Below are 223,907 nucleotides of genomic sequence, written 5' to 3'. Positions count from 1 at the left end.
ACCGTGTTGGTCAGCACGGAGCGGAAGCGCGAGCCCTGACGGCCGTGCTGGGCGAGCATCGTGCGGCGCTCCTCCTCGGGGAGGATGTACCACTCGTAGGAGCGGACGAACGGGTAGACCGTCAGCCAGCGGGCGGGCGCCTTGCCGCGCATGTAGGCGGGGAGGTGGTTCGCGCTGAACTCGGCGTCGCGGTGCACGCCCATCGCGTTCCAGGTGGGCAGCAGCGCGCAGAGCAGCTCGGTGCGGCGCAGCTCGCGGTAGGCGCGCTGCAGCTCCTCGGGCGCGGCTCCGGTGAGCCAGAGCATGATGTCGGCGTCGGCGCGCAGGGCCGAGACGTCGTAGGTGCCGCGCACCGTGACGCCCTCGCCCGCGAGCCGCGAGACGGTGTCCTCGTAGCCGGCGGCCGCCTGGGCGGCCTCGTCGGCGGAGAGGGTGAACGGACGTGAGGGATCCCTGCGGAGAACCGCCCAGAGCGTGTATCCCAGGGCCTGATCGGAGTGAACCTGATCGGCGGGGGGCTGCGGCGCCGGAGCGGCGCTCGTGTCGGGGGCGGACTGAACGGGACCCGCCGTGTCGGCGGTCTGATCGGTCATTGATCCATCATCCCTCCGCTCGTGCGGATGCACAAAAGCGGGAGGGGCTCTGGCGCCGAGGGGTCCGGAGCGCTAGCGATCCGGACCCCTCGGCGCAGGAGGTGAGGCGGGTGGGGTCAGTCCTCGACGACGGCGCGGACGATGCCCCAGACGACGAGGCCGACCGCGGCGGCCGCACCGGCGGCCCCGGCGATCAGCGCCTCGGGGTGGTGCTTGCGCACGACGGAGACCTTGCGCTCGAGCGTCCGCTGGACGTTCCGCACCTTGCGCGGGACGTTCACCTTGTACTCGATGGCGTCGAGCGTCGCGGCGAGCTCGGTGCGCGCGCGCTCGATGTCGGCCTTCAGCTGGCTCGGCTGGAGCTCCGCCGGGTCGACGAAGCGGGGCGTGGTGCTGGATACAGCGCGATCAGTGGTCATAGCTGCCGACTCCCTTGAACGCCTGGACGTCCTTCTTGATGCTCTCGATCGAGTCCTGCGGAACGGGCGGGACGGCCTTCTTGATCGACTTGACGCCGACCAGGATCAGCACGACCGCCACGAGCAGGAAGAACACGGTCACGATCAGCGCCGACAGCCAGGCGGGGAGCCAGGAGGCGATGCCGATGATCGCGAAGGTGACGAGGGTCGCCCACGCGGTGAGGAGGAAGAAGGCCGCGACCGCGAACAGCGCGACCGCGAGCCCGGCGCTCTTCGCCTTCCCGGACAGCTCGTTCTTGAGGGACGCGATCTCGGCCTTGACGAGCTCGATCACGAGACCGGGGAGGTCGCTGACCAGCTCGCCCAGCGATCGGGCGTTCTTCGGATTGCGTTCGTTCACCACGGGGGCTCCTCGGAGGGTGGTCGTGCCGGGCCTCGGCCGAACGGACGGCCCGGAGGGATGAGGACTACGCCTTGCTGGTGGAGGACGACGACGTCGATCCTCCGGAGCCGGCCGCGGCGGCGGCCTCGTCGACCTTCGACGCGGCCGAGCGGGCCGCGGCGGTCGCCTCGGCCGAGGACGCGCCCTGGGCCTTCTTGCCACCGGAGACGGCCTTCACCACGACGTTCCGGACCAGCTCGTAGGCCTTGTCCGAGACCGTGCTGAGCTGCGTCTTGGCGGCTCCGCCGACGGCTCCGGCGACGTCCTGCACGGGCTGCGTCTGCCAGAACCTGTTCGCCGCCGAGGCGATCTGCTCGTACCGCTTCCGACCGGCACGCGCTCCCAGCACGTAGCCGGCTGCGGCTCCTGCCACGAAAAGAATCTTGCCCTTCACGCCTACTCCTCGTCCTGGGCCGCTCTCGCGGCTCGTTCACGCGGTCGATGACCACTCGTGTCGGGGCACGCCGCAGTCATGCGGGAGCCTCCGACCCAGAGTAGCCGTCACCGTCATATTCTTCGCGCGGTATGCCGACGCCTTGACGCACCAGTCGGCGGCGGATAAGAGCGGCGGTCTCGGCGGCGTGCGGGAGCACCGAGGCCAGCCCGGTCCCCGCGAGCCAGGTGCCGGTGACGGCGATCCCGGCCACCGGGGCGAGCGCCGCGCGGAAGGCCTCCAGATGCGCGCGCCGGCCGAGCGCCGCGGCCGGGCGGACGTTCGCCCAGCGCACCCGGGCCGAGTCGACGAGGCTCGCGGGGTCGAGCTCGATCCCGAGCAGGACCGACGCGTCGCGCAGGGCGGTCGCGGCCGCCTCGGCGTCGCTCGCGCCCTCGAGCGGCGGATGCTCGCCCGGGCGTCCGTAGGAGAGGCGCAGGACGTGCCGTCCCGCGGGCAGGCCGGCCGCCAGCCAGGCCCACTTCGCGGTGGCGTGGGTGATCGCCTTCGCCGTGACGTCCCGGGCGGTCGGCGCGACGAGCACGCCGGAGCCGCGCGGCGCGGCGTCCAGGCGGGCGTCGTCGACGACGAGGGTGACCAGCTCGACGGAGTCGTGCAGCACCTCCGCCGCCTCGTCGCGCACGGCGGGGACGATCCCGGCGAGCAGCTCGCGCGCGTCGCGCTCCGGCGTCGAGACGATGACCGATCGCGCGGTGAGCACGGCGCCGTCGTCGAGGGTGAGCAGGAACGGCTCGCCGTCGCCCTCGAGCCGGGTCACGGCGGTGCCGGTGCGGATCTCGCCCGAGAGGTAGTCGATCCGCTCGACGAGCGCGGCGACCAGGCGGTGCATTCCGCCGTCGATCCCGCGGACGGCGACGCCCGCGGGGAGGTTCGCGCGCAGGGCGGCGACCGCGCCGGCGAGGGAGCCCGCCCGGGTGATCGCCCCGTTCAGCCCGGGGGCCGCCGCGTCGACGTCGATGTCCTCGGGGCGGCTGGAGTAGACGCCGGAGACGACGGGCGCCACGAGATCGTCCAGGACCCGCTGCCCCATCCGGGTGCGCACCAGCTCGGCGAGGGAGTGCGCCCGGCCGATTCGCAGCACCGGCATCACGGCGTCGAGCCAGGCGCGCGCGGCGCCGCGGCGGCCGATCGCGCGGACGACGTCGGGGGCGAGCGGGGTGCCGGGGATGCCGAGGATCCCGGCGCGCGGCGAGGGGACGGAGCGCCCGCCCGCGAGGTGCAGCCAGGAGCCGCCGGTCCGCGGCTCGACGATCGACTCGGCGAGCGGCCGGCCGTCGAGAGTGAGCGCGGCGAGCGCCTTCTCGACGTGGCCGCCGCGGGTGGCGAAGCTCTCGGCGCCGGCGTCGAGGACGGCTCCGGCGATCTCGAGCGGGGCGACCGAGCCGCCGACCGCGTCGCCCGCCTCGAGCACCACCACGCGCAGGCCGATCCGCAGGCACTCGGCGGCGGCGGCGAGTCCCGCCACTCCCCCGCCGACGACCGCGACGTCGTAGTCGGCGCCGGCCCCGGTGCCGTTCCCCTCGCTGCCGTGCCCCTCGGTCATGGCCGCCAGGCGTGCACGTGCGCGACCAGGCGCGTCAGCACGTCGGGGTCGGTCTCGGGCGGCACGCCGTGGCCGAGGTTGAGCACGTGCGCCGGCGCGCTGGTGCCGCGGCGGAGGACGTCGTCGACGTGCGCGGCCAGCACCTCCCACGGGGCGGAGAGCAGCGCCGGGTCGACGTTGCCCTGCACCGGGACGAAGCCGCCGAGCCGGTGGTTCGCCTCGTCGAGCGGGATGCGGTAGTCGACGCCGACGACGTCCGCGCCGATCCCGTGCATCGCGCCGAGCAGCTCGCCGGTGCCGACGCCGAAGTGCACGATCGGCACGTTGCGGCGGATCTCGCCGTGGTCGTAGGCCAGGTCGCGCACGTGGGTCAGCGCTCGCGAGGAGGCGGGAGCCACGTGCGCGGTGTAGTCGGCGAGGGACAGCGCGCCGGCCCAGGAGTCGAAGAGCTGCGCGGCGCTCGCCCCGGCCAGCACCTGCGCGCGGAGGAAGCGGCCGGTGACCTCGGCGGTCCACTCCATCAGCCGAGCCCAGGCCTCGGGGTCGGCGTGCATCAGGGTGCGGGCGCGGATGTGGTCCTTGGACGGCCCGCCCTCCACGAGGTAGGCCGCGAGGGTGAAGGGGGCGCCGGCGAAGCCGATCAGCGGTGTCCCGCCCTCGCCGATCTCCCGCAGACCCTCGACCGTGCGGCGGACGCCCTCGCGGATCGGCTCGAGCGTCTCGTCGAGCAGGGCCGGATCGAGCGCGACCAGCTCGTCGACGTCCGCGGCGGTGCGCACCGCCTTCTCGAGAACGGGTCCGCGCCCGGGGACGATGTCGACCGCGACGCCCGCGAGGCGCAGCGGGATGACGATGTCGCTGAAGAAGATCGCCGCGTCCACGCCGTGCCGGCGGATCGGCTGCAGGGTGATCTCACTCGCGAGCGCCGGGTCGAGGCAGGCGTCGAGCATCTGGGTGTCGGTGCGCAGCGCCCGGTACTCGGGCAGGCTGCGGCCGGCCTGGCGCATGAACCAGACGGGCGTCGACTCCGGCCGGTCCGAGCGGTAGGCCCGCAGGAGAGAGGAGTCGGCCGTGCGCCCGGAGGCGAGCGGGTGCAGCGGATCGAGCAGGCCGGCGATGGGGGAGGTCACCGCGGCATTATTCCAGGCCCCGCTGACCGGGAGCATTCGTGCAGTCTTCCCCAGGACCGCGGCCGACCCCCGGACGCCCCGGGTAGACTGCCCTGGTGCTTCTGTGTCTGACGGCGTCGCACAAGAACGCCAGCTTCGATCTCCTCGAGAAGCTCTCCGTCGACTCCTCCGCCGTCGCGTCGGCGCTCTCGGACGGCATCGACTTCGTCTCCGGGGCCGTGGTCGTCGCGACCTGCAACCGCTTCGAGGCCTACCTCGACATCGACGAGCCGCTCACCGCCGCGCAGGCCGTGACCGTCGAGGCCGCCACCGCCGCGGTCAGCGCCGCGACCGGCGTCGAGCAGGAGGAGCTGCGCAGCTCGGTCTCCGTCGTCTCGGGCGACCGCGTCGCCGAGCACCTCTTCGCCGTCTCCAGCGGGCTCGAGTCCGTCGTCGTCGGCGAGGGCGAGATCGCCGGCCAGGTCCGCCGCTCGCTCGAGGAGGCCCGCCGCCTCGGCACCACCTCCTCCGAGCTCGAGCGCCTCTTCCAGCGCGCCTCGCAGACCTCCCGCGGGATCAAGAACCGCACCGGCCTCGGCAGCGCCGGCCGCTCGATCGTCCGCCTCGCCCTCGACCTCGCCTCCAGCCGCATCACCGACTGGCGCGCCGCCCGGGTGCTGCTGATCGGCACCGGCAGCTACGCCCGCGCGACCGTCGCCGCGCTGCGCGACCGCGGCGTGCTCGAGATCGCCGTCCACTCCCCCTCCGGCCGCGCCGAGGGCTTCGCGACCCGCCGCGCGCTCCGCCCGATCGACGGCGCCGAGCTGGCGACCGAGGCCGTCGCCGCCGACGTCGTGATCACCTGCACCACCACCCAGGAGCCCGTCCTCGACGCGGCGATCCTCGCGGAGGGACGCCTGCGCGGCTTCTCCCGCGAGCGCCAGCTGGTCATCGACCTCGGCCTCCCCCGCAACGTCGCCGCCGACGTCACCACCGTGACCGGCGTCGAGCTGCTCGACCTCGAGACGATCAGCCTGCACGCCCCGCTCGACGTGCTCGACGCGTCGACCCAGGCGCGCGCCCTGGTCGACAAGGCCGTCCGCAAGTTCTCCGACGTCGCCGACGAGAAGAGCCTCACCCCCGCCGTGGTCGCCCTGCGCGCCCATGTCTTCGATGCGCTCGACGCCGAGATCGAGCGCGCCCGCTCGCGCGGCGACGAGGACGGCCGCACCGAGCAGGCGCTGCGGCACCTGGCCGGCGTGCTGCTGCACACCCCGAGTGTCCGCGCTCGCGACTACGCCCGCGCCGGCGAGCAGGAGGCGTACCTCACCGGCCTCGAGGCGCTGTTCGGCATCGAGGTGCCCGCCGAGCGCACCGTAGCCCGCCCGCTCGAGGCCGGCGGCGCGTCCGCGGCCTCGGCGTGACGCCGCTCCGGCTCCCGTACGAGGCGGAGCCGATCGAGACGGAGCGGCTGCTGCTGCGTCCGCTCTCGCTCGACGACGCCGAGGACCACGCCCGCTATCAGGGCGATGCGGAGGCCGTCCGCTATCTGCGCTGGCCGGCGCGGACGCCCGAGGAGTCGCGCGCGCACCTGGCCGTCCGGCTGCCGTCGGACCGCCTCGCGGCCGACGGCGACGTCGTCGTGCTCGCGATCGTGCCGCGTTCCGGGCCGTTCGCCGGCCGGGTCGTCGGGGATCTCACGCTGATCGCGACCTCGACGGAGCAGGCCGGCGTCGAGATCGGGTGGGTCCTGCACCCGGAGGCGCAGGGCCGGGGCTTCGCGACGGAGGCCGCCCGCGCCCTGATCGACCTGGCCTTCGACCGGCTCGGCGCCCACCGGGTCGTCGCTCAGCTCGACGCGCGCAACACCGCCTCCGCCCGCCTCTGCGAGCGGCTCGGCCTGCGCCTCGAGGCGCACCACCTCGACGACGAGTTCTGCAAGGGCGAGTGGACCTCGACCCTCGTCTACGCCCTCCTCGCCCGCGAGCGCTGACGCCCTCCGGGTCTCGATACGCCCCTGCGGGCTACTCGACCAGCATGATCCCTTCGCTGACCACTCATCCCGATCGATCGGCCCCACTGCAGACGGGCGGGACACTTCATGCTGATCGAGTAGCCCGCGAAGCGGGCGTATCGAGATCCACCACCGTCAGGACCTGAGTCTGCAGACCCACTCTGCTGACGACGGTGGGTCTCGATAGGCCCCTGCGGGGCTACTCGACCAGCATGATCCTCCGCTGATCGAGTAGCCCGCGGAGCGGGCGTATCGAGATCCGAGAAGGGTCAGGCGCCGCGCAGGCCCGTGAAGAGGTGGGTCTCCAGCTGGTCGAGCGGGATGCGCTCCTGCTTCATGGTGTCGCGGTCGCGGACGGTCACCGCGTTGTCCTCGAGCGAGTCGAAGTCGATGGTCACGCAGTAGGGCGTGCCGATCTCGTCCTGGCGGCGGTAGCGGCGGCCGATCGCGCCGGAGTCGTCGAAGTCGACGTTCCAGAGCGCGCGGAGCCGGTCGGCGACCTCGCGGGCGAGCGGCGAGAGCGCCTCGTTGCGCGAGAGCGGCAGCACGGCGACCTTGACCGGCGCGAGGCGCGGGTCGAGGTGCAGCACGGTGCGCGTCTCGACCTTGCCCTTCGCGTTCGGCGGCAGCTCCTGCTCCTCGTAGGCGTCGACGAGGAACGCCATCAGCGCGCGGGTCAGGCCGAAGGACGGCTCGATCACGAACGGCACGAAGCGCTCGTTCTTCGTCTGGTCGAAGAAGGAGAGGTCCTTGCCGGAGTGCTCCATGTGCGTCTTGAGGTCGAAGTCGGTGCGGTTCGCGACCCCCATCAGCTCGCCCCACTCGCCCGACGCGAAGCTGAAGCGGTACTCGATGTCGACGGTGCGCTTGGAGTAGTGGGAGAGCTTGTCCTTCGGGTGCTCGAACTGGCGGATGTTCTCCGGCGAGATCCCGAGGTCGACGAACCAGTCCCAGGCGAGCTGCATCCAGGTCTCCTGCCACTCCTCGTCCGTGCCGGGCTCGACGAAGAACTCGAGCTCCATCTGCTCGAACTCGCGGGTGCGGAAGATGAAGTTGCCGGGGGTGATCTCGTTGCGGAACGCCTTGCCGATCTGGCCGATGCCGAACGGCGGCTTCTTCCGCGCGCTCTGCAGCACGTTGGCGAAGTTGGTGAAGATGCCCTGCGCCGTCTCGGGGCGGAGGTAGTGCAGCCCCGACTCGTCGTCGACGACGCCGAGGTAGGTCTTCATCAGCCCGGAGAACTGCTTGATCTCGGTCCACTGGCCGATCTTGTCGGGGTGCTCCGGGTCCGGGATGTCGGCGAGGCCGTTCTCGGGAGCGTGCCCGTTGACCTCCTCGTACTTCTCGAAGAGGTGGTCGGCGCGGTAGCGCTTGTGGGTGATCAGCGACTCGGTCAGCGGGTCGGAGAAGACGCCGACGTGGCCGGAGGCGCTCCAGATCGCGGTCGGCAGGATCACGGCCGAGTCGAGGCCGACGACGTCGCCGCGGCCCTGGACGAACGCCTTCCACCACTGGCGCTTGATGTTCTCCTTGAGCTCGACGCCGAGGGGGCCGTAGTCCCAGGCGGAGCGGGTGCCTCCGTAGATCTCGCCCGAGGGGAAGACGAACCCCCGGTGCTGGGCGAGGGTGACGACCTTGTCGAGGGTGGTGGGTTCTGCCACGGGGAGCTCCTAGCTGTTCGGGCGCACGGGGCCCTGGCGCGCGCCGGCTGCGCGCGTCCTTCTGGTGTGCGTCCATGGTAGCCGCGGGCCCGGCGGCCGACCGCGGGCGGGGTCCGTCCGCGGGCATGATGGCGGGATGAGCAGCCTCCCTCCCCTCGTCGTCTCCGCCGTCGCCGTCCTGCGCGAGCGCCGCGTGCTGATGGTGACGGCCCGCGGGCGCGACGTCGTCTACCTCCCCGGCGGCAAGGTCGACCCGGGCGAGACGAGCGCCGAGGCGGCGGCGCGCGAGACGGAGGAGGAGCTCAGCACCGCGCCCACGGCCCTCCGCGAGCTCTTCACCGTCCGCACCCAGGCGCACGGCGAGCCGGAGGGGCGGGAGGTGCACATGACCGTCTTCGCCGCGGAGCTCGCCGACGAGCCGCGCGCCAGCGGCGAGATCGACGCCCTGCACTGGATCACCGGCGCCGACGCGCACCGCTGCCCGCCCGCCGGGGTCGACACGCTCGCGCGGCTGCGCGCCCTGGACCTCGTCGACTGAGCGGGCCGTCACCGGCCGACGACGCTGGCGAGCGGCCCTCGCGCAGGCGGCTAGCCTCGTGGCGTGGAGACGAGACGACGCGCCAGAGACCATCCGACCGGAGGCGACGTTCCGCGCCTGGAAGCGGTCCGGCTGGAGGCGGCTGTGCCGATCCTGAGGATCTTCTCCGTCGCGAAGGCGGGCGAGTTCTACGTCGACTACCTCGGCTTCACAGTCGACTGGGAGCACCGTGCCTCCCGAGACGCACCGGTCTACCTCCAGGTCTCGAGGTCGGGTCTGCGGCTGCACCTGAGCGAGCACCACCGCGACGGGAGCCCCGGAGCGGCGGTGCACGTGGCCCTCCGCGGGGTGCGCGAGCTGCACGCCGAGCTCGACTCGAAGGAGTACCCGTACCTCAACCCGCGGATCACGCGGTCGCCCTTCGGCTTCGCGCTCGATCTGATCGATCCGTTCGGGAACCAGCTCCGCTTCGCCGAGGCCGCCCCGGACGCCGGTAACGCCTGAGACTCCGCTGGTCAACCGTTCACCGCCTGTCCACCGCTTTCCGATGCGGGTCCCCTAGCGTGGCCGGGATGGTGACTCGGGGGACGACACGACGACCGGACGAGGTCCGGACGCAGGGGCTGCGCCTGCGCGCACCGCTGCTGTCGACGGCGGCGCCGCTCGTGGTCGGACTGATCGGCTCGCTCGCGATCCTCGCGGGCTCGCTCGCGGTCGGCTACCTGCCGCTCGACTCGCCGATCCGGAGCTGGCCGCTGATCGCGGCACTGCGCGCCTCCTCGGGCGCCACCGAGCTCGGCGTCGTCGCCGTCGTCGGCGGCGGGATCCTGCTGCTCGTCGCCTGGCTGCGCCTGCGCGCGGTCGCGCTGGACGACCGGCCCGGCTCGGTCCGGGCGATCCTGGTCGCCGCGCTCGCCTGGGCCGCTCCCCTGCTGCTCGCCGTCCCGCTGTTCAGCCGCGACATGTTCTCGTACGTCGCGCAGGGCCGGCTGATGACGGCCGGCGTGAACCCGTACTCCAGCGGAGTCGCCACCCTCCCCGGCTGGTTCGCCCTCGGCGTCGATCCGCGCTGGGCCGACACCCCGACGCCCTACGGCCCGCTCTACCTGCTCGCCGAGCAGACCGCCGTGCACGTCGCCGGCTGGACCTTCCCCGAGCTCTCGATCGCGATGCTCCGCGCGCTGTCCGTCGCCGGAGTCGCCGTCAGCGCCGTCTACGCGCTCCGGCTCGCCCGGCTGCGCGGGCTGTCCGTCCCGCTCACCGCCTGGAGCCTCGTCGCCAACCCGCTCACCCTCGTCCTCTTCGTCGTCGCCGGGCACAACGACTCGGTGATGATCGCGCTGATCCTCGCCTCGCTCTACTACGGGCACACCGACCGCCGGGTGGCGGCGGTGCTGCTGATGGGAGCGGCGATCGCGGTCAAGCCGGTGGCGGTCATCGCACTGCCGGTGCTCGCGCTGCTCTGGCTCCGCCACGACGCGACGCTGCGCGAGCGGATCCGCGCCTGGGCCTGGAGCGGCGCCGGCGCGCTCGCCGTCGTGGTCGCGATCGGCCTCGCCGCGGGCGTGGGCGTGGGCTGGATCGGCGCGATGATCGTGCCCGGCTCGATCCTGCACTGGTACGCGCCGATGTCCGCCGTCGTCGTCGCGGTCTCCACGGCCGTGCAGATGACCGGCCACGACCCGGCGACGGCGATCGCCGTGGTCAAGATGCTCGCCCTGCTCGCCGCCGGGCTGATCGCCGGCGCCCTCATGCTGTCGCGTCGGGCGATCGACCCGCTCGCCCGCCTGACCGGCGCGCTGCTGGCCTTCGTCACCGCGTCGACCGCCATCCACCCGTGGTACGCGCTGTGGATCCTGCCGATCGCCGCGCTCTCACGGCCCTGGCGCAGCACCCACCGGCACCTGGCGGTCTACGCCACGGTCTTCCTGATGTGCGTCACGCTCGCCGAGCCGGTCGACGGCGGAGGCGGCGCGGTCGACCAGATCCCGGTCCGCGTCGCCACCATCGCCGCGATCGTCGTCGTCGGCGTCTACGTGCTCGTGAGCTACTCCGACGAGGAGCACGTCGACGCGCGCCGTCTCGTCGGCGCGGTCCCGTTCGGCTCCGAGATCCTGAGCCGCCTCAGCGGCGGCCGCCTCGGCGCCCCGGCGCCCCTGCGCATCCCGGCCCGCAAGTAGCCGGCCCATGCTGGTCGAGTAGCCCCGCAGGGGCGTCTCGAGACCCACCGTCGCCAGCAGGGCGGTCTGCAGACTCGGCTTCTGATGCTGGTGGATCTCGATACGCCCGCTGCGCGGGCTACTCGATCAGCATGGCTTTCCCATCCCTACTAGGTGATCTTTCTTAGGAGACCCACCGGCCGCTGCAGGGTGGTCAGGTGCCGTCGGTCCTGCGCGCGCGGCGCTCGAGCGCCGCCTGCGCGGCGGCCGCGGCGGTGTCCTTCTCGGTGCCGCCGAGGACACCCGAGAGCGAGGAGAGCCAGTCGGAGTCGTTCCGCCGGTCGGCGACCGCGTCCGCGAAGAGCGGCAGCTCGCTCCGGGTCGCGTGGATCGCGTAGTCCTCGCGGCTGTAGTCGGCCGTCTCGGCGTCCGGCGTCGCGGCGTCGTCGCCGCGGTCGTCCTGAGTCATGGTGCCCTCTCAGCGGCCCGGTCCGTTCCGAGCACCCCGTCAGGCTAGCCCTGTTCAGGGGGTGTCGGCATCCTCGCCGCCGCCGCGCGGCAGCGGCCGCCAGACCACGAGCTCGGTCCGCCGCTGCGCGCGCGTGCCGTGCCGGAGGGTGACCACGTCGCCCTCGAGGCCCGCGGCGAAGACCCGGCGGCCGGGGCGGTTGAGCAGCTCGTCGGCCAGCGCGGACTCCAGCTCGCGCACGCGCTGCGACAGCGAGAGCACCTGGTTCTCGAGCTGGAGGATGCGGGCGATGCCCTCGAGCGAGACACCCTCGGAGGAGAGCCGGGCGACCTCGCGCAGCTGCACGACGTCGCGCATCGAGTACCGCCGCGACTTGCCGGCCGTCCGGGTCGGCCGCACGAGGCCCAGCCGGTCGTACTGCCGCAGCGTCTGCGGGTGCATGCCGGCGAGGTCGGCGGCGACCGCGATCGCGAACACCGGGGTGCTCTCGTCCACGTCTCCTCCTCTCCGGCCGGCCCGCTCGGGCCGGACCGCCCTGATGCCGCGCTAGTAGCGGGCCTTCTCCAGGATGTCGTCCCGCGGGTTGTCCGACGGCTCGGCTGCCGCGTAGGCCTCGAGGGCGTCGCGCGCCGCGCCGGACAGGTGATCGGGCACCGCGACCTGGATCTCTGCCAGCAGATCGCCCGTACCCTTGCCGGTCGCGACCCCGCGGCCCTTGACCCGCAGCACGCGGCCGCTCGGGGTGCCGGGCGCGACGCGGAGCTTGACCGGGTCGCCGCCGAGGGTCGGCACCTCGATCGTCGCGCCGAAGACGGCCTCGACGAAGGTGACGGGGACGGTGACGCGCAGGTTCAGGCCGTCGCGCTCGAAGACGGGGTGCTTGCGCACGGCGACGGTGAGCACGAGATCGCCGGGCTCGCCGCCGTCGGGGCTCGGGCGGCCCTTGCCGCGGACGCGGATCTTCTGCTGGTCGGCGACGCCGGCCGGGATCCGGACCGAGAGCGCGCGGCCCTCGCCGGTCTGCAGCTGCACGGTGTCGCCCTGGGTGGCGGTGCGGAAGTCGATGGTGGTGCTGGCGGTGACGTCGGCGCCCTTCTGCGGGCCGCCGAAGCCGCGGAAGCCGCCGCTGGGCTGGCCGAAGCGGCCACCGCCCGCGTTGCCGAACATGCCGCCGAGGATGTCCTCGAAGCCGGCGGGCGGACCCTGCTGGGTGCTGTACGAGGTGCGGCCGCCGCCGCCCTGGTTGAAGACGTTGCCGAAGACGTCGTCGAAGCCGCCGGGCTGGCCGCCGGCCGTGAAGCGGGCGCCGGAGCCCATCGCGCGGATCTGGTCGTACTCCTTGCGGTGCTCGGCGTCGGAGAGGACGGTGTACGCCTCGCTGATCTCCTTGAAGCGCGCCTCGGCCTTCGCATCCCCCGGGTTGGAGTCGGGGTGGAACTGCCGGGCGAGCTTGCGGTAGGTCTTCTTCAGGTCCGCCGCGGAGACGTCCTTCGAGACACCGAGGATCTTGTAGAAGTCCTTGTCGAACCAATCCTGGCTGGCCATGCGCCTCTTTCTTCTCGGTAGTGCGGCCTGTGCCGTCCTGCGGCCCGGGTCGTCGTGCGGCCCGGTGTCATCGTGCGGCCTGCGTCGTGGTGCGCGGCCCCCGCCGCCCGGCAGGGGCCGCCCGTGATCGGGACGGCCCCTGCTCGGGAGCGGAGACTCCGCAGTGGTGCGGGAGGCGGGTCAGTCGGCGGGGACCGCGACGACCACCTTGGCGGCGCGCAGCAGCGAGCCGCCGAGGTAGTAGCCCGACTCGACGACGTCCGCGACCGTGGAGGTCTCGGCGCCGGGAGTGGGCTGCTGGAAGATCGCCTCGTGGATGTTCGGGTCGAACAGGTCGCCCACGGCGCCCGTCTTCACCAGCCCGAGCTTCTCGATGCCGCCGCGCAGCTTCTGCGCGATGGCGGTGAACGGACCGCCCTCGGCGAGGTCGCCGTGCTTCTCGGCGCGGTCGATGTCGTCGAGCACGGGGAGGATGGCCTTCACCGCGTCGCCGATCGCCCGCTCCTTGTCGACCTGGCGGTTCGACTCGGTGCGCTTGCGGTAGTTCGCGTACTCCGCGGTGACCCGCTGGAGGTCGGCGAGGTGCTCGGCCGCGAGCGTCTCGGCGTCGGACTGACCGGAGAGGAACGAGAGGTCGGCGTCGGAGAGCGTCGTCTCGACGTCGGGACCCTCGGCCTCGATCAGGCCCTCGGTGTCCTGGGCGGACTCGGCCGCCTCGGCTCCGCTGGTCGGCTCGTCCTCGGGCACGCCGTTGTCCGGCTCCTGGTTGTGCTTCCCCATCGCTACTTCGTGTCCTTCGGCTCGTCCTCGTCGATGACCTCGGCGTCGACGATGTCCTCGTCGTCCTTCTTCTCGTCCTCGGCCGGCGCGTCCTGCGGAGCGCTCTGCGCGGCCTGGTCCTGCGAGTAGATGGCCTGCCCGATCTTGGTCTGCGAGGCGTTGAGCGCGTCGAACGCGGTCTTGACGGCCGCGTCGTCGTCGCCGGCGAGCGCGGTCTTCAGCGCGTCGACGTCGCCCTGGACCTCGGTCTTGACGTCCTCGGGCAGCTTGTCCTCGTTCTCCTTGATCAGCTTGTCGATCGAGTAGGCGAGGGTCTCGGCGTTGTTGCGGACCTCGGCGGCCTCACGGCGGGCCTTGTCCTCGGAGGCGTGCTCCTCGGCCTCGCGCACCATGCGGTCGATGTCGTCCTTGGGCAGCGACGAGCCGCCGGTGATCGTCATCGACTGCTCCTTGCCGGTGCCCTTGTCCTTCGCGGACACGTGCACGATGCCGTTGGCGTCGATGTCGAAGGTGACCTCGACCTGCGGGATGCCGCGCGGCGCCGGCGCGATGCCGGTCAGCTCGAAGGTGCCCAGGTTCTTGTTGTCGCGGGTGAACTCGCGCTCGCCCTGGAAGACCTGGATCGCGACGGACGGCTGGTTGTCGTCGGCCGTGGTGAAGGTCTCGGACCGCTTGGTCGGGATGGCCGTGTTGCGCTCGATGAGCTTGGTCATGATCCCTCCCTTGGTCTCGATGCCGAGCGAGAGCGGGGTGACGTCGATGAGCAGGACGTCCTTGCGCTCGCCCTTGAGGACGCCGGCCTGCAGCGCGGCGCCGACGGCGACGACCTCGTCCGGGTTGACGCCCTTGTTGGGCTCCTTCCCGCCGGTGAGCTTCTTGACGAGCTCGGCCACGGCCGGCATGCGGGTCGAGCCGCCGACGAGGACGACGTGCGCGATGTCGTCGACCTTGACACCGGCCTCCGCGATGACGTCGGTGAACGGCTTGCGGGTGCGCTCGATCAGGTCGTTCGTGAGCTCCTCGAACTTGGCGCGGGTGAGCGTCTCGTCGAGGTTCGCGGGGCCGTTCTCGGTGAGCGAGAGGTAGGGCAGCTGGATGCTGGTCGAGGTGCTCGAGGAGAGCTCCTTCTTGGCCTGCTCCGCCGCCTCCTTGAGGCGCTGGCGCGCGATCTTGTCCTTCGAGACGTCGACGCCGGTCGAGTCCTTGAAGCGCTTGACCAGGTAGTCGACGACGCGCTGGTCCCAGTCGTCGCCGCCGAGGCGGTTGTCACCCGAGGTCGCGCGGACCTGGATGGTGGAGAAGTCGTCGTCCTTGCCCACCTCGAGGAGGGAGACGTCGAAGGTTCCGCCACCGAGGTCGAAGACGAGGATGAGCTCGTCCTCCTTGCCCTTGTCGAGGCCGTAGGCGAGCGCCGCGGCGGTCGGCTCGTTGATGATGCGGAGCACGTTCAGGCCGGCGATCTCGCCGGCGTCCTTCGTGGCCTGGCGCTCGGCGTCGTTGAAGTAGGCCGGAACGGTGATGACCGCGTCGGTCACCTTCTCGCCCAGGTACTGCTCGGCGTCGCGCTTGAGCTTGCCGAGGATGCGCGCCGAGATCTCCTGCGGCGTGTACTTCTTGTCCTCGACGGCGAAGGTCCAGTCGGTGCCCATGTGGCGCTTGACGGAGGCGAGGGTGCGGTCGACGTTCGTCACGGCCTGGCGCTTCGCGGTCTCGCCGACGAGCACCTCGCCGTCCTTGGTGAACGCGACGACGGACGGGGTGGTGCGGAAGCCCTCGGCGTTGGCGATGACGGTGGGCTCGCCACCTTCGAGGACGGCCACGACCGAGTTGGTGGTTCCCAGGTCGATGCCTACGGCACGGGACATATGCGTGTTTCTCCTTCGCGGGCGGCCGTCGGGCCGCCCCTCACTGGTGGATCTTCTGCGGGAAAGTCGTTCGCGGGAGTTGAGTCCCGCACGCTCAAGTTTACGCACGGGTCGCGGGGAGTCAAGTCGAGAGCCGAGAACCTGAGTCACCTCGGCTCAACTCTCAGGCTGCAGAAAACGTCACGCTACCTCCCGTTCTCCGGCTCCCCCTACGGTGAGTCCATGACCGCCGGAACCGCCCCCCGCCCCCGCACCGGCCGCTGGCCCGTCCTCGCCTGGGGGCTGTGGGACTGGGGCAGCGCCGCCTTCAACGCCGTCGTCACGACCTTCGTCTTCACCGTCTACCTCACCACCGACGGCCTCTTCGGCACGCCGAGCGGTGTCTCGGCCGCGCTCGGCTGGACCCTCGCGGGCGCCGGGGTCGTCGTCGCGGTGATCGCCCCGGTCACCGGTCGCCGCGCCGACCTCGGCGGGAGCCGGCGCCGCTGGCTCGGCCTGCACTCCGCGGTCGTCGTCGCGTGCATCCTGCTGATGTTCCTCGTCCGCCCCGACCCGGCCTACCTCTGGCTCGGGCTGGGTCTCCTCGCCGTCGGCACGGTCTTCTTCGAGTTCGCGAGCGTCAACTACAACGCGATGCTCAGCCAGGTCTCCACCCGGGCGAGCGTCGGTCGCGTGTCCGGCTTCGGCTGGGGCATGGGCTACGTCGGCGGCATCGCGCTCCTGCTGATCCTCTACTTCGGCTTCATCTCCCCCGAGGTCGGGCTCTTCGGCGTCACGGGCGAGGACGGCCTCGACGTCCGCGTCTCGATCCTCCTCGCCGGCGTCTGGTTCGCCGTCTTCGCACTGCCGGTGCTGTTCGCGGTGCCGGAGCTCCCGGGACGGGTCGGCGGCGGGGAGCGGGTGAGCGTGCTCGAGTCCTACCGCGCGCTCTTCCGCCAGATCGGGGCGCTCCGCCGCGAGAGCCCGACGACACTCGCCTTCCTGCTCGCGAGCGCCGTCTTCCGCGACGGCCTGACCGGCGTCTTCACCTTCGGCGGCGTCCTCGCGCAGGGCACCTTCGGCTTCAGCGCCGGCCAGGTCATCCTCTTCGCGATCGCGGCGAACATCGTCGCCGGGGTCGCGACGATCGCCGTCGGCGCCCTCGACGACCGCCTCGGGCCCAAGTCCGTCATCGTCGCCTCGCTGATCGGGCTGATCGTCTGCGGCGGCGCCGTCTTCCTCCTGCACGACGCCGGCGCGACCGCGTTCTGGGTCTTCGGCCTGCTGCTGTGCCTGTTCGTCGGCCCCGCCCAGTCGGCGAGCCGCAGCTACCTCTCCCGGCTGATTCCGGAGGGGCGCGAGGGCGAGATCTTCGGCCTCTACGCCACGACAGGTCGTGCGGCGTCGTTCCTCGCGCCGGCCGCCTTCGCCGCGGCCGTCTCGATCGCCGCGGGCTTCTCCGGCGACGCCGACGTGCAGTACTGGGGCATCCTCGGGCTGGTCGTCGTGCTGGCCGCCGGGCTCGCGCTGCTGCTGCCGGTCAAGACGCCGGCCGCCGCCGCCCGGACGAGCGACTGATCAGCTCGCGGACTCCGATCAGGCGGCGAGCTCCGATCAGGTCGCGAGCCAGAACAGGATCAGGAGCAGCGTCACCAGGAAGCCGGTGAGGAAGTTCAGCGCGAGGAAGCGCTTCCAGCCCGCGTTCGCCCGCTCGGCCTGCTCGTCGGTCAGCGAACGGTACGGCCAGACGCTCAGCGCGTAGGGGATCGCCAGCAGCGCGGCGAGGGTTCCCGGCCAGGGCAGCAGCAGCAGGAGCAGCCCGCTGGCGACGTAGGCGGCGATCGCGAAGCGCACCGTCGCCTTCGCGCCGATCACCGTGGCGATCGAGCCGATGCCGCCGGCCCGGTCGGCGAGGATGTCCTGCACCGCACCGAAGGCGTGGCTCGCGATCCCCCAGAGGAAGAACGCGACCAGCAGGGCCCATAGACCCGGCGTCGCCGTCGTGCCCGCGAGCGCGAGGCCGTAGACCGCGGGGCTGACGAAGTGCGTCGCCGAGGTGAGCGAGTCGACGAACGGCCGCTCCTTGAAGCGCAGTCCGGGCGCGCTGTAGGCGATGACGGCGAAGACGCTGATCGCCAGCACCAGCCAGGAGAGCGGCGAGCCGAGCAGCACGAGCGCGATCAGGAACGGGACGTTGGTCGCCACCGCCGCGACGAGCGTCGCGCGGTGCTCGCTGCGGTCGAGGACCGCGCCCTCGACGCCGCCCTTCCGCGGGTTCCGCAGATCGGACTCGTAGTCGAAGACGTCGTTGATCCCGTACATCGCCAGGTTGTAGGGGATCAGGAAGTAGAGGGTGCCGAGCACGAAGGCGAGGTCGATCTCGCGGGTGGTCAGCAGGTAGGCCGCGGCGAACGGGTACGCGGTGTTGACCCAGCTCAGCGGGCGGCTCGAGACGAACAGCGCGCTCAGCCGCTTCACGGGGCGCTCCGGCGCCGGGCGGGCAGGAGGGTCCAGAGCGCCGGCAGGGCGAGCGCGGCGGCGATGGCGTAGGCGAAGTCCTCGATCGGCGCGACGCCGATCCGGATGCCGGAGATCAGGTCGTCGTCGTAGGCGACGAGGAGCCCGACGCCGATCATGATGTTGTCGAAGACGGCGGTCATCACGAGCAGCACCGCGAGGGTGCCGAGCAGCGCGGGCAGCCGGAGGCGGCCGCGGCGGAGCGCGACCACGAGCAGCACCGCGACCGCCGCGAGGAACACCGCGTTCAAGAGCAGGTAGGTCACGCGCGCGCCTCCGCCCGCTTCGCGAGGAACCCGTGCACGTCCATCGAGAGATAGCAGAGCAGCGTGAGGAAGAGGACCTCCTCGATCGGCAGCTCCGGCGCGATCTGCAGCCCCGTCATGTAGGGCGTCTCGCCGCGGAAGAAGACGCCGAGGCCGATCCCGGCGAGATCCCAGAGCAGGAAGAACACGACGCCGGCCGGGAGCACGATCGCGGCACGGCGGGCGTCCGCCCAGAAGAACAGGCCGAAGCGCCGGTCGAGCACGACCATCCCGGTGATCGAGACGACGAGCGCGAGCAGGTAGAGCACCCCCACGCGCTACTCCCCCGCGACCGCGACCGACTCGGGCACGGGCTCGGGCTCGGCCACGGGCTCGGGCGCCACGCTCGGCGCGACCGGCGCCGAGGGCGCCTCCCGCACCGGCAGCGGCTCGGTCGACACGTCGCCTCGCACGCGCTTGAGCATCACCTCGGCGCTGATCACGCACATCGGCAGGCCGATGCCCGGGATCGTCGAGCTGCCCGCGAAGAGCAGCCCGTCCACGTGCGCGCTGGCGTTGCCGGAGCGGAAGAACGCGCTCTGCGAGAGGATGTGCGCCGGTCCGAGCATCGAGCCGCGCCAGGCGCCGAGGTCGCTCTCGAAGTCGGCCGGGCCGATGGTGCGGCGCACCACGATGCGCTCGGCGAGGTCCTCGGCACCGGTCCAGGTCGCGATCTGGCGGATCGCGGCGTCCGCGATCGCCTCGACCTGCGCGTCGCCGGCGCCGTCGATGCCGCCGTGGCCGATCGAGGTGTCGGCCGGGATCGGCACGAGCACGAAGAGGTTCTCGTGGCCCTCGGGAGCGACGCCGGAGTCAGTCGCGCTCGGGCGGCAGACGTAGATCGACGCGGGGTCGGGCACGGAGGGGTTCTCGCCGAAGATCCGGCCGAAGTTCTCGCGCCAGTCGCTCGTGAACAGCAGCGTGTGGTGCTCGAGCTGCGGCAGCGCGCCGCGGACGCCGAGCAGCACCAGCACGGCGCTCGGGCCGGGCTCGCGGTTCTCCCAGTACTCCGGCGGGTAGCTGCGCAGCTCGTCGGGCAGCAGCGACTGCTCGGTGGTGAAGAGGTCCGACGCGTTGACGACGAGCTCGGCCGGGAGCCGCCTCGTCCCCTCCGGCCCCTCGTACTCGACGCCGACGACCTCGGCGCCGCGGCGGCTGCCGCGCGGGGCGCGCGCTGTGAGGATGCGGGTCGCGGGCGAGGAGGTGCGGACGGTGACGCCCGCCTCCTCCGCCACCTCGGCGACCGCCGCGATCAGGCGGGTGAAGCCGCCCATCGGGTAGAGCACGCCGTCGGCCAGGTCGAGGTGGCTCATCAGGTGGTACATGCTCGGCGCCGCGAACGGCGAGGAGCCGAGGAAGACGGCCGGGTAGCCGAGGATCTGCCGCAGGCGGTTGTCGGTGACCGCGGTCGCCGCGAAGGTGTCCAGCGGGGTGAGCAGGAGGCGGCCGAGCCGGCCGGTGCGGCTGAGCACGTCGCGGCGCAGCAGGGGCAGGAACGACGCGAAGCTCGTGTAGAGGAAGCGGCGCTTGGCCACCTCGTAGGTGTCGCGGGCCGACTCGAGGTAGACCCGCATCCGGGCCCCCGCGCCGGGCTCGATGCTCTCGAACAGGGCGAGGTTCGACTCGAGATCGGCGAGCACGTCGATCGGCTCGTCGATGCCCTGGCTGTAGACCCGGTAGCCCGGGTCGAGGCGCTGGAGGTCCAGGCGCTCGGCGGCGGTCGTGCCCATCAGGCGGAAGAAGTGGTCGAACACCTCCGGCATCAGGTACCAGGAGGGGCCGGTGTCGAAGCGGAAGCCGTCGCGCTCCCAGGAGCCGGCGCGGCCGCCGACGACCTCGCGCTGCTCGAGCAGCGTGACGTCCCAGCCGTCGCGGGCGAGCAGACCGGCGGAGGCGAGTCCGCCGATGCCGCCGCCGATCACGACGGCGCGGTGCGGGCCGCTCGCGGAGCGGGAGGCGCGGGCGGGGCCGGTGCCCAGGCGCGGGCCGAGGGTCGAGACGGCGGCGCGGGCGGCGAGCGCCGCCTTCGTCGCGGTCGGCACGCTGACTCGAGCTCGGAGGAGCTCCTCCGCGGGGGTCGCGCGGATCCGATCGGCGAGGGCGGCGAAGAGGGAGTGCGCGAGCAGCACGGCGCGGCGGCTCGAGCGCGGCAGCTCCGGCAGGATCGCGCCGGCGGCGGCGAGGTCGTCGTCGAGGTCGGCCAGCAGGGCCGCCTTGTCGGTCTCCGAGAACGCCCGCGGGTCGACGCCGGGGAAGTAGCTGCGGCCGAGGCCGTCGACGTCGGCGGCCAGATCGCGGAGGAAGTTGACCTTCTGGAACGCGGAGCCCAGGCGACGGGCGCCGGCGACGAGGCGCTCGCGCGCGGCGGGCGAGACGAGGCCCGCGTCGGGTGCGGCGAGGAAGACGTGCAGGCACATCAGCCCGACGACCTCGGCCGAGCCGTAGACGTAGCTCTCGAACGACTCGGGCGTGTGCACGGTCTCGCGGAGATCGGCGCGCATCGAGGCGAAGAACGGCGCGGTGAGCTCGGTGCCGAAGCCGGTGGCCCGCGCGGTGCGGACGAAGGCGTGGATCACGAGGTTCGCGCTGTAGCCGCTGGCGAGCGCGCGCTCGGTCTCGGCCTCGAAGGCGTCGAGCGACTCCTCGACGGCGGCGCGGTCGAGGTGCGCCTCCTCGGCGACCCCGTCCACGATCTCGTCGGCCACGCGCACCAGCGCGTAGACGTCCTCGACGCGCTCGCGCACGCCCGCGCCGAGCAGGCGGGTCGCCAGGCCGAAGGAGGTGGAGTAGCGCCGGATCACCTGCGCGGACGCCTCGTGGGCGACGCGGTCGTACAGTTCGCTCTGCCGGCTCATCGTGCCACCGTACGGCGCGCGCGGGCGTCGAGAAGCATCGGGGCCGAGATCCGCGCGTGGCGAGCGGTCCTCCGCTGCGCGGCCGCCGGTCCGGCGGTCATCGGGTGCGCCCGAGGACGCTGGAGACGAGGGGCCGCATCTCGGTGCGGAACGCCTCCGTCACCGCGGGGGTGTGCAGCGCGTCCCAGGCCCGGTTCGCGAAGTCGCTCGCGAGCGCCTCCGCGTAGCCGCGCGAGCCGCACTCCTCGAGGATGCAGCGCACCCGCTCCGCCGTGTCCGGGTCGAGGTGCTCGTCGCCGATCAGCCCCTCGATCTCCGGCCAGCGGTCGGTGCCGGCCGCGTGCGCGATCAGCACCGTGCGCTTGCCCTCGCGGAGATCGCCGAGCGTGGTCTTGCCGGTCTGCCCCTCGGAGCCGAAGACGCCGAGCAGGTCGTCGACGATCTGGTAGGCGATGCCGATGCCGCGGCCGAACTCGCCGAGCGCCTCGACCGCCGCGTCGTCGGCGCCGGCCAGGATCGCGCCGGCCTGCAGCGGCGCCTCGAACGAGTAGACCGCGGTCTTCATCCGCTCCATCTCGAGCACCTCGTCGACGGAGGGCATGCCGGGCATCAGCGAGAAGTCGACGTCGGCCAGCTCGCCCGCGGCGGAGGCGAAGACGGCCTCGTCGAGCAGGGTGAGCAGCCGGGCGCGGACGCCGTCGGAGGCGCCGACGCCCTCGACCAGGCGGTGCGCGCCGGTGAGCGCGAGGTCGCCCGCGATGACGGCGACGGAGGTGCCGCGGTGCTCGGCGATCGGGATCGAGAGGCCGGCGGTCGTCGCCTCGTCGCGGTAGCTGCCGGAGACGTTCGGGCCGCCGCGGCGGACGAAGTCGCGGTCGATCACGTCGTCGTGCACGATCAGCGCGGTGTGCAGCAGCTCGAAGGCCGCGCCCAGGTGGGCGGACGCCTCGGGGTCGAGTCCGCCGTGCGCCTCGTAGGCCGAGATCACCATCAGCGGGCGGAAGCGCTTGCCGCCGCGGGTGTTCGCCTCGATGGTCTGCCAGAGGGTCAGGTAGCGGGGTCCGAGCCGGGTCGCGCGCGAGCGCGCCAGCGAGAAGAACCGGTCGAGGACAGCATCGACGTGCTCCTGCCGCCTTCGGGAGAGAACCACGGGGTCGCGCGTATCCACGGGGTCGAGGCTAACAAACTCGCTTCTCTAGCAATAAGCCGGCTGAGTTCCGTCGTCGTGCTTGACTTACGGTCATGACTTCGGAAGGAATCGCCGTGCGCACCGACGAGCTCGAGCAGCTGGATCTCCTCGAGGAGGTGGTCCTCCTCGACGAGTCCGGGACCGCCGTCGGCGTGGCCGACAAGGCGACCGTGCACGACACGCAGACCCGCCTGCACCTCGCGTTCTCCTGCCACGTCTTCGCCCCCGACGGCGCGCTGCTGGTCACCCGGCGCGCGCTCGGCAAGCGCACCTGGCCCGGCGTGTGGACCAACTCGTTCTGCGGGCACCCCGCTCCCGGCGAGCGGATCGAGGACGCGGTGGTGCGCCGCGCGGAACGCGAGCTCGGTGCCCGCCTCGAGACGCTCGAGGTCGCGCTGCCGGACTTCCGCTACCGCGCGGTCGACGCCTCCGGGATCGTCGAGAACGAGATCTGCCCCGTCTACACCGCGACCGTGGCGAGCCGCGACGCGCTGAGCCCGCGCGCCGACGAGGTCATGGACGTGGAGTGGGTCGACCCCGAGGCGACCCTCGCCGCCGTCCGCGCGACCCCCTGGGCCTTCTCCCCCTGGCTCGTGCTGCAGCTCCCCCGCCTGCTCGGCTGACGCTTTGCCTCCTCCCGCGAGATGCCACTTGTGCACGCGACACGCCGTGGAGAGCGTGCACAAGTGGCATCTCGCGGAGGGGGTCAGTCGCTGTAGACGTCGGTGCGGTGGAAGTTGAGGGACGAGCGTGAGGCGGTCGGGCCGCGCTGGCCCTGGTAGCGCGAGAGGTAGGCCGCCGAGCCGTAGGGCTGCTCGGCGGGCGAGCTCAGGCGGAAGAAGCACATCTGGCCGATCTTCATCCCGGGCCAGAGCATGATCGGCAGCGTCGCGACATTGCTCAGCTCGAGCGTGACGTGCCCGGTGAAGCCCGGGTCGATGAAGCCCGCCGTCGAGTGCGTGAGCAGCCCCAGCCGCCCCAGCGAGCTCTTGCCCTCCAGCCGCGCGGCGATGTCGTCCGGGAGCGCGACCTCCTCGTAGGTCGAGCCGAGCACGAACTCGCCGGGGTGCAGGATGAACGCCTCGCCCGCCGGGGTCTCGACGAGGCGCGTCAGCTCGGGCTGGTCCTCGGCCGGGTCGATGTAGGGGTAGCGGTGGTTGTCGAACAGCCGGAAGAAGCGGTCGAGCCGCACGTCGACCGACGAGGGCTGGATCATCGCCGGGTCGTGCGGCGAGAGCCCGACGCGGCCGGAGGAGAGTTCGAGCTTGATGTCGCGATCGGAGAGCAGCACGAGGCGAGCTTAGGGCGCGGGGCTTGCTACCATGGCGTGATGCGCCCGAGCGGCGCCGCGCGAGTGTAGTTCAATGGTAGAACTTCTGCTTCCCAAGCAGATGGCGCGGGTTCGATTCCCGTCACTCGCTCCGACTCCCCTCCCCCGCCGGCTCCGTCTCGGCGAACAGCGCGAGGATCTCCGCCGCGATGATCGCGTGGCCGCGACCGTTCGGGTGGTTCACCTGCGACATCACGCCGGTCAGGGGCTCGCCGCCCTCGTGCATCGTGCAGAAGATCCGGAACGGGTCCGCCAGCAGCACACCGTCCCGCTCGGCGAGTCGACGGATCTGCTCCGCATGCCGCACGAGGTCGTCGGCGGGGTCGGCCAGGTCGGCGGTCAGGTCCGGCGAGGGCGTGACCAGCACGGGGACGACTCCCGACTCGAGCACCCGGTCGATCATCGACTCCCACGCGCGGCCGGCCCGGTCGAGCCCGATCGCCCGGTCGTTCAGCGCGTAGTCGAGGACCACGACGTCGGGGCGGTGGCCGAGCACCTCGCCCATCCGGCGCGCGCCCGACTCCGAGTGCTCGCCGCCGACGGCGGTGACGATCGCGTTGAGGACGGCGTGCGGGTGGCGCTCGGCGAGCCTGCCGGCGACCACGTGCGGGTAGGAGGCACGGCGGTCGATCAGGGGCGTCGCGAAGTAGCCCGCGGGAACGCTGTGCCCGTGGAAGACGAGGTTCACCGCCCTGTTGCCGGGCCAGGTCAGCTCCAGCGCGGCGATCACCGCGGCGAGGCCGGCCACGCGCGACGGCCTAAAGTGTCGCGGGCGGCGCGGTGCTCGCCCGGACGATCAGCGAGGTCGGCACCAGCTCGAGGACGGGGTCGTCGCTGACGCCGTTCGCGAGCTGCTCGAGCAGCAGCTCGACGCACTTCGCCCCGACCGCCCGGTAGTCCTGCCGGACGGTCGTCAGCGGCGGGGAGAAGTCCTGCGCCTCCGGGATGTCGTTGAAGCCCACCACGCTGACGTCCTCGGGGATCCGCAGGCCGTGCTCCGCGAAGGCGCGGTAGACCCCCAGCGCGGCCTCGTCGCTGGAGACCAGCACAGCCGTGCAGTCGCCGGCCTCGGCCAGGGCGGCGCCCTGGAGATAGCCGCCGTCCGAGCGCCAGTTGCTGTAGCGGGTCGGCGGCACGGGCGCGCCCGCCGCGAGGAGCGCCTCCCGCCACGCCGTCTCCCGGCGCTCGGCGGCGAAGGAGCCGCGCGGGCCCGCGATGTGGTGCACCGTGCGGTGCCCGAGCCCGAGCAGGTGCTCGACCGCGGCCCGGACGCCGCCCGCCTGGTCGGCGTCGACCACGGGCCCCTGGGCGCCGGCGGCCGCGTTGACGAGCACCCGGGGGATCTCGGGGAGGACCAGCTGCGTCGTGTCCCGCAGGTACGTCTCCACGACCACGATGAGGCCGTCCACCGCCAGCTCGCCGAAGCGGGTGAAGGCGCCGTTGAGCCCGGTCTGACTCGGTGCCGAGACCGGCACCAGCGTGATCGCGTAGCCCGCCTCCGCCGCTGCAGTGGCGATCGAGTCCACAGTCCTCATCATCCCGAGGGTGTCCAGGCTGAAGACCGCGACGCCGAGGGTGCGGAACGAGCCGCTCTTCAGGGCGCGCGCGGCGCTGTTCGGACGGTAGCCGAGGGTGCGCATCGCCTCCAGGACGGCCTGCCGCGTCGCGGGGACGACGTTCGTCTGCCCGTTCGCGACCCGCGAGGCCGTGACGGGCGCGACGCCCGCGAGGCGTGCCACGTCAGCCAGTGAGGGGCGGCGCGGAACGTCGGTCATCTCCCCATAGTGGCTCCTCTTCAGCCTCAGCTCGTCCAGGAGCTCGTCGAGGAAGTCCGGCGGGGGGATCGCCTCGAGCGCGTCATCTGCGGACATGGTGGCATGGTAAGGCAACCATTCCGGCCGGGCGTCTCGTAGGATCGGCGACGGCCTCCCCCTTCCGGGACGGCACCACGATCGAGCGAAGGACGACGATGTCACTCCGACACCACTCCCGCCCGGCGGCAGCACTTGCCGTCGCCGCCCTCGCGGCCGCGCTGACGGGCTGCGCCGACCGCACGGAGGCCGAGGACGACTCCCTGCTCGTGTGGAGCTGGGACGAGCAGCTGCCCGAGGTCGCGGAGCTCTACGAGGAGGAGCACCCGGGGGTCGAGATCGACGTGGTCGACGTGGGCACGGGCGACGAGCAGTACACCGCCCTCCAGAACGTGATCGCCGCCGGATCGGGACGTCCCGACATCGCCTTCCTCGACTCGACCGCGCTCCCCCAGTTCGCCCTCTCCGGCGCCCTCGCCGACCTCGGGCCGCTCGGCGCCGACGAGCTCTCGGAGGAGTTCGCGCCGGGGCCGTGGGCGGCGTCCCAGGTGGACGGCACCGTCTACGGGCTGCCGTGGGCCTCCGGGCCGATGGTCCTGTTCTACAACCGCGCCGTCTTCGAGCGGCTCGGCGTGGCGGTGCCCGGCACCTGGGAGGAGTACGTCACCGCCGCCGAGCAGCTGCACGCGGCGGACCCGGAGGTGTACATCCTCAACGACGTCGGCAATCCCGGACTCGCCACCAGTCTCATCGAGCAGGCCGGCGGCCGGCCCTTCTCCGTGGACGGCACCGCCGTCGCGATCGATCTCGCCGATCCCGGCACCGCGCGCTACGCCGAGAACTGGCAGCGCCTTCTCGACGGAGAGCTGCTCGCCCCGGTCGCCGACTGGAGCGACGAGTGGCGGAGGATGCTCGCGGCGGGCCGGATCGCGACGCTCCCGGCCGGCAGCTGGATGGCCTCCGCCCTGACCCAGAGCGCCCCCGACGCCGCCGGCGACTGGCGCGTGGCGCAGCTGCCGCAGTGGGAGCCGGGCGGGAGCGTGGCCGCCGAGCACGGCGGCGGCGGCTTCTCGGTGCTCGAGAGCAGCGGGAGCAAGGAGCTCGCCGTCGACTTCCTGACCTTCGCCACCGCGGGCGACGGCGTGGACGTGATCCGGGACTCCGGACTCTGGCCCGCCCACCGGGCCGCGACCGAGTCGCCCGCGTTCCTCGACCGGCCGAGCGAGTACTTCGGCGGGCAGGCCGTCAACCGGGAGTACGCGACCGCGTCGGAGAACGCCCCCGACGACGTCCGCTTCCTCCCTTACCAGGTCTACGCGGCCGGGGTCTTCAACGACTCCGTCGGCACGGCCTACACCGGCGAGACGACCCTGCAGGCGGGGCTGCTCGACTGGCAGGCCGAGCTGGAGGAGTACGGCGCGGAGCAGGGTTTCACCGTCGAGCGGTGAGCCCGGACCGCGACACGCCGACGGGATCGGCGTCGACAGGCCGATCGGGCCGTCCCGCGGTGCAGGGTGGAGAAATGAGCGAGCTCGTCCAGATCCCGTCTCCGGGCATCGCCCTCGAGTACGGGCACCCCGGCCGCCCCGTCGTGGTGATCCTCCACGACGTGTTCGGCCGGCTGCCCTGGCTGGAGCCGTTCGCCGAGGCCGTCTCGAAGCACGGCTACCACGTGCTCGTCCCCGACCTCTACGACGGCTGGGCGACGCTCGCCGCCGAGGACGCGCGGGACCTCGCCGCGATGGCGGCGCAGGACCGCGCGCTCGCCTCGGTCGCCGACGCGGTGCGCACCGGGGCGGCGGCCGGCGCGGCCCGCTCCGCGATCATCGGCTTCGGCTTCGGCGGGCGGCTGGCGCTGCTCGTCGCCGCCACCGGTCTCGTCGACGCCGTGGTCGCCTACTACGCGACCCTCGGCCAGGAGGAGCACGCGCTGGTCCCCTGCCCGACGCTGCTGCACTACGCGCAGAGCGACGACTGGCCGGAGGGCGACGACCCGGAGTCGTTCGTCGGCCGGCTGAAGGAGGCGGGCACGCCCGTCACCGCTCACACCTACCCGGACACCGGGCGGCACTTCGCGAACGCCACCCTGCGGGAGTCGGTCAGCCCGTCCGCCGCCGCGCTCGCCTACGCGCGGACCCTGTCGTTCCTCAACCCGCAGCTGATCGACTGCTGACGCGCCGCCCGGCGAGCCGGGCGCTCAGCCCTGGACGTCGTGCAGGTGGTGCTGGACGTCGTGCAGGTAGTACTTCGCGATCGTCTCGACCGTGAAGGACGCGCCGTCGCTCCGGCGACCCGGTCGCTGCCACTGCCGGCCGTCGACGCCCTCGAAGACGTCGCCGATGCGGTCCGCCTCCTCGACGAGCTCGCGGCCGACCGCCACCGGGTCCTGCTGGTCGTAGCGCTCCTCGACCGCGGCCACGTCCTGGTCCCAGTTCGGGAACAGCGGGTCGTCGCCCTCGAGCATCAGCCCGAGGCGCAGCCGGTAGATGCGGTGCACGTCGCGCACGTGCGCGGCGTACTCCAGCGGCGACCAGGTCTCGTCGTCGGGGCGGCCCGCGGCGTCCTCGCGCTCGAGGACGTACGGCCAGGCGGCGGCGTTCTGGCGGATCAGCGCGGGGACGGCGTCCGGCTCGACGAGCGAGGCGTCGAAGCCGCACTCGAGGCAGGGGCGCTCGAGCACCCAGGTCCAGTCCTTGGTGTCGGGAGTGATCGGCATGAGTCCAGGGTAGGACCGCTCAGCAGGGACGCGCGCCCTGGACGGCGCCGCGCTCGCCGTCGGCCGTCCACGGCAGCTGGGGCAGCCCGGTGGCGCCGGCCGCCGCGCCCTGCTCGACCGCGATCGCCGCGAGGGCGCGTGCGGCGGAGGCGGCGAAGCCGTCGCCCGCGGTCGAGCTGTTGAAGGAGACCGCGACCGTCAGCCCCGACTCCGGGTCGGAGTAGGCGGCGGTGAGGAAGCCCGGCGCGATGCCGGAGAAGCCTCGGAGCGGGCCGGCCTGGTGGCCGCCGAGACCGGCGAGCAGCCACTCCGCCCGCCCCTGACCCTGCGGGACGGGATCGGCCCACATCGCCTCCCCCGCGGGCTCGGCCGCCAGTCCCTGCGCGAGGCGGCGCAGATCGTCGAGATCGGTGACGGCGCCGCCGGCCGCTCCGAGCGAGGAGGGCGAGGCCTGGGACAGGTCGCGGGGGACCCCGCACTGGACGGCACCGGAGCGCGGATCGAGAGCGGCGGAGAAGCCGATCATCGCCGGGCCGGGCACCTCGAGCTCGGAGTCGCCGGGGAGGCGGGTGCCGCTCAGGCCGTAGCGGGGCACGACGTACTCGTCGTACAGCGACTGCATGCTGCGCCCCGTGGCCTGCGTCGCCACCACGCCGGCGAGCAGCGGTCCGGTCGAGGAGTCGGCCCAGGCGGCGCCCGGCTCGGCGATCGGCGCGCTGACCTGCGCGGCCGAGATCAGCTCGAGCGTGGGCCACTCGCGGGCGGGGTTCTGCACGACGGTCGGCCAGAGGATGGAGCGGAAGTCGGCGAGGCCGGAGGTGTGCGAGCAGAGCTGGCGGAGGGTCATCCCCTCGATGCCGGGGAGCGATGTGAGGGACTCGCCCACGTCGGCGTCGAGATCGAGCGTCCCCTTCTCCGCGAGCGCGACGACGACGTCGCAGGTCATCGCCGCGGTCCCGCCGGTGCCGAGGCGCACGTGCGTCTCGGTGGTCACCGGGGTGGCCTCGGAGTCGCCGATCGAGCCGACCGCGGTCTCCCAGCCTCCGGCCCAGGGCGACCAGACGCCCGCGATCGCGCCGGTGGCCCCCGCGGCGCCCTGCGCCTCCACGAGGAAGCCGGAGAGCGCGATCGCCAGATCGTCGGGCACGGGCCCGGGCGGCGCGTCCGGGACGACCGAGTCGGCACCGCCGGTGCAGCCGGTGAGGGCGAGGACCAGGGCGGGCACGACGAGAGCCCCGACCCGGGTCGGCCTGCGGCCACCGATCATGCCGTTCGACTCCCCCCGAAGACGCGTGCTGGAACCCCTCCACTGTACGGGCGCGGTCTCGCGCAGCACGGGGCGGGGGCCGTGCGCGGGGGCTTTCGTGTCCCGACCGTGACCCGGAACCACGCGGATCCGGATCCGGCCCCCCCCTTTTCCAAACCGTCTGAGCGGCTGCTACGAAGAAGGGACAAGCGACGCGGAGGCGTTGCCCGGAAGGAGAAGAGGAATCATGCGCACATCACCGAACCGGCTGCTCGCCACGCTCTTCGGCGCGGTCTACGTGGTCGTCGGACTGCTCGGCTTCGTCGTCACCGGCGGCGTCCAGTTCCTCGCGACGGAGGGCGGACTGCTCCTCGGCGTCTTCGAGGTCAATCCGCTGCACAACATCGCGCACCTGCTCATCGGCGGCGCGCTGCTGATCGCCGGTCTCTCCACCACCTCGGCGGCGAAGACGGTCAACACGACGGTCGGCGCGGTCTACCTGCTGCTCGGCGTCGTCGGCTTCTTCCTGGTCAACACCGCCCTCAACGTGCTCGCGCTGAACACCGCCGACCACTTCCTGCACCTCGCCAGCGCGCTCGTCCTCCTCGGAGTCGGGCTCACCGCCGACAAGGGCGCCCGGGCGCGGACCGCCGTCGCCTGACCCGGAGCGGATCCGTCCGCTCCCCCTAGACTCCGTCCGCCGTGGGCCCGCCGTTTTCCGCGGCGGACGGACTGAACGGCCCCGGACGACACGATGCGGTGTGTCGATCCGGGGCCTCTTCCTCTTGCACCTCCACCACGATCGGAGACCGCGATGAGCACCGTCGCCCGCGGAAACGCCGCCTTCGCCGGGATCGGCGCCGGGCTCGTGCACCTCTCGCTCGCCGCCGGGCAGCTCGACGCGGGGACCCTCCCGCTCGCCGCCCTCGGCGTCGTCGAGCTGGTCTGGGGTGTCGTCGTCCTCGCCCGCGGCCGGATCGTCCTCCCGCGGACCGCGCTCGCCGTCACCGGGATCACCGTCGCCGGCTTCGTGCTCGCGATCGCCGCCGGCCTGCTGCGCGACCCGCTGCCCGCTCTCGCGGCGGGCGCCCTGCAGCTCGTCGCCGCGGCCGTCGTCGCCGCGACCCTGCGCTCGCAGCGCACGGTGGAGCGGCCCGTCTCGGCCCCGCGCGCCGTTCTCGGTCTCTTCGCGGGCGCGCTCCTCGTCTCCGCCCTCGCGACGCCCGCGCTGTCCGCCTCCTCCGAGGGCTCGCACGACATGGGCGGGATGATGACGACGGTCACCGACAGCGGGCACTCGCACTGAGACCCGCCCTGGCGACTGCGGTGCCTTCGAGCTAAGGTAAGGGCAACCTAAGACGCCGAAGGAGGCCGCCGTGCCGAACGTCTCGAACGTCATCCCGTTCTCGCAGGCCCTTCACGTGCGCCTCGGTCGGTCCGGCGCGGACGACGAGGTCTCGGCCTTCATGACCGCGCTGATGACCGGGTCCGGCAGCCGCGACGACTACGTCGCGATGATCGCGCAGCACTACTTCGTCTACGAGGCGCTCGAGGCCGTGGCGGAGGCGATGGCGGGCGATCCGGTCGCCGCGCCGTTCATCTCGCCGAAGCTCACCCGGCTGCCGGCCATCGGCGAGGACCTGCGCTTCCTGGTCGGCGAGGACTGGCGCTCGCGGATCAGCCCGCTCCCCTCGACGGCGGCCTACGTCGAGCGGATCCGCACCGTCGCGAGCGGCTGGAGCGGCGGCTTCGTCGCCCACCACTACACCCGCTACCTCGGCGACCTCTCCGGCTGCTCGATCGTGCGGAGCCTGCTGCAGCGGCGCTTCGGCTTCGAGACCAACGGCGTGGGCTTCTACCTCTACGGCGAGATCGCGACGCCGTCCGCCTTCCGCGCTGTCTACCGCGAGCAGCTCGACGCCGCCGGCTGGGACGAGGACGAGCGCGAGCGCGTCATCGCCGAGGTGGCGGAGGCGTACCGGCTGACCACCGCGGTGTTCCGCGACCTGGCCGGCTCGCGCGCCGCGGCCTGACGGGCCGCTCAGGCGCTCGGGCGCTCAGGCGCTCAGGAGGACGCGGACTCCGGCTCCGCGACGGCCGCGGGCTCGGCCCGGCGCTCGGACATGAAGCGCAGCACGTCCTTGTCGACGATGATGTCGCTCGGCCGGAGCGGCCGGGTGAGGTAGAGCCCCTCGAGGCTCGTGATGCGGCTGAGCGCGACGTAGGTCTGACCGGGGGCGAACGCGCGCTGCCCGAGGTCGACCACGGCGGAGTCGTAGGTCTTGCCCTGCGACTTGTGGATCGTGACGGCCCAGGCCAGGCGCAGCGGGAACTGCGCGAACTCGGCGACGATCTCGCGGGTCAGCTTCTTGGTCGCGGCGGAGTAGGAGTAGCGGTAGCGCTCCCAGGTCGCGGGCTCGACCTCGTGCACCTCGCCGTCCACCTCGACCCAGACCGTGCCGGCGACCTTGGTCACGCGGCCGATCGTGCCGTTCACCCAGCGCTGCTCGGCGTCGTTGCGCAGGAACATCACGTGCGCCCCGATCTTCAGCTCGAGGTTCTGATCGGCCGGGTACGCGCGGCCGCCGAAGTCGCCGCTGATCTCGGCCGAGGCGGTCTTGACCGGGCCCTTGAGCCGCGCGAGGGCGGTCTGGTTGATCCGGTTGACGGTGTCGTTGCGGGTCGCGAGGGTGATCGCGTCGTTCTCGGGCGGCGTGCGCGCACCGGCGGCGTTGAGGACGTCCGCGATCTCCTTGGTGACCATGCCGAAGCGCACCGCGTTGAGCATCCACTTGAAGCGCTCGTCGCTCTGACGGTGGATCCTCCCGAGCTCGATGATCCGCAGCGGCGCCTCCTGCCAGACCAGCGCGTCGAAGAACCAGAGCGAGCGGTAGCGGTCGGCGAAGTAGGCGCGCTCCTCCGGATCGCCCGGAACGGGCGCGAGTTGGAACGGGTCGCCGAAGAGGACGACCTGGACGCCGCCGAACGGCTCGGACCGGCGCTGCCGCGCCTGGCGGAGGCTGCGGTCGATTCCGTCGAGGAGATCGGCGTTGACCATCGAGATCTCGTCGATGACGAGGGTGTCGATGGTGTTCAGCAGCTTGCGCAGCTCGGGCGGCTGATCGAGGTCCGAGTCGGCGATGACGCCGATCGGGAGCCGGAAGAGCGAGTGGATCGTCTGCCCGCCGACGTTGAGGGCGGCGACCCCGGTCGGCGCGCAGATGACGATCTGCTTGTCGGTGTTCCAGCTCAGGTGGTTGAGCAGGGTCGACTTGCCGGTGCCGGCGCGACCCGTCACGAACAGGTGCTCGCGGGTGTTCTCGATGAGGTCGAACACCCGCTGCTGCTCGTCGGAGAGGGTCGGCTGGGTCACCGCTCCACTGTACCCAGCCGACCCCCGCACCCCGGCGCCGCGGTCAGACGTCGCGGACGCGGGTCGCCGTCAGCGCCGGGACCCAGACGGCGAGGAGCCACCCGGCGCTGGCGAGCAGCGCGGACGTCGTGCTGATCTGCTCCACGCCGGAGCCCTCGCTCGGGACGCTGGACAGCGCCAGCCCGAGGTTCGAGAGCAGGTAGGGGCTGACGTCGATGATCCACTGGGCCTGCAGCAGACCGCCCGCGATGCTCGCGAGCAGCGGCAGCACGAAGAGCACGCCGACCGAGAGGCCGATGGCGGCCGCCGTGCTGCGCAGCAGCGCCGCCACGGCGACCGAGAACGCCCCGATGACCGCCAGGAAGAGGCCGCCGCCGAGCAGGCTGCCGAGCACGCCGTCGTCGAGCAGCGACGTGGGCGTGCCCTTCGCCGCGAGCATCCCGGCGATGACGGCGAACGAGCCGACGCAGGTGAGGACGCCCACCACGAAGGACGCGACGGCCACGACGACCCCGCGGGCGAGGAGCGACGGGACCCGGCGCGGCACGGCGGTGTAGGTCGAGCGGATCATCCCGGTGGAGTACTCGCCGCCGAGCGACAGCGACCCGAGGACGGCGATCACCAGGCCGACGAACTGCAGGTGCAGGGTCGCGCCGCCCGCGACGAACGCGGAGACGGAGCCCTCCTTCGGCGGTGTGACGACGGCGCCGAGGGCCAGGGCCAGAGCGAGCGCGAGGAGCACCGAGACGACGATCGACCACCAGGTCGAGCGGACGGTGACGAGCTTGAGCAGCTCGGAGAGGACGACCCCGTCGAGGCGGAGCCTCACCCCGCTCGGAGCGTCGCGGACGGGGCTCGGGGCGGTCGCGGTCATCGGGAGGCTCCTTCGAGGGGCTGGGATCCGTGGGGACGGGCGGCGGTGTACTCGACGGCGTCGGCCGTCATCGCGACGTAGGCCTCCTCGAGCGAGCGGGTCAGCGCGGTGAGCGCGTGCAGCACCGCTCCGGCCTCGTGGGCGAGCGCGCCGATCACCGGCGCCTCGAGCCCCTCGATCTCGAGCCCGCCGCCGGTGACGGCGACCGCGGCGCCGCGGGCGGCGAGGAGCGCGGCGAGCCGCACCGAGTCCGGGCTCTCGACGCGCACGCGCGGCCGCGCCTCGGCGAGGAAGTCGTCCAGCGGGGCGTCGGCGAGGATCCGGCCCCGGCCGAGGACGATGATGTGGTCGGCGGTCTGCGCCATCTCGCTCATCAGGTGCGAGGAGAGCAGCACGCAGCAGCCCTCCGCCGCCTTCGCGCGGACGAAGTCGCGGACCCAGCGGACGCCCTCCGGGTCGAGGCCGTTCACCGGCTCGTCGAGCAGGAGGGTCCGCGGGTCGCCGAGCAGCGCGGTCGCGATGCCCACCCGCTGGCCCATGCCGAGCGAGAAGCCGCCGACGCGCTTGCGCGCGACGCTGCCGAGGCCGACGACCTCGATGACCTCCTCCACCCGGGAGCGCGGGATGCGGTGGGTCGCGGCGATCACGCGCAGGTGGTCGCGGAGGGTCCGGCCGCGGTGCGTCGCCTTCGCGTCGAGCAGGGCGCCGACCTCGGCGAGCGGCGCGGCGTGCTCGCGATAGGGCCGGCCGTTGACCAGCACCGAGCCGGCGGAGGGCCGGTCGAGACCGACGATCATCCGCATCGTCGTCGACTTGCCGGCGCCGTTGGGTCCGAGGAACCCGGTCACCCTCCCCGGCGCCACGGTGAAGTCGATCCCGTCGACCGCGGTCTTCGCTCCGTACCTCTTGGTCAGGCCTCGTGCCTCGATCATGCGCTCCCCTTCTCGCAGCGCTGCGCCTCGAGCCCGCGGGACGCGGGCGAGGTCGGACAGCAGCGGCCAGCCTAGGAAGCGCCCGCGGAGCCCGCTCGGGGCTGTCGCGGGACGTCCGTCGACCGCAGACGACTCGACCGGGACGACTCGACCCGGGACGGCCCGGATCGGGGAGGGCCCGGCTCAGCCGCGCTTCTGCAGGGCGGCCAGGCGGTCGTTGTACGCGGTGAGCTCGGCCTCGCCGGTGCGGTCGGCCTGGCGGTCGAGACGCTTGGAGTCGCGCGCGTCCGAGCGGCTCCACATCACCGCGACGATGATCGCGAGGGCGAGCGTGGGGATCTCGCCGATGCTCCAGGCGATGCCGCCGGCCGCCTGCTGGTCGTCGAGGGCGTTCGTGCCCCAGCCCATCGCGCCGTACCAGTCGGCGAGCAGGAGGCCCTCCCCCGTCATCAGCGCCAGGCCGAAGAAGGCGTGGAACGCCATCGTGCCCAGCAGCAGCAGCAGGCGCATCGGGTAGGGCACGCGGTGCACGCTCGGGTCGACGCCGATCAGGACGCTCACGAAGAGGTAGCCGGTGATCAGGAAGTGGACGATCATCCACTCGTGGCCGATGTGGTCGGTCGTCGCCCAGCGGAAGAGCGGCGAGTAGTAGAAGCCCCAGAGCGAGCCGACGAACAGCAGCGCCGCGACGATCGGGTGCGAGACCGCGGTGGCGAAGCGCGAGTGCACGGCGAGCAGGACCCACTCCCGGCCGCCGCGGGAGCCGTCGGTGCGCCGCGCCGCGGCACGCGCGATCAGCGTCACCGGCGCGGCCGGGACCAGCAGCACCGGCACCGCCATGGTCAGGACCATGTGCGCGAGCATGTGCGCGCTGAACAGGTACTTCTCGTAGGCGTTGACGCCGCCGTTCGTGATGTACGCCAGCAGCAGCATGCCCGCGATCCAGAGCACGGTGCGGTGCACGGGCCAGCGGTCGCCGCGGCGGTGCAGGCGCACGACGCCGGCGACGTAGAACGCGATGCCGAAGCCGCAGACCAGCAGCCAGACGAGGTCGACGTTCCAGAGGGTGAGGAAGTTCAGGGCGGTCGGCGCGGGCGGGAGCGGCTCGCCGGTGAGCAGCTCCGCGGGGGTCGGGTTCGTCAGCTCGGTGGCGGCGACCTGGTCGACCGGCGTCGCCGTGCGCGCGAGGGCCGCCGCGACTCCGGAGGCGATGCCCATGAAGGCGATCTCCGCGGCGACGAGCCACCAGAAGCTGCGGCCGCCCGCTCCGCCGGCGCTGCGCATGCGAGCGATCAGGAAGCGGCGCTGGGCGAGGCCGAAGACGCCGAGCGCGGTCAGCGCCGCGACCTTGACGAGCACCAGCACGCCGTAGCCGGTGAGCAGGTTGCCGAGCGTCGCCAGCCGCAGCTCGGCGCTGATGTAGCCCGAGGCGGCGACCACGACGAAGCTGACGAGGGCGAGGCTGGAGTAGCGGCCGAGCACGGGCAGCAGGCGCGCGCCGCCGAGCAGCGGCCGCAGCGCGACGATCGTGAGCAGGCCGCCCAGCCAGATCGCGGCGAAGACCAGGTGCAGACCGAGGGCGGTGACCGCGGCGTCGTGGCCGCTCGCTCCGGCCGCGTGGCCCTGCTGCGCCATCGGCAGCAGCGTCAGGAGCGCGACGGCGGTGACGAAGACGAGCGCGGTCTGGTTGCGCACCGCGAAGCAGAGCACGGTGACGACGGCGGCGAGGAGGGTGGTGATCAGCCAGGCCTGGCCGACCGGGATGCTGCCGATGAAGTAGCTGAGCTTGGTGCCGAAGTCGCGGTCGAGGCTCAGCGGAGTCTGGGTGACGTTGAGGAAGGTGAAGAAGCCGGTCAGCGCGGAGGCGGCGGCGAAGAACGCGGCGCTCGCGGCGGCGACGTCGAGCGCGATCGTGTACTCGGTGCGCGGCTCCGCCTCGGCGGGGGCGCCGGTGCGCTTCGCGATCGCGCGGGGGCTGAGCGCGAACAGCGTCAGGACGAGCGAGCCGATCATGCCGGCGGCGCCGAGGTTGACCGCGAGCTTGGCGACCGGGAGGCCGAAGCGGACGACGGGCCCCGGGTCGTTCAGGAGCGGTGCGGCCGAACCGCCGCCGAACGCGAGCGCCGCCAGGAGCGCGACGAGAGCGGCGGCCACGAGCAGGAGCGCCGGGCCCGCGATCCGGACGGTTCGATTCACCCGGCAAGCCTACGTTCTCGCGGCTGGGGGGCGGCAGGACGACGAAGACCCCGGCGGAGGGCCGGGGTCTTCGTGCGGAACTGCTGCGCCGTGACGACGCGGGCCGTGACTACTTGGCGGCGGCCTTGAGCTTGGTGCCGGCCGAGACCTTGACCGAGTGGCCGGCGGCGATCTGGATGGTCTCGCCGGTCTGCGGGTTGCGGCCGGTGCGCGCGGCGCGGGACGTGCGCTCGACGGCGATCCAGCCGGGGATGGTGACCTTCACGTCGTTGGAGACGGAGTCGGCGAGGGTCGAGAAGAGCGAGTCGAGGACGCCGTTGACGGCGGCCTGGCTCTGGCCGGAGTCGGCGGCGATCTTCGCGACGAGCTCGGTGCGGTTGAGCGACTTGTCAGCCATTGGAGTGTCCTCCCAGGACGTTCGCGCTGTTGAGAACAGCTGGTGGTTGTGTGTCGTCCAACGGCCGGGGACGGACCCCGTCGACCGGTCGGACCGTCCGTAACCTACCAGCCCGATCCCGGATCGGCGGCGATTCGCGCGACGGAATCCCCGGAAACACGCCGATCGGCAGCCCGCGGAGCCGTCGGGAGCGGCTGGGAGGCGATGTCAGGGGCCGTCGCTACACTCGCCGACGGCGCGCACCCGAGCCCGCCGGGAGAGGCGGCCGCAGTGGCGGAGACGACGACGGACGGCTGGATCTCGACGGCGATCTGGTGGCAGATCCACCCGCTGGCGTTCCTCGGCGCCGAGGCGACCTCGGCGGACGGGCCGCAGCCCGGGGACGAGCCGCAGCACCGCCTGCGCCGGATCCTGCCCTGGCTCGACGACCTGCTCTCGCTGGGCTGCAACGGCCTGCTGCTCGGGCCGGTCTTCGCCTCGATGACGCACGGCTACGACACCGTCGACCACTTCCGGGTCGATCCGCGCCTGGGCGACGAGCGCGACCTCGACGAGCTGATCGCGGCCTGCCGCGAGCGCGGGATCCGCCTGGTCTTCGACGGCGTCTTCAACCACGTCGGCCGCGAGCACCCGTGGTGGCGCGAGGCCGTCGCGGCGGGCGAGGGCTCCCCCGCTGCTGCACGCTTCCGGCGGACGGGCGCGGCGCGCGACGTCGACGGCCTGCCGGTCGACGTCTTCGAGGGGCACGAGGCGCTCGTCGAGCTCGACACCGCGAACCCCGAGGTCGCCGCGCAGGTCTCCGCCGTGATGAGCCACTGGCTCGAGCGCGGGATCGACGGCTGGCGGCTCGACGCCGCCTACGCGGTGGACCCCTCCTCCTGGCGCGCCGCGATCGACCCGGTGCGCGAGCGCTTCCCCGAGGCGTGGTTCGTCGGCGAGGTCATCCACGGCGACTACGCCGGTTACGTGCGGGAGTCGGGGCTCGACTCCGTCACGCAGTACGAGCTCTGGAAGTCGGTGCGCAGCTCGATCGAGGAGGGCAACCTCTTCGAGCTCGACTGGACGCTGCAGCGGCACGCGGAGTTCCTGGAGACGTTCGTGCCGCTGACCTTCGTCGGCAACCACGACGTGACCCGGCTCGCCAGCGCGATCAGCGACCCGCGCCACCACGGGCACGCCGTCGCGATCCTCGGCTTCGTCGGCGGCGTGCCGAGCATCTACTCGGGCGACGAGCGCGGGCTCGAGGGCGTCAAGGAGGAGCGCGCGGGCGGCGACGACGCGATCCGGCCGGAGTTCCCGGCGGACCCGGCCGAGTGGCCGCGGAACGACGCCTACCGCGTGCACCAGAAGGTCATCGCCTTCCGCCGCCGGCACCCGTGGCTGGTCGCCGCGCGAACCAGGAGCGTCGACCTGTCGAACACCGCCGTGCTGCTGGTGGCCGAGGGTCCGGCCGGCGAGAGCGCCCGGCTCGCGCTCAACCTCGGCGACGAGGCGGCGGGCGTCGGCGGCGTGCGGGTCGAGGCGCACTCCTGGCTGCTGCTCGACTGACGCCGCGATCGGACACGCCGTGATCTACGCTCGGGGCAGCGGCGGGAGCGCACGGCCCCCATCCGGGACGACGCTGCCGCGAGGAGACGGACGAGGAGCGACGATGCCCCAGGGGTCGGAATCACAGCAGGAGCAGGCGCGGCGGATCGAGCACGAGCCGGAGGCCGGCGTCGAGCGGACGGGACTGGAGGCGGCGCTGGCCGCTCCGGTCGACGAGCTCACCGATCCCGGGCCGGGCGAGCGCAGCGGGCTCTCGAGCCGGATCGCCGAGGATCTGCTCGACGGCGTCTCGGAGATGATCGGCGGTGACGCGGACCTCGCACCGGGACGCGCCGTCGAGATCGACGACCCGGCGCGCGCGGTCGGCGACGACCCGGCGCACCCGATCCACGGGACGCTGCGCCAGGAGTTCGAGTCGCGCTGATCGGCGGGTCTCGATACGCCCCTGCGGGGCTACTCGACCAGCAGGCGACTCATGCTGATCGAGTAGCCCGCGGAGCGGGCGTATCGAGATCCACCAACGTCGAAAGACGAGTCTGCAGACCCGCCCATGCTGGCGACGGCGGGTCTCGATACGCCCCTGCGGGGCTACTCGACCAGCATGGAGGGCGAGGCGCCGAGCGACTCCGTGAGGAAGTGCAGGAGCTCGCGCAGCAGCGCCTCCTTGGAGTCGGCGCGGCGGTACTCGTGGCCCTCGCCGTCCAGCTGGAGGTAGCGGACCGGGCGGCCGAGCTCCTCGAGCGCCGCGACGATCTGCCGGGCCTCGCCGATCGGGACGTTGGTGTCGAGCTCGCCGTGCGCGACGAGCAGCGGGACGTCGATGGCGTCGGCCGCGTTCAGCGGCGACAGCTCCTCGAGCAGCTCCGCGTCGTGCTCGGGGTGGCCGTACTTGGTCATGGCGGCGGAGGCGATCCACGGCTCGGTGTCGCGGTAGAAGGTCTGCAGGTGCGACATCCCGCAGATGTCGACGCCGGCGGCGAAGACGCCGGGCGAGAAGGCGAGCGACGCGAGGGTCAGGTAGCCGCCGTAGGAGCGGCCGGTGACGGCGATCCGCGCCGGGTCGGCGATCCCGGCGTCGACGAGGTGCTCGGCGGCCGCGAGGACGTCGTCGAAGGCGCCGCGGCGCTTCTCCACGTCGTCGGCGTGGACGAAGTCGCGGCCGAAGCCCGAGGAGCCGCGCACGTTCGGGGCGAAGACGGTGATCCCCGCGGCGGCGACCGCCTGGTGCTGGGCGGAGAAGGTGGGCCGCTCCTGCGACTCCGGGCCGCCGTGCAGGCTGAGCATCGCCGCGCCCGGCCCCGTCGCCCCGGGCGCGCGGTAGAGCCAGCCGGAGAGCGCGAGGCCGTCGCGGCCCGTGAAGCGCTCGAGCGTCGGCACGATCAGCGGCGGTGCGTCGAGCGCCGGCACCCCGGTGATCCGGGACCACTCGTGGGTCGCCGTGTCCAGCCGCCACAGCTCGCGCGGGCGCTCCGGGCCCTCCACGCCCAGGATCACCGCGCCGCCGTCGCGGGACAGCACCGGCGTCGTCGCCACCAGTCCCGGGAGCCCGGCGACCGGGACTCGGGCGCCGGTGGTGGTGTCCAGCAGCTCGATCTCGCTCGAGCCCGCGACGTTCCAGACCAGCATCAGCATCCGGCCGGCGTCGTCGGCGTCCAGGCCCTCGAGCTCGGCGTCGTCGCGGGCGGCGAGGCGGCGGATCCGGCCGCGCCAGCCGTCCGGACCGAGGGGCATCGCGACGAGCTGGCGCCGCGGCAGGTCGACGTCGGTCGCGAGGTAGGCGACCATCGGGCTCTCGGTGTCGTACAGCGGCGACGGGCGCAGCAGCGCGACGTCCGTGGATCCGGTGCCGGAGTCGGGCAGGAGCGCGTGGTTCTCGTTGGTCAGCCGGTCGACGACCACGCAGTACTGCTGGCCGCGCTGGCCGTCGCGGACCACGACGAGGCGCTCCTCCACCGAGAGGTCGAGCACCGAGATGAGGTCGCCGTCGACGAGCGGCTTCCGCTCGCCCGTCACCGGGTCGACCAGGAAGGAGCGGGTCGGCTGCTCCGGCTCGGCCGACGGGATCGTGACGACGACGTGGTGGCCGCTGCGCGTCCACGGGCCGAGCTCGGCGTGGGCGTCGCGGGAGCCGGCGATGCGGCGGGCGTCCGAGCCGTCGGGGCGGACCACCCAGACCTGGCTGCGCACCCCGCCGTCGGTCGCGACGAGGCAGGCCAGCCAAGCGGAGTCGGCGGACCAGGAGACCTCGAGCACCGGATCCTCGGTGAGGGCGATGCGGCGCGCCTCGCTCGGCTCGGCTCCGACGACGACGTCCTGCACCCAGACCTCCGGCGACCCGCCGCGGTCACTGAGGAAGGCGACGCGGGCGGCGTCCGGGGTCATCGTCGGACCCCAGCTGCCCCAGGCGTGCACGAGCCCGAGCGCGAGCTCCTCGGCGGCGGCCACGCGGTCGGCCTGCGGCGAAACGATGAGAGGAGGCGTCATGCCTCCATCCTCCGGCACCGCTCAGCCGACGCCGTGCTCCTGGAGCCACATCTCGAGCAGGGCGAGCTGCCAGAGCTCGTTCGAGCCCAGGCGGGTGCGGGTCGCGTTCGGGTCGGCCAGCAGCGCGTCGACTGTCGCGGGATCGAAGACGCCGCGGCGCCGGGCGGCCGGGTCGGTCAGCGCCGCCCGCACCCGTTCCAGGTAGGGCCCCTCCAGCTGACGGATCGCCGGCACCGGGAACGAGCCCTTGGTGCGGTCGATCACCTCGTCCGGGACGATGCCGCGGACGGCCCGCTTGAGGATCCCCTTGCCGCCGTCGGCGAGCTTGAGCTCCGGCGGGATCGTGCCGACGAGCTCGACGAACTCGTGGTCGAGGAACGGCACGCGCGCCTCCAGGCCCCAGGCCATGGTCATGTTGTCGACGCGCTTCACCGGGTCGTCGACGAGCATGACCGCGGTGTCGTTGCGCAGCGCGGCGTCCACCGCCGTGTCGGCGCCGGTGCGGGCGAAGCGCTCGGCGAGGAAGGCGGTCGCGGCATCGGGGTCCCCGCGCCAGGCGGGGGCCAGCAGCGCCTGCAGCGCGGAGAAGGGGCGGTCGACGAAGACGTCCGCGTAGGCCTCGACGGCGCGCTCGCGCGGCACCCGCGCCAGGGGCGGGTACCAGTCGTAGCCGCCGAGCACCTCGTCGGCGCCCTGACCGGACTGCACGACCTTCACGTGCTGCGAGACGTCCTCGCTGAGCAGGTGGAAGGCGACGGCGTCGTGGGAGACCATCGGCTCGCTCATCGCGCCGACCGCCGCGTCGATCCCGGGCAGCAGCCGCGCGGAGTCGATCGGCAGGCGGTGGTGGTCCGTGCCGAAGCGCTCCGCGACCAGGCTCGAGTACTCGAACTCGTCGCCGGACTCGCCGCCCGCCGCGTCGAAGCCGATCGAGAAGGTCTGCAGCCCGGTCTGGCCGGCCTCGGCGAGCAGCGCGACGATCAGGCTGGAGTCGATGCCGCCGGAGAGCAGCACGCCGACCGGCACGTCCGCGACCATGCGGCGCGAGACGGCGGTGCGGAACGACGCGAGCAGCGCCTCCTGCCAGTCGCGCTCGGTCCAGTCGGCGCGGTCGGGATCGCGGGCGAAGACCGGCTCCCAGTAGACGCGCTCGCGGCTCGTGCCGTCGGGCTCGATCACGCGGACGGTCGCCGGCGGCAGCTTGGTGACGCCGGCGAGGATCGTGCGCGGCGCGGGTACCACCGAGTGGAAGCTCAGGTAGAGCATCAGCGCGGTGCGGTCGATCGAGGTGTCCACGCCGCCGGCCGCGAGCAGGGACTGGACGGTCGAGGCGAAGCGGATCCGCTCGCGGGTCTCGTCGAGGTAGAGCGGCTTGATGCCCAGGCGGTCGCGCGCCAGCACCACGCGGCCGGACTCGCGCTCGACGATCGCGAAGGCGAACATGCCGAGCAGGTGGTCGACGCAGTCCTCGCCCCACTGGGCGTAGGCCTTGCCGATCACCTCGGTGTCGGAGTGCGAGAAGAAGCGGTGCCCCTTCCCCTCCAGCTCGGCGCGCAGCTCCCGGTGGTTGTAGATGCAGCCGTTGAAGACGATCGTCAGGCCGAGCGCGGCGTCGACCATCGGCTGGGCGCCGGCCGCGGAGAGGTCGATGATCGCCAGCCGCCGGTGCCCGAGCGCCACGCGGCCCGCCGCCCAGAGGCCGTCGCCGTCCGGGCCGCGGTGCACGAGGCAGCCGGTCATCCGGTCGACGGCGCCGATGTCGGCGCGCGCGCCGTCGAACCGGATCTCGCCCGCGATGCCGCACATCTCAGCCTCCGACGATCCAGGTGTCCTTCGCGCCGCCGCCGCGCGAGGAGTTGACGATCATGCTGCCCTCGGCCGCCACGCGGGTGAGCGCGAGGTCGGCGAGGCGGACGTCGCCGGGCCCGGTGCCGGTGACGAAGACGAAGGCGCGGAGGTCGATGTGCCGCGGCTGCAGGTCGGTGCCGGAGAAGGCGGGCAGCGAGGAGAGCCGGACCACCTCCTGAGCGACCCAGGCGCCCGGATCCGCCGCGATCTCGGCGCGCCGCTCGGCGACCCGCGCCGCCGGAGCCGACGGGCCGATCATCACGCCGCGGCCGCCGTAGCCGTCGACCGGCTTGGTGACCAGCTCGCCGACCCGCTCGAGCACGATCCGGCGCTCGGCCTCGTCCTCGGGGCGGTAGGTCGGCACGGACTCGAGCAGCGGGCGCTCGTCGAGGTAGTAGCCGATCAGCTCGGGGACCGCGCAGTAGAGGGCCTTGTCGTCCGCGACGCCGTTGCCGGGCGCGTTCGCCAGGTACACGTCGCCGGCCGCCGCGACCTCGAGGATCTCCCGGCCGATCGTCCGGTCGCCGGCGACGAGGTCGGCCAGCTCGACGTCGAGCCGCAGGTAGAGCGCGTCGACGACCGTGCCGCCGGCCAGGACGCGGCCGCCCTCGACCGTGAGGTCGCCGGCCTCGAGCAGCAGGAGCCCGGCGCCCTCGGCGAGGCGGCGGTGCTCGAACCAGGCCGAGCTCGACGCTCCGCTGGAGAGCAGCCCGAGCACCGGGTCGGCGCGCTTCGTCCCGTGGGCCAGCGTCGCGCGCAGTCCGGCGAGCGCCGTCGACGCGTCGAGGAGGCCCGCGGGTCGCGGCAGATCGGGCAGCACGTCGTCGAGCAGCGCGCGGATGCCCAGGGCGTAGGCGAGGCCGCTGGGGTTCCGGAGGTTGTCCTCCAGCACCCGCCAGCCGCCGAACTCGTTGCGGACCAGGTCGAAGCCCATCACGGCGCCGCGGACGGTGCCGGCGGGCAGCCGCGCGGCGTCCTCGCTCCAGCCCGGCGCGCCGCGCAGATCGCGGACCACGCCGGCCCGCACCGCCCGGCCCTCGCCGTAGACGTCCTGCAGGAAGCACTCGAGGGCGCGGGCGCGCTGCTCGAGCCCGGCGGCGAGCTCGCTCCACTCGTGGGCCTGGAGCACGCGCGGGACGAGGTCGACCGGGAACGGACGGTCCTCCTCGCCGACGCGGAAGGTGAGCCCGGCCTGCTCGACGAGCCGGTCGCGCGACTCGTGCAGGGTCTCGAGCCGCTCGGGGCCGAGCCCGCGGAAGTGCTCGAGGATCGGCTGGTAGGCGCTCTTCGCGCGGCCGCCGGTCGCGACGGCCTCGTCGCCGGCGCGGACGCGGTAGGTGCGCAGGCTCGGGGCGGGCAGGATCGGGCCGCTCGCCGGGCCGTGCGTCTCGGCGACGACGGCGTCGACCACGGCGTCGAGCGTCCCGCGCTCGGCGAGGACGGCGCGCTGGCGGTCGGCCGAGTTGCCGCGCGCGATCAGCGCCTCAGCGAGGGCGCGCACCTGCTCCAGGTCGCCGAGCTCGTCCAGCGCGGGCTGGAGGCGCGCGATCAGGCTGCGCAGCGCTTCGGCGGCGGGGACGGGGCGGGGGTGCTCGGTGTGGTCGAGCAGCGGCCCCGAGAGACCGCCGCGGGCGGCCTGCCAGGTGGCGGCGCGCTGGATCGGCGGCGGCGTGTGCCGGAACGGGCGGCCCGCCTCGATGTCGAGCTCGGCGGTGCGGACGAGGCCGCGGAAGAGCCCGGCGATCAGCACCGCGTCGTCGACGATCGGCATCGCGTCGCAGACCCGCAGCTCCAGGGTCGGCGCGTGCGAGGAGGGGCGGACGTCGAAGTAGGCCATCTTCGAGTCGGCGATGACGCCGGTGGCGATCAGGTCGTCGAGGAGGCGGTCGTACTCGGCCGCGGACTCCAGCGGTCCGGTCGCGCCGGCGCTCGGCCAGCGCTGCCAGATGATCGTGCGGATGCTGGCGTAGCCGGTGTCCTGGCCGTTCCAGTAGGGGCTGCTCGCGCTGGCGGAGAGCAGCACCGGCAGGTCGCGGGCGATCCGCTGGGCGATCTGCACGGCGAGCTCGCGGTCGGAGACGCCGACGTGGATCTGGGTGCCGCAGATCAGCTGCTCGTCCACGAGCATCCGGTACTGCTCCTGCATGCGGCCGTAGCGGCCGGTGCTGGTGAGCTCGAAGTCGCCGTGCTCGGAGCGCGGCGCGGTGCCGACGGCCGCGATGCCGATGCCGTCGGGTGCCGCGGCGTCGATCACCGCGCGCCGGAGCGAGATCAGCTGCTCCCGGAGCCCGTCGAGCGAGTCGACCACCGCGGTGTTCGTCTCGACCGTGGTCCGCTGCAGCTCGGCCGAGAAGCTCTCCTTCGGCAGCCGGGCGAGCACCTGGGGGGCGTGGGGGGAGAGCTGCCTCGACTCGAGATCGATGAGGTGGAGCTCCTCCTCCGCACCGAGGGTCAGTTCTGCGCGCATGCGCTCACCGTACGACCCTCATGTTTCGGGCGGCTACCGGGTCGCCCGCGAGCGGCGCGGAGGACCGGGATCATGGAGGTCCCGCGTCGGACCGGCCGTGGCGCGACAGCCCTCGATCCGGCGGGCCCGCGACCATACAATCGTGAATAGGAGGTGGTGGCGCATGTCTGATCTGCACGTGATCCCCCCGAAGGAATGGCGCAGCGAGCTCGCTCGGGCGAGGACACGCCGCGACCACGGCAGTGACGAGTTTCTCGCGGCGGTCGCTCGGGTGGCCGATTCCGGCGTCTCGCAGACCGAGATCGCGGGTCAGCTCAGGGCGTCTCAGCCGCAGGTCTCCCGATGGGCGGCGAAGGGTCGCAGGATCCTCGGTCTCGTCGCGGAGGGCCGGATGCTCGGCCGCTCGCCGTACCACGTCGCCGAGCGCTACTCCCGCGGCGAGATCTCCCGCGAGCAGGTCGTCGAGGCGCTCACGACCTGGCAGTACGTGACGGCCGAGACGAGGACGGGCGGCCTCCACGAGGATCTCCTCAATGTCGTCGCCGGCTCGTTCGACGAGGTCCAGGCGGCGTCACTCGACGACCTGATCGACGAGGACGTCTACGCCGCTGCGCTCGACGCCCTGAGGGCGCAGACCGCGGCCCTCCGCCAGACCGACGGTGAGTAGCAGCAGCGTCACCGATCGGGTCGACGAGCACCGAGCGGTCCTCCTGGCCCTGACCACTGCGGGCGGAGCGATCGGCGCGGAGAGCCCTCACGCCTCCCAGCGGAATGCGGAGTGGTTCGACCAGGAGACCCGCCAGCCGCTCCCCGGCCGGGACACTGCGCAGAGGGAGATGATCCGGGCTCTCCGCGCGGGGGCTCCGGACGTGCGTCGCGATCGCGAGGCGGTCCTCCTGGCCGGCCCGCCCGGCGCGGGCAAGACGACGGCTCTGGACGAACTGCTGGCGAGCACCCGGACGACCGCGGCCGACTGGCGCATCCTCAACGCCGACGACGTCAAGGACCTCCTCCTCAGACGCGCCCTGGAGGACGGCAGCTACGAGTCCCACCTCACCCCTCCCGATCTCGCCGCGGTCGAGGCCGACGGCGGGAAGGTCTGGCCCCGCGAGCGTGCAGCCCTCGTGCACGAGGAGTCGTCGATGGTGATGAAGCGCGTACGCGACCAGTCCGTGCGACGGGGCGAGAACGTCGTCGTCGACGGGACGCTCGCGAACGCGGACGCCGGGAGGACCCTCGTCGAGCGTCTCGAGGGGCAGGGCTACCGCGTCCGCGTCGTCCTCGTCGACGGCCCGCGCGCTGTCACGGAGGCTCGAGTCGCGGACCGCTGGGCGCGGGGCTACCGGTGCGCCGTCGACGGGATCGCCGACCCGGGCGATCCGGACCTCCTCGTGCTCGGCGGTCGCTGGGTGCCCGCGCAGGTGACCGATGCGCTCTACCGCGACGGCGACGACAGCTCGATCTGCACGAGCTCGGCGCGAGTGATCGCGGAGAGCTCCGCGGCGGTGACGCAGCTCGACGTCTACCGGATCGGCCGGCCGAGCGGGACGCCCGAGCTCGTCGAACGGCGCATCGGCAAGCACGAGGACGGCCGCTGGATCGCCGTCGAGCGCTTCGGACCGGAGGAGCTCCGCTCCGAGAGGGGACGACGGGAGACGGAGCGACGGGAGATACCCTGACGCTCGCGACGTCAGCGGGCGGTGCGCGCGCGGATCTCGAGGTCGATCTGGGAGGCGTCGAGGGCGGCGAGCACCGAGGCGAGGACGTCGGCGTCGAAGGTGCCGTTGTCGCGGGCGTCGAGGAGGTCCGCGCGCTGGGCGGCGATCACGGCGAGCCGGTGCCACTGGGCCTGGAGGAACGCCTCGGTCCGCGGCGCGTCCGGGGCGGGCGGCGGCTCCTGGACGGCCTCGGCGCTGGTGCGCAGCAGGGCGAAGACGCGGGTGCGCTCCTCCTCGCGGGCCCTCTCCTCGGCCGCCTCGTCGACGTCCGGGGCGATGGCGCGCAGCAGCGGCCCGACCGTGCCGCCCTGCAGCAGCAGCGACAGCGCGGCCACCGCGAAGGCGATCAGCACGAGGACCGAGCGCTGCGGGGTGTCCTCGGGCAGGGTCTGCGCGGCGGCGACCGTGACGGCGCCGCGCATCCCGGCCCAGACCACGGCCGTGCCCTCGCGCCAGCCGAGCGGCGCGCGGACGAAGTACTCCATGTCGGCGAGCATCCGGGTCAGCCGGGTGCCGAAGCGCTCGAGATCGCGGGCGGTCGGCGACCGGCGCCCGCGGCTGATCCGCTTCAGGCTCTCCTCGCGGCCCTCCTCGGTGCCCATCTGCTCCTGCAGGCCCTCGACGCGCGGGCGCATCCGCTCGCGCAGCCGGCCGCGGCTCCTCAGAACGCCGAGCAGCGGGGCGACGTAGGCCGCCCGCACCAGGATCGTCAGCAGGAGCGCGCCCACCGCGATCAGCACGGCCGGGCCGACGCCGGCGTGGTCCTCCTCGACGCTCGTCACGATCGCCCGGACCTGCAGGCCCATCGTGAGGAACACCGTGCCCTCGAGCACCAGCTCGACCGTCCGCCAGTTCTGCGAGTCGGACAGGCGGTTCTGCGGCGAGAGCTCCCGCGGCGCGCGGATGCCCGTGACGACGCCGGCGACGACCGCCGCGACCAGTCCCGAGGCGCCGAGGAGCTCGGCCGGGACGGAGGCGAGGAAGGGCACGGTGAAGGACAGGATCGTGTTGACCGTCGGGTCCTGGACCCGGCGGCGCACGGCCAGGTTCAGCCAGCCGACGAGACCGCCGACGATCCCCGCGATCAGCACGGAGTAGCCGAACGAGCCGAGCGCGCCCCAGAAGGAGAAGCTCGCCGCGGCGGCCGCGATCGCGGTGCGCAGCAGCACCAGGGCCGTCGCGTCGTTGAGCAGGCTCTCGCCGTCGAGCATCGCGACGACCCGGCGCGAGACGGAGGTGCCCTTGACGATCGAGGTCGCCACCGCGTCCGTGGGGCTGACGATCGCGCCGAGCGCGACGCCCCAGGCGAAGCCGAGATCCGGCAGGACCAGCTGGAAGAACAGGCCGAGCACGAGCGAGGTGCCGACGACCAGCAGCACCGAGAGGCCGCTGATCGCACCGAACTCGCGGCGGAAGTTCATCGCCGGCATCGACACCGCGGACGAGTAGAGCAGCGGCGGGAGCACCCCGGCCAGGATCCACTCCGGCTCGATCTCGATCGGCCCGACGACGGGCAGGAAACTCGCGGCCACGCCGATCCCGACCAGCACGAGCGGCGAGGCGACGCCGAGGCGCGGGCCGACGACGGCGGCGCCGGCGATCACGACCAGCGCGAGGACCAGCACCACCAGGAGCGGGGTCACGCGTGCCCGGCGGCGTCGGAGGCGGGTCCGACCGCGCCGCGGCGGACGTCCTCGAAGAAGTCGGGGCGGAGCACCCGCCTCTCGATCTCGAACGCGCCGCTGCTCCAGCCGTCGCCGAGGGGGTGCTCGGGGTCCAGCAGCACGTGGCCCGGGGTGGCGCCACGACCGAGGGCGGCGGCGATCGACCGGTCGGGGTCGTAGAGCGCGTGCTCGACGAGCGGGGCGAACACCTCGTGGGCGGCGAAGTCGGCGGGGGCGCCGAGGAAGACGGGCATCAGCTCCTCGCCCTCGCGCAGGCCGTTCGGCCACCAGCGGAAGCGCTCGACCAGCTCGTGGCAGGAGATGCAGGACGGCGAGAAGAAGACGAGGTGCGTCGGCGGGTCCGCCCACTCGGCGAGGGCGATCGGCTCGCCGGCGGCGGTGAGGAAGGCGAGGTCGCCGAGGTCGCTCGGGGACACGGGTGCCGGCGCGGGCGTCGAGGCGGCGGGTGCTCGGGCGGCGAGCCGGTCGCGCACCGGGACGAGTGCGAGAGCGAGCAGCACGGCGAGCAGCGCCGGGACCCCGGGGACGAGCAGCTCCGCCGGTGCGCCGGCCCCGACGAGCCCGGCGAGCGCCAGCGCGAGCAGGACGGCGTTCCGCGCGACCGTGCGGCCGGTCATCCTGGCGTCGCCGAGGCCGCCGAAGCACTCGCACTCGACCGGCTCCGGGGCGCGGACCGCCCGGATCGCGACAACGAGGAAGACGACGTCGACCGCGACCGCGCCGAGCAGCGCGCCGCGGTGCAGCGGCGACGGGGCGAGCAGGATCGCCAGGCCGAGCGCGATCTCGACGACGGGGAAGGCGCGGGCGAAGAGCGGGCCCGCGGAGAGCCGGGCGGGCAGACCGAGCGCGGCGAGGCTCGCGCGGAACCGCTCCGTCCGCCCGAGCTTCAGCACGCCGCTGACGACGAGGACGGCACCGGCGGCGGCGCCGGCGACCGCGAGCAGGACCTCGAGCGCTGACGCGAGCATCCGTGTCCCTCCCCGCACCCGACGGTGCCCCCGCAGAGCACGCTACCGGGCGGAGGGCGCCGTCAGGAGTCGGGGCCGATCAGGAGCCGGGGCGGATCAGGAGTCGAAGCCCAGCCCGAGCGCGTCGAGGGTCCGCAGCAGCGGGTTCCGCCGGCCGCCGTCGTGGTCGGCGCGGTCGAGCGACCAGCGCGTGGCCTGGATGCCGGCGGTCGCGAACGGCTCGGGCGGGAACGGCAGCGGGCGCTTGCGGACCATCTCCAGCTCGGTCCGCTCGGTCGGCTCGCCGGCCAGGAGGTCGAGGAGCACGTCGGCCGCGAAGGCGGTCGTCCCGACGCCGAGGCCGGTGTAGCCCGCGGCGTAGGCGACGCGACCGGCGAGCGCGGTGCCGTAGAAGGCGGCGAAGCGGGTGCTGGTGTCGATCACCCCGGCCCAGCGATGGCTGAAGCGGAGGCCCTCGAGCTGCGGGAAGGTGGTCAGGAAGTGCGCGGCGAGGGCGCGGTCGGTCTCCGGGCGGTCCTCGTAGGCCGAGCGGATCCGGCCGCCCGGGTGGTAGACGGCGTCGTAGCCGCCCCAGAGGATGCGGTCGTCGGCGGTGCGGCGGTAGTAGTGGAACTGGTTGGCGACGTCGCTGAGGCCCTCGCGGCCGGTCCAGCCGATCGAGGCCAGCTGGGCGGCGTCGAGCGGCTCGGTCATCAGCACGTGGTCGTAGACCGGCACGGTCATCAGCCGGGTGCGCGCGAGCAGCGAGGGGAAGGCGCTGGTGCCGAGGATCGCCTGATCCGCCGTCACGGAGCCGCCCGCGGTGCGGACGACCACGCCGGCGCCGTCGCGCTCGAGGCCGAGCACGCGGCTGTCCTCGTGGATCTCGACGCCGAGCTCCTCGGCGACCCGCGCGAGCTCGCGGACGAGCTTGCCGGGGTGCACCAGGGCGCACTGCTCGGCGGGCGCGGCCAGGCCGGCCAGGAAGGTCGGCGAGTCGACCAGGGCGCGGACCTCGGCGGTGTCGAGGAAGCGGCCGCCAGCGACGCCGTCGCCGTCCGCGAGCGGGCCGACCTGGTACTCCTCCACCGCCACGGCGAGCGAGCCGGTGCGCTCGAAGTCGCAGTCCATGCCGTAGCGGGCGACGGTCGCCTCGATGTCGTCGAGGTTCCGCACGCCCAGCTCCTCGAGGCGGGCGGCCTCGGCGGGCCAGCGTGCGAGGCCGTTCTCGCGGCCGTGCGTGAGGCTCGACTCGACGAAGCCGCCGTTGCGACCGGAGGCGGCCCAGCCGAGCGAGCGGGCCTCGAGCAGCACCACGCGGCGGCTCGGGTCGCGCTCCTTCGCGCGCAGGGCGCTCCACAGGCCGGTGTAGCCGCCGCCGACGACCACCAGGTCGGCGCGGACGGCGCCGGCGAGGGCCGGGCGCCGGGCATCGGGGTCCTCGAGCCAGAACACCCCGCGCCGCGTGCCGGCCAGGGCGGCGTCGACGACGGTGGGATCGGGGGCGGATCGTTCGAAAACCGTGCTCGTGAGGGCCATAGTGCCTCCATTACGTCAGTTATCCGGTCGTTTCGCAACCGGATCCGTCGTTCCGGCGCGGGACTCCCGGGCAGGTCGTCCGCCGCGGTCGTACACTGCGAGGGAAATCGGAGGGGACATGCGAGGACGCCGACCGCGCGACGGGGGACGCGACTCGGTGGCGACCCCTGCGGCCGCGGCTCCGCCTGGCGCGACTCCCCCGGTCGCGACTCCCTCCGACGCCGTCGGGGACGAGCCGCACGACGTCTCCCCCGGCATGCGCATCGCCGCCGCCTGGGGCTGGCGGGTGCTGGCCGTCGCGGCGCTGCTCTGGCTGGTCGTGAAGCTGGTCGCGCTGGTGCCGGTCGTCGTGGTGCCGGTGCTGATCGCGATCCTGGTCACCGCGCTGCTCACTCCGCTCCGCGACCGGCTCGAGCGATGGCGGCTGCCGCGCCCGCTGGCCGTGCTCGTCTCGATCCTCGCGCTCCTGCTCGCGCTGGTCGGCCTCATCGGGCTCGTCGTCGTCCAGTCCCGCGCGGGCTTCGGCGGCGTCGGGCAGCGGGCGCTCGACGCGGTCGACGACGTGGAGGCCTGGCTGCAGGGCCCACCGCTCGGCTTCTCCGACGTGCAGCTCGGCGACTGGGCGCAGAAGGCGATCGACTGGGCCGACACCCAGGCGTCGACGATCGCCTCCGGGGCCCTCGCGGTCGGCTCGCAGGTGGCCGAGGTGTTCGCGGGCGCGCTGCTCACCCTGTTCTCGCTGATCTTCCTGCTGCTGGACGGCCGGCGGATCTGGACCTGGTTCCTCCGCCTGATGCCGCGCGCCGCGCGCCTGCCGCTGGAGACGGGGGCGGCGGCCGGCTGGCGGACGCTGAGCCAGTTCGTCCGGGCCCAGCTCGGGGTCGCGGCGATCAACGCGATCGGCATCGGGATCGGCGCGCTCGCTCTGCAGCTGCCGCTGGTCGTGCCGATCGCGATCGTGGTGTTCCTCGGCTCCTTCGTGCCGTTCCTCGGCGCGATCGTGACGGGGGCGCTCGCGGCGGTCATCGCGCTGCTGTTCAGCGGACCGGTGGCGGCGCTGATCATGATCGGCGTCGTCGTCGTCGTGCACCTGCTCGAGGGGCACGTGCTGCAGCCGCTGATCCTCGGCTCGGCCGTGAAGGTGCATCCGCTCGCCGTCGTGCTGGGCGTCGCGACCGGGCTCGAGGTGGCGGGGCTGGCCGGCGCGCTGTTCGCGGTGCCGGTGATCGCGACGCTGAACTCGGCGATCACGGCGATGCGGCACGATCCGGAGCAGGTCGACTCCGTGCCCCGCGATCCGGGGCGCTCCGCGTGAGCCGGCACCCCTTCGACCCGGCGGGCGTCCCCGGGTCGGCGGTCCTGCCCGCGCTCGCCTGCCCGGTCTGCGGGGCGCCGCTGGCCCCGGACGCGCTGCCGCGGCCGACCCTGCTGCGCTGCCCGGTCGGACACAGCGCGGATCTGGCGCGCCAGGGCTACGTCTCGCTGCTGCGCGGCCGGCACGCCACCTCGGGCGACACCGCGGCGATGGTGCAGGCGCGCGAGGAGCTCCTGGGCTCCGGGCACTACCGGCCGATCCAGGACGCGGTCGCCGCGGCGGTGCCGGCGGACGCGCGGCTGGTCGTGGACCTCGGCTGCGGGACCGGCGCGTACCTCGCGGCGGTGCTCGAGGCGCGGCCGGAGGCGAGCGGGCTGGGGCTGGACCTGTCCGCGGCGGCCGCGCGCCGGGCTGCGCGCGCGCATCCGCGAGCCGCGGTGGCGACGGCGGACCTGTGGCAGCCGCTGCCGCTCGCCGACGGCTGCGCGGACGCGCTGCTGACCGTCTTCGCGCCGCGGAACGCGCCGGAGATGCGGCGGGTGCTGCGGGCGGGCGGCGTCGCGATCGTCGTGACACCGCGCGAGCGGCACCTCGGCGAGATCCGCCCGGTGTTCGGGATGCTCGGGATCGACGCGGGGAAGGCCGAGCGGCTGGACGAGCAGCTGCAGGGCTTCGAGCGGGTCGCGCGCGAGGAGCTGGACTACGCGGTCGCGATGACGCCGGACGAGCTGCGGGCCGAGGTGCTGATGGGACCGAGCGCGCACCACGTCGACGCGGCGGCGGTCGACGCGCTGCTGGCGGGGCGCGAGGAGACGACGACGGTGACGGTCGCGGTGACGGTGTCGGTGTACCGCGCGGGCTAGGCGGAGCGGCGCGGGGGCGCTGGTCGTCTCACGACCCGCACCTCCTCACGTCGGTGGATCTCCTCGGAAGAGACGCCCGCGAGCATGCTGGTCGAGTAGCCCCGCAGGGGCGCATCGAGACCCACCGTCATCAGCAAGGCTGGTCTGCAGGCTCGTCCTTCTGACGCGAGTGGGTCTCGATACGCGCGCTGCGCGCACTACTCGACCAGCAAGAAGGGGGCCACGCCGGCCGAGCACCACGCAGGGCAGCCGGTCATGCTGCTCGAGTAGCCGCCTCCGGCGGCCCACCCATGCTGGTCGAGTAGCCGCCTCCGGCGGCGTATCGAGACCCACCATCACTGACACGTTCGGGAGCGGGTCTCCTCCACACTCGCGTTCCGACGGCGTTGTCCCCGATCAGCCCATGGTTCCGACCCGGCTGTCGGTGGCTCCTGCTTCAATACGCGTATGACTGAAGATGAGAATGCGGCAGCACTCGCGGAGGTGCGGGGCTGCTTCACCGACGCCGCGGCCGCCGAGCGCGCCGCGTCCCCGACGCGCCTGAAAGCAGCGGAGCGCCTGCACCGCGGCTACCGCATCGCTCTCACCGTCCCGGAATCGTTCGCCCGCGGCGCCTCCCGGAGCGAGACCCGCGACCTTGTCGAGCGCTCCATCCGCGCCGAGCTCGCGGTGACGCTCGGCGTGTCCGAGCGGGAGGTCTCCCGCCGCCTCGAGACCGCGCAGATGCTGCTGGAGCACCTTCCGCTCACCCGGGCGCTGCTCCGCGACGCGCGGATCCTCTGGGAGGCCGGCGAGGCGATCTGCCGAACCGCGAGCAGCCTCCCGGAGAACTCCCGCACAGCCCTCGACGAGCGCGCCGCCGACGCCGCCCTCACGATGACGACCACCCAGCTGCGCCGAGCGTTGCAACGCTGGCGCGAGGAGCTGCACGAGCAGCCCCTCGCCGAACGGCACGCGCGCGCCCGGGAAGACCGCGCCGTCTGGGTCACGCCCGACGTCGACGGGATGGCCACGCTCTGCGTCCACGCTCCCGCGCCCGCAGTGGCGGGCGCCTACGACCGACTCCGCCGCATCGCCCGCACCCTCCGCGACGACGGCGACCCCCGCACCCTTCAGCAGCTCAGCGCCGATGCCGCCGTCGACCTGCTCTGCGACGGCGACATCGCCGGCACCACGCCGAACGCCGAGCATCGCCCCGACCCGACCTTCGTCCCCGGTGTCCGCGCGGAGGTGCGGCTGACCCTCGCAGTGTCCACCGCCGCGGGTCTCGATGACGCCCCTGCGGATCTCGACGGCTTCGGGCCGGTCCCCGCCGAGATCGCCCGCGAGCTGATCCGCACGGCGGCCTCCTTCACCCGCGTCCTCACCGATCAGGACACCGGCGCCGTCGTGTCTGTCGGCCGCACCTGGCGCATCCCGCCCGCGCAGATGCGCCTGCACCTCCACCTCCGCGATCAGACCTGCCGCTTCCCCGGCTGCACCCGCACGGCCTCAACAGCCGAGGCCGACCACACGATCGAATGGCGCAACGGCGGCGAGACCTCGCTCGAGAACCTCGTCATGCTCTGCACGTCCCACCACCACGTCCGGCACGGAGAGCAGTGGAGCTACGACCGGATCGACGACGACGGGACGCTCGAGTGGACGAGCCCCACCGGCCGGCGGATCAGCAACCGACCACCACCTCTGCCCGGGCGGCCGCCGGACCGGCCGCCGGGGCCGCGCTTCGACAACGTGCCCGCGCCGTTCTGACGGGTGGTGGATCTCGATACGCCCGCTTCGCGGGCTGCTCGATCAGCAGGGGAGAGGACGTCGGCGACATCACCTGGCCCGCGTCGCATGCTGGTCGAGCAGCGCGCAGCGCGTATCGAGACCCATCGTGACCAGGCGTGCCGCCGAGGCTCTGACGCGCGTGGATCTCGATACGCCCACTGCGCGGGCTACTCGATCAGCAGGGGCGCGGAGCGCTCCGCTCGACCGGCCGCGGGTCAGTAGCTCTCGCGGTGGCGCTCCTGGTCGACGACGGCGGCGCGGTCGGAGAGGGCGCGGAGGCCCGCGAGGGGCTGCGCCATCCGGTGGTTGCCGCGGAGGACGGGCTCGGTGCGGTCGAGGAAGGCCCAGTAGCCGGCGGTGACCGGGCAGGCGTTCTCGCCCAGGCGCACCTTCGGGTTGAAGCGGCAGCCGCCGCAGTAGTCGGACATCTTGTTGATGTAGGCGCCGCCGGAGGAGTACGGCTTGGTCGCGACGATCCCGCCGTCCGCGTGCTGGGACATGCCGATCACGTTCGCGGGCATCACCCACTCCGTGCCGTCGACGAAGACGTCGACGAACCAGTCGTTGAGCTCGGCCGGGTCCCAGCCGCGCTGCAGACCCCAGTTGCCGAGCACCATCAGCCGCTGGATGTGGTGCGCCCAGCCGTGCCGGCGCACGTCGTCGAGGGTCTCGTGCAGGCAGTTCGCCTCGATGCCGGCCGGATCGAGGTCGAGCAGCTGCTGCGGCAGCGGAGCCTTCGCGCCGAGCGCGTTGCTGCGCTCGCGGTAGTCCGGGCCGAGGTGCCAGTAGAGGTGCCAGACGTAGTCGCGCCAGCCGAGGATCTGCCGGACGAAGCCCTCGACGCTCGCGAGCGGGGCGCCGCCGGAGGCGTGCTCGGCCGCGGCGGCGTCGATCACGGCGCGCGGATCGAGCAGCCCGAGGTTGAGCGGTGCGCTCAGCAGCGAGTGCGCCATCGTCCAGTCGCCGGAGAGCATCGCATCCTCGTAGGTGCCGAAGTCGCCCAGCCGCGACGAGACGAAGTCGGCGAGCGCCGCCTCCGCCTCCGCGGGGGTCGCCGCGAACCGACGCGGGCCGTCCTCGCCGACGAGCCGGATCGCGCCCTCGCGCTCCCAGCGGGCGAGATCGGCGCGGACCTCCTCGTCGATGTCGTCCTCCTCCGGCCACCACGGATCGGGCAGGCCGAGCCGCGAGGCGCCCTTGGGCGGCGGGTTGCGGTTGTCGTGGTCGTAGTTCCAGCGGCCGCCCTCGGGCTGGTCGCCGCGCATCAGCACGCCGGTGCGCTCGCGGCTCCAGCGGTAGAAGTCCTCGAGGAGGAGTCGCTTGCCGGACTTCGCGAGCGCCCACTCGCGGAAGTCCTCCTCCTCCGTGACGAAGCCGCGGCTGGGCAGGACGCTCATGCCCAGCCGGCGGGCGAGGCGGCGGCCGCCCCGGGTCGGCGGGTCGATCACCTCGAGGTCGTCGCGGCCCGCGAGCCCCTCGGCGAAGGTCTCGGCGCGGACGTACTCGGCGCGGTCGCCGAGCTCGCGGCCGCGGTGGCGCAGGGCCGAGAGCAGCAGCTGCGCCTTCGCGCGGTGCATCGGCCGCCGCCCGAAGGCCGAGCGGGCCTCGACGAGCAGCATCGGGCCGCCGTCGTCGAAGGGGGGGCCGAGCTGGCCGATGACGCTCCAGCGGGTGCGTGCAGTCCGTGCAGTCATGCTCGGAGGCTAGGCGGCGGCGGACGGGTCGCGACAGGAGTTGCGCTCGGGGCGGGGAACGGCGAAGTGCCCGGCACGCCGACGTGCGCCGGATGTCAAGGTGCGCGGATGTGCAGCCGCGACGGCTTGCACCGGCGGACCGGGTGCAGGATCGTCGACTGCATCCACCCGACGCGATGAGGCGAGGAGCCCCGCCATGGCACACGACGACGAGTTCGAGACCACCACGACCACCGAGAGCGGCGGCACGACCGAGGAGACGACCCGACGCGGCCGCCACCTCGCGGACGGCGACGCGGACGGCCACGGCACGGACGGCCACGGCACCGACGGACACAGCACCGACACCTCGGCCGAGGGCGAGTACACCGAGACCGACGGCGTCTCGCACACCGACGGCGAGCAGGAGGGCAGCTACGTCGACACCTCCTCGCACGAGGAGTCGAGCACCGAGAAGGGCAGCTACGTCGACACCGAGGGCTCCGGCCCCGACTCCACCGGCGAGGGCGAGTACACCGACCGCGACGAGTAGTCCGCGCGTGCGGGCCGGCCGTCAGTGCTGGGCGGCCGCCCGCTCCGCCGCGATGAACGCGGCGATCGCGTCGGCGCCCGGATGGTCGTCGGCGCTGATCGTCACCACTGCGTCGCCCGCGAAGATGAGCAGCTGGCCGTAGGCGCCGTGCAGGCGCCAGCTCGCGCCGGGGCCGTCCCAGCCGGCGAGGGCGTAGCGCCGGTAGCCCGGGCCGGTGCCCGCGGCGACCCAGTCGGAGTGCATCAGGTCGCTCCACTCGGGCGCGAGGATCCGCTCGTTCCGCCAGACGCCGCGATCGCGGAGGAGGCGGCCGATCCGGGCGGTCTCCTCCGTGCGGAGCGCCAGTCCGCTGCCGGCGACGATGCGGCCGTTCGGGCAGCGCTCCCACTCCGCGCCCTCGATCCCGAGCGGCCGCAGCAGGCGGCGGTCGACGTACTCGCCCACGTCGCCGACCCGCGTCTCCAGGAGCCGCATCGCGGTGTAGCTGCTGGCGTTGGAGTACTGGAAGACGGGCCCGGCGGAGGGCCGCCGGAGGAACTCGACGGCGAGGTCGGGCCAGTCCGTCATCAGGGTTGGCGACCAGGGCAGGTCGATGCCGCTGGTCATGCTGAGCAGCCGGCGCAGCGTGAGCTCGGCGACTCCCTCGCCCAGGTCGGTCGAGACGTCCGCGGCCAGCGGTCCCAGCGGCTCGTCGAGCGAGATCAGGCCTTCGTCGACGGCCAGCCCCGCGGCCAGCACGCAGACGCCCTTGGCGACGGAGTGCACGTCCTCGCGGACGTCCGGCGTCCAGCGGTGCTCGGCCGTGTCGTCGCCGATCAGCACGTGCAGGCCGTGCGCACCGAAGCCGACGGCGTCGATGTGCTCGACGAGGCGGTCGCGGAAGATCTGCGCTGCGGTCACCGGGACAGTCTGCCCGGCACGGGCGCTTCCTAAGATCGTGGGCATGGACGAGGACAGCGCACGGGGCACCTGGCGGCGCGAGCCGAGCACCGTCGTCGTCGCGGACACCGGTGCGCCGACGCGCATCGCCGAGCCGTTCGCGATCGCGGCCGGCAGCGTCCGGCTCGAGGCGCCGCACGAGTTCGCGCCGCACCGGCACGCGCTGCACGAGCTGGTCTGGGTCCGCGGCGGCACCATGACCGTCCGGCTCGAGCACCGGATCCTGACCGTGCCGGACGGCTTCGGCGTCTGGATCCCGGCCGGGACGGAGCACGCCGGGCGGACGACCGCGCGCACCGCCCTCTGCGACGCGCTCTTCGATCCGGAGCGCTCGCCCGTGCCGATCACGGCGCCGGTCCTCGTCGAGATCACCCCGGTGCTCGCCGCGCTGCTCACCCGGCTCGCGCGGACCGACCTCGAGGCGGCGGCGCGGCTGCGGGCGGAGGCGGTGGTCTTCGACGTCATCGCGCCGTCTGCGGAGCAGTACTCCGTCACCGTGCCGCAGGGCGAGCGGCTCGCGCCCCTGGTCGCGGCCCTCCTCGACGACCCGACCGACCGGCGGACGCTCGCCGACTGGGCGGAGCACCTCGGCGTCGGCGAGCGGACCCTCTCGCGGGTCCTCCGCGCGCAGACCGGGCTGTCGTTCCTGCAGTGGCGCCAGGCGCTGCGGGCGCACCGGGCGCTCGCGCTGCTGGCGGAGGGGCGCAGCGTGCAGGACGTCTCGGAGCTGATGGGCCACACGCATCCGAGCACGTTCATCGCGGCGTTCAAGCGGGTGATGGGGACCACTCCCGGCGCCTTCGCGCAGGATCAGCGCACGGCTGCGGCATCGGCCGCGGGCTGAGGACGGGCGTCCGACCGCGTCGGGTCTCGATACGCCCCTGCGGGGCTGCTCGACCAGCATGAAGGCGCCCTGCGGGGCTGCTCGACCGGCAGGAGAAGAGGCGGATCCGAGCATCATGCTGATCGAGTAGCCCGCGCAGCGGGCGTATCGAGATCCGCCCCTGTCCGAGCCGCCGCTTCGAGCGGCGCCGTCCCGTGCCACGCAGAGGCGGCTTGAGTGGCCGGAACGCTCTATCCGGTGTCGTCGGCAGTCGATTGCGGACGGTGGGGCGGCCGCCTAGCCTGAGGAAGGTAAGCCAACCCTTACTCAGCGGATCCCCTCCCGCTTCCCCCTCCGACGCAGGAATCCGCTCCTCCCATGCCTCCCTCCCCCGAGCCCGCGCGCGCGTCCTCGCGCCTCGCCGGTACCGACCTCGTGCTCGGCTTCGGCCGGCGCACCGTCGTCGACGGCGTCTCGGTGCGGCTCGAGCCGGGGCGGGTGACCGCACTCGTCGGCCCGAACGGCTCCGGCAAGTCGACGCTGCTGCGCGCGTTGGCACGGCTGCACGCCCCGAGCGGCGGCGCCGTCGTCCTCGCCGGCGACCGCCCCGCGACCGCGCTGAGCAGCCGCGACTTCGCCCGCGAGGTGACCCTCTTCGCGCAGAGCCGCACCGCGCCGCAGGGGCTCAGCGTCCGGGAGGTCGTCGCCTTCGGCCGCCACCCGCACCGCCGGGCCTTCGCCGGGCCGTCCGCCCGCGACCGCGAGGCGGTGGAGCAGGCGATGGCCACCACCGGGGTGCTGTCGATGGCGGAGCGCGCGGCCGGCGAGCTCAGCGGCGGCGAGCTGCAGCGGGTCTGGCTCGCGGCCTGCCTCGCGCAGGAGACCGGCGTGGTGCTGCTCGACGAGCCGACCAACCACCTCGACCTCCGCTACCAGGTGGAGACGCTGGATCTGATCCGCGATCTCGCCGAGGTGCACGGGGCCGCGGTCGGCGTTGTGCTGCACGACCTCGACCACGCGGCGCGCGTCGCCGACCGACTGCTGCTGCTGAGCGACGGGCGCGTCCTCGCCGAGGGCGACCCGCTCGCCGTGCTCACCGCCGAGCACATCGAGGCGGCCTACGGACTGCGGGTCGAGGTCGCCGTGGACGAGCGGACCGGACACCTGCGCATCGACCCCGTCAGCCGGCACAGCGTCCGCCTGCACGACCAGACCCCCGCCCGTTCCCGAGAGGACACCGAAGAATGACCCGCGCCCCCCTCCTCCCCGCCGCCCTCGCCGCGGCCGCCGTCGGAGTGCTCCTGCTCACCGGCTGCGGCACCACCGCCGTCGAGAGCGCCGACGCGGCCGGCACCGTCGACTCCGCCGACTGCGCCGCCGACGACACCGCGACCGCCACCGGCGCCGTCTCGCTCACCGACAGCCTCGGCCGCACCGTCGAGCTCGACGCGCCCGCCGAGCGGATCGTCGTGCTGGAGTGGCAGCAGACCGAGGACCTGCTGACGCTCTGCGTCGCCCCGGTCGGCGCCGCCTCGACCGAGGACTACGCCACCTACGTCAGCGCCGAGACCCTGCCCGCGAGCACCGCGGACGTGGGCGAGCGCGGCGAGCCGGACCTCGACACCCTCTACGGCCTCGACCCCGACCTGATCGTGATGGAGGCGTACAGCGCCGACGACGAGCTCCTCGCCCAGCTCGAGGAGCGCGACGTGCCCGTGCTCGCCACCATCGGCGCGGACGCGAGCGGCCAGATCGACAACATGAAGGAGGTGTTCTCGCTCCTGGGCGAGGCCACCGGCCGGACCGAGCGCGCCGACGCGGTGCTCGCCGAGTTCGACCAGCACCTCGCCGACGCCAAGACCGAGGTCGCCGAGGCGGCGCTCGCGACACCGGAGTTCGTCTTCTTCGACGGCTGGATCGAGAGCGGCAACGTCGTCATCCGCCCCTACGGGAAGGGCGCGCTGTTCACCGAGCTGGGCGAGGAGCTCGGCCTGGAGGGCGCCTGGACCGACGAGATCAACGACTCCTACGGCAGCGGCGGCGTCGACCCCTCCTACGGACTCGCGCAGACCGACATCGAGGGGCTGACCGCGGTCGGCGAGGCGAACCTCGTCTACTCCAACGACGGCACCCCCGACAGCTACGTCACCGAGCTCGCCAAGAGCCCGGTCTGGTCCGCGCTGCCCGCCGTGCAGCAGGGCCGCGCCTTCGAGTTCCCGCCCGGCGTCTGGGGCGCGGGCGGACCGAAGTCCGGCGAGCAGGCCATCGACGCCTTCGTGGACGTCATCGTCGGCGAGTGACGACGACGCCGACCGCCGCCCAGCGCCGCGCGACCGCCCCCTCCGGGCGGCGCGCGGCGCTCGGCGGCGTCGGCGTGCTCGCGGCCCTCACCGTCGCGGTCGTGCTCATCGGGCTCTGGCACCTGACCCAGGGCACCTCGGGCATCGGCGCGGACGGGCTGCTGCGCGCCCTGCTCGGCGAGGACGTGGCGGTCGGCGGAGTCTCGGCGGGCGACGTCTTCGCCGGCTCCCGGCTGCCGCGCCTCTCCGCGGGCATCGCCGTGGGCCTGGCTCTCGGCGCCGCCGGCGCGCTGCTGCAGTCGATCTCGCGCAACGCGCTCGCCTCCCCCGACACGCTCGCGGTGACCGCGGGCGCCTACTTCGCCCTCACCGTGGTCGCCGCCTTCTCGCTGACCGTGCCGCTCTGGGCGTCCAGCGGAGTCGCCTTCCTCGGCGGTCTCGCCGCGGCGGCGCTGGTGCTGGCGCTCACCGGGCGGGCCGCGGGCACCTCCAGCACCCGGCTGATCCTGGCCGGCTCGGCCATCGCGATGGCACTCGACTCCGGCACCGCGATGCTGCTGATCCTCTTCCGGGAGAACACCACCGGGCTCTTCGCCTGGGGCAGCGGCTCGCTCGGGCAGCTCAACATCGACGCGTCGGCGCGCGCCGCCCCGCTGATCGTCGTCGTGCTCGCGCTCGCGCTGCTGCTCTCGCGCCGCCTCGACGTGCTCGGCCTCGGCGAGGACGGCGCCGCCTCACTGGGCGTCCCGGTCCGCTCGACGCGGGCGCTCGCCGTGCTCTGCGCGGTCCTGCTCACCAGCACCTCGGTGACGCTGGCCGGGCCGATCGCCTTCGTCGGCCTCGGCGCCCCCGTCCTCACCCGGCTCCTGGCCGCGCGGGTGCCGGCGCTGCGCCGCCACGTCTTCCTGGTGCCCGCGTCGGCGCTGATCGGCGCCGCGCTGATCGTGCTCGCCGACGCGCTGCTGCGCGCGATCCTCAGCCCGGAGGGAGCCACGGCGATCCCGACGGGCATCCCCACCGCGGTGCTCGGCGGGCTCGTCATCGTGGTCCTCGCCCTGCGGATGCGCGACGCCGGTGCGGCGCGATCGGCGCGGACGGTCCGCTCGACGCTGCGGACGGCGCGGCGGTTCCGGGTCGTGCTCGGGGTCGTCGCCGTCCTGCTCGCCGTGACGATCGTGCTCGCCCTGCTCGCGGGGAGCCTGCAGCTGCGGCTCGGCGACGTCGTCCTCTGGCTGCAGAGCGCGGCACCGGACCTCGTCGCCCGCGCCCTCGACGAGCGGGCGCCGCGCATCGCCGCGGCCGTGCTCGCGGGCGGGGCGCTCGCCCTCGCCGGCACCGCCGTGCAGGGCACGGTGCGCAATCCGCTGGCCGAGCCGGGGCTGCTCGGCATCACGGCCGGCGCCGGGCTCGGTGCCGTGATCGTCGTCACCACCGGGCTGGGCGGCGGCGGCCGGCCGGTGCTGATCGCGATGGCGATCGCCGCGGGGCTCGCGACCTTCGGCGCGATCGCGCTGCTCTCCTGGCGCGGCGGGCTGCAGCCGGACCGCTTCGTGCTCGTCGGCATCGGTGCCGGCTACGCGCTGAGCGCCGTGACCGCCTTCCTGCTGCTGAGCTCCGACCCGTGGCGGACCCCGCGGATCCTCACCTGGCTCTCCGGCACGACCTACGGCCGCTCGCTCCCGGACGTGCTGCCGGTCGCGCTCGGGATCCTGGTGCTGCTGCCGGTGCTCCTCGGGCTGCGCCGCCGCCTCGACCTGCTGGCGATCGACGAGGACACGCCGCGGATCCTCGGCGTCCGGCCCGAGCGCACCCGCCTGGGCGTGCTGGCCCTCGCCGCCGTGCTCGCCTCGCTGGCCGTCGTCGCCGTCGGCACGGTCGGCTTCGTCGGTCTGGTCGCGCCGCACCTGGCCCGGACGCTGGTCGGCGCGCGGCACGGGCGCATCGTCCCGGTCGCGATGCTGCTCGGCGGCCTGCTCGTCCTCGTCGCGGACACCCTCGGCCGCACCCTGATCGCGCCGTCGCAGCTGCCCGCCGGGCTGATGATCGCGCTGGTCGGCGCGCCCTACTTCGTCTGGCTGCTCCGCCGCACCCGCGACTGAGCGAGGAGGCGGTAGGCCGCGCCCGCGACGAGCACCGCGAGGCCGCCCGCGATCGAGGCGGGCGGGAGGGTCGCCACGAGGAGGAGGCAGCCGGCGACGCCGACGACCGCCAGCGGGCGCGGATAGCGGCGGTGCGGGGCCTCCTGGGTCAGCGCCGCGACGTTCGCGACCAGGTAGTAGAGCAGCACGCCGAACGAGGAGAAGCCGATCGCCGAGCGCAGGTCGGCGACGAGCACCAGGACGACGACGATCAGGCCGACGGCGATCTCGGCGCGGCGCGGGACGCTGCGGATCGGGTCGATCACGGCGAGCGCCCGCGGCAGATCGCCGTTCCGCGCCATCGCCAGGCTCGTGCGGCCGATGCCCGCGATCAGCGCGAGCAGCGCGCCGAGGCTCGCCGCCGCGGCGCCCACGCGGATCGGCACCGCGGTCCACGGCCAGGCGGCGGCCGCGTCGACGAGGGGCTGCGTCGAGGCGGCGAGCCGCTCCGGTCCGAGCGCCGCGAGCAGCCCGGCGCCGACGACGGTGTAGAGCAGGACCGCGAGCACGAGGGCGCCGAGGATCGCGCGCGGGATCGTGCGGGCGGGGTCGCGCACCTCCTCCCCCATCGTCGCGAGGCGGGCGTAGCCGGCGAAGGCGAAGAACAGCAGGCCGGCCGACTGCAGCACGCCGTAGGCGTCGAAGGGCCGATCGGCGCCGGTGACGGACGCCGGTCCGGACGCCGCGGCCGCCGCCATCGCGACGACGAGCACCACGAGCACGATCGAGAGCAGGATCCGCGTCGCGAGCGCCGTGCGGGTCACCCCGAGGACGTTCACCGCCACGAGCGCCACGACCGCGGCGACCGCGACCGGCCGCTCCCAGCCCGCGGGCGCGGCGTAGGCGGCGACGGTCAGCGCCATCGCGGCGCAGCTCGCGGTCTTGCCGACGACGAAGCTCCAGCCGGCGAGGAAGCCGGGCCACTCGCCGAGGCGCTCCCGGCCGTAGAGGTAGGCGCCGCCCGAGCGCGGGTACTGCGCGGCGAGCTGCGCCGTGGAGGAGGCGTTCGCCCAGGCGACGATCGCGGCCAGCGCGAGGCCGACCAGCAGCCACGGCCCGGCCGCCGCGGCGGCGGGGCTGAAGGCCGAGAAGAGCCCGGCGCCGATCATCGAGCCGAGCCCGATGACGACGGCGTCGCGGAAGCCCAGGCGGCGGGCGAGGGAGGCGTCGGCTGTCACCGGACCGTCTTAGCGCACGCGGGGAACGCGCGGGTTAACCTGGGCGTCCGCGCCGAGACCGGGAGGCTCCCATCCGCATCCTCATCGTCGACGACGAGATCAATCTGCTGGGCGCGCTCGAGGCGGGGCTGCAGGGCGAGGGCTTCGCGGTCGACACCGCGACGAACGGCACCGACGCGCTCTGGCTCGCGCAGGAGGCGGAGTACGCGGCGATCGTGCTCGACCTGATGCTCCCCGACATCAGCGGCTTCCGCGTCTGCGAGCGGCTGCGCGCGGCCGAGGACTGGACGCCGATCCTGATGCTCACTGCGAAGGACGGGGACCTCGACCAGGTCGAGGCGCTCGACACCGGCGCGGACGACTACCTGACCAAGCCGTTCTCCTTCCCGGTGCTCGTGGCGCGGCTGCGGGCGCTGATCCGCCGCGGCGCCGCCGAGCGGCCCACCGTGCTGACCGTCGGCGATCTCGTGCTCGATCCGGCCGCGCGCCGGGTGGAGCGGGGCGGGGTCGCGATCCCGCTCACGGCCCGCGAGTTCAGCGTGCTGGAGTACCTCGTCTCCCGGGCGGGCGACGTCGTCTCCAAGCGCGACGTGCTCGGCGCGGTCTGGGACTTCGACTTCGACGGCGATCCCAACATCGTCGAGGTCTACATCCGGACGCTCCGCAACAAGATCGACCGGCCGTTCGGCCGCGAGACGATCCGCACTCAGCGCGGCGCGGGCTACACGGTGCTGCCGTGAGGGGCCTTGCGACGCGGCGGCGCTCCCTGCGCTCCCGGATCACGCTCGCGGCCGCCGCCGTCGTCGCCCTCGCGGCGGTGCTCGGCGCGGCCGGCTTCCTGCTGGTGCTCTCCTCCGTGCTCGCGGGCAGTGCCGCGACGGCCGCCGAGACCGAGGCGGAGCGGGTCGCGACGCTGGTCGAGCGCGGCGGTGCCGACGCGGTCCGGGCCTCGGAGGGCGTGGTCCAGCTGGTCGTCGACGGGCGCGTGGTCGCCGCGGGCGAGGACGCCGACGACCTGCCGGCGCTCGCGACCGAGGAGCGCGACGAGCCGTTCACGACGACGCCCGCGGACGAGGATCCGCTGGTCGTCGCGACCCAGGAGCTCGACGACGGCGCGCTCCTGGTCGTCGGCCTGCCCGACGAGGGCCGCGCGGAGGCGCTGGCGACGACCGCGGGTCTGCTGGCCGTCGCCGTCCCGCTGCTGGTCGCCTTCGTCGCGATCGTCTGCTGGATCGTCGTCGGCCGCGCCCTGCGGCCGGTGGACCGGATGCGCGCGGAGGCGGACGCGGTGACCGCCGCGGCCCTGGACCGCCGCGTCGCGGAGCCCGGCTCCGGCGACGAGATCGACCGGCTCGCGCAGACGCTGAACCGGATGCTTGGCCGCCTCGAGGACGGCCAGGAGCGGCAGCGCCGGTTCGTCTCGGACGCCTCGCACGAGCTCCGCTCGCCGGTCGCGGCCCTGCGGCAGAGCGCGGAGGTCGCGCTCGCGCACCCCGACCGGCTCGACGCGGCGCGGCTGGCGACGACGGTCGCCGAGGAGTCGGTGCGGATGGGCGGCCTGATCGAGGGCCTGCTGCTGCTGGCGCGCGCGGACGAGGCGCGGCTGGCCGTGCTCGCGGTCCCGGTCGACCTCGACGACCTGGCGCTGCGCGAGGTGCGGCGGCTGCGCGACTCCGGGATCGCCGTGGACGCCTCGGGCGTCTCGCCGGTGCAGGCGGTGGCGGACGAGGCGCTGCTCGGGCGGGCGCTGCGGAACCTCGTCGACAACGCCGTGCGGCACCGGGCCGCGCGGCTGGCGATCGCGACCCGCGGGGAGGGCGACTCCGCGGTGCTGGTCGTCGACGACGACGGGCCGGGGATCCCGGCGGCCGACCGCGAGCGGGTGCTGGAGCGCTTCGTGCGGCTGGACGAGGGGCGCGCCCGCGACGCCGGCGGCTCGGGGCTCGGGCTCGCGATCGTCGCCGAGATCGCGGCGGCGCACGGCGGGAGCGTCGCGATCGAGGAGTCGCCGTGGGGCGGCGCGCGAGTGACGCTGCGGGTGCCGCTGCGCTGACCGGCGCCGGGACCGCTCCGCTTCAGGCTGGCTTCAGCGGCGCCGCGGGACAGTGGCTGCGGCGTCGAGGAACGGCGCCGGAGACGGAGCGGATCATGAAGAAGAAGACCGGGATCATCGTCGGAGTCGCGGGCGCGATCGTGCTCGTCGGAGCCGGCACGGGCATCGCCTTCGCCGCGACCGACGGCTTCGAGCGCTCGGACGCGCTGACCGGCGCCGACCTCGACCGCGCCAGCGAGGTCGCGATCGCCGAGATCGGCGGCGGGACCGTCACCTCGGCCGAGCGCGACGACGACGGCACGCCGGGCTACGAGCTCGAGCTGCGCGGCGACGACGGCCTCGAGTACGACGTGCGGCTCGACGACTCCTTCGGCGTGCTGGTCGTCGACCCGGACGACGACGCGGCGCGCGGCACCGGCGGCGCGAACGACGGCACGGACGACGGCACGACCGGCACCGCCGAGGACAGCACCACCGGCACCACCGACGCGGTCGACCCCGACGACCTCGTCGGCGAGGAGCTGGCCCGCGCGAGCGAGGCCGCGATCGCCGCGATCGGCGGCGGCACGGTCACCGAGGCCGAGCGCAGCGACGACGCCGACCACGCCTTCGACGTCGAGGTCACCCGCGCCGACGGCACCGACGTGGACGTCGACCTCGACGCGTCCTACGCGGTCGTCCGCACGGAGGAGTAGGACGCGGGAGCGGAGGGGCTCAGCCCTTCCCCGGGCCGTTCCCGTTGCCGGGGTTCTGCCCGCTCTCCGGGCTGCGGCCGTCGCCGTTCCCGCCGCCGTTCCCGCCGCCGTTCCCCGGTCCCTCGACCGGCTCCTCGACCGGAGCCTGCGTCGCGGGCGCCTGCACGGCGGGCGCACCGGCGGCCGGCGTCGTCGCGGCAGGTGCCGGCGACTCCTCCTCCGGAGGCTCGGTCGGCTCCACCGGCTCGGTCTCCTCGGGCGTCGGCGACGGCTCCTCCTCGGGAGTCTCGACCGGGGCCGGCGTCTCCTCCTCCGGGGTCTCCTCGGCGGGCGGCTCCTCCTCGACGGGAGTGGTCTCCTCCGGCTCGGGCTCGGTCGACTCCTCAGGCGTCGGCACGGCGGCGATCAGCGCGGCGAGGTCGGCGCGCACGAGGTCGGCCTGCGCCCGGATCGACGTGGCCCGGTCCTCCCGGACGTTCCCGCCGGCGACCGCCGCGTCGAGCGTCGCCTGGAGCGCGTCGAGCTCGGTGAGCGCTCCGTCCCAGTCGTCGGCCGACGCCTTCTCGGCGACCGCCACGACCGCGTCGTCGAGCGCCTGCGCGGTGCCGTCGTCGATCGACGGATCCGCGGCGGAGCAGCCCGACAGCACGAGGACGGCGGCGAGCACCGCACCCCCGGCCCGCAGTCGAAGGCCCCGCCGGCTCACGCCCCGTCGGCCCGGCCCCCTCACGAGCGGATGCTCTCGCGCAGCTGACGGAGATGCTCGCCGAGCTCTCCGTCGACGGCGGGCAGCGGCGACTGCGGACCGTCGAACAGCACGATCACGAGGCCGACCGCCACGGCGACCAGCGCGAGCACCACGACGATCAGCCACGGGCTCGGCCCGGTGCGGCGACGGGCGACGGCGGCGGGCGGGGTGACCGGCGCGCTCGGCGCGACCCGCGTGGTCGTCGCGGTCGCGGGAGCGGCGCCGGGCAGCAGCGCGGTCGCCCCCACGGGCAGCACCGACGTCGCGTCCAGCAGCTCGGTCGCGGCCGCGGTCGGAGCGAAGCGCTCGGTCGCAGGCATCCGCTCGGTCGGCGGCGGTCCGGCGGGCTCCCGGACCGGCACGTCGGGGACGACGATCGCCGTCGGCGGTCCGTCGCGGCGCGGATCGATCAGCGCGCGCGCCGACTCCGCGACCTCGATCGCCGTGGGCCGCTCGGCCGGCTCGCGCCGCGTCATCGCGTTCAGCAGCGCCGACCAGCCGCCGCCGAGCGAGTCCGACACCTCCGGGTCGCGCAGCAGGCGCGCGAGGGTGACCTCGATCGCCGACCCGGTGAAGGGGCGGCGCCCGGTCAGCGATTCGAGCAGCACCAGGCCGAGGGAGTAGACGTCGCTCGCCGAGGTCAGCACGTCGCCGTGCGCCTGCTCGGGGCTGAGATAGGCGGCGGTGCCGATCAGCGTGCCGGGCGAGGTGATCCGGGTGGCGTCGATCAGGTAGGCGATGCCGAAGTCGGCGAGCTTGGGGCGGAACTCGCGGCTCGTCAGCGGGCTCGGCACGAGCAGCACGTTCGAGGGCTTCACGTCGCGGTGCACCACTCCGGCCGCGTGCACGGTGTGCAGGGCCTCGCCGAGGTCGGCGGCCATCGACGCGACGTCGTTCGGCAGGACGGGCCCGCTGGCCAGCCGCTCCGCGAGACTCGGCCCCTCGGCGAGCTCCATCACCATGTAGGCCTGGCCGCCGGTGTCGTCGCCGCCGTCGTCGGCGTCGTAGAGGGTCACCAGCGCGGGGTGGTTCAGGGCCGCGAGCAGCCGGATCTCGGAGGACTTGCGCTGGAGGTCCTGCGCGTCGTCGATGCCCGGCGCGAACATCTTCAGCGCCACCGAGCGGCCGAGGATCCCGTCGCGCGCCCGGTACACGGTGGCCATCCCGCCCCGGCCGATCAGCTCCTCGATCGTGTAGCGACCGCCGATCGTCGTGCCGACGACGCGGTTCTCGCCCGTTCGGTGGGATGACACGGTTCCTCCTCGGGCGGATGCTGCGGCAACGCCGCGCCCCCCGGTGCGACCGTCTCCCCAGGGTAGTACGTCCGTCTTCCGAGCCGCAGGGCTCGACGGGGAGCTCGCGAGCTGTCAAGCGGGTGCTCGCCCGAGGGGCCGCGCGTAGCGTGGCTGGTCCCGACGAAAGGCAGAGGCACATGGACGAGCACGAGCAGGGATCGACGATCGGCGCGACGGACGGCGCGGCTCCGGCCACGCGGACCAGCAGCGAGCAGGTCGAGAAGGACCGCGCCGAGTCCCCCGGCAGCGAGCGCGAGACCGAGGTCCGCCAGGACCAGGACCCGACCACCAGCCGGACGGAGGTCTCCGGCTCGGCCGAGGTCATCTCCGTGCCCGGCACCGGCGGCGCGGACGACGTCGGCACCGTCGAGGTCGACCCCGACGAGGTCAGCCTGAACGGCAAGCCGTTCCCAGGCCACGCCGGAACGAAATGATCCGGCCCGCCCCGGGAACCCTGCCCATCAGCCGGCTCCACCGGCGGGCGGGCCACGCCGGAACGAAATGATCCGGCCCACCCCGGGAACCCCGCCCATCAGCCGGCTCCACCCGCGGGCGGGCCACGCCGGAACGAAATGATCCGGCCCGCCCCGGGAACCCCGCCCATCAGCCGGCTCCGCCGGCGGGCGGGCCACGCCGGAACGAAGTGAAGCGGCCCGCCCCCGGGTGACCACGTCGTCGCCCGGGGTCCGCCTCAGGGCCTTCCGAGGTTGCGAGCCGCTCGTGCGTACGCGTCGAGATCAGCACGGCGACCGACCGCCACCGCCTGCACCCGCGTCGCTCGGTCTTCGTTCGGCAGGAGCCGATAGACAAGTCTGAACCGTGGCCGCAGTTCACGCGGATCGAGGTCGAAGTAGATCTTGCGGCAGTCGCTCAGGTCGGCTGTGAACTTCCGCTCCTCGAGCGGGAGACCCACGAGATCGCCGGAAGCCACCAGTGCAAGCAGGCCGATGACGCGGACCGCGAGAGGATGCGGAGAAGCAGTGCCGCCGCCTTCACGGGCGATGAGATCGGCGAGGTCGTCGCCGAAGCCGGGCTTCAGAGCGTCGAGCTTCAGTCTCACGATTCGTAGAGGACCACGCCGAATCGAGCGGCGACGTCCGAGAGCGGCTCGCTCTCCATGTCCCAGCGCTCCCGCACGAGTGCCGCGATCTCCTCGTCGTCCAGACGAGAGAGGAGCTGGTCGACCACGGCGATCGGCACGATCGCCGCTTCCGCTCGCCGATGCGACCCGAACACGAGGATCTCGGCGTTGGCGTCCTCGCGGAAGCGGCCTACGGCGCGGCCGAGTTCGTCGCGCGCCTCGCGGAAAGACAGTACGGGCACGGCACGGGACGTAGGCAGGCTGCGGGAAGTCATGGTCTCAGCGTACAGATGCGTACGCAAATGCGTGCGCATTCGCATTTCACCCGACGCGGTGTGCTTCACGCGCAATTCCCGTCGAGCGTCGCTGATGGACAGCTCGCCGACTAGAACGCGGCGACCGCGATCGAGGGCCTCCTTCGAGGGGAGATGGTCGGCGAGCTGCTGGCCCTTCTCGATCTCGGCCATGATCTCGTCGGTCCAAGCCGACAGATCTGGCTCAGTACGGATGTCCGATGCGAGGACAGGCAACGACAGGCGCGCGAAACACATCTGGCGAGGGTATTCGTGACGGTGACCGACCGTGCGGGCGGAGCGCTGCCTGGCGCACGATGCGACGACTGTCCCTGATCGCCGGCAGGAAGCCCCTACGCGACCGGGTCGAGCAGGCCCGGGTCGTGGCGGTCGACCGTCCGTGCGTTGTTGACGCGGCGGTCGACCGGGTAGGCGGTGATGGTCGAGGCGACCGCGACCGACGCGCGGTCGAGGGTCGCGAGCATCTCCTCGCTGGAGGCGAGCGGCTCCGGGCTCAGCCAGGCGTCGCGGACGTCGGGCGTGAGGAAGACGGGCATCCGGTCGTGCACCTCGCCGGAGGCGTCCCGCGCCTCGCGGGTGATGATCGTGAAGGAGACCCGCCACTCGTCGCCCTCCTTGCGCGCCGCGTACAGGCCGGCCGCCGCGAGGATCGACTCCTCGCCGTGCAGGAACCACGGCTGCTTGCCGTCGGCGCGCGCCTCCCACTCGTAGTAGCCGCGCATCGGCACGATGGCGCGCTGCTTGGCGAAGGCCCCGCGGAACAGCCCGTTCGAGGCGACCGTCTCGAGCCGCGCGTTGATCGGCGACGGCCCCTTCCCCTTCGCCCAGGACGGCCGGAACCCCCAGGAGGCCAGCTCGATCTCGCGCTCCAGCGACTCCTCGTGCCGGTGCTCGCGCACGATCGGCGCCGCGTCGGTCGGGGCGACGCTGAAGTCGGGCGCCCAGTCGGCCGCCCGGCCGCCCGCCGCCACGAACTCCGCGATCAGGGCGTCGGTCTCGGAATCCATCGCGAAGCGTCCGCACATGCGGGCGACACTACGCCGGACCGCCGACAGCGGCGAGGACGGGATCGCGCCGGCCTCGGCGGATCGTCGCGACCGCGAGCCCCGCGACCATCACCGCGCCGCCGATCAGCACGCCGACCGACGGCACCTCGCCCAGCAGCACCCACGCCGACAGCACGCCGACCACCGGCACCAGCAGCGTGAACGGCACCACCGACGCGGCGGGGTAGCGGGCCAGCAGCGAGTTCCAGATGCCGTAGCCGATGAGCGACGCGAACACCGCCGTGTACAGGGTGCTGAGGACCGCCGCGAGCGAGAGCCCCTGGATCGCCTCGGCGATCGCGGGCCCGCCGTCGACGAGGAGCGAGAGCAGCAGCGCCGGGATCGGCACGACCAGCGCCGACCAGACCACCAGCGAGAGCCCCGAGGCGCCCTTCGCCCGCCGGGTCAGCACGTTGCCGATCGCCCAGGAGAGCGCGCCGCCGAGGCAGACCACGAACGGCAGCCACGGCGCGACGGCCCCGTGCGAGAGGGCGACGATCACGAGCCCGGCGACGCCGACGACCAGGCCGATGCTCTGCCGCCGCGTCGGCCGCTCCTTCAGCAGCACCGCGGCGATCAGCACCGTCAGCACGATCTGCGCCTGCACCACCAGCGACGCGAGCCCCGCGGGCATCCCCAGCGCCAGCGCCAGGTAGAGCAGCGCGAACTGCCCGAGGCTCATGAAGGCGCCGATGGTCGCGACCGTCCGCAGCGGCGCCTGCGGCCGCGGCACGAGGAACACGGCCGGCACCGCGACCACCGTGAACCGCATCGCCAGGAACAGCAGCGGCGGCACGTCCGCGAGCCCCACGTCGATCACGACGAAGTTCAGCCCCCAGAGCAGCACGACGAGGAGGGCGAGGAGGCTGTACCGGCGGGTCATGCCCCCAGACAAGCGTGGATGACCCGGCAGCACCAGCGCCGGTCCGCACCGTCGACCCGGTAGCGTCGCTGCATGGTCGAACACACTGCAGGGATCGCGAGCCCCGCATGATCGAGCCGTCCGCGCTCCGCGCCCTGATCGCCGTCCGCGACTGCGGCACCGTCGCGGCCGCGGCCGACGCGCTCGGCTACACCCCTTCCGCCGTCTCGCAGCAGCTCAAGCGCCTCGAGCGCCAGTCCGGCGGCGCCGTCGCCGAGCGCTCCGGCCGCGGCGTGCTGCTCACCGAGCACGGCCGCGCCCTGGCCGACCGCGGCGAGCGCCTCCTCGCCGAGCTGGAGGCGCTCGGGCACCTCGGCACCGTCCCCGCGGAGGAGGTGACCGGCACGCTGCGGGTCGTCGCGTTCTCGACCGCGATGCGCGGCCTGCTCGTCCCCGCCCTGGCCCTCCTCCGCGAGCGGGCTCCCCGGCTGCGGCTCACCGTGGACGAGCTCGACCCGTGGGAGGCGTCCCGGCGGCTCGAGCGGGGCGCCGCCGACCTGGCGATCCTGCACGACTGGCCGGGCCTGGCGCTCGAGCTCCCGCCGGACACCATCGAGACCGAGACCCTGCTCGAGGACCGCGCCGACGTCCTCCTGAACCGGGCGCACCCGCTCGCAGGCAGTGCCGAGATCGCGCCGAGCCGGCTCGCGGACGAGACGTGGGTGAGCATCCCGGCCGGCGCGATCTGCCACGCCTGGCTGCTGCGCACCTTCGCCGGCACCGGCCGCCAGCCCGACATCGCCTACTACGACGAGGACTTCAGCACCCACATCGCCCTGGTCGAGGCGGGCGCCGCGGTCGCGCTGGTCCCGCGGCTGGGCCGCGAGCCGCTCCCGGAGGCGGTGGTCGCCGTCCCCGCTGTCGACCCCGTGTCGACGCGGGTCGTCAGCGCCGCCTGGCGCCGCTCGGGCCGCGGGAACCCCGCGCGGGCGGTCGTCCTCGAGGCGCTGCGCTCCGTCTGCTGAGGAGCGGGGAGCAGCGGCCGGCGAGCGTCAGCCGCCGACGACGCGGCTCTTCGCCGACCAGAAGCGCATCAGCGCGCCGGCCGCGATCGAGCCGGCCGCACCGGCCGCGAGGTCGCCCAGCGTGTCCTCGTAGCCGACGAAGATCGACGGGTCGACGAAGCGGTGCCCGGCCCACTCGCCCCACTCCCAGACCACGCCCATCGACAGGCCGAAGCAGGCGCAGAGCACGATCGCCGGGGCGAGCGGACCGCGGTCGCCGGCGACCGTCGGCACCACGCCGGCGCGCGCGGCGACGATGTAGGCGACGGCCGCGACCAGCCCGTTCAGCACGAAGTGCACGACGAGGTCCCACGACGCCCAGGCCTGGTAGAGCCCGAGCACGCTGCTCCAGGACGCGACCAGCAGAGCGAGTCCGAAGGTGGCGTCCAGCGCCGGGCGGATCCCGAGGAACCGCGGCAGCACCAGCCCGATCGCGGCGAGGGCGAGCACGGCGACGTCGACGAGGTCCCAGCCGATCATCGCGGCGACGATGCTCACGGCGCCGAGGACGCGGACCGCGTCGGCGAACCACTCGCCCCGTGTGCGCGGGGGCTCCATGAACGTCGAGATCAGGACGGGCTCGTTCTCGGGGCGGGCTCTCACGGCGGGTCGGGTCACGGCTTCGTGAAGCGGAGGACGGCCTGGACCGCCTCGTGGTCCGAGCCCGGCGCCGTGCCGTAGCGTGTCGCGTTGATCGCCGCCGAGACGACCTCGAAGGCCCCGGCGCTGACCGTGAGCCAGTCGATGCGGCGGCCGGCCTTCGGCGGGCGGTAGTTGGAGTAGGTGCCCCAGTGCGGGGTGAGGTGCGTGCCGGCGACGACCCAGGAGTCCGCGAGCCCGCCCTCGTCCAGCAGCGCCCGGTACGGCTCCGTGCCGACGTCGGTGTTGGTGTCGCCCATCACGATCGCGGGCCGGCCGAGGTCGGTGATCCGCTCGGCGACCAGCTCGGCCGAGCGCAGTCGCGAGCGCCGCGAGAGGTGATCGAAGTGCGTCGCGACGACGGTGAACTCGCGGTTCGTCGCGTGGTCGGTCAGCTCGGCGATCACCGCGGTGCGCGGGATCCGGTTGCCCCAGCTGCGCGAGCCGGCGACGTCCGGAGTCGCGGACAGCGCGATCTGCGACCAGTCGCGCACCGCGAAGCGGCTCCGGTCGACGAAGAGCATCACCCGCTCACCGCCGCGGTCGGCGTCGCGGCCGAAGCCCATGCCCTCGAACGAGGCGCCGAGCGACTCGTGCACCCACTGCGCCTGATCGGGCAGCGCCTCCTGCACCGCGAGGATCGACGGGCTCTCCTCCTGCAGCAGCCGGCGCACCATGGGCTTCCGGCGCTCCCACTGGTCGACCGCGCGGGCGGTCAGGCGGGGCATGCGGCGGCGGATGTTGTACGTCATGACGTGGAGCTCGGGCGCCGGGATCGGACCGATCAGGGGGGACGGGTCGGTCATGCCTCCACCCTACGGCGGCGATCGGAGCTGCCAGGGAGGCTTGCGGAGTCGCTCCCTCGCACCCCTACTCTTCGAGGATGACCCTCTCGCCCGCTCTCGCGGCCCTCTCCGACGCCTCGTTCGTCTCGCTCACGACCTTCCGGAAGACGGGCGTCGGAGTGTCGACGCCGGTGTGGATCGCCCGGGACGGCGCGGACCTGATCGTCACCACGCCCCGCAAGAGCGGCAAGGTCAAGCGCCTGCGCAACGACCCGCGGGTGACCCTCGTCCCCTGCGACCGCCGCGGCCGGGTCGCCGACGGCGCGACCGCACTCGAGGCGGAGGCGCACATCGTCTCCGACACCGACACCGTCGAGCGCCTCGGCCGCGTCTTCCTCCGCAAGTACCGCCTCGAGTACCGCGCCTTCATGGTGATCGAGCGGATCGTCTCCCGCGGCGACCGCACCCGCGTGATGCTCCGCATCGCCGACCGCTGAGCCCCGGAAGGGGTGGCGCTGGTAAAGTAGAGGGGCTCACGAGGGAGGTCGGCATGGCGCACGCACTCGGGGCGGTCACGCCCGATCACGCTGAGGTCGATCAGCACCTGATGTTCGCCGAAGCGGCTCTTTCGCTGGCAGGACACGAGGTCACGGATCCCGCACTACTCGCGATCATCGAGCGTGCCGCGCGCCATGAGCTGACAGGGGACGAGGCCGTCGCCGCGATTCGGCGACACATTCAGGGCTGATGCCGCTCGGTTCCACCTTCCGTACCTGGGATGACTACTTCATTCCGGGTACGACTGTTCTGCGCAACAAGTTCACAGGACCGAGCAAGCCCTACGGCGAGACGGATCCGGTGAAGCTGCGTGCGATGGAGGAGGCGATCACTGCTGTCCGCATTCGAGAACTGCACGAGAACCCCGTCAAGGGTCGGTTCGACTACGCGCACATGAAGGCGATCCATCGTGCGATCTTCCACGACGTGTACGCGTGGGCGGGCCAGGAGCGGGTCGCTCCGGTCGGCGCGCGCATGACGAAGGACGGGCACGCCTACTACCCTGCCGGCCCGGCCCTCTCCGAAGCGGCTGATGCCGAGTACGCGAAGCTCGCTCGCAAGGATCATCTCCGCGGTCTCGGACTGGAGGAGTTCATCGATGAGCTCGCCGAGAGCTGGGGCGAGCTGAACGTGATCCACTTCGCGAGGGAGGGCAACACCCGCACACAGTTCGTGTTCTTCTCACAGCTCGCCGAACAGGCGGGCTACCAGATCGATGCAGCACTCTTCGCGCCCGGAGCGCCACTGCGCGACGCCTTCGTGGAGGCGAGGTTCCACAGCCAGGACACCGGCAGCAACGAGGACCTCGCAGCCGTCCTCCGGCAGGCCGTCGCACCCCTTCCGGGTGGTGCCGACGCAGGATCGAAGTGATCGCCGGCATTTCGCCAACAAGCTGTTGGCGAAATGCCGTGGGGACGCGGGAGCGGCCCTCCATGCTGGTCGAGCAGCCCCGCAGGGACGCATCCATGCGGATCGAGCAGCCCCGCAGGGGCGTATTCATGCTGGTCGAGTAGCCCCGAAGGGGCGTATCGAGACCTACGTCCTCAGCAGGGCGGGTCTGCAGACTCTGGTGCTGACGGTGGTGGATCTCGAGACGCCCGCTCCGCGGGCTACTCGATCAACATGGATGTCCCGCCTACACCCCGGCCGGCGGTGGGGGATAGGGCTTCGGCGGCGGGGGGCCACGGCACTACGGTGGGGCGTCGCCCGCCGGTGCCCATCGCGCCTCCCGCGCACGCCGGCGCACGCAGAAGGAGCACGTATGAGCATCGGAGCAGGGATCTTCCTCCTCGTCGTCGGCGCGGTCCTCGCGTTCGCCGTGGACGTCCAGGTGTCGGGAGTCGACCTCAAGCTGGTCGGCTACATCCTGATGGCCGCCGGAGCCGTGGGCCTCATCCTCGGCCTGGTCCTGATGACGCGCCGCCGCCAGGCCGTCTCGACCACCCGCTCGGCGGTCGACCCCGCCAGCGGCGAGCAGGTCACCCGCCGCACCAGCGAGGGCAACGGCCCCGTCGTCTGACCTCGGAGAACGACGAGAGGGGCGTCACCGGCATCACCGGTGGCGCCCCTCTTCTCGTCGCCGAGCGTGCCGCGGCGGCTACTCGTCGTCCGGCTCGCCGCCCGAGACGGTGTCCGTGTCGCCGCCGCCGCTGGAGGTGTCGGTGCCGGTGCCGTCGGGGAGGTCCTCGGTCTTCTCGGTCTTCTCGTCCTCGGTGCCGTTGCTGCTGTCGCTGCTCATCGCCGCTCTCCCTTCGCCCGGCGCTCTGCCGGAACGCCCACTCTCCTCCGCGCCGCACGGACCGCGCCAGGGGGTGGCGGCGGGCGGCCCGGGGAGGCCACGATGCCCACGCCCCCGCACAATCCCCAGCGGCGCACCCCGCGCCTCCGGTTGACTGGGGTCGCTCCGCCGACCGACGGCGGCACTCTGGAGGAGACATGGCGAACCACCGATTCGAGCTGCGGTCCGGACGCGGGATGGGCGTCTCGGCCGCCGGCGACCCGATCGCGGACCGGCTGGTCGTGTTCTGCCACCCCACTCCCGGCGCGGGCGGCTTCGACCCCGACCCGCTGGTCACCGGCCCGTGGGGCCTGCACCTGCTGATCCTCGACCGCCCCGGCTACGGCGCCTCCGATCCCGTCGACGCGCAGCACGGCCGCGTCCAGGACCGCGCCGACGACCTCGCGGAGTACCTCCGCCGCTCCGAGCGCACCGCCCGCGACGTCGACGGCGCCCGCTTCGGCAGCGTCGGCGTGGTCGGCTGGGGCTCGGGAGGCGCCTTCGCGCTCTCGCTCGCCGCACGGCACCCGGACCTGGTCGACCGCATCGCGATCGTCGGCACCCCCGCTCCCCCGCAGGCCGGGGCGCTCGTGCACCCGACGACGGCGTGGGAGCGGCGGCAGACCCTGCCCGGCGAGGACGTCGCGGGGATCGCCGCGACGCTCCCCGCCGACGTGCCCGGCCTGGACTCGCTCGGCGTCGACCCCGGCGACCCGGTCCTCGAGAGCCACGGCGGGCTGCGCAACCGGCTCGAGCGGATGCTCGGCGAGGGCTGGCGCCAGGGCCCCGGCGGCGCCGCGACCGACCTGGTCGCGCTCCGCGACGGCTCCTGGGCGGACGAGCTCGACCGGGTCACGGCCGAGGTCCTGATCGTGAACGGCGACGCTGACCCGGTCGCCGGCTCGGAGGACGCGCGCTGGTTCCGCTCCCGGCTCGCCGACGCGCGCTCCGCGACCGTCGACGGCACCGGGCGGCTGGCGCTGGTGCGCGAGTGGCGCCGGATCCTCGACCACGTCGCTCCGCTCGAGCGCGGGGCGCAGGGCCGATGAGCCGCCGCACGCTCCGGCGACGGCGTTCCGCCCGCGCCGGGGCTGCCCGCCTCGGTGCCGGCCCGCTCGCGCTCGTCGGCGCGATGGCGGTCTCGGGCGTGATCCACCTCGCGCGCCCCGCCGTCTTCGAGCGCGCCGTCCCGCGGGCGATGCCCGGCTCGGTCCGCGGCTGGGTGCTCGTCTCGGGCGTCGCGGAGCTCGCCTGCGCCGCGACGACGCTCTGGCCGCCGACCCGCGCCGCCGGCGGTCTCGCCTCCGCGGCCCTGATGGCCGGGGTCTTCCCCGCCAACGTGCAGATGGCCCTCGACGCCCGGCGCCCGCGGACCCGGGCGATCACGCTGCTGCGCCTGCCGCTGCAGATCCCGCTGGTGCTCTGGGGGCTGCAGGCCGCCCGCTCGACCCCGCGCTGAGAGCGGCCGCCGAGGCCGACGCAACCCCGAGCGGCGCTCGCGATCGCGCTGCTACCGTCCAGGCATGAGCGACCAGAAGGCGGATGATCGCCGAGACCAGCTGACCAGCGCACCGAAGGCGACGGAGGCCGACGCGGCCCCGCGCATCGACGTGACGACCACCCCCGCGGGCGACACGCGCATCGACATCCGCGACGACGCCGCCGTGCGCCCGGGCCGGGTCGACGCCGACGGGAACGAGCTCGACGAGGACGAGGACGGCGCCGATGTCTGAGCTCCGCCGCGCCGCGATCGTCTACAACCCCGTCAAGGTCGACCTCGAGGCCGTGAAGGCCGCCGTCGCGCGTGCCCAGGAGGCCGCCGGCTGGGACGAGACCCTCTGGTTCGAGACCTCCGTCGAGGACCCGGGAGCCGGCCAGACCAGGGAGGCGCTCGAGCAGGGCGTCGACATGGTGATCGCGGCCGGCGGCGACGGCACCGTGCGCGTGGTGGCCGAGGCGCTGCAGGACTCGAAGGCGTCGCTCGCGCTGCTGCCCTCCGGCACCGGCAACCTGCTCGCCCGCAATCTGAACCTCACGCTCGACGACGTCGACAACGCGCTGACCGTCGCCTTCTCGGGTGAGGACCGCGCCATCGACATCGGCGTGATCGACATCGAGACCTCGAAGGGCCGCGACCGGCACTCCTACGTCGTGATGGCCGGTCTCGGGATCGACGCGAAGATGCTCGCGAACACCGACGACGACCTGAAGAAGCGGGCCGGCTGGCTCGCCTACGTCGACGCGCTGCGGAAGGCCCTGCTGGACAAGAACCAGCTCGAGTTCCGCTACTCCCTGAACGGCGCGAAGACGCGCAAGGTGCGCGCGCACACGATCATCGTGGGCAACTGCGGCGCCCTGCCGGCGAACATCCTGCTGCTGCCGGACGCCGCGGTCGACGACGGCGAGTTCGACATCGTGCTGCTGCGCCCGGAGGGCTTCTTCGGCTGGGTCCAGATCATCTTCAAGGTGGTCTGGGAGAACGGCGTGCTGCGCCGCAGCGGCGTGGTCGGCACGAAGCTGATGGGCCTCACGAAGGAGGTCTCGGCGCTGCGCTACGTGAAGGGCCACGAGCTCGTGGTGCGCCTGGAGAAGCCGCAGGAGATCGAGCTGGACGGCGACCCGTTCGGGACGACGTCGGCGTTCCGCACCTGGATCGAGCCGGGCGGACTGACCGTCCGAGTTCCCGCCGCGTAGCGCGGCCGTCCTGGACGAGCGCGGACCCGCCGCCTGATCGGCAGGCGGCGGGCACCGGCGAGCGACTGCGGCGCGGGTTCGGGTCCCGCACCCCATGCGCTTGCATGGACACGGCGACCCTAGTGCGCATTCCGTCGTCGAAGCAATGGATTCCGCACCTCTGCGCTCCTTTTCGCCGCAGACAGGCGATTCTGCTCAGTGGAGTCGACCGGACGCAACCGATTCCGCACTCCACGCCCGATCCGGCCGCCACCCGGCAGACCCCGTCTCCTGGGCGACCGCGCGGTCGTCAAGCGGGAGAACCGCGCCCCGTCCCTCCACTACGGTTCCCCCCATGGGCTTCTTCGACCGCACCGTCCCCCCGGCCGCCTCCCCGGCCGCCTCGCCGGCCACTCCTCCCGCCGAGCGGCGGCCGACGGTGTGGACCGACGGACTCGGGCGCTTCGCCCTGCGCTGCCTCCAGGTGCTCGTCGTCCTGGCGCTCGCGGCGGTCCTCGTCCTCGCGATGACCCAGCTGACGCTGGTGCTGATCCCCGTGCTGATCGCGATCATCCTCGCATCCGCGATCCACCCCGTCCTGGCCTGGATGCGCCGCAAGGGCGTGCCGTCGATCCTCGCCACCTGGATCGCCCTGATCGGACTGCTCGCGATCCTCGGCGCCATCGGCTGGCTGATCACCGTCGCCGTCCGCAACCAGTGGGACGAGTTGGTCAGCAGCGCCTCCGACGGCATCGCCTCGCTGCAGGACTACGTGCAGCACCTGCCGTTCCAGATCGACGAGCAGCAGATCGAGGACGCCCGCCAGAGCGTCGTCGACTTCCTCACCTCCAGCTCCTTCGGCTCCGGCGCCCTCGCCGGCGCTGCGGCCGCGGCGAACTTCGTCACCGGCCTCGTGCTGATGATCGTCGTCCTGTTCTTCTTCATGAAGGACGGCCCGAAGATCTGGGAGTTCCTGCTCCGCCCCTTCACCGGCTCGAGCTACGACCGCGCCAAGCGCGTCGGCGGCAAGACCGTCGACGTCCTCGGCGGCTACATCCGCGGCACGGCGACCGTCGCCGCGGTCGACGCGATCGGCATCGGCGTCGCCCTCGCGATCCTGCAGGTGCCGCTGGCCCTCCCGCTCGCCGTGATCGTCTTCCTCACCGCCTTCATCCCGATCGTCGGAGCGACCGCCGCCGGCATCCTCGCCGCGCTCGTCGCCCTCGTCGCGAACGGCCCGCTGGCCGCGCTGATCGTGATCATCGTCGTCATCGCCGTCAACCAGCTCGAGGGCAACTTCCTCCAGCCGGTCGTGATGGCCCGCTCGCTCAAGCTGCACCCGCTGATCGTGCTGATCGCGCTGACCATCGGCACCGTGCTCGCGGGCATCGTCGGCGCCGTGCTCGCCGTGCCGATCGCCGCGGTCGCCTGGGGCATCGTCTCGGTCTGGAACGGCCCCGACCGCCCGGCCGAGCCGGCCCGGCAGAAGCGCGACGAGTCCGTCTGACCCGAAACGGTCGCCGACGCACGACGGGTTCGTCGCCGTGCCGCTAGGGCGTGCGCCCGATGATCCCGTCGCGCAGCGCCTGGCGTCGCAGGGCGATCTTGGTGCTCACGCCCACGCCCTCGGCGCGGTACTTCGCCCGAGCGTTCCGCAGCGAGCTGCGCGCCGCGTCCTGGGTGATCCCGAGCTCGGTCGCGACCTGCTTGAGCGAGAGCCCCTCGACGAAGAGGCCGACGATCCGGCGCTCGCGGGCCGTCAGCGGGCCCGCGCCGCCGCCGCCCAGCAGGGCCCGGGTCTGCGGGGTGAGGAAGCACTCCCCGCGCGCCGCGGTGCGGATCGCCTCGAGGATCACCTCCGTACGCTCGCTCTTCACCAGGTAGCCGCGCGCTCCGGCCTCCAGCGCCCCCGCGACGGTCTCCGCCTGGGAGTGGGTGCTGATGATGACCGGGGCCGCGCCGGCGGCGGTGATCGTGCGGATCTTCATCGCGAGGTCGAGGTCGTCGCCGAGGTCGATGTCCAGCAGCACGACATCGGTGGGGAAGCGCGGATGCGCCAGCAGACCGGTCCAGCTCGAGGCCGTCGCGACGACGCGGATCTCGGCGCCGGAGCGGTTGATCCACTCGGTGAGCGCGCTGAGCAGGATCGGGTGGTCGTCGAGGATCGCTAAGGCGATCCCGGGCTGCTCGCCGGTCGCCGTCCCGGCGTCCGCGCTCACGCCGACCGCCCCGGCGGGCGGTGGTCCAGCTCGATCGTCGTGCCCGTGCCCTCGGGAGACGCCCGGTGCGCGCCGATCTCGCCGAGGATCCCCCAGACCGCCGGGTCGACGTCCCGCGGCCGCAGGCCCGGCGCGCGCAGGACGATCCGCACCGGCACCGCCGCGTCCTCGCGATGCGCGAGCACCAGCTCGAGGGCGGGCCGGCCCGCGGCGGCCTGCTCGGTGAGCAGCCAGAGGACGGAGAGCAGGCGCGAGCGGTCCGGCGGCGCCAGAGCCGCGGCGATGCCCCGCGGGTCGCGGACGAGCACCGCTCCGGAGAGCAGCGCGGACTCCTCCACGGCGATCACGAGCCAGGTGCGGTCGTGGCTGCGCGCCAGCACCTCGCGGAGCCGGTCGCCGAGCACCCGGGCCCGCTCGCCGAGGTCGGCGTCGGGCGCGGCGCCCCGGGCGACGACCTCCTCGAGCAGCTCCGCGATCTCCGCGTCGACCCGCGCGAGCTCCACGGCCGCGAGACTGCCCGGACCGGTGCCCGGCCCGTCGACCACGCTGTCCGCCAGGGTGCGGTCGAGCCCGCGGTGCACGTGGCGGTCGAGCGCGGTGAGCAGCGAGGCGTAGACCGCCACGGGGGTCGTCGCCAGCAGCACGTTGCCGACCGCGATGCTCGACCCCTCGCCGGAGATCAGCGCGTGGGCGAGCAGCCCGAGCAGGCTCAGCCCGACGAGCACGATGATCGCCGCGGTGCTCCGCGACGGCGGCTGGAAGCCGAGCAGCGCGATCACCGTCGCGCCGACCCCGATGCAGACCGTGGGGTAGTAGAGCGGCGCCGGCGCCGGCAGCGCGTAGTCGGCGAACTCCAGCACCATCGCCACCGCGTCGACGGCGAGCACCCCCGCGAAGACCGGCCGGGGCAGCTCGCCGTGCCGGGTCACCACGATGACGATCCCCACCGCGAGCGCGGCGAGCACCAGCGCCCAGGAAAGTCCGGACAGCCCGGTCGCCGACCGGTCGTTCAGCGCCCAGAGGAAGGACGCCAGCCCGCGGACCACCAGTGCCACGGTGATCGCGAGGAAGCCGGCGCTGAGATAGCTCGCGGTCAGGCGATGGGTTCGCGTGATCCGCTGGCGGACCGAGTCGAGCGTCCTCGGCCCCTCGCCGGCCGCGCGGACCAGCTCGACGAGCGTGCCCTCTCCGGCGCGGTCGGCGCGGTCGGAGCGGTCGGACCCGGCGGAGCGATCAGCGCGGTCGCCGGCCTCGATCGGCGCGGTCATCGCGGCACGCTCAGCAGGACGGTGGTGCCCGCGCCGACCGCGGAGAAGATGCGCACCGAACCGCCGACGGCCTCGATCCGCCCGACGACCGACTGCGCGAGGCCGAGCCGCGACGCGGGGACGGCCGCGGGGTCGAAGCCGCGCCCCGCGTCCGCGACGGTCACGCGGACCGCGTCCGCCCCTTCGTCGAGCGTGACGTGGGCCGTCGCCGCACCGGAGTGGCGCCGCACGTTCTCGAGGCACTCCCCCGCGGCGCGCGCGAGGGCGTCGAGCGCCGCGCCGGGCAGGGGCGGCGCGTCGGGCGCGGCCGTGCCGGAGTGCCAGCGCACCTGCACGCCCAGTGCCTCCGCGCGGCGGCCGACCTCGGCGAGCACCGAGGGCGCGCTGCCCGCGTTCTCGGCCGGCGCCGGGCTCCCCTCCGCGGAGTCGGCGGGTGCGGGATCGGCGCGGTCGAGCCGGCGCAGCAGCGCGAGGTCGGCCGTCGCCTGCGAGCGCAGCGTCGCGACGGGGACGCCCTCGCCGCGGTGGGCGAGCAGGGTGAGGGTGGCGAGGATGGTGTCGTGCATCAGGCGCGCCTCGCGGCGGCGCTGCGCCTCGCTCTCGCTCGAGCGGCGCTCGGCGGCGTGCGCCGTGCGCAGGCGGGTGGTGCCGGCGTGGGCGCGCTCGACGCTCGAGGCGAGCCAGCGGGCGCCGATGACGGCGACGACCCAGCAGACGACGACCGAGAGTCCGACGAACAGCGCCCGTCCCGAGCCGGTCGTCGCCGCCATCCCGAGGGCCAGCGCCGGGACGCCGCCGAGGACGGCCGCCCAGCCGAGCCGCGGCGACGAGCCGATCGCGAGCAGCGGGGCCGGCAGCGCCATCGAGGCGAGCATGGTCACGCAGCTGAGCACGGTGCGGTCGCCGTCCGGGACGCCCGGGCCGAGGAACGCCGCGAGCGCGACGACGCCGAGCACGAGGCCGGCGATCACGGCCCGCGCGCCGCTCGGACCGGCGCGGCGCGAGGAGAGCTGGATCGCGGCGCTGATCACGAGCAGGAGGGCGCTCGGCAGCACGGCGGGCAGCTCGGTCGGCACGAGCATCACCAGGTGGAGCGCGGACGCGCCCGCGAACAGTCCCCCGGCCCGGCGCGCGCAGGCGATGCCGACCTCGCTCTGCTCGCGGCGGAGCTCGAGCGCATCCGCGTCGGCGGCCTCGGCGCTCGGGAGCCCGGCACTCGTGAGCAGCATCGACACCTCGTCGTGAGGGGTGCGCGAGCCGCACCCGGAGTTGCATCGTGGCACAGGCGCGGGCCGCGCGAGGAGCCGGTCTGGGCCCGACGGTCGCGCTCGGGCGCTCCTCTCCCGTAGAGTGGAGACATCTCCTGGGCGATCGCCCGAATTCCACGGCTGAGAAGTCGCACGACGACGAAGAGACTCAGCCCCTGATAGAGACCGCAACGATCGAGTGCATCGCCCTCGATCCGCCGGTTCGAACGCCCGCCTCACCCGCGGGTACCGCCCTTCACAGGACGCCGCGGAAGCCGCGCCGTTCCTCGTTCGACCCCCGCTTCTCCGACACTCTCGGTGAGCGGGACGTTCTCCCCCGCGCAGTCGCACTCCCCACGAGGAGCCGCGCTCTCCGCCCCCAGACGACCCGGATCGATCGGCCGACGCGTGTTTCACCCGCGGCGGACGAGCGGACCGGGTACCGCACAGCTGTGCGAAATCTAACGACGGCCGCTCACGCGGGCGTCACCATCACGTAAGGAAAAGAAATGCCTACTGGCACCGTTAAGTGGTTCAACTCCGAAAAGGGCTTCGGCTTCATCGCTCCCGACGACGGAGGCGCCGACGTGTTCGCGCACTTCTCCGCCATCGCCAAGGAGGGCTACCGCGAGCTCGTCGAGAACCAGCACGTCGAGTACGACGTCGAGCAGGGCCGCAAGGGCCCGCAGGCCGCGAACATCCGCGGCGTCGGCGAGTAATCACCGACCCCAGCGTCACACGGCCTCCGGGTCGCAACGACCTCTGAACGCCCCGGCCACCGCGATCCTCGGATCCGCTGGGCGGGGCGTTCGCCGTTCCCGGTCCGACCCGCCCGGAGCGCGCCGCGGCGGTATCCTCGCCAGCATGGGACGACTGATCTACGGGCCGCAGTCACTCGAGATCGACTTCGACGATCGACTGCTCGCCCACCTCAAGGTGGCGATGTTCGCGAAGATGCGGCGGAACGAGTCGTTCAGCCTCTCCTGGACCGAGCCGGAGTCGAGCGGCTACGGCCGCAGCTCCGTCTGGATCCACCCGACCACGCCGCTGCACTTCCGCTTCCACGGAGGCCGGCGCCCGGCGCTCAACCGCGCCTGGATCGACGAGCTGATCGCTCACGCCAACAGCACCGGCGAGCTCGTGCTAACCGAGGAGCCCCCGGAGCACGCCTGACTCGCGATCTCGATGCACTGATCCGCGGCCTCATGCCGATCGAGTAGCCCGCTCAGCGGGCGTATCGAGATCCACCCCCGCCGGACGACGAGCCTGCAGACCCGCCTGCTGAGGACGCCGGGTCTCGATACGCCCCTTCGGGGCTACTCGACCAGCATGCAGGCGGCCGCTCGACCGGCAAACGGGCGGCCGCTCGACCGGCAAGCAGGCGGCCGCCGCGCCCCTCATGCTGATCGAGTAGCGCCCGCAGGGCGCGTATCGAGATCCACCGGCTCCGCGGTGCTCAGACCACGCGGGGGCGGGCGGTGTGCACGAGCTCGTCGTGGGGCAGGGCGCGCAGGCGGGACGCGATCTCCTCGCGGGCGGTGGTGTCGACCGAGGCCCAGGCGTACTCCTCCGGCCAGAGCGGGGTGACGGTCACCAGCTCGACGTCGCCCGTCGCCAGCTCGAGGCGCTCGGGGAGTCCGCCGCCGCGCAGGCCCAGCAGCACGCCGACCGAGCCGCGCTCGTCCGCCCAGGCGGCCGGTGCGGCCGCGCCCGGCAGGGTGGCCGTGTCGACGCCCGTCCGGCAGCACACGCCCTGCAGCGCCGCGAGCCGCGCCGCCTCGTAGAGGACACGGAACTGCCAGTGGTTCCAGAGGTCGGCCGCGGGGATGCCGCGCAGCGCCGAGGTCTCGAGGCACAGCTCGAGCCCGAGGCCGGTGCCGGGGCGGGCGAGGCGGTCGAAGGGATCGCTGAGGCCGTCGGTGGCCAGCACCACGGAGGGGCCGCGCTCGACGCGGAGGAAGGCGCGGTGATCGGTGGGCCAGCGGGCGCCTCCGCGGACGCCCGGGTCCTCGGTCGAGACGACGACCGTGCGGTCCAGATCGCCGACGCTGCGCCACAGCTGGGCGCGGTCCTCGGCCACGGCCTCCGCGAGGGCCTTCCGCTCGTCCGGGGTCCAGCGGAGCTCCCGGGTGCGGTTGAACAGCAACGACATGAGACTCTCCGTCCACGCGGCGGGCCTGCCGCGTCCTCCGGAACCGTACGGGGCCCGCCAGGGGGGCTCCTCCGAGCAACCGGAGTAGTTCCTGGACGCGGGGCCCCGCGCGGGAGGGCGTCAGCCGAGCGGATCGACGCCGTTCTGCCGCCAGGGCTCGTCGGCGAGCTGGCCCGAGCCGGCCTCGCCGTCGTGCGCGCCGAGCGGCTCGGCCTCGCGCCGCGCCTCGACCGGGACGGCCCCGAGCGAGGTGCCCGCGCCCTCGGCCGTGCTGCCGGGGGCGAGCAGCCCCTCCTCGTCCTCGCGGGAGCCGACCTCGTCCTCCGGGGCGTTCTCGGTGCCGCTCTCGGCCATCGAGTCGTAGGGGTGGTCGGGGTCGGCGCTCTCCTCGGGGGTCGTGCTCTCCTCGTTGTCGGCGTCGGCCGGCTGCACGTCGTCCGGGTGCTCGACGTTCGCCGAGCCTCCGCTGGTGAATCCGGCGAACTCGGGGCTGTCGTCTGCGCTCATGGCCGCCACGGTAGCACCGGGCGGCCAGCGCCTAGGCTCGGAGCACGACCGCCTCGGCGGCGCGACGACGGGAGCGGGAATTGCGACGACTCGGCTACGAGCGGTTCGGCGGACCGGACGTGCTGTCCTGGCGGGAGGCCCCGGTGCCGATGCCCGGACGCGGCGAGGTGCTGGTGCGCACGCGCGCCGCGAGCATCAACGCGACCGACGAGAAGATCCTCTCCGGTGCCGCCCGGATCATGGCGGTCGGCCGGAAGCGCCCCTACGGCTTCGGACTCGACATCGCCGGCACGGTCGAGGCGCTCGGCCCCGGCGACCACTCCGTCTCGATCGGCGACCGCGTCGTCGGCATGACCCGCGACGGCGACGCCTTCGCCGACGCCGCGATCGTCCGCGGCCGCTCGCTGGTCCCGCTGCCCGACGCCCTCGACGACGTGCAGGGAGTGACGCTGGCGATGTCCGGCGGCACCGCGATCGGCACGGTCGACGCCCTGCGGGTCCGGGCCGGCGAGCAGATCCTGGTGGGCGGCGGCTCCGGCGCGATCGGGAACCTCGTCGTGCAGCTGCTGCTCCGCGCGGGCTGCACCGTCGCGGCGACCGGCTCGGCCGCGTCCGCCGACACCCTGCGTGCGCTCGGCGCCGAGCCGCACGACTACCGCCTGCTCGACCTCGGTGTGCTCGGCGGCCGCTTCGACGCGGTGCTCGACGTCTCCGGGCACCTGCCGGCGAGGGACGCCGCGCTCCTCCTCGCCGACGGCGGCCGCTACACCACCCTCGTGCCGAGCGGCCCGGACCTCGGCGCCCAGGCGGCGAGCCTCGTCCGGCGCGGCCGCCCGAAGGTGAGCAACCTGATCGTCACGGCGAGCGCCGAGCGCATCGGCCGGGCCGTCTCGCTGGCCGTCTCGGGCGAGCTCGTTCCCACCGCCGGCGCCGTGCATCCGCTCGAGGACGTCATCGCCGTGCTCTCGCGGCGGGCGCAGGGCACCGACCGGACGATCGGCAAGATCGTCTTCACCGCCGACGACGCGGCTCCGCTGAGCTGATCGGACCCGAGCCGACCGGCTCGGCGGACTCGCGCTTCTCCTCGCGCGGCGCCGCGCCGAGGGAGAGGGTCGCCGCGAAGCCGACGGCGAGGAAGCCCGCCGCGGCGAAGGCGGCGAAGCGCGTGCCGTCCGACAGCGCCTCCCCGGCCGCGCGGGCGACGTCCGCCGAGCCCGGGTCGGCCGCGAGTCCGGCGATGGCCGCTCCCGAGGAGTCGACGACGGCGTCCACGGTGCTGCTGACCTGCGCGGCCGGCAGGCCCTGCTCCTCCAGCGACGAGGTGAGCACGCCCGCGGTCGAGGTGTAGAGGATCGTGCCGAGCACCGCGATGCCGAGCGCCGAGCCGATCTGCCGGGCGGTCGACTGGGTGCCGGAGCCCTGGCCGCTGAGCTCGACGGGCACGTCGCGGAGGACCACTCCGGTCAGCTGCGCGGTGGCGAGGCCGACGCCGAAGCCGTAGACGGCGAGGAAGGGCACGAGCGCCCACCACGGTGTCGTGTCGGAGACGACGGCGCCGATGCCGACCACGCCCACGATCTCGGCCGCGAGCCCGACCCGGACGATCAGCACGGCGGAGACGCGGTTGCCGAACGCGCCCGCGAAGCCGGAGGCGACGAACGAGCCGAGCGCGAGGGCGATCAGCACCAGCCCGGTCTGCACCGCGGTGTAGCCGAGCACGTTCTGCAGCCAGATCGGCAGGGCGAGGATGATGCCGAACTCGCCGAGCGAGACGATCATCGCGGCGATGCTGCCGTTGCGGAACGAGGCCAGCCGGAACAGCCGGAGCGAGAGCATCGCCGAGCGGCCGGCGCGCTCGCGGGCCCGGCCCCAGAGCACGAACGCGATCGTCGCGAGGACGGCGACGACGAAGGCGACCGGCACCGGCGAGGGCAGCCACCAGCCGAGGCTCCGGCCCTCGATCAGCCCGAAGACCAGGCCGGCGGAGGCGACGACCGAGAGCAGCGCGCCGACCAGGTCCACGCGGCCCGCGTCCGGCTGCTTCGACTCGTCGACGAAGAGCAGCGCGCCGACGACGATGACGATCCCGAGCGGGATGTTGATCCCGAAGGCCCAGCGCCAGGAGAAGTCGGTGGTGAGCCAGCCGCCGAGCAGCGGACCGACGGCGGTCATCCCGCCGATGGTCGAGCCCCAGACGGCGAACGCGATCGCCCGCTCCTTGCCGCGGAACGTCGCGTTGATCAGCGACAGCGTCGACGGCAGCACCATCGCGCCGCCCACGCCCTGCACCACCCGCGAGAGGATCAGCAGGTCGCCGGTGGCCGCGAGCGAGGCGGCCACGGACGAGAGGGCGAACAGCGCGATGCCGACGACGAGCATCCGGCGCCGGCCCCAGCGGTCGGCGAGGGTGCCGAAGGCGAGCAGGAGCGCGGCGAAGACGAGGGTGTACGACTCCTGCACCCACTGCACCTGGGTCGAGGTGATGCCGAGGTCGGCGACGATCGACGGGATCGCCACGTTCACGATCGTCGAGTCGACGATGATCGTCGCCACGCCGAGGCTGATCACGATCAGTCCGATCCAGCGGCGCCGAGCTGCTGCGAGAGCCATGATGCCGTCCTCCTCCGCCCCGGATCCGGTCCGGAGCTCCATTAGTAAGCCAGCTGACTATATGCCTCGGCGCGCCGCTCGCGCCAGGGTGGCGCGTGGAGAGGGGTCCGGAACAGTACCGGCCCGTGCCCCGCCGGACAAGGGCGAGAACCGCTCAGGGAGCGTTCGTCAGGATGGTCGCATGCCCGCATCTCCCCGTTCCTTCCCCTATCCCCTCGGCGTCTCCCTGCGCGGCGACGCCGGCGCGAACGTCGCCGTCTACTCCGAGACCGCGGACAGCGTCGAGGTCTGCCTCTTCGACTCCTCCGGAGCCGAGACCCGCGTCGCGCTCACCGAGCGCACCGGTCACGTCTTCCACGGCATCGTCCCCGAGATGACGGTCGGCACCCGCTACGGTCTGCGCGTCGACGGCCCCTGGGACCCCGCCAACGGCCTCCGCCACAACGCCGCGAAGCTCCTGCTCGACCCGCACGCCACGGCGATCGAGGGCGGCTACGAGTGGAGCGAGGACGTCTTCGGCCAGTTCTACGAGGACGCCGACACGCGCAACGACGCCGACGACGCGGCCGCCGTGCCGCGCTGCGTCGTGACCGACCCCGATTCCTTCGACTGGACCGGCGACGAGGCCCCGCGCATCCCGCTGGACGAGACGGTCGTCTACGAGGTGCACGTGAAGGGCTTCACCCAGCTGCACCCGGACGTGCCCGAGAACGTCCGCGGCACCTACCGCGGCCTCGCGCACCCCGCGTCGATCAAGCACTTCACCGACCTCGGCGTGACCTCGGTCGAGCTGCTGCCGGTGCACCAGTTCGTGCAGGACTCGCACCTGGTCGAGAAGGGCCTGCGAAACTACTGGGGCTACAACTCGCTCGGCTTCTTCGCGCCGCACAACGAGTACTCGCACGCCGGCGACGACGGCTCGCAGGTCGACGAGTTCAAGGCCATGGTCAAGGCGTTCCACGAGGCCGGCCTCGAGGTCATCCTCGACGTGGTCTACAACCACACCGCCGAGGGCAACGACAAGGGACCGACGCTGTCCTTCAAGGGCATCGACAACGGCTCGTACTACCGCCTCGTCGAGGACGACCGCGCCAACTACTTCGACACCACCGGCACCGGCAACAGCCTCAACGTCGCGCACCCCGCGGCGCTGGGCCTGATCATGGACTCGCTGCGCTACTGGGTGACCGAGATGCACGTCGACGGCTTCCGCTTCGACTTGGCCACCACGCTCACCCGCCAGACCGGCGAGGCCGAGGTGCACAGCGCCTTCCTCGACCTGATCGCGCAGGACCCGGTGCTCGCGCCCGTCAAGATGATCGCCGAGCCGTGGGACACCGCCGGCTACCAGGTGGGCGGCTTCCCCGCCGACTGGTCGGAGTGGAACGGGAAGTTCCGCGACGACGTGCGCGACTTCTGGCACGGCGCCGACTCGGTGCTCGGCACCACCGCGCAGCGGATCCTCGGCTCGCCGGACGTCTACGAGGCGGACAAGCGCTCCCCCGTCTCGAGCGTCAACTTCGTCACCGCGCACGACGGCTTCACTCTGGCCGACCTCACCGCCTACTCGCGCAAGCACAACGCGGCCAACGGCGAGGACAACAACGACGGCGAGAGCGACAACCGCTCCTCCAACAACGGCGCGGAGGGCGCGACCGACAACGGCGCCGTCAACGAGCGCCGCGCCCGGATGCGCCGCAACTTCCTCGCGACGCTGCTGCTCTCGGCCGGCGTGCCGATGATCCTCGGCGGCGACGAGATCGCGCGCACCCAGGGCGGCAACAACAACGCCTACTGCCAAGACGACGAGATCTCGTGGTTCGACTGGGAGAACGCGGACCTCAACCTGCTAGCCTTCACCCGCGAGCTGATCGCGCTGCGGAAGGCCGAGCCGGCCCTGCGGCCGAAGTGGTTCCGCCGCGCCCCCGGCGACGGCCCCGAGACCGTCGACATCCTGCGCTCGGACGCCGCCGGCTTCGCCGACGAGGACTGGGACAACCCGGACGCCCGCTCGATCACGTTCGTCTTCCGCGCCGAGGGCAGCGCCAGCTTCGCACTGCTGATGAACTCGGCCGAGAACGGCGTCGAGTTCACGGTGCCGGACGCCCCCGGTGCCGAGTGGCAGCTGGCCGCCTCGAGCGACCCGGAGCAGGTCGTCGAGGGCGAGGTCACCACGCTGATCGTGCGCGACGCGTCCTTCACGCTGCTGCGCTCCGCCGCCTCCTGATGACCGGGCCGGGCCGGACCTCGCGGCGCCTGCGCTTCAGCGGGCGCATCGCGGGGTTCGGCACGGCCTCCGGCACCCGGATCGTGCTCGGGCTGTGGGAGAGCACGCCGTTCGGCGCGTTCGCCGACGCCATGGTCGAGCGGGCGGACGGGCACCGGCTCCTGATCGCGCCGACGGACGAGGTCGCGGACTTCATCGGGTCGACCTACTCGTTCGACGAGGTGCGGCTCGCGCCGGTCGCCTGGCACCGCGTCGCCGGCGGGATCGAGGCCACGGCCGGCCCGCTCTCGCTCGCGCTGCGGCTCGGCGGGCTCACTCGGCTGGGCCGCCTGCTGAGGGTCGTGCCGCGGCCGCTCGCCGAGCACCCGGCCTGGCTGACCGCGATCTCCCCGGTCGCCTCCGTGCTGGTGCGCGGCGTGAGCACCGCCGGCTCGGCCGGCCACGGCAAGCGGGAGTACTACGGCGTCCGCGCCATCCGCTCGATCCTCGGGGTCACCGCCTCGCTCGACGGCGCGGACCTCGGCGCGCTCGGCCCGCTGTCGCCGCCGGCCCGCTTCGGCTTCTCGTCGGCACCGGCCACGCCGGCGATCGTCGACGTCACCACCACCATCACGCTGCCCCGGACCCCCGGTGCGGCACGAGAGAGAGGAAGCGCCTCGTGAAGAAGGGCGACAAGATCAGCTGGAACACCTCGCAGGGCGAGACCCACGGCGAGCTGGTCGAGAAGAAGACGAAGGAGTTCCAGTTCGAGGGGCAGAAGTTCAACGCCTCGGACGACGAGCCCTACTGGATCGTGCAGAGCGACAAGACCGACGCGAAGGCCGCGCACGAGGAGTCCTCGCTGAAGAAGAAGTAGCGGCGCACACTGGGGAGCATGAGCGACGACGACGACGTGCGCCGACTGGCGCTCCTGCTCCCCGGCACCGAGGAGCGGACCGCCTACGGCACCCCGGCCTTCTACGCCGGCCCGAGGATGTTCGCCCGCCTGCACCAGCGGCCGGGTGTCCTGCTCGTCTGGCGGGCCGATCTGGGCGAGCGCGAGGCGCTGCTGCAGAGCGACCCGGAGACGTACTTCACGACGAGCCACTACGACGGGCATCCGAGCGTGCTCGTGCGGCTGGAGAAGATCGGCGCGGACGAGCTCGGCGAGCTGCTGCGCGAGGCGTGGGCCGCGAGGGCGCCGCGCCGGCTGCTCGACGGCGAGGCCTGACTCCCAGGTCCCCCGGCGACGAGTCACAGCTGTGCGCCGCGGCGACGAGACACAGCCGTGCGCCGCGGCGACGAGTCACAGCCGTGCGCCGCGGCGACGAGTCACAGCCGTGCGCCGCGGCGCACCAGCTCGTGCACCCAGGCGAGCTTCTCGGCGATCGCGGGCGTGATGACGAAGGGGTAGAGGTCGTCCTTGCCCATCGAGCGGTTCACGCTGTTGAGCGCGAGCGAGAAGCCGTGCCAGCGGGCGAGGATCTCGGGCGTCTCCAGATCGGCGACGCGCTGCGCGCCCGTCGCCTGCACACTGCCGACCAGCGACTCGGGGAGGCGGCCCCAGGGTCCGGCGACGGTCAGGCCGACCGTCGCGGTCGTCTCCAGCGCGTCGGCGATGTGCAGGTAGTGCGCGAAGGTCTCGGCGAAGTCCTCCCACGGGTGCGTCGTGGCGTACTGCGAGATGTGGTCGCGGGCCCAGTCCTCGGTCGACGCGCCGCCGTAGTGCGCGTCGAGCGCGGCGCCGTAGTCGGCCCGCTCGTCGCCGAACAGCGCGCGGAACGCGGGCAGGAGCGGCGTGCCGTCCACGAGCAGCTGCCAGTAGTAGTGGCCGATCTCGTGCCGGAAGTGGCCGAGCATCGTCCGGTACGGCTCGCCGAGCCGCGCCTTGAGCGCCTCGCGGTGCGCGTCGTTCCCCTCGGCGAGGTCGACGGTGACCACGCCGTCGGCGTGCCCGGTCGTCGCGGCGCCCTGCGCGGAGGAGAGCAGCTCGAAGGACAGCCGCCGACCGCGGTGCACCGGCAGGTCGAGGTGCCGCAGCTGGCGCAGCAGCCGCCGCTTGGCGAACTCGGCGACCGTCAGCTGGCTCAGCGTCGCCGCGTCGTACACCGGCGGCCGGGCGCTCGTCAGCGCGCAGGAGGCGCAGGCGCCGCCCGTCCCCTCCGCCGCCAGCCAGGTGCAGTCGATCGTGCCGCGGTACACGCAGAGTGCGCGCCCCTCCGCCTCGACGAGCTCGTCCGCGTCGACGTCGTACGCGAGCGCCGTGCCGCAGCGCAGGCACCGCGCGTCCTCGAACTCCACCCGCGCCTCGCAGTGCGGACAGCCGAAGACGCGCATGACGGGCGAGCTTACCCGCCTTCAGGCGCGACGAGCCTCGAGTTCTCGCCTGCGCCGGCGCCGGCCAGGTCGGCGAGGACATCGGCGACGATGAGCCGGATACCCGAGAACGCCTCCGCCGATGAGTCCGCTGCCCAGGAGAGCGAGGGGAACTCCACCACGGTGCCGAGGAACTGCTCGTCCTCCTGCGACCACTGGACCCGATAGGTGCAGCGCTCCGCGTCGGTCATCGTCGCTCCCCTTCCCTTCTCGGTCGCCGCGAGCACCTGCTCGACGTGACCGGACGAGTATCACGGGCGATCTCAGCGAGGCAGTGATCGTGCGCCAGATCGCGTCGCCCTCGCGATCGACTCGACGCCGCGCGGTAGAGAGGTGCGATGGACGTCAAGCAGGTCGCCGAGCAGCTCGGTGTGACTCCGCGCCGAGTGCGGGCGCTGATCGCCGCGGGCCGGATCGAGGCCAGGAAGGTCGGTCGCCGCTGGGAGATCATGGAGGTGCCCGAGGTGCGCTCGCGCCGGCCGCTCTCCGCCAGGTCGCGACGGCTGCTGGCCCACGCCCTGCACGAGCGGACCCTGTCGGGCCTCGAGGGACAGGAGCGCGCCAGGACGGCCGCGCGCATCCGCCTGCTTCGCGCGTCGCCCGACCCCGCCGGGCTGCTGGCGGACTGGTGGGGCGGGACTGTGGAGTCCGGGCTCGTCGACTTCGGCACGAATCTCGTGCAGCACGCACTCCACGGCGACCCCGACTACGTCCGTGAGGCTCTGCACCGACCGCGACGGGAGTACCTCCGGCGCCCGGACATACTGGCGGCCGTCGTCGGATCGGAGCGACGCATCCAGGGTCTCTCCACCGACGAGCTGGCGCACGCCGCGGGTGTGGCCGTCTCCGACGTGCGACGCCTCGAACGCGGTCTGCCGATGTCGACCCCCTCGATAGCGCGACGGGTTCTGAACGTGCTGGGCGTCGAGCCGACCGCGCTTCCCGACCTGGACTGTCGATGAGGGAACGCCTGGAAGGCAGGCCCTCCGTCGCGCCGGCCCGGCCCCGCCGGGCCTAGGCGATGCGGATCAGCTTCTTGTTGACGAACTCCTCGAGGGCGCTGCGGCCCATCTCGCGGCCGGTGCCGGAGCGCTTGACGCCGCCGAAGGGGAGCTCGGCCGCGTCGCCGAGGACGAGGTTGATCCAGACCATGCCGGCGTCGATGCGGTCGGCCAGGCGGAGGGCCTGCTCCGAGTCGGTCGTGTAGAGGTAGGAGCCCAGGCCGTACGGGGTGTCGTTGGCGAGCGCGATCGCCTCGTCCTCGTCGTGCACGCGGTAGAGCGCGGCGACGGGGCCGAAGAACTCCTCGCGGTAGGCGTTCATCTCGGGGGTGACGTCCTCGAGGACGGCCGGCGGGAAGAAGTTGCCGGTCACCTCGCCGCTGGCGCGGACGGTCGCGCCCTGCTCGCGGGCGACGGCGAGCTGCTGCTCGAGGCGCTTGGTCGCAGCGGCGGAGGAGAGCGGGCCGAGCAGGGTCCCCTCGGCGAAGGGATCCGCGGGCTGGGCGGCGGTGAAGGCCGCGGTGAACTTCTCGGCGAAGGCGTCGTAGAGCCCGTCGATCACGATGAAGCGCTTGGCGGCGTTGCAGGACTGGCCGTTGTTGTCCAGGCGCGCGGCGACCGCGTCCTCGACGGCCTTGTCGAGGTCGTCGGTGGAGAGGAGCACGAACGGGTCGGAGCCGCCCAGCTCGAGCACGACCTTCTTGAGGTTCCGGCCGGCGATCTCGGCGACGGCCGCTCCGGCGCGCTCGGAGCCGGTGACGGAGACGCCCTGCACGCGCGGGTCGGCGATGACGGTCGCGGCCTGGTCGTTGCTCGCGTAGAGGTTCACGTAGACGCCGGCAGGGGCGCCGAGCTCCTCGGCGGCCGTGCGGAAGATGTCGGCGATCGCGGCGGCCGACTCCGGGCACTGCGGCGCGTGCTTGAGCAGGATCGTGTTGCCGTTCACCACGTTCGGGCCGGCGAAGCGGGCGACCTGGTAGTAGGGGAAGTTCCAGGGCATGATGCCCAGCAGCACACCCAGGCCCGAGCGGCGGACGAACGCCGAGCCGGTGCCGTCGGCCAGCGCGATCGGCTCGTCCTTCAAGAACTCCTCGCCGTTCTCGGCGTAGTAGCGGTAGATGTCCGCCGCGAAGCCGACCTCGCCCTGCGCCTGGTCGAGCGGCTTGCCCATCTCGCGGACGATGATCTCGGCGAGGGCGTCGGCGCGCTCGACGTGCAGGTCCGCGACGCGGGCGATCAGCGCGGAGCGGGTCGCGACGGGCACGGTGCGCGACCAGGTGGAGTACGCGTCGTGGGCCGAGGCGATGGCGTCGGCGAGCTCGGCGTCGGTGATGCCGGGGTACTCGCTCAGCGTCTCGCCCGAGGCCGGGTCGATGACGGCGTAGCTGCTGCTGCTCATGCGGGGAGTGCTCCTTCACGGTCGCGGGCCGGCGCGGTCGCGTCGGCGGTGTCGTGCTCGATGTCGGCGTCGGGGGCGTCGGCGGTGTCCTCGGCCAGGATCTCCTGCGCCAGGCGCCGGCCGACGCGGATCGCGCCGTCGACGTGCTGGTAGCCCTCGGCCGCGAGGTCGCTGGAGCCGAAGCGGAGCGGCCCCACCGGCTCGAGCTGCAGCGCGCCGTAGCGGGTCAGCCCGCCGAGGTCGAAGCTCGCGGCGTACGCGCCCTGCGTCCACTCCTCCGACGCCCAGTCGCTCTCGTAGTAGACGACGGGGTCGAGCGCGGCCGGGCCGTAGTAAACGGCGAGCGAGTCGAGGATCGCGGCCTTCCGCTCGGCTTCGGGCAGCGCTAGCACGCGGTCGGCCTTCTCGTCCGAGACGAATCCGACGAGGGTGCCGCGCTCCTCCCCCGCGTTGGAGTTGTCGTAGGCCTCGTGCACGAGGGCGTGCGGACTGAACGCGGTGCCGGAGAGGCCGTCGGCGCGCCAGAACGGGGTCGCGTAGGTCGCGTGCACCTTGATCACGAGGCCGAGGGACTGGTGCTGGAGCGCCTGCTGGCGGAGCCGGGGCAGCGGCGGGTCGAAGGTGATCCGGTTGACGAGGTTCGGCGGCACGGCGACGATCGCGCGGCGGGCCCGCACGGTGACGCCGTCGGCGCGGACGATCACGCCGTCGTCGCCGTACTCGACGGAGCGGACCGGCCGGCCGAGCAGGACGCGCTCGGCGCCCACGCGCTCGGCGAGCCGCTCCGGGACCTGCTGGAGGCCGCCGAGGACGCGCTTGTCGAGGATGAAGTCGGCGTCGACGAGGTTGCCGAAGCTGCCCGCGCTCGCCGCCATCAGCAGGGCCTGCAGCAGCGAGAAGGAGTGCGCGGGCTTGGTGAGCATGGCGTCGGCGATGAAGAGCGCGATGTTCGCGCGGGCCTCGGCGTCGTCGCTCTGCGCCTCCAGCCAGGCGCTGAAGCTGATCCGGTCGTAGTCGTGCGCCCGCGGGTGCGACCACGGCGCGGACGGGTCGGTCTCGGCCACGAGGCCGTCGAGGATCCCGATCAGGCGCTCGATCTCGGCCTCGGTGCTCGCGCCGCCGGGGAAGATGTCGCCGGTGAAGCGCCGGGCGCCGCCGTCGGCGCCGATGTAGACGCTCTCGCCCTCGCGGTAGCGGGAGTAGGTGTCGAGGCCCAGCTCGTCGAGCGTCTCGAGCAGGGCGGTCTGATCCGGCGAGACCCACTGGCCGCCGAGCTCGAGCATCTGGCCGTCGACCACGCGGGTCTCGAGGCGGCCGCCGACACGCTCGCGCGCCTCGAGGACGACGACGCGGCGGCCCTGCTCCTGCAGCCGGAGGGCGGCGGTCAGGCCGGTGGCGCCGGCGCCGATCACGACCACGTCGCAGTCGAGATCGGATTCGAGGGCGGTCGCGCTGGACTCCACCACGCTGTGCATGACAACTCTTTCCGTCGGTGATCCCCGCTTTCGACGAGGGATTGCGAACAATTCTGGCACAGCAACGGTGGAGAAGGGCAGTGCGGGACGCGACGGATCGGTCTTTCCCGCGATACATAGGCGTGCTATGTTTAAGCACGTGCTCGAACCCTCCGCTCCCGTCCGCCTCGCCTCCGCCGCCACCGCGCTCGCGCGGTACGCCGGTCGCTCCAGCGGCGCCACCGGGCTCGGCGCGCAGTCCGGCGCCGTCTGGTCGACGCTCGCCGAGCTGCGCACCGCCTCCCCGATCCGACTCGGCGAGCTCGCCGAGCGCGTCCGGGTCACCCAGCCGACGATGACCGGCATCATCGCGCGCCTCGACGAGGCCGGCTGGATCCGCCGCGTGCACGACGAGAGCGACGGCCGCGCCTGGCTGATCGAGGGCACCGAGGCGGGAGCCGCGGCCCTCGCCGAGCACCGCCTCCGCCTCGACACCGCCCTCGCCCCGCTGTTCGACGACCTCGACGACGACGACCGCCGCGCCCTCGAGCGCGCCGCGGCCCTCGTCGAGGAGCGCGTCCTGCGCGTCGCCGGCGGCCCCGCCTCCTGACTCCCCTTCCCCGCACGACCCCTCCCCCGAAAGGCCCCTCCGTGTCCACTCCCCACTCCCCCGCCGCGGGCGGCTCGATCCTCCGGCAGCCGCTCGCCGTCTGGGCCGTCGCCTTCGCCGCCGTCATCGCCTTCATGGGCATCGGCCTCGTCGACCCGATCCTCCCGGCCATCGCCGAGAGCCTGGAGGCGACGCCGACCGAGACCTCGCTGCTGTTCACCAGCTACCTCGTGATCACCGGCGTCGTGATGTTCTTCACCAGCTGGCTCTCCAGCCGCATCGGCGCGAAGAAGACGCTGATGATCGGCCTGGTGCTGATCGTGGTCTTCGCCGCGCTGGCCGGCACGGCCGGCAGCGTCGAGGGCGTCATCGGCTTCCGCGCCGGCTGGGGCTTCGGCAACGCGCTCTTCATCTCGACCGCGCTCTCGACGATCGTCGGCGCGGCCAGCGGAGGATCCTCCGCCGCGATCGTGCTCTACGAGGCCGCGCTCGGCGTCGGCATCGCGATCGGCCCACTGCTCGGCGGCCTGCTCGGGTCCGTTTCCTGGCGCGGACCGTTCTTCGGCACGGCCGTGCTGATGGCCGTCGGCTTCATCGCCATCGCGACGCTGCTGCGCGAGGACGGCCCGCGGCCCACCCCGACGCCGCTCTCCGCGCCGTTCAAGGCGCTGGCCGTGCCCGCGATCCGGACCCTCGCCGGTGCGGCGCTGTTCTACAACATCGGCTTCTTCGTGCTGCTGGCCTACACGCCGTACCCGCTCGGGCTCGACGAGATGGGGCTCGGCTTCACCTTCTTCGGCTGGGGCCTCGGCGTCGCGATCACCTCGGTCTTCGTCGCGCCGCTGCTGACCGCGCGGCTGCCGCGCACCGTCGTGCTCCGCTCGGTGCTGGTGCTGCTCGCGCTCGACCTCGTCGCCGGCGGACTGCTGATCTCCTCGCGGGTCGGCCTCATCGTCTGCATCATCGTCGGCGGCCTGCTGCTGGGCGTCGTCAACACCGTGCTCACCGAGTGCGTGATGGAGGCGACCGACCTGCCGCGCTCCGTGGCCTCGTCCTCCTACTCGGGCGTGCGCTTCCTCGGCGGCGCGATCGCCCCGCCCGCCGCCTCGGCGCTGGCCGCGGTGATCTCGCCGGCCTTCCCGATGTACGCGGCGGCGGGAGCGGTGCTGATCGCCTCGCTGATCGTGTTCCTCGGGCGGCGGACGCTGGCGCGCGCGGACGCGCACGGCCAGGAGTCGGAGGCCGTCGAGGCCCAGTCGATCGCCATCGGCGAGAGCCTCTGAGCGCGTCGGTCTCGATACGCCCCTCCGGGGCCTCTCGACCAGCATGCAGGACAGCGTCAGCTCCGTTGCAGCAGCTCTCTGTTGATCGAGTAGCCCGCGCAGCGGGTGTGTCGAGATCCACCACCGTCAGGAGCACGGGTCTGCAGACCGGCCCTGCTGGGAACAGCGGGTCTCGATACGCCCCTGCGGGGCTACTCGACCAGCATGAGGCGCCTGTGCGGCGCCTTCCATGCTGATCCGCCGGGCCGTGCAGCCCCGTTCATGCTTGTCGACCGGGCCGTGCAGGCCCGTTCATGCTGATCCGCCGGGCCGTGCAGCCCCGATCATGCTGATCGAGTAGGCCGCGCAGCGGGCGTATCGAGATCCACCACCGTCCGAGCCCGAATCGTCAGGGCGCGACCTCGAACATCCGGGGGCGCAGCGGCGCCGTGCGCGGGTCCGCGGCGCAGGCCTCGAGGGCGGCGGCGAGCACGCCTGCGGCCGGCCGCGCGTCGCGGACGTACACGTCGACTCCCGCCGGGGTGAACGGCGTGCGGGCGAAGCGGGTCAGCGCCCAGCCCGCCTCGGCATCGGCCGCGACGAAGGACCAGCGGCTGCGGGCCAGCAGCGTCAGCGGCTCGACGCCCCGCCAGCGGAAGCCGTCGGGATCCGCGGGGTCGGGGGCGTCGATCCCGACCACGTAGCGCGTCGAGCGGCGGCCGCGCCAGCTGACCACGTCGCCGACCTCGCCGCCGGGCAGGGGCGCGTAGGTGATCGCGACCCCCTCGCGCCCCCGCCAGAGCGGCAGGCTCGAGCCGCGCACGAACCAGGTGCCGGTCGCCAGCGCGGCGCGGTCGATCGCGGGAGCGTCGATCACGGCAGCGCGTGCTTGACGTTGGAGCGGGCCAGCGCGATCGCCTCGCCCGCGCCGCCGTTCATCACCATCTTCGACATCGCCAGCGCGAAGCCCTTCACCTGGGCACCGGTGACCGTCGGCGGCAGCGAGAGCGCGAGCGGATCGGTGACCACGTCCACGAGCACGGGCCCCGGGTCCGCGAGCGCCTCGCGCAGTGCGGACTCCACCTCGCGCGGGTCCTCGACCCGGATCCCCCGGATGCCGACCGCCGTCGCGACCTGCGCGTAGTCGACCATCGGCACGTCCACCGCGAAGTCCGGGAAGCCGTCGACCAGCATCTCCACCTTCACCAGCCCGAGCGTCGAGTTGTTGAAGACGACGATCGTCACCGGCAGCTTGTACGCCGCGACCGTCACCAGCTCGCCCATCAGCATCGAGAGCCCGCCGTCGCCGCTCAGCGAGACGACCTGGCGGCCGGGCTGCGCCATCTGGGCGCCCACGGCGTGCGGCAGTGCGTTCGCCATCGAGCCGTGCGAGTACGAGCCGAGCAGGCGTCGGCGCCCGTTCGGCGTGATGTAGCGCGCCTGCCAGACGTTGCCCATGCCGGTGTCGGCGGTGACGATCGCATCGTCGGCGAGCAGGGAGTCGAGCGTCGACGCGACCAGCTCGGGGTGGATCGGCCGCTTCGTGGCGACCTCGGTGTACTTGCCGACCACGCCGGTGACGAGCTTCTCGTGCTTCTTCAGCATCCGGTCGAGGAAGCGGTGGTCCTTCCGCTTCACCAGCGGGGTCAGCGCGTCCAGGGTCGTGGCGACGTCGCCGTGCACCGGGTGCGCGACGCTCACCCGGCGGCCGAGCTTGGAGGCGTCGCTGTCGACCTGCGCGATGACGACCTTCGACGCGTCCGGCAGGAACTGCTCGTAGGGGAAGTCGGTGCCCAGCAGGATCAGGAGGTCGGCGTCGTGCATGCCCGCGTGGGCGGCGCCGTAGCCGAGCAGCCCGGTCATGCCGACGTCGTAGGGGTTGTCGTACTGGATCCACTCCTTGCCGCGCAGGCTGTGCCCGATCGGCGCTCCGATCAGCTCGGCGAACGCGACCACCTCGTCGTGCGCGTCCCGCACGCCCGCGCCGGCGAAGATCGCGACCGTCTTCGCCTCGTCGATCGCCTGCGCGAGCGCGCGGACGTCGGCCGCGGCGGGCACCAGGGCCGGCCGCTCCGGCAGCACGAAGGACGGGAAGTCGCCCTCCGCCTCGAACTCGGCGACGTCGCCCGGGAGGGTCACCACGGCCACGCCGCGGAGCGCGACGGCACTGCGCATCGCCGCGTTGACGACCCGCGGGGCCTGCGCCGCCGTCGAGACCAGCTCGCGGTAGTGCGAGCACTCGACGAAGAGGCGGTCGGGGTGCGTCTCCTGGAAGTAGCCGGAGCCGATCTCGCCGCTCGGGATGTGGCTCGCGATGGCGAGCACGGGAGCACCCGAGCGGTGCGCGTCGTACAGGCCGTTGATCAGGTGCAGGTTGCCGGGGCCGCAGCTCCCGGCGCAGACCGCCAGCCTCCCGGTGATCTGCGCCTCCGCGCCGGCCGCGAAGGCGGCGGCCTCCTCGTTGCGGACGTGGATCCAGTCGATCCCGCCCTTCGCCGAGCCGCCGCTGCGGCGCACCGCGTCGACGATCGGATTGAGCGAGTCCCCGACGATCCCGTAGATCCGGGCGACCCCGGCGTCGATGAGCTGGGCGATGAGCTGGTCTGCGACGGTCTTCTGAGCCATGACCCCATTCGACTCCACCCGGCTGGACTTCGCCTGCCCCTCGCGGGGCCTTGCCGGGCGGCGACGATCGGAGTAGCGGACCGCACCGCAGAGGGGGTGCCCCGGCGGGCCCCGCCGCCCCTACCCTGGAGCCGACCCCGTCACCGCCGTCTGGAGCCTCCGATGAACCGCCGCCGTTCCGCCCTCGTCCTCGCCGCCGCCGCGGCCCTCGCCCTCGGCCTCACCGGCTGCTCGGGGATCAACAGCATGATGGGCGGCGAGACCCGCGACGACACCTCGGGCGAGATCGTCGACGGCGGCACGACCGACGTCTTCCAGCTCCGCGTCGGCGACTGCCTGAACGACGAGCTGAGCGAGACCGCGACCGAGGTCACCGACGTGCCGACCGTGCCGTGCTCCGACGCGCACAGCTACGAGGTCTTCCAGAACATCACGATGGCCGACGCGGACGAGTACCCCGGCGAGACGGCGACCACCGAGCAGGCCGACTCCGAGTGCCAGGCCGCGTTCGAGGGCTTCGTCGGCCTCAGCTACGAGGAGTCGCAGTACGACTTCAGCTACTACTACCCGACCCAGGAGAGCTGGGACGGCGGCGACCGCGTCATCAACTGCCTGATCACCGACCCCGCGGGCCCCAGCACCGGCACCCTCTCGGGCGCCGCCGCCTGACCGCCTGACCCTCCCCGCGAGATGCCACTTGTGCACGCTTTTCACGGCGTGTCGCGCTCATAAGTGGCATCTCGCGGCGGGGATCAGCGCGTGTCCACCGGGCGGGGGAAGAGGGTGAGGAGCAGGCCCGAGGCTATCCAGACGGCGGCGATGCCGAGGATGAGCCAGCCGGCGTCGAGAGAGGACGCGGCTCCGGCGAGGGCGGCGCCGACCGCGGCGGCGGCGGCGCGCAGGCCCGCGCCGATGGTGAAGACCTGGGAGCGGACGGCCGCCGGGCTCTCCTGATCGCGCAGCAGGAGCATCGCGGCGTTCGCGGGCGCGGTGAAGACTCCGGCGACGGCGAACGCGACGAGGGCCACGACGATCCCGAGGTCGGGCGCGGCGGCGAGCAGGGCGACACCGGTCGCGGCGAAGCCCGCGCCCATCACCCAGGCCGGCGGGCGGTGCGTCCAGCGCCGCATGGCGACCGCGATCGCACCGAGCAGCCCGCCGACGGCGAACGCGGTGAGCAGCCCGGCCGCCGCGTCGGTGCTCCCCACCCGCTCGAGCGACAGGCCGATCGCCGCGACGCCGGCCGCGCCGCCGCCGATCTGGCTGATCGTCCCGGAGAGGGTGACGATCGCGATCGGCCGATGCCGCACGAGGTGGGTGACACCGGCCGCGATGGTGCGCCGGACGCCGACGGTGGGGGTGGGCCGCGCCTCCATCCGCAGGGCGAGCGAGCCGAGGACGCCGACGAGCGCGAGGGCGGCCATCGCGAGCATGGCGAAGCGGGCCGACGCGACGGCGATCACCAGCCCGGCGATCGCGGGGCCGCCGATCGAGGCGACGGTGTAGGACAGCGAGTCCTGGGCGTAGGCGCGGCGCGGGTCGGCGATCGCGCTGGTCACGAAGCTCGACATGCCGCCCATGTAGACCGGGGTGGCCAGGCCCGCGATCACCAGGAGCAGCGCGATCAGCGCCGTCGGCACGTCGCCGAGGAAGGACGCGAGCGCGAACGAGGCGGCGGTGGCCAGCGCCGCGCCGACCAGCAGCCGGCGCGGCGCTCGCACCCGGTCGAGCACCGTGCCCACGAGCGGAGCGGCGATCACGCTCGGGAACAGGGCGGCGCCCGTCAGGAGCCCGCCGAGGGCGACGTCGTCGAGGCGCTCGACGGCGAGGACGGGCAGGGCGACGACCATGCCCGCGCTCGCGAGGCGCAGCGGGATCGAGGCGGTCAGGTAGGTGGCGGCGCTCATGCGGCTCGGGAGGACATCACCTCCCATTTTTCCATGCTCTCGAGGGCCCGCTCCCCGGCCGCGGCGATCAGGGCAGCAGGATCACCTTGCCGTCGAGCGTGCGCGACTCGGCGAGCTCCATCGCCGCCACGATCTCCGTGAGCGGGAAGCGCGCCGCGATGTTGGCGGTGAGCGAGCCGTCCGCGAGCAGCGCGAGCACGCGGCCCAGGTCCTCCTCGAGCCGCGCACGGAACCGGGCGGGCCGGAGCGAGTGCCCGGACCAGAGGTCGTAGAAGACGGCCCGCTTCCCGTTCGGCGCCAGCTGGTAGGCCTGCACCCGGGCGAGCTGCTTCAGGAACGGCGGCCAGATGCTGCCGGTGCTCGCGCTGACGATCGCGTAGGCGACGAGGGTGCCGCCGGGCGCGAGCAGCGACCAGGCCAGGCGGGTGGTCTCGCCGCCGATGTTGTCGAAGACGGCCTGCACGCCGCCCGGTGCGAGCTCGCGGACGCGGGCGGCGAGCTCCGGGTCGGCGTAGTCGACCGGCTCGACGCCCGCCGCGCGGAGGGCGTCGTGGTGCCGCGGCGAGGCGGCGCCGATCACCCGGATGCCCTCGAGCGAGGCGAGCCGGTGCACGAGGCCGCCGACGCCGCCGTTCGCTCCGAACAGGAGGATCGTGTCGCCGCAGGAGAGCCGGGCCGAGCGGTGCAGCATCTGCCAGGCCGTCACTCCGTTCACCACCACGGCCTCGGCGTCCTCGGGCGCGACGCCCTCGGGGACGAGGACGCAGTCGCGCGCGGCGACCCGGGCGTGGCCGGTCCAGCCGCCGGTCTTGGTGAGCGCGGCGACGCGGCGGCCCTCGAGCGAGGCGTCGCCGCCGGGACCGACGGCGAGCACCCGGCCGACGAGGTCGTAGCCGGGCGTGAAGGGGAAGGCGGGCTGGGCGAAGTAGCGGCCGCGGCGCATCGACTGCTCGGCGAAGGAGATGCCGGTGGCCTCGACGGCGACGAGCAGCTCGCCGGCCGCAGGCGGCTCGACGGCGGCCTGCTCGAGGAGGAGTCCGGACGGCTCGACGAGCCCGGGGAGGACGACGCGGGTGGTGGTGAGCGGGAGGGCGGTGGTCATGGGGTGCTCCTTGAGGGTGATGGTGAGTGACTGGACAGTCACTTTGTTTGAGTCGAAGAGATGACGATGTCGATGTGGGGAGATACATGGTGATCGAGTAGCCCGCGCAGCGGGCGTATCGAGATCCACCAGCTTCAGAGGCCGAGTCTGCAGACCCGCCCTGCTGACGACGGTGGGTCTCGATACGCCCCTGCGGGGCTACTCGACCAGCATGGAAAGCCTGCGGGGCTACTCGACCAGCATGTGGCTGCTCGCCGGTGCTCAGTCGTGGTGCCGGATGCCCGCGGAGACGATGCGCGCCCACTCGGAGTCGACGCCGCCGAGGTCGGTCTGCACGATCAGGTGGCAGAGCTGGCCGTAGGCGATGAAGCGCTGCACGGCCGGGCCGTCGGCGCCGGAGACGACGCTCACCGTGCGGACGACCGTCGAGATGCCGCGGCGGACGGCCTCGCGGATCTCGGGCACCCCGCTCGCGCTCTGCGCCTGCGACTGCAGCATGATCAGGTCGCGGTCGGCGATCAGATCGATGTAGGCGAGGGTCATCGCCTCGAGCCGGTCGGCCGGGTCCGACGAGACCGAGGCCTCCCCCGCCGCGGCGAGCGTCGACGCCACCAGCTCGTAGCAGCGGTCGACCGCGGCGACGAAGACGCCGAGCTTGCCGGGGAAGAGCCGGAAGACGTAGGCGGGCGAGACCCCCGCCTCCGACGCGACCTCGGTGATCGGCGTGGCGGAGTAGCCGGTGCGGGCGAAGACGTGCACGGCGGCCGTGGTGATCCGCTCGCGCTGAGCTTCTGCGGTGGAGCGGGGTGTCGTGGTCGGCATGTGACTGATCAAACACTTACATCAGGACGGTGTCAAGAGGCGACCGGTGCGGATCCCGGATCAGGACCGCTTCCCCCGCCCCTTCAGCGCGAGCTGCAGCGCCGCGAGGAGCAGCAGCGCGGCGAACAGCACGCCCGAGATCCGCGCGGGCAGCAGGAACGACAGCGCTACCCCGGCGAAGGAGAACCCCGTCGCGCAGAGGCCGACCACGAGCCCCGCGCGGACGTCGAGCAGCCCGCGGCGCGCGTTCGCGATCGAGCCGCTGATCGCCGTCGGGATCATCGCGGCGAGCGAGGTGCCCTTGGCGAGCAGGTCGGCGAGGCCGAACGCCCCGACGAGGACGGGCACGGCGATCGCGCCGCCACCGATCCCGAAGAGCCCCGAGGCGACACCCATCGCCAGGCCCAGCCCGCCGAAGCCCGGCCAGACGCCCCAGCCCTCGGCGACGTCGCCGGTCTCGTTCGAGCCGAACACCGCCATCCGCACCGCCGCGGCCACGAGCAGGGCGACGAACAGCCAGCGGAGCACGCCGAGCGGAAGCCTCGCGAGCAGCCAGGAGCCGAGGACCGCGCCGATCATCGCGGCCGCGGCGATCACCGCGGCGGGGACCCAGGCGACCTGCCCGCCCAGCGCATAGCCGAAGGCGCCCGCCACGGCCGTGGGCGCGATCGCCAGCAGCGAGGTCGCGGAGGCCCGACGCTGGTCCATCCCGGCCCAGGCGATCAGCATCGGCACCATCACGATGCCGCCGCCGACGCCGAACGCGCCCGAGAGCATCCCGCCGATCGCGCCGATCAGCGCCAGCACGAGCAGCGCCCTCGCGCGGAGGGCCGTCGGGCGGGTCGCCGGTGCGCTCGCCGTCGTCTCCGGGGCGGCCTGCGCGCTCGTCTCGTCCGTCACCCGCCCAGCCTGCCACCTGCGCCGTCGCACGGCGGAAACATGCGGTGCGTACCCTTCGTGATGCGTCGCCGGTGGGGGCCGGGCGATCGACGCGAGGAGGGGGCACCGTGCGTGCGACGCCGATCCGGGCCGCGTCCTGGCCGGCCGCGCTGGCGGTCCGCGCGGTCTTCGAGCGCGAGGCGCGGCGGACGGCCGCGGCGATGCTGCCGTTCGCTCCGGAGGGGATCCAGCGGGTCGCCGAGCCGATCCCGGCGCGTCCGGACGCTCCGGCCACGACGGCCGACGTCCTCCGCTCCGCGGGAGCCGGCTCGCGCCCGACCGTGGTCTGGATCCACGGCGGCGGCTGGGTCTCCGGCCACCGGCGCGACGTGGACCCCTACCTGCGCCTGCTCGCCGAGGCCGGCTACACCGTCGTCTCGCTCGACTACAGCCGCGGGCCCGAGGCGGTGCACCCGACCGCGCCGCGGCAGCTCCTCGCCGCGCTCGAGCACCTGCGCCGCAGCGCCGGCCGACTCGGGATCGCGCGGGACCGCCTCGTCCTGGCCGGCGACTCCGCGGGGGCTCAGCTCGCGAGCCAGCTCGCCACCGCGATCACCAACCCCTCCTACGCCCGCGCGGCCGGGCTCACGACGACCCTGCCCGTCGACGCCGTGCGGGCGGTGATCCTGCACTGCGGGGTCTTCGACCTCGCCGCCCTCGCCCGCGCCACCGGCCTCGCCGGCCGCGGGCTGCGCGCCGCCCTCTGGGCGTACACCGGCCGGCGGGCCTGGTGGACCTCCGACGCCGCCCGGTGGATGTCGACGATCGAGCACGTCACGCCGCGGTTCCCGCCGACGTTCCTCAGCGGCGGCAACGCCGACCCGCTCACCGCGCAGCAGTCGCGCCCGTTCGCGGCGCAGCTGCGCTCGCTCGGCGTCCCGGTCACGGCGCTGCTCTGGGGCGACGGGCACGAGAGCGAGCTCGGCCACGAGTACCAGTTCCACCTCGAGCTGCCGGAGGCGCGCGAGGCGCTGGAGCGGACCCTCGCGTTCCTGGCCCAGCAGACGGCGCGATGAGGCCCGTCTCCGTCCCGACCCTGGCAGTCCCCTGGGCAGCCGGGACTCCACCGTGACGTTCGCCGTGCACGCTCCGTCCTACCTCTGAACCGCCCGATCGACCGACCGGGCACCGAGACGAAAGAGGAGATCATGGCCGAGAGCACCGCGAACACCACGACGACGAACGGGACCGGACGCACGGTCATCGACGACGGCGTCATCGCGAAGGTGGCCGGCATCGCGGCTCGCGAGGTGCCCGGCGTGCACGCCCTCGGCAACGGCGCCGCCCGCGCCCTCGGCGCCATCCGCGGCGCGCTCGGCAACGACGACCGCGCCCAGGGCGTCAAGGTCGAGGTCGGCGAGCGCCAGGTCGCCGCCGACGTCACGATCGTCGCCGAGTACCCGGCCGCGCTCCAGGACGTCGCGGAGGGCGTGCGCTCCGCCGTCGGCCGCGCGATCCGCGAGATCGTCGGCATGGACGTCGCCGAGATCAACGTCACCGTCCAGGACGTGTACATCCCCGAGGACGACGCCCCCGAGGCCGAGCCGCGCGTCGCCTGATCACCCCGCACCACCCCTGACGCCCCGCGGTCGATCCGGCCGCGGGGCGTCTCGGTGCGTCCGGCCCCGAAGCCGGCAGCGCCCCCTCCCCCGCCCCACCCGCCCCCCCCCCCCGACCGCGTCCCCCGCGCGGCACCGAACCCCTGGAGATGCGCATGGAGAACAACTGCGCCCGACCCCTCGACGTCGACGACGCCGTCGCGCTCATCGGAGTCCTCACCACCCTCGAGGTGCTCACCTCCGCCGGCCGCCTCGGCACCCCCGAGCTCGACTCCCTCCGGCACAGCCTCGCGCAGGGCGGCGCGGTCCTGCCCGGCGCCGACGACGTCGAGATCGCCGCCGCCCTCGCAGCCCTGAATGCGCGACTTCGCGACAGCATCTCCTAGCCGCCGACATCGGCTCTCCGCAAGAGCGTGTTTGTGACAGGCTTGTCAATGCGCGCCACTGCGCGACGATGAAGGAGCAGCCATGAGCGTCGGTCACTACGTGCTCTCGACCACCGGGCCGTTCGCGGACGAGACCGAGATCCTCGGCGTCTACTCCACCGAGTCCTGGGCACGCGAAGCCGCCGCCAGCTGGCTGGACGCCCTCGACCTCGAGGCCTTCCCGCAGTGCGTGATCGAGAACTGGAACGGGTCGCACCTGCTCCACCGCGAGGTCCTCGGCGGCCTCGGCCTCGACGACGACGGCTCGGCCGCCGGCACCGTCGAGGGCTGACCCTCAGCGTCCGCTGCTCGCCGCCCAGTGCGACGGGCGCTCGAAGTCCGGCGGCAGCGCCGTCCGCGCGTCGCCGCGCGTGCTGCTGACCTGCGCCTGCGTGAGGTAGATCGCCGTCGAGAGATCGGCCCCCGCCACGTCGGCGTCCCGCAGATCGGCGCCGAGGACGTCGCAGCCGCGGAGATCCGCGCCCCGGAGGTCCGCGGCGATCAGCAGGGAGCCGCGCAGGTCGGCGCCCCGCAGATCGGCGCCCGCGAGGGCGGCCGCCACGAGGTCGGCGCCGGGCTGCAGGCGCAGCCGGCCGTGCCGCCGCCGCCGTGGCCCGTCGTTCCGCGCGGCCGCGCTCGCCGCGATCAGCAGCGGACGGGCGGCGCCGTACTCCGCATCGACGTCGGCCGCGAGGATCGCGTCGGCGTCGGCGAGCGTCAGGGCGTGCACCGCGTCGAAGCGGACGCGCACCGCGTCCCGCAGCGCGGCGTCGATCCCGCGCAGGCCGAGGGCCACGTCGAGGTACCAGAGCAGCTCGTGCAGGCGGCGCATCAGCGGGAAGACCGCGAACATCCGCGCGCGCACCTCCGCGTCGCTGCGCCAGGAGACGCCGCCGAACGTCTGCATCGAGACCTTCTGGCCGGCGCCGAAGCAGTCGAAGACGGTGCAGCCGGCGAAGCCCTCGGGGCGCAGCCGCCGGTGGATCGTGCAGGCGTCCTCAGTGTCGAGGTTCGCGCACGGCTCACCGGCCGGCTTGTCGACCGGGAAGTCGGCGGAGCGGGTGAACGCGAGGGCGACGCAGCAGAGGCCGAAGCAGTTGGCGCAGTCGGCGCCGAGGTCCTCCCGGCGGCCGAGCTCGACGCGGGTGCGGGTGCCGGTCACGATCGCCCGCCCCTCAGTGCGACAGGGCGAGCACGCCGACGACGGCGGCTCCCAGTCCGACGAGGCCGAGCAGGCCGATGATGCTCTGCCCGACACCGAGGCCGGCCCGGACGATCGCGATCAGGGCGATGCCGGCGAGGGTCGCGACGTAGACGCCGACGCCGATCCGCAGCGCGACCACGTCGTCGATCCAGCCGAGCGCCGAGGCGATCAGCACCAGGACGGGGAGCGAGGCCGAGGCGAGGGCGCCGCCGGCGATCCGGAGCATGACGCGAGCCTCGGCCGCGGTGGGGGTCGCGGCGTGGGCGACCTGGTGCGCGATCACGTCGGCGACGAAGCCGGCGGCCGAGATGCCGACGATCGCGATGACGAGGCTGCGCAGGGCGTGCGCGGAGTCGGCCTGCTCGTCGACGGCGTAGATCATCACGACGGCCAGCCCGGTGAAGGCGGCGTAGACCCGCTCCTTCAGCGCCTTCGCGACGACGTCGAGGGACCCGCCCTCCGCCGCCGCGCGCCGACCGGACGGCCCTCCCCCGCGCACGGCGCTCAGTACGACGCGGTGTCGACGCGGGCGGCGGAGGCGTCGCCGGACTGACGGGCGGTGAGGTCGCCGAGGATGGTCGCCGAGCCGCTCGTGCCGAAGCGGGTGACGCCGAGCTCGCGGAAGGCGAGGAGCGTGTCGAGGTCGCGGACGCCTCCCGAGGCCTTGACCTGGACGGCGTCGGAGACGGAGCCGCGCATCAGGCGCAGGTCGTGCTCGTTCGCGCCGCCGCCGCCGAAGCCGGTCGCGGTCTTGACGAAGTCGGCGCCCGCGCGCTCGGCGGCCTCGCTGCCGGCGACGATCTGCTCGTCGTCGAGGTAGCTGGTCTCGAGGATGACCTTGACGACGTGGCCCTCGGCGGCCTCGACGACCGCGCGGATGTCGGCCTCGACGTCCTCCAGGAGGCCGCTGCGCAGGCGCCCGATGTTGACGACCATGTCGAGCTCGACGGCACCGTCGGCGAGGGCCTGCGTCGACTCCGCGACCTTCGCCGCGGTCGACGTCGTGCCGTGCGGGAAGCCGATGACCGTCCCGACGAGGACACCCGAGCCCTCGAGCCGGCGGACGGCGTGCGCGATGTCGGAGGGGCGCACGCAGACGCTGAAGACGCCGGCCGCGCGCGCCTCGTCGAGCTGCGCGTCGACCTCGGTGCGGGTCAGCTCGGGCTTGAGGATCGCGTGGTCGATGAGCGCCGCGATCTCGGCGACGGTCGGAAGGCTGCTTGTCATGCCCGCCATTTTACGCGGCGCCATGAGGTGGCCCGGCGGCCCCGCCCATGCTGGTCGAGTAGCCCCGCCAGGGGCGTATCGAGACCCACCGTCATCGAGAGGGCGGCGTGCAGGCCTCACACCCGGTCACGGCGGATCTCGATACGCCCGCTCCGCGGCCTACTCGATCAGCATGCAAGGGGCCCGCCGGCGTGTGCGAGCCGTCGCCATCCGTCACGAACGGCTGCCAGAGAGCGGAAGAAGGAGCCGTTCGCGACGGATCACCGTCCGGAACAAGCGGCGCAAGCGGAACGCGCGAGCGAATCGGAGAATCGCGTGCCAAGCGATTCTCCGCAGCGGACGCAGGACGCTCTGCGGAACCCCGCCACTTCGAGAAGCCGACTGCGGGAGGGGCGGCAGGGACGCCCCGACCGGGAACGCCGAAAGGCCCCGCGATCTCGAGATCGTGGGGCCTTTCGGTGTTCACGCAGAAATGCGGGCGCCGCTTACCAGCTCGACTTGGTGATGCCGGGCAGCTCGCCGCGGTGGGCCATGTCACGGAAGCGGACACGCGAGATGCCGAACTTCGAGAGGTTGCCGCGGGGGCGGCCGTCGACGGCGTCGCGCGAGCGGACGCGGACGGGCGAGGCGTTGCGGGGGAGCTTCTGGAGACCCGTGCGGGCGGCCTCGCGGGACTCGTCGGTCCCGGCGGGGTCGACGAGGGCCTTCTTCAGCTCGAGGCGCTTGGCGGCGTAGCGGTCGACGACCACCTTGCGCTGCTCATTGCGGGCGATCTTGCTCTTCTTGGCCATACTTAGCGCTCCTCGCGGAAGTCGACGTGCTTGCGCACTACGGGGTCGTACTTCTTGAGCACGAGACGGTCGGGGTCGTTGCGGCGGTTCTTCTTGGTCACGTAGGTGTAACCGGTTCCGGCCGTCGAGCGGAGCTTGATGATCGGACGGACGTCCTGCTGCTTGGCCATTAGATCTTCACCCCACGAGCGAGAACATCCTTCACGACGGACTCGATGCCACGGGCGTCGATGACCTTGATGCCCTTGGCCGACAGCGTCAGCGTGACGTTACGGCGCAGGGACGGGACGTAGTACGTCTTCTTCTGCACGTTCGGGTCGAAGCGGCGCTTGGTGCGCCGGTGCGAGTGCGAGATGGCGTGTCCGAAGCCGGGAACGGCTCCGGTCACCTGGCAGACTGCTGCCATGGTTTCCTCCATGTGTGGGTACCGTGGGCCACGCGCGGCACGAGGCCTCGCCCGACCCACCCAAGGTCACTTGTCGGCGCACCGCCCGCCTGTCGAGGAGGACCGGGGTCCCGCCCGGAGGGCAGCGCGCAAGAGCGTGCAGATGCACGCAACCCGAGTAGCTTAGGCGACACGCGCGCACCCTGCAAGACCCGCCGGTGCTACGGTCGCTCCGGTGCACCGGGGGGTCCGGGTCGCCGCGGGGGGAATCATGAACGGCTCGAGGCCGGATGCACTGCGGCGCCGTGCGCTGCTGCTGGGGATCGCCTCCGCCGCCGTCGGCCTGGCCGGGTGCACGAGCACCGGGCGGCTCACGCCGACCGCGACGCCGGTGGCCGCGACCACGACTCCCACCCCCACTCCCACTCCCCCGCCGCGCCCCGTGCCCACGGCGACGGCGGCGCCCGTGCCGATCCGCGCGCGCTTCCCGCTCCCGGAGGGCACGATCACCGAGCTGCCCGGCGACGGGAACCTGATGGCGTGGACGGTCGACGACGGCGCCGACTCCGACGTCGTCGCCGCCTACGCGCAGTTCGCGAAGGACACCGGGACCCGGCTCACCTTCTTCCTCAACGGGAAGTACGACTCCTGGACCGTGAACGCGCCGGCACTCGCGCCGCTCGTCGCGAGCGGGCAGGTGCAGCTCGCGAACCACACCTGGTCGCACGCCGACCTGACCTCGCTCTCGGACGACGGGATCCAGGAGGAGCTCGGCCGCAACGGCGACTTCATCCGCGCGACCTACGGCGTGGAGGCCGCGCCGTTCTACCGCCCGCCGTTCGGCTACACCGACGCGCGCAGCCGGGCGGCCGCGGCGGCCGTCGGCTACACGGCGACGACGCTCTGGTACGGCTCGCTCTCGGACTCGGGGCGGATCACGCCGGAGCAGCTGCTCGGCTTCGCGGACCAGTGGTTCCGGCCGCAGCGCATCGTGATCGGGCACGCGAACTTCGACCCGGTCACGACGGTCTACGCGCAGCTGGTCGACCTCCTCCGCGCCCGCTCCCTCGAGACGGTGACCCTCCGCGACGTCTTCGCCGTCTGACCCCCGCCCCGTCGGCTCCGCGAGATGCCACTTGTGCACGCTTTTCACGGCGTGTCGCGTGCACAAGTGGCATCTCGCGGCGGGGATCAGACGCGCAGGGTCGTGTGGGCGGCGGTGGTGATCGCGGCGGCGACCGCGTCGAGGCTCGGGGTGTGCAGGGACCACTGCTGCCAGTAGAGGGGGACGTCGACGGGGGCGCCACCGAGGGGGACGAGGCCCGGCGCGCCGACGGGGGCCTGCAGCTCGGGGAGCATGCCCCAGCCGAGGCCCAGGCGCACGGCCTGCTCGAAGTCGGCCGAGCCGGGCACGCGGTGCTGCGGCGGGCGGGCCTCGACGCCGGCCGCGGCGAGGAACCGGGCCTGCAGGCGGTCCTTCTCGTCGAAGACGACGACGGGGGCGACGGCGAGCGCCGCCGCGTCCGGCCCCTCCGGGAACCAGCGCTCGGCGAAGGCGGGGGCGGCCATCGCCCGGTAGCGCATCACGCCGAGCGGGGCGACGGTGCAGCCGAGCACCGCCTCCGCCTCGGCCGTCACCGCGGCGAGCACGGTGCCGTCGCGCAGGAACGCGGTGGTGTGCTCCTGGTCCTCGCGGTGCAGCTCGACGACGACCTCGGGGACGGTCGCGAGCGCGGGCAGGACCCAGGTCGCGAGCGAGTCGGCGTTCACCGCCATCGGCACCGTCACCGGTCCGCGGCCCTCGCGCGCACCGCCGTCGAGCGCGCGGACGGCGTCCTCGGTGAGCAGCTCGATCTGACGGGCCAGCCGGAGCAGGCCGGCGCCCGCCTCGGTGGCGACGACGGGACGCGAGCGGACCAGCAGCACCCGCCCGGCCGCCGATTCGAGCGCTTTGATCCGCTGGCTGAGCGCGGAGGGCGTGACGTGCAGCTCGCGCGCGGCGGCGTCGAACGAGCCGAAGCGCACCGCGGCGGCGAGGGCGCGGAGGCGGGCGAGGTCGAGATCGTCGGTCAGCATCGCATTCCCCATCAGTCGCGCTTACGGTACTGAAGGAGCGTGAGCTGGTCTACAGGCGCGGTCGCCCCTAGCGTCGGAGTCGTGTCCCCCCTCCTCGCCGCCGTGTCCGGCCTCGGCTTCGGCCTCTCGCTCATCATCGCCATCGGCGCGCAGAACGCCTTCGTGCTGCGGCAGGGGCTCCGCCGCGAGCACGTGCTCGCCGTCGTCGCGATCTGCGCCCTGGCGGATGCGGCGCTGATCATCCTCGGCATCGCCGGGATCGGCGCGGTGCTCGAGTCGGCGCCGTGGCTGCTGGTGGTCATCCGCTGGGGCGGGATCGTCTTCCTGCTCGCCTACGCGGTGCTCGCCGCGCGGCGGGCCCTGCGCCCGGGGACGCTCGAGGGCGACCCGGCCGGTGCCTCCACCTCGCTGCGGACGGCGATCGGCACCTGCCTCGCCCTGACACTGCTCAACCCGCACGTGTACCTCGACACGGTGGTGCTGCTCGGCTCCGTCGCGAACACGCACGGCGACGAGCGCTGGTGGTTCGGCGCGGGGGCGGCGCTGGGCAGCGTGCTGTGGTTCACCGCGTTGGGCTTCGGGGCGCGGGCGCTGCGCCCACTGTTCCGCAGCCGGACGGCCTGGCGGGTGCTCGACGGCGCGGTCGCGGTCGTGATGGTGGTGCTGGCGGTGTCGCTGGCACTGTCGTCCTGAGCAGGGTCGTTCGGAGCCGGGCGTCCTGAGCGGGCCGTCCTGAGCGCTGTCGTGCTGAGCGGAGGCGTCCCGAGCGCTCTCGTGCTGCGGGGCGGCGCGCCGGTCAGCCCGCGCGGGCGATCGAGCGGGCCGCCAGCAGCCAGACGATCCCCGTCGCGAGGATCGACAGCGCTCCGGCGAGCGAGGCGGCGAGCGAGAGGCCGAGCAGCAGCTCCTGCGACGGCGTCGCGGTGACCAGGAGCGGGGCCGACACGGCGTACCCGCCGACGGCGTTGACGGCCACCGCGACGGCGGCGGTCACGATCACCCGCCGCGGGACCGTGTGCGAGCGCGCGAGCGCGACGAGCCCCACCACTCCCGCGGCGAAGGCGAGCACGGCGAGGACCAGCACGAGCGTCGCGGCGGTGATCATCTCGGGTGTCGCTGTCGAGCCGGTCGTGCTCGGCGAGGACCAGTTCACGATCGGCCGCAGCACGATCAGGACCGCGAAGACGATCAGCGCCGTCGCTCCGGTCGGGCCGACCAGCCCGCCCTTCGAGTCGGCGCCGCGCGCGAGGACCGAGGCGGCGGCCGCGAGCAGCCCCGCACCGAGGAGGACGACGGCGCGCGCCGCGAGCAGGGAGCCGGAGCCGGTCGGGGCGACGAGGAACACGACGTCCAGCAGTCCGGCGGCCGCGACGAAGAGGCCGGCGAGGCGCAGGGTGGCCGCGCGCCGGGCCGCGGACGGCGCACCGGTGACCGGAGTCGTCATCGGGGTCCCCTCTCCCGTGCTGGACCCTCCACGCTAGCGCGCTCGACTCCTCGCGCATTGTTCTACTAATATTGCAAACATGCTGCTGCGCGTCGACCACTCCTCGCCGCGCTCGCTGGCCGATCAGCTCGAGGCGCAGGTCCGCGCCGCTGTGGCGGCGGGCGAGCTCTCGGCGGGCGACCGCCTGCCCCCGGCGCGCGAGCTGGCCGACTCCCTCGGCATCAACATGCACACCGTTCTGCGCGCCTACGGTGCGCTCCGCGACGACGGGATCCTGCAGATGCGACGGGGGCGCGGCGCCTGGATCGCGGAGTCGGCCGGCCCCGGCCTCGTGCGCGTCACCGCCCTCGTCGAGCAGCTCGCCGCCGAGGCCCGCCGCAGCGGCATCAGCCGCGCCGACGTCATCCGCCTTCTCGAGAGGACCGCACCGTGACCACCACCGGCACCACCACCGACCGCAGCCCGCGCACGCTCGTCGCCGCCGCGTCGCTCCTGCTCCCCGCCGCGGCGGTCCTCGTCTCGCGGGCCGTCCTCGGCGACCGGCTCCCGCCCGTGCTCGCCTCGCACTGGTCGAGCACCGGCGCCGCGGACGAGTCGCAGAGCGTCGCGGTCCTCCTCCGGCTGGCACTGCTGCTGGCGGGGGTGCCCGCCGTCGCCGGACTCGTCGCCGCCGCGTTCGGCCGCGCCCCGCGCCTCCTGCTCGGCGGACTCGGGCTGGTCGCCGGTCTCGGTGCCGGCGGCTGGGCGACCTCGGTCGGCACGACGCTGGCCGCGGGGTCGGCGGAGGAGGCCGTGCTCGGCGCCTGGCTCCTCGCGCTCCTCGGCGGCGGGCTGTTCGCCGTGGTGCCGGCGCTGATCGCGCCGCCCACCCGGCACGCGCCGCGGGTCGCCGCCGACCGGCTCCCGCTCGGCGCCGAGGAGACCGGCGCCTGGTCGCACACCGTCACCGGCCGGGTGTTCGCCGTCACGGGAGTGGTGCTGCTGCTCATCGCGGCGGCCGCCGTCCCGGGTCTGCTCGCCACGGGCGACACGGGACCGGCGATCGCGATGGCGATCGTGCTCGGGACGAGCGCCGTCGTGATGCTCGGCTTCACCCGGCTGCGCGTCACGGCCGACCGCCGGGGGCTGCGCGTCGTGTCCCGGGTGCTCGGCATCCCGCTGCGGCGGATTCCGCTGGCGTCGATGGCCTCGGTGAGCACCGCCGCGCTGCGGCCTTCGGAGTGGGGCGGCTGGGGCTACCGGATGTCCCCGGGCCGCTCGGCCCTCCTCCTCCGCGCCGGCCCGGGGCTCGTCGTGACGACCACCCACGGCAGCGAGTTCGCGATCAGCCTCAGCGACCCGGAGACCCCGGCCGCCCTCCTCGAGACGCTGCGCCGACGCGCCGAGGACCGACGCGCGTAGGGTGCGAGCGCGGCCGGTCGTCGCCGCCGGAGTCTTCACGAGGGAGTGGGCATGGACGAGCTGCGCAGCAAGACGGTGACCTGGCACGATCCAATGGCCGGGGCGGCCGCGGCGACGCGGATGAACGGGCTGGACTACCTGCGGGCGATGCTGGACGGGACGATCCCGCCGCCGCCGATCATCACGCTGATGAATATGGAGCTCGGCGCGGTCGACGAGGGCCGGGTCGAGTTCCGCTGCTCGCCGGACGAATCGCACTACAACCCGATCGGGCGGGTGCACGGCGGCTTCGTCTGCACGGTGCTCGACTCGGCGGCGGGCTGCGCGGTGCAGTCGACGCTGCCGATCGGCGTCGGCTACACCTCGCTCGACCTCACCGTCAGCTACCTCCGCGGCCTGCACCAGGACAGCGGCGAGCTGCTCGCCGTCGGCACGGTCGTGAAGCCGGGCCGCCGCGTGGCGTTCGCGGAGGCGAGGGTGACCGACGCGCAGGGGCGCCTGGTCGCGACGGCCACGTCGACGCTGCTGGTGTTCCCGCTCGGCGAGAGCGCGTGAGCGCGAGGAGTCGTCAATCCTCGGATGCGCGCTCGCGCAGACGCTGGACCGCGGCCTCGAGCGCGGGCAGTTCCGTGGTCACCGTCGCCGCAAGGATGGCGTGCGTGGTGTCGAAGTAGCGGTGCGCGAGTCGGTCGCGCATCCCGGCGACATCTCGCCACGGCACCTCCGGTTCCGTCTCGAGAAGACTCTGCGGGAGATCTTTGACGGCCTCGCCGATCTCGACGAGGCGCATCCGCACGGCGTCGAACACCAGACCGTCGTCGAGTCCACCGCGGTCGAGGTGCGCTCGGATAGCCGCGGCAGCGGCAGCGATGTCGGCCAGACGATGGCGCGGCTCTCTGCTCACAGCGGCGTCAGGTCCGGCTCGATGGCGCGGCGCACGTGCTCCTTGAGCCCCTGCTCGGGGACGAGGTCGACGGGAGCGCCGAGGATGTCGCCCAGCTCGCGCTCGAGGCCTGCCAGACCGAGGACGCCGAGACCGGCTGGGATCGTCACGAGGAGATCGAGGTCACTGTCCGGGCGGTCGTCTCCGCGGGCAGTGGATCCGAAGATCCGCGCATCGGCGACGCCGCGACGACGCAGCGCCCGGCGGAGCTCGGCACGGTGGCGCAGGACCTGCCGCCCGACAGGCCCCGGGAGCGCCGAGGCCGGTGCGGCGCTCCGCTCGAGCGAGAGGTCGAGGGTGAAGCCTGCAGCCGAGAGGAGACGGCGCAACGTCGGGAGGGTCGGCTCTCGCGCGCCTCTCTCGTAGGCGCTGATCATGCTCTGGGCGACTCCGGCTCGCTCCGCCATCTCGCGCTGATGCAGTCCGGCCCGCGATCGCGCTTCGATCAGCAGGTCTCCGGTCTCCGTGCGCATGCAGCGAGCATATCAACGATCGCGTATGTCGGCATGGTGCTGCACCGCCGTCGCCTGGCATGAACGCGGGCCTGCCGCAAGTGGCAACGCGGGTTCCCGCGCTGTGGTCGCATGGAGGCCGGACGCAGCCGCTCGGGCGCCTCCCCGATGCGACAGGACCTGCATGCCCACGACCGCGAGCCGGCCGACGATCTTCGCCCTGCACGGGCTCGGCCTCAGCGGCCGCCTCTTCGATCCGCTCGCCCGCGAGCTCGCCGACACGGCGGAGGTGGTGGCGATCGATCTGCCCGGCTACGGCGACGCGCGCGACGCCGGCGACACCTCCCTCGACGCGATGACGTCCGCGGTGATCCGCACGATCCGCGAGCACGGCGCCTCGCGCTGGCTGCTCGTCGGGCACAGCATGGGCGGGAAGGTCGCCTCGCTGGTGGCCGCGCGCACGCTGTCGGGCCGCTCCGGACTCTTCGGGCTCGCGGGCGTCGTGCTGCTGGCCGGCTCGCCGCTCTCGCCCGAGCCGATGCCCGAGGAGAAGCGGAGCGAGATGCTCGGCTGGGTCGCCGACGGCCCCCTCGACGCGGAGCACGCGCGCACCTTCCTCGAGCAGAACATCGGCGGCGCCCTCCCCGCCGCCGAGGACCGGCAGGCGCTCGCCGATCTGCTCCGCTCCTCCCCCGCCGCCTGGCGCGACTGGCTGGAGACCGGCAGCCGCGAGGACCGCACGGACGTCGCCGATCTGCTCTCCGCCCTGCCCGCGCTGCTGATCGCGGGCGGCGAGGACGGCGACCTCGGCGCCGACGGCCAGCGCGCGACCAACGCCCGCAGCTACCCGCGCGCCCGCCTCCTCGAGCTGCCCGGCGCCGGCCATCTGCTGCCGATCGAGCGGCCGGTCGAGGTCGCCGCGGCGATCCGCGCCTTCTGGACCGACGAGGCCGGCACCGGACCGGCCGTGCCCGCCGACGTCGCGGAGACGATCCGCTCCAGCCGCACCACCTCCCGGATCCGCGCGCTCTTCGCCGAGCGCCTGCTCGCCGACGACCCGGCGTACGCGCCGAAGGCGCTCACTCCCGCCCAGCTGACGACGCTGCGCGCCGTCGCGGACCGGGTGGTCCCGCAGGACAGCGGAGACAGCGCCGCCCCCGGCCGGATCGACCTCGCCGCCCGCGTCGACGCCCAGCTCGCGGCCGGCCGCGGCGACGGCTGGCGCAACGCCGACCTGCCGAGCGACCCCGAGGCCTACCGCCTCGGCCTCGACGCGCTCGCCGGAGTCGACGACCTCTCCCCCGAGGAGCAGGACGCGCGGCTCGAGGCATTGGGCACCGAGCCGCTCGGCGCGTTCAGCGCGGAGCAGGCGAAGGCCTGGTTCGAGGACTGCCGCAACGACCTGGTCCGGCAGTGGCTCGCGCACCCCGCGAGCCTCGCGCGCATCGGCTTCGACGGCTACGCCACCGGCGGCGACGTCCTCCCGCTCCTGGGCTTCACCGCCCTCGGCGCCGACGCGCACGACACCTGGGAGCCCGGCACCCGCGAGCCCGGCACCGGCGAACCCAGCACCCCGCAGACCAGCACGAGGAACCCCCGATGAACACCACCGGCATGCGCCGCTACTCCCCCGACGAGGTCGTCGACGCCGTCGTGATCGGCACCGGCGCCGGGGGCGCCCCGATCCTGGCGACCCTCGCCGCGCGCGGCCTCCGGGTCGTCGCACTGGAGGCCGGACCGCACTTCGATCCGCTGACCTTCACCGCCGACGAGACCGAGGCGACCGAGATCAACTGGATGGAGGAGCGCCTCAGCGGCGGGAGCACGCCCACCGCCTTCGGCCCGAACAACAGCGGTCGCGGCGTGGGCGGCTCGACCCTGCACTGGGGCGCCTTCACCCCGCGCCCCGACCCGCGCGACCTGCTGCTGCGGACCGAGTCGGGCCTCGGCCGCGACTGGCCCGTGACGCACGCCGAGCTCGTGCCCTACCTGGAGCGGGCGGAGGCGACCATCGGCGTCTCCGGGCCGGCCGACTACCCGTGGGACCCCTCGCGCCGCTACCTGCAGGCGCCGGTGGACCGCAACGCCTCGGCCGAGATGATGCTGCGCGGCTGCGCGGCCCTCGGGATCCGCGCCACCGACGCTCCCGCCGCCGTCCTCAGCGCGGGCCGGGACCAGGAGGCGCACGGCGAGCGCGCCTCCTGCCGCAACTGCGGTCAGTGCCACCAGGGCTGCCGCACCGGCGCCAAGGGGAGCATGGACACCTCCTACCTGCCGCTCGCGGTGCGCGACGGCGCCGAGATCCGCGCGGAGTCCTTCGTGCACGGGATCGAGCTCGACGCGGCCGGGAAGGTCAGCGCCGTGCTCTACACCGCGGACGGGGTCGAGCGCCGGCAGCGCTGCTCCGCCCTCTTCCTCTGCGCCGGCGGCGTGGAGACGCCGCGGCTGCTCCTGCACACCGGCGTCGCGAACAGCAGCGGACTGGTCGGGCGCAACTTCCTCGCGCACGGCGCCACCCAGGTCTGGGGCACCTTCGACGAGGAGATGCGCGGCTACCGCGGCTACCCCTCTTCCGTGATCACCGAGGACACCGTGCGCCCGGCCGACGCGGACTTCGCCGGCGGCTACCTGATCCAGAGCCTCGGCACGATGCCGCTCACCCAGGCGACGTCGTTCGTCCGCGGCGGCGGGCTGTGGGGGCCGTCGCTGATGCAGGCGCTCGACGACTACCGCTTCATGGCCGGCGTCGGCATCAACGCGGAGTGCCTGCCCTCGGACGACAACCGGCTCGTGCTGACCGACGAGCTCGACGAGCACGGGGTGCCGAAGGCGCGGATCACCTTCTCGCCGGGCTCGAACGAGGAGGCGATCGACCAGCACGCGATCCGGACGATGACCGCGATCGTCGAGGCGGCGGGCGCGCGCAGCACCCGGGTGATCGCCCGCACGGCGCACACGCTCGGCACCTGCCGGATGGGCACCGACCCGGGCGACGCGGTGGTGGACGGCGACGGCCGCAGCTTCGACGTGCCGAACCTCTTCGTCTGCGACAACTCGGTCTTCCCGAGCGCGGTCATCGCGAACCCGGCGCTGCTGACGGTCGCGCTCGCGCTCCGCACGGCGGACCGCTTCCTCGCGGCGTAGGGGCGTCCTTTCCTCCCGCGAGATGCCACTTGTGCACGCTTTCGTCGGCGTGTCGCGTACTCAAGTGGCATCTCGCGAGGGGGATCGAGGGATTTACACGTCGGAAACTTCTCAGAAATCGCACAGCATCTGAGGGCGGTTGAGTGGGGGGACACCCCTCACCGATGGAGCCCGCATGCCCCTGTCCCGGCCGTCCACCCGCACCGCCCGCCGCGCCCTCGCCCTCGGCGCGGCGCTCGCCGCCACCCTCTCGCTCGTCGCCTGCTCCGGAGCGAGCGACGCCGCCTCCGGAGACGGCGGCGACACGGTCACCGTCACCGTCGGCACCCTCCGCGGCCAGCCGCACTTCTACCAGCCGTTCCTCTACGAGCAGTTCGCCGAGGAGGGCGTCGAGTTCGAGGTGATCACCCTCGACACCACGCCCGCGCTCAGCGATGCCCTGGTCGCCGGGACGATCGACTTCGCGATCTCGGGCGTCACCCCGACGATCGCCTCGATCGCGCAGGACCGGGACCTGAAGATCGTCGCGTCCGCCGCGGACGGCGGCTCGGGCTTCCTCGGCGGCGAGGGCATCTCCTCCGTCGAGGACCTGGCCGGCAAGAAGGTCGGCTACATCCAGGGCAGCGCCCAGGAGGTCGCGCTGCGCTACTACCTCGACCAGGCCGAGCTCACCGACGACGACCTCGAGCTGATCACGATCCCGGTGCCGGAGATGGCGTCCGCGTTCACCAGCGGCTCGATCGACGCGTTCTTCGGCGTGGAGATCGGCGTCTCGATCGCGGAGGCGGCCGGCGGCACCGAGATCGCCGACCCGTACGCGACGCCGATCGGCCGGGTGAACATCGGCCTGGTCACCACCGGCGCGATGATCGAGGAGCAGCCGGAGGTCGTGCAGAAAGTCGTCGACACCCACGCCGCGACGACCGCCTACATGGCCGAGAGCGTCGACGAGTGGCTGCCGGACATGATCGCCGAATTCGGCGGCGACCAGGAGGTGCTCGAGTCGGCGCTGGAGAACTTCTGGCTCCGCTCCGACCTCAGCGAGGAGTACCAGGGCCAGCTCGGCGCGCTCGCGACGCAGATGCAGGAGCTCGGCTTCATCGACTCCGCGCCCGCGATCGAGGACGTCGTCGACACGACGTTCGCGCCGGCGGCCTGAGCGGTCGGCCGATGACCACCACGACCCGCCCCGCCGAGGCGGCGACCGCCACCGAGCGGCTGTCGACCGTCCGGCGCCGGCGCCGCCCCGGGCGCAGCGGCTGGACGACCTTCCTGCTGGGCCTGCCCGTCCCGATCCTCTTCCTGCTGCTCTGGCAGTTCGGGCGGGCGGGCGAGTGGGAGCTGCCGTTCGGCATCCGGATGGCGTTCCTGCCCTACCCGGGCGACGTGCTGGTCTCGCTGATCGACTACGCCGTCGCGGGCTTGCGGAACGACGCGTTCAGCGGGCTGCTCTGGACCGACCTGGCGGCGAGCGCCGGCCGCGTCTTCGGCGGCTTCGCGCTCGCGACGGTGCTCGCGGTGCCGCTCGGGGTGCTGATGGGCCGGTACTACGCGATCAACTCGCTGTTCGATCCGTTCATCAACCTGTTCCGCCCGGTGCCGGCGACGGCCTGGGTTCCGCTGGTCGCGCTGCTGATCGGCTACGGCGACCAGGCGTCGATCTTCCTGATCACGCTGTCGGCGTTCTTCCCGATCGTGCTCGGCACGATCAGCGGGGCGCGCCAGGTGCCGCCGCGGCTGATCGAGGCGGCGCGGATGCTGGGCACCTCGCGGGCGGGAGTGCTCGTCCGGGTGGTGCTGCCGGCCTCCGCCGCCGCGATCGTGAACGGCATGCGCATCGGCCTCGGCCTCGCGTGGGTCGTGCTGGTGCTCAGCGAGACGACGGGCGTGAGCACGGGCCTCGGCTCGACGATCTTCCTCGCGCGCGACGTGGTGCGCACCGACCTGATCGTGGTCGGGATGATCTGCATCGCGATCGCGGGCTTCGCCTCCGACCGGCTGCTCCTGCTCCTGTTCCGCGTGCTCTTCGGCCGCCGGCCGCTCGTCAAGTGAGGATCCGATGACGCTCTCCACCCCCGCCCCCGGCCCCGTCGCTCCGGGCACTGCCCCGGCCCGCACCGCAGACGTCCACGTGCTCGATCTGGCGAAGCGCTACGACACCGCCGGCGGCGGCGTGCTCGCCATGGCCGACGTCTCGCTCGACGTCCGCTCGGGCGAGTTCGTCGCCGTGGTCGGCGCGAGCGGCTGCGGCAAGTCGACGCTGCTGCGCATCCTGGCCGGGTTCGAGGAGGCGACCGAGGGCGTCGTCGAGGTCGGCGGCCGGGCCGTCTCGGCGCCCGGCCCCGACCGCGGCGTGGTCTTCCAGGACTACGGGCTGTTCCCGTGGCTGAGCGTGCGCGAGAACGTCGCGTACGGACCGCGGCGGAAGAAGCTGGCGAAGGCCGCAGCCGCGGAGGTGACCGACCGCTTCATCGAGGCGGTGGGGCTCACCCGCTTCGCCGACCGCTTCCCGGGCGAGCTGTCCGGCGGCATGCAGCAGCGGGTCGCGATCGCGCGGGTGCTGGCGAACGAGCCGTCGCTGCTGCTGATGGACGAGCCGTTCGGCGCGCTCGACGCGCTGACCCGCTCCGATCTGCAGGTGGAGCTGAAGCGGATCCACCGCGAGACGGGCACGACCGTGCTGTTCGTGACGCACTCGATCGAGGAGGCGGTCTACCTCGCCGACCGTGTCGTGGTGATGACCGGCGGCGCCTCGCACGGCGTGCCCGGGCACATCAGCGAGATCGTGACGGTCGACCTGCCGGGCGAGCGCGACGTGACGGCGCCCGAGTTCAACGCGTGCAAGCGCCGCATCTCCGAGCTGGTGCACGCGCCGGCGTGACCCCCTCCCTGGCGCCCGCGAGATGCCACTTGTGCACGCTTTCCACGGCGTGTCGCGTACTCAAGTGGCATCTCGCGGAGGGGGACGGGGGAGGCTTCGGGGACCGTCTGAAGGAGGAGTCGTCGTGACCAGCACCGATCGCGCAGGCCGGATCGCCAGGAGCGCCCTTGCTGGGGTGCTGCTCGTCAACGCGGTGCCGCACGGCGTCGCGGCGCTGCAGGGGCGGAGGTTCCCCTCGCCGTTCGCCACGCCGCCGGGGCGCGGGCTGTCGTCGCCGCTCGTGAACGCGGGCTGGAGCGCGGCGAATCTCGTCGCCGGGCTGGCCGCCCTGCCGCGCCGCAGGTCGAGGCGCGCCGCGATCGTCGGCGCGGGCGCCATGGGCGTCCTCCTCGCCGCCTACTTCGGGAGCCTCGGCCTCGACTGACGTCCTCCTCCCCCGCGAGATGCCACTTGTGCACGCTTTCGTCGGCGTGTCGAGTGCGCAAGTGGCATCTCGCGGCACCGCGCAAGGGGCTCCTCCGCCCGGAACGGCGAGGGTGCGGCCAGCGCGATCGGACGGTGCGCCCGACGGTTCCCGCAGAAGGGGGGTCCGCGGATCGCTGAGAACGGGCGCAGGGGTGTGACCGGTCCTGGCACGCTGGGCGCAGGCTCCGTTCACGTCATCCCGAAGGGAAGCGATGCCCGTTCTCCAGCTGGTGCTGTACCTGGTCGACGATCCCGAGCAGAGGGCGCACGCCTGCACGTTCCACGGTGATCGCCACAAGCTCGCCCACGATCTGGAGACGCGGCAGTTCCTGCCGGTCGCGCGCGGGCCCGAGCAGTACAGCGTGGTCGCGGTGAACCGCATCCAACGCGTCGAGTTCGAGCGTGTCGACGCCGACGCGCAGGCGCTCCCGGACATCGTCGCCTGCTAGCCCGAGCGCAGGAGAGCGGATCGTTACCCGCTCGCCGCCCCCCGCACGCGAGGACGGGCGGTGGGGGACGATCCGCGACCCCCGTCGTCCGCTTCTCCGGGGGTCCGCCATGCCCGTCCCGTCCCGCTCGCTCCTGCGCACCACCGTCGCCGGCACCGCCCTCGCCCTCGGCATCGCCACCGTCCTGAGCGGCTGCGTCTCCTCCGACGAGCCCGCCGCCCAGCCGGCCGCGACGGTGACCGCCACCGCGACCGTCACCGCGACGCCGGCCCCCACCGCGACCCCCGCGCCGACCGCGACGCCCTCGACGCCCGCGGTCGCCGCGAGCCTGCTGATCGGCCCGACCTCGTTCTCGCTGGTGGACGCCACCGGCGCACAGCTGGGCAGCTGGGCCTACCGCGACGGCACCGGCGCGGTCGCGGCGCTCACCGAGGCGTTCGGCAGCGAGCCGACCGAGTCCGACGACGTCCCCTACGAGGGCTACCGCAGCCGCGCCTACACCTGGCCGGGCTTCGTCCTCCGGGACACCGAGGTCTACGACGCCGGCGGGCCGGAGCCGACGTACCCGGAGCCCGACTTCCTCCTCGAGGCCACGGCCGCCGCCGTCGGCGATGTCGCCATCAGCACCTTGGGAGGCGTCGCGGTGGGTGACGCCACCGCCGAGGTGGCGGCCGAGCACCCGGACAGCACCACCGACGGCGCCCCCGGATCCTTCCTCTTCGACACGACGCCCGTCGGCACCCTCGAGGGCTACGAGCTGACCAACACGGTGGGCGCGATCGCCGAGGACGAGGTCACCGTCTCGAGCCTGCGCGCGCCGTTCGTCAACTGGGGCGTCTGAGGAGTCACCGGCAGGCGATCGCGCTCAGCAGTCGCGGGCGCGGAAGCGCAGCGCGGTCAGCGCTGTCGAGTGCCAGCCCTGCTGACCGTCGTGCTGGCTCACGGTCAGCGTGCTCCCCGAGGGGAGGAGGTCGAACGCGAAGGTGTCGAAGCGGGGGTCGTTGACGAGGACGGGCTCGAAGAAGGTGCTGCGCCGGAACGGGTCGGCGACCGTGCCCGTGCCGACTCCCCGGTCGGGGCCCTGGGCGGAGATCGAGGTGGGCGCGAGGCTGAAGCCGACGGTGGTCCACCAGCCCGCCACCCAGGGGAGGGAGGAGTCCGAGAGCGACGTGATGTTCTGGAAGGTGAGCCGGACGTCGAGCGGGTCGAACGGCCGCCCGTCCGCTGCGAAGAAGCCGAACGTCAGCGTCTGCGAGTCGGACCCGGGCGACGGGGTCTCAGTGAGCGCCCCGGCCCGACGCTGGTTGAGCAGGAGCGTCCCGGTACCGAACGCGCCCGGCTCCCCGGCGCGCACGACCGTCTCGCTCGGCGGCGTGCCGGTCTCCTCCCCGATCCACACGGAGCCCTCCCCGGTCAGGTTGAAGCTCCGGCCCTGCGACTCGGTCGTGGTGCCCGGCGCGAGGACGGAGGTGATCCGCACCGTCGACACCGCTCCCCCCGGCGAGATCGCCGTGAGCACGGTCGGGTCGCTCGCGACGCTCGCCGGCGGGAACACCGTCGTGCTGAAGCACGTAGCGGGCGAGGCGGCGGCGAGCGGGGCGGCGACCGCCGCGCTGACGACGGGGACGCCCCACGCGGCGCTCGCGGCGACGGTGCGCCGGGTGGGGCCGTGCGGGTCGGGGCGGTACTGCGACATGCGGGATCCGTTCCGTGAGACCAGGAGTGCGGCCGGAGTCCGACCGGTCACCCCGGCAGCGTAGGAGCGGCGGTCGCGCGAGGGCGACGCTCCCCCACCGCTGGCGCGGAACGAGCGCTCAGCAGTCGCTGGTGCGGAAGCCGAGTCCGGTGATCGCGCTGTTGTGCCAGCCCTGGAAGCCGCCGAACTGGCTGTAGACGAGCGAGCTGCCCGAGGGGAGGGAGCGGAACGAGAAGGTGTCGTACCGCGGCGTGAGCGGGAGGGACCGCTCATCGGCGGTGGCGCGCCGGAACGGATCGGCGATCGTGCCGGCGCCGACTCCCGCATTCCCGCCGCGCGAGGAGATCGAGGTGGGCGCGACGCTGAGGCCGACGGTCGTCCAGGACTTCAGAGCCCAGTAGAGCCCCAGGCTGGTCGCGTCCGACAGGATGTTCAGGAAGGTGAGCTGGACGTCCACCGGGTCGAACGGCTTCCCGTCCGCGTCGAAGAACTACTCGATCAGCATGCTCGGCGGTGGGTCTCGTCTCAGGAGACCCATTCACGAAGGGGACGTCGGGCCCTCTCCCGGGCGGCGGGCACGGGCACGCCCGGCCCCGCGGCTCAGCGACCGCGGGTGGACGCGCGCTCGACGAGCTCCGGCGCGAAGACCCGGCGCCGGTCGACGACGCCGTCGCCCTCGGCGGATACCACCTCCTGCAGCAGGTCGACCGCCGACGCGCCGAACGACTCCTGCGGCGCGCGGATCGAGCTCAGCGGCACGATCGACGCCTCCGCGTACTCGATGTCGTCGTAGCCGATGAGGGCGATGTCCTCGGGCACGCGGATCCCCCGGCCGATGAGGACCTGCTCGAGGCCGATGGCCAGGAGGTCGTTGACGGCGAAGATCGCATCGGGGCGCGCGGCGGGCTCCCGGTCGGCGATCGCCTCGCCCACCTCGTGTCCCTCCGCGATCACGCGGTGCTGCACGTCGATCATCTCGAGGGTCGCGCCGGGCACCGCGGCGACCGCGCGGCTGGCGCCCGACAGGCGCTCGCCGACCTGCTGGATCGAGAGCGGGCCGCCGACGAAGGCCAGGCGGCGGCGGCCGAGCGCGAGCAGATGCTCGACCGCGAGGCGCCCGCCGAGCACCTCGTCGATCGAGACCGAGGGCTGGGTCTCGGCGGCCGCATGCCGGCCGACGAGCACGGTCGGCGTCCCGCGCGAGCGCACCGAGGCGAGGCGGTCCTCGATCGAGCCGTGCGACGCGACCAGCATCCCGCGCACCCCGTGCTCCTCGAACAGCTCGAGGTAGGCGTCCTCCCGCGAGGTCTCGCCGCCCGAGTTGGCGAGGAACAGCGACAGCCCGAGCTCGGCCGCGCGCCGCTCCGCTCCCTCCGCGATCATTGCGAAGAAGGGATTGGACACGTCGGGCGCGATGTAGGCGATGGTGGAGCTCTGCCCGAGCCGGAGCTGGCGGCCGGCGTTGTTGCGCACGAAGCCCAGCGCCTCGATCGCCTCCTGGATCCGCTTGGCCTTCGTGTCGGAGACGCGCGCGGGGTGGTTGAGGAAGTGCGAGACCGTCCCCATCGACACCCCGGCGGCGGCGGCGACGTCGCGGATGCCGACCCTGGTCATCGCTGTCTCCTCGTGCTGGCGGGCGCCGCGACGGGGCGTCGGACGGGCTTCGATGCTCTCACGCGACGCTCCCTACTCGCGGAGCGGTGACTCCGCCGGCGACTCCGGCAGCAGCGGCTCCGGCAGCGCGACGCCGTGCGCCTCCAGCGCCTCCGACACCACCTTCACCGCGTTGAGGGCGCGGGGGAAGCCGACGTACTGCACCGTGTGGATGACCGCCTCGACGATCTCCTCCGCCGTCGCCCCCGTGTTGACGGCCGCCCGGGTGTGCCCTCGGAGCTGCGCGTCCACCCCGCCGAGCGCGGTGAGGACTCCGAGGGTGATCAGCTCGCGCTCGCGCAGGGTGAGGCCGGGGCGCGAGTTGACGTCGCCGAAGTTGAACTCGAGGCCGTAGCGGGCGAGGTCCTGGGCGCGGCCGCGCTGCAGCGCGATCAGGCCGTCGGCCTTGCCCTCGCCGTAGACGGCGTCGAAGGCGGCTCGGCCGCGGGCGAGGCGCTCGGGGTCGGGAGTGGGCTGGGTCATGTCGGAGTCTCCTGGGATCACTAGATCGAGTGCCCGCCGTCGAGCGGCAGGATCACTCCGGTGATGTTGACGGCCGCCGGCGACGCCAGGAACACGATGGTCCGGGCGAGGTGCTCGGGCTCGCCGAGCAGCCGCGACGGGATCTGGTCGAGCAGCGCCGCGCGCCGCTCGGGGGTGTCGTTGTCCCGGCCGGGCGTGCGCTGCGCGCCGGGCGCGAGCGCGTTGACGGTGACGCCCTGGTCGGCGACCTCGATCGCGAGCGCCTTGGTGAGGCCGACGACCCCGGCCTTCGCGGCGGCGTAGGCGGTCGCCCCGCGGACGAGCCGCCCCCCGGCGACCGCCGCGACCGAGGCGATGTTCACGATCCGGCCGGACCTCCGCTCGAGCATGGCCGGCAGCACCGCGCGGGTGACCGCGAAGACGGTGTCGAGATTCCGCGACATCTGGGTGCGCCAGGTCTGCTCCGTCATCTCGTGGAAGAACGAGACCGCACCGCCGCCGGCGCCGTTGACCAGGACGTCGATCGCGCCGTCCTCCTCGATCACGGCGCCGAGGGCGCGCTGCACGGCGTCGAAGTCGGTCAGGTCGACCGCGACGGCGCGGGCGGCCCTGCCCTCCTCGCGCACGCTCCGGGCGACCTCCTCCGCTCCCGCCGCGTCGAGATCGACGACGACCACGTCGGCCCCCGCGCGGGCGAGCTCGCGGCAGACAACCCGTCCGAGCGCTCCCGCGCCACCGGTGACCAGGGCGCGCTGCCCGTCGAGTTCCATGCGATGTCTCTCCGATCCTCGTCGTGCGCCGCCGGAGCGGCCATCGGGCTCCAGCGCCCGGACGACGCTTCATCGTTCCGCAGCTTTTGAAACGTGTCAAGACAGTCTTGACAGCCCGTGCAGCCGTCGGTAGCCTCCTGAATTGTAACGTTTCAAACAATGCCCGCTCGGCATCGCCCGTTCGAAACGCCGTTGCACCTTTCAAGGAGGAAATGTGTCCCGCTCTGCAGAATCCCGCGGACGTCGCTCCCGCTCGGCCCTCACCGGGCTCGTCGCCGGCACCGGAGCCGCCGTGCTGCTGCTCACCGGCTGCGCCTCCGGCGACGGCGGCGGCTCGTCCGAGTCCGGCGCCGCCGGCTCCTTCTCGGTCCTCACCCCGGCCGAGAACTCGATCATCCGCGACGAGCTCGCCACCCTCGGCGAGGGCGCGTGCTCCGCCGAGAACGAGGCGATGCCGCTCGACAGCCAGACGGTCGCCCAGGCCGACGTGGTGCAGAAGATCACGCTGCTCGCGAGCCAGGACGCGCTGCCGACCAGCTTCGTCGCCGGCACCGCGCAGGTCCGACCCGACGGCGACCTCGGCAAGAACGACCTCATCGTCGACTACGAGGAGAAGCTCACCGAGCTCGGCGTCTGGGACGACGTCCTCCCCGCCGCCCGCTCGACGATCACCTCGGTCTACGGCGGCATGGTCTCGCTGCCGTTCCAGTACAACGTCGAGGGCATCTGGTACAACAAGCAGCTCCTGGCGGCGAACGGCATCGCCGAGCCGCAGACCTGGGACGAGCTCGTCGCCGCGCTCGAGACGCTGAAGGCCGCCGGTGTGGTCCCGCTCACCGAGGCCGGCAGCCAGGGCTGGCCGCTCACCCGCCTGATCGGCAACTACCTCTTCCGCTCGATCGGCCCGGACGCCATGAAGGACATCCAGTCGGGCGACGCGAAGCTCACCGACGCCGAGTACGTCGAGGGCGCACAGGCCGTCGCCGACCTCGGCAGCGCGGGCCTGTTCGGCGAGGGCGTCACCTCGCGCGACACCGACACCGCCAACGCCCAGTTCCTCACCGGCGAGGCCGCGATGACCTACAACGGCTCCTGGTTCCTCGCGAACCTCAACGACCCCGCGCAGAACCAGATCGGCGAGGAGAACGTCGGCTTCCTCCCGTTCCCGAACGTCACGGGTGGAGCGGGCGACAGCAGCCAGTGGCCCGCCAACGCCGGAGCGGCGACCGCCACCTCGACGAAGGCCTACGACGAGGGGGTCGGCGACTGGCTGACCTGCATCGCCGAGAACTACGGCTCGAGCGTGCTGCAGAACCAGGGCGTCATCTCGGGCTTCGCGCTGAACGAGGAGGTCACCGACGTCCCGCCGCTGACCACCACGGTCCAGGAGTACGTGAACGAGGCGGACGAGACCGTGCTCTGGTTCGAGGCCCTCTTCGATGCGAAGACCACCTCGGACGCGCAGACCAACGTCTCGCTGCTGGTCTCGGGCGGCATGAGCGCCGAGGACTACATGTCGGCCCTCCAGGCCGACCTCGACCAGGCGCAGTGATCCCGAGCGGGCCGGCGGCTCCTCCCGCCGCCGGCTCGCGTCCTCTCCCCTCACCCTCCCCCGCGTGCACGCCCTGCGCGCACGTCGAAAGGACAGCGCTTCCGTGAACAGCGTCCTCGGAGACAAGAAGGCGATCCTGATCCTTCTCGGACCGGCTCTCGCCGTCTACACGCTCATCAAGCTCGTCCCGGTGCTCTGGTCGCTCGGACTCACCTTCTTCACCGGCAATCCGCTCAGCGGCTTCGAGTTCTCCGGCGGCGAGAACTTCCTGCGCTTCCTGCAGGACCCGCAGGCGCTCGAGGCGCTCTGGTTCACCGTCCGCTACTCGCTCGTGATCACCGCGGGGCAGGTCGTGCTCGGCTACGCGCTCGCCCTGCTGTACGTCTTCGTGCTGAAGAACGCGTCCTCCTTCGTCCGGACCGTCGTGTTCTTCCCGACCGTGCTGCCCACGGTCGCCGTCGCGCTGCTCTTCAAGAGCATGTTCGCCGTCGGCGGCCAGGAGGGCCCGGTCAACGCGGGACTCGGGTTCCTCGGTCTCGGCAGCATCGACTGGTTCGCGACCGCCGAGGGCACCTTCGCCGTCGCTGTGATCATGGAGCTCTGGCGCTCGATGGGCTTCTTCGCGATCCTGCTCTACGCCGGCCTCGTCGACATCCCGGAGGAGACGCTCGAGTCGGCCCGGCTCGACGGGGCGACCGGCTGGCGCCTGGTCTCCTCGATCGTGCTGCCGCTGTCGCTGCCGGTGCTGCTGTCGTCGGTGATCTTCAGCTTCAACAGCACGCTCAAGGTCTTCGACACCCTGCTCGCGCTGAACAACGGCGGACCGGGCAGCTCGACGACACCGCTGACGCTCTACATGTACCGCACCGTCTTCAGCTACTCGGACTACGGCTACGGCTCGACGATCGCGCTGGTGCTGACGATCATGTGCTTCCTCGTCACCCTCTTCATCTTCCGCTCGTCGCGCCGTGACAACACGAAGGAGGCCTGAGGTGTCCACCGGAACCCTCTCCCGCCCCGCACCCCGCACCCGCCCCTCGGTGCCGGCCGGCCCGCACCGCCGGGTCCGCAGCCTCGGTCGCGGCACGCGGCGCTGGATCGGCCGCGTGCTGATCGGCCTCCTCGTCGTCGTCGAGGCGTATCCGATCTTCTGGATCGTGATGGGCTCGTTCAAGACGCAGAACGAGTTCTTCGCCAATCCGACCTGGGCGCTGCCGCAGAGCCTCGACTTCTCGAACTACGTCTCGGCGCTGACGGAGGGCGACCTGGCGACGAACCTGCGCAACAGCGTCCTGGTCACCGTCCCCTCGCTCGCCCTGATGATCATGCTCGGCGTCGCCGCCGCGTTCGCGCTCGAGGTCCTGGTCTGGCGCGGCCGCAACACGGTGCTGCTGCTCTTCATCGCGGGCATCATGATCCCCGGCCAGATGATCCTGGTCCCGCTGTTCACCGTGTACTTCCGGACCGGGCTGACGAACTCGCTCTGGCCGCTGATCATCACCTACACGGTGATGGGGCTGCCGCTGACGGTGTTCCTGATGACGGCCTACTTCCGCGCGATCCCCCGCGAGATCTTCGAGGCCGCCGCGATCGACGGCGCGAGCATGATCACCGCCTTCTGGCGGGTCGGCGTGCCGATGATGCGCAACGCCATCATCACGATCGCGCTGGTCGAGTTCTTCGCGGTCTGGAACGACCTGCTGATCGCGCTGACCTTCACGACGAACGACGAGCTGGCCACGGTGCAGGTCGGGCTGCTGAACTTCAGCGACGAGTACGGCTCGACGCAGTACGGACCGCTGTTCGCCTCGATCAGCATCAACATCCTCGGGATGCTCGTGCTCTACCTCTTCCTCAACAAGCAGATCATGGCCGGCCTCGCCGCCGGCTCCGTGAAGGGCTGACGGATGCACGCGCCCTCCCCTTCCCCGCGAGATGCCACTTGTGCGGGCGACACGCCGTGAAAGCCGTGCACAAGTGGCATCTCGCGGAGGAGGCGTACTGGGAGGATCCCCGGCCCGGTGAGGGGCGGCGGCGGCCCCGGGCGGACGTGCTCAGCGACGCCCCGCGGCTGCGGCTCGACGGGGACTGGCGCTTCCGGCTCGCGCCGACCGCGCACGGGACCGGGCCGGGGTTCGCGGATCCGCTGCTCGACGACGCGGACTGGGACCTGCTGCGCATCCCGTCGCACTGGGTGCTCGAGGGCCACGGCGACCCGCTCTACACGAACACCGCGTTCCCCTTCCCGCTCGATCCCCCGCACCTGCCGGAGGAGAACCCGACCGGCGACCACCGCCTGCGCTTCGAGCTCCCCGCCGGCTGGCCGGAGGGCGGCCGGACCGTGCTGCGCTTCCAGGGTGTCGACTCCTGCGGTGCCGCCTGGCTGAACGGCGAGCCGCTCGGCTGGTCGACGGGCAGCCGGCTGCCCTTCGAGTTCGACGTCACGGTGCCGCTGCGGCGCGGCGAGAACCTGCTCGCCGTCCGGGTGCAGCGCTGGTCGGCGGGGAGCTACCTCGAGGACCAGGACATGTGGTGGCTGCCGGGGATCTTCCGCGAGGTCGAGCTGCTCTGGCGCCCGGACGGCGCGGCGGACGACGTGCTCGTCACCGCCGACTACGAGGACGGCACGGGCACCCTGCTGGTGCGCGCGCTGGACGAGGCCGGCGGCGAGCTGCCCGGCGTGGTGCGGCTGCCCGAGCTGGGCCTCGAGGCCCCGGCCGGCGAGAGCGTCCGGCAGCCGGTCGAGCCGTGGAGCGCCGAGTCGCCGCGCCTGTACCGCGGCACGCTCGAGGTCGCCGGCGAGCGGATCGAGCTCGCCGTGGGTTTCCGCACGGTGCGGATCCGCGACGGCGTCTTCACCGTCAACGGCGCCCCCGTCCGCCTGCGCGGCGTGAACCGGCACGAGCACGACCCCGATCGCGGCCGCGCTCTCGACGAGGCGACCATGCGCCGGGACATCGAGCTGATGAAGCGGGCGAACGTCACGGCGGTGCGCACCTCGCACTACCCGCCGCACCCCGCCTTCCTCCGCCTCTGCGACGAGCTCGGGCTCTGGGTGCTGGAGGAGTGCGACATCGAGACGCACGGCTTCATCTACGCGGGCTGGCAGGGCAACCCGCCGACCGATCCGCAGTGGCGCGACGCCCTCGTCGACCGCATCAGCCGGATGGTCGCGCGCGACCGCAGCCACCCGAGCATCGTCATCTGGTCGCTCGCGAACGAGAGCATGGTCGGCGAGTCGTTCGACGTGCTCGAGCGGGTCGTGCGCCGGCTCGATCCGAGCCGGCCGATCCACTACGAGCGGGATCCGAGCTTCCGCAACTCCGACTTCTCCTCGGCGATGTACCCCGCGCTGGAGGAGCTCGAGGCGATCGCCGAGCGGCGGGAGCCGACCCCCGAGGGCGTGGTCCCCGGCTCGCCCGACGACGCGCGCCGCCGGCGCCTGCCCTTCGTGCTCTGCGAGTACGGGCACGCGATGGGCAACGGCCCGGGCTCGCTCGACGAGTACCAGCGGATCCTCGAGTCGTCCGAGCGGATGGCCGGCGGCTTCGTCTGGGAGTGGATCGACCACGGCTTCCGCGCGACCGCCGCCGACGGGTCGGAGCACTTCCGGCACGGCGGCGACATCGACTTCCAGCCCAACGGCGGCAGCTACTGCATCGACGGGCTGCTCTTCCCCGACCGCACCCCCTCGCCCGGCCTCGCGTCACTCAAGCGGGCGATCGCGCCGGTGGCGATCGACGTGGCGGAGGGGGCGATCGCGATCCGCAGCCGGCAGGACGTCGTCGACACCGCGGCGCTGCGCTGGCGCTGGCGGATCGAGGACGACGGGGCGCTGCTCGCGGAGGGCCTGCTCGACGTCCCCGCTGTGCCGGCCCGCGGGAGCGTCGTCGTGCCGTTCACGGCGCCGGTCGCGGGCGTCCTCACCGTCTCGGCCGAGCTGGCCGAGGCGGCGCCCTGGGCGCCCGCCGGCCACGAGGTGGCGTGGGGGCAGCGGCTCGACGTGCCGCCCTCCGCCGAGCGCCGCAGCTCCGCGCGGGTCGACGACGAGGAGGGGATGCTGCGCCTCGGCGACGCCCTGCTCGACCCGCGGACCGGCCGGCTCGTCTCCCTCGGCGGCGTTCCCGTCGACGGCCCCCTCGTCGACCTCTGGCGCGCGCCGACCGAGAACGACCGCGGGCAGGGGACGCTGAACGCTCTCGCCGCGAGCTGGTCGGCCGTCGGCCTCGACCGCGTCCTGCACCGCACCGTCTCCGTGGAGCGCGACGAGCACTCCATCACCGTGACCACCCGGAGCGGACCGGCGACCCAGACGCTCGCCGCGCTCAGCCGCCTGGTCTGGACGGCGGAGGAGGGGGCGCTGCACCTCGCCGCGCGCTTCGCGTTCACCGGCGCCTGGCAGGACACTCCGCACGGCCACCACTCGGTGACTCCGCCGCGCCTGGGCCTCCGCCTGACGCTCCCGGGCGGCTACGCGGACGCCGACTGGCTCGGCCGCGGTCCCGGCGAGTCCTACGCCGACACCGTCGACGCCGTCCGCTTCGGCCGCTTCGCCGCGAGCATCGACGCCCTGCAGACGCCGTACGTCGTGCCGCAGGAGAACGGCAACCACGTCGGCACCCGGCGGCTGACCCTGACCGGGCCGGGACTGCCGCCGCTCGTCGTCACCGGCGACGGCTTCGACTTCACCGCCCGCCGCTGGACGAGCGAGGCCCTCGCCGCCGCCGCGCATCCCCACGAGCTGCGCGACTCCGGCCACGTCGTGCTCGACCTCGATGTCCGCCAGCAGGGCGTCGGCAGCGCCTCCTGCGGCCCGGCGCTCCCGGAGCGCTACCGCATCCCTCTCGAGGACGCGTCCCTGGAGCTGACCTTCCGCCTCGGCTGACGCTCCGCGCTCCCGGGCGTCTCGCGCCGTCGTACGCCCCCCTGATGTCGGGCGAGCGAGGGATTCGATCGCTCGCTTCGCGCTGATCCGACGGGGCTGTGTCCGCTGAGGCGGGTGCCGCTCAGCGGCGGCGCTCGAGCTCCGCCTCGGCGCGCCAGAGGTGCGCGGGCTCCCAGCCGAGGGCCTCGCGGGCGCGGTCGATCGAGACGACCGTCTCGAAGCCCTCGAGGGGGCGGGTCAGCGGCACGTCCGGGAAGGCTCCGGCGACCAGCTCGGCCGAGGGGATCGTCAGGCCGGTGTCGGAGGCGGCGATGTCGTAGACGGCGAAGCCGGGCTCGCCGACCTCCAGGGCGCGCGCGATCGCGCTCGCGCCGTCGCGGGCGTCGACGTAGCTCCACAGCAGTTCGCGGCGGTAGGCCGGGTCGCCGGCGCGCTCGACGAAGCGGGAGTACTCGCCGGCCCGGGTGATGTTGGTGAAGCGCAGCGCGGTGATCGAGCAGTCCCGGTCCCAGCGGACGAGCTGCCGGGCCATCGCCTCCTCGAGGACCTTGACCAGGCCGTAGGTGTTGTTCGCGCGGTCGCCGTCCTCCTCCGTGAGCGGGAGGGAGGCGGGCGGCTCGGCGAAGGGGAAGCCCATCGCGGTGATGCTGGAGGTGTGCACGATCCGCTTCACTCCGGCCCGCAGCGCGGAGTGGAACAGGTTGAACGAGACGGTCATGTTGGCGTGGAAGGTCGCCGCGTCCGGGACCAGGCCGTTCACCGGGATCGCCGCGAGGTGGACGATCGCGTCGACTCCGCTGTGCCGCGCGGTGATGCCGAGCACGGCGTCGAGCGCCTGGCCGTAGTCGGTGAAGTCGACGCGGGTGAAGGGCACCGCGACCGTCGGCGGCGTCAGATCGAGGCCGATCGGCTCGTGGCCGTCGGCGAGCAGCCGCTCCAGGGTCGCGGTGCCGAGCGTGCCGGAGCAGCCGGTGACGGCGATGCGCATGGGGGTCCTCTCTCGGGGGTCGGGCGGGGTCGGGCGTCAGCGTACGGGGAAGTCCGCGGGCAGCGGGAGGGCCGGGACCTCGTGCCCGGCGGCGTCCGACTCGTCGGCGTGCAGGTGCCCGGTACGCCCGCCCGCCGGCAGACCGGTCTCGGTGAAGAACCCGCGGAGCGGCTCGTAGACCGCGACGATGTCGTGCACGTCGCCCGCCCGGGTGAGCACGATGTCGCCGGCCTGGACGTAGCGCTCGGCGCCGTCGACGAGGATCCGCCCCTTCCCCTCCGCGAAGAACCACACCTCGTGGTCGTCGTGGTGGTGCCGGTCGAACCGGCCGCCCTCCAGCGGCATGGCGAAGCGGCCGAGGGTGCCGACGGCGCACCACTCCGGCCGGTCGCCGGGGTGCAGCCAGGTGCCGGGCTCGTAGACCGGCATCAGGCCTGCGCCCAGCGCGGAGCGGTGCCGGGCTCGAGGATCCGCGCGCCGGGCAGCTCGTCGAGTCCGGTCTCGGCGCCGCCGGGCGTGTAGACGACGAGGAGTCGCAGCGGCCGCCAGGTGGTGTTGTAGGTCGAGTGCACCGTGTCGCGCGGGATGTGCAGGGCGTCGCCCTCGCGGATCGCGAAGGCCGGGCCGTCGCCGACGGTCTGCTCGCCCTCGCCCGAGACGACGTAGATGACCTCCTCCTCACCGGGGTGGCTGTGCGGGTCGTGGCCCTGACCGGGGTAGATGATCACCTCGCCGGTGGTCAGGCCGACGGGTCCGTCGAGGTGCGGGGTGACGAGCCACTTGATGGTGCCCCAGTCGAAGACGCGGGTGGGCACGTCGTCGGGGCGGCGGCCGGACTGCGCGGACGGGACGGACGGAGTGGCCGGCGCAGACGGAGCGGCCTGCGCGGACGGGGTGGCGGGCGGTGTCGTGGTCACGGGGTCTCCTTCGAGGTGAGCGGGATGCTGGTGAAGTCGACGAGCTGCTGGCGGATCGCCCGCTCGGTCGGCAGGCGCTCGACGGAGGAGGCTCCGAAGAAGCCGGCGACCCCCGTCGTGTGCTGGAGGACGTACGCCGCGTCGGCGGGCTCGGCGATCGGGCCGCCGTGGCAGAGCACGATGACGTCGGGATTCACGGCGACCGCCGCGTCGCGCAGCTCCTGCACGCGCGCGGCCGACTCCTCGAGCGAGAGCGCCGTCTGCGCGCCGATGCTGCCGCTGGTGGTGAGGCCCATGTGCGGGACGAGGACGTCGGCGCCGGCCTCCGTCATCGCCACGGTCGACGCGACGTCGAAGACGTAGGGGGCGGTGAGCAGGTCGCGCTCGGCGGCGAGCCGGATCATCTCGACCTCGAGGTCGAAGCCCATGCCGGTCTCCTCGAGGTTCTGCCGGAAGACTCCGTCGAAGAGCCCGACCGTCGGGAAGTTCTGCACACCCGTGAAGCCGAGCCGCGCCAGCTCGTCGAGGAAGACCTCCATCCGCCGGAACGGATCGGTGCCGCAGACCCCGGCGAGCACCGGGGTGTCGCGGATGATCGGCAGCACCTCGCGGCTCATCTCGACGACGATCTGGTTGGCGTCGCCGTAAGGCAGCAGCCCCGAGAGCGAGCCGCGGCCCGCCATCCTGAAGCGGCCGGAGTTGTAGATGATCAGCAGGTCGGCTCCGCCGGCCTCGGCGGCCTTCGCCGAGATCCCGGTGCCGGCTCCCGCGCCGATGACGGGTCGCCCCGCGGCGATGGTGCGGCGGAGGCGGGCGAGTGCGGTCGTGCGGTCCATGTCAGCTCCTGTCCTGGTCGGCGGCGGGGACGGCGGCGTGGTCTGCGGCGTGGCGGATCAGCCGGTCGAGCGCGTCCGCGGCGGCGCGGGCGAACTCCGGATCGTTGACGTCGAGCGGGGAGTCGAGGACCTCGACCGCGGAGCCGGCGACCGCGGCGAGCACCGCGTCGACCAGCGCGGCATCGGCCTCGGCGTCAGCGAAGACGGCGCCCGGCACGCCGATCGCCGAGAGCCCGCCCCTCGGCACGGCCAGCACGGTCGGCCCCTCGGCCGCGGCGAGCTTGCGGCCGATCAGACCGCCCAGCTCGGCGCTCTCGTCGGCGGTGGTGCGCATCAGCGTCACCGTCGGGTTGTGCACGAAGAACCGCCGCTGCGCGAAGCGCTCCGGGACGCCGTCCCGCGGGCCGAAGTTGACCATGTCCAGCGCTCCGAGGCTGACGACCTGCGGGACGCCGGCGCGCCCGGCCGCCTCGAGCCGGTCGGGGCCGGCCGTCAGAACGCCGCCGACCAGCTCGTCCGCGAGCTCGGTGGTGGTGAGGTCGAGCACCCCCGCGAGGTGCCCCGAGCGGGCCAGGGCCTCGACGGCCCGGCCGCCGGAGCCGGTGGCGTGGAAGACGAGGACCTCGTAGCCGAGCTCGTCGAGGCGGGCGCGGGCCACGTCGACGGCGGCGGTCGTCACTCCGAACATGGTGGCCGCGACGAGCGGACGGCCGGACTCGTCCGCGGGCTGCTCGCGCCGGGCGGCGTGCGCGGCGGCCATCCCCGCGATGCCGCCGGCGGCGTTGTCGAGGACCTCGCGGGAGAGGCTGTTGATGCCGGCGATGTCGACGACGCTGTAGGTCATCGTCACGTCGCTCGCGCCGACGTAGGGGGCGACGTCGCCCGCCGCCATCGTCGAGACGAGCATCTTCGGCAGCCCGATCGGCAGGTCGCGCACGGCGCGGGCGGCGATGGACGAGCCGCCGCTGCCGGCGAGGGCCAGGACGCCGTCGAGACCGCCGTCGCTCCGGAGGCGCTCGAGGACGACGGCGGCGCCCTCGCCCATCGCGGTCATGGCGGCCCCGCGATCGCCGCGGGAGCGCAGCTCCTCGAGCTCGGCGCCCGCGGCGCGGGCGGTCTCGGCGGCGGTGACGTCGGGAGCGACGGCCGCTCCGGAGTGGGCGCCGACGCCCACGTCGACGAGCACCACCTCGACGCCGAGGTCGCGCAGACGGGCGGCCGTCCAGGCGTACTCGGCGCCCTTGGTGTCGAGGGTGCCCACGAGGGCCACCCGGGGTGCGGGTCTCCGGGGTGCTGGCGTCATCGCGGCTCTCCTCCTCCTGGCCGGATCGCTCCGGTCCACGTCGTCGTGGTGCGCCGGGCCCGCCCAGCGACTGTCCCATGATGACGCGCATTTTGAAACGTGTCAAACAGCAGTTCCGCGGCTATGCTGGCGCTCGATTGAAACGTGTCAGAGTCGAGACGCTCACCAAGAGGAGTGCTCGCCCAGCAGGAACGAGGCACCCCGGTGGCCATCCCCTCCTCCCCCCGCATCGAGCACCACCGTGCGGCGCTCGGCATCGGCGAGCGCCGACCCCGCCTCTCCTGGACGAGCCTCGCCGGCGACGACTGGCGCCAGGAGTCGTACGAGCTCGAGCGCGTCGACGCCGCCGGCGACGTGCAGCGCCGCCGCGTCGGCTCCGCCGAGTCGGTCCTCGTGCCGTGGCCGTTCGCTCCGCTGACGAGCCGGGAGCGGGTCGAGGTCCGGGTGCGCGTCTTCGGCCGCGGTGAGGACGACGCCCCCTGGAGCCGCCCGACCGCCGTCGAAGCCGGGCTGCTGGAGCCGCAGGACTGGAGCGCGGTGCCCGTCGGCGCCGCCTGGACGGAGGATCCGGAGTCGGACCGGCGCCCGCCGCTGGTGCGCCGCTCCTTCACAGTCGAAGGCGAGGTCGCCTCCGCGCGCCTCTACCTCAGCGCCCACGGACTGTACGAGGTCGAGCTCAACGGCGCCCGCGTCGGCGACGACACCCTCGCGCCCGGCTGGACGGCCTACGCCGACCGCCTCCGCTACGCCACCCACGACGTCACCGACGCCCTCGTCCCCGGCGAGAACGCGCTCGGCTCCTGGCTCGGCGACGGCTGGTACCGCGGCCGGCTGGGCTGGCGCGGCGGCTTCCGGAACCTCTACGGCACCGACCTCTCCCTGATCGCGCAGCTCGAGATCGTCTACGCCGACGGCCGGCGCGAGACCGTCGCGACCGACCCGTCCTGGCGCGCTGCGCCCGGCCCGATCCTCTTCTCCGGCAACTACGACGGCGAGGTGCACGACGCGCGCGAGGAGCGGGACGGCTGGTCCTCCCCCGGCTTCGACGACGCCGACTGGACGCCCGTCGCGGTGGCGGAGCGCGATCCGGCGACCCTCGTCGCGCCGCAGGGCCCGCCGGTGCGCTGCACCGAGGAGGTGCGCCCCGTCGCCGTGCTGCGCACCCCGAGCGGCCGGAGCGTGCTCGACCTCGGGCAGAACCTCGTCGGCCGGATGCGGATCCGGCTGAGCGGGCCGCGCGGGGCGACCGTCACCCTCCGCACCGCCGAGATCATGCAGGAGGGCGAGCTCTACACCCGGCCGCTGCGCGACGCCCGCTCCACCGACGTCTACACGCTGGCGGGCCGCGCCCGGGAGGAGTGGGAGCCGCGCTTCACCTTCCACGGCTTCCGCTTCGTCGAGGTCGAGGGCTGGCCGGGAGACCTCGAGGCGGCGGTGGCCGCGGGGGACGTCGTCGCGCGCGTCCTGCACACCGACTTCGAGCGGACCGGCTGGTTCGCCTGCTCCGATCCGCTGGTCGAGCGGCTGCACGAGAACGTGCTGTGGAGCATGCGCGGCAACATGGTGGACATCCCCACCGACTGCCCGCAGCGCGACGAGCGGGTCGGCTGGACCGGCGACATCCAGGTCTTCGCGCCGACCGCGTCGTTCCTCTTCGACGTCTCCGGGATGCTCTCGTCCTGGCTCCGCGACGTGGCCGCCGAGCAGCTGCCCGACGGCACCGTGCCCTGGTACGTCCCGGTGATCCCCGCGCACGCGATGTGGACGCCGATCCGCCCCGGCGCGGCCTGGGGCGACGCCGCGGTCCTCGTGCCGTGGACGCTGTACGAGCGCTTCGGCGATGCGGGGGTGCTGGCGGTGCAGTACGACAGTGCGAAGGCCTGGGTGGAGCTCGTCGAGCGGCTCGCCGGGCCGTCGCGGCTCTGGGACGAGGGCTTCCAGCTGGGCGACTGGCTCGATCCGGACGCTCCTCCCCAGGACCCGGCAGACGCGAAGACCGACCGCTACCTGGTCGCCACGGCCTACTTCGCGCAGTCCGCCCGGCGGCTCGGGCAGACCGCCCGCGTGCTCGGCCGCGAGCAGGACGCCGACCGCTTCCTCGCGCTGGCCGCCGAGGTCCGGGCCGCCTTCGTCGAGCGCTATGTCGAGCCGGACGGACGGATGGTGAGCGACGCGCAGACCGCGTACGCGCTCGCCCTCGAGTTCGAGCTGCTGCCGGAGTCGCTGCGCGCCGCCGCGGGGGCCCGCCTGGCCGAGCTGGTCGCGTCCGCCGGCAACCGGATCTCGACCGGCTTCGTCGGCACGCCGATCGTCTCGGACGCGCTCTCGGGCACCGGCGGGATCGACCGCGCCTACGCGCTGCTGCTCGAGCGCGAGTGCCCGTCCTGGCTGTACCCGGTGACCCAGGGCGCGACGACGATCTGGGAGCGCTGGGACAGCCAGCTCCCCGACGGCACGGTGAATCCGGGGACGATGACCTCGTTCAACCACTACGCGCTCGGGGCGGTCGCCGACTGGCTGCACCGGGTGGTCGCGGGTCTCGCGCCGGCGGAGCCGGGCTACCGCTCGATCCTGTTCCGGCCGCGCCCGGGCGGCGGGCTCACCTCGGCGAGCGCCGCCCACCTCACGCCCTACGGCCGCGCCTCCATCGCATGGACCCTCGTCGACGGCGAGCTGCGCGTCGAGGTCGAGGTGCCGGTGGGCGCCACCGCGGTGCTCGACCTCGAGGGCGCGGAGCCGCGCCCCCTCGGGCCGGGACGGCATGCGGCCGTGGTCGCGGCCGGCGCGGCGGTCGCGGCGGCGCTCTGAGCGGCCGCCCGGTCGCGGGCCGGCACGGGAGCATCGAGACCCGGGGTGTGCGGGCGGATGATCGGCTGACCTGTGTCCTGACCGGGGTGGATCTCGATACGCCCGCTGCGCGGGCTACTCGATCAGCATGAATCCGACCGGGGCGAGGTGCGGGATCCACGAGACGCCCGCACACATGCTGGTCGAGTAGCCCCGAAGGGGCGTATCGAGACCCGCCGTCACCAGCAGGGCGGGACTGCGGACTCAGGTGCTGACGGCGGTGATCTGGCGCCGAGGAGCGGCGCTCAGCAGTTGCGGGAGACGAAGCTCAGCGCACTGAGTGCGCTGGCGTGCCAGCCCTGCTGGCCCTCGTGCTGGCTGTAGGTGAGTGTGCTCCCCGACGGGAAGGTGCGGAACGTGAAGGTGTCGACGAGACCCCCGCTCGGATCGTAGGACGAAGTCTCCTCGTCCCGCCGGAAGGGCTCCGCGAGCGTCCCCCTGCCGGCTCCCGGCCGCCCACCCGGCGAGGAGATCGCGGCGGGCTCGACGCTGAAGCCGACGGTGGACCAGTAGTTGACCAGCCAGGAGAACCCAGAAGTACTGTTGGAGGTGAGGTTCTGGATCGAGAGCCGGACATCGGTCGGGTCGAACGGTCGTCCGTCCGCGCCGACGAACTCGAAGGTCAGCGTCTGCGCATCGGACCCCGGCGAGGGCGTGTCCGTGATCGGTCCCGAGCGGCGTTGATTCAGCATCAGCGGCCCGGCCGGGTAGTTGCGGACAACCTTCTCGGTCAGGGACCCCGGCTGGAAGCTGCCGATCCAGCGGCTGCCGTCCCGCGTGAGGTTGAAGTCCTGGCCCTCGGTCTCGGTGGTGGTGCCGGGCGCGAGGACGGAGGTGATCCGGACCGTCGAGAGCACCCCGGCGGGCGAGACGGCCGTGAGCACTGTGGGGTTGCTCGCGACCTTCGGCGGGGTGAACATCGTCGTGCTGACGCAGGAGGCGGGCGACGCCGCGGCGAACGGCGCCGCGACCGCCCCGCTGACGACGGGGATGCTCCACGCCGCGCTCGCGGCGATGCTCCGCCTGGTGGGGCCGGTCGGGTCCGACGGGTGCTGCGACATGGTGGATCCGTTCGGGAGAGCGACAGGGAGCGCGCGGGGGGCGGACCCGTCGACCTCGGCAGGATAGAAGCCGCGAGCTCCCGGTGCCGACGTCCCCTCACGCCCTGGCGCGCGGAGCAGGGTCCGTCCGCGCGCCGCCCCCTCCCCTCACTCCCCGTCGGCGAAGTCCGTGCTGCGGCTGAGCCCCTCCCACGCGTCCACGTCGGAGCGGAGGGCGTCGAGTGCCGCGCGGAAGGCGTCGGAGGCGTCGTTGCCCAGCAGCAGGATCGACGGCGGGGCGTCCGACTCCACGGCCTCGATCAGCGCGGTCGCCGCCTTCGCCGGGTCGCCCTTCTGGGTGCCGTGCACGGTGTCGTGCTCCTTGCGGCGCTTGCCCGCCGTCTCGGCGTAGTCGGCGATCGGCTGCGACGACTGGGTGAGCGAGCGGCCGGCGAAGTCGGTGCGGAAGCCGCCCGGCTCGACCGAGAACGCGCGGATGCCCAGCGGCGCGACCTCCTTGCGCAGCGACTCGGTGAGCGCCTCGATCGCGGCCTTGACCGCCGCGTAGTAGCCGGAGCCCTCCGGCGAGATGCGGGCGCCGATCGAGGACAGGTTGACGATCACTCCGGAGCGGCGCTCGCGCATCCCGGGCAGCACCGCCTTGATCGTGCGCACCGTGCCGAAGAGGTGGGTGTCGAAGAGCTGCTGCACCGCCGCCTCCTCGCCCTCCTCGACGGCCGCGCGGTAGCCGTAGCCCGCGTTGTTGACGAGCACGTCGATCCCGCCGAAGCGCTCCTCGGCGGCGTCGACCGCGGCGGCGACCTGCCCGTCGTCGGTGACGTCGAGCGCGAGGGCGAGCGCGGAGTCGGGGTGCGCCTCCGCGATGTCGCGCACGGACTCGACGTCGCGCGCGGTGACGACGACGCGGTCGCCGTGGGCGAGGACGGCGGTCGCGAGCGCGCGGCCGAGTCCGGTGGAGCAGCCGGTGATGAGCCAGGTGGTCATGGCGGTCCTTCTTCCTCGAGGTGCCCGCGGACGGCGCGGGCGGGGACCATTCCACCGCCGTTCGCCTTCCCGGGACAGGGGTGGACGCGTGAGAGGGTGGTCCGGTGTCCACAGTGAGCGTGCCGACGCCGCGCTCGGGGGTGCGGACGCGGCGATTCCGGCGCCTCGCGCGCCTCGGCTTCGCCGTCAACGGCGTCGTGCACCTGCTGATCGGCGGCCTCTCGCTGCGGGTGGCGTTCGGCGACGAGACGACGCAGGAGGCGGATCCGTCCGGCGCGATCGCGCGCCTGGCCGAGTCGCCGGCCGGCCTCGTCGTCGTCTGGGCTGCGCTGGTCGCGCTCGTCGCCCTCGGACTCTGGCAGTTCACCTTCCAGAGCCGCTCGAGCGATCCGAGCCGCGCGAAACGCTGGGGGCGGCGGATCGTCGAGTCGGGCAAGGGCTTCGCCTCGCTCGCGCTGGCCGGGACGACGCTGGTGTTCGCGCTCGGCGGGTCGACGAGCTCCTCCGCGACCATCCGCGCGATCAGCACCGACCTGCTGGCCCGCCCGGCCGGATCGATCGTGCTGACGATCGTCGGTGGGATCGTCCTGGGCAGCGGGATCGGCTTCCTCGCCATCGGCGTGCGGCGCGGCTTCCGCAAGCTGGTGCGCATCCCGGCGGGGCGCCGCGGCCTGGCCGTGTTGACCCTCGGCGCTGCCGGCTACGTCTCGAAGGGGATCGCCCTCGGCATCGCCGGCGGCCTCTTCGTCGTCGCGGCGATCACCGGCGACGCCCGGCGGGCGACCGGGCTCGACGGCGCCCTGCGCTTCCTCGACGTCCCGCCCTACGGGACCATCGCGCTCACCGTCATCGGCGCCGGCCTCGTGATGTACGGCGGCTTCCTGGTCGCGCGCGCGAAGCTCGCCCGGCTCTGAGGGCCCGGGCTCAGCCCGCGGACTCGGCCGGAGGGAGCTTCTTCGCGTAGCAGCGGGTCGCCGGCTCGTCGCCCCAGTAGCCGAAGCCGGGGATCGGGTCGTAGCCCGAGCTGCTGTAGAGCGCCATCGCCTCGGGCTGCTCGATGCCGGTGACGAGGCGGAGCAGCGTCACGCCGTGGCGGACGGCCAGCTCCTCGACTCCCGCGAGGAGGAGGCGGCTGTAGCCGCGGCCGCGCGCCGCCTCCGTCACGAACATCCGCTTGATCTCTCCGACCTCGCCCTCGGCTGCGAGGGCGACGCAGCCGACGACCTCGGCACCGACGTGCAGCAGCAGCGCCGGCGCGTCCGCGGGCGGCCTCGGCCCGGGGTCGTCCCCGCCGTAGCGCCGCATGATCTCGGCCTCCTGCACGGCGAACAGCCGCCCCGCCACCGCATCCGCGGCCGTCGTCTCGACCAGCCGCTCCTCGTCTGCACCCACGCCCCTCACGCTCCCATCGCTCCCCGCGAGATGCCACTTGTGCACGCGACACGCCGAGGAAAGCGTGCACAAGTGGCATCTCGCGGAGGGTCAGCAGACGTCGGAGCGGAACTGGAGGCCGGTGAGGAAGACGGTGTGCCAGCCCTGCCTGCCCTCGTGCTGGGTGTAGGTGAGCGTGCTCCCGGAGGGGAAGACGTCGAAGACGAAGATGTCCTTCTTGAAGAACGTGATGGTCCCGTCGTCTCCTCCCACGCGACGGTACGGGTCGGCGAGCGTGCCGGCACCGGTCCCCGCGAAGATCGGGTCCTGGACGATCTCGGTCGGCGCGACGCTGAAGCCCATCGCGTCCCAGTGATCCGGAACCCAGGCCTGACGATCCTGCGAGGTGAAATCGAAGAACTCGAGCTGGAGACCGGCCGGATCGAACAGCCGCCCCTGCGAATCGAAGAACTGGAAGGTCAGAGTCTGCGAGTCGGACCCCGGGCTGGGGAAGGTCGTGATCGGACCCTCGCGCCGCTGATTCAGGACCAGCGCGCTTCTCGGCGCGGAGTCCCCGTACTGTGCCTCGGTGCTCTCGAGGGCGGTGTCCCCGATCCCCCCTCCCCATGCGGATCCGCTCTGAGTCAGGTTGAAGCTCCGCCCCTGCGTCGTCGTCGTGGTTCCGGGAGCGAGCACCGAGGTGATCCGCACGGTGGACACGGCGCCGGAGGAGCTGGGTGCCAGGAGCACCGCGGTGTCGCCGCCGGCGTTCCTGGTCCGCGCGAAGTCGACCGCGCTGTCGCAGAGGGCGGCGGTGGAGGCGGCAGCGAGAGGCGCCGCGATCACCGCGGCGGCGACGGGAGCGCTCCACACCGCCGCTGCGCTCACGGTTCGGCGGGACGGTCCGGGCGTGGGGGTGGAGGACGGGGACACGGCGGTCCTTTCGATGAAGAGGCGGAGTGCGCCTCGGTTCGGTGGAGTGGTAGCGCTGTCATGGCGCTGTGCGGCCAGCCAAGCGCACCTCCTCCGCCGCGAGCAGTCCCCCGTCCGCGCCACACCCCGGTGGCCCCCTCCGCGAGATGCCACTTGCGTACGCGACACGCCGAGGAAAGCGTGCACAAGTGGCATCTCGCGGGAGGGGACGAGGGCGCGCGGGTCAGGCGTAGTGGGCGGCGACCTCGGCGAGGCACTCGCGGAAGACGCGGACGGCGGGCGAGGCGAGCTGGGCCTCGCGCTGCGCCGTGAAGATGGTGCGGCGCGGGCGGCCGGGCAGCTCGAGCAGGCGGCAGTCGGGCTCGCCGCCGGCCCAGACCAGGTCGGGCATCAGCGCGACCGCGTTGCCCGACGCGGCGAGGCGGATCTGCGCCTGCAGGTCGGCGGTCTCGAAGCGCACGTCGGGCTCGAAGCCGGCGACCCGGCAGGTCTGCTCGGCGAAGTGCCGACTGGCGGTGCCGCGCGGCTCCATCACCCAGGCGGCGTCGCGCGCGCTCTGCAGGTCGCGCACGGCGGAGTCGCGGCGGACCGCGAGCCGGATCGCATCGGTCGTGAGGTCGCTGCGCACCAGGCCCGGCAGCCAGGACACGGAGTGGCCCGGGTACTGCTCGGCGACGACGAGGTCGAACTCGCGCGCCCAGGAGGTCTCGTGCAGCGCCCCCTCCGGCTCGCGCTGCACCATCTCGACCCGCACCTCGGGCGCCCGCTCGGCGATCGAGCGCAGCGCGCCCGGCATCAGCGCGAGCGCCGCGGACTGGAAGACCGCGACCCGGACCCGCCCGGTGACCGACTCCCCCGACGCGGCGAGCGCCGCCTCCGCCCGCTCGAGCAGCGCCAGCACCTCGCCGGCCGCCGCGACCAGGATCTCGGCCTGCGGAGTGAGCTGCACCCGCCGCCCGACCTTGCGCAGCAGCTCGACGCCGGTCTCGCGCTCGAGCACGGTCAGCTGCTGCGAGACCGCGGAGGGACTGTAGGCGAGGGCCTCCGCGGCGGCGGCGAGCGTGCCGCGGATGGCGACCTCGCGCAGCAGCACCAGGCGGCGGACGTCGAGCACGGGCGACCTCGATTCGGTGCAGAGGATCAGTAAGCAGGGGTGACCGGTACCGGTAAGGAACGGTCGCTTCTGCTCAACGGTACCCCGGTCGGATACTGACGTCATGACGGATCTCGCCGCGCCTGCCCGCTCCACCGGTCCCTCCTCCGACGACGCCGCCGGCCACGCCGGTCACGCCGGTCCCTCCCCGGACAGCGTCGACCCCGGCCTCGTCGACGCGAGCGTCGCGCTGGTGCGCCAGTGGCTGCGCGACGCCGCCGACGTCCCGGTCGACGCCTCCGGCGCCCAACTCGCCGGCGTGCTGAAGGACCCCACCGGCCTCGACTTCACGGTCGGCTTCGTCGACGGCGTGGTCCGCCCCGAGGACACGAAGGTCGCCGCCGCGGCGCTGCGCTCGATCGCCGGCGGCGTCCCGCGCTTCCTGCCCGCGCCGATGCGCGGCGCGGTCGCCCTCGGCGGCGCGGTGGCCCCGCTGCTCCCCGACGTCGTCGTGCCGATCGCGCGCCGGGTGCTGCGGCAGATGGTCGGCCACCTCATCATCGACGCGACCGACTCGCGCCTCGGCCCGGCGATCGCGAAGATCCGCCGCGACGGCGTCCGGCTGAACATGAACCTGCTCGGCGAGGCGGTCCTCGGCCGCAAGGAGGCACAGCGCCGCCTCGAGGGCACCCACCGCCTGCTCGCGCGCGACGACGTCGACTACGTCTCGATCAAGGTCTCCTCCACCGTCGCCCCGCACAACCCGTGGGCGTTCGACGCCGCGGTCGACGACATCGTCGAGGAGCTCGCTCCGCTCTTCACCCGCGCGGCCGCCGCGACGCCGCAGAAGTTCGTGAACCTCGACATGGAGGAGTACAAGGACCTCGACCTCACCATCGCGGTCTTCACCCGCCTGCTCGACCGGCCCGAGTTCCTCGGCCTCGAGGCGGGCATCGTGCTGCAGGCCTACCTGCCCGACGCGCTCTCCGCGATGATCCGGCTGCAGGAATGGAGCGCCGCGCGCCGGTCCCGCGGCGGCGCCGGCATCAAGGTGCGCCTGGTCAAGGGCGCGAACCTGCCGATGGAGCAGGTCGAGGCGTCCGTGCACGGCTGGCCGCTGGCGACCTGGTCGACGAAGCAGGACTCGGACACCAACTACAAGCGCGTGATCGATTACGCGCTGCACCCGGACCGGATCCGGAACGTGCGGGTCGGCGTCGCCGGCCACAACCTCTTCGACGTCGCCTACTCCTGGCTGCTGGCCGGCGAGCGCGGCGTCCGCGAGGGGATCGAGTACGAGATGCTGCTCGGCATGGCGCAGGGCCAGGCGGAGGCGGTGCGCCGCACGGTCGGCTCGCTGCTGCTCTACACGCCGGTCGTCTCGCCCGCCGAGTTCGACGTCGCGATCGCCTACCTGATCCGCCGGCTCGAGGAGGGCGCGTCGAGCGACAACTTCATGTCGGCCGTGTTCGAGCTCGAGGCGCAGCCCGCGCTGTTCGCCCGCGAGGAGGCCCGCTTCCGCGCCTCCGTCAGCGCGCTCGACGGCGCGGTGCCGCCCGCGCACCGGGTCGCCGACCGCTTCGCCGCCTCGGGCCGCCCCGGCTTCGGCGACTTCCGCAGCACCCCGGACACCGACCCGTCCGTCGCGGCGAACCGCGCCTGGGCCGACGAGATCCTCGCCCGCGTGTCCGGCTCCCGCGCCGGTGTCGACGCGATCGAGGCAGCGACGATCAGCACCCGCGAGGAGCTGGAGGCGGCCCTCGCCGCGACCCGCGCCGCCGGCTCCGCGTGGGGCGCCCTGCCCGCCGACGAGCGGGCGCGCATCCTGCACCGCGCCGGCGACGAGCTCGAGGCGCGCCGCGGCGAGCTGCTCGAGGTGATGGCCGCCGAGGCCGGCAAGACGATCGACCAGGGCGACCCGGAGGTGTCCGAGGCGATCGACTTCGCGCACTACTACGCCGAGCGGGCCCGCGAGCTCGACTCGGTGGACGGGGCGGTCTTCCACCCCGCGCAGCTGACGCTGGTCGCTCCGCCGTGGAACTTCCCGGTCGCGATCCCCGCGGGCGGCGCGCTCGCCGCGCTGGCCGCCGGCTCGGCCGCGGTGCTGAAGCCCGCCGGGCCGACCGCGCGCTGCGGCGCCGTGCTGGCCGAGGCGCTCTGGGCCGCCGGCGTGCCGCGCGAGGCGCTGCTGCTGCTCCGCCTGCCCGAGGAGGAGCTCGGCGCCGACCTCGTCGCGCACCCCTCGGTGGACCGGGTGATCCTCACCGGGGCCTACGAGACGGCCGAGCTGTTCCGCTCGTTCCGGCACGACCTGCCGCTGCTCGCCGAGACCAGCGGCAAGAACGCGATCATCGTCACGCCCTCCGCCGACCTCGACCTCGCGGTGAAGGACGTCGTCTCGAGCGCCTTCGGCCACGCCGGCCAGAAGTGCTCGGCCGCGTCCCTCGTCGTGCTGGTCGGCTCGGTCGCGCGCTCCCAGCGCTTCCGCGCGCAGCTGCTCGACGCGGTCGACTCGCTCACCGTCGGCCTGCCGACCGACCCGGCGACCCGGATGGGGCCGGTGATCGAGCCCGCCGCGGGCAAGCTGCTGCGCGGGCTCACGACCCTCGGCGAGGGCGAGCGCTGGCTGCTGCAGCCGCGCGCGCTGGACGACAGCGGGATGCTGTGGAGCCCGGGCGTCCGCGACGGCGTGCGCCGCGGCTCCGAGTACCACCGCACCGAGTACTTCGGCCCGATCCTCGGGATCATGACCGCGGCGACGCTCGAGGACGCGATCGCGCTCGTCAACGAGGTCGACTACGGCCTCACCTCCGGGCTGCACGCGCTCGACCCGGCCGAGATCGGCACCTGGCTGGGCGGGATCCAGGCCGGCAACCTCTACGTCAACCGCGGCATCACCGGCGCGATCGTCGAGCGCCAGCCGTTCGGCGGCTGGAAGAAGTCGGCGGTCGGACCGGGCACCAAGGCCGGCGGGCCGGACTACCTGCTGGGCCTGGGGTCGTGGAGTTCGGCGCCGTCGACCGCCACCACCGCGGTCGAGGACCCGCGCGTCGGCCGGCTCGTCGCCGCCGCCCGCGCGGAGCTGTCGCCCGCGGAAGCCGACGCCGTCGAGCGGACGGCCCTCAGCGCGGCGCAGGCTCTGGCCGCGGGCGCAGCCCGGGACGTCACCGGGCTGGCCGCCGAGCGCAACGTGTTCCGGCACCTGCCGTACGACGCCCCGGTGCTGATCCGCCTCGCGGACGGCGAGCCGGTGGGCTCGCTCGCGCAGGTCGTCGTCGCCGCGGCGACCGCGGGCACCCGGGTGGCGGTCTCGAGCGCGACGGCGCTGCCTCCGCAGCTCGTCTCCGCCATCGCGTCGGGAGCGTCGGCTGTCGCCGTCGAGGACGAGGCCGCCTTCGCGGCACGGGTCCGCGAGCACGGCGCCGGCCGGGTGCGCCTGCTCGGCACCGACGCCTCCTCGGTGACGTCCGTCACCGGCGGCCGCCCCGACCTCGCCGTCTACGCCGGCGAGGCCACCGAGTCCGGCCGCCTGGAGCTGCTCCCGTTCCTCCGCGAGCAGGCCGTCTCGATCACCGCCCACCGCTTCGGCACCTCGGACCACCTGACGGACGCCCTGCTCTGACCCCCCTCCCCCGCGAGATGCCACTTGTGCACGCTTTTCACGGCGTGTCGCGTGCACAAGTGGCATCTCGCGGGAGGGGAGGGGGACGTGGGTCAGAACAGGCCGCGCGGCGACTCCACGGAGGCGAGGACGCCGGGCGCCGCCACGATCGTCAGCCGCGCGACCTCGTCCGCCGTCAGCTCCGGCAGGCGCTGGGCGAGGTCGAGGAAGCGCTCGACCTCCGCGTCCTCGAGCACGTCGGCGGCGAGGGTGCGGAACTTCGCGACGTACTGCTCGCGCGTGAACGGGTGCGCGCCGAGCGGGTGCGCGTCCGCCACCGCGATCTCGTCCACGATCGTCGTGCCGTCGGTGAGCAGGATCTCGACGCGCGCGCCGAACGCCTTCTCCGCCGGATCGGTCGAGTGGTAGCGGCGGGTCCACTCCGCGTCCTCCTCCGTCGTCGTGCGCTGCCAGAGCGCGACGGTGTCGGGGCGGGCGGCGCGCTCGGGGGCGTAGCTGCGCTCGTGGTGCCAGGCGCCGTCCTGCAGCGCGACCGCGAAGATGTACGGCACGGAGTGGTCGAGCGTCTCGCGGGACGCCGTCGGGTCGTACTTCTGCGGGTCGTTCGCGCCGGAGCCGATCACGTAGTGGGTGTGGTGCGAGGTGTGCAGGACGATCCGCTCGACGCGCTCGGGATCGGCGGCCTCGGGGTGCGCATGGTGCAGGCGGCGCGCCAGGTCGATCAGCGCCTGCGCCTGGTACTCGGCCGAGTGCTCCTTCGTGTAGGTGTCGAGGATCGCGCGCTTGGCCTCGCCGGCGTCGGGCAGCGGCACGTCGTAGGACGCGTCGGGGCCGTCGAGCAGCCAGGCGATCACGCCGTCCTCGCCCTCGTAGATCGGCGACGGGCTGGTCTCGCCGCGCATCGCCCGGTCGACGGCCTCGATCGCGGCCTTGCCGGCGAAGGCCGGGGCGTACGCCTTCCAGCTCGAGATCTCGCCCTTGCGCGACTGCCGGGTGGCGGTGGTGGTGTGCAGCGCCTGGGCGATCGCCTGCTCGATCACGGCGACGTCGAGGCCGAGCATCGTGCCGAGTCCGGCCGCGGCCGAGGGGCCGAGGTGCGCGACGTGGTCGATCTTGTGCCGGTGCAGGCTGATCGCGCGGACGAGGTCGACCTGCACCTCGTAGCCGGTGACGATGCCGCGGACCAGCCGGGCGCCGTCGATGCCCGCGTGCTGGGCGACGGCGACCAGCGGCGGGATGTTGTCCCCGGGGTGCGAGTACTCGGCCGCGAGGAAGGTGTCGTGGTAGTCGAGCTCGCGGACCGCGACGCCGTTCGCCCAGGCGGCCCACTCGGGCGAGACGCGGCGGCCCGGATCGACGCCGAACACCGTCGCGCCCTCGCCGCCGATGGAGGCGGGGTGCGCCAGCGCCTGCGAGCGCGCGGCGACGACGGGGCGGCGCACCAGCGACGCGGCGGCGACGGCGGCGTTGTCGATGACGCGGTTGACGACCATCTCGGCCACCTCGGCCTCGACCTCGACGGGATCGGCGGCGACCTCGGCCAGGGCGTGGGCGAGCTGCCCGTGGCGCGGGAGGTCCTCGTCGCTGCGGTGGACGCGGACGTGGTGTTCGTGCACGGGGGCTCCTTCGGCTCGTCCCTGCCAATCTAGCGGCGGGGCCGCCGGGCAGACTGTCGGCATGACCGCCACCCGCGTGGCCGCGTTCGACTGCGGCACCAACTCCCTCCGGCTCCTGATCGCGGACGTCGAGGACGGCCGCCTCGTCGACGTCCTCCGCCGCACCGAGCTCGTCCGGCTCGGCCACGGCGTGGACCGCACCGGCCGCTTCGACCCGGAGGCGCTCGCGCGGACCCTCGCCGTGACCCGCGACTACGCGGAGCTGGTCCGCGAGGCCGGGGCCGAGCGCGTCCGCTTCGTCGCCACCTCGGCGACCCGCGACGCGGCCGACCGCGAGGACTTCCTCGGCGCGGTCGAGCGGATCATCGGCGTCCGCCCCGAGACGATCAGCGGCGAGGAGGAGGCGGCCCTCTCCTTCCGCGGCGCGCTCTCGGCCGTCGACGCGCCCCGGCCCGTCCTGGTCGTGGACCTCGGCGGCGGCTCGACGGAGCTGGTGCTCGGCGGAGCGGACCCCGAGCAGGCGCACTCGATGGACGTCGGCAGCGTCCGGCTCACCGAGCGCCACCGCGCCGGCGGCGGCACGCCGACCGCGGAGCAGCGCGCCGCGATCCGCGCCGACGTCCGCCGCGCACTGGCCGCCTCTCCCGTCGACCTCTCGGCCGCGCGCAGTGTCGTCGGCGTCGCGGCGACGGTCCTGACGGTGACCGCGCACGTCCTCCGCCTCGAGACCTACGACCGCGACGCGCTCGAGGCGACCCTGCCGATCCGCGACGTCCTCGCCGCCTGCGACGAGCTCGCCGCGCTCTCCCCCGCCGAGACGGCCGCGCTCCCCTACGTCCGCGCCGGCCGCGAGGACGTCCTCGGCGCCGGCGCCGCGATCTGGTCCGAGGTCCTCCGCGCCGTCCAGGACGCCTCCCCGGGTGTCACGTCGGTCACGACCACGGCCCACGACATCCTCGACGGCCTGGCCTTGCACCTCTGATCCCCGCCGCGAGATGCCAGTTGGGTACCCCTTCCTCGGCGTGTCGCGTACCCAAGTGGCATCTCGCGGGGAGGGTCAGCGCGTGAGGGTGCTGCCGGAGTCGTGGGGGAGGCGGGCGGCGGCGATCAGGGGGACGAGGGTCAGCACGGCCAGCGTCAGGAAGGCGAAGCGGTAGGGGACGAGACCGGGACCGAACGCGGAGCCCGCGGCCAGCGCGATGCCGCCCGCGGCGACGCCGAAGCCCGCGGCGATCTGCTGGGTCGTCGCGCTGAGGGTGTTCGCGCCGGACATCCCCTCGGGCGCCACCTCGGCGAAGGTGACCGTGTTGTAGGCGGTGAAGCCGGCCGAGCGCGCGACCCCGCTGAGCACCAGCAGCGCCACGATCGCCGGGATCGGCACGTCCGGATCGAGGAACGCCATCGCGACCATGCAGGCGATGCCGACGACGTTCGCCGCGACGAGCACCCCGCGGAAGCCGACCGTGTGCAGGAGCCAGGTCGTCGCCGGCTTGATCGCCAGATTGCCGACGAAGAGCGCGAGCACGATCGAGCCGGCCTGCACCGCGTTCCAGCCGAACGCGTCCTGGAAGAGCAGCGGCAGCAGGAACGGCACCGCGTTGATCGTCGCCCGGTAGAGCGAGCCGCTCGCGTTCGCCACCCGGAACGTGGAGAAGCGGAAGGCGTCCAGCGGCACCAGCGGGTGCGGCGTGCGGCGCAGGTGCCGCACCGCGACGGCGGTGACGAGCACGCCGGTCACGGCCAGACCGAGCGCGACGGTGTCCGAGCCGCTGCCGGTCACGAAGCCGGTCGCGCCGACCAGCGCGCCGAGGCCGACCGCGACCAGGAGCAGGCCGACGACGTCCAGCGGAGGCGGTGCGGCCTCGACGCCGGCCGGGATGATCCGCCGCGCGATCACGAAGGCGACGACGCCCAGCGGCAGGTTGATCAGGAAGATCCAGTGCCAGGAGGCGTAGGTCGTCAGCAGTCCGCCGACGAAGGGCGCGAGGATCGGCGCGACCAGCCCCGGCCAGACCAGGATCGCGATGGCGCGGATGATCCCCTCCCGCGGCGTCACGCGCAGCACCGCGAGCCGGCCGACCGGCACCATCAGCGCGCCGCCGACGCCCTGCAGCACGCGGGCCGCCACGAGCAGCGGCAGAGTCGGGCTGAGCGCGCAGAGCAGCGAGGCGAGAGTGAACACCGCGATCGCGGTCGTGAAGACCCGGCGCACGCCGAAGCGCTCGCTCAGCCAGCCGGAGGCGGGGATCAGCACCGCGACGGTCAGCAGGAACGCGGTGACGGTGATCGCGACGGCGGCGGAGTCGACGCCCAGGTCGGCGCCGATCGCGGGCGCCGCGGTGGTGACGATCGTCGCGTCCAGGTTCTCCATGAAGAAGCAGCCCGCGACGAGGAGGGCGATCGCGCGCTGACGGCGGGGATCCAGGGCGGGCCTCCTGCGGGGACGGGTGCGGCGGGGCGGGCGCCGGGACGACAAGGGCGAGCGTAGCGCGCGGCCCGGCACGACTCGGCCCGGTACCGTCGAGGGCATGAGCGACTCCGAGAACCGCACCGTCCAGCTCCGCCGCTACGAGCTCGTCGACGGGGTGATGGACGACTTCCTGGCCTGGTACCGGGCGAAGATCGTCCCCGCCCGCGCCGCGCACGGCTTCACGATCGAGTTCGCCTTCGCCGACCGCGAGGTGAACGAGTTCGTCTGGGCCGTCAGCACCCCCGGCGACGCGGAGGCGTTCGCCGAGATCGAGAAGGCCTACCTCGCCTCCCCCGAGCGCGAGGCCGCCTTCGCCGGCGAGCCGACCCGCGTGGCCGTGCACCACGTCCGGCTCGTCGAGCGCATCGTCTGACCGGGGCGGGGCGGCTCCCGGGAGCCGCCCCGGACCTCAGCTCCGGGCGCGGCGTGCGACGGCGAGGACGGCCCGGAGCGCGAGCGAGCCGACGGCGACCGACGCGACCGTGCCGAAGAGCCGCCAGCCGACGTGCTTCGGCGAGTCGAGCCCGGCGCGGTCCTTCGGCGAGGCCAGCGCGGCCGGCGGCAGGGTGCGGCCGTTGGCGCCCGCCTCCGCCATGTGCGCGAGCCGGCGGAGCGTCTCGATGTTGCGCACCCAGAGGAACGAGTGCAGCAGCGGCTTCGGGATGAGCGTGCCCGGCCCCTTCACCGCGGTCTCGTGGATGCGGACCCGGCAGCCGTCGCGGTGCGGCTCGACCTCGAGGCGGACGCGCGCCTCGCCCATCGGCCAGCCGGCCGCCTGGATGATGAAGCGGCTCGACGGGTCCCACTCGAGGACCGTCGTCTCGTCGTCGATCACCACCGGCCAGACTCCGAAGGAGTGGTGCAGCTTCGAGCCGACGTGCGGCCAGTCGCGGCCGACCCGGCGCATCCGGGACGAGCCGACGACCCAGGAGGGGAAGAGCCAGCCGGACGCGAAGACGGCGAAGACGGACTCGGGCGGGCAGTGGAAGACGCGGGTGTTGCGGGACATCGCGGGCTCCTTCGAGGCTCAGGCGGAACGCGGGCGGGTCGTGCCGCCCGCGTCTCAGCGTGCCAGATCCGCCGCGTCCCCCTGGTCCGGCCCCGCCGACCCGGCCGCCTGCCGGGCGGGATCGGGCGAGGGCGAGGGCGCCAGATCAGGCGCCTGCCGGATCCCGAACTCGTGCCGGAGCGCGCTGCGAGCGGCGTGCCAGCCGGCCATCCCGTGCACGCCCGGGCCGGGCGGCGTCGAGGACGAGCAGAGGTAGAGCCCCTTCGCGGGAGTGCGCCACGGATCGGAGGAGGGGATCGGCCGCGAGAGCAGCTGCGCGACGCTCGCCGCTCCGGCCGCGATGTCGCCGCCGATGTAGTTCGGGTTCCAGGCCTGCATGTCGCGGGCCGTCATCGAGGAAACGGCGAGGACGCGGTCGCGGAAGCCCGGGGCGAAGCGCTCGATCTGCGCGGTGATCGCCTCGCGCTGGTGCGCCGGCGAGTCGCGCGGCACGTGCGTGTACGCCCAGAGGACCTGCTTGCCCTCCGGCGCGCGGGTCGGGTCCAGCACGGAGGGCTGCGCGACCAGCACGTACGGGTTCTCGCTGTGGCGGCCCTGGACGACGTCGCGCTCGGCCGCGGCGATCTCGGCGCGGGTGCCGCCGACGTGCAGGGTGCCGGCCCCCGCGAGCTCCGGATCGGTCCAGGGGACGGGTCCGTCGAGCGCGAAGTCGACCTTGGCGACGCCGTTGCCGTAGCGGAACATCCCCAGAGCGGAGGCGTAGGGGCCGGGCAGGCGGTCGCCGGCGAGCGCGAGCAGCGCCCTCGGCGTGAGATCGAGCAGCACGGCCCGCGCGCTCGGCAGCTGCGAGAGCGAGGTGATCTCTACCCCGGTCTCGATGGTGCCGCCGTGGGCGCGGAGGTCGTCCGCCATCGCGTCGACGATCGCCTGGCTGCCGCCGACCGGCACCGGCCAGCCGCGCGCGTGCGCGTAGGAACCGAGCGCGAGCGCCGCGGCGGCCGTGGACAGGCTCGGCATCGGCCGGATCGCGTGCGCCGCGACGCCCGCGAACATGGCGGGCGCGACCTCCTCGCGGAACCGCGCGTTCCAGAGCGGCGAGCCCTGCTCGAGCACGCGCAGCCCGAAGCGGAGCAGCACCGAGGGGTCGGTCGGGATCTTCAGCAGGGCGTCGTTGGTGAAGCCCGCGACGCGGTCCGCGCGCTCGGCGAGCGGACCCATCAGCGAGCGCCAGGCCGCACCGTCGCGCCCGAGCGCCGCGGCGGTCCGCTCGAGGTCGCGGTAGGCGATGCCCGACCGTCCGCCGTCGAGCGGGTGCGCGTAGGAGATCTCGGGCAGCCGCAGGTCGATCCGCCGGTCGAGCTGGAACCGGCGGAAGAACCCGGAGGCGAGCGCCATCGGGTGCACGGCCGAGCCGATGTCGTGGTGGAAGCCGGGCAGCGTCAGCTCGGCGGTCCGGGCGCCGCCGCCCAGGGTCTCGTTGCGCTCGTAGACCGCGACCGAGAGCCCGGCGCGGGCGAGGGTGACCGCGGCGGAGAGCCCGTTGGGGCCGGAGCCGACGACGACGGCGTCGACCACGTCACTTCCTCCGCAGGGCCGCGACCGCGCCGACCAGGCCGGCCGCGCCGAGCACGGCCGCGCCGGCGTAGCTCGCCGCGCGGTGGCGGATCATCCAGATCTGCGGCGTCATCGTGTGCGCGCGGTCGCTGAAGAGGCCGCGGGCGCCGTGGTCGCCGGGGACCGGCTCGTAGACGTTGTTCGGGAGCATCGGCTCCTTCTTGTCCGGCGCCTGCTGGCCGTCGAAGGCGCTGCGGGCCAGGTACCAGTCCATGAAGGCGCCGGCGAAGCGGTCGCCCAGGATGGTGCCCGCGGTCGGCTCGCCGACCCAGGTGCGCCGGCGCGGCTTGTCGGCGACGTCGGCGATCGCGATCGCGCCGACCTCGGGCTCGTAGATCGGCGGCACCGGCTGCGGGTGGTGCGGCAGCTGCGACTTCACCCAGTTGAACTGGATGGTGTTGAGCGCCGGCATGTCGACCTCGGAGAGCTTGATCCTGCTCTTGGAGTGCAGCAGCTCGGCGGTGACCGCCTCGGTGAAGCCGCGAGCGCCGAACTTCGAGGCGCAGTAGGCGGCCTGGAGCGGGATGCCCCGGTGCGCGAGCGCCGAGCCGACCTGGATGACGTGGCCGCGGCCGCGCGGGGTCATCCGCGAGAGCGCCGCGCGGGTGCCGTTGACGAAGCCGAAGAAGTTGACCGCGACGGCGCGCTCGAAGTCGGCCGGGTCCGTCGAGAGGAACTCGCCGAAGACGCCGACCATCGCGTCGTTGACCCAGAGCTCGATCGGCCCGAGCTCGGCCTCGATGCGGTCGGCGGCCGACTCGACCGCCTCGCGGTCGGCGACGTCGGTCGGGATCGTCAGACCGCGGCGGCCGGCCTGCTCGATCTCGGCCAGCGTGGCCGCGAGACCGTCCTCGCCGCGGGCGAGCACGGCGACGTCCCAGCCGCGGGAGGCCAGCTCGCGGACGGTGGCGCGGCCGAGGCCGGCGGTGCCACCGGTGACGACGGCGACGCCGCGGCTCACGCGCGGGCTCCGTGGGCGGGGGTGCGGGGGTTCTGCGTCATGGTCGAGCTCCTTCGTGAGGGCGCCGGAGGCGGCTTGCTGCTCCTCCACGGTAGGCGGCTCCGGAGGCGCGCCGCGCGGGGTTGCGCACGATCGGTGGGAGCATCGCAGGACGAGCGCCTGGGGAGGAGCCTCGGCCACCTCCCGATCCGTCCAGCGGACATCCAGACCGCACCCAGACGTCGGCGCCAGACTGACCGCCGCCGCGCCTCGCGCGACCCCGCCCCTCGACGACCGGATCGACCCATGAACGCACTCCTCGGGCTCAGCCTCGTCTCCGGGCCGGTGGTGGTCGCTGTCTACGCGGTGTCGGGTCTCGCCCTGCTCCTGCTCGTCCTCGCCTTCGCGCGCTCCGCCCGCCGCGGTCGCCGCCGCCGCCTGGTGCTTGCAGCGGCCGTCCTGCTCCTGGGCTTGCTCGGCGGGTGGGCGCTCGGCGGACTGCTCGGCGGCACCGGCGGACTCTTCGGGGTCGACTTCACCCCTGTCACACGGGTGTGGATCGGGCTCGGTCTGGGCGGACTCGCCGTGGCGCTGATCGTCCTGGTGCACGCCCTCGTCCGCCGGCGCGGCCGGCGGGTGCTGGCCGCCGCGCTCGTCGGCGTCCTCGTCGTCGCGACCGCGGCGATGACCGTCAACATCGACTTCGGCCAGTATCCGACCGTCCGCAGCCTCCTGGGCATCAGCGCCTACCCGACCGTGGCCGATCCGATCCCGACGCCCGCCGGCGAGCACGCCTCGCTCGACAGCTGGACCGCCCCCGCCGGGATGCCGACCGCGGGCAGCGTCACCAACGTGGCGATCCCCGCCACGAAGTCCGGCTTCCCCGCCCGGGACGCCGTCGTCTACCTCCCGCCGGCCGCCCTGACCGAGGACCCGCCGCTGCTGCCCGTGATGATGATGCTCTCCGGCCAGCCCGGCTCGCCGTCCGACCCGCTCGCGGTCGAGCACCTCCAGCAGACCCTGGACACCTACGCGGCCGCGCACGCCGGCCTCGCCCCGATCGTCGTCTCGCCCGACCAGCTCGGCGACCCGACCGCGAACCCGATGTGCATCGACTCGCCGCTCGGGAACTCCGCGACCTACCTCACCGTCGACGTGCCGAACTGGATCCGCGCCAACCTCCCCGTCCTCGGCGACGCGCAGCACTGGGCGATCGGCGGGCTCTCGCAGGGCGGCACCTGCGCGATCCAGCTCGGCGCCGGCTACCCGCAGCTCTTCGGCAACATCGTCGACGCGTCCGGCGAGCTCGCCCCGACACTCGGCGACGACGCGACCACGATCCAGCAGGGCTTCGGCGGCGACGCGGCGGCCTACGAGGCGGCCAAGCCCGCGGCGATCCTCGCGAAGAACGCGCCCTACAAGGACTCCTTCGCGGTCTTCGGCGTCGGCGCGAACGACACCTCGTTCCTCGCCGGGGTGCAGACCCTGCACGCCGCCGCGCAGGCCGCCGGGATGGACACCGCCTACCTCGAGGTGCCGGACAGCGCGCACGACGCGACGGCGTGGTCGACGACGTTCGACAAGGGCGTCGAGCTGCTGACGGCGCGCTGGAACCTGGTCCCCGCGTCCTAGCGAGCGGAGGGGGCGCCTCCGGCGATCACCTCGCGGGCAGGGGGAAGCGCATGCTGATCGAGTAGGCCGCGCAGCGGACGTATCGAGATCCACCAGCGTCAGAAGCTGAGTCTGCAGACCCGCCCTGCTGACGACGGCGGGTCTCGATACGCCCCTGCGGGGCTACTCGACCAGCATGAAGCGGCGGGCATGCACAACCTGTCTTGCCCGGAACGCATGCTGATCGAGTAGGCCGCGCAGCGGACGTATCGAGACCCACCTGCGTCAGAAGCTGAGTCTGCAGACCCGCCCTGCTGGGGACGGCGGGTCTCGATACGCCCCTGCCGGGCTACTCGACCAGCATGAAGCGGCGGGCATGCACAACTCGTCTTGCGCGGAACGCATGCTGATCGAGTAGGCCGCGCAGCGGACGTATCGAGATCCACCTGCGTCAGAAGCTGAGTCTGCAGACCCGCCCTGCTGACGACGGCGGGTCTCGATACGCCCCTTCGGGGCTACTCGACCAGCATGAAGCGGCGGGCATGCACAACCTGTCTTGCCCGGAACGCATGCTGATCGAGTAGGCCGCGCAGCGGACGTATCGAGATCCACCAGCGTCAGAAGCTGAGTCTGCAGACCCGCCCTGCTGGGGACGTCGGGTCTCGATACGCCCCTTCGGGGCTACTCGACCAGCATGAAGTGAGCCGTCTCCGCGTCCTCTTTCTCACCACCGGGACGCGAAGCGGCTCCGCCGCTCCACACGCCCCCGCGCGCTCCGCCTAGGCGCGGGTCGCGGCTGCGACCGCGGCCGCCACTCCCCCGCCCCACGGCGCGCCGTGGCCGGGCAGCACCCAGGTGGCGCCGGTGGGCAGCAAGTGCTGCAGCGAGGCGAGCGCCTGCTCCGGCTCGTCGGTGAACGGCGCGGGGGCCGGCCCGGTCGCACCGGTCAGCACATGGCGCGTGGTGAGGCCGTCGCCGACGAACACGGCGTCGGCGATCGGCACGTGCACCGCGATGCTGCCGGCGGAGTGGCCGGGCAGCCCGATGATCCGCGGAGCTCCCGGGAGGTCGAGCGTCTCGCCGTCCTGCACCGTCACGACCTCGGTCAGCGGAGGGACGCGCGCACCGCCCTTGCGCAGGAAGTAGCCGAGGAAGCCGACGAGAGCGCCGAGCTTCATCGACTGCTTGCCGTTCGCGGGCTTCTTCCCGCCCTTCGCGCGCTCGGCGTCGGCCTCGTGCACGAAGACGGGCACGCCGTGCTCGCGCCGGAGCCGCTCGGCGAAGCCGATGTGGTCGGAGTCGCCGTGGGTGAGCACGACTCCCCTGATGTCGTCGACGGAGCGGCCGATCGCCTTCAGCTCGGCGAGCAGCTCGGGCCAGAGCCGGGGCAGGCCGGCGTCGATGAGGGTCACGCCCTCGGGCGTGTGGACGAGGTAGGCGGCGACGATGTCCGAGCCGATGCGGCGGAGGTGGGGGGCGAGTTCCATGATGGCTACGGTAGCTAGCCATCATGGCTACTGTCAATAGCTATAGTGGAGGCATGCCCACTCCTGAGCGCACCTCCCTCGACGCGATCGTCCGCGCCGCCGCCGAGATCCTGGAGGAGGAGGGGCTCGCCGGCGTGACGATGCAGGCCGTCGCGCAACGCGTCGGTGTGCGCGCCCCCTCCCTCTACAAGCGGGTCGCGGGCCGCGATCCCCTGCTGCGCCTGGTCGCCGAGGCGACGCTAAGCGAGCTCGCCGCATGCGTCGAGCCGATCGAGAACGCCGCCGAGCTCGCCGGCGCCTTCCGCGCATTCGGCCGTGAGCGGCCCGCCGCCTTCCTCCTGGTGATGGCGCCGGCGCCCGGGACCCCGGCGGCCCGGCAGGAGTTCCGGGACGCGGCGAGCGCCTCCGTCCTCCGCGTCGCCGCCCGGCTCGCGGGCGAGGAGCACGCGCTCGAGGCCGCGCGCACCCTCACCGCCTGGAGCACCGGCTTCATCGGGATGGAGATCAACGGGGCGTTCACCCTCGGCGGGGACGTCGAGAGCGCCTGGCGCTTCGGGCTGAGCCGGGTGATCGCGGCCCTGGAGCTCGCGGAGGCGGAGCTCGCGGAGCTGGAGCCGGCCGAGGTCAGCGCGCCGCGGCCTCGTCCTCGAGGAAGCGCGGCCGGCTCGCCGCGAGTCCGCTGAGCAGCAGCACCACGAGGCTCGCCAGCAGCAGGACGTACGAGCCGGTCCAGCTCCCCTGCGCCTCGTAGAGCAGGCCGATCAGCAGCGGCCCGGCGCAGGCGAGCGCGTAGCCGAGGCCCTGCGTCGCTCCGGAGAGCACCGAGGAGCCGGCCGTGCTGCGGGTCCGCGCGTTGACGAGGGTGAGCGTCATCGGGAAGGTGCTGACGCCCAGGCCGAGGCAGACCACCCAGGCCACGGCGCCGGCCAGCGGCGCGACCAGCAGGCCGACGTAGCCGACGGCGAGCAGCGCGACGCAGACGACGACCACGATCGAGGGGTTCCGCATCCCGAGGGTCAGCGGCGGGACGACGAAGGCCGCGCCGAGGCCGAAGATCGAGAAGAGGGCGAGCAGCGCCCCGCCCTGGGCCGGGTCCGCGCCGGCGTCGACGAGGATCGTCGGCAGCCAGGTGATGATCGCGTAGGTGTTCAGCGCCGTCATCCCGAGCATCAGCACCATCGCCCAGAGCAGGCGGGTGCACCAGGCGCCGGCGAGCCGGGTGGGCGCGACGGCCGCGGCGGCGCCGGCCTCGCCGCGCCGGGCGAGCGCCGCCCAGAGCAGGCAGGCGACGGCGGTCAGCGCCGCCCGGACGCCGACGGCGAAGCGCCAGTCGAGGGCCGAGGCGAGCGGGACGGCGACCAGCGGGGCGACGAACTGGCCGGTCTGCAGCAGCGCGAGGTAGAGCGAGCTGATCGTCTTCAGCCGGTCGGCGAAGTAGCGCTTCACGATCGGCACGATCAGGACGTTCGACGTGCCCACTCCCGCGAAGGCGACGACGGAGGAGAGCACCAGCGCGAGCGGGCTCGGGCTGAGCGCACGGAGCAGCAGGCCCACCGTGGTCACCAGCGTCGCCGCAGCGAGGGTGCGCTCGAGGCCGAAGCGGCGCGCGGCCCCGGCGGCGACGACTCCGAAGACCGCGAAGGAGGCGGTGACGATGGTGCCGAACGCGCCGTAGAGCGAGGGGCCGAAGCCGAGGTCGGCGCCGATCGTCTCGAGCAGCGGGCTGAAGCCGGTGACGGCCGTCCGGAGGTTGAGCGCCGTCATCACGATCGCGGCGAGTGCGAGGAGCGCGGTCCTCTGCGGGGTGACGACGGTGGACGTCATGGCGGCCTGCCCTGGGTAGGATGATGGGATGAATCCCGCCGAGCCTAGCGCGCCGGAGCCCCGATCGGTCGACCTCCGCGCACCGGAGCCGTTCCGCCGCGAGAGCGTCATCGATCACGTCACCGCGCTCTGCCACGAGGAGATCCGCTCCGGCCGGTGGGCCGTCGGCGCGCGGATCCCGACGGAGCCGGAACTGGTGCGCTGGAGCGGCGCCGGGCGGAACTCCGTGCGCGAGGCGGTGCAGACGCTCGTGCAGTCGGGGCTGGTGCGGCGGGAGCAGGGGCGCGGCACCTTCGTGATCGCGCGCTCGCAGCTCACCACGTCGCTCCGGAGACGGCTGCCGAGCGCCGAGCGGCGCGACGGCCTGGAGCTGCGCTTCGCGATCGACGGGGCGACCGCGGCCCTCGCCGCCGAGCGGCGGACGGCCGAGGACGTCGAGACGCTGCGGGCCCTGCTCGCCGCCCGCACCCGCTCCTGGACGGGCGGCGACCTCGCCGACCGGACCGCGACCGACACCGCGCTGCACCGCGCCGTCGTCGCCGCCACGCACAACGCGCTCTTCCTCGAGCTCTACGACGGGCTCACCGGCCTCTTCGAGACGGTGCTGCAGGACGACGTCGTCGGCGAGGAGGACCGGCACGCCCGCGAGCACGCGCTGCTGGTCGAGTCGATCGCCGCGGGCGATGCGGACGGGGCCCGGCGGGCGATCGAGGAGCTGCTCGCGCCGCTGCTGGAGCCGGACGGCGAGCAGAACATCAGCTGAGAGGCCTCGTCATCGGCCATCGGCGATGAGACGTGCTCTCAGCCGATGTTCTGCAGGAGCAGCGCCGATCAGCGCTGCGGCCGGCGCGTGGACCAGAGCGCCCAGGCCACCAGCAGCGGCTGGAAGACCAGCCGGACCGCGCGCTTGCGATCGGTGTCGAGGCCGAAGGCGCTGGTCTTCGTGACGTACTGCGAGACGTTGCCGGGGAAGATCGCGGTGAAGAACGCAGCGGCGGCTGCTCCGACCAGCGGTGCCCGGCGGCGCGCGAGCACCAGCGAGGCGCCGAGGCCGATCTCCACGACGCCGGACGCGAGCACGACCGTGTCCTTGTCCAGCGGCACCCACTCCGGCACCTGCGCCTGGAACTCCTCGCGCGCGCGGGTCAAGTGACTGACACCCGCGAAGACGAGGGCGGAGCCGAGGAGGACCTTGGCGCCGGTGCGGATCAGGGACGGAGTGGAGGAGGCCATCCCCCCATCGTTCCCGATCGAACGGGCTGGAGTGCCCGGCAGCGTCCGAACCGCACGGATGTGCCGTGTCGGAGGCCCGGCCTAGTCTGATCGGGTGTCAGACCGCATCCTCGTCCTCACCACCGGCGGAACCATCGACAAGGAGTACTCGCTCGCGGGCGAGCTCGAGATCGGGGCGCCGACGATCCCGCGCCTGCTCGAGCCCGTGCTGTCGACGCTCGAGTTCCGCGTCGAGGAGGTCCTGCGGAAGGACAGCCTCGACCTCGACGACGCCGACCGCGCGCTGATCCGCGAGCGCGTGCTCTCGGCCGAGGAGGACCGCATCGTCCTCACCCACGGCACCGACACGATGACGCTGACGGCCGAGGCGCTCGGCGCGGTCCGCGACCGGGTCGTCGTGCTGACCGGCGCGATGCAGCCCGCGCGGATGCGGGACAGCGACGCCGCCTTCAACCTCGGCGCGGCCGTCGCGGCGGTGCAGCTGCTGCCGCCGGGCGTCTACCTCGCGATGAGCGGGCGGGTGCTGCCGGCCGGCGCCGTCGTCAAGGACCGGGCGGCCGGGATCTTCCTGCCGGCCTGAGCCGCGACCGGACCCTCGAGCCCGGGGCCGGCGGCGTCACTCCGCCGCAGCGACCGCCCGCGTGCACTCCGCGCACAGCCCGAAGACGTCCACGACGTGGTGCGCGTCGGTGAAGCCGTTCTGCGCCGCGACGCTGTGCGCCCAGGTCTCCACCGCGTCCGCGGCGATCTCGACGGTCAGCCCGCAGCGCCGGCAGATCAGGTGGTGGTGGTGGGTGCCCGGGGTGCAGGCGCGATAGAGGCTCTCGCCGTCCGGCGACTGCAGCGAGTCGGCCTCACCCTCGACCGCGAGGTCGGACAGGGCGCGGTAGACCGTCGCCAGGCCGATCGGCGAGCCGGAGGCGTGCAGCGCGCTGTGCAGCCCCTGGGCGCTGACGAAGTCCTCGCGCTGAGTGAGCGCCTCGCGCACGGCCTCGCGCTGCCACGTGTTCCGCTTGACCACCGGTCCGCCTTCCCGTTTCACGACCCGCGCCACGCTATACCCCCGCCCCGACCGCGGCCGGCGAGCGCCGGCGCGAGGGCCGCCGCACGCCCTTGCGGCCGATGATCCGGCACACCACGTAGATCGTGAACGAGATCGTGGTGACGTAGGGGCTGATCGGCACGGAGCCGCCGAGCGCGAGCAGGATCCCGCCGACCAGCGCACCGACGGCGAAGAGCACGCTGAGCAGCGGCACGAGCACCGGCGACGCGGAGATCCGCAGCGCCGCGGCCGCGGGGGTGACGAGGATCGCGAGCACCAGCAGCGAGCCGACGATCTGCACAGACACCGCCACGGCGAGGCCGAGCAGCAGCATGAACACGATCGAGAGCGCCCGGGTCGGGATGCCGCGCGCGGCCGCCACGTCGGCGTCGACGCTCGCGAAGGTCAGCGGACGCCAGATCAGCGCGAGCCCGATCACGACGACGACCGAGATCGCGATCAGCCAGCCCAGCTGCGGGTCGTCGACCGCGACGATCTGCCCGGTGAGCAGGCCGAACTTGTTCGCGCTCCGCCCCGGGTACAGCGCGAGGCAGAGGATCCCGAGGCCCAGGCCGAACGGCATCAGCACGGCGATGATCGAGTTGCGGTCGCGGGCGCGCGAGCCGAGCAGCCCGATCAGCAGCGCCGCGACCAGCGAGCCGACGATCGAGCCCTGCACCACGCCGACGCCGAGCAGCAGCCCGGCCGAGGCGCCTGCGAAGGACAGCTCGCTGATCCCGTGCACGGCGAAGGCCATGTCCCGCGACATCACGAAGACGCCGATCAGCCCGCCGACGACGCCGAGGACGGCGCCCGCGATGACGGAGTTCAGCAGCAGCGCGAGCAGCGCGCCGTAGTCGGAGAAGTCGAAGATCTGCGACCAGACGTCGTCGGTCATGCGCGCTCCTCCTCGTGCTCGTGCACGTGCGAGTGGTCGGGGGCACCGACCACGATGACGCGGCCGCGCGCGCGGATCACGTCGACCGGCGCGTCGTAGAGCTCGCTGAGCACCTCGGAGCGCAGCACCTCGTCGGGGGTGCCGATCCGGAAGCGGCCGCCGGCCAGGTAGAGCACCCGGTCGACCATCCCGAGCACCGGATTCACGTCATGGGTGACGAAGAGCACGCCGAGGTTCCGCTCGCGCCGGTGCCGGTCGATCAGCTCGCTGACTGCGCGCTGGTGCGCGAGGTCGAGGGCGATCAGCGGCTCGTCGCAGAGCAGCAGGGCCGGGTCGCCGGCGAGCGCCTGGCCGACGCGGACGCGCTGCTGCTCGCCGCCGGAGAGGCTGCCGATCGGCGCGTCGGCGTAGTCGGTGGCGCCGACGGACGCGAGCAGGGCGTCGACCTGCGCACGACGCGAGCGCGAGGGCAGCGGCAGGCCGAAGCGGTGGCCGTCGATGCCGAGGCCGATCAGGTCGCGGGCGCGCAGCGGGGTGCCCTCGTCGGCGAGCTTCTGCTGCGGGATGTAGCCGATGCGGCGGTTGCCGCGGTGCACGGGCTCGCCGAGGACGCGCAGCTCGCCGCTGCTGAGCGGCTGCTGGCCGAGGACCGCGCGGAGGAGGCTGGTCTTGCCGGAGCCGTTGGCGCCGAGCACCGCGACGAACTCGCCGGCCCGCACGTCGAGGTCGACGCCGCCCCAGAGCTCGCGGTCGCCGAAGCGCAGACCGGCGCCGCGCAGCTGCAGCACGGACGCCGAAAGGCCCGCCTCCGAGGAGGCGGGCGCTGACGACGGACCGGATGGGGTCGAGGAGGGTGGCGTCACGACGAGAGGGCTCCCTCGAGGGCGTCGAGGTTGGCGGTCATCCAGCCGACGTAATCGTCACCCTCGGGCAGCGTCTCGGTGACGCCGACGGTCGGGACGCCGGCCGACTCCGCCGCGTCGAGCACGGCCTGGGTCTGCGAGCTCTCGGTCTGCTCGTTGAAGACGAGCGCGTCGACGGTGCCGTCGGAGAAGAGGGCGAGCGTCTCCTGCAGGGTGGTCGCGGGGACGTCGGTGCCCTCCTCGACCGCCTCGCTGAACGCCTCCGGAGTCGCGTTGACGAGCCCGAGCGCATCGGTCAGGTAGAGCGGGACGGGCTCGGTGATGGCGATCGAGCGGCCGCCGAGCGTGCCCTTCAGCTCCGCCTCGCGGTCGATCAGGGCGTCGAGGGAGCCGCCGAGGGTCTCGGCGTTCGCGGCGTAGGTCGCGGCGTTGTCCGCGTCGATCGTGGACAGCTCGTCGGCGATCGACGTGACCGTCTCCCGGACGGCGGACAGGTCGTACCAGACGTGCTCGTTGTACTCGGCGTGCTCGTGGCCGGCCTCGTCGTGGCCGGCGCCCTCGGACTCGGCGGCCTCGTCCTCGTGGGCGTGCTCCTCCTCGAGCCCGGCGACGACGGTGGCGGTGATCACGGGGGCGGTCGAGCCGGAGGCGTCGATCATGGTGTCGACGAAGGCGTCGTAGCCGCCGCCGTTCTCGATCACGAGCGCCGCGTTCGAGAGGGCGAGCTGGTCGCGGGCCGTCGCCTCGTACTCGTGCGGGTCCTTGTCCGGGCTGTCGATGATGCTCGTGACGTCGACCAGGTCGCCGCCGATGCTGCGGACCAGGTCGCCGTAGACGTCGGTCGACGCGACGACGGCGACCTTCCCGCTGTCGCCGGAGGAGCCGGTCGAGGAGGCCGTGCCGGAGCACGCCGAGAGGGCGAGCGCGGTGCTGCCGAGCAGCGCGACGAGGGCGAGGGAGCGGGTCTTCACGGGTGAGCCGATCTGGGTCTGGAGCGGGGCGGTCGGGATGCTGACACGGTAGCGACTATTGATAACGATTGTCAAAGTCACTGCAGAGCGCCGGGGTCGCGAGGAGTCGCCCGGGTCGCGTCGCGCGGAGTCACACGCGGTCACGGGTCGTCGCATTCCGGCAGGGCATCCGCCGCGGCTGCCACAGTCGCCGCAGCACCCCGCGATCGCCGCCTCCGCCGCGATCGCCCGCACCGGAAGGAACCACCGTGAGCAGCACCGTCTCGACCCCGACGCTCGACAGCCGACTCCCGCTCGACAGCCCGCCCCCGACCGATCGCTGGGTCCGCTCCCCGCGCCCCGCCACTCCGGCCGAGTGGCTCGCCCGTGCCGAGGAGGCCGCCGCGATCCTCGCCGTCGACGCGCTCGAGCGCGACCGCGCCGGCGCCGCGCCCGTCGCCGAGGTCGCCCTGCTGAAGAGCGCGGGCCTGGTCACCCTGCTCGGCCCCGTCGAGCACGGCGGCGGCGGCCAGGAGTGGAGCGTCGCCCTCCGCGTGATCCGCACGATCGCTCGCGCCGACGGCTCGATCGGCCAGCTGCTCGGCTACCACTACCTCTGGGCCTGGGCGGCCCGGCTGGTCGGCACGCCCGAGCAGATCGCGGCCGTCGAGCAGCAGGCGACCGAGGGGAACCTCCTCTACGGCGGCGCGGTGAACCCGCGCGACTCCGATCTCACGGTCCGCGAGGAGGGCGACGAGCTGGTCTTCACCGGCCGGAAGTCGTTCTCGACCGGCGGAGTCGTCAGCGACCTGACCGTGCTCGAGGGCGTCCTCGAGGGGACGGACAGCCACGTCTTCGCGATCGTGCCGACCGCGCAGGACGGCATCGTCTTCGGCCGCGACTGGAACAGCCTCGGGCAGCGCCTCACCGAGTCGGGCTCGGTCGAGATCCGCGGCGTGCGGGTGCCGTGGGCCGCGGCGGCGGGCTTCGTCGACCGGGTGTTCCAGCCGCTGGTCTACAACACCCTCAACGTGCCGGCGATCCAGCAGGTGTTCGCCGAGTTCTACCTCGGCATCGCGCAGGGCGCGCTCGAGCGGGCGGCGCAGTACACCCGCGAGTCGACGCGGGCGTGGCCGTACGGCGGCGACGACAAGGCACGCGCGAGCGAGGAGTGGTACATCCTCGAGGGCTACGGCGACCTGCAGTCGCGCCTCTGGGCCGACGAGGCGCTGATCGACGCGACCGGCGCCGACCTCTCGACCGCGCTGCACGCGCCGCGCGAGGAGCTGACCCCGCGCCGCCGCGGCGAGATCGCCGTGCGGATCGCGGCCGCGAAGGCGCGCATCGTCGAGGACGGCCTGGCCGCGGCCACCCGCGTCTTCGAGCTGACCGGCGCCCGGGCCTCCTCGAGCTCGGTCGGCCTCGACCTCTACTGGCGCAATCTGCGGACCCACTCGCTGCACGACCCGCTGCCCTACAAGCGCCGCGAGGTCGGCGTCTACACGCTGCTCGACGAGGTGCCGGAGCCGAGCTGGTACACCTGATCCGCGGCGGCGGAGCAGACGGCGTCAGAGCAGGCCGTGCCGCCGGAACGCCGCCAGGACGCCGTCCTCGCGCACGGAGGCGGTGACCTCGTCGGCGGCGGCGAGGGCCGCGGCCGAGGCGTTCCCCATCGCGATGCCCAGGCCCGCCGCGGCCAGCATCTCGACGTCGTTCGAGCTGTCGCCGATCGCCATCGTGTCCGCCAGCGGGTGGCCGAGGCGCTCGGCCAGGCGCACCAGCGCACTGCCCTTGTCGACGCCGCGGACGCTGACCTCGCCGCCGGCGTCGCCGAGGGACGGGATCGTGCCGGTGATCACGTGGAAGCGGTCGCCGAGGCCGTCGCGGACGAGGGCGAAGGCGGTGCCGTCCTCGCCGAAGAAGGTCGCCTTGGCGATGCCCTCGGTCGGGACGGTGCCGTAGCCGCCGCCCACCCCTCCGCTCGTGAAGACGTCGTCGTAGGACTGCAGCGAGTAGGCGATCCGGTGCGCCTCGAAGAAGCCGGCGATCGCCTCGACGTCCTCGGGCGCCATCGTCCGCGACTCGAGCAGGACGCCGTCGAGCTCGACGAAGCCGCCGGCCGCCGAGACGACCCCGTCGAAGCCGAGGTCGAGGACCTGCTGCGGGATCTCGGGACGCGAGCGGCCGGTCGCGACGAGGACGAGATGGCCGTTGCTCCGGGCGCCGGTGATCGCCTCGCGCACCGACGGCGCGACGACCCCCTCGTCCAGGAGCGTGCCGTCGACGTCGAGCAGGACCAGTCGGGTGCGTGTCACCCGCGGAGCCTACCGGCCGGGTCCGACGCCCCCGTCTGCCGGCCCGCGTCCCGGGATCAACCGAGCGTGCGCGGCGCCCGCCACTCCCAGGAGCGGTCCTTGTCGCCGATCGGCCGCAGCACCCGCGCCGGCACGCCGCCCGCGACCACCAGCGGCGGCACGCTCGCCGTGACGACCGCGCCCGCCGCCACCACGGAGCCCGCGCCGATGACCACGCCGGGCAGCAGGATCGCGCCCGCGCCGATCCAGGCGTCGTCCTCGATCACGACCGGCGCCGAGAACTGCGTGCCGTCGCGGCGCAGCTCCGGGTGCACGGGGTGCCCGGTCGTGCTGATCGTGACGTTCGGCGCGATCATCACCCGGTCGCCGATGACGACCTCGACGTCGTCGACCAGCGTCAGCCCGAAGTTCACGTAGACGTCCGCGCCTAGGCGGACCCGGTTGCCGTAGGCGACGTGCAGCGGCGGCTCGACCCAGGCGCCCTCGCCGACCGCCTCGAACAGCTCGTGCAGCAGGCGCCGGCGCTCGTCGACCTCGCGGGGGCCGGTCGCGTTGTAGGCGTGGGCGAGCTCCTTGCCGCGGATCCGCTCCTCCTCGAGCGCCTCGAGGCCCTCCCCGGCGTCGACGTACAGCTCGTGGGCGTCCATCCGCCGGCGGACCTCGTGCTCGCGCGCGTCCATCGCGTCCCCTCTCGTCGTCACCAGCCTGGCACGGGGCGCCGACGGCCCCGGGTGCTCGGCGATCGGAGGAGGGACGGGGATTGCGGGGAGCAACGGGGAGGGCTCACGCGGCGCGAGGTCGCCGCGTCGCGTCAGCAGGCGCAGATCTCGCAGCGGATCCAGTCGCCGGCCTCGGCGACCGGCAGCTCGCCGCGCCGCAGCAGCCGGCTCCACTCGACCGCGCGCCCGGTGAGCCGGTCGTCCGCGGTGCCGCGGTGATCGCCGCCCGCCGTGCGCATCAGGAGGTGCGCGATCGGGCCGCCGAGGCGCAGCGTCGCGCCGGCCACCCCGGCGAAGTGCCGGGCCTGGCCGCGGGTGTCGTCGTCGTAGGGCGGCGCGAAGCCGCGGCCGCGGATCCGGTTGCTGCCGCCGGAGGCGAGGTCGATCAGCCCGCGCGGCCAGGGCCGGATCCCGGCGACCTCGCGCGCGACCGCGGCGATCAGGACGCGGGGGCGGGGCGAGGCGGCGGCGAGGGCGTCGACGCGGTCGGCGAGGGCGGAGCAGGCGTCGGAGGCGGGCACCCGCCCAGTGGAGCACAGGACGACTGGGCGGTGGCGGGGAGCAGCGGCCTTGACACCCGCGGCTCGCGCCAGCACCATCGACGGTACAACGTTAGAAACAGCGGGCGGCGATCGCCGACGATCACCCCGTCCGGCCCGGCCGGAGCCCGCCGACGCCTCGGAAGGGCCCCGAATGACCGACTCCTCCGCCACCTCCTCCCCCGCCGCGCGCGTCTTCCTCGACCCGGCCGCGGTCGTCGCTCCCGTGAACCCGCGGCTGTTCGGCTCGTTCGTCGAGCACCTGGGCCGCTGCGTGTACGACGGGATCTACGAGCCCGGGCACCCGACCGCGAACGAGGACGGCTTCCGCCTGGACGTCGTCGAGCTGGTCAAGGAGCTCGGCTCGACCACCGTCCGCTACCCGGGCGGGAACTTCGTCTCCGGCTACCGCTGGGAGGACGGCGTCGGTCCGCGCGAGGACCGTCCGCGCCGCCGCGACCTGGCCTGGCACTCCCTCGAGACCAACGAGGTCGGCCTGGACGATTTCGCGAAGTGGGCGAAGCTGACCGGCAGCGAGATCATGTACGCCGTCAACCTCGGCACCCGCGGTGTCCTCGAGGCGCTCGATGTCCTCGAGTACGCCAACGGCAAGGCCGGCACCTTCCTCGCGGACCAGCGGATCGCGAACGGGTCGCCGGAGCCGCACGACATCCGGATGTGGTGCCTGGGGAACGAGATGGACGGCCCGTGGCAGGTCGGTCACATGAACGCCGACGACTACGGCAAGCTCGCCTCCCGCACCGCCAAGGCCCTCAAGATCGCCGACCCGTCCCTCGAGCTCGTGATCTGCGGCTCGTCGGGATCGTCGATGCCGACCTTCGGCGAGTGGGAGCGCGTTGTCCTCGAGCACGCGTACGACGACGTCGAGTACGTCTCCTGCCACGCCTACTACCAGGAGTACGACGGCGACCTCGGGTCGTTCCTCGCGTCCTCCGTCGAGATGGAGTACTTCATCGCGACCGTCGCGGCCACCGTCGACCACGTCAAGCACAAGCTCCGCAAGACCAAGGACATCAAGCTCTCCTTCGACGAGTGGAACGTCTGGTACCTCCAGGAGTGGAACGAGAAGGAGAAGGCGGACGCCGCGGGCGACCAGAGCACCCGCGAGTGGGCGTACGCGCCGCGCCTGCTCGAGGACGTCTACTCCGTCGCCGACGCCGTCGTGCTCGGCAACCTGATGATCACGCTGCTGAAGAACTCCGACCGGGTCACCTCCGCGTCGCTCGCGCAGCTCGTCAACGTCATCGCGCCGATCATGACCGAGCCCGGCGGAGCGGCCTGGCGGCAGACCACGTTCTTCCCGTTCTCCACCACCGCGCGCCTCGCGTCGGGCTCGGTGCTGCGGCCGCGGATCGAGGTCGGGTCCTACTCCACCGCGCGCCACGGCGACGCACCGCTCGTCGACTCGGTCGCCACCCTCGACGACGGTCGCGCCGCGGTCTTCCTCGTGAACCGCTCGACGACCGACGCCCTCGACGTGACCGTCGACGTCAGCGGCCTCCGCGTCTCCACCGTCGCGGAGGCTGTCGGGATCTTCGACGAGGACGTCTACGCCAAGAACACCAAGGACGACCAGAACCGCGTCGTCCTGAAGCCCGTCGACGCCGAGCTGGCCGACGGCGTGCTGACGCTGACGCTGCCCCCGATCTCCTGGACGGCGGTCTCCCTGACGGCCTAGCGCCCGGCCCGGGTGGGTCTCGATACGCGGGCCTGCGACCCGCTACTCGACCAGCATGAAAGGCGAGCTGCGCTCCCTGTTCTCCAAGGACGCGGGCGGCTCATGCTGATCGAGTAGCCCGCACCGCGGGCGTATCGAGATCCCCCGGCGCCGGCCGACGCCGGCAGGAAAGGCGAGCTGCGCTCCATGCTCTCCAAGGACGCGGGCGCTCCATGCTGATCGAGTAGCCCGCACCGCGGGCGCATCGAGATCCCCCACCGCCGGCACCTCGGCCACCGGGTCTCGATACGCGGACCTGCGGCCCGCTCCTCGACCAGCATGGTCCGCCGCACCTCCCGCGAGGCACGCCTGCTTTCATGCTGATCGAGTAGCCCGCACCGCGGGCGTATCGAGATCCACCCACCGCAGGCACATCGGCCGCCGGGTCTCGATACGCGGGCCTGCAGCCCGCTACTCGACCAGCATGAGAGGCGACCTGCACTCCCCGCCCTCTCCGACCCGCGCATGCACGGGCGCGGGCGCGCACGCGGTTGCGGGCGCTCCCTGCTGATCGAGTAGCCCGCGCATCGGGCGTATCGAGATCCCCCACCGCCGACACGTCAGCGCAACAGCGCCTCGAGGTCCGCGACGCCGCGCCCGGCGAGCGTCGGCCAGAGCGTGCGGTCAGGGCCCGGCGCGAGCTCCGCGTCGTGCGGCACCCCGACCGCGCACGCCCCGGACGCCACGGCCGCCGCGAGCCCGGTCGGCGAGTCCTCGATCGCGACGCAGCGCGCGATGTCCACGCCGAGCGTCGCGGCCGCCAGCAGGTACGGCTCCGGATCCGGCTTGCCGCGCGACACGTCGTCGCCGGTGACGAGCGCGGCGAGCGGCACCTCCGCCGCCAGCGCATCGACGACGACCTGCGCCATCACGCGCGAGGACGTGGTCACGATCGCCTGCCGCACTCCCGCACGGTGCACCTCGCGCAGCAGCTCGCGCGCCCCCGGCCGCCACACCAGCCCGCGGTGCATCTCCGCGAGCACATCGCGCTCGAGCGCCGCCTCCACCTCGGCGTCCGGCAGCTCGACCCCGGCGGCCTGCAGCGCCCGCACCGTCTGCTCCATCGTGCTGCCGATCAGTGCGAGCGCATCGGCTTGCGTCCACTCGCGGCCGAAGCGCCCGGCGAGCACCTCCTGCGCCCGCACCCAGGCGGGCTCCGAGTCGACGATCGTGCCGTCCATGTCCCAGAGCACCGCCTGCAGGCCGGTCGCACTCTCCGGGGCGGGCACCGCCTCGAGCCCGGTCACGACGCGACTCCCGTCGTGCGCCGGCGACCGAGGACCCCCGCGAGCAGCACCGCCACGACCCCCGCGATCGGCACCACCAGGAGCCCGACGCGCAGCCCCGCGCCGTCGGCGACCAGACCGACGATCGGCGGCGAGAGCAGGAAGCCGAGCCGCATCAGCCAGGAGACGATCGTCACTCCGGTGCCCGCGCGCAGCCCCCGGATCTCGTCGGCCTCGTGCATCGCCGCGGGCACGGTGGTCGCGAGCCCGAAGCCGGCGGCCGCGAAGCCGGCGATCGTGCCGGGAACGGACGGGAACGCCAGCGCCGCACCCATCCCGAGCGCCGCGATCGCCCCGCCGACCCGCAGCACGGTGCGCTGGCCGAAGCGGTCGACCAGCCGGTCGCCGAGGATCCGGCCGACGAACTGCGCGCCGACCAGCGCGACGAAGCCGTACGCCGCCACCGCCGCGGTCGCCCCGAGCGAGCCGCCCAGGTAGACGGCGGCCCAGGTCGAGGCCGCGTCCTCGACGAGGGTGCCCGCGATCGCCACCGCGACCAGGGCCGCGAGCAGCAGCACCACCCGCGGGCGGATCCGAACCCGCCCGACCGGCGCGGCCCCCGACTCGGCGGCCGTCTCGTCGTCCCGGCCCCGCAGGAGGAAGCGCAGCGCGGTCAGCGCGACGGCCGCGAAGAGCACCCCCGAGATGCTCAGGTGCACGGCGCGGGGCAGGCCGAGCGCGATCGCCCCGGCCGCCATCGAGCCGCCGAGGACCGCGCCGATCGACCAGATCGCGTGGAAGGAGTTGATGATCGAGCGCCCGTAGCGGCGCTGGACCCGCAGACCGTGACTGTTCTGCGCGACGTCGGTGATCGCATCGGTCGCGCCGGCGAACGCGAGCGCACCGGCGAAGACCAGCAGCGACGGCGAGAAGCCGGCCAGCACCGTCCCGATCGCGGTGAGGATCGTGCCGAGCACCGCGGCGCGGCCGCTGCCGAGCCGCCGGATCACGACGGCCGCAGCGAGCCCGGCGACGACCGCGCCGGCCGGGAACGCGGCGATCGCGACTCCGTAAGCCGCGTTGTCGAGCGCCAGGTCGGCCTTGATCTCGGGGAAGCGCGGGACGAGGTTGGCGAAGAGCGCGCCGTTGGTGAGGAAGAGCGCGGCGACGGCGGTGCGGGCGCGGCGCGACTCGGCGGACGGCGGCGCGAGGGCGGTGGACATGCGTACGACCGTACACGCAGTGTGTACGATCGTGCACATGGACAGCACCGACCACTCTGCCGCCGACCACTTCGCCGGGGACGTCCGCAGCAACCGCGAGCGGATGCTCGCCGGCGACCTCTACATCGCCGACGATCCGGAGAGCACGCGCCTCGCGCAGCGCGCTGCGCGACTCGCCGACGCCTACCACCGCGCCGCCCTCGCCGACGAGGACGCCGCCCGCCCGCTGCTCGTCGAGCTGCTCGGCTCCCTCGGCGAGGGCGCGTTCGTGAAGCCGCCGCTGTTCGTCGACTACGGCGAGAACATCACGATCGGCTCGCGCACCTTCGTCAACTACCACCTCACCGCGCTCGACGTCGCGGCGATCACCATCGGCGCCGACTGCCAGATCGGCCCGAACGTCCAGCTGCTCACCCCCACGCACCCGGTGGAGCCCGGTCCGCGCCGCGACAAGCTCGAGGCCGCGCGGCCGATCACGATCGGCGACAACGTCTGGCTCGGCGGCGGGGTGATCGTCTGCCCCGGCGTGAGCATCGGCGACGACAGCGTGATCGGAGCGGGCGCCGTGGTCACCCGCGACATCCCGGCCGGCGTCGTCGCCGTCGGCAATCCGGCACGCGTGATCCGGAGCGTCACGGAGTGACCGGGACCGCTGAGAGCGAGCCCGCCCCGCGCGCGCCGCGCCGCACCGATCCGCACCGGCGCGACCGCATCATCGACGCCTGCCTCGACGTGATCGCGGAGGAGGGGGTCGCCGGCACCTCGCACCGCCGCGTCGCCGCCGCCGCCGACGTGCCGCTGGGCTCGATGAGCTACCACTTCGCCGGGATGGACGACCTGCTGCACGAGGCGTTCACCCGCTTCGCCGACTCCGTCGCCGAGCAGACGCTGCGGCGGATGACCGACGCCCGCACCCCCGACGAGGCGCGCGAGGCCGTCGTCGACGTCGTCCTGCACGACATCTTCGGCAGCCGCCGCGAGCTCGTGATCACCCACGAGCTCTACACCCTCGCCGCCCGGCGCCCGTCGTACCGCAGCATCACGCACAGCTGGATGGCCCGCTCCCGCGCCGCCCTCGAGCGCCACGTCGACCCGACCACCGCCCGCATGCTCGACGCCCTGATGGAGGGCCTCACCATCCACCGCGCCCTCGACGAGGAGCCCGCCGACGACGCCGTCGTCCGCGAGGCCGTCCGCCGCATCCTCGGCTGACCCGCCCCCCTCCCCCTCCGCGAGATGCCACTTGTGCACGCTTCTCAGGGCGTGTCGCGCTCACAAGTGGCATCTCGCGGAGGGGTCAGGCGGGGGTGGCAGGGTGGAGGGATGACTTCTCCCCAGGACTTCGACCTCGACGAGCTGCGGGCGCGCGTCCTCGAGGAGGACGGCGGGGAGGTGGACGACAGCATCCCCGAGCTGGCCGCGGCCGATCCAGCGCTGTGCGGGATCGCGCTGGCGCTGCCGGACGGCACCGTGCGCTCGAGCGCGCAGGCGGACGTCGCGTTCAGCATCCAGTCGGCGGTGAAGCCGTTCCTCTTCGCACTCGCCCTGCTCGACACCGACGGCGACGCGCTCGACCGCGTCGGCATCGAGCCGACCGGCGAGGCCTTCGACGCCCTGAAGCTCGAGAGCGGCACCGGCCGCCCGCCGAACCCGATGGTCAACGCGGGCGCCCTGCTGACCGCCGCTCTGGTCGACGGCGGCGACGCGGACGGCCGCGGCGAGCGCATCCTCCGCGGCCTCTCCGGCTTCGCCGGCCGCTCGCTGGAGGTCGACGAGAGCGTCGCCTCGAACGAGCACCTGCTCGGCGACCGCAACCACGCCCTCGCGCACCTCATGCGCGCCGAGGGCACCCTGCGGCGCAGTGCGGACGACGCCGTCGCCGCCTACGCCCGCGCCTGCGCCGTCCTCGTCGACGCGGAGGCCCTCGCGGTGATGGGCGCGACCCTCGCCCTCGGCGGCGTGAATCCCCTGACCGGCGAGCGCGTCGTGCCGGCGGAGGTCGCCCGCGACGTCGTCTCGGTGATGGCGACCTGCGGCGTCTACGACGGCTCCGGCCGCTGGATGCGCGCCGTCGGCGTCCCCGCCAAGTCGAGCGTCTCCGGCGCGATCGTCCTCTCCGCCCCCGGCCGCCTCGGTGCCGCCGTCGTCAGCCCGCCCCTCGACTCCCAGGGCACCAGCGTCCGCGGCGCCGCCGCGAGCACCCTCCTGTCCGCAGCCCTGTCCCTGCACTCCTTCGACCCGACCCCGCGCTGATGCTGATGCTGATCGAGTAGCCCGCGCAGCGGGCGTATCGAGATCCCCCACCGTCAGGACGCTGAGTCTGCAGACCCGTCCTGCTGGTGACGGTGGGTCTCGATACGCCCCTGCGGGGCTACTCGACCAGCATGACGCGGCGCAGCCGCGTCCTTTCCCTGACCACCGAGACGCGAAGCGGCTTCGCCGCTCGATACGCCGCTGCGCGGCTACTCGACCAGCATGGAAGGGCCGCTGCGCGGCTACTCGACCGGCATGGGTGGGCCTCTCCGCGAGAGCCGCGACCGCGAAGCGGAGCCCACCAGTCCGAGCCCGCCACTCCCGGTGCAAGGCCGAGGTCACCGAATCGCGTGCCAGCGATTCGTCGTACTGGTACGCGACACGCTCCACAGGACGCGACCGTCCTCCCGAGCCGACCGCGGAGCGGATGACGACGAAGGAGGAATCCGCTCTAATCGAGCAGCAGCGCAGGCTCCTCCAGCACGCTCGCGACGTCGGCGACGAAGCGGCTGACGACGTCGCCGTCGACGACGCGGTGGTCGAAGGAGCCGCCGACGGTGGTGACGAAGCGGGGGCGGACCTCGCCGTCGACGACCCAGGGCTTCTGCTTGATGGTGCCGAGGGCGATGATCGCGACCTCGCCGGGGTTGAGGATCGGGGTGCCGGTGTCCATGCCGAAGACGCCGATGTTGGTGATGGTGATGGTGCCGTTCTGCATGTCGGCGGCGGAGGTCTTGCCGTCGCGGGCGTCGAGGGTGAGCTTCTCGAGGGCCTGGGCGAGCTCGAGGAGGCTCATCGACTGGGCGTCCTTGACGTTGGGCACGAGCAGGCCGCGCGGGGTCGCCGCGGCGATGCCGAGGTTGACGTAGTGGCGGACGAGGATGTCCGTGTCGGTCCAGGCGGAGTTGACCGTGGGGTTCCGCCGCACCGCCCAGATGATGGCCTTGGCCATGATCAGCAGCGGCGAGACCTTGACGCCGGCGAAGTCGGGCGAGTTCTTCAGGCGCTTGACGAACTCCATCGTGCGGGTCGCGTCGACGTCCACGAAGACGCTGACGTGCGGCGCGGTGAAGGCGCTGCGCGACATCGCCGAGGCGATGGCCTTGCGGACGCCGCGGACCGGGATGCGGTCCTCGCGGGAGTCACCCCAGGCGGGGGTCTGGATGTTGCGGAAGACGCTGGCCTGCGAGGCGTGGCGGATGACGTCGTCGCGGGTGACCTCGCCGGCGAGGCCGGTGGCCTGCACCTCGAGCAGGTCGACGTCGAGGTCCTTGGCGAGCTTGCGGATGGGCGGCTTCGCGATGACGGGCAGCGCCGAGGAGGCGGGGACCGAGGTCGGTCGCGGCGCCGCCGCCGGGCGGGCCGGCTTCTCCGGAGCGGCGCCCGCGGCCGGACGGCGGCGGCGGGTGGCGACGTGGCCGCCGGCGGTGCCGTAGCCGACCAGCGCGGCGCCGGAGCCCTCGCCGGGCTCGGTGGTCGAGGGGGCGGGCGGGGCGGCGGGCGGCGCGGCCTGCGCGGGCATCGCCGGGATCTCGGAGCCGACCGAGCCCGCGCCCTGCACGGTGATGATCGGCGTGCCGACGTCGACCGTCTGGCCCTCGTCGACGAGCACGTCGACCACGGTGCCGCTGAACGGCGAGGGCAGCTCGACGAGCGACTTGGCGGTCTCGATCTCGACGAGGACCTGGTTGACGCTCACCTCGTCGCCGACCTTGACCCGCCAGGAGACGATCTCGGCCTCGGTGAGGCCCTCGCCGACGTCGGGGAGGAGGAAGTGCTCTGTCATCGTCGGGACTCCTGGCTGTGCCGGTTCTGCATGAGGAAAAAGGGGGGCGCGTCGGAACGCGGGGGCGTCGTCCGGTGCGTCAGTACGCGAGCGAGCGGTCGACGGCCTCGAGGACGCGGTCGACGTCGGGGAGGAAGAGCTTCTCGACCTTGGCGGGCGGGAAGGGCGTGTCGAAGCCCGCGACGCGGAGCACCGGCGCCTCGAGCGAGTAGAACGCCTTCTCGGTGACGGTCGCGGCGATCTCGGAGCCGAGGCTCACGTTCGCGGACGCCTCCTGGGCGACCACGAGCCGGCCGGTCTTGCGGACCGAGGCGAGCAGCGGCTCCCAGTCGATCGGCGAGATCGAGCGCAGGTCGACGACCTCGACGCTGGTCCCCTCCTCACCGGCGAGCTCGGCGGCCTGGAGCAGCACGGAGACCATCGGCCCCCAGCCCACGACGGTGACCTCGTCGCCCTGGCGCACGACGCGGGTCGCGTGCAGCGGGGCGGCGGAGGCGCGGAGGTCGACGTCGCCCTTGGGCCAGTAGCGGCTCTTGGGCTCGAAGAACATCACCGGGTCGTCCGAGGCGATGGCCTCCTGGATCATCCAGTAGGCGTCGTTCGGGGTCGACGGGCTGACCGCGCGCAGACCCGGGGTGTGCGCGAAGTACGCCTCGTTGCTCTCCTGGTGGTGCTCGACCGCTCCGATGTGCCCGCCGTAGGGCACGCGGATGACGACGGGCATCGTGAGCGTGCCCTCGTGCCGGTTGGTCATCTTCGCGAGCTGCGAGGTGATCTGGTCGAAGGCCGGGTAGATGAAGCCGTCGAACTGGATCTCGCAGACCGGGCGGAAGCCGCGCATCGCGAGGCCGATCGCGGTGCCGACGATGCCGGACTCGGCGAGCGGGGTGTCGAGCACGCGCTGCGGCCCGAACTCGGCGTGCAGGCCCTCGGTGATGCGGAAGACGCCGCCGAGAGGGCCGATGTCCTCGCCCATCAGCAGGACGCGGTCGTTCTCGGTCATGGCGCGGCGGAGCCCGGCGTTCAGCGCCTTCGCCATCGACATGGACTCCAGCTGCGTGTCGCTCAGCGGCGGCTGGACGGTGGTGCTCGTGTCGATCGTCATCGCGGGTCGCCTCCCAGCGCGTCCTCGTAGCCCTGGAGCCACGCCTTCTGCTCCGCCACCTGCTGGTGCGGCTCCGAGTACACGTGGTCGAACATCACGTCGACGGGCGGCGCCTCGAGCGCGAGCAGGCGCTGCCGGATGTCGGCGGCGAAGTCCTTCGCCTCCTCGTCCACCTCGTCGAAGAACGACTGCGGGGCGCCGAGTCCGCGCAGGTACGCGGCGAAGCGGGTGATCGGGTCCTTCGCGACCCACGAGGCGAGCTCGTCGTCGGTCCGGTACTTCGTGGGGTCGTCACTCGAGGTGTGCGCGCCGATGCGATAGGTGAGTGCCTCGATGAACTGGGGGCCGCCGCCGGAGCGGGCGTCGGCGAGGTGCTTCGCGGTGACGGCGTAGCTGGCGAGCACGTCGTTGCCGTCGATCTGCACGCCCGGGATGCCGAAGCCGGAGGAGCGGAGGTAGAGCGGGCTGCGCGACTGCGTGGCGACGGGGACCGAGATCGCGTAGTGGTTGTTCTGCAGGAAGAACACCTCGGGCGTCTGGTAGCTCGCGGCGAAGACCATGGCCTCGCTGACGTCGCCCTGGCTGGAGGCGCCGTCGCCGAAGTAGACGATGACCGCCGCGTCCTTCTCGGGGTCGCCCGTGCCGGTCGCGCCGTCGAAGGTGAGGCCCATCGCGTAGCCGGTCGCGTGCAGCGCCTGCGAGCCGAGGACCAGCGTGTAGAGGTGGAAGTTGCCGTGCGCGGGGTCGGCCGGGTCCCAGCCGCCGTGCGTCACGCCGCGCAGCAGCGCGAGGACGCGGAGCAGGTCGACGCCGCGGACCTTGGCGACGACGTGCTCGCGGTAGGAGGGGAAGACGTGGTCCTGCGGGCGCAGCGCGAACGCGGAGCCGACCTGCGCCGCCTCCTGCCCGTGGCTCGGCACCCAGAGTCCGAGCTGACCCTGCCGCTGCAGGTTCGCCGCCTCGATGTCGAACCGGCGGACGACCGCCATCTCGCGGTAGAAGGAGCGGTGCTGCGCCTCGTCGATCCCGTCGAGAAGGGGGGCGTACTGCTCGGCCGCGGGGGTCGGCGCGAACCGGCCGTCCGCGGTGAGGAACTGGACCGTCGGCGTCTCGCTGGTGGCTGCCACCCGACTAACCTATCCGCCTCGCGGGATGCCCCTTCGGGAGGGTCCCGACAATCTCCGCCGCCGCCGTGAGGAGCTTGTCGACAGAACTCGCCTCGCCCACCGACACCCGGATGCCCTCGGGCGGGAAGGCGCGGACGACCACGCCGGCCCGCTCGAAGACCGCCGCGGCCGCCTCCGTCTGCTCGCGGGTGTCGAACCAGAGGAAGTTCGCCTCGGATTTCGGGATGGTCCAGCCCTGGTCGAGCAGCGCCTGCCAGAGGTGGTCGCGGAGCTGGGCGATGCGGCCGACGCGCTCGAGCAGCTCCTCGCGGTGCTCGAGCGAGGCGACCGCCGCGGTCTCCGCGAAGCGGGTGACCGAGAGGGGGATGGCGGTCGAGCGGGCGGCGTCGAGGATCCGCGGGTGCCCGATCGCGTAGCCGACGCGCAGCCCCGCCAGTCCGTAGGCCTTGGAGAAGGTGCGGGCGACGACGAGGTTGGGGTGGCGGCCGAGGAGGGTCGCGCCGTCCACCGCGCGCTCGTCGCCGACGAACTCGGCGTAGGCCTCGTCGAGCAGGACGAGGACGTCGGCCGGCACCTGCTCGAGGAAGGCCGCCACGTCGTCCGCGGTGGCGACGGTCCCGGTGGGGTTGTTCGGGCTGCAGACGATCACCAGGCGGGTGCGCTCGGTGATCGCCTGCGCCATCGCGTCGAGGTCGTGCGTGTCGTCGGCGCGCAGGGGGATGCGCACGCCGGTGGCGCCGGCGGTCGTGATGAGGGAGGGGTAGGCCTCGAAGGAGCGCCAGGCGTGCACGACCTCGTCGCCCGGTCCCGCGGCGGCGGTGATCAGCTGGGCGATGACGGCGACGGACCCCGCTCCGACGACGACTTCGTCGATCCCCACGCCGTAGCTCTCGGCGAGCGCCGTCCGGAGCGCCGTGGCCGCGGCGTCCGGGTAGCGGTTGAAGTCGGTGATCGCCTGCACCCGCTCGAGCACCGAGGGCAGCGGATCGAACGGGTTCTCGTTGGAGGAGAGCTTGAACGCGTCCGCGGAGGCGGCGCGGCCCTGGCGGTAGGCCGGCAGAGCGAGGATCTCGGGGCGGAGGCGGACGGGTGGCTCCTGCTGGTCGGTCACCCGGACCATGCTATTCGGGCGGCGGCCGGGCGAGCCGCGCGAGGCACCCTCCCGCGCCGAGGGTGCGCCCGGGTGGCGGCGGGCTGCGCCAGAGTGGAGGCATGCGCAGACTCCTCCTCGGCCTCGCCACCAACGCCGTCGCCCTCTGGCTGACCACGCTCGTCGTCGCGGGTGTCCGCGTCGATCCGTACGAGCAGGGGCCGACCGCCGCGGTGCTCACGTACCTCCTCGTCGCAGTGATCTTCGGCGTCGTCAACTCCGTGGTCGGCAGGGTGGTCCGCGTCGTGGCCTTCCCGCTGTACGTGCTGACGCTCGGTCTCGTCTCCTTCCTGGTGAACGGCCTGCTCCTGCTGCTGACGGCCTGGATCAGCGGCCTCTTCGGCTTCGGCCTGGTCGTGGACGGCTTCTGGTGGGGCGTCCTCGGCGCCCTCGTGCTCGCGATCGTCAACTGGTTCATCGGGCTGCTCCTGCGCCCCTTCGCTCGCGACCGCCGCCGGGACTGACCGGCACGGTCGTCAGCCGGGCGGCGACGCGCGAGTCCGGCGCTCCCCGCCAGAGCGAGAACAGCGCGGCCCCGGTCGCCGCGAGCCGGGGGTCGGCCGCCGCATCGAGGGCGCGCCCGGTCGCGACGTAGGCGTCCAGCGCGTGCGCGGGCACCGGGGTGTCGCGCACGATCCCCGCCGGGGAGTCGCGCTCGACCAGCACCACCCCCGGCTCCTCCGCCGCCGTCCGGCCGAAGCCGCCGAGCGCCGGCACCAGGTCGTCGGAGTGCTCGATCGAGAGCGAGCGCGTCCCCTCCGGCAGATCCAGCCCGCGCACCGGACTGCCGAAGGTGACGACGTCGTGCACGTCGTAGCGCCCCGACTGCGCCACTCGCAGGGCGACCAGCCCGCCCTGCGAGTGCGCGGCGATCGTGACGGGAGCCCCGGCGGGGATCCCCGCCGCCGCCATCGCCGCGAGCGCTCCCTCGACGGAGGCGGCGCGCCTGCCCGCCATCGCCTGCAGGTTCGACGGAGCCCCGAGCGCCTGCTCCGGGTCAGCGCTCCAGTCGGTGGTGCCGGAGAGCGTGACGAGCCACTCCCCGCCGTAACGCTCGATCACCACCTGCGGACCGTCGGGGTCGCTCGGCGGGATCCGCGCCGCGAGCTCCCCCCAGCCCGCCGGTGCGGCGAGCGGGTCGACCGGCGGCGCCACCCGCTCGACCCGCAGCTCCCGCTCGCCCGGCGCCGGCAGCACGCCGAACACCGTCCCCAGGATGACGAGCACCCCCGCCGCCGACTGCACCCCGTTCCCGATCACCTGCTCGGACGTCGGTCGCCCCACCGCGTCGGCCAGCGGCGGCGGGAGCAGCAGCACCCCGATCTCGGTGCCGAGGCCGATCGCGGAGATCACCCCGCGCAGGCCCTCGATCAGGAGCGGGTCGCCCAGCAGCGCCCGGACGAGGTCCTCCCCCTCCTCCGCCAGGTCGGCCTCGGCGCCCTCGTCCCCCGCGAGGGCCCGCACCGCCGCCGAGACCGACCCGAACGCGGCGTCGGCGACCGCCCGGACCAGCACCGCCGCGTCCTCGACGGCACCGGGGAGCCGCCGCGCGAGGGACTCGCCCGCACGCCGCTCGAAGAGCGCGACGGCGGTCTGCGGCCCGAGGATCCCCGGCATCCCCGGTGCCGCGTCCTCCTCCGCCCGTTCGTATCCCGCAGCCGCCGCGGCGAGCGCCTCCCGGAGCGCCACAGCCTCGGCCTCGAGCAGGCGGAGCCGATCGCCGAGCGCCGCCGACTCGCCCGCCCGGGCCGGCGCCGCGAGCTGCACCGCGGGGACGAGCCCGTCGCCGAGCACCGCGCACTCGGCCAGCCCCGCAGCGAGCTCCTCGAGCACCCGCCGGCGCTCGTCGAGCTCGGCCGTCTCCACCCGCACCGGGGACGGCGCCCTCATCCGCCCGCCCCCACTGCCAGCCCGCGCGCCGCCGCCTCCGCCGTCGCGAGCCCGGCCAGCAGCTCGGCCGCCCGCTCGGCGTACTCCCGCGCCGCCGACCCCTCCCAGTCGGCGTCGGGCAGGAGTCCGCCCGCCTCCCCGCGCAGCACCCCGATCCGCTCGGCGAGCGCCGCCACCGCCGCGCTCGGCCACGGCGCCGCCGCACCCGTCGCTCCCCCTGCAACCGCCTCGACGCCCATCCGCCACCTCCCTTCTCTCGATGCCCGCGGCCAGCCTCGGGCACCGCGGTCGGCCGCGGGCGGGCGCTCCCCCGAACGGTGGAGAGGTCGAGAATCCGCCCTCTGTGGAGGACCGCCGGTGCGCCATGATGGGCGGGTGACCCCCTCTTCCGCGCCGTCGGCGTTCGCCGTGTGCTTCGTCTGCACCGGCAACATCTGCCGGTCGCCGATGGCGGAGGTGGTGCTGCGCTCCCTCGCCGAGCAGGCCGGGCTCGGCTCGGTCATCACGATCACCTCCGCCGGCACCGGCGAGTGGCACCTCGGCGAGCACGCCGACCACCGCGCCCTCGAGGCGCTCGATCGCCGCGGACTCGACGGCGCCCCGCACCGCGCGCGGCTCTTCGACCCCGCGCTCTTCGAGGAGTTCGACCTCGTCGTCGCCCTCGATCACGGCCACGAGCGGGCGCTGCGCTCCTGGGCGCGCACCGACGTCGACCGGCAGAAGATCCGGCGCCTGCTCGCCTTCGAGCCGGGCCTCTCGGCGCAGGGCGACGTCCCCGACCCCTACTATTCCGATGCGGCGGCGTTCGACTCGGTGCTCGCGCTGATCGAGCGCGCGTGCCGGGCGCTCTTCGCCCAGATCGAACCGGGACTGCGCGGCAACCGCACGGTCCGCACCGACCCGCGATCGAGCCTCCAGACCGCGCGGGACCCCCGAGAACCGGAAGGCACCACCGCATGACCTCGCTCCCTCCCCAGCCGCTCAGCCCGCTCGACGGCCGCTACAGCGCCGCCGTCTCCGCCCTCGGCGAGCACCTGTCGGAGGCCGGGCTGAACCGAGCGCGCGTCTACGTGGAGGTGGAGTGGCTGCTCGCCCTCACCGACCGCCGCCTCTTCGGCTCCGAGCCGGTCGACGCCGCCGCCGCCGAGGAGCTCCGCCGTCGCGCCCGCGACTTCGGCCAGCCCGAGATCGACCGCCTGGCCGAGCTCGAGGCCGTCACCCGCCACGACGTGAAGGCGGTCGAGTACCTGGTGCGCCAGTGGCTGGCCGAGCTGGGTCTGGACCGCATCGCCGAGCTCACCCACTTCGCCGCGACCAGCGAGGACATCAACAACCTCTCCTACGCGCTCGTCGTCCGCCGGGCCGTCGAGGACGTCTGGCTGCCGAAGCTGCGCTCGGTCGTCGCCTCCCTGCGCGAGCTCGCCGTGCGCTACCGCGACGAGTCGATGCTCAGCCGCACCCACGGCCAGCCCGCGACGCCCACCACGATGGGCAAGGAGTTCGCCGTCTACGCCTTCCGCCTCGAGCGGGTCGTCGTGCAGCTCGAGGCCACCGAGTACCTCGGCAAGTTCAGCGGAGCGACCGGCACCTTCGCGGCGCACCTCGCGGCGGATCCGGACACCGACTGGGCGGCCCTCGCGGCGGAGTTCGTCGGCTCCCTCGGCCTCGTCTTCAACCCGCTGACCACCCAGATCGAGTCGCACGACTGGCAGGCCGAGCTCTACGGCAAGGCCGCGCACGCGAACCGGATCCTGCACAACATCTGCACCGACGTCTGGACCTACATCTCGCTCGGCTACTTCCGGCAGATCCCGCAGGCCGGCGCGACCGGCTCGTCGACGATGCCGCACAAGATCAACCCGATCCGGTTCGAGAACGCCGAGGCGAACCTCGAGCTCTCCAGCGCACTGCTCGACTCGCTCGCGCAGACCCTGGTCACCTCGCGGCTGCAGCGCGACCTCACCGACTCGACGACGCAGCGCAACATCGGCGTCGCGTTCGGCCACTCGCTGCTCGCGCTCGACAACATCGCCCGCGGTCTGCTCGAGATCGACCTCGACCCGCGCGCCCTCGCCGCCGACCTCGACATCAACTGGGAGGTGCTCGCGGAGGCGATCCAGACCGTCATCCGCGCCGAGGTCGTCGCGGGACGCTCCTCGATCACCGACCCGTACGCGATGCTCAAGGACCTCACCCGCGGCAAGCGCCTCGGCGCCGAGGACCTCGCGGTCTTCGTCGACGGCCTCGACATCGGAGCTGCCGCGAAGGCCCGTCTGCTCGCGCTGACGCCCGCCGGCTACACCGGGCTGGCCTCGGAGCTGGTCGACCGCCTGAGCTGAGCCGCTGTCGAGCTCGCCTGCGAGGGAGCTCGACGGAGACGGCCCCCGGCGCGGATGTCGGGGGTGCTGCCTAGGGTCGGAGCATGTCCCCCGATGCAGTGCCCGCCCCGGACTGCGACGCCCCGGACCGCGCAGCCCCGGACCGCGCTGCCCCGGGCTGCGCCCTCGACGGCTGCCGCTCGGCCGCCGAGCCGGGTGCGCCGGTCGCTCTCTGCAGCGCGCACCTCGGGCTCGCTCACGACTGGGTGGCGCGCCAGGACGGCGTCGTCGACGCCCTCCCCTCGCCGTGCCTCGTCTGCGGCTCGCGGCTGGGCGTCCGGCACCCCTCCGGCTGGCTCTGCGCAGCCTGCGAGTGGCGGCTCGGCGACGCGCCCGACGGCGAGCTGCCGCCGCCGCGGGTCGAGGTCGTCTACTACATCCGCTTCGCCGGGCGGATCAAGATCGGCACCAGCGGCAACCCCCGGCAGCGCCTGCACCGGCTGCGGCACGAGGAGCTGCTCGCCTTCGAGCGCGGCGGGCGGGCTCTGGAGCAGCACCGCCACGCGCAGTTCGCCGTCGAGCGGCTGGAGCGGACGGAGTGGTTCACCCGCAGCGACTCGCTCGACCGGCACGTCGAGGCGGTGCGGGCGGGCGAGCCCGACCCGTGGGCCCTGTACCGCCGCTGGTGCAGCGAGGCGCTCGCGCTGCAGGCCTGAGACGCCGCGGGGGGCGCACGGTCGGCGGGCACGCCCCTGCGACCGGTCAGCGCGTCCAGGCGTCCGATCAGCGCGTCCAGGCGTCGACGAGCAGCGAGCCGCGGATCTCGCGCAGCTCGTCGAGCAGCCGGTCGACGAGCCCCGCCGAGACGCCCGACGCGAGGACGTCGTGCGGCCCGAGCGGAGGCAGGCGCCCGGTCCGCACCCGCACCACCTCCCAGCCGACCGCCCGCAGCGCGCGGTCCTTCCGCCGGTCCGCCTCCTCGCGATGCCCCACGTGCTCGAGCCCGTGGCGCCCCGTGGAGTCGTACTCGATCGCCACCCGCAGCTCGCTCAGCACGATGTCCGGCCACGCCTCCAGGTGCTCGAAGAACGGCCGGCTCAGTCGCACCGCCGTGAACCCCGGCTCGAACTCGAGCCGCTCGGCGAGCAGCGCGCGGAGCCGCGCCTCGACCGCCGACGCGGGCGGAGGCGCGCAGGCGCTGACGAAGGGCTCCCCCGGCGGGAGCTGCGGGGTCTTCGAGCAGATCCGCGGCGGGCGCGACCTCGTCCGCGTGCGGGCGGGACGGGGCGCACGCGCGGCAGCAGGCTCGGGAGCAGGGGTCGACGGACGCTCGACCACCGGCTCCACCGCGGGCCGCGGCGTCCGGGGCTTCGCGAGCGCCGCGCAGTCGGGGCACCAGGAGGAGCGCCGCCGCTCCCGGCCCGGACGGTGCCGCTGCTCCTCGGGAGTCGCGACGAACACGTGCCCCGCGTCGCACAGCCAGCACAGGTAGACGTCGGCCGCCGGCGGGATCTGGCTGAGCACGATCCCCCCGTTGTACTCGGGCCGGTACTGGAGCACGAGCACCGGGAACGACGCCCACGCCTCCCGGTACGTCCCCACCGGATACGGGACGTCGACCCCTCGCGAGAACCGCCGCCGCTCCCACCACCGCCCGATCGCCTCCGCCACCCCCGCACGCTAACCCGGACCACCGACGCCGCCGCGTGCATGCTGATCGAGGAGCCCGCGGGGCGGGCGTCTCGAAGGGGATCGGCGGCAGAAGGGGCGTCTGCAGGGCCGCCGTGCTGAGGACGGTGGGTCTCGATACGCCCCTGCGGGGCTACTCGACCAGCATGCACGCCCTCGGGGCTACTCGATCAACGTGCACGCCCCTGCGGGGCTACTCGACCGGCATGCACGACCAGCATGCGGGGCACGTGGGGCTACTCCTGTGGCGAGGGGCGGCGCCGGCGGGCGAGGAGGGCGGCGGCGAGACCGAGGACGAGGGCGGCCAGGCCGCTGCCGAGCCACGGGCCGGGATGGGCTCCGGAGTCGGCCAGGGTCGTGGTCACCTTCGGGACGACCGGCGTCGGCGAGACGACGGTCGTCTCGCCCGGTGCTCCGCACTCCCCGCGATGGAGGACCGTTCCGTCCTTCGTGGCGAGCGTCTCGACCCAGTAGTAGTCGCCGGGCTCGGTGAACCGGGTCTCACCGGACCAGTAGGAGACGTCCTCGTTCAGGCCGGGCGTCGTGGCGACGGGGCTGCCCGACCCGTCGAAGACGCGGTTCGCCGGCGTGCACGTGTCCTGGTCGCCGCTCCTCCTGAACGCCTCGAACGTGATCACCGCACCGGCCGGGACCCAGCCGTTCACGACGGCCTCGTCCCGCACCGGGTCGCCCACCTGCACTGCCGGGGTGGCCTTGGTGCGGACGTCGGGAGTGTGCACGGTGGTCGTCTCGCCGGGCGCTCCGCACGCACCCTGGGCGAGGATCCTCCCGTCGTAGGAGTGCAGCTCCTCCACCCAGTGCACGGCGCCCGCGGTGGTGAAGACGACCGGGGGCGAGGTGTAGGTGCCCGCCTTCTCGACGACGACCGGGGTGCCGGTCGTGTCGGCCACCAGCGTCGCCGCGTCGCAGACCGGCGGCACGCTGTCAGCGGAGGATCCCGTGTCGGCAGCCGCCCGGTAGGCCTTCCACACCAGGTACGCGCCCTTCGGCGTGTCCCCGGTGACGACCGCATCGTCGGTCGCACCGTCGTGGACCGCGCTGTCGGTCTGCGCCTTCGACGACACATCGGGCACGGTCACCTTCGTGGTCTCCCCCGGCACTCCGCACTCGCCGCGGTGCAGGACGCGGCCGTCCTTCGTCCGCAGCGTCTCCACCCAGTGATGGACGCCCGGTTCCGCGAAGCGGACCTCGCTCGACCAGTACGACCTCTTCTCGTTCCGCCCCGCGGCGACCGCGACGGGCGACGTCGAGCCGTCGTAGACCCGGGATTCGACGGTGCAGGAGGCCCTGTCGCCGGTCTGCCGGTACGCCTCGAAGGTGACCACGGCGCCCTCCGGCACCTCGCCGTCGACGACCGCCTCGTCCTTCGCGGTGTCCGACAGCGGCACCGAGGGCGTCGCCTTCGTGCGGACCTCCGGGGTCGTCACGCGCACGACCTCGCCCTTCGTGTTCCACCCGTCCGCCCAGCCCGTGGTGAAGAGCGTCTCGGGGGCGGACCAGACCCAGACGATGTGGCCCGCCGAGTCCGCCGGCGCGGTCGCCGGCTCCGAGGTGAAGGTGCCGGGTCCCTCGACGACGATGCTCGACGTCGTCAGGACCCTGGCGTTCTCCGGTCTCGTCGCCGGGACCGCTCCGGTGCCGGGCAGCCAGTAGGCGGTGCCCGTGAAGGTGACGGGGACGCTCCTGCCGTCCTTCCTCAGCCAGGCTCCGGTGTCCTTCACCGTGAGGGTGTCCGTGGAGGTCGTGGCGACGGGGATCTCCTCGTCGGTGACCTGCGTCTCCGCCGCGACCGTCGTCGGCGAGAGATGCGTCTCCGCGACCAGCCCGAACCCGTCCGACCAGGTGTAGCCGTCGGGGAGGAACGGCTTCACCCGGTCCGGCTGCGACGCCTCCTCGACGCGCCAGACCCAGGTGTAGAACCCGGCCGAGGGGACCGTCACTCCCGGGGACGTGTACGTCCCCGGGCCGGTCGCGGTCAGCTCGACGCTTCCGGCGACGGGCGCGCCCGGCGGCACCGCGTCGGACTGCGCCGGCTGCTCGGCGTACGGACCGTGGAGCGTGCCGCGATAGACCACCGGCACGGGCGCGCCGTCGAGGGTGCGCCACTCCCCCGATCCCGGCGCGACGCCTGCCGTGACGGTGTCGGTCGCCTGCGTCCCGGCCTCCACGCGTCGTGTCGAGACCTGCGTCGATCCGATCGGCGAGAACAGGTTCGGGATCGGAGCGGAGGCCGCCGTGGCGGCGGCGATCGTGAACGAGCCGTCGATCTTCTGCCCCTTCGACGCGGTCCACTGCTCGGAGGTCACCCCCGGAGCCCAGGTCATGATGTTGCCCAGGTAGCCGGAGGCACCCGCCACCCGGATCTCGTCGGTCCGCGCCTCGACGGCGAAGGAGGGGCCGGCGCTCGGGACGACGCGGAACGTCCGCGACTCCCCGCCCTTCATCGTCGACTCCCCGGATCCGGTGTCGTCGAACACCGCGTTCGTCAGATGCACCGTCCCCGTCTGCCCGGGCGGATCGGTCCGAGCCGTGACTCTGCCGGTGCCCGCGCTCGACTGCATGTCGAGACTCAGCGACGCCGACCCGGACGTCCGCCCCGGCTGCACCGCCGTCACGCCGGCGGCCTCCGCCCGGTACTGCCGCAGCAGCCCGAGCACGGCGTCGCGGTTCCCGCCGGCGCGGGCGCTGTAGTAGACGTCGCCCGGCATGCCGTTGCCGTTGTACGCGGCGTTGTCCGCCACGTCCCACACGTACAGCGCGACGGCGGCCGCGGTGTTCGCGTCCTCCGTGTTCCCGTGGACGTCCATGACGTAGCTCAGCCGTGCGAGCTGATCCGGCGACAGGGAGTTCCAGTCGCTGTTCAGCGACGGACCGGACGTCGGGCTGTACGGGATCGACGCCCTGATCTGCAGGCAGTAGGCCAGCGTCCCGTCCGGGTGGCGATACGCGCCGAGGAAGCCCTTCCCCAGGTCGAAGCCCGCGCCGTGCGTGGCCGCCGACGCCGACAGCGGCGCGAGGAACGACGAGGTCACCGCCAGCGACGTGCCCGCCCCGCCGACCAGTCCCGCCGCCAGGAGGCCTGCGGCCAGCCGGCGCCCCGCCCGCATCCGGCCGCGGTGGGCGCCGCTCGGCCACACCACCGCTCGTCTCCGGTCACGCTGCGCGCCCACCGCGGCCCTCGCGGGCTCCCCCGCCCGTCGTCGTCGATCCATGCCGTTCTCTCCCCTGCGTGCGTCGAGGCTCGCGCCTCACGCGAGCGCCGGATGCGATCGCGTACCGGCACGCGAGAGGCGTGCCGACGGAGACCAAGGTAACCGTTCCGTGGGATCATGATTCCACTGGCGCGAATCATCCGGTACCCAGACGGTGTGGCAATACGCGCCTGTGGGACCGCGATGCGATCCCGTGCGGGAGGATGGGCGTCATGCCTTCGTCCGCGTCGTCCACGAGGAGCCGAGCGACCCCGGAGGAGGCCGACCTGGCCGTCCGGGTGGTCGGCAGCGAGATCAACCGGGGGATCCTGCGGTCGCTCTCCCGCGCGGAGCGTCCCGAGCAGGGCCTGCTCTTCGGCGAGCTGGTGGAGGCGATCGGCCCGGAGCTGCCGACCGGCCGCGCCACGACGACGAGCCTCTACCGGCACCTCATCGAGCTGGAGGACGCCGGAGTGGTCCTCGGCAACCTCCCGCGCGAGCAGCGCCGCGGCCGCTCGGTCCAGTACCGCATCGTCGCGTCCCGCCTCGAGGAGATCTACGCGCGCAGCCTGGCGTACGCGCTCGGCGAGACCGCCCGCGACGACGTCTCGCCGTAGAGCGGCCGGCTCACCGGGCGAGGGTGCTGCCGCACGGCGGACGACGGCGGGGCTCGATACGCCCTGCGGGGCTACTCGACCAGCATGCAGGGGGAGCCCGCGACATCAGCAGTGGTGTCCGCGAGCTCCTCTCGCCGGCGACGGTGGGTCTCGATACGCCCCTGCGGGGCTACTCGACCAGCATGGGCGCGCGGACGCCAGCAGAGCTCCACCGCAGGTGCGAGCGCACCGCGGAATCGCGTGCCAAGCGATTCCGCGCAGCGGACGCTACACGCCCTGCAGGACCCGGCCCCTCAGGAAGCCGACCGCGGGGAGGAGCGACGCAGTCGCTCCGACCTAGTGAGCACCGTCCTGCTCGTCGAGGTCGGCGATCTCGGCCTCGTCGGGCTTGAAGGTCAGCGAGAACATGGCGATGGCGACGAGGACGACGATGAAGGCGACGCCGAAGCCGATCAGGGCGACGACGAACTCGCGGGTCGACATCAGCACGACGAGGCCGACGAAGGCCGCCATCACGGCGGAGAGGCCGACGAGCTCGAGCGGACGCAGGCGGTCCTTGCGGGTGGGGCGGAAGGTGCGCGGCGCGAAGTCGTCGTCGGAGGGCGACGGCTCGGAGGCGGGGTCGGGGGCGGTCATCGGTCTCCTCCGGTGGTGGGGGTGGAGGGTGCGGCGGCATCGGCGCCGGCGGCCCACTTGAGCGAGAACGCGGCGATCGCGAGGAACACGGCGAGCATCACGGCGTACGCGCCGAGGAGTCCGACCGAGACGACGGGGTGCGGCGGGAGGAGGGCGAAGACCGCTCCGAGGAGGGCCGTGCCGAGGCCGACGATCACCGCGTCGCGGGCGGAGAGGCCGGTGCCGCGGCGGCCGCTGGAGAACTCGAGCGAGCCGGAGACGAGCGCCCAGCCGGCGATCAGCGCGATGAAGGGCAGCAGCGCCGCGACCGGCAGCGCGACGAGCGCGAGCACGGCCGCGGCGAGGGTGACCCCGGCGGAGGCGAGGGCGAGCGTGCGGCCGCGACCGGCGAGGGTGCGCAGGCCGATCACGAGGGCGACGGCGCCGCTGAGGATCGCGAAGCCGGCGAAGACGGCGAAGCCGAAGGCGGGGCCGTGGTCGGGCGAGAAGGTGATCACCACACCGGCGACGGCCGCGACGGCGGCTCGCGCGAGGTGGAGGGTCCACAGTCGGCTGGCGGTGTCGGCTTCGGCCACGGTCAGGCCTCTCTGGTGGTGCGGGCGGGTCGGGGTCGCGCGAGGGCGGGGACCGAGCGGCGTCGCCGGGTCCGTCGGTGCGGTGTCCCGCACGATCCGGAGGACGCGCCGGCCCGGAGCGGGCGGCCGCCTCCGCGGACCCTGCGATTTTACGCTCCCCGGGGCGCTCCCGGCGCCGGGAGCCTCCCGAGCGCCGGGATGCTCGGCCACCGTGCAGGTGACGACCCCCGTTCTGAGCACGCACCGAGCCCGCCTCGGAGAGCACAGCGTGTTTCCGCGGGGTAAACACCGCGGATCCGATCCGCACGGACTCGTGGCGCACAGGAGGCGCTCGCTATCGTGGGTCACACCCGCGCGCCTCACCCCCGGGCGCGATCACCACACCCCCCAGGCTCAGGACGTCCACCCCCGCCGTCCGGCCCGCCGCTATCCCCTGGAGTTGATGCCTTGAACGGACTGGATCTCGCGATCCTCGCGCAGCGAGCACGCGATCTGGCCTTCAGCAAGCTGGTCGCCGGCGGTTTCCACCGCTTCGGCAAGGGTTCCCGCATCTGCCTGCCCTTCCGGATCGGACCCGGGCAGGGCAAGCGGATCTCCATCGGCGAGAACGTGCTGATCAGCGCGAACTGCATGCTGATGGTCCCGACCGACGACGCACCCACGCCCGCCCTGATCATCGGCGACCGCGTGCGGATGAATATGACCGCGATCAGCGCGGTGCAGAGCGTGGTCATCGAGGAGGGCGTCGGCATCGCCCGCGGCGTCTACATCTCGGACCACTCGCACGGCTTCAAGGACCCGACGCGCTTCATCCGCGACCAGGGCGTCGACCGGATCGCCCCGGTGCGCATCGGGCGCGGAGCGTGGCTCGGCGAGAACGCCGTCATCATGCCCGGCGTGACGGTCGGCCGCGGCGCCGTGATCGGCGCGAACGCCGTCGTCCGCGAGGACGTCCCCGACTACTCCGTCGCCGTCGGCGTGCCCGCGCGCGTCATCCGGACCTTCGCGTGAGGAACGCCGTGCCCCAGCAGCCAGCGCCCGACCACACGGCGCCCGAGGCGACCGCCGACGGCGTCGTCCGCGACGTCGTCTTCACCTTCTCCTACGAGACCTACACGGATGCGGCCCGCCGCGGGATGATGCGCCCGCCGGACCGGATCCTGCACTCGCTGATGGAGAGCCCGCAGGTCGGGCGCCTCATCGTGGCGAACCCCTTCCGCTTCCTGCCGACGACGCTCGTCCGCGGGGCTCTGGGCCGCGAGGTCGAGTTCCCGTCGACGCCGCAGCGCATCCTGCACACCCCGCTGCGCCTGCGCCGCTCCGACCCGACCGACATCGCCGGCCTGGAGAAGGAGTACCGCGCCTACGACCAGGGGATCGCGAAGCTCGCCGACGAGATGGAGCTCGTGCGCCCCGTCGTCGTCACGACCAGCCCCGTCGTCGCCGGCTTCTCGCCGTTCGAGTGGGCCGAGCACGTGATGTTCTTCGCCCGCGACGACTGGACGACCTCGACCCGCTGGAAGGGCCACTGGCCCGCCTTCCAGGAGGCCTACCGGCGCGTCGCGAGCAGCGGCCGCTCCGTCACCGCCGTCTCGCAGGAGATCATCGACCGCATCGCGCCGACCGGCCCGCACGCCGTCGTCCCGAACGGCGTCAGCCCGGAGGAGTGGACCGGCCCCGTGCCCGACGCCCCCGAGTGGCTGAGCCGCATCCCCGGCCCGCGCGCCCTGCACGTCGGCACGCTGGACGACCGGCTCGACGTCGAGGGGATCGTCGCGGTCGCGACGGCGCACCCCGAGCTGCAGATCGTGCTGATGGGTCCGCAGCCCGACCCCGGCTACCTCGCCCCGCTCGCCCCGTTCGCGAACGTGCACCTGCACCACTCCGTCGGCCGCCGCGAGCTGGTGGCGACGATGCGCAACGTCGAGCTCTGCCTCCTCGCGCACCGCCGCACCCCGCTGACCGAGGCGATGAGCCCGCTCAAGCTCTACGAGTACGTGGCGAGCGGCTGCCCGGTGATCTCCGTCGATCTGCCGCCGATCCACGGCATCAGCGACCGGATCCGCATCGTCCCGACCATGGCGGAGTTCGCCGCGGTCGTCGACGACGCGCTCGCCGACGGCCCGGCCACCGAGGACGCGCGCCTCGGCTGGATCCACGCGAACTCCTGGGCCGCCCGGCACGAGACGGTGCTCGACATCCTGCTCGACCGGAACGACGGCCGCGCCCGCGCGGGCGGAGCCACCCCGTCGGCACTGCAGGCGGGCTAGGTCAATCCACCCGGGGGTCCGACTCCGAAGTAGCCAGGGAACGGGCGCCTCACTATCGTGGGGGTGGCACCGCGGCCCGTTCCGCTGTGCCCTCGTCCTCGGACGGCGAGCACTCGCCCAGGCGCAGGAGCGGATCCCGCCGCGCCGGCACCGCGTCGCACCCGACGTCACGATCCTCACCCGCCCGAGAACCACCCGACCGACCAGGACCACGATGCAGCGCAGGCTCCCCGCCCCACCCCGCGCGCGTCCCCCTGGACGTCGACCCGCCGATGCCCGGGACGCCCCCCCGTCCTGACGCACTCCGGGGAGAGCGCGGTCACGACGCCGCCGGATCTCCCTCCCACCGGGCCGCTCCCGTGCAGAGCGGGGCTCCCGCCCGGCTCCGCGCCGCCCCAGCACCACCAGCACCACCAGCACCACCCACCCCCACACCACCCAGCCCTGCACTACCGCCTCAGTCAGCTTCCGCCGGAGGAGAGCCCGAGAGCTCCCCCGGACGCGAGAAGGGTCGCCATGTCACAGTTCCTGTTCGTCTGCTCCGGTGGAGGGCATCTCAAACAGCTCTTCACGCTGTCCTCCCGCTTCGGGATCGACCCCGCCGACCAGCACTGGGTGACCTTCGACAACGGCCTCAGCCGCTCCCTCCTCGAGGGCCGCCGCGTCACCTACAGCCGCTTCGCCGCTCCCCGCGACGCCCGCCCGATCGCCGAGAACGCGCTGATCGCGCATCGGATCCTGGCCAAGGGCGACTACTCCGCCGTCTTCAGCACCGGCTCGAGCCCCGCCGTGTCGTTCATGCCCGAGGCCTCGCTCCGCGGCATCGAGTGCCACTACATCGAGAGCGCCGCGCGCGCCGACGGCCCCTCGATCACCGGCAAGATCATGGCCCGCCTCCCGGGCGTGAACACCTACACGCAGTACCCGGTCTGGGCGGACGAGCGCTGGCTCTTCGGCGGCTCGATCTTCGACGCGTACACGACCGGGCCCGACCAGCCCGTCTCCGCGATCCGCCGCGCGGTGATCTCCGTCGGCACCCAGGACCTCTACCCCTTCGACCGGCTGATCGCCGCGTCCGTGCCGCTGCTGAAGGACGCCGAGGTGCTCTGGCAGACCGGCCTCGCCGACGTCTCCCCCTACGGCATCGAGGGCCGCGCGAGCGTGCCGCACCACGAGCTGCAGGAGGCCGTGAAGGAGGCGGACGTCGTCATCGCCCATGCGGGCACCGGCGCCGCCATCACGGCCATCGAGAACGGCAAGGTGCCGATCCTCGTGCCGCGCCTCGTCGCGCGCGGCGAGCACATCGACGATCACCAGATCCAGATCGCCCGCGAGCTCGACCAGCGCGGCCTGGCGATCGCCGCCGCCCCGGAGGAGCTGACCGAGGAGCTGCTGCTGCGCGCCGCGAGCCGCACCGCCGCGCTGGCTCCCACCGTGCCGCCGTTCCGCTTCAGCCCGTCCCGCGCGCGCTCGCGCCGCCGCGCCTCCGCGAGCGTCCCCTCCTGGCGCCCCGAGCGCGGCGACACTCGCTTCGAGACCGCCTGACGCGGGGGCCGCTGCGCCCACCTCGCGCCGGATCGCCTCCGGCACGCTGAACCACCTCCGGCTCGCCGAATCCCCACGATTCCGCGAGCCGGAGTCGTCTCCACGTGCCGAGCGCCGCCTCGGAGACCTCCGGCACGCGGAAAGACCTCCGGCACGTCAGAAGCACCGGCTCGCGCGAGCCGGACGCGAGATCGCGAGCCGAACCGGTGCCGCCGGGACCTCCGGCACGCGGAAACCGGCCCGGCACGCCGGAATCGCAGGACCCGGCGAGCCCGAGCCGGAATCTCGTGCCGAACCTCACCCCCGGCACCTCCGGCACGTGGGAAGACCCCCGGCACGTCAGAAGCACCCGATCCAGCGAGCCGGACGCCGGATCGCGAGCCGGACCGGCTCCGTCGAGACCTCCGGCACGCGAAAACCCGCCCGGCACGCCGGATCCACGGGTTCCAGCGAGCCGGAGGAGGAATCGCGAGCCGGACGAGCGCGCCGTCACCACACCCGCCGCCGGCACGCGAGAAGCCGCCCGCACGCGCAGAAGGGCGGAGGAGCCGCAGCTCCCCCGCCCTCGTCCTGCCCCCTCAGCGAGCGCAGGCGGCGCTCTCAGCGCCTCAGGAGGCGTTCGCGAGCAGCGCCGTCCAGGCGATGTCCGCGAGCTTCGCCTGGCCCGCCAGGGACGGGTGGAAGTGGTCGACGTCCGAGATGTCATCGGAGGTGACGTCGAAGTCGTGCAGGGCGCCCTGGTCGTAGACGCAGTTCGCGGTGGCGCCGCAGACGTCGGCGAGGACGTCGTTGTAGGCGTCGATCGTCGTCGAGACGTTGTCGCGGCGGGCCTGCGCGTCCGCGTCGTCCGACGTGGGCTGGTAGAGCAGCGAGTTGCAGTTGGAGCTGCCGGCCCAGCGCGAGACGGCCTCGGCGTCGGTCCGCTCGGTCTCGAAGAAGTCGAGCAGGTTCGGCACCGAGGAGACGAAGATCGTCGCCTCGGGAGCGCCGGTGGAGAGCGTCGTCAGCGCGGTCGTGACGTTGGCGCGGAAGGCGTCCGGCGTCGTGATGTCGGCGCTGTTCTTGCGGCAGACGTCGTTCGCGCCGATCAGGACGGTGACCAGGTCGGGAGCGGCGGCGACCGCCTTCTCGGCCTGGCCGGGCAGCTCGGCCGAGGTCGCGCCCTTGGAGGCGACGTTCTCGATCTCCGGCACGGCTCCGACCGACTCGCCGGCGCGGCGGGCGACCGAGTCGACCGTCTCGTCCTCGCCGGTGGTCCAGGACGCGCTGGGGCAGGGCTTGTTCTGCCCGCAGGCGGCCACGCCGACCGAGATCGAGTCGCCCAGCGCGGCGATCGAGCCGGCCGCGAAGGGCAGCTCGCCCGAGGCGGCGGGCTCGGTCGTCTCGGCGGGAGCCGGGGCGGAGGTGCAGCCGGCCAGCAGCGCGGCGGCGACGGCCACGACGGCGAGGACGCCGGCGCGACGGGAGCGGGTGGTGCGGGTCATGCAGTGCCTCCATCGGCCGGGGTGGTCTGCGCGGCAGGCGCGGCAGAGGTCGCCGGGCCCTTGGGCTTGGGCTTCCGGACCTGCTTCACGAACGCGAGGATCTGGTTCATGTCGCGGCGGTAGGCCGGGATCGCCATCGCGAGCGCCAGCGGCACCAGCGAGGCGAGTCCGCCGACGAGCAGGTGGACGATCGCGGGCAGGTCGGTGTACGCGCCGACGGCCCAGGCCGCGCCGAACATGAACGGCACGACGAGGACGGGGCGCAGCACCGGACTGACGATGTCGGATCCGCGCACGAAGGTGCCGCGGATGGCGAGCCAGAAGCCCGGCACGAGGAGCGCGAGCGTCGTGAGCCCGTAGAGCAGGGCCAGACCCTCGACACCGTTCCACCAGATGCCGACGAAGAAGGAGGCGATGACGATCGGGCGGGTGACGACGTAGTAGATCAGCTGGCGGTGCACGCGCCCGAGCGAGATGTAGATCCAGCCCTGCACGTTGCCGATGCCCTGCGCGATGCCGGCGATCGAGAGGAGCGAGAGGATCATCGCGGCACTCGTCCACTGCGGGCCGAGGATCAGATCGATCAGCGGTCCGGACAGAGCCGCGAGCACGCCGAACGTGGGCAGCGTCAGATAGCCGACGACGAGCAGTGCTCCGCGGACGTACCGGCGGTACCGCTCGGCGTCGTCCTGCAGCGAGCTCAGAACCGGCAGCGCGACGCGGCCCAGCGGGCCGTTGAGCTGCTGGAGCGGGAGCAGGAAGAGCCCGTAGGCCTTGCTGTACTGACCGAGAACGCCGGTGCCGAGCTGCGCGGCGATGACCACGTTGTCCACGTTGCGGGCGAAGTAGTTCAGCAGCTGAACGCCGAAGATGCTGCCGCCGGTCGAGACGAGGGGGATGACCGCCTTCGAGATGCGGGGACGTCCGAAGGTCGGACGGGCCGCGACCCAGAGCGCGACGAGACGGTAGAGCAGAGCGCCGCCCTGGAGGACGACCAGCGCCCAGACGCCCCAGCCGAGGAGTCCCGCGACGATCGAGGCGCTCACCCCGACGAGCATCGACACGACGTCGATCTTCGCCATCAGGCCGAACTTCATCTCCTTCTGCACGCGCGCCTGGAGCGGCATGCAGAGGCTGTTGATGAACAGAGTCGGCGCGACGGCGAGCGTGAGGATGATCAGCTGGTCGTTCTGATAGAAGCCCGCGATGAGCCAGGCCGAGCCCGCGATCGCGAGAGTGCCCACGACGCCGAGCGCCACGGACAGCCAGAGCACCGACCGCCAGATCTCCTCGCTCAGCTTCTTCGACTGGATGATCGCACCGGTCAGGCCGAAGTCGCGGACCAGGTCGGCGACACCGACGATGGCCGTGATCGACACGAGCAGACCGAAGTCCTCCGGAGTGAGCAGGCGCGCGAGCACGATGGTCGAGATCAGCTGGATCGCGGTCTTGCCCCAGAGCCCGCCGAGGGTCTGGATCACGCCACGGCTGGCCGTGTGGCCGAGGCTGGACTTCTGCGCGGTCGGCGGCAGGTTCGGCCCGTCCCCCACGGTCGGCGACTGCGCGATCGCGTCGGTCGCCAGCGTCTCGGTGGTGTGCGCGGTGTCGTCGATCGCCGCCTCGATCTGGGCGTCGCTCGCCGTGGTGCCGTGGCGGGCGGAGGAGCCGCCCGCGGGGGTCAACCCCGTCACGCGCGCGTCGTCTCGTCGCGGTTCCATTCGGGTACGCCTCCTCGAGCGATGATCGACCGCGCCTCGAGGCGGGGTCGCAGATAGCCGTAGCAGTAGATCGGGAAGGCCGGCCACAGGGCGGGCCGGCGCAGGACGCGCTTCAGCAGCGCGACCGGGCCGCCGCCGCCGCCGGCGCCGGCCTGCTCGGGCACGAGCCCGGAGGCCGCCAGCTGGGCGTTGCCGATCGCGATGCGGACGGTGCGCTTGATCTGGTTGCGCATCCGGCGCGGCGCCTTCACGGAGAAGGACCGGCCGGGGAGCGTCAGCCGCTCCTCGGGGGTGAAGAGCTGCTGGACGAAGCGGTCGTCCGCGATGATCTCGGGGAACGCGCCGAAGCGGCTGCGCCCCTCGGCCGAGAGGCCGTAGATCCCGGAGCCGACCAGGCCCGGGGCCCGGTAGTCGGACAGCTCCCAGATCGAGTAGTGCGCCCGCACGGGCCACGAGGCCCCGCGGGTGTCGACGCGGAACTCCGGCGCCGCGGCGAGCGGTCCGCCGGGGCGGGCCAGCTCGTCGCCGAGCGCCAGGAGCGTCTCGGCCGAGACCGAGACGTCCGCGTCCACGTAGATCCTCGGGAGGACCGTGGCGAGCTCGTCGGCCGCGTTGAGGCCGGCGATCTTCGAGGCCCGGGGCGTCTCCGCCACCAGGATCCGCGGATCGACGGCCCGCGCCACAGCCGCGGTGTCGTCGGTGCAGCCGTTCGCGCCGACCACGATCTCGAGCCGGCCCTCCGGGTCCCCGGCCACCAGGGCGCGGAGGAGCCGGGCGATCACCGCCCCCTCGTCGTGCGCGGGGATGACGACGCTGACGCGTGCGCTCACGACTCGATCTGCGTCGGCTTGCGGACGACGTGAGCGCCGACGTGCGAGCCGAGGGCGGGCTGCCCGACGGGGATGTGGGGGCCCCCGCGGGTGAAGGCGGAGACGTGCCCCGCCTCCTCCGGCGACAGGCGCCGGCGGGTCGACTTCCGCGGAGCCTCGGTGAGCACCCAGGCGCCGACGGCCAGCAGGATCCAGAACAGCATGAAGGACTGGAAGAAACCGAAGGCGTCGTAGAAGTACGCGGCGATCGTGTAGCCGAGCAGCAGAACCGCGACGGCGAACGCGAGGCTCGCGTACTGCGGCGTGGTGGTGCTCTTGAACGAGTAGCGCAGCAGCATCACGATCGGGACGAGGAACAGCACGGCCAGGCCGATGACGCCCACGGCGCCGCCGTCGAGCAGCGTGCCCAGCCACTGGTTGTCGAGGATGAACGCGTTCTTGTCCTCGCCCACCACGATGCGGCTGCCGACTCCCGTTCCGAAGAAGGGGTGCTCGCGCACGATCGCCATGGCCGGCTCGAGGTCGGCCAGGCGGCCCGCGCCCGCCATGCCCGCGGAGGTGTACTGCGAGGCGATGAGCGCGTCCGGGTCGAGGAAGGACCCGATCATGTCCGTGAGGATCTTCGGGATCAGCACGAAGCCGAGGCCGAGCACCGGCACCATGCCCAGGAGCAGGTAGCCGCCGACCTTCGGACGCAGGATGACCGTCAGCAGGAACATCACGCCGAGCGTGACGATCGCCGTGCGCGAGACCGCGGTGACGACGCCGAGCAGCAGGGCGAGGATCGTGCCGTAGTAGATGATCCGGCGGTTGATCTCGTTGAAGGGCCAGCGGGCGTACTTCGAGAGGTAGATCGCGATCGGGATCATCATGGTGAACATGACGGCCAGCGCGATCGGGTGCTGCGACGAGCCGAACGAGCGGTAGCCGCCGGCCCGGTAGGCCTCCTGCTCGGCGCCGAGGCGCTCGAGCGGCAGGAACTTGTCGAGCATCGTGAAGACGTTCTGCTGCGTCGCGCGCTCGATGACCGCGAAGAAGGCGACGACGACGGCCGACCAGACCAGGAAGGTCAGGAAGGCCTCGACGAGCTTCTCGTTGCGCATCACGAGCCGGGCGACGAAGTAGACCGAGAGCATCAGCAGGTCGTTGACGATCGCGCCGGCGACACCGCTGCCGAGGGCGCCCTCGGAGATGAACTGCACGTTCGCGGCGATCGAGAGCAGGCTCGACGCCACCCAGATGCCCAGCGGCCAGCCGAACGCGGCCGGGCGCCAGACGAAGGTCGGGTCGATCATCAGCGCGACGATCGCCGCGACGACCATCAGCACGATGACGAGCCGGTACGGCTCCAGAGCGAAGCCGAGCGGGATCGGCAGCGCGTAGTAGCGCACCGGGATGAACATGATCACGCCGAGCAGGACGATGAACGCGCCGGTCCAGTTGAAGACCAGCTTGCGCGTCAGGTACAGGAAGGAGATCCCGAAGAGGATCGCCCCCGCGTACAGCGGATTGAGGTAGTAGACCGCTGCGACGGCCACGGCCGCCAGCAGGACGGTCGACAGGACGGCGCGGACCGTGAAGGTCCGGCGGACGAGGATCTCACCCGCGTAGGGGTCGTCGTTCCCGGGGACCCCGAGCGGGGTCCCCTTCAGCGTCGGCGTGCTCATCTGCTGCGACCGCCTCAGGTGGCGCTGCGCTTCCCGGAGGAGGCCAGCTCACCCGGCCCGGCGGTGTTCTCGGGGGCGGTGCCGAGGGCGGCGGGGCGCTGGCCGTTCTCGGACGCGGTGCCGGTCAGGGCCGGGCCGCGCCGGAAGGACTCGCCGCGGCGCTGGTTGCCGCGGTTGGCGGTGACGCGCTCCCGCGAGATGCGGATGTTGTAGAGGATGAAGGCGAGCGCGATGAACGCGAGGAAGACGCCGAGACCGGTGATCGCGATCGGGATGATCGGGTTCGACCCCTCCTGCTCGACGGCCGCACCCTGGTCGGTGGTCTGCAGGGTGACGCGGAGCTCGGGGGCGACGCCCTGGGCGTCCTGCTGCGCGGTGATGTAGCCCTGGAAGATCTGGGTCGCGGTCTGCGAGATCAGGACGGCGCGGGCCGGGTCGGTCGACTCGCCGACGATCGAGAGGATCGGGAGGCTGAAGCGGCCCGGGTTCTGCTCGGTGCCGGCCGGCTGGGTCGTGCGGCGCACGGCGCTGAGGGCCTCGGTCGGCGCGAAGCCGCCGATGGCCTGCTCGACCTGGGTGCGGATCTCGGAGCCGCTGACGATGTACGCGTAGATGACCGCGGTGTTCGTCAGGTCGTTCTGCTGGGCCTCGGAGGTGCCCTCCTGCAGCGCCTGACCGGGCTCGACGGCCTGGAGCGGGTTCCGCGAGCCACCGCCGAGAAGGATCGTGGTGTCGGAGCGGTACGCCGACTCGGCGCGCGAGACGATCTCACCGTCCTTCACGGTGTAACCGGCGACCATGGCGGCCAGGACGGCGACCACGAGGCCGACCGCGAGGAGCCATTTGTAGCTCCAGAGCACTCGAAGGTAAAGGGGGACGGACATCTCGGTCTCGACTTCCAGACGGCGAGGTGTGGTACCTCGGGGCGACGCGCCGCGTGCTCGGAGGTCGCATTGCTGCTGCAATCGTTGGAGCAACGCCTCCGTCCATCACGGCGGTGATGGCGGAACGGGTTTTGCGGCTGTCGAGGTGTCGACGGAGCCTGGTGCGAAGGGCGGTTTCGGAGCGGTGCGGTGCTGCTTTCGCACCGGCCTTCGGGCATGCCTCGATGGGGCCGGAACGAGCACAGAACCGGGACCCCACGAGTGCGGTGCCCCGACACACTCATTGTGACCATAACCCACGGCATGCGGATGCCGGAAGTATTGCGGCTGTGTTAAGTCTGCGGGAGCGACGACTCGCCGAGCCGGGAGTGGACTTGCGTTCCTCTCAGGTGGTCGAGGATGGTGGCTATCGTTCATTCCTGAGCGCGCCGCCCTCACGACAGGAGACGCATGGATGATGAGCACCAGTGCTCCACCACTGCCGCAGGCCCACCCGACCATCGAGACGACCCCGAGCACGACCGCACCGACCGCGACGCCCGTCCGCTGACGAGCGTCGCCTCCGGCGCGCCCGCCGGGGCTCCGCTGTCGATCCTGTACTCGTTCCCGCACGGCATCGGCTCGCCGGGGATCGGCTGGACCGCGCTGCAGCAGGTCCGCTCGCTCGTCGCCGCGGGGCACCGCGTCACCGTCGTCGCCGCCTCGATCACCGAGTCGCTCGGCCCGGTCGCCCGCGCCGTGACGACCCTCACGGTCGGCGGCGTCCGCCTCCCGCACCGCCTCTTCGGCCGCAGCCGCTCGATCGCCCACCACGACCGCGTCACCGCGCGGATCCTCGCCGAGGGCGACTACGACGTCGTGCACGGCTGGCCGTGGGGCTCCGCCCGGACCTTCGACGAGGCCGCCCGCCAGGGCGTGCCCGCGGTCCGCGAGGCCCCGAACACGCACACCGCCCACGCCTTCGAGGTCGTCGCCGAGGAGTACGAGCGCCTGGGCATCACGCCCCCGGTCGGCTCGCCGCACACCTACAACGCGGTGCGCCTGCGCCGCGAGGAGCGCGAGTGGGCGTCCGCGACCGCCATCCTCGTGCCGTCCGCCTCGGTGGAGCAGACCTTCCTCGAGAAGGGCTTCTCGCCGCGCAAGCTCCTCCGCCACCGCTACGGCGCCCTGGTCGACACGACCCGCAGCTTCGATCCCGACCCGCGCGACGAGCCGGACCACGTCTTCACCGCGGTCTTCGTCGGCCGGATCGAGCCGCGCAAGGGCCTGCTCTACGCGCTGCAGGCCTGGCAGCAGTCCAAGGCGAGCAGCACCGGCCGCTTCCTGATCTACGGCGACTTCACCCCGGGCTACCAGGAGCGCCTCGCCGGACTGCTCGAGCAGCCGAGCGTCGAGCTGCGCGGCTTCACGGGCGACGTCGCGGGGGTCTTCGCGAGCGCCGACGTGCTGATCCTGCCGACCATCGAGGAGGGCAGCGCCCTGGTCACCTCGGAGGCGCAGGCCGCCGGCTGCGTGCCGCTGGTCTCCTCCGCCGCCGGGGCCAACCTCGAGGACGGCGTGCAGGGGCTCGTGCACGAGCCGCGCGACGTCGAGACGCTCACCGCGCAGATCGACCTGGTCTCCTCCGACCGCGCCCTGCTCGCGCGGATGCGCCGGGCCGCGCTCGACAACCGCGGCAACCTGACCTGGGAGCGCGCGAGCATCGACCTCGTCGCCGCCTACCGCGCCGCGATGGTGCTCGTCCGCGAGGACCTGGCGGGCACGGGCTCAGCCGCCACGGGCTCAGCAGCGACGGGCCCAGCCGCCGACTCCGACGACCGCTCCGACCAGCCGAGGACAGACACGCCGTGAACCCCTCCGTCCTCACCCCGGGTGACGTCTCGATCATCCTGTGCACCCGCGAGCGGCCCGACATGCTCCGGGAGGCGCTCGCGGCGATCGCCGCCGGCACCGACCCCGCAGTCGAGGTGATCGTCGTCGACTCCGCGTCGACCGACTCCCGCACCCGCGAGGTCGCCCTCGCCGCGGGCGTGCGCTACGTCCGCACCGACACCAAGGGCCTCTCGATCGCGCGGAACCTCGGGCTCGACTCGAGCGACCGGCCGATCGTGGTCTACACGGACGACGACTGCTCGCCGACACCCGGCTGGATCGAGGCGCTGCTGCGCGCCTTCGAGGAGGAGCGGGTCACCGTGGCGACCGGGCGGATGCTCGACCACACCCTGGTCGACACCGACGTGCCGCCGACCGACCGCATCGTCTACCGCTCCGCCGTCCGCGGCCTCGACGCGGGACACGGCGCCGTGATGGCCTTCCGCCGCGACGTGCTGCAGACGCTCGGCGCCTTCGACGACACCCTCGGGGCGGGCCGCTACCTCGCCGGCGCCGAGGACCTCGACATCTTCTGCCGCGCCCTCGCCGCGGGCGGCACCGCCGTCTTCGTGCCCGACAGCGTCGTGCTGCACGTCAACACCCGCAACCCCGTCGCCTACCGCCGCCTCATGCGCGGCTACGGGCTCGGACTCGGCGCGCTCGTCGGCAAGTGGTGGCGCCTGTCGCCCAAGGTCGGCGCGCGGCTCACCGCGACCCTCGCCGTCCGCAGCGGCCGGCGCCTAGTGCGCTCGGCCCAGCGGCGCGGCCGCGGTGCGAAGGACGAGCTCGCGATGGTCGAGGGGATCCTCCGCGGCTACCTGCGCTCGCGCCACCTCCGCCTCTCCGGCTCGACCTTCGTCGACGAGTACCCGCCGACGCCCATCCGCCTGCCTGCGACCCCGGCCCAGCCCGGCACGGCGCAGGCGGACCCGGCCCCCGCCGGCACCCCGAGCTGACCGCTCCCCTCCTCCGCCTCCGACCAGGGAGCACCGCCATGACCCGACCCCCTCGCCGCACCGGGCGACCGCACGCCGAGCCGCTGCGCACCCTCGACGAGAAGTTCGTCTCGAACGCCGTCGTCTACGAGGTCGCCCGGCCGACCGGCTCGATGATCATCGACGGCGCCCCGTTCCGCCGCGCGGACGGCTCGCTCGACCGCGACCTCGTCTACTCGGCGTGGGAGGCGTTCATCCGCACCTCCCCCTCGGTGCGGCAGCGGCTCGCCCGCGCGCCGCTCGGGCTGTTCACGCCGTCCTGGGTGTCGGTCGACACGATCGACGTCCGCGACCACGTGCGCTTCCACCCGGGCGTCGTCGAGTGGGACCCCCGCCACGTCGAGCTGCTCACCGGCGCCTTCAACGGGCCGATGGATCCGAAGGGCCCGCTCTGGGACATCCTCGTCATCGAGCTCTCGACCGGGCAGCTCGGCTTCGCGGTGCGCATCCACCACGCGCTCGGCGACGGGATGTTCGGGCTGGTGCTGATCCAGGCGTTCACCTCCGGCGAGCCGGTCGAGTTCCCGGCGTACAGCCGCGCGCCGATGCGCTTCCCGGACGACCCGCGGCCGCCCCGCGGCCCGCTCTCGCTGACCCTCGCCGCCCGCCGCCAGATCGCGTCGACGCACGCGTCGCTCGCGGACGAGTGGACCGAGTGGAAGCGCAAGCCGCTGAAGAAGCGGATCACCCGCATCGGCGGCCGCAACATCCGCTCCGCCCGCGACTGGTGGATCCGCCGCTCGGGGCTGCTCGAGCGCAGCATCAAGCCGCGCGACGCCGCGATCCTCACCGTGGACCTCAAGACCGCGAAGGCGGCGGCCCGCGCGGCCGGCGGCTCGGTCGCCGACCTGACCGTCGCGCTCGCCCTGCACGCCTTCGCCGCGCTGCACCCCGAGCGCGCCGAGATCGCGACGCTCGTGCCCGTGTCGCCGCGCCGCGACAAGAACGAGGTCAAGCGCAACCACGTGTCGATGGTGCGCGTCGCCGTGCCGGTGTCGCTGGGTCTCGCGAAGACGGTGGCGAGCGTGCGCGAGCAGGTGCAGCTCGCCGTCGAGACCGGCGAGAGCGGCATCACCCGCGGCCGGAAGGACTGGCAGGGCTACGCGTCCTACCTCCCCGTCTTCCTGCGCCCGCGCTGGTTCGGCGGCGCCGAGCTGGCCTCGATGACCCTCTGGCCGGTGACCGAGCCGGACGACGAGGCCGCGGTCTTCGCGAGCTCCTTCACCAAGCGGCTCGACATCGCGATCTCGGTGCGCTCGGACCTCGACGCCGACCGCTTCATCGGCTCCATCGCCGCCTCGCTGACCGAGATCGGCGCCCCGGTGATCGACCCGCTCGCCGAGCAGACCCCCGCCGGATCGCCGGACGACCTCGAACCGAACGGAGCCGGCCGATGAGCCAGGGCGGCGGACCGCTGCGCACCCTCACCAAGGTGCGCACCTACCTGCAGGCCGTGCGCCTGCTGCACTTCCACGCGTACAGCCACGCGGACCAGGTGCCGCGGCTCACCCGCGGGGCCGACGTCTCGTTCGCGCCGAACGTGTCGTTCCGGAACGCCGAGCGGATCACCCTCGGCGCCGGCACCCACATCGGCGAGAACTCGCTCCTCTGGGCCGGCAACAGCACCGGACGGATCACCCTCGGCGCGAAGTGCCTGCTGGCGCCGAACGTCACGATCACCGCCTCCAACTACGGCATCGTCCAGGGCACGCCCGTGATGGACCAGCCGAAGATCGAGAAGGACATCGTGATCGGCCGGGACGTCTGGCTCGGCGCGAACGTGGTCGTCGTCGCCGGCGTCACCATCGGCGACGGCGCGATCGTCGGAGCGGGGGCCGTGGTCACCAAGGACCTGCCCGCGAACTGCATCGCGGGCGGCGTGCCCGCCAAGGTCATCGGCCAGCGACCGGAGGCCGACCGTGCCTGAGGCCGTCGACACCAGCCTGGCGATCGTCGTCGTCAGCTACAACACCCGCGAGAAGACGCTGGCCTGCCTCGCGTCGATCCCGCTCGGCGACGCGCCGACTCCCCCGCACATCATCGTGGTCGACAACGGCTCCGAGGACGGCAGCGCCGAGGCGATCCGCGCCGCGCACCCCGAGGCGACGGTGATCGAGGCGGGCGACAACCTCGGCTTCGCCCGCGGTGTGAACCGCGGCGTCGCTGCGGCGACCGAGCGCTTCGTGCTGCTGCTGAACCCCGACACCCTGGTGCTCGAGGGCTCCTTCCGCGCGCTGCTCGAGTTCGCCGTCGCGAACCCGCGCTACGGCGTGTACGGCGGGCGCACCCTCCGGCCCGACGGCTCGGTCGACCCCTCGTCCTGCTGGGGCGCGCCGAGTCTCTGGTCGCTGCTGACCTACGCGACCATGCTCTCCACGGCCTTCCGCGGCAACCCGCTGCTCGACCCGGAATCGCTCGGCGGCTGGCAGCGCGACAGCGTGCGCGAAGTGCCGATCATCACCGGCTGCCTGCTGCTGATGCCCCGCGAGGAGTACGAGCGGGTCGGCCGGCTCGACGAGCGCTTCTTCCTCTACGGCGAGGACGCCGAGTTCTCGATCCGCGCCCGCCGCGCCGGCCTGCGCCCGGTGATCGTGCCGACCGCCGTGATCGTGCACGACGTCGGCGCCTCCACCCGCGACGCGGCGACCGCCGGGAACTCCGGTCGCAAGATGTGCATGGTGATGGCCGGCAAGGCCACGATGATCCGCCTGGCGTGGAAGCCGCTGCCCGCGCGGATCGGCATCGCGCTGCTCCAGGCCGGGGCGCTCGTGCGCACGGTGCTCGAGACCGCGACCCGCCGCAAGCGACGCGCGTGGACCGAGGTCTGGCAGCGCCGGGCCGACTGGCGGGTCGGCTACCCGGAGGCCGAGCGCACGCTGTTCGGCCGGGTGCCCGGCACCGGCGCGGCGGAGGTCGCCCGATGATCGCGGGCGGGACCCGCACCCTGCGCGGCCGCCTGCGCACGCGCGTGCGCGGACTGCTCTCGGGCGAGGACGCCCGGAGCCGCCGGCTGCGGGTCGAGGCCGAGCCGGCCTTCCGCACCCGCTACGCGAACCCCTACAACGCGCGGCTCTACACGGCGATGACCGCCGAGGGCGTGCTCGTGCGCGACCTCTCCTGGCTGCGCCTGCTCGTCGCGAAGGTCGACGTGGTGCACCTGCACTGGCCGGACCTGACCTTCCTCAGCGGGGTCCGGCGCTACCGGATCGTCGCGCGGCTGGTCTTCTTCTTCGCCTTCCTCCGCGTCGCGCGGCTGCGCGGCACCCGGCTGATCTGGACCGCGCACAACGTCACCTCGCACGAGGAGCGCGGCACCCCGTTCCTCCGCAACTGGTACCGCCGGCTGCTGACCGAGAACCTCGACGCGATCGTCTGCCTCTCGGAGGAGGGCGTGACCGCGATGCGGCGCTCCTACCCCGAGCTCGCGGCGGTGCCCGCCTTCGTCACCCCGCACGGGCACTACCGCCACGACTACGACTTCTCGGCGAGTCGCGCCGAGGCGCGCGCGGAGCTCGGCCTGGACCCGGACGCGCGGCTGGTCGTGTCGGTCGGCCAGATCCGGCCGTACAAGAACGTGCCGACGCTGATCGAGCGCTTCCGCGAGCGCGAGGACGACGGCACGCTGCTCGCGGTCGCCGGCAACCCGGCCCGCGGACCGCTGCGCGGCGTCATCGAGGAGGCGGCGGCCGGCGATGCGCGCATCCGGCTCGAGCTGTCCTTCCTCAGCGACGAGCGGATGGCGCTCTGGCTGCGGGCGAGCGACCTGGTCGTGCTGCCCTACTCGGCGATCCAGAACTCCGGCTCGGCGATCCTCGCGGTCTCGGCCGACCGCCCGGTGCTGGTGCCCGACCTCGGCGCGATGCACGAGCTGGCCGCGCTGGTCGGCCCGGACTGGGTGCGGCTCTACGACGGGGCCTTCGACACCGCCGCGCTCGACGGCGCGCTGGCCTGGCTCGACGAGCGCGCGGTGGCCGCCGACGCCTCCGCGGACCTGTCGGCGCTGGAGTGGGACGCGATCGCCCGCGCGACGATCGACGTCTACCGCCGCGTGCTGCGCGCTCCGCGCCCGCGCTGAGCGGCGCGGGTCTCGATACGCCCCTGCGGGCTACTCGACCAACATGCTCCGCCAGCAAGCCGCACCTCGGCAGAGCGGGCGATGCATGCTGATCGAGTAGCCCGCGCAGCGGGCGTATCGAGATCCACCCTCCTCCACAGCCCCGCGCGCGGAACCAGCGCACTGAGAAATCACGAAGAGTAGTGCATCCCGAACCTGGGACCGCTAGCTTGGGCTCCTGATCCCCCTTGCACTCCTCCGTCGGCCGTTCCCAGCGTCCGTCGGTCGTCGGTCACCGCAGCCCGGCGAGCCCTCCGGTTCCCCCGCCCCGCCCGCCGCACAGAAACACAGGACCTTCGTGATCCCTCGCTCCACCCCGTCGCGCCGCCCCGCCGGCCGACTGCGCCGCTTCCTCGCGGCCACCGCCACCGCCGCCGTCGTCACAGCCGGTCTCGTCGGCGCCGCCGCGCTCCCCGCGCAGGCCGCCGAGTCGGCGCAGACCGGCGCCGGCCGCTACGTCGTCACCGTCGACTCGAAGGCCGTCTCGACGACGCTCGCGAGCGCCCTCGGCCTCTCGCTCGACGCGTCCTACGGCGGAGGCGTCTCCGGCTTCACCGCGACCCTGACCGCCCGTCAGCACGCGATCCTCGCCGCCGACAGCCGCGTCCTCGGCCTCTCGCCCGCCGACCAGGTGGTCGAGGGCCAGGCGCAGACCATGCCCTCGCACGTCCTGACCGCGGAGGCCGACAAGGCCCCGGTCAGCGCCGGCGACGGCGTCACCAACTGGACCGGACCCGCCGTCGCAGTCATCGACTCCGGCGTGAGCGCGCACCCCGACTACAACCTGGCCAAGCAGGTCAACTGCTTCGGCTCCGGCACCGCCGAGGACGCCAACGGCCACGGCACCGGCGTCTCCGGCTACATGACCGCGCTCGACAACGGCTCCGGCACCGTCGGCATCGCCCCCGGCGCGCCGGTCTACTCGGTCCGCGCACTCGACGCGAACAACAAGGGCAGCATCTCGACCCTGATGTGCGCGCTCGACTGGGTCTCGCAGAACGCAGCGACCTACAACATCAAGGTCGTCAACATGTCGCTCGCCACCAACGGCGTCGACGACAACAACTGCGGCCGGACCAACGGCGACACCATCCACCAGGCGGTCTGCGACCTCGTCGCGAAGGGCGTGACCGTGGTCTCGGCCGCCGGCAACTCCGCCGCCGACCTGTCGGCCTACATCCCCGCCGCCTACGACGAGGTCCTCGCCGTCACGAACTTCGCGAACTACGACGGCAAGCCGGGCTCGCTCGCGGCCGTCCCGTGCTCGAACGTGACCACCAAGGACGACAACTACACGCTGAACAGCAACTTCGCGAGCCCCGCCGACGCCGGTCACACGATCGCCGCGCCCGGCACCTGCCCCTACACGACGAAGAAGGGCAACACCTACGCGTACATCCAGACCGGCACCAGCATGTCGACGGCCGCCGCCTCCGGTGTCGTCCTCGACTGCCTCGCGGCCGGCGGATCCTGCGTGGGCAAGAGCCCCGCGCAGGTCATCGCCCAGGTGATCGCCCAGGCCAAGTCGGCCACCGTCGACCGCGGCCGCACCTTCGCCGGCGACCCGACGCGTCCCGTCTCGGGCCGCTACTACGGCTACGGCGTGAGCACGATCCCGGTGGGCACGGTCGTCACCCCGACGCCGACCGCGACGCCCACGCCGACCGCGACGCCGACCGCGACCGCGACGCCGACCGCCACGCCGACTCCGACCGCGACGCCCACGGCGACCGCGACGCCGAAGCCGACCGCGACGCCGACGGCCACGCCCACCGCGACCGCCACGCCGACGCCGACCGCCACCGCGACGCCGAAGCCGACCGCGACGCCCACCGCGACCGCGACGCCGACCCCGACGCCGACCTCCGGCGCCGACACGGTGAAGCCGCAGGCGAAGATCGTCTCGCCCGCCAGCCAGACGACCGTGACCGGCACCGTGACCCTCGTCGCCAATGCGAGCGACAACGTCGCGGTCACGGGCCTCGCCTTCTGGTCCGGCTCGACCAAGCTCGGCGACGGCGTCAAGCAGGCCGACGGCAGCTGGTCGCTCACCGCGAACAGCAAGAACTGGCCGAACGCGACCTACGCCGTGGTCGCCCGGGCCACGGACGCCGCGGGCAACGTCGGCTCCAGCGCCTCGATCACCCTGGTGATCAAGAACTGACCCGCTCCGCCTGAACGGCCCGGCTCCCTCCTCGGGGGGAGCCGGGCCGTTCGCATTTCCCACGGGGCGGTCGCGGCGTCAAGGGCGGGCGCTCCGGCGGCGCGGTCCGTAGCGTCGGAGGCGCGCGGTCGACCTCCGTCCGCGCGGAGAGGCAGTCATGAGCGACACCCAGAACGGCCCCGTCATGGACGGCGCCGAGGACGCGAGCAACGACGACAAGCTGAGCGGCCTGATCGAGCAGGTCGACCACGACCACGGCGACGAGGGCGCGGGCGCCATGGCCGACGCGCTGCGCGACCGCGCCGACGAGACCGACACCGAGATCACCTCCTCCGACGAGACGGAGACCCGCACCGAGACGGAGTAGCGCCGCCGGTCGAGCAGCCGCTGCATGCTGGTCGAGTAGCCCGCCGGGCACTGCCTGCTGGTCGAGCAGTCCGCGGGGCAAAGCATGCTGGTCGAGTAGCCCCGCAGGGGCGTATCGAGACCCACCCTCACCAGCTCGGCGAGTCTGCAGACTACTGTGCCGGCGCCGGTGGATCTCGATACGCCCGCTCCGCGGGCTACTCGATCAGCATGGTGCGGCCCGGCCCTCCGCTGGTCGAGCAGCCCGAAGGGCGTATCGAGAGCCACCCTCGCCCCGAGGGCGGTCCATGCTGGTCGAGTAGCCCGAAGGGCGTATCGAGACCCACCTTCGCCGGGACATCCGGCGGCAAGCCTCTTCACCCCCGCGTCGACCGCCACCGGACGATCACCTGGACGACCCCACCGGAAGGCGGGTCAGCACTCGGGTGCAGCCGGGATCTCGGTCGCGCGGGCCGATTCCGCCGTCCGCCGCGCACCGTCCACCCGCCCATCCCCTCCGAGAGGCAGCCGTGCCCGACGCTCTCCTCGTGCCGCTCCTGCTCGCCGCGCTCGTCACCAACGGCCTGGCGGCGGGCTTCTTCTACGCCTTCGCCTGCGCGGTGATGCCGGGCCTGAGCCGGACCGACGACCGCGCCTTCGTCAGCGCGATGACCGCGATCAACGCCGCCGTGCAGAACCCGCTGTTCGCCCTGTCGTTCGTCGGCAGCGGTCTCTCCTCCGCCGCCGCGCTGGTCGCCGCGCTCGCCGGCGGCGCCGGTGCCGCGACGACCAGCGCGGTCGCGGGGGCCCTCGCCCTCGCCGTGCTCCAGTACGTCGTCACCTTCGGGCGCAGCATCCCGCTCAACCTGCGACTGGACCGCGCCGCCGGCGGTCCGCTCTCCGACGCCCGGCGCGGCTTCGAGCGCGCCTGGGTCCGCGCCAACACGGCGCGCGTGCTCGCCTCGGGTGGTTCGCTCCTCCTGCTCGGGATCGCCCTCGCGACAACCTGACGGCCGCGCCGTCGATCCGCGAGTCCCTCGACTCCCGGAAGACGGCAGGCTGGTCAGCACCACCCCGATCCAGGAGAGACACCATGACCGCACCCCGCCGCGCCCTGATCCTCGTCGACGTCCAGCTGGAGTACTTCGCCGGGCCGCTCGAGATCCGCTACCCGCCGCACGCGACCTCGCTGCCCGCCATCACCGCCGCGCTCGACGCCGCCACGGCCGCCGGTCTGCCGATCGCCGCCGTCCAGCACAGCAGCGGCGAGGGAGCACCCGTCTTCGCACCGGGCACCCCCGGCTTCGAGCTGCACCCCGAGATCGAAGGCCGCCGCAGTGATGAGTGGAAGTCGATCACCAAGCGGTTCGGCACCGTCTTCGCCGGCACCGACCTGCTCGCCTGGCTGCGCGAGCGCGACGTCGACACGATCACCCTGGTCGGCTACATGACCAACAACTGCATCCTCGCCTCGGCGGCCGAGGCCGAGACGCACGGGCTGACGGCGGAGGTGCTCTCCGACGCGACCGGCGCCATCGCGATCTCGAACGCCGCGGGCTCCGTGGACGCCGAGACCGTGCACACCACGCTGCTCGCCCTGCTGAACTCGAACTTCGCGGCCGTCGCCGACACGGAGGCCTGGACCGAGGCCGTCGCCTCCGGCGAGCCCCTGCCTCAGAGCGATCTCGGCAGCTCGGCCGTCGCGGGCGCCGCGCTGCCGCCGCGCTGAGACCTCGATCCACAGGACCTCGCTCAGCGCGATAGGAGGAGCTGCAGCGTCACCTTGCCCGGGTTGAAGGGGCTGGGGTGCTCGCAGTACACGGTGAACGGGACTCCGCGGGCGTCGCTCTCCGCCCAGTCGACGACCTCGAGGACGTCCCGCGCGCCGGTGATCCGGATCTCGTCGACCATCGTCTCCGTCTCGGCGAAGTAGACGCGGTAGACGGGAGTCGTCACCTCGGCGTCGACGTCACGCGGATCCACGGAGCTGGTGTGCATCGTCCCGCACCTCTCCTTCTCGTTCCGTTCAGCGTCTCAGAGGGCGCCGCGACGAGCGTTCGCGGCGCGTCAGCGGTCAGGTGGGGGCGGGAACGGGCGGGTCGAGCGCGGGGCGGCCGGGGGCAGGGCCGCGCGGGCGCGGTGCAGGGAGACGGCGGTGAGCAGCACGCGGGTGCGGGCCGGGGAGGCGTCGAGCGGGCCGATCAGGGACTCGATGCGGGCGAGGCGGTCGTAGAGGGTCTGCCGGCCGATGCCGAGGGCGGACGCGGTGGCGGTCTTGCTCCCCCAGTGCGACGCGAACGACTCGAAGGTCGCGAGCAGCTCCGGCCGGCCGCGGCGCAGCGGGCCGAGCACCTCCTCCACCAGAGCATCCGCCTCGGGGTCGTCTCGCAGCGTGCTGGCGAAGCGCTCGAGCCGGTGCAGCCGCGCATCGACGACGCCGCTCTCGGCGCGGGTCCACTCCCGCACCCCGCGCACCTCCGCGAGCTCGCGCGGCACCCGCGCCACCGCGTCGGCGCCGCTGCCCACGCAGACCAGCGCGGCCGCCCCGGCAGCGGGCGGCCACTCGCCGAGCAGCAGCGCCCTCGCCCGCTCCTGCGCGGCGGAGTCCGCGAAGGCCAGCAGCGCGAGCAGCTCGCCGCCCGCGACGCAGATCACGCTCGCGGCGTCCGCTGACCCCCGCACCGAGCGGTCGAGCGCGGAGCGGACCGCACGGAGGGTGCGCTCGTCGTCGCCGACGTCGGCCCAGACTCCGAGGAAGCACTCCCGCCCGCCGACGCCGAGCCGGCCGAGGAGCGCGTCGATCTGCAGCTCCGCGCTCGGGTCGGGGCGCGCTGACGGCGCCGTCGCGACCGCGAAGAGCTGCGCGGTGAGCCGCTCGCGCGCGGTCGGCGGCCGCAGCCGGAGCAGGGCGATCGCGAGCACGTCCGGCGCGCGGTCGAGCGCGACGGCCACGCCGTGCAGGTCGGCCTCGTCGTGGGCGCGGAGGTAGAGCGTGCCCAGCAGGGAGTCGCCGGCCCGCAGCACCCCGGACGAGGCGCCCGCGGTGCGCGCGGTGTCGACGCCGCGGCCGGGATGGGCGCGCACGATCTCCTCTCCCGCCGGCGAGACGAGCGCGGCACTGGCGCCCGTGGCGCTCGCGACGACCTTCAGCAGCTCGTCGATCCCGGCGTCCGCGGCCGCCGCCTCGCCGAGAAGTCCGGACACTCTGTCCGCCACCCGCAGGCTCCGGAACTTCTGCTCGGTGAGCCGGGTGTTGATGCTCTCGCAGACCTGCACGAACGGCACCCGCCGGGGCAGCGCGAGCACGGCGAGCCCGAGGTCGTCGGCCGCGGCGACGAGCGGAGCCGGGACACTCGGCAGCCGCTCGGACAGCTCGACGGCCAGGGCGCCGATACCGGCCGTGACCAGGGATTCCACGTAGCGGCGGCACTCCTCGGGATCCTGGTCCGAGGAGAGGTTGACACCCTCCATCAGCAGCAGCTCGCCGCCCAGGAGGAGCGGCGCGACGTCGAGCTGCTCACTGGCGTGCGCCCAGCGGATCGGCACCCGCGCGGCGGCCTCCCCGCCGGCGACCACGACCGGTCCGGCGGCCGCGAGCAGCGGGTCGAGGAGCGCCTCGGACAGCGGGATCACCATGCAGAACGTCCTCTCGCGTCACGGCGAATTTACACGGCGAGGCGGCCGCGGAAACCGCCCGCCGGGAGGGTGGACCCCGACCCGCCGCACTCCTCCACAGCCGCTCATCCGCAGCGCCGTCCACCGTTCCCCGCTCCGCCTCCCCGCTCCACCTCACGCTTCGAGAGGATCCACCCATGAGCTCCGACACCCTGCACGGCACGACCGACACCGAGGACGCGCTGACCCCGCTCCCCGAGAGCCGTCGCAACGCGCGCCTCGACGGCCAGTTCTGGATCTGGGCGGGCGCCAACATCGCCCCGATCAACTGGGTCCTCGGCGCGCTGGGCGTGAACATGGGCCTCGGCCTCTGGGACACGATCACCGTCCTCGTGCTCGGCAACGTCGTCGGCATGGCCGTCTTCGGCTTCTTCGTGCTGCTCGGCCAGCGCACCGGCGCGACCGGGATGCTCGTGGGCCGCGCGGTCTTCGGCCGCCGCGGCAACTACGCGCCCGCCGTGATCCAGGCCGTCGTGGTGATCGGCTGGTGCGCGATCAACACCTGGATCGTGCTCGACCTGGTGATCGCGCTGCTCGGCTCCGTCGGCCTCGTCGACCCGGAGGCGGCGAACATCGGCTGGAAGGTCGCGGTCGCCGCGGTGATCATGGCGATCCAGGTCGCGATCTCGTTCCTCGGCTACCGGGCCATCGCCGCGTTCGAGCGCTGGACCGTGCCGCCGACGCTGCTGGTGCTGGCCGTGATGTCGATCGTCGCCTGGTTCTTCCTCGACATCGACTGGTCCTACGCCGGCCCGGCCGAGGGCGCCCTCACCGGCGGTGACCGGATCGCGGCCATGTCGATCGTGATGACCGCGATCGGGATCGGCTGGGGCCTCACCTGGCTCGCATACGCGGGCGACTACTCCCGCTTCGTCAGCCCCCGCGCCTCGCGCAGGAAGCTCTACTTCGCCAGCGTGCTCGGGCAGTTCGTCCCCGTCGTCTGGCTGGGCGTCCTCGGCGCGACGCTCGCCACGAAGAACGGCTCGGTCGACCCCGGCCAGCTGATCGTGGAGAACTTCGGCGCCCTCGCGATCCCGGTGCTGCTGCTCGTGGTGCACGGGCCGATCGCGACCAACGTGCTCAACATCTACTCGTTCGGGATGGCGACCCAGGCGCTCGACATCCGCCTCGGCCGCCGGACCCTCAGCCTGATCGTCGGGGTGCTCGCCTTCGCCGCCTCCGTGTTCTTCGTCTTCCAGGACGATCTGGCGACGACGCTGGACGCCTGGCTGGTCGGCCTGGTCGGCTGGGTCGCTCCGTGGGGCGCGATCGTGCTGGTGCACTACACGGTGTTCGAGCCGCGGGTGCGCTCGTTCGGGCACCTCTTCGCGCCGGTCGGCTCGCCGCTGCTGCCCGACGTCCGCTGGCGCGCGCTGCTCTCCTTCGCGATCGGCGCGACGCTGACCTGGCTGTTCATGAACGGCTCCGTGCCCGCGCTGCAGGGACCGGCCGCGACCGCGCTCGGCGGCGTCGACGTCTCCTGGCTGGCCGGCGGCGTCTCGGCGGGGCTCGCCTATCTGCTGCTCGGCCGCGGCGACGCCGCGTCCTGGGTGCGGAAGCGCGAGGCCCTGGAGCCGGCCGCGCGCGAGTCCGAGCCCGTCCTCGGGTAGCCGGCCGCGTCACTCCGCCCGCTCCTCTTCTCCCGCACCACCCGCTCCCGCACCACCCTGCTCCTGCACCACCGCATCACGAACGGAACCGCCATGCCCCTCCTCATCACCGACGCCGCCGTCATCACCATGGACCCCGTCTCGGGAGCCGTCCCGATCACGGCGAGCATCCGGATCGTCGACGACGTGATCACGGCGATCGGCCCGGGGCTCGAGCCCGAGCCGGGCGACGAGATCCTCGACGGGCGCGACCGCCTCGTGACGCCGGGCTTCGTCAACGCGCACACCCACTCGTGGGAGTACCTCTACAAGGGGCGCTACGACAACCTGCCGCTCGAGCTGTGGATGCTGCTGTCGTATCCGATCCTCGGGGACAGCCGCGTCGCTCCGGACCTGATCCGGCTGCGCTCGTCGCTGTTCGCGCTCGAGTCGCTGAAGGCGGGCGTCACGACGCTCGTCGACGACGTGCTCGAGAATCCGGACCAGGACGCGGCGCAGCTGGCGGCGGTGTTCGACGCCTACGACGAGATCGGCATCCGGGCGAACATCTCCGGCCACGTGATCAGCAAGCCGTTCTTCGAGACGATGCCGTTCCTCGAGGAGTACCTGCCGGCCGAGCTGCTCGACTCGGTCCGCGGGGCGGCCCGGCCGACCACCGAGGGCTACCTCGACTTCAGTCGCACGGCCTTCGCCGCCCAGCACGGGCGGGCCGGCGGACGGCTGCGCTACATGGTCGCCCCCTCGGCCCCGCAGCGCGTGGGCGCCGACCTGCTGGTCGGGGCGACGGAGCTGGCGCTCGAGCACGACGCGGAGTGCCACAT

General features: G+C 73.4%; 224 protein-coding genes and 1 tRNA gene (2 of these 225 cut by a window edge). 105 read left to right on the top strand and 120 right to left on the bottom strand.

Annotation, left to right across the window (positions count from 1 at the left end; translation table 11 throughout):
- The 6 genes from hemQ to hemE form a co-directional block, all read right to left on the bottom strand.
- A protein-coding gene (hemQ, locus tag C1I64_RS19640; protein WP_127888382.1) for a hydrogen peroxide-dependent heme synthase crosses the window boundary here: on the bottom strand, positions 1-593 show its 5' portion. It extends 184 nt beyond the left edge of the window; the window shows 593 of its 777 coding nt (coding positions 1-593); its start codon is at positions 591-593; its stop codon lies off the left edge, out of view.
- 116 nt (positions 594-709) lie between these two features.
- Positions 710-1,012, bottom strand: coding sequence for a DUF3618 domain-containing protein (locus tag C1I64_RS19635; RefSeq protein WP_123444872.1), 303 nt, complete (start codon positions 1,010-1,012; stop codon positions 710-712).
- A complete protein-coding gene (locus C1I64_RS19630) occupies positions 1,002-1,415 on the bottom strand; it encodes a phage holin family protein (RefSeq protein ID WP_123444871.1) in 414 nt (137 codons plus the stop codon). The genes C1I64_RS19635 and C1I64_RS19630 overlap by 11 nt, the downstream gene beginning before the upstream one ends.
- 64 nt (positions 1,416-1,479) lie before the next feature.
- Entirely contained in the window at positions 1,480-1,827 is a 348-nt protein-coding gene (locus C1I64_RS19625; RefSeq protein ID WP_185019938.1) for a YtxH domain-containing protein, read from the bottom strand.
- A 97-nt stretch (positions 1,828-1,924) separates the two neighbouring features.
- Positions 1,925-3,451 (bottom strand): protoporphyrinogen oxidase, encoded by a 1,527-nt coding sequence (gene hemG / locus C1I64_RS19620; protein WP_127888381.1) that lies wholly within the window; start codon positions 3,449-3,451, stop codon positions 1,925-1,927.
- Positions 3,448-4,617, bottom strand: coding sequence for a uroporphyrinogen decarboxylase (hemE, locus tag C1I64_RS19615; protein WP_127888380.1), 1,170 nt, complete (start codon positions 4,615-4,617; stop codon positions 3,448-3,450). The genes hemG and hemE overlap by 4 nt, the downstream gene beginning before the upstream one ends.
- Before the next feature lie 59 nt (positions 4,618-4,676).
- Between hemE and C1I64_RS19610 the strand changes: the two genes are divergently transcribed.
- Both C1I64_RS19610 and C1I64_RS19605 read left to right on the top strand, forming a co-directional pair.
- On the top strand, positions 4,677-5,984 hold the full coding sequence (locus tag C1I64_RS19610) for a glutamyl-tRNA reductase (protein ID WP_123444869.1): 1,308 nt from the start codon (positions 4,677-4,679) through the stop codon (positions 5,982-5,984).
- A complete protein-coding gene (locus C1I64_RS19605; protein WP_244209543.1) occupies positions 5,981-6,553 on the top strand; it encodes a GNAT family N-acetyltransferase in 573 nt (190 codons plus the stop codon). Before C1I64_RS19610 ends, C1I64_RS19605 begins: the two co-directional genes overlap by 4 nt.
- A 290-nt stretch (positions 6,554-6,843) precedes the next feature.
- Here the strand turns inward: C1I64_RS19605 and C1I64_RS19600 are convergent, their stop codons facing one another.
- Positions 6,844-8,235: a glycine--tRNA ligase gene (locus C1I64_RS19600; RefSeq protein ID WP_123444868.1), complete on the bottom strand. Its 1,392-nt coding sequence runs from the start codon at positions 8,233-8,235 to the stop codon at positions 6,844-6,846.
- 136 nt (positions 8,236-8,371) lie between these two features.
- Here C1I64_RS19600 and C1I64_RS19595 point away from each other — a divergent pair, with 136 nt between their 5' ends.
- From C1I64_RS19595 to mptB, 3 genes are all read left to right on the top strand, one after another.
- Positions 8,372-8,773 (top strand): NUDIX hydrolase, encoded by a 402-nt coding sequence (locus C1I64_RS19595; protein ID WP_127888379.1) that lies wholly within the window; start codon positions 8,372-8,374, stop codon positions 8,771-8,773.
- Between the two features lie 63 nt (positions 8,774-8,836).
- Positions 8,837-9,277, top strand: a complete 441-nt coding sequence (locus C1I64_RS19590; RefSeq protein ID WP_279630185.1) for a glyoxalase superfamily protein — start codon at positions 8,837-8,839, stop codon at positions 9,275-9,277.
- A 68-nt stretch (positions 9,278-9,345) separates the two neighbouring features.
- Positions 9,346-10,953, top strand: a complete 1,608-nt coding sequence (mptB, locus tag C1I64_RS19585; protein WP_127888378.1) for a polyprenol phosphomannose-dependent alpha 1,6 mannosyltransferase MptB — start codon at positions 9,346-9,348, stop codon at positions 10,951-10,953.
- Between the two features lie 193 nt (positions 10,954-11,146).
- Here the strand turns inward: mptB and C1I64_RS19580 are convergent, their stop codons facing one another.
- From C1I64_RS19580 to dnaK, 5 genes are all read right to left on the bottom strand, one after another.
- Positions 11,147-11,401 (bottom strand): hypothetical protein, encoded by a 255-nt coding sequence (locus C1I64_RS19580; RefSeq protein ID WP_127888377.1) that lies wholly within the window; start codon positions 11,399-11,401, stop codon positions 11,147-11,149.
- A 54-nt stretch (positions 11,402-11,455) separates the two neighbouring features.
- Positions 11,456-11,896: a heat shock protein transcriptional repressor HspR gene (locus C1I64_RS19575; protein ID WP_123701775.1), complete on the bottom strand. Its 441-nt coding sequence runs from the start codon at positions 11,894-11,896 to the stop codon at positions 11,456-11,458.
- Positions 11,897-11,947: 51 nt separating this feature from the next.
- Positions 11,948-12,946, bottom strand: a complete 999-nt coding sequence (locus C1I64_RS19570; RefSeq protein ID WP_123444863.1) for a DnaJ C-terminal domain-containing protein — start codon at positions 12,944-12,946, stop codon at positions 11,948-11,950.
- Positions 12,947-13,126: 180 nt separating this feature from the next.
- Complete coding sequence (locus C1I64_RS19565; RefSeq protein ID WP_127888376.1) at positions 13,127-13,726, bottom strand: nucleotide exchange factor GrpE; 600 nt, start codon at positions 13,724-13,726, stop codon at positions 13,127-13,129.
- Between the two features lie 2 nt (positions 13,727-13,728).
- Positions 13,729-15,591: a molecular chaperone DnaK gene (gene dnaK, locus C1I64_RS19560; protein ID WP_123444861.1), complete on the bottom strand. Its 1,863-nt coding sequence runs from the start codon at positions 15,589-15,591 to the stop codon at positions 13,729-13,731.
- A 222-nt stretch (positions 15,592-15,813) separates the two neighbouring features.
- Between dnaK and C1I64_RS19555 the strand changes: the two genes are divergently transcribed.
- Positions 15,814-17,148 (top strand): MFS transporter, encoded by a 1,335-nt coding sequence (locus tag C1I64_RS19555; RefSeq protein WP_127888375.1) that lies wholly within the window; start codon positions 15,814-15,816, stop codon positions 17,146-17,148.
- 36 nt (positions 17,149-17,184) lie between these two features.
- Here C1I64_RS19555 and C1I64_RS19550 read toward each other — a convergent pair whose 3' ends face one another.
- The 5 genes from C1I64_RS19550 to C1I64_RS19530 all read right to left on the bottom strand — a co-directional run bounded on the left by C1I64_RS19550 (position 17,185) and on the right by C1I64_RS19530 (position 22,397).
- A complete protein-coding gene (locus C1I64_RS19550; protein WP_127888374.1) occupies positions 17,185-18,048 on the bottom strand; it encodes a prenyltransferase in 864 nt (287 codons plus the stop codon).
- Entirely contained in the window at positions 18,045-18,353 is a 309-nt protein-coding gene (locus tag C1I64_RS19545; protein ID WP_127888373.1) for a lycopene cyclase domain-containing protein, read from the bottom strand. The genes C1I64_RS19550 and C1I64_RS19545 overlap by 4 nt, the downstream gene beginning before the upstream one ends.
- Entirely contained in the window at positions 18,350-18,667 is a 318-nt protein-coding gene (locus C1I64_RS19540; RefSeq protein WP_123701767.1) for a lycopene cyclase domain-containing protein, read from the bottom strand. The genes C1I64_RS19545 and C1I64_RS19540 overlap by 4 nt, the downstream gene beginning before the upstream one ends.
- Positions 18,668-18,670: 3 nt before the next feature.
- On the bottom strand, positions 18,671-21,247 hold the full coding sequence (crtI, locus tag C1I64_RS19535; RefSeq protein WP_127888372.1) for a phytoene desaturase family protein: 2,577 nt from the start codon (positions 21,245-21,247) through the stop codon (positions 18,671-18,673).
- Positions 21,248-21,344: 97 nt separating this feature from the next.
- Positions 21,345-22,397: a polyprenyl synthetase family protein gene (locus C1I64_RS19530; protein ID WP_123701763.1), complete on the bottom strand. Its 1,053-nt coding sequence runs from the start codon at positions 22,395-22,397 to the stop codon at positions 21,345-21,347.
- A 92-nt stretch (positions 22,398-22,489) separates the two neighbouring features.
- Here C1I64_RS19530 and idi point away from each other — a divergent pair, with 92 nt between their 5' ends.
- Positions 22,490-23,059, top strand: a complete 570-nt coding sequence (idi, locus tag C1I64_RS19525; protein WP_123701761.1) for an isopentenyl-diphosphate Delta-isomerase — start codon at positions 22,490-22,492, stop codon at positions 23,057-23,059.
- Positions 23,060-23,142: 83 nt separating this feature from the next.
- Here the strand turns inward: idi and dcd are convergent, their stop codons facing one another.
- Positions 23,143-23,727, bottom strand: coding sequence for a dCTP deaminase (gene dcd, locus C1I64_RS19520; RefSeq protein WP_127888371.1), 585 nt, complete (start codon positions 23,725-23,727; stop codon positions 23,143-23,145).
- Between the two features lie 59 nt (positions 23,728-23,786).
- On the opposite strand from dcd, the gene C1I64_RS19515 reads away from it, so the two are divergent.
- A tRNA-Gly gene (locus C1I64_RS19515) sits at positions 23,787-23,857 on the top strand.
- Here the strand turns inward: C1I64_RS19515 and C1I64_RS19510 are convergent.
- Positions 23,849-24,514, bottom strand: coding sequence for an SGNH/GDSL hydrolase family protein (locus C1I64_RS19510; RefSeq protein WP_127888370.1), 666 nt, complete (start codon positions 24,512-24,514; stop codon positions 23,849-23,851). The genes C1I64_RS19515 and C1I64_RS19510 overlap by 9 nt on opposite strands.
- 10 nt (positions 24,515-24,524) lie before the next feature.
- Positions 24,525-25,637 (bottom strand): LacI family DNA-binding transcriptional regulator, encoded by a 1,113-nt coding sequence (locus tag C1I64_RS19505; protein ID WP_244209542.1) that lies wholly within the window; start codon positions 25,635-25,637, stop codon positions 24,525-24,527.
- A 98-nt stretch (positions 25,638-25,735) separates the two neighbouring features.
- Here C1I64_RS19505 and C1I64_RS19500 point away from each other — a divergent pair, with 98 nt between their 5' ends.
- Both C1I64_RS19500 and C1I64_RS19495 read left to right on the top strand, forming a co-directional pair.
- Complete coding sequence (locus C1I64_RS19500) at positions 25,736-27,025, top strand: ABC transporter substrate-binding protein (protein WP_123444851.1); 1,290 nt, start codon at positions 25,736-25,738, stop codon at positions 27,023-27,025.
- A 74-nt stretch (positions 27,026-27,099) separates the two neighbouring features.
- Positions 27,100-27,750: a dienelactone hydrolase family protein gene (locus C1I64_RS19495; RefSeq protein ID WP_123444850.1), complete on the top strand. Its 651-nt coding sequence runs from the start codon at positions 27,100-27,102 to the stop codon at positions 27,748-27,750.
- A 24-nt stretch (positions 27,751-27,774) separates the two neighbouring features.
- On the opposite strand, the gene C1I64_RS19490 is transcribed toward C1I64_RS19495, so the two are convergent.
- Together C1I64_RS19490 and C1I64_RS19485 are read right to left on the bottom strand one after the other, a co-directional pair.
- Positions 27,775-28,293, bottom strand: coding sequence for a DinB family protein (locus C1I64_RS19490; protein WP_127888369.1), 519 nt, complete (start codon positions 28,291-28,293; stop codon positions 27,775-27,777).
- A gap of 19 nt (positions 28,294-28,312) precedes the next feature.
- Positions 28,313-29,518 carry a serine hydrolase domain-containing protein gene (locus C1I64_RS19485; protein ID WP_127888368.1) on the bottom strand — a complete coding sequence of 402 codons (1,206 nt, stop codon included), beginning with the start codon at positions 29,516-29,518 and terminating at the stop codon, positions 28,313-28,315.
- A gap of 268 nt (positions 29,519-29,786) precedes the next feature.
- Here C1I64_RS19485 and C1I64_RS19480 point away from each other — a divergent pair, with 268 nt between their 5' ends.
- The 3 genes from C1I64_RS19480 to C1I64_RS19470 all read left to right on the top strand — a co-directional run bounded on the left by C1I64_RS19480 (position 29,787) and on the right by C1I64_RS19470 (position 31,572).
- Positions 29,787-30,200, top strand: a complete 414-nt coding sequence (locus C1I64_RS19480; RefSeq protein ID WP_123444847.1) for a DUF4383 domain-containing protein — start codon at positions 29,787-29,789, stop codon at positions 30,198-30,200.
- 153 nt (positions 30,201-30,353) lie between these two features.
- Positions 30,354-30,845 (top strand): hypothetical protein, encoded by a 492-nt coding sequence (locus C1I64_RS19475; RefSeq protein WP_127888367.1) that lies wholly within the window; start codon positions 30,354-30,356, stop codon positions 30,843-30,845.
- 70 nt (positions 30,846-30,915) lie between these two features.
- On the top strand, positions 30,916-31,572 hold the full coding sequence (locus C1I64_RS19470) for a biliverdin-producing heme oxygenase (protein WP_244209541.1): 657 nt from the start codon (positions 30,916-30,918) through the stop codon (positions 31,570-31,572).
- 32 nt (positions 31,573-31,604) lie between these two features.
- Here the strand turns inward: C1I64_RS19470 and C1I64_RS19465 are convergent, their stop codons facing one another.
- From C1I64_RS19465 to C1I64_RS19445, 5 genes are all read right to left on the bottom strand, one after another.
- Complete coding sequence (locus C1I64_RS19465) at positions 31,605-32,912, bottom strand: ATP-dependent DNA helicase (protein WP_123734872.1); 1,308 nt, start codon at positions 32,910-32,912, stop codon at positions 31,605-31,607.
- A gap of 43 nt (positions 32,913-32,955) precedes the next feature.
- Positions 32,956-33,786: an ABC-2 transporter permease gene (locus tag C1I64_RS19460; protein ID WP_127888366.1), complete on the bottom strand. Its 831-nt coding sequence runs from the start codon at positions 33,784-33,786 to the stop codon at positions 32,956-32,958.
- Positions 33,783-34,718: an ABC transporter ATP-binding protein gene (locus C1I64_RS19455; protein WP_127888365.1), complete on the bottom strand. Its 936-nt coding sequence runs from the start codon at positions 34,716-34,718 to the stop codon at positions 33,783-33,785. The genes C1I64_RS19460 and C1I64_RS19455 overlap by 4 nt, the downstream gene beginning before the upstream one ends.
- A 183-nt stretch (positions 34,719-34,901) precedes the next feature.
- Positions 34,902-36,914, bottom strand: coding sequence for a bifunctional copper resistance protein CopD/cytochrome c oxidase assembly protein (locus C1I64_RS19450; protein WP_208645170.1), 2,013 nt, complete (start codon positions 36,912-36,914; stop codon positions 34,902-34,904).
- 109 nt (positions 36,915-37,023) lie between these two features.
- The gene (locus C1I64_RS19445) at positions 37,024-37,311 is read right to left on the bottom strand and encodes an HU family DNA-binding protein (RefSeq protein WP_055786347.1); all 288 of its coding nucleotides are present in this window, start codon (positions 37,309-37,311) and stop codon (positions 37,024-37,026) included.
- Between the two features lie 270 nt (positions 37,312-37,581).
- Between C1I64_RS19445 and C1I64_RS19440 the strand changes: the two genes are divergently transcribed.
- Positions 37,582-38,859: an alpha-amylase family glycosyl hydrolase gene (locus C1I64_RS19440; protein ID WP_244209540.1), complete on the top strand. Its 1,278-nt coding sequence runs from the start codon at positions 37,582-37,584 to the stop codon at positions 38,857-38,859.
- 103 nt (positions 38,860-38,962) lie between these two features.
- The gene (locus tag C1I64_RS19435; protein ID WP_123444841.1) at positions 38,963-39,283 is read left to right on the top strand and encodes a hypothetical protein; all 321 of its coding nucleotides are present in this window, start codon (positions 38,963-38,965) and stop codon (positions 39,281-39,283) included.
- Between the two features lie 164 nt (positions 39,284-39,447).
- Here the strand turns inward: C1I64_RS19435 and C1I64_RS19430 are convergent, their stop codons facing one another.
- Genes C1I64_RS19430 through C1I64_RS19420 form a run of 3 tightly spaced genes read right to left on the bottom strand, consistent with a single transcriptional unit; the run spans position 39,448 to position 45,658 of the window.
- Positions 39,448-41,343, bottom strand: coding sequence for a S9 family peptidase (locus C1I64_RS19430; protein ID WP_127888363.1), 1,896 nt, complete (start codon positions 41,341-41,343; stop codon positions 39,448-39,450).
- A 21-nt stretch (positions 41,344-41,364) separates the two neighbouring features.
- Complete coding sequence (locus tag C1I64_RS19425; RefSeq protein WP_127888362.1) at positions 41,365-43,149, bottom strand: N-acetylglutaminylglutamine amidotransferase; 1,785 nt, start codon at positions 43,147-43,149, stop codon at positions 41,365-41,367.
- A gap of 1 nt (position 43,150) precedes the next feature.
- On the bottom strand, positions 43,151-45,658 hold the full coding sequence (locus tag C1I64_RS19420) for a glutamate--cysteine ligase (protein WP_127888361.1): 2,508 nt from the start codon (positions 45,656-45,658) through the stop codon (positions 43,151-43,153).
- A gap of 163 nt (positions 45,659-45,821) precedes the next feature.
- On the opposite strand from C1I64_RS19420, the gene C1I64_RS19415 reads away from it, so the two are divergent.
- Both C1I64_RS19415 and C1I64_RS19410 read left to right on the top strand, forming a co-directional pair.
- Entirely contained in the window at positions 45,822-46,325 is a 504-nt protein-coding gene (locus C1I64_RS19415) for a hypothetical protein (RefSeq protein WP_127888360.1), read from the top strand.
- A 202-nt stretch (positions 46,326-46,527) separates the two neighbouring features.
- Positions 46,528-47,337: a zeta toxin family protein gene (locus C1I64_RS19410; protein ID WP_164874605.1), complete on the top strand. Its 810-nt coding sequence runs from the start codon at positions 46,528-46,530 to the stop codon at positions 47,335-47,337.
- Between the two features lie 11 nt (positions 47,338-47,348).
- Here the strand turns inward: C1I64_RS19410 and C1I64_RS19405 are convergent, their stop codons facing one another.
- The 3 genes from C1I64_RS19405 to C1I64_RS19395 all read right to left on the bottom strand — a co-directional run bounded on the left by C1I64_RS19405 (position 47,349) and on the right by C1I64_RS19395 (position 51,547).
- On the bottom strand, positions 47,349-49,019 hold the full coding sequence (locus C1I64_RS19405; RefSeq protein ID WP_127888358.1) for a cation:proton antiporter: 1,671 nt from the start codon (positions 49,017-49,019) through the stop codon (positions 47,349-47,351).
- Positions 49,016-50,029 (bottom strand): TlpA family protein disulfide reductase, encoded by a 1,014-nt coding sequence (locus C1I64_RS19400; RefSeq protein ID WP_127888357.1) that lies wholly within the window; start codon positions 50,027-50,029, stop codon positions 49,016-49,018. Before C1I64_RS19400 ends, C1I64_RS19405 begins: the two co-directional genes overlap by 4 nt.
- Positions 50,030-50,125: 96 nt before the next feature.
- Positions 50,126-51,547 carry an NAD(P)/FAD-dependent oxidoreductase gene (locus tag C1I64_RS19395; RefSeq protein ID WP_127888356.1) on the bottom strand — a complete coding sequence of 474 codons (1,422 nt, stop codon included), beginning with the start codon at positions 51,545-51,547 and terminating at the stop codon, positions 50,126-50,128.
- A gap of 118 nt (positions 51,548-51,665) precedes the next feature.
- Here C1I64_RS19395 and C1I64_RS19390 point away from each other — a divergent pair, with 118 nt between their 5' ends.
- The 3 genes from C1I64_RS19390 (at position 51,666) to C1I64_RS19380 (ending at position 55,477) form a co-directional block, all read left to right on the top strand.
- Positions 51,666-52,862: an AI-2E family transporter gene (locus C1I64_RS19390; protein ID WP_127888355.1), complete on the top strand. Its 1,197-nt coding sequence runs from the start codon at positions 51,666-51,668 to the stop codon at positions 52,860-52,862.
- Entirely contained in the window at positions 52,859-53,725 is an 867-nt protein-coding gene (locus tag C1I64_RS19385) for a methyltransferase domain-containing protein (protein ID WP_208645169.1), read from the top strand. The genes C1I64_RS19390 and C1I64_RS19385 overlap by 4 nt, the downstream gene beginning before the upstream one ends.
- Before the next feature lie 447 nt (positions 53,726-54,172).
- On the top strand, positions 54,173-55,477 hold the full coding sequence (locus tag C1I64_RS19380) for an HNH endonuclease signature motif containing protein (RefSeq protein WP_127888354.1): 1,305 nt from the start codon (positions 54,173-54,175) through the stop codon (positions 55,475-55,477).
- 236 nt (positions 55,478-55,713) lie between these two features.
- Here C1I64_RS19380 and C1I64_RS19375 read toward each other — a convergent pair whose 3' ends face one another.
- The gene (locus C1I64_RS19375) at positions 55,714-57,192 is read right to left on the bottom strand and encodes a cryptochrome/photolyase family protein (RefSeq protein WP_127888353.1); all 1,479 of its coding nucleotides are present in this window, start codon (positions 57,190-57,192) and stop codon (positions 55,714-55,716) included.
- A 196-nt stretch (positions 57,193-57,388) separates the two neighbouring features.
- On the opposite strand from C1I64_RS19375, the gene C1I64_RS19370 reads away from it, so the two are divergent.
- The gene (locus C1I64_RS19370) at positions 57,389-57,724 is read left to right on the top strand and encodes a hypothetical protein (RefSeq protein WP_127888352.1); all 336 of its coding nucleotides are present in this window, start codon (positions 57,389-57,391) and stop codon (positions 57,722-57,724) included.
- A 21-nt stretch (positions 57,725-57,745) separates the two neighbouring features.
- On the opposite strand, the gene C1I64_RS19365 is transcribed toward C1I64_RS19370, so the two are convergent.
- Positions 57,746-58,624 (bottom strand): serine hydrolase domain-containing protein, encoded by an 879-nt coding sequence (locus C1I64_RS19365; RefSeq protein WP_127888351.1) that lies wholly within the window; start codon positions 58,622-58,624, stop codon positions 57,746-57,748.
- Between the two features lie 43 nt (positions 58,625-58,667).
- On the opposite strand from C1I64_RS19365, the gene C1I64_RS19360 reads away from it, so the two are divergent.
- From C1I64_RS19360 to C1I64_RS19345, 4 genes are all read left to right on the top strand, one after another.
- Entirely contained in the window at positions 58,668-59,507 is an 840-nt protein-coding gene (locus C1I64_RS19360) for a helix-turn-helix transcriptional regulator (protein WP_127888350.1), read from the top strand.
- Between the two features lie 357 nt (positions 59,508-59,864).
- Positions 59,865-60,734, top strand: coding sequence for an ABC transporter ATP-binding protein (locus tag C1I64_RS19355; RefSeq protein ID WP_127888349.1), 870 nt, complete (start codon positions 59,865-59,867; stop codon positions 60,732-60,734).
- Positions 60,731-61,786 carry an ABC transporter substrate-binding protein gene (locus C1I64_RS19350; RefSeq protein ID WP_127888348.1) on the top strand — a complete coding sequence of 352 codons (1,056 nt, stop codon included), beginning with the start codon at positions 60,731-60,733 and terminating at the stop codon, positions 61,784-61,786. Before C1I64_RS19355 ends, C1I64_RS19350 begins: the two co-directional genes overlap by 4 nt.
- Positions 61,783-63,885, top strand: a complete 2,103-nt coding sequence (locus tag C1I64_RS19345) for an iron ABC transporter permease (protein WP_127888347.1) — start codon at positions 61,783-61,785, stop codon at positions 63,883-63,885. The genes C1I64_RS19350 and C1I64_RS19345 overlap by 4 nt, the downstream gene beginning before the upstream one ends.
- Here C1I64_RS19345 and C1I64_RS19340 read toward each other — a convergent pair.
- Positions 63,849-65,102 carry an APC family permease gene (locus C1I64_RS19340; RefSeq protein ID WP_127888346.1) on the bottom strand — a complete coding sequence of 418 codons (1,254 nt, stop codon included), beginning with the start codon at positions 65,100-65,102 and terminating at the stop codon, positions 63,849-63,851. The genes C1I64_RS19345 and C1I64_RS19340 overlap by 37 nt on opposite strands.
- A 71-nt stretch (positions 65,103-65,173) precedes the next feature.
- Here C1I64_RS19340 and C1I64_RS19335 point away from each other — a divergent pair, with 71 nt between their 5' ends.
- The 3 genes from C1I64_RS19335 (at position 65,174) to C1I64_RS19325 (ending at position 67,850) form a co-directional block, all read left to right on the top strand.
- Positions 65,174-65,842: a response regulator transcription factor gene (locus tag C1I64_RS19335; protein WP_123734409.1), complete on the top strand. Its 669-nt coding sequence runs from the start codon at positions 65,174-65,176 to the stop codon at positions 65,840-65,842.
- On the top strand, positions 65,839-67,155 hold the full coding sequence (locus C1I64_RS19330; protein ID WP_127888345.1) for a sensor histidine kinase: 1,317 nt from the start codon (positions 65,839-65,841) through the stop codon (positions 67,153-67,155). Before C1I64_RS19335 ends, C1I64_RS19330 begins: the two co-directional genes overlap by 4 nt.
- 95 nt (positions 67,156-67,250) lie before the next feature.
- A complete protein-coding gene (locus C1I64_RS19325) occupies positions 67,251-67,850 on the top strand; it encodes a PepSY domain-containing protein (protein WP_127888344.1) in 600 nt (199 codons plus the stop codon).
- Positions 67,851-67,869: 19 nt separating this feature from the next.
- Here C1I64_RS19325 and C1I64_RS19320 read toward each other — a convergent pair whose 3' ends face one another.
- A complete protein-coding gene (locus C1I64_RS19320) occupies positions 67,870-68,517 on the bottom strand; it encodes a hypothetical protein (RefSeq protein WP_127888343.1) in 648 nt (215 codons plus the stop codon).
- A 59-nt stretch (positions 68,518-68,576) separates the two neighbouring features.
- Positions 68,577-69,851 (bottom strand): serine/threonine-protein kinase, encoded by a 1,275-nt coding sequence (locus C1I64_RS19315; protein WP_127888342.1) that lies wholly within the window; start codon positions 69,849-69,851, stop codon positions 68,577-68,579.
- A gap of 179 nt (positions 69,852-70,030) precedes the next feature.
- On the opposite strand from C1I64_RS19315, the gene C1I64_RS19310 reads away from it, so the two are divergent.
- A complete protein-coding gene (locus tag C1I64_RS19310; protein ID WP_123444820.1) occupies positions 70,031-70,327 on the top strand; it encodes a hypothetical protein in 297 nt (98 codons plus the stop codon).
- A gap of 257 nt (positions 70,328-70,584) precedes the next feature.
- Here the strand turns inward: C1I64_RS19310 and C1I64_RS19305 are convergent, their stop codons facing one another.
- The 4 genes from C1I64_RS19305 to C1I64_RS19290 form a co-directional block, all read right to left on the bottom strand.
- Positions 70,585-70,953: a hypothetical protein gene (locus C1I64_RS19305; protein ID WP_243586104.1), complete on the bottom strand. Its 369-nt coding sequence runs from the start codon at positions 70,951-70,953 to the stop codon at positions 70,585-70,587.
- Positions 70,950-71,525: a hypothetical protein gene (locus tag C1I64_RS19300; RefSeq protein ID WP_127888341.1), complete on the bottom strand. Its 576-nt coding sequence runs from the start codon at positions 71,523-71,525 to the stop codon at positions 70,950-70,952. The genes C1I64_RS19305 and C1I64_RS19300 overlap by 4 nt, the downstream gene beginning before the upstream one ends.
- Positions 71,526-71,620: 95 nt before the next feature.
- Complete coding sequence (locus C1I64_RS19295; RefSeq protein ID WP_127888340.1) at positions 71,621-72,313, bottom strand: SOS response-associated peptidase; 693 nt, start codon at positions 72,311-72,313, stop codon at positions 71,621-71,623.
- 10 nt (positions 72,314-72,323) lie between these two features.
- Entirely contained in the window at positions 72,324-73,217 is an 894-nt protein-coding gene (locus C1I64_RS19290) for an EamA family transporter (protein WP_127888339.1), read from the bottom strand.
- 107 nt (positions 73,218-73,324) lie between these two features.
- Between C1I64_RS19290 and C1I64_RS19285 the strand changes: the two genes are divergently transcribed.
- The gene (locus tag C1I64_RS19285; RefSeq protein ID WP_127888338.1) at positions 73,325-74,221 is read left to right on the top strand and encodes a LysR family transcriptional regulator; all 897 of its coding nucleotides are present in this window, start codon (positions 73,325-73,327) and stop codon (positions 74,219-74,221) included.
- Positions 74,222-74,248: 27 nt separating this feature from the next.
- On the opposite strand, the gene C1I64_RS19280 is transcribed toward C1I64_RS19285, so the two are convergent.
- Positions 74,249-74,878 (bottom strand): DUF2238 domain-containing protein, encoded by a 630-nt coding sequence (locus tag C1I64_RS19280; RefSeq protein WP_127888337.1) that lies wholly within the window; start codon positions 74,876-74,878, stop codon positions 74,249-74,251.
- Positions 74,875-75,705, bottom strand: coding sequence for an endonuclease/exonuclease/phosphatase family protein (locus tag C1I64_RS19275; RefSeq protein ID WP_127888336.1), 831 nt, complete (start codon positions 75,703-75,705; stop codon positions 74,875-74,877). Before C1I64_RS19275 ends, C1I64_RS19280 begins: the two co-directional genes overlap by 4 nt.
- 77 nt (positions 75,706-75,782) lie before the next feature.
- Between C1I64_RS19275 and C1I64_RS19270 the strand changes: the two genes are divergently transcribed.
- The 4 genes from C1I64_RS19270 to C1I64_RS19255 all read left to right on the top strand — a co-directional run bounded on the left by C1I64_RS19270 (position 75,783) and on the right by C1I64_RS19255 (position 77,761).
- Positions 75,783-76,181 carry a PPOX class F420-dependent oxidoreductase gene (locus tag C1I64_RS19270; RefSeq protein ID WP_127888335.1) on the top strand — a complete coding sequence of 133 codons (399 nt, stop codon included), beginning with the start codon at positions 75,783-75,785 and terminating at the stop codon, positions 76,179-76,181.
- Positions 76,182-76,234: 53 nt separating this feature from the next.
- Complete coding sequence (locus tag C1I64_RS19265; protein ID WP_123444813.1) at positions 76,235-76,432, top strand: antitoxin VbhA family protein; 198 nt, start codon at positions 76,235-76,237, stop codon at positions 76,430-76,432.
- Complete coding sequence (locus C1I64_RS19260; RefSeq protein WP_127888334.1) at positions 76,432-77,112, top strand: Fic/DOC family protein; 681 nt, start codon at positions 76,432-76,434, stop codon at positions 77,110-77,112. The genes C1I64_RS19265 and C1I64_RS19260 overlap by 1 nt, the downstream gene beginning before the upstream one ends.
- 391 nt (positions 77,113-77,503) lie before the next feature.
- A complete protein-coding gene (locus C1I64_RS19255; RefSeq protein WP_123444811.1) occupies positions 77,504-77,761 on the top strand; it encodes a DUF6458 family protein in 258 nt (85 codons plus the stop codon).
- A 78-nt stretch (positions 77,762-77,839) separates the two neighbouring features.
- Here the strand turns inward: C1I64_RS19255 and C1I64_RS20260 are convergent, their stop codons facing one another.
- Complete coding sequence (locus C1I64_RS20260) at positions 77,840-77,980, bottom strand: hypothetical protein (protein WP_159423548.1); 141 nt, start codon at positions 77,978-77,980, stop codon at positions 77,840-77,842.
- Between the two features lie 197 nt (positions 77,981-78,177).
- Here C1I64_RS20260 and C1I64_RS19250 point away from each other — a divergent pair, with 197 nt between their 5' ends.
- From C1I64_RS19250 to C1I64_RS19230, 5 genes are all read left to right on the top strand, one after another.
- Positions 78,178-79,068 carry an alpha/beta fold hydrolase gene (locus C1I64_RS19250; RefSeq protein ID WP_127888333.1) on the top strand — a complete coding sequence of 297 codons (891 nt, stop codon included), beginning with the start codon at positions 78,178-78,180 and terminating at the stop codon, positions 79,066-79,068.
- Positions 79,065-79,478 carry a DoxX family protein gene (locus C1I64_RS19245; RefSeq protein ID WP_244209538.1) on the top strand — a complete coding sequence of 138 codons (414 nt, stop codon included), beginning with the start codon at positions 79,065-79,067 and terminating at the stop codon, positions 79,476-79,478. Before C1I64_RS19250 ends, C1I64_RS19245 begins: the two co-directional genes overlap by 4 nt.
- A gap of 64 nt (positions 79,479-79,542) precedes the next feature.
- A complete protein-coding gene (locus C1I64_RS19240; protein WP_123444809.1) occupies positions 79,543-79,752 on the top strand; it encodes a multidrug transporter in 210 nt (69 codons plus the stop codon).
- Positions 79,745-80,713, top strand: coding sequence for a diacylglycerol/lipid kinase family protein (locus tag C1I64_RS19235; protein WP_127888332.1), 969 nt, complete (start codon positions 79,745-79,747; stop codon positions 80,711-80,713). The genes C1I64_RS19240 and C1I64_RS19235 overlap by 8 nt, the downstream gene beginning before the upstream one ends.
- A 334-nt stretch (positions 80,714-81,047) precedes the next feature.
- A complete protein-coding gene (locus C1I64_RS19230; protein WP_123734838.1) occupies positions 81,048-82,199 on the top strand; it encodes an AI-2E family transporter in 1,152 nt (383 codons plus the stop codon).
- A 43-nt stretch (positions 82,200-82,242) separates the two neighbouring features.
- Here C1I64_RS19230 and C1I64_RS19225 read toward each other — a convergent pair whose 3' ends face one another.
- From C1I64_RS19225 to C1I64_RS19215, 3 genes are read right to left on the bottom strand one after another with little or no spacing between them, the layout of a single operon-like run.
- The gene (locus C1I64_RS19225; protein ID WP_127888331.1) at positions 82,243-82,911 is read right to left on the bottom strand and encodes a response regulator transcription factor; all 669 of its coding nucleotides are present in this window, start codon (positions 82,909-82,911) and stop codon (positions 82,243-82,245) included.
- Entirely contained in the window at positions 82,908-84,179 is a 1,272-nt protein-coding gene (locus C1I64_RS19220) for a hypothetical protein (protein ID WP_127888330.1), read from the bottom strand. The genes C1I64_RS19225 and C1I64_RS19220 overlap by 4 nt, the downstream gene beginning before the upstream one ends.
- The gene (locus C1I64_RS19215) at positions 84,176-85,408 is read right to left on the bottom strand and encodes a sensor histidine kinase (RefSeq protein WP_127888329.1); all 1,233 of its coding nucleotides are present in this window, start codon (positions 85,406-85,408) and stop codon (positions 84,176-84,178) included. The genes C1I64_RS19220 and C1I64_RS19215 overlap by 4 nt, the downstream gene beginning before the upstream one ends.
- A gap of 527 nt (positions 85,409-85,935) precedes the next feature.
- On the opposite strand from C1I64_RS19215, the gene C1I64_RS19210 reads away from it, so the two are divergent.
- Both C1I64_RS19210 and C1I64_RS19205 read left to right on the top strand, forming a co-directional pair.
- The gene (locus C1I64_RS19210) at positions 85,936-86,145 is read left to right on the top strand and encodes a cold-shock protein (protein WP_123444803.1); all 210 of its coding nucleotides are present in this window, start codon (positions 85,936-85,938) and stop codon (positions 86,143-86,145) included.
- A 145-nt stretch (positions 86,146-86,290) separates the two neighbouring features.
- Positions 86,291-86,599, top strand: a complete 309-nt coding sequence (locus C1I64_RS19205) for a DUF7882 family protein (RefSeq protein ID WP_123444802.1) — start codon at positions 86,291-86,293, stop codon at positions 86,597-86,599.
- Between the two features lie 283 nt (positions 86,600-86,882).
- Here C1I64_RS19205 and C1I64_RS19200 read toward each other — a convergent pair whose 3' ends face one another.
- Complete coding sequence (locus C1I64_RS19200; RefSeq protein ID WP_123444801.1) at positions 86,883-87,578, bottom strand: suppressor of fused domain protein; 696 nt, start codon at positions 87,576-87,578, stop codon at positions 86,883-86,885.
- Between the two features lie 120 nt (positions 87,579-87,698).
- Positions 87,699-88,085 (bottom strand): hypothetical protein, encoded by a 387-nt coding sequence (locus tag C1I64_RS19195; RefSeq protein ID WP_127888328.1) that lies wholly within the window; start codon positions 88,083-88,085, stop codon positions 87,699-87,701.
- 80 nt (positions 88,086-88,165) lie between these two features.
- On the opposite strand from C1I64_RS19195, the gene C1I64_RS19190 reads away from it, so the two are divergent.
- Complete coding sequence (locus tag C1I64_RS19190) at positions 88,166-89,128, top strand: NADP-dependent oxidoreductase (RefSeq protein ID WP_127888327.1); 963 nt, start codon at positions 88,166-88,168, stop codon at positions 89,126-89,128.
- Here C1I64_RS19190 and C1I64_RS19185 read toward each other — a convergent pair.
- Positions 89,097-90,695, bottom strand: coding sequence for a DHA2 family efflux MFS transporter permease subunit (locus tag C1I64_RS19185; RefSeq protein WP_127888326.1), 1,599 nt, complete (start codon positions 90,693-90,695; stop codon positions 89,097-89,099). The genes C1I64_RS19190 and C1I64_RS19185 overlap by 32 nt on opposite strands.
- Before the next feature lie 181 nt (positions 90,696-90,876).
- On the opposite strand from C1I64_RS19185, the gene glgX reads away from it, so the two are divergent.
- Genes glgX through C1I64_RS19165 form a run of 4 tightly spaced genes read left to right on the top strand, consistent with a single transcriptional unit; the run spans position 90,877 to position 94,132 of the window.
- Complete coding sequence (gene glgX, locus C1I64_RS19180) at positions 90,877-92,922, top strand: glycogen debranching protein GlgX (protein ID WP_127888325.1); 2,046 nt, start codon at positions 90,877-90,879, stop codon at positions 92,920-92,922.
- Positions 92,922-93,584 carry a hypothetical protein gene (locus C1I64_RS19175; RefSeq protein WP_127888324.1) on the top strand — a complete coding sequence of 221 codons (663 nt, stop codon included), beginning with the start codon at positions 92,922-92,924 and terminating at the stop codon, positions 93,582-93,584. The genes glgX and C1I64_RS19175 overlap by 1 nt, the downstream gene beginning before the upstream one ends.
- Positions 93,581-93,778, top strand: a complete 198-nt coding sequence (locus tag C1I64_RS19170; RefSeq protein WP_127888323.1) for a hypervirulence associated TUDOR domain-containing protein — start codon at positions 93,581-93,583, stop codon at positions 93,776-93,778. The genes C1I64_RS19175 and C1I64_RS19170 overlap by 4 nt, the downstream gene beginning before the upstream one ends.
- An 18-nt stretch (positions 93,779-93,796) precedes the next feature.
- Positions 93,797-94,132, top strand: a complete 336-nt coding sequence (locus C1I64_RS19165; protein WP_123444796.1) for an MmcQ/YjbR family DNA-binding protein — start codon at positions 93,797-93,799, stop codon at positions 94,130-94,132.
- A gap of 101 nt (positions 94,133-94,233) precedes the next feature.
- Here the strand turns inward: C1I64_RS19165 and C1I64_RS19160 are convergent, their stop codons facing one another.
- Together C1I64_RS19160 and C1I64_RS19155 are read right to left on the bottom strand one after the other, a co-directional pair.
- On the bottom strand, positions 94,234-95,238 hold the full coding sequence (locus tag C1I64_RS19160) for a putative zinc-binding metallopeptidase (protein WP_127888322.1): 1,005 nt from the start codon (positions 95,236-95,238) through the stop codon (positions 94,234-94,236).
- 11 nt (positions 95,239-95,249) lie between these two features.
- On the bottom strand, positions 95,250-95,468 hold the full coding sequence (locus C1I64_RS19155; RefSeq protein ID WP_127888321.1) for a hypothetical protein: 219 nt from the start codon (positions 95,466-95,468) through the stop codon (positions 95,250-95,252).
- 147 nt (positions 95,469-95,615) lie between these two features.
- Between C1I64_RS19155 and C1I64_RS19150 the strand changes: the two genes are divergently transcribed.
- Complete coding sequence (locus C1I64_RS19150) at positions 95,616-96,239, top strand: helix-turn-helix domain-containing protein (RefSeq protein WP_127888320.1); 624 nt, start codon at positions 95,616-95,618, stop codon at positions 96,237-96,239.
- 52 nt (positions 96,240-96,291) lie between these two features.
- Here C1I64_RS19150 and C1I64_RS19145 read toward each other — a convergent pair whose 3' ends face one another.
- A complete protein-coding gene (locus tag C1I64_RS19145) occupies positions 96,292-97,677 on the bottom strand; it encodes an NAD-dependent succinate-semialdehyde dehydrogenase (RefSeq protein ID WP_127888319.1) in 1,386 nt (461 codons plus the stop codon).
- Entirely contained in the window at positions 97,674-99,152 is a 1,479-nt protein-coding gene (locus tag C1I64_RS19140) for a flavin monoamine oxidase family protein (RefSeq protein WP_127888318.1), read from the bottom strand. The genes C1I64_RS19145 and C1I64_RS19140 overlap by 4 nt, the downstream gene beginning before the upstream one ends.
- A 127-nt stretch (positions 99,153-99,279) precedes the next feature.
- Here C1I64_RS19140 and C1I64_RS19135 point away from each other — a divergent pair, with 127 nt between their 5' ends.
- Positions 99,280-99,741, top strand: coding sequence for a MarR family transcriptional regulator (locus C1I64_RS19135; protein WP_164874604.1), 462 nt, complete (start codon positions 99,280-99,282; stop codon positions 99,739-99,741).
- Positions 99,742-99,782: 41 nt separating this feature from the next.
- Positions 99,783-101,024 (top strand): MFS transporter, encoded by a 1,242-nt coding sequence (locus tag C1I64_RS19130; protein ID WP_127888316.1) that lies wholly within the window; start codon positions 99,783-99,785, stop codon positions 101,022-101,024.
- A 388-nt stretch (positions 101,025-101,412) separates the two neighbouring features.
- Here the strand turns inward: C1I64_RS19130 and C1I64_RS19125 are convergent, their stop codons facing one another.
- Positions 101,413-101,880: a hypothetical protein gene (locus tag C1I64_RS19125; protein ID WP_127888315.1), complete on the bottom strand. Its 468-nt coding sequence runs from the start codon at positions 101,878-101,880 to the stop codon at positions 101,413-101,415.
- Positions 101,877-103,628, bottom strand: a complete 1,752-nt coding sequence (locus C1I64_RS19120) for a pyruvate dehydrogenase (protein WP_127888314.1) — start codon at positions 103,626-103,628, stop codon at positions 101,877-101,879. Before C1I64_RS19120 ends, C1I64_RS19125 begins: the two co-directional genes overlap by 4 nt.
- Before the next feature lie 162 nt (positions 103,629-103,790).
- On the opposite strand from C1I64_RS19120, the gene C1I64_RS19115 reads away from it, so the two are divergent.
- On the top strand, positions 103,791-104,297 hold the full coding sequence (locus tag C1I64_RS19115; protein ID WP_123444786.1) for a septum formation family protein: 507 nt from the start codon (positions 103,791-103,793) through the stop codon (positions 104,295-104,297).
- Positions 104,298-104,380: 83 nt separating this feature from the next.
- Here the strand turns inward: C1I64_RS19115 and C1I64_RS19110 are convergent, their stop codons facing one another.
- The 4 genes from C1I64_RS19110 to C1I64_RS19095 all read right to left on the bottom strand — a co-directional run bounded on the left by C1I64_RS19110 (position 104,381) and on the right by C1I64_RS19095 (position 108,359).
- Positions 104,381-105,535, bottom strand: coding sequence for an MFS transporter (locus C1I64_RS19110; RefSeq protein ID WP_164874603.1), 1,155 nt, complete (start codon positions 105,533-105,535; stop codon positions 104,381-104,383).
- Positions 105,536-105,602: 67 nt separating this feature from the next.
- Positions 105,603-106,637, bottom strand: a complete 1,035-nt coding sequence (locus C1I64_RS19105; RefSeq protein WP_127888312.1) for a medium chain dehydrogenase/reductase family protein — start codon at positions 106,635-106,637, stop codon at positions 105,603-105,605.
- Positions 106,638-106,898: 261 nt separating this feature from the next.
- A complete protein-coding gene (locus C1I64_RS19100; protein ID WP_127888311.1) occupies positions 106,899-107,459 on the bottom strand; it encodes a TetR/AcrR family transcriptional regulator in 561 nt (186 codons plus the stop codon).
- Positions 107,460-107,519: 60 nt separating this feature from the next.
- Complete coding sequence (locus tag C1I64_RS19095) at positions 107,520-108,359, bottom strand: sulfite exporter TauE/SafE family protein (protein WP_127888310.1); 840 nt, start codon at positions 108,357-108,359, stop codon at positions 107,520-107,522.
- Between the two features lie 107 nt (positions 108,360-108,466).
- Between C1I64_RS19095 and C1I64_RS19090 the strand changes: the two genes are divergently transcribed.
- The 4 genes from C1I64_RS19090 (at position 108,467) to C1I64_RS19075 (ending at position 110,674) form a co-directional block, all read left to right on the top strand.
- A complete protein-coding gene (locus C1I64_RS19090) occupies positions 108,467-109,414 on the top strand; it encodes an alpha/beta hydrolase (RefSeq protein WP_123701600.1) in 948 nt (315 codons plus the stop codon).
- A gap of 132 nt (positions 109,415-109,546) precedes the next feature.
- On the top strand, positions 109,547-109,957 hold the full coding sequence (locus tag C1I64_RS19085) for an Asp23/Gls24 family envelope stress response protein (protein WP_123444780.1): 411 nt from the start codon (positions 109,547-109,549) through the stop codon (positions 109,955-109,957).
- Between the two features lie 155 nt (positions 109,958-110,112).
- The gene (locus C1I64_RS19080; protein WP_123701598.1) at positions 110,113-110,343 is read left to right on the top strand and encodes a hypothetical protein; all 231 of its coding nucleotides are present in this window, start codon (positions 110,113-110,115) and stop codon (positions 110,341-110,343) included.
- Between the two features lie 82 nt (positions 110,344-110,425).
- The gene (locus C1I64_RS19075) at positions 110,426-110,674 is read left to right on the top strand and encodes a hypothetical protein (protein ID WP_123444778.1); all 249 of its coding nucleotides are present in this window, start codon (positions 110,426-110,428) and stop codon (positions 110,672-110,674) included.
- Positions 110,675-110,677: 3 nt separating this feature from the next.
- On the opposite strand, the gene C1I64_RS19070 is transcribed toward C1I64_RS19075, so the two are convergent.
- The 6 genes from C1I64_RS19070 to rpmB all read right to left on the bottom strand — a co-directional run bounded on the left by C1I64_RS19070 (position 110,678) and on the right by rpmB (position 114,010).
- The gene (locus tag C1I64_RS19070; RefSeq protein WP_127888309.1) at positions 110,678-111,544 is read right to left on the bottom strand and encodes a pentapeptide repeat-containing protein; all 867 of its coding nucleotides are present in this window, start codon (positions 111,542-111,544) and stop codon (positions 110,678-110,680) included.
- Positions 111,545-111,557: 13 nt separating this feature from the next.
- Positions 111,558-112,085, bottom strand: coding sequence for a hypothetical protein (locus tag C1I64_RS19065; RefSeq protein WP_123444776.1), 528 nt, complete (start codon positions 112,083-112,085; stop codon positions 111,558-111,560).
- Between the two features lie 5 nt (positions 112,086-112,090).
- Positions 112,091-112,813 (bottom strand): deoxyribose-phosphate aldolase, encoded by a 723-nt coding sequence (gene deoC, locus C1I64_RS19060; protein ID WP_127888308.1) that lies wholly within the window; start codon positions 112,811-112,813, stop codon positions 112,091-112,093.
- A gap of 485 nt (positions 112,814-113,298) precedes the next feature.
- Positions 113,299-113,604: a 30S ribosomal protein S14 gene (rpsN, locus tag C1I64_RS19055; RefSeq protein WP_123444774.1), complete on the bottom strand. Its 306-nt coding sequence runs from the start codon at positions 113,602-113,604 to the stop codon at positions 113,299-113,301.
- Positions 113,605-113,606: 2 nt separating this feature from the next.
- Positions 113,607-113,774 carry a 50S ribosomal protein L33 gene (gene rpmG, locus C1I64_RS19050; protein ID WP_027692168.1) on the bottom strand — a complete coding sequence of 56 codons (168 nt, stop codon included), beginning with the start codon at positions 113,772-113,774 and terminating at the stop codon, positions 113,607-113,609.
- Positions 113,774-114,010 (bottom strand): 50S ribosomal protein L28, encoded by a 237-nt coding sequence (rpmB, locus tag C1I64_RS19045; RefSeq protein WP_056038148.1) that lies wholly within the window; start codon positions 114,008-114,010, stop codon positions 113,774-113,776. The genes rpmG and rpmB overlap by 1 nt, the downstream gene beginning before the upstream one ends.
- A 250-nt stretch (positions 114,011-114,260) precedes the next feature.
- Here rpmB and C1I64_RS19040 point away from each other — a divergent pair, with 250 nt between their 5' ends.
- Positions 114,261-115,094: a polysaccharide deacetylase family protein gene (locus C1I64_RS19040; RefSeq protein WP_127888307.1), complete on the top strand. Its 834-nt coding sequence runs from the start codon at positions 114,261-114,263 to the stop codon at positions 115,092-115,094.
- 86 nt (positions 115,095-115,180) lie between these two features.
- Here the strand turns inward: C1I64_RS19040 and C1I64_RS19035 are convergent, their stop codons facing one another.
- On the bottom strand, positions 115,181-116,065 hold the full coding sequence (locus tag C1I64_RS19035; RefSeq protein WP_127888306.1) for an ArgP/LysG family DNA-binding transcriptional regulator: 885 nt from the start codon (positions 116,063-116,065) through the stop codon (positions 115,181-115,183).
- Positions 116,066-116,146: 81 nt separating this feature from the next.
- Between C1I64_RS19035 and C1I64_RS19030 the strand changes: the two genes are divergently transcribed.
- Positions 116,147-116,758 (top strand): LysE/ArgO family amino acid transporter, encoded by a 612-nt coding sequence (locus tag C1I64_RS19030; RefSeq protein WP_208645168.1) that lies wholly within the window; start codon positions 116,147-116,149, stop codon positions 116,756-116,758.
- Positions 116,759-116,861: 103 nt separating this feature from the next.
- Here C1I64_RS19030 and C1I64_RS19025 read toward each other — a convergent pair whose 3' ends face one another.
- Entirely contained in the window at positions 116,862-117,509 is a 648-nt protein-coding gene (locus C1I64_RS19025) for a hypothetical protein (RefSeq protein ID WP_127888304.1), read from the bottom strand.
- 79 nt (positions 117,510-117,588) lie between these two features.
- Here C1I64_RS19025 and C1I64_RS19020 point away from each other — a divergent pair, with 79 nt between their 5' ends.
- The 3 genes from C1I64_RS19020 to C1I64_RS19010 are packed head-to-tail and all read left to right on the top strand — an operon-like array spanning position 117,589 to position 119,465.
- Positions 117,589-117,942, top strand: coding sequence for a GntR family transcriptional regulator (locus C1I64_RS19020; protein ID WP_127888303.1), 354 nt, complete (start codon positions 117,589-117,591; stop codon positions 117,940-117,942).
- Positions 117,939-118,910: a hypothetical protein gene (locus C1I64_RS19015; RefSeq protein WP_127888302.1), complete on the top strand. Its 972-nt coding sequence runs from the start codon at positions 117,939-117,941 to the stop codon at positions 118,908-118,910. Before C1I64_RS19020 ends, C1I64_RS19015 begins: the two co-directional genes overlap by 4 nt.
- A 51-nt stretch (positions 118,911-118,961) precedes the next feature.
- A complete protein-coding gene (locus C1I64_RS19010; protein ID WP_127888301.1) occupies positions 118,962-119,465 on the top strand; it encodes a PaaI family thioesterase in 504 nt (167 codons plus the stop codon).
- A gap of 13 nt (positions 119,466-119,478) precedes the next feature.
- On the opposite strand, the gene C1I64_RS19005 is transcribed toward C1I64_RS19010, so the two are convergent.
- Together C1I64_RS19005 and C1I64_RS19000 are read right to left on the bottom strand one after the other, a co-directional pair.
- Positions 119,479-119,814, bottom strand: a complete 336-nt coding sequence (locus C1I64_RS19005) for a HepT-like ribonuclease domain-containing protein (RefSeq protein WP_127888300.1) — start codon at positions 119,812-119,814, stop codon at positions 119,479-119,481.
- Positions 119,811-120,326, bottom strand: a complete 516-nt coding sequence (locus tag C1I64_RS19000; RefSeq protein WP_127888299.1) for an XRE family transcriptional regulator — start codon at positions 120,324-120,326, stop codon at positions 119,811-119,813. The genes C1I64_RS19005 and C1I64_RS19000 overlap by 4 nt, the downstream gene beginning before the upstream one ends.
- Before the next feature lie 163 nt (positions 120,327-120,489).
- Here C1I64_RS19000 and C1I64_RS18995 point away from each other — a divergent pair, with 163 nt between their 5' ends.
- The 8 genes from C1I64_RS18995 (at position 120,490) to C1I64_RS20255 (ending at position 128,085) form a co-directional block, all read left to right on the top strand.
- Positions 120,490-121,908 (top strand): alpha/beta hydrolase, encoded by a 1,419-nt coding sequence (locus tag C1I64_RS18995; RefSeq protein WP_164874602.1) that lies wholly within the window; start codon positions 120,490-120,492, stop codon positions 121,906-121,908.
- The gene (locus tag C1I64_RS18990) at positions 121,905-123,449 is read left to right on the top strand and encodes a GMC family oxidoreductase (protein ID WP_127888297.1); all 1,545 of its coding nucleotides are present in this window, start codon (positions 121,905-121,907) and stop codon (positions 123,447-123,449) included. Before C1I64_RS18995 ends, C1I64_RS18990 begins: the two co-directional genes overlap by 4 nt.
- Positions 123,450-123,624: 175 nt before the next feature.
- Entirely contained in the window at positions 123,625-124,608 is a 984-nt protein-coding gene (locus C1I64_RS18985; protein ID WP_127888296.1) for an ABC transporter substrate-binding protein, read from the top strand.
- A gap of 11 nt (positions 124,609-124,619) precedes the next feature.
- The gene (locus C1I64_RS18980) at positions 124,620-125,501 is read left to right on the top strand and encodes an ABC transporter permease (protein WP_123444763.1); all 882 of its coding nucleotides are present in this window, start codon (positions 124,620-124,622) and stop codon (positions 125,499-125,501) included.
- A 7-nt stretch (positions 125,502-125,508) separates the two neighbouring features.
- Positions 125,509-126,330 carry an ABC transporter ATP-binding protein gene (locus tag C1I64_RS18975; RefSeq protein WP_127888295.1) on the top strand — a complete coding sequence of 274 codons (822 nt, stop codon included), beginning with the start codon at positions 125,509-125,511 and terminating at the stop codon, positions 126,328-126,330.
- Positions 126,331-126,454: 124 nt separating this feature from the next.
- Positions 126,455-126,754 (top strand): hypothetical protein, encoded by a 300-nt coding sequence (locus tag C1I64_RS18970; RefSeq protein WP_208110558.1) that lies wholly within the window; start codon positions 126,455-126,457, stop codon positions 126,752-126,754.
- A gap of 253 nt (positions 126,755-127,007) precedes the next feature.
- Positions 127,008-127,244 carry a hypothetical protein gene (locus C1I64_RS18965; protein ID WP_127888294.1) on the top strand — a complete coding sequence of 79 codons (237 nt, stop codon included), beginning with the start codon at positions 127,008-127,010 and terminating at the stop codon, positions 127,242-127,244.
- A 109-nt stretch (positions 127,245-127,353) separates the two neighbouring features.
- Positions 127,354-128,085 carry a hypothetical protein gene (locus C1I64_RS20255; protein ID WP_164874601.1) on the top strand — a complete coding sequence of 244 codons (732 nt, stop codon included), beginning with the start codon at positions 127,354-127,356 and terminating at the stop codon, positions 128,083-128,085.
- 24 nt (positions 128,086-128,109) lie between these two features.
- Here the strand turns inward: C1I64_RS20255 and C1I64_RS18960 are convergent, their stop codons facing one another.
- The 5 genes from C1I64_RS18960 to C1I64_RS18940 form a co-directional block, all read right to left on the bottom strand.
- A complete protein-coding gene (locus C1I64_RS18960) occupies positions 128,110-128,940 on the bottom strand; it encodes a hypothetical protein (RefSeq protein WP_127888293.1) in 831 nt (276 codons plus the stop codon).
- A 118-nt stretch (positions 128,941-129,058) separates the two neighbouring features.
- Positions 129,059-129,397, bottom strand: a complete 339-nt coding sequence (locus C1I64_RS18955; RefSeq protein ID WP_127888292.1) for a hypothetical protein — start codon at positions 129,395-129,397, stop codon at positions 129,059-129,061.
- Between the two features lie 143 nt (positions 129,398-129,540).
- Complete coding sequence (locus tag C1I64_RS18950; protein WP_123444736.1) at positions 129,541-130,554, bottom strand: LacI family DNA-binding transcriptional regulator; 1,014 nt, start codon at positions 130,552-130,554, stop codon at positions 129,541-129,543.
- 72 nt (positions 130,555-130,626) lie between these two features.
- Positions 130,627-131,076 carry a carboxymuconolactone decarboxylase family protein gene (locus C1I64_RS18945; RefSeq protein WP_127888291.1) on the bottom strand — a complete coding sequence of 150 codons (450 nt, stop codon included), beginning with the start codon at positions 131,074-131,076 and terminating at the stop codon, positions 130,627-130,629.
- A 20-nt stretch (positions 131,077-131,096) separates the two neighbouring features.
- The gene (locus C1I64_RS18940) at positions 131,097-131,846 is read right to left on the bottom strand and encodes an SDR family NAD(P)-dependent oxidoreductase (protein ID WP_123701526.1); all 750 of its coding nucleotides are present in this window, start codon (positions 131,844-131,846) and stop codon (positions 131,097-131,099) included.
- Positions 131,847-132,060: 214 nt separating this feature from the next.
- Between C1I64_RS18940 and C1I64_RS18935 the strand changes: the two genes are divergently transcribed.
- The 4 genes from C1I64_RS18935 (at position 132,061) to C1I64_RS18920 (ending at position 138,283) form a co-directional block, all read left to right on the top strand.
- Positions 132,061-133,398: an ABC transporter substrate-binding protein gene (locus C1I64_RS18935; protein WP_127888290.1), complete on the top strand. Its 1,338-nt coding sequence runs from the start codon at positions 132,061-132,063 to the stop codon at positions 133,396-133,398.
- Between the two features lie 103 nt (positions 133,399-133,501).
- On the top strand, positions 133,502-134,389 hold the full coding sequence (locus C1I64_RS18930) for a carbohydrate ABC transporter permease (RefSeq protein ID WP_123444732.1): 888 nt from the start codon (positions 133,502-133,504) through the stop codon (positions 134,387-134,389).
- 1 nt (position 134,390) lies between these two features.
- The gene (locus tag C1I64_RS18925; RefSeq protein ID WP_243586059.1) at positions 134,391-135,302 is read left to right on the top strand and encodes a carbohydrate ABC transporter permease; all 912 of its coding nucleotides are present in this window, start codon (positions 134,391-134,393) and stop codon (positions 135,300-135,302) included.
- A gap of 65 nt (positions 135,303-135,367) precedes the next feature.
- Positions 135,368-138,283 (top strand): glycoside hydrolase family 2 TIM barrel-domain containing protein, encoded by a 2,916-nt coding sequence (locus C1I64_RS18920; protein ID WP_127888289.1) that lies wholly within the window; start codon positions 135,368-135,370, stop codon positions 138,281-138,283.
- Between the two features lie 121 nt (positions 138,284-138,404).
- On the opposite strand, the gene C1I64_RS18915 is transcribed toward C1I64_RS18920, so the two are convergent.
- The 5 genes from C1I64_RS18915 to C1I64_RS18895 are packed head-to-tail and all read right to left on the bottom strand — an operon-like array spanning position 138,405 to position 142,327.
- Entirely contained in the window at positions 138,405-139,271 is an 867-nt protein-coding gene (locus C1I64_RS18915) for an NAD-dependent epimerase/dehydratase family protein (protein ID WP_127888288.1), read from the bottom strand.
- 36 nt (positions 139,272-139,307) lie between these two features.
- Positions 139,308-139,700: an AraC family ligand binding domain-containing protein gene (locus tag C1I64_RS18910; RefSeq protein WP_127888287.1), complete on the bottom strand. Its 393-nt coding sequence runs from the start codon at positions 139,698-139,700 to the stop codon at positions 139,308-139,310.
- Entirely contained in the window at positions 139,700-140,188 is a 489-nt protein-coding gene (locus C1I64_RS18905) for a cupin domain-containing protein (protein WP_127888286.1), read from the bottom strand. The genes C1I64_RS18910 and C1I64_RS18905 overlap by 1 nt, the downstream gene beginning before the upstream one ends.
- Positions 140,185-141,024 (bottom strand): phosphoenolpyruvate hydrolase family protein, encoded by an 840-nt coding sequence (locus C1I64_RS18900; protein ID WP_123734777.1) that lies wholly within the window; start codon positions 141,022-141,024, stop codon positions 140,185-140,187. The genes C1I64_RS18905 and C1I64_RS18900 overlap by 4 nt, the downstream gene beginning before the upstream one ends.
- A gap of 1 nt (position 141,025) precedes the next feature.
- The gene (locus C1I64_RS18895) at positions 141,026-142,327 is read right to left on the bottom strand and encodes a Tm-1-like ATP-binding domain-containing protein (protein ID WP_127888285.1); all 1,302 of its coding nucleotides are present in this window, start codon (positions 142,325-142,327) and stop codon (positions 141,026-141,028) included.
- 204 nt (positions 142,328-142,531) lie between these two features.
- Here C1I64_RS18895 and C1I64_RS18890 point away from each other — a divergent pair, with 204 nt between their 5' ends.
- Positions 142,532-145,135, top strand: coding sequence for an alpha-L-rhamnosidase (locus C1I64_RS18890; protein ID WP_127888284.1), 2,604 nt, complete (start codon positions 142,532-142,534; stop codon positions 145,133-145,135).
- Between the two features lie 284 nt (positions 145,136-145,419).
- Here the strand turns inward: C1I64_RS18890 and C1I64_RS18885 are convergent, their stop codons facing one another.
- Positions 145,420-146,235, bottom strand: a complete 816-nt coding sequence (locus C1I64_RS18885) for a hypothetical protein (protein WP_127888283.1) — start codon at positions 146,233-146,235, stop codon at positions 145,420-145,422.
- 147 nt (positions 146,236-146,382) lie between these two features.
- Positions 146,383-147,219, bottom strand: a complete 837-nt coding sequence (locus C1I64_RS18880) for an oxidoreductase (RefSeq protein ID WP_127888282.1) — start codon at positions 147,217-147,219, stop codon at positions 146,383-146,385.
- Positions 147,220-147,323: 104 nt separating this feature from the next.
- Between C1I64_RS18880 and C1I64_RS18875 the strand changes: the two genes are divergently transcribed.
- The gene (locus tag C1I64_RS18875) at positions 147,324-148,133 is read left to right on the top strand and encodes a DUF1206 domain-containing protein (protein ID WP_127888281.1); all 810 of its coding nucleotides are present in this window, start codon (positions 147,324-147,326) and stop codon (positions 148,131-148,133) included.
- A 10-nt stretch (positions 148,134-148,143) separates the two neighbouring features.
- Here the strand turns inward: C1I64_RS18875 and C1I64_RS18870 are convergent, their stop codons facing one another.
- The 3 genes from C1I64_RS18870 to C1I64_RS18860 all read right to left on the bottom strand — a co-directional run bounded on the left by C1I64_RS18870 (position 148,144) and on the right by C1I64_RS18860 (position 150,637).
- Entirely contained in the window at positions 148,144-148,611 is a 468-nt protein-coding gene (locus C1I64_RS18870; protein WP_127888280.1) for a GNAT family N-acetyltransferase, read from the bottom strand.
- Positions 148,612-148,701: 90 nt separating this feature from the next.
- Complete coding sequence (locus tag C1I64_RS18865) at positions 148,702-149,478, bottom strand: hypothetical protein (protein ID WP_127888279.1); 777 nt, start codon at positions 149,476-149,478, stop codon at positions 148,702-148,704.
- A gap of 268 nt (positions 149,479-149,746) precedes the next feature.
- Complete coding sequence (locus C1I64_RS18860) at positions 149,747-150,637, bottom strand: LysR substrate-binding domain-containing protein (protein WP_127888278.1); 891 nt, start codon at positions 150,635-150,637, stop codon at positions 149,747-149,749.
- Positions 150,638-150,740: 103 nt separating this feature from the next.
- On the opposite strand from C1I64_RS18860, the gene C1I64_RS18855 reads away from it, so the two are divergent.
- Entirely contained in the window at positions 150,741-154,238 is a 3,498-nt protein-coding gene (locus C1I64_RS18855) for a bifunctional proline dehydrogenase/L-glutamate gamma-semialdehyde dehydrogenase (RefSeq protein WP_127888277.1), read from the top strand.
- 92 nt (positions 154,239-154,330) lie between these two features.
- On the opposite strand, the gene C1I64_RS18850 is transcribed toward C1I64_RS18855, so the two are convergent.
- Positions 154,331-155,854 carry an MmgE/PrpD family protein gene (locus C1I64_RS18850; RefSeq protein ID WP_244209536.1) on the bottom strand — a complete coding sequence of 508 codons (1,524 nt, stop codon included), beginning with the start codon at positions 155,852-155,854 and terminating at the stop codon, positions 154,331-154,333.
- A gap of 61 nt (positions 155,855-155,915) precedes the next feature.
- Between C1I64_RS18850 and C1I64_RS18845 the strand changes: the two genes are divergently transcribed.
- Positions 155,916-156,836, top strand: coding sequence for a Ppx/GppA phosphatase family protein (locus C1I64_RS18845; protein WP_127888275.1), 921 nt, complete (start codon positions 155,916-155,918; stop codon positions 156,834-156,836).
- A 75-nt stretch (positions 156,837-156,911) separates the two neighbouring features.
- Here C1I64_RS18845 and C1I64_RS18840 read toward each other — a convergent pair whose 3' ends face one another.
- On the bottom strand, positions 156,912-158,330 hold the full coding sequence (locus C1I64_RS18840; protein ID WP_244209535.1) for an MFS transporter: 1,419 nt from the start codon (positions 158,328-158,330) through the stop codon (positions 156,912-156,914).
- 52 nt (positions 158,331-158,382) lie between these two features.
- Between C1I64_RS18840 and C1I64_RS18835 the strand changes: the two genes are divergently transcribed.
- Positions 158,383-158,697: an NIPSNAP family protein gene (locus tag C1I64_RS18835; protein ID WP_123444696.1), complete on the top strand. Its 315-nt coding sequence runs from the start codon at positions 158,383-158,385 to the stop codon at positions 158,695-158,697.
- A 36-nt stretch (positions 158,698-158,733) separates the two neighbouring features.
- On the opposite strand, the gene C1I64_RS18830 is transcribed toward C1I64_RS18835, so the two are convergent.
- Genes C1I64_RS18830 through C1I64_RS18820 form a run of 3 tightly spaced genes read right to left on the bottom strand, consistent with a single transcriptional unit; the run spans position 158,734 to position 161,908 of the window.
- On the bottom strand, positions 158,734-159,333 hold the full coding sequence (locus C1I64_RS18830; RefSeq protein WP_127888273.1) for an SRPBCC family protein: 600 nt from the start codon (positions 159,331-159,333) through the stop codon (positions 158,734-158,736).
- A 54-nt stretch (positions 159,334-159,387) separates the two neighbouring features.
- Entirely contained in the window at positions 159,388-160,908 is a 1,521-nt protein-coding gene (locus C1I64_RS18825) for a phytoene desaturase family protein (RefSeq protein WP_127888272.1), read from the bottom strand.
- Position 160,909: 1 nt separating this feature from the next.
- Positions 160,910-161,908, bottom strand: a complete 999-nt coding sequence (locus tag C1I64_RS18820; RefSeq protein ID WP_123734762.1) for an SDR family oxidoreductase — start codon at positions 161,906-161,908, stop codon at positions 160,910-160,912.
- Between the two features lie 285 nt (positions 161,909-162,193).
- Here C1I64_RS18820 and C1I64_RS18815 point away from each other — a divergent pair, with 285 nt between their 5' ends.
- Entirely contained in the window at positions 162,194-163,519 is a 1,326-nt protein-coding gene (locus tag C1I64_RS18815; RefSeq protein WP_127888271.1) for an alpha/beta hydrolase, read from the top strand.
- 758 nt (positions 163,520-164,277) lie between these two features.
- Here the strand turns inward: C1I64_RS18815 and C1I64_RS18810 are convergent.
- Positions 164,278-164,985: an MBL fold metallo-hydrolase gene (locus tag C1I64_RS18810; protein WP_127888270.1), complete on the bottom strand. Its 708-nt coding sequence runs from the start codon at positions 164,983-164,985 to the stop codon at positions 164,278-164,280.
- 53 nt (positions 164,986-165,038) lie between these two features.
- Here C1I64_RS18810 and C1I64_RS18805 point away from each other — a divergent pair, with 53 nt between their 5' ends.
- On the top strand, positions 165,039-165,668 hold the full coding sequence (locus C1I64_RS18805) for a TetR/AcrR family transcriptional regulator (RefSeq protein ID WP_127888269.1): 630 nt from the start codon (positions 165,039-165,041) through the stop codon (positions 165,666-165,668).
- Here the strand turns inward: C1I64_RS18805 and C1I64_RS18800 are convergent.
- On the bottom strand, positions 165,610-166,809 hold the full coding sequence (locus tag C1I64_RS18800) for an MFS transporter (protein WP_127888268.1): 1,200 nt from the start codon (positions 166,807-166,809) through the stop codon (positions 165,610-165,612). The two genes, C1I64_RS18805 and C1I64_RS18800, sit on opposite strands and share 59 nt — an antisense overlap.
- 28 nt (positions 166,810-166,837) lie before the next feature.
- Here C1I64_RS18800 and C1I64_RS18795 point away from each other — a divergent pair, with 28 nt between their 5' ends.
- The gene (locus C1I64_RS18795; protein ID WP_127888267.1) at positions 166,838-167,572 is read left to right on the top strand and encodes a FadR/GntR family transcriptional regulator; all 735 of its coding nucleotides are present in this window, start codon (positions 166,838-166,840) and stop codon (positions 167,570-167,572) included.
- A gap of 68 nt (positions 167,573-167,640) precedes the next feature.
- On the opposite strand, the gene C1I64_RS18790 is transcribed toward C1I64_RS18795, so the two are convergent.
- On the bottom strand, positions 167,641-168,042 hold the full coding sequence (locus C1I64_RS18790) for a DoxX family protein (protein WP_123444687.1): 402 nt from the start codon (positions 168,040-168,042) through the stop codon (positions 167,641-167,643).
- 94 nt (positions 168,043-168,136) lie between these two features.
- Here C1I64_RS18790 and C1I64_RS18785 point away from each other — a divergent pair, with 94 nt between their 5' ends.
- Positions 168,137-168,622 carry an asparaginase domain-containing protein gene (locus C1I64_RS18785; protein ID WP_123444686.1) on the top strand — a complete coding sequence of 162 codons (486 nt, stop codon included), beginning with the start codon at positions 168,137-168,139 and terminating at the stop codon, positions 168,620-168,622.
- A 36-nt stretch (positions 168,623-168,658) separates the two neighbouring features.
- On the opposite strand, the gene C1I64_RS18780 is transcribed toward C1I64_RS18785, so the two are convergent.
- From C1I64_RS18780 to C1I64_RS18765, 4 genes are all read right to left on the bottom strand, one after another.
- Positions 168,659-169,063: a Fur family transcriptional regulator gene (locus C1I64_RS18780; RefSeq protein WP_123734752.1), complete on the bottom strand. Its 405-nt coding sequence runs from the start codon at positions 169,061-169,063 to the stop codon at positions 168,659-168,661.
- Positions 169,064-169,097: 34 nt separating this feature from the next.
- Positions 169,098-169,982, bottom strand: coding sequence for a metal ABC transporter permease (locus C1I64_RS18775; RefSeq protein ID WP_127888266.1), 885 nt, complete (start codon positions 169,980-169,982; stop codon positions 169,098-169,100).
- Complete coding sequence (locus C1I64_RS18770; RefSeq protein WP_243587249.1) at positions 169,979-170,770, bottom strand: metal ABC transporter ATP-binding protein; 792 nt, start codon at positions 170,768-170,770, stop codon at positions 169,979-169,981. Before C1I64_RS18770 ends, C1I64_RS18775 begins: the two co-directional genes overlap by 4 nt.
- A gap of 71 nt (positions 170,771-170,841) precedes the next feature.
- Positions 170,842-171,816 (bottom strand): metal ABC transporter substrate-binding protein, encoded by a 975-nt coding sequence (locus tag C1I64_RS18765; RefSeq protein WP_244209534.1) that lies wholly within the window; start codon positions 171,814-171,816, stop codon positions 170,842-170,844.
- A gap of 248 nt (positions 171,817-172,064) precedes the next feature.
- On the opposite strand from C1I64_RS18765, the gene C1I64_RS18760 reads away from it, so the two are divergent.
- A complete protein-coding gene (locus C1I64_RS18760; protein ID WP_244209533.1) occupies positions 172,065-173,339 on the top strand; it encodes an acyl-CoA dehydrogenase family protein in 1,275 nt (424 codons plus the stop codon).
- Positions 173,340-173,363: 24 nt separating this feature from the next.
- Here the strand turns inward: C1I64_RS18760 and C1I64_RS18755 are convergent, their stop codons facing one another.
- The 3 genes from C1I64_RS18755 to C1I64_RS18745 all read right to left on the bottom strand — a co-directional run bounded on the left by C1I64_RS18755 (position 173,364) and on the right by C1I64_RS18745 (position 175,350).
- Positions 173,364-174,110: an HAD hydrolase family protein gene (locus tag C1I64_RS18755; RefSeq protein WP_123444681.1), complete on the bottom strand. Its 747-nt coding sequence runs from the start codon at positions 174,108-174,110 to the stop codon at positions 173,364-173,366.
- 56 nt (positions 174,111-174,166) lie between these two features.
- The gene (locus tag C1I64_RS18750; protein WP_127888263.1) at positions 174,167-174,790 is read right to left on the bottom strand and encodes a DapH/DapD/GlmU-related protein; all 624 of its coding nucleotides are present in this window, start codon (positions 174,788-174,790) and stop codon (positions 174,167-174,169) included.
- A 131-nt stretch (positions 174,791-174,921) separates the two neighbouring features.
- On the bottom strand, positions 174,922-175,350 hold the full coding sequence (locus tag C1I64_RS18745) for a hypothetical protein (protein WP_127888262.1): 429 nt from the start codon (positions 175,348-175,350) through the stop codon (positions 174,922-174,924).
- Between the two features lie 172 nt (positions 175,351-175,522).
- Here C1I64_RS18745 and arfA point away from each other — a divergent pair, with 172 nt between their 5' ends.
- Positions 175,523-177,067, top strand: coding sequence for an arabinosylfuranosidase ArfA (gene arfA, locus C1I64_RS18740; RefSeq protein WP_127888261.1), 1,545 nt, complete (start codon positions 175,523-175,525; stop codon positions 177,065-177,067).
- A gap of 599 nt (positions 177,068-177,666) precedes the next feature.
- Here arfA and C1I64_RS18735 read toward each other — a convergent pair.
- Positions 177,667-178,353 (bottom strand): HAD family hydrolase, encoded by a 687-nt coding sequence (locus tag C1I64_RS18735; RefSeq protein ID WP_244209532.1) that lies wholly within the window; start codon positions 178,351-178,353, stop codon positions 177,667-177,669.
- Positions 178,350-179,555, bottom strand: coding sequence for an MFS transporter (locus tag C1I64_RS18730; protein WP_127888260.1), 1,206 nt, complete (start codon positions 179,553-179,555; stop codon positions 178,350-178,352). The genes C1I64_RS18735 and C1I64_RS18730 overlap by 4 nt, the downstream gene beginning before the upstream one ends.
- 37 nt (positions 179,556-179,592) lie before the next feature.
- On the opposite strand from C1I64_RS18730, the gene C1I64_RS18725 reads away from it, so the two are divergent.
- The 3 genes from C1I64_RS18725 (at position 179,593) to glsA (ending at position 181,808) form a co-directional block, all read left to right on the top strand.
- The gene (locus C1I64_RS18725; protein WP_127888259.1) at positions 179,593-180,198 is read left to right on the top strand and encodes a sugar O-acetyltransferase; all 606 of its coding nucleotides are present in this window, start codon (positions 179,593-179,595) and stop codon (positions 180,196-180,198) included.
- Positions 180,195-180,767 (top strand): TetR/AcrR family transcriptional regulator, encoded by a 573-nt coding sequence (locus C1I64_RS18720; protein WP_127888258.1) that lies wholly within the window; start codon positions 180,195-180,197, stop codon positions 180,765-180,767. Before C1I64_RS18725 ends, C1I64_RS18720 begins: the two co-directional genes overlap by 4 nt.
- Positions 180,768-180,878: 111 nt before the next feature.
- Positions 180,879-181,808 (top strand): glutaminase A, encoded by a 930-nt coding sequence (gene glsA / locus C1I64_RS18715; RefSeq protein ID WP_127888257.1) that lies wholly within the window; start codon positions 180,879-180,881, stop codon positions 181,806-181,808.
- Between the two features lie 451 nt (positions 181,809-182,259).
- Here glsA and C1I64_RS18710 read toward each other — a convergent pair whose 3' ends face one another.
- The 4 genes from C1I64_RS18710 to hisC form a co-directional block, all read right to left on the bottom strand.
- Positions 182,260-183,594 carry a dihydrolipoamide acetyltransferase family protein gene (locus tag C1I64_RS18710; RefSeq protein WP_127888256.1) on the bottom strand — a complete coding sequence of 445 codons (1,335 nt, stop codon included), beginning with the start codon at positions 183,592-183,594 and terminating at the stop codon, positions 182,260-182,262.
- Positions 183,595-183,673: 79 nt separating this feature from the next.
- Complete coding sequence (locus C1I64_RS18705; RefSeq protein ID WP_372487859.1) at positions 183,674-184,639, bottom strand: alpha-ketoacid dehydrogenase subunit beta; 966 nt, start codon at positions 184,637-184,639, stop codon at positions 183,674-183,676.
- Positions 184,640-184,695: 56 nt separating this feature from the next.
- Positions 184,696-185,826, bottom strand: a complete 1,131-nt coding sequence (locus C1I64_RS18700) for a thiamine pyrophosphate-dependent dehydrogenase E1 component subunit alpha (RefSeq protein ID WP_123734737.1) — start codon at positions 185,824-185,826, stop codon at positions 184,696-184,698.
- Between the two features lie 4 nt (positions 185,827-185,830).
- The gene (gene hisC / locus C1I64_RS18695; protein ID WP_127888255.1) at positions 185,831-186,946 is read right to left on the bottom strand and encodes a histidinol-phosphate transaminase; all 1,116 of its coding nucleotides are present in this window, start codon (positions 186,944-186,946) and stop codon (positions 185,831-185,833) included.
- Between the two features lie 92 nt (positions 186,947-187,038).
- Here hisC and C1I64_RS18690 point away from each other — a divergent pair, with 92 nt between their 5' ends.
- Positions 187,039-187,440, top strand: a complete 402-nt coding sequence (locus C1I64_RS18690) for a phage holin family protein (RefSeq protein ID WP_123444668.1) — start codon at positions 187,039-187,041, stop codon at positions 187,438-187,440.
- Here the strand turns inward: C1I64_RS18690 and C1I64_RS18685 are convergent.
- Together C1I64_RS18685 and C1I64_RS18680 are read right to left on the bottom strand one after the other, a co-directional pair.
- Positions 187,391-188,866: an alpha/beta hydrolase family protein gene (locus C1I64_RS18685; RefSeq protein ID WP_127888254.1), complete on the bottom strand. Its 1,476-nt coding sequence runs from the start codon at positions 188,864-188,866 to the stop codon at positions 187,391-187,393. The two genes, C1I64_RS18690 and C1I64_RS18685, sit on opposite strands and share 50 nt — an antisense overlap.
- The gene (locus C1I64_RS18680; RefSeq protein WP_127888253.1) at positions 188,863-189,105 is read right to left on the bottom strand and encodes a hypothetical protein; all 243 of its coding nucleotides are present in this window, start codon (positions 189,103-189,105) and stop codon (positions 188,863-188,865) included. Before C1I64_RS18680 ends, C1I64_RS18685 begins: the two co-directional genes overlap by 4 nt.
- 136 nt (positions 189,106-189,241) lie before the next feature.
- Between C1I64_RS18680 and C1I64_RS18675 the strand changes: the two genes are divergently transcribed.
- From C1I64_RS18675 to C1I64_RS18665, 3 genes are all read left to right on the top strand, one after another.
- Positions 189,242-189,826: a low molecular weight protein-tyrosine-phosphatase gene (locus C1I64_RS18675; protein WP_243581095.1), complete on the top strand. Its 585-nt coding sequence runs from the start codon at positions 189,242-189,244 to the stop codon at positions 189,824-189,826.
- Positions 189,823-191,205: an adenylosuccinate lyase gene (gene purB, locus C1I64_RS18670; RefSeq protein ID WP_127888252.1), complete on the top strand. Its 1,383-nt coding sequence runs from the start codon at positions 189,823-189,825 to the stop codon at positions 191,203-191,205. The genes C1I64_RS18675 and purB overlap by 4 nt, the downstream gene beginning before the upstream one ends.
- Before the next feature lie 83 nt (positions 191,206-191,288).
- Entirely contained in the window at positions 191,289-191,900 is a 612-nt protein-coding gene (locus C1I64_RS18665) for a GIY-YIG nuclease family protein (RefSeq protein ID WP_243586023.1), read from the top strand.
- Between the two features lie 67 nt (positions 191,901-191,967).
- Here C1I64_RS18665 and C1I64_RS18660 read toward each other — a convergent pair whose 3' ends face one another.
- Positions 191,968-192,855 (bottom strand): hypothetical protein, encoded by an 888-nt coding sequence (locus tag C1I64_RS18660; RefSeq protein ID WP_244209531.1) that lies wholly within the window; start codon positions 192,853-192,855, stop codon positions 191,968-191,970.
- Between the two features lie 254 nt (positions 192,856-193,109).
- Positions 193,110-196,034 carry a hypothetical protein gene (locus C1I64_RS18655; protein WP_127888251.1) on the bottom strand — a complete coding sequence of 975 codons (2,925 nt, stop codon included), beginning with the start codon at positions 196,032-196,034 and terminating at the stop codon, positions 193,110-193,112.
- 284 nt (positions 196,035-196,318) lie between these two features.
- Here C1I64_RS18655 and C1I64_RS18650 point away from each other — a divergent pair, with 284 nt between their 5' ends.
- The gene (locus C1I64_RS18650; protein WP_127888250.1) at positions 196,319-196,702 is read left to right on the top strand and encodes a helix-turn-helix domain-containing protein; all 384 of its coding nucleotides are present in this window, start codon (positions 196,319-196,321) and stop codon (positions 196,700-196,702) included.
- Between the two features lie 336 nt (positions 196,703-197,038).
- Here C1I64_RS18650 and C1I64_RS18645 read toward each other — a convergent pair whose 3' ends face one another.
- Both C1I64_RS18645 and C1I64_RS18640 read right to left on the bottom strand, forming a co-directional pair.
- A complete protein-coding gene (locus C1I64_RS18645) occupies positions 197,039-197,338 on the bottom strand; it encodes a hypothetical protein (protein ID WP_243586020.1) in 300 nt (99 codons plus the stop codon).
- Complete coding sequence (locus C1I64_RS18640; protein ID WP_127888249.1) at positions 197,335-197,913, bottom strand: hypothetical protein; 579 nt, start codon at positions 197,911-197,913, stop codon at positions 197,335-197,337. The genes C1I64_RS18645 and C1I64_RS18640 overlap by 4 nt, the downstream gene beginning before the upstream one ends.
- Before the next feature lie 447 nt (positions 197,914-198,360).
- On the opposite strand from C1I64_RS18640, the gene C1I64_RS20800 reads away from it, so the two are divergent.
- From C1I64_RS20800 to C1I64_RS18625, 3 genes are all read left to right on the top strand, one after another.
- Positions 198,361-198,924 carry an acyltransferase gene (locus C1I64_RS20800; protein ID WP_123734729.1) on the top strand — a complete coding sequence of 188 codons (564 nt, stop codon included), beginning with the start codon at positions 198,361-198,363 and terminating at the stop codon, positions 198,922-198,924.
- Positions 198,925-198,932: 8 nt separating this feature from the next.
- Positions 198,933-200,183, top strand: a complete 1,251-nt coding sequence (locus tag C1I64_RS18630) for a glycosyltransferase family protein (protein WP_127888248.1) — start codon at positions 198,933-198,935, stop codon at positions 200,181-200,183.
- A gap of 516 nt (positions 200,184-200,699) precedes the next feature.
- Positions 200,700-201,728 (top strand): glycosyltransferase, encoded by a 1,029-nt coding sequence (locus C1I64_RS18625; RefSeq protein ID WP_123444659.1) that lies wholly within the window; start codon positions 200,700-200,702, stop codon positions 201,726-201,728.
- A gap of 608 nt (positions 201,729-202,336) precedes the next feature.
- Here C1I64_RS18625 and C1I64_RS18620 read toward each other — a convergent pair.
- From C1I64_RS18620 to C1I64_RS18600, 5 genes are read right to left on the bottom strand one after another with little or no spacing between them, the layout of a single operon-like run.
- Positions 202,337-203,212 carry a GDSL-type esterase/lipase family protein gene (locus tag C1I64_RS18620; protein WP_127888247.1) on the bottom strand — a complete coding sequence of 292 codons (876 nt, stop codon included), beginning with the start codon at positions 203,210-203,212 and terminating at the stop codon, positions 202,337-202,339.
- A complete protein-coding gene (locus C1I64_RS18615) occupies positions 203,209-204,930 on the bottom strand; it encodes a lipopolysaccharide biosynthesis protein (RefSeq protein ID WP_127888246.1) in 1,722 nt (573 codons plus the stop codon). The genes C1I64_RS18620 and C1I64_RS18615 overlap by 4 nt, the downstream gene beginning before the upstream one ends.
- On the bottom strand, positions 204,900-205,760 hold the full coding sequence (locus tag C1I64_RS18610; RefSeq protein ID WP_164874600.1) for a glycosyltransferase family 2 protein: 861 nt from the start codon (positions 205,758-205,760) through the stop codon (positions 204,900-204,902). The genes C1I64_RS18615 and C1I64_RS18610 overlap by 31 nt, the downstream gene beginning before the upstream one ends.
- Positions 205,757-207,427 (bottom strand): O-antigen ligase family protein, encoded by a 1,671-nt coding sequence (locus C1I64_RS18605; RefSeq protein WP_127888244.1) that lies wholly within the window; start codon positions 207,425-207,427, stop codon positions 205,757-205,759. Before C1I64_RS18605 ends, C1I64_RS18610 begins: the two co-directional genes overlap by 4 nt.
- A 14-nt stretch (positions 207,428-207,441) precedes the next feature.
- On the bottom strand, positions 207,442-208,311 hold the full coding sequence (locus tag C1I64_RS18600) for a YveK family protein (protein WP_127888243.1): 870 nt from the start codon (positions 208,309-208,311) through the stop codon (positions 207,442-207,444).
- A 450-nt stretch (positions 208,312-208,761) separates the two neighbouring features.
- Here C1I64_RS18600 and C1I64_RS18595 point away from each other — a divergent pair, with 450 nt between their 5' ends.
- The 10 genes from C1I64_RS18595 (at position 208,762) to C1I64_RS18550 (ending at position 219,530) form a co-directional block, all read left to right on the top strand.
- Positions 208,762-210,162, top strand: coding sequence for a glycosyltransferase family 4 protein (locus C1I64_RS18595; protein WP_127888242.1), 1,401 nt, complete (start codon positions 208,762-208,764; stop codon positions 210,160-210,162).
- Positions 210,159-211,139, top strand: coding sequence for a glycosyltransferase family 2 protein (locus tag C1I64_RS18590; RefSeq protein WP_127888241.1), 981 nt, complete (start codon positions 210,159-210,161; stop codon positions 211,137-211,139). Before C1I64_RS18595 ends, C1I64_RS18590 begins: the two co-directional genes overlap by 4 nt.
- A 38-nt stretch (positions 211,140-211,177) precedes the next feature.
- Positions 211,178-212,575: a wax ester/triacylglycerol synthase domain-containing protein gene (locus C1I64_RS18585; RefSeq protein WP_127888240.1), complete on the top strand. Its 1,398-nt coding sequence runs from the start codon at positions 211,178-211,180 to the stop codon at positions 212,573-212,575.
- On the top strand, positions 212,572-213,105 hold the full coding sequence (locus C1I64_RS18580) for an acyltransferase (RefSeq protein ID WP_123705671.1): 534 nt from the start codon (positions 212,572-212,574) through the stop codon (positions 213,103-213,105). Before C1I64_RS18585 ends, C1I64_RS18580 begins: the two co-directional genes overlap by 4 nt.
- A complete protein-coding gene (locus tag C1I64_RS18575; RefSeq protein WP_127888239.1) occupies positions 213,098-214,102 on the top strand; it encodes a glycosyltransferase family 2 protein in 1,005 nt (334 codons plus the stop codon). Before C1I64_RS18580 ends, C1I64_RS18575 begins: the two co-directional genes overlap by 8 nt.
- Positions 214,099-215,253, top strand: coding sequence for a glycosyltransferase (locus C1I64_RS18570; RefSeq protein ID WP_127888238.1), 1,155 nt, complete (start codon positions 214,099-214,101; stop codon positions 215,251-215,253). Before C1I64_RS18575 ends, C1I64_RS18570 begins: the two co-directional genes overlap by 4 nt.
- 337 nt (positions 215,254-215,590) lie before the next feature.
- Positions 215,591-217,456 carry an Ig-like domain-containing protein gene (locus C1I64_RS20435; protein WP_208645167.1) on the top strand — a complete coding sequence of 622 codons (1,866 nt, stop codon included), beginning with the start codon at positions 215,591-215,593 and terminating at the stop codon, positions 217,454-217,456.
- Between the two features lie 157 nt (positions 217,457-217,613).
- Positions 217,614-217,823, top strand: coding sequence for a hypothetical protein (locus tag C1I64_RS18560; RefSeq protein ID WP_123444647.1), 210 nt, complete (start codon positions 217,614-217,616; stop codon positions 217,821-217,823).
- Between the two features lie 508 nt (positions 217,824-218,331).
- The gene (locus tag C1I64_RS18555; RefSeq protein ID WP_208110554.1) at positions 218,332-218,811 is read left to right on the top strand and encodes an anthrone oxygenase family protein; all 480 of its coding nucleotides are present in this window, start codon (positions 218,332-218,334) and stop codon (positions 218,809-218,811) included.
- Between the two features lie 83 nt (positions 218,812-218,894).
- Complete coding sequence (locus tag C1I64_RS18550) at positions 218,895-219,530, top strand: isochorismatase family protein (RefSeq protein ID WP_127888237.1); 636 nt, start codon at positions 218,895-218,897, stop codon at positions 219,528-219,530.
- Positions 219,531-219,553: 23 nt separating this feature from the next.
- Here the strand turns inward: C1I64_RS18550 and C1I64_RS18545 are convergent, their stop codons facing one another.
- Positions 219,554-219,799 (bottom strand): hypothetical protein, encoded by a 246-nt coding sequence (locus C1I64_RS18545; protein ID WP_127888236.1) that lies wholly within the window; start codon positions 219,797-219,799, stop codon positions 219,554-219,556.
- Between the two features lie 69 nt (positions 219,800-219,868).
- A complete protein-coding gene (locus tag C1I64_RS18540; protein WP_127888235.1) occupies positions 219,869-221,437 on the bottom strand; it encodes a helix-turn-helix domain-containing protein in 1,569 nt (522 codons plus the stop codon).
- Between the two features lie 176 nt (positions 221,438-221,613).
- Here C1I64_RS18540 and C1I64_RS18535 point away from each other — a divergent pair, with 176 nt between their 5' ends.
- Both C1I64_RS18535 and C1I64_RS18530 read left to right on the top strand, forming a co-directional pair.
- Positions 221,614-223,086 (top strand): purine-cytosine permease family protein, encoded by a 1,473-nt coding sequence (locus C1I64_RS18535; protein ID WP_127888234.1) that lies wholly within the window; start codon positions 221,614-221,616, stop codon positions 223,084-223,086.
- Between the two features lie 93 nt (positions 223,087-223,179).
- Positions 223,180-223,907 carry the 5' portion of an amidohydrolase family protein gene (locus tag C1I64_RS18530; protein WP_127888233.1) on the top strand. 784 nt of this gene lie beyond the right edge of the window, so only the first 728 of its 1,512 coding nucleotides appear in the window; its start codon is at positions 223,180-223,182; its stop codon lies off the right edge, out of view.

The sequence above is a fragment of the Rathayibacter festucae DSM 15932 genome (genome assembly GCF_004011135.1).
GTDB lineage: Bacteria > Actinomycetota > Actinomycetes > Actinomycetales > Microbacteriaceae > Rathayibacter > Rathayibacter festucae.
Note: the sequence above shows the minus strand (reverse complement) of the source record. Positions and strands in the feature narration are given on the sequence as shown.

Coding starts and splice junctions, on each gene's coding strand:
- C1I64_RS18895 (WP_127888285.1), bottom strand. CDS start 142,327: ATGACGCCAGCACCCCGGAGACCCGCACCCCGGGTGGCCCTCGTGGGC.
- glgX (WP_127888325.1), top strand. CDS start 90,877: ATGCCCGCATCTCCCCGTTCCTTCCCCTATCCCCTCGGCGTCTCCCTG.
- C1I64_RS19500 (WP_123444851.1), top strand. CDS start 25,736: ATGTCACTCCGACACCACTCCCGCCCGGCGGCAGCACTTGCCGTCGCC.
- C1I64_RS18945 (WP_127888291.1), bottom strand. CDS start 131,076: ATGACCCAGCCCACTCCCGACCCCGAGCGCCTCGCCCGCGGCCGAGCC.
- C1I64_RS19360 (WP_127888350.1), top strand. CDS start 58,668: ATGGACGAGGACAGCGCACGGGGCACCTGGCGGCGCGAGCCGAGCACC.
- C1I64_RS19075 (WP_123444778.1), top strand. CDS start 110,426: ATGAGCGTCGGTCACTACGTGCTCTCGACCACCGGGCCGTTCGCGGAC.
- C1I64_RS19120 (WP_127888314.1), bottom strand. CDS start 103,628: ATGGCTCAGAAGACCGTCGCAGACCAGCTCATCGCCCAGCTCATCGAC.
- C1I64_RS19255 (WP_123444811.1), top strand. CDS start 77,504: ATGAGCATCGGAGCAGGGATCTTCCTCCTCGTCGTCGGCGCGGTCCTC.
- C1I64_RS18585 (WP_127888240.1), top strand. CDS start 211,178: ATGACCCGACCCCCTCGCCGCACCGGGCGACCGCACGCCGAGCCGCTG.
- C1I64_RS19155 (WP_127888321.1), bottom strand. CDS start 95,468: ATGACCGACGCGGAGCGCTGCACCTATCGGGTCCAGTGGTCGCAGGAG.
- C1I64_RS18690 (WP_123444668.1), top strand. CDS start 187,039: ATGCGCAGACTCCTCCTCGGCCTCGCCACCAACGCCGTCGCCCTCTGG.
- C1I64_RS19175 (WP_127888324.1), top strand. CDS start 92,922: ATGACCGGGCCGGGCCGGACCTCGCGGCGCCTGCGCTTCAGCGGGCGC.
- C1I64_RS19250 (WP_127888333.1), top strand. CDS start 78,178: ATGGCGAACCACCGATTCGAGCTGCGGTCCGGACGCGGGATGGGCGTC.
- C1I64_RS19505 (WP_244209542.1), bottom strand. CDS start 25,637: ATGTCCGCAGATGACGCGCTCGAGGCGATCCCCCCGCCGGACTTCCTC.
- C1I64_RS19185 (WP_127888326.1), bottom strand. CDS start 90,695: ATGGCTCTCGCAGCAGCTCGGCGCCGCTGGATCGGACTGATCGTGATC.
- C1I64_RS18915 (WP_127888288.1), bottom strand. CDS start 139,271: ATGCGCATCGCCGTCACCGGCTGCTCCGGCACGCTCGGCACCGCGACC.
- C1I64_RS19115 (WP_123444786.1), top strand. CDS start 103,791: ATGAACCGCCGCCGTTCCGCCCTCGTCCTCGCCGCCGCCGCGGCCCTC.
- C1I64_RS18855 (WP_127888277.1), top strand. CDS start 150,741: ATGACGGATCTCGCCGCGCCTGCCCGCTCCACCGGTCCCTCCTCCGAC.
- arfA (WP_127888261.1), top strand. CDS start 175,523: ATGACCGACTCCTCCGCCACCTCCTCCCCCGCCGCGCGCGTCTTCCTC.
- C1I64_RS19635 (WP_123444872.1), bottom strand. CDS start 1,012: ATGACCACTGATCGCGCTGTATCCAGCACCACGCCCCGCTTCGTCGAC.
- C1I64_RS19495 (WP_123444850.1), top strand. CDS start 27,100: ATGAGCGAGCTCGTCCAGATCCCGTCTCCGGGCATCGCCCTCGAGTAC.
- C1I64_RS19110 (WP_164874603.1), bottom strand. CDS start 105,535: ATGAGCGCCGCCACCTACCTGACCGCCTCGATCCCGCTGCGCCTCGCG.
- C1I64_RS18615 (WP_127888246.1), bottom strand. CDS start 204,930: ATGGAACCGCGACGAGACGACGCGCGCGTGACGGGGTTGACCCCCGCG.
- C1I64_RS18980 (WP_123444763.1), top strand. CDS start 124,620: ATGACCACCACGACCCGCCCCGCCGAGGCGGCGACCGCCACCGAGCGG.
- C1I64_RS18800 (WP_127888268.1), bottom strand. CDS start 166,809: ATGACGTCCACCGTCGTCACCCCGCAGAGGACCGCGCTCCTCGCACTC.
- C1I64_RS18910 (WP_127888287.1), bottom strand. CDS start 139,700: ATGCCGGTCTACGAGCCCGGCACCTGGCTGCACCCCGGCGACCGGCCG.
- C1I64_RS18570 (WP_127888238.1), top strand. CDS start 214,099: ATGATCGCGGGCGGGACCCGCACCCTGCGCGGCCGCCTGCGCACGCGC.
- C1I64_RS19325 (WP_127888344.1), top strand. CDS start 67,251: ATGAAGAAGAAGACCGGGATCATCGTCGGAGTCGCGGGCGCGATCGTG.
- C1I64_RS19380 (WP_127888354.1), top strand. CDS start 54,173: ATGACTGAAGATGAGAATGCGGCAGCACTCGCGGAGGTGCGGGGCTGC.
- C1I64_RS18985 (WP_127888296.1), top strand. CDS start 123,625: ATGCCCCTGTCCCGGCCGTCCACCCGCACCGCCCGCCGCGCCCTCGCC.
- C1I64_RS19200 (WP_123444801.1), bottom strand. CDS start 87,578: ATGTCGTTGCTGTTCAACCGCACCCGGGAGCTCCGCTGGACCCCGGAC.
- C1I64_RS19445 (WP_055786347.1), bottom strand. CDS start 37,311: ATGGCTGACAAGTCGCTCAACCGCACCGAGCTCGTCGCGAAGATCGCC.
- glsA (WP_127888257.1), top strand. CDS start 180,879: ATGACTTCTCCCCAGGACTTCGACCTCGACGAGCTGCGGGCGCGCGTC.
- C1I64_RS18625 (WP_123444659.1), top strand. CDS start 200,700: ATGTCACAGTTCCTGTTCGTCTGCTCCGGTGGAGGGCATCTCAAACAG.
- C1I64_RS19555 (WP_127888375.1), top strand. CDS start 15,814: ATGACCGCCGGAACCGCCCCCCGCCCCCGCACCGGCCGCTGGCCCGTC.
- C1I64_RS18995 (WP_164874602.1), top strand. CDS start 120,490: ATGCCCACGACCGCGAGCCGGCCGACGATCTTCGCCCTGCACGGGCTC.
- C1I64_RS19415 (WP_127888360.1), top strand. CDS start 45,822: ATGTCTGATCTGCACGTGATCCCCCCGAAGGAATGGCGCAGCGAGCTC.
- C1I64_RS18685 (WP_127888254.1), bottom strand. CDS start 188,866: ATGAGGGCGCCGTCCCCGGTGCGGGTGGAGACGGCCGAGCTCGACGAG.
- C1I64_RS19265 (WP_123444813.1), top strand. CDS start 76,235: ATGGCGCACGCACTCGGGGCGGTCACGCCCGATCACGCTGAGGTCGAT.
- C1I64_RS18680 (WP_127888253.1), bottom strand. CDS start 189,105: ATGGGCGTCGAGGCGGTTGCAGGGGGAGCGACGGGTGCGGCGGCGCCG.
- C1I64_RS19300 (WP_127888341.1), bottom strand. CDS start 71,525: ATGTGTTTCGCGCGCCTGTCGTTGCCTGTCCTCGCATCGGACATCCGT.
- C1I64_RS18710 (WP_127888256.1), bottom strand. CDS start 183,594: ATGACAGAGCACTTCCTCCTCCCCGACGTCGGCGAGGGCCTCACCGAG.
- C1I64_RS18830 (WP_127888273.1), bottom strand. CDS start 159,333: ATGTCCCGCAACACCCGCGTCTTCCACTGCCCGCCCGAGTCCGTCTTC.
- C1I64_RS19595 (WP_127888379.1), top strand. CDS start 8,372: ATGAGCAGCCTCCCTCCCCTCGTCGTCTCCGCCGTCGCCGTCCTGCGC.
- C1I64_RS18620 (WP_127888247.1), bottom strand. CDS start 203,212: ATGACCCGCACCACCCGCTCCCGTCGCGCCGGCGTCCTCGCCGTCGTG.
- C1I64_RS18900 (WP_123734777.1), bottom strand. CDS start 141,024: ATGGACCGCACGACCGCACTCGCCCGCCTCCGCCGCACCATCGCCGCG.
- C1I64_RS19285 (WP_127888338.1), top strand. CDS start 73,325: ATGATCGAGCCGTCCGCGCTCCGCGCCCTGATCGCCGTCCGCGACTGC.
- C1I64_RS18705 (WP_372487859.1), bottom strand. CDS start 184,639: ATGTCGATGGCGAAGGCGCTGAACGCCGGGCTCCGCCGCGCCATGACC.
- C1I64_RS19080 (WP_123701598.1), top strand. CDS start 110,113: ATGGAGAACAACTGCGCCCGACCCCTCGACGTCGACGACGCCGTCGCG.
- rpmG (WP_027692168.1), bottom strand. CDS start 113,774: ATGGCCAAGCAGCAGGACGTCCGTCCGATCATCAAGCTCCGCTCGACG.
- idi (WP_123701761.1), top strand. CDS start 22,490: ATGACTTCGGAAGGAATCGCCGTGCGCACCGACGAGCTCGAGCAGCTG.
- C1I64_RS19435 (WP_123444841.1), top strand. CDS start 38,963: ATGCCCCAGGGGTCGGAATCACAGCAGGAGCAGGCGCGGCGGATCGAG.
- C1I64_RS19370 (WP_127888352.1), top strand. CDS start 57,389: ATGGCACACGACGACGAGTTCGAGACCACCACGACCACCGAGAGCGGC.
- C1I64_RS19270 (WP_127888335.1), top strand. CDS start 75,783: ATGACCCTCTCGCCCGCTCTCGCGGCCCTCTCCGACGCCTCGTTCGTC.
- C1I64_RS20255 (WP_164874601.1), top strand. CDS start 127,354: ATGCCCGTCCCGTCCCGCTCGCTCCTGCGCACCACCGTCGCCGGCACC.
- C1I64_RS19580 (WP_127888377.1), bottom strand. CDS start 11,401: ATGACTCAGGACGACCGCGGCGACGACGCCGCGACGCCGGACGCCGAG.
- C1I64_RS19420 (WP_127888361.1), bottom strand. CDS start 45,658: ATGCGCGCAGAACTGACCCTCGGTGCGGAGGAGGAGCTCCACCTCATC.
- C1I64_RS19570 (WP_123444863.1), bottom strand. CDS start 12,946: ATGGCCAGCCAGGATTGGTTCGACAAGGACTTCTACAAGATCCTCGGT.
- C1I64_RS19375 (WP_127888353.1), bottom strand. CDS start 57,192: ATGACTGCACGGACTGCACGCACCCGCTGGAGCGTCATCGGCCAGCTC.
- C1I64_RS18965 (WP_127888294.1), top strand. CDS start 127,008: ATGCCCGTTCTCCAGCTGGTGCTGTACCTGGTCGACGATCCCGAGCAG.
- C1I64_RS19010 (WP_127888301.1), top strand. CDS start 118,962: ATGGACGAGCTGCGCAGCAAGACGGTGACCTGGCACGATCCAATGGCC.
- C1I64_RS18550 (WP_127888237.1), top strand. CDS start 218,895: ATGACCGCACCCCGCCGCGCCCTGATCCTCGTCGACGTCCAGCTGGAG.
- C1I64_RS19140 (WP_127888318.1), bottom strand. CDS start 99,152: ATGCACAGCGTGGTGGAGTCCAGCGCGACCGCCCTCGAATCCGATCTC.
- dnaK (WP_123444861.1), bottom strand. CDS start 15,591: ATGTCCCGTGCCGTAGGCATCGACCTGGGAACCACCAACTCGGTCGTG.
- hisC (WP_127888255.1), bottom strand. CDS start 186,946: ATGGTCCGGGTGACCGACCAGCAGGAGCCACCCGTCCGCCTCCGCCCC.
- C1I64_RS19020 (WP_127888303.1), top strand. CDS start 117,589: ATGCTGCTGCGCGTCGACCACTCCTCGCCGCGCTCGCTGGCCGATCAG.
- purB (WP_127888252.1), top strand. CDS start 189,823: ATGACCTCGCTCCCTCCCCAGCCGCTCAGCCCGCTCGACGGCCGCTAC.
- C1I64_RS19245 (WP_244209538.1), top strand. CDS start 79,065: ATGAGCCGCCGCACGCTCCGGCGACGGCGTTCCGCCCGCGCCGGGGCT.
- C1I64_RS19400 (WP_127888357.1), bottom strand. CDS start 50,029: ATGCTCGCGTCAGCGCTCGAGGTCCTGCTCGCGGTCGCCGGCGCCGCC.
- C1I64_RS19235 (WP_127888332.1), top strand. CDS start 79,745: ATGTCTGAGCTCCGCCGCGCCGCGATCGTCTACAACCCCGTCAAGGTC.
- C1I64_RS18835 (WP_123444696.1), top strand. CDS start 158,383: ATGAGCGACTCCGAGAACCGCACCGTCCAGCTCCGCCGCTACGAGCTC.
- C1I64_RS18750 (WP_127888263.1), bottom strand. CDS start 174,790: ATGGACGCGCGCGAGCACGAGGTCCGCCGGCGGATGGACGCCCACGAG.
- C1I64_RS19100 (WP_127888311.1), bottom strand. CDS start 107,459: ATGCCGACCACGACACCCCGCTCCACCGCAGAAGCTCAGCGCGAGCGG.
- C1I64_RS18645 (WP_243586020.1), bottom strand. CDS start 197,338: ATGACCGCCCCCGACCCCGCCTCCGAGCCGTCGCCCTCCGACGACGAC.
- C1I64_RS18950 (WP_123444736.1), bottom strand. CDS start 130,554: ATGACCAGGGTCGGCATCCGCGACGTCGCCGCCGCCGCCGGGGTGTCG.
- C1I64_RS19085 (WP_123444780.1), top strand. CDS start 109,547: ATGGCCGAGAGCACCGCGAACACCACGACGACGAACGGGACCGGACGC.
- C1I64_RS18535 (WP_127888234.1), top strand. CDS start 221,614: ATGAGCTCCGACACCCTGCACGGCACGACCGACACCGAGGACGCGCTG.
- C1I64_RS18545 (WP_127888236.1), bottom strand. CDS start 219,799: ATGCACACCAGCTCCGTGGATCCGCGTGACGTCGACGCCGAGGTGACG.
- C1I64_RS19135 (WP_164874604.1), top strand. CDS start 99,280: ATGTTTAAGCACGTGCTCGAACCCTCCGCTCCCGTCCGCCTCGCCTCC.
- C1I64_RS19480 (WP_123444847.1), top strand. CDS start 29,787: ATGCGCACATCACCGAACCGGCTGCTCGCCACGCTCTTCGGCGCGGTC.
- C1I64_RS18940 (WP_123701526.1), bottom strand. CDS start 131,846: ATGGAACTCGACGGGCAGCGCGCCCTGGTCACCGGTGGCGCGGGAGCG.
- C1I64_RS19040 (WP_127888307.1), top strand. CDS start 114,261: ATGAACGGCTCGAGGCCGGATGCACTGCGGCGCCGTGCGCTGCTGCTG.
- C1I64_RS18885 (WP_127888283.1), bottom strand. CDS start 146,235: ATGTCGCAGCACCCGTCGGACCCGACCGGCCCCACCAGGCGGAGCATC.
- C1I64_RS18650 (WP_127888250.1), top strand. CDS start 196,319: ATGCCTTCGTCCGCGTCGTCCACGAGGAGCCGAGCGACCCCGGAGGAG.
- C1I64_RS19165 (WP_123444796.1), top strand. CDS start 93,797: ATGAGCGACGACGACGACGTGCGCCGACTGGCGCTCCTGCTCCCCGGC.
- C1I64_RS19150 (WP_127888320.1), top strand. CDS start 95,616: ATGGACGTCAAGCAGGTCGCCGAGCAGCTCGGTGTGACTCCGCGCCGA.
- C1I64_RS19210 (WP_123444803.1), top strand. CDS start 85,936: ATGCCTACTGGCACCGTTAAGTGGTTCAACTCCGAAAAGGGCTTCGGC.
- C1I64_RS19240 (WP_123444809.1), top strand. CDS start 79,543: ATGAGCGACCAGAAGGCGGATGATCGCCGAGACCAGCTGACCAGCGCA.
- C1I64_RS20260 (WP_159423548.1), bottom strand. CDS start 77,980: ATGAGCAGCGACAGCAGCAACGGCACCGAGGACGAGAAGACCGAGAAG.
- C1I64_RS19475 (WP_127888367.1), top strand. CDS start 30,354: ATGAGCACCGTCGCCCGCGGAAACGCCGCCTTCGCCGGGATCGGCGCC.
- C1I64_RS18665 (WP_243586023.1), top strand. CDS start 191,289: ATGTCCCCCGATGCAGTGCCCGCCCCGGACTGCGACGCCCCGGACCGC.
- C1I64_RS18810 (WP_127888270.1), bottom strand. CDS start 164,985: ATGGAACTCGCCCCCCACCTCCGCCGCATCGGCTCGGACATCGTCGCC.
- C1I64_RS19390 (WP_127888355.1), top strand. CDS start 51,666: ATGCGAGGACGCCGACCGCGCGACGGGGGACGCGACTCGGTGGCGACC.
- C1I64_RS19275 (WP_127888336.1), bottom strand. CDS start 75,705: ATGACCGACCCGTCCCCCCTGATCGGTCCGATCCCGGCGCCCGAGCTC.
- C1I64_RS18795 (WP_127888267.1), top strand. CDS start 166,838: ATGAATCCCGCCGAGCCTAGCGCGCCGGAGCCCCGATCGGTCGACCTC.
- C1I64_RS19025 (WP_127888304.1), bottom strand. CDS start 117,509: ATGACGACTCCGGTCACCGGTGCGCCGTCCGCGGCCCGGCGCGCGGCC.
- C1I64_RS18845 (WP_127888275.1), top strand. CDS start 155,916: ATGACCGCCACCCGCGTGGCCGCGTTCGACTGCGGCACCAACTCCCTC.
- C1I64_RS19460 (WP_127888366.1), bottom strand. CDS start 33,786: ATGACCGCGACCGCCCCGAGCCCCGTCCGCGACGCTCCGAGCGGGGTG.
- C1I64_RS19205 (WP_123444802.1), top strand. CDS start 86,291: ATGGGACGACTGATCTACGGGCCGCAGTCACTCGAGATCGACTTCGAC.
- C1I64_RS19350 (WP_127888348.1), top strand. CDS start 60,731: ATGACCCGCGCCCCCCTCCTCCCCGCCGCCCTCGCCGCGGCCGCCGTC.
- hemG (WP_127888381.1), bottom strand. CDS start 3,451: ATGACCGAGGGGCACGGCAGCGAGGGGAACGGCACCGGGGCCGGCGCC.
- C1I64_RS18775 (WP_127888266.1), bottom strand. CDS start 169,982: ATGACCGACGACGTCTGGTCGCAGATCTTCGACTTCTCCGACTACGGC.
- deoC (WP_127888308.1), bottom strand. CDS start 112,813: ATGACAAGCAGCCTTCCGACCGTCGCCGAGATCGCGGCGCTCATCGAC.
- C1I64_RS19290 (WP_127888339.1), bottom strand. CDS start 73,217: ATGACCCGCCGGTACAGCCTCCTCGCCCTCCTCGTCGTGCTGCTCTGG.
- rpmB (WP_056038148.1), bottom strand. CDS start 114,010: ATGGCAGCAGTCTGCCAGGTGACCGGAGCCGTTCCCGGCTTCGGACAC.
- C1I64_RS18725 (WP_127888259.1), top strand. CDS start 179,593: ATGGACAGCACCGACCACTCTGCCGCCGACCACTTCGCCGGGGACGTC.
- C1I64_RS19430 (WP_127888363.1), bottom strand. CDS start 41,343: ATGACGCCTCCTCTCATCGTTTCGCCGCAGGCCGACCGCGTGGCCGCC.
- hemE (WP_127888380.1), bottom strand. CDS start 4,617: ATGCTCCCGGTCAGCGGGGCCTGGAATAATGCCGCGGTGACCTCCCCC.
- C1I64_RS19145 (WP_127888319.1), bottom strand. CDS start 97,677: ATGAGCAGCAGCAGCTACGCCGTCATCGACCCGGCCTCGGGCGAGACG.
- C1I64_RS19220 (WP_127888330.1), bottom strand. CDS start 84,179: ATGACCGCGCCGATCGAGGCCGGCGACCGCGCTGATCGCTCCGCCGGG.
- C1I64_RS18960 (WP_127888293.1), bottom strand. CDS start 128,940: ATGTCGCAGTACCGCCCCGACCCGCACGGCCCCACCCGGCGCACCGTC.
- C1I64_RS19260 (WP_127888334.1), top strand. CDS start 76,432: ATGCCGCTCGGTTCCACCTTCCGTACCTGGGATGACTACTTCATTCCG.
- C1I64_RS18815 (WP_127888271.1), top strand. CDS start 162,194: ATGAACGCACTCCTCGGGCTCAGCCTCGTCTCCGGGCCGGTGGTGGTC.
- C1I64_RS18805 (WP_127888269.1), top strand. CDS start 165,039: ATGCCCACTCCTGAGCGCACCTCCCTCGACGCGATCGTCCGCGCCGCC.
- C1I64_RS19160 (WP_127888322.1), bottom strand. CDS start 95,238: ATGCGCGTCTTCGGCTGTCCGCACTGCGAGGCGCGGGTGGAGTTCGAG.
- C1I64_RS19195 (WP_127888328.1), bottom strand. CDS start 88,085: ATGAGCGCAGACGACAGCCCCGAGTTCGCCGGATTCACCAGCGGAGGC.
- C1I64_RS18600 (WP_127888243.1), bottom strand. CDS start 208,311: ATGTCCGTCCCCCTTTACCTTCGAGTGCTCTGGAGCTACAAATGGCTC.
- C1I64_RS18540 (WP_127888235.1), bottom strand. CDS start 221,437: ATGGTGATCCCGCTGTCCGAGGCGCTCCTCGACCCGCTGCTCGCGGCC.
- C1I64_RS19295 (WP_127888340.1), bottom strand. CDS start 72,313: ATGTGCGGACGCTTCGCGATGGATTCCGAGACCGACGCCCTGATCGCG.
- C1I64_RS19455 (WP_127888365.1), bottom strand. CDS start 34,718: ATGATCGAGGCACGAGGCCTGACCAAGAGGTACGGAGCGAAGACCGCG.
- C1I64_RS19035 (WP_127888306.1), bottom strand. CDS start 116,065: ATGCTGACCGACGATCTCGACCTCGCCCGCCTCCGCGCCCTCGCCGCC.
- C1I64_RS19105 (WP_127888312.1), bottom strand. CDS start 106,637: ATGACCACCGCCCTCCCGCTCACCACCACCCGCGTCGTCCTCCCCGGG.
- C1I64_RS18730 (WP_127888260.1), bottom strand. CDS start 179,555: ATGTCCACCGCCCTCGCGCCGCCGTCCGCCGAGTCGCGCCGCGCCCGC.
- C1I64_RS18580 (WP_123705671.1), top strand. CDS start 212,572: ATGAGCCAGGGCGGCGGACCGCTGCGCACCCTCACCAAGGTGCGCACC.
- C1I64_RS18605 (WP_127888244.1), bottom strand. CDS start 207,427: ATGAGCACGCCGACGCTGAAGGGGACCCCGCTCGGGGTCCCCGGGAAC.
- C1I64_RS18560 (WP_123444647.1), top strand. CDS start 217,614: ATGAGCGACACCCAGAACGGCCCCGTCATGGACGGCGCCGAGGACGCG.
- mptB (WP_127888378.1), top strand. CDS start 9,346: ATGGTGACTCGGGGGACGACACGACGACCGGACGAGGTCCGGACGCAG.
- C1I64_RS19355 (WP_127888349.1), top strand. CDS start 59,865: ATGCCTCCCTCCCCCGAGCCCGCGCGCGCGTCCTCGCGCCTCGCCGGT.
- C1I64_RS18990 (WP_127888297.1), top strand. CDS start 121,905: ATGAACACCACCGGCATGCGCCGCTACTCCCCCGACGAGGTCGTCGAC.
- C1I64_RS19490 (WP_127888369.1), bottom strand. CDS start 28,293: ATGCCGATCACTCCCGACACCAAGGACTGGACCTGGGTGCTCGAGCGC.
- C1I64_RS18880 (WP_127888282.1), bottom strand. CDS start 147,219: ATGACCACCTGGCTCATCACCGGCTGCTCCACCGGACTCGGCCGCGCG.
- C1I64_RS19230 (WP_123734838.1), top strand. CDS start 81,048: ATGGGCTTCTTCGACCGCACCGTCCCCCCGGCCGCCTCCCCGGCCGCC.
- C1I64_RS19310 (WP_123444820.1), top strand. CDS start 70,031: ATGGACGAGCACGAGCAGGGATCGACGATCGGCGCGACGGACGGCGCG.
- C1I64_RS18595 (WP_127888242.1), top strand. CDS start 208,762: ATGGATGATGAGCACCAGTGCTCCACCACTGCCGCAGGCCCACCCGAC.
- C1I64_RS19565 (WP_127888376.1), bottom strand. CDS start 13,726: ATGGGGAAGCACAACCAGGAGCCGGACAACGGCGTGCCCGAGGACGAG.
- C1I64_RS19215 (WP_127888329.1), bottom strand. CDS start 85,408: ATGCTGCTCACGAGTGCCGGGCTCCCGAGCGCCGAGGCCGCCGACGCG.
- C1I64_RS19000 (WP_127888299.1), bottom strand. CDS start 120,326: ATGCGCACGGAGACCGGAGACCTGCTGATCGAAGCGCGATCGCGGGCC.
- C1I64_RS19395 (WP_127888356.1), bottom strand. CDS start 51,547: ATGGCCCTCACGAGCACGGTTTTCGAACGATCCGCCCCCGATCCCACC.
- C1I64_RS19425 (WP_127888362.1), bottom strand. CDS start 43,149: ATGTGCGGCATCGCGGGCGAGATCCGGTTCGACGGCGCGCGCGCCGAC.
- crtI (WP_127888372.1), bottom strand. CDS start 21,247: ATGAGCCGGCAGAGCGAACTGTACGACCGCGTCGCCCACGAGGCGTCC.
- C1I64_RS18790 (WP_123444687.1), bottom strand. CDS start 168,042: ATGGCCTCCTCCACTCCGTCCCTGATCCGCACCGGCGCCAAGGTCCTC.
- rpsN (WP_123444774.1), bottom strand. CDS start 113,604: ATGGCCAAGAAGAGCAAGATCGCCCGCAATGAGCAGCGCAAGGTGGTC.
- C1I64_RS18975 (WP_127888295.1), top strand. CDS start 125,509: ATGACGCTCTCCACCCCCGCCCCCGGCCCCGTCGCTCCGGGCACTGCC.